The 203,266-nt window shown below is 52.9% G+C and carries 172 protein-coding genes, 4 tRNA genes, 2 riboswitches and 1 other annotated feature (1 of these 179 cut by a window edge); of the genes, 113 read left to right on the top strand and 63 right to left on the bottom strand.

What is annotated here, in order from left to right; translation table 11 throughout:
* The 3 genes from HMPREF3119_RS01885 to rsmC all read right to left on the bottom strand — a co-directional run.
* Positions 1–26: transfer RNA gene (locus HMPREF3119_RS01885), tRNA-OTHER, on the bottom strand (it extends 50 nt beyond the left edge of the window).
* 48 nt (positions 27–74) lie between these two features.
* Positions 75–161, bottom strand: a tRNA-Leu gene (locus HMPREF3119_RS01880).
* A 102-nt stretch (positions 162–263) separates the two neighbouring features.
* Positions 264–1,277, bottom strand: coding sequence for a 16S rRNA (guanine(1207)-N(2))-methyltransferase RsmC (gene rsmC / locus HMPREF3119_RS01875; RefSeq protein WP_036417912.1), 1,014 nt, complete (start codon positions 1,275–1,277; stop codon positions 264–266).
* A 91-nt stretch (positions 1,278–1,368) separates the two neighbouring features.
* Between rsmC and HMPREF3119_RS01870 the strand changes: the two genes are divergently transcribed.
* From HMPREF3119_RS01870 to deoD, 12 genes are all read left to right on the top strand, one after another.
* Positions 1,369–1,779, top strand: coding sequence for a DNA polymerase III subunit psi (locus tag HMPREF3119_RS01870; protein ID WP_032099229.1), 411 nt, complete (start codon positions 1,369–1,371; stop codon positions 1,777–1,779).
* On the top strand, positions 1,748–2,203 hold the full coding sequence (gene rimI, locus HMPREF3119_RS01865) for a ribosomal protein S18-alanine N-acetyltransferase (RefSeq protein WP_004237054.1): 456 nt from the start codon (positions 1,748–1,750) through the stop codon (positions 2,201–2,203). The genes HMPREF3119_RS01870 and rimI overlap by 32 nt, the downstream gene beginning before the upstream one ends.
* Before the next feature lie 111 nt (positions 2,204–2,314).
* Complete coding sequence (fliB, locus tag HMPREF3119_RS01860; protein WP_004237056.1) at positions 2,315–3,547, top strand: flagellin lysine-N-methylase; 1,233 nt, start codon at positions 2,315–2,317, stop codon at positions 3,545–3,547.
* 124 nt (positions 3,548–3,671) lie between these two features.
* Complete coding sequence (gene prfC / locus HMPREF3119_RS01855) at positions 3,672–5,261, top strand: peptide chain release factor 3 (protein WP_004237057.1); 1,590 nt, start codon at positions 3,672–3,674, stop codon at positions 5,259–5,261.
* A gap of 100 nt (positions 5,262–5,361) precedes the next feature.
* Positions 5,362–5,766, top strand: a complete 405-nt coding sequence (locus HMPREF3119_RS01850) for a BON domain-containing protein (RefSeq protein WP_004242077.1) — start codon at positions 5,362–5,364, stop codon at positions 5,764–5,766.
* Between the two features lie 33 nt (positions 5,767–5,799).
* The gene (locus HMPREF3119_RS01845; protein ID WP_070578161.1) at positions 5,800–6,864 is read left to right on the top strand and encodes a patatin-like phospholipase family protein; all 1,065 of its coding nucleotides are present in this window, start codon (positions 5,800–5,802) and stop codon (positions 6,862–6,864) included.
* Positions 6,865–6,868: 4 nt separating this feature from the next.
* On the top strand, positions 6,869–7,663 hold the full coding sequence (locus HMPREF3119_RS01840; RefSeq protein ID WP_004237060.1) for a TatD family hydrolase: 795 nt from the start codon (positions 6,869–6,871) through the stop codon (positions 7,661–7,663).
* A 360-nt stretch (positions 7,664–8,023) separates the two neighbouring features.
* Positions 8,024–9,289, top strand: a complete 1,266-nt coding sequence (locus HMPREF3119_RS01835; protein WP_004237061.1) for a NupC/NupG family nucleoside CNT transporter — start codon at positions 8,024–8,026, stop codon at positions 9,287–9,289.
* Between the two features lie 446 nt (positions 9,290–9,735).
* Positions 9,736–10,515 carry a deoxyribose-phosphate aldolase gene (deoC, locus tag HMPREF3119_RS01830; protein ID WP_004237062.1) on the top strand — a complete coding sequence of 260 codons (780 nt, stop codon included), beginning with the start codon at positions 9,736–9,738 and terminating at the stop codon, positions 10,513–10,515.
* Positions 10,516–10,607: 92 nt separating this feature from the next.
* Positions 10,608–11,930 carry a thymidine phosphorylase gene (deoA, locus tag HMPREF3119_RS01825; protein WP_036417933.1) on the top strand — a complete coding sequence of 441 codons (1,323 nt, stop codon included), beginning with the start codon at positions 10,608–10,610 and terminating at the stop codon, positions 11,928–11,930.
* Between the two features lie 62 nt (positions 11,931–11,992).
* A complete protein-coding gene (gene deoB, locus HMPREF3119_RS01820; RefSeq protein WP_024475052.1) occupies positions 11,993–13,216 on the top strand; it encodes a phosphopentomutase in 1,224 nt (407 codons plus the stop codon).
* A gap of 68 nt (positions 13,217–13,284) precedes the next feature.
* Positions 13,285–14,004, top strand: a complete 720-nt coding sequence (deoD, locus tag HMPREF3119_RS01815) for a purine-nucleoside phosphorylase (protein ID WP_004237065.1) — start codon at positions 13,285–13,287, stop codon at positions 14,002–14,004.
* Between the two features lie 737 nt (positions 14,005–14,741).
* Here the strand turns inward: deoD and HMPREF3119_RS01810 are convergent.
* The 5 genes from HMPREF3119_RS01810 to HMPREF3119_RS01790 all read right to left on the bottom strand — a co-directional run bounded on the left by HMPREF3119_RS01810 (position 14,742) and on the right by HMPREF3119_RS01790 (position 23,614).
* Positions 14,742–17,528 (bottom strand): M16 family metallopeptidase, encoded by a 2,787-nt coding sequence (locus HMPREF3119_RS01810; protein WP_070578159.1) that lies wholly within the window; start codon positions 17,526–17,528, stop codon positions 14,742–14,744.
* Positions 17,518–19,218: an ABC transporter ATP-binding protein/permease gene (locus HMPREF3119_RS01805; protein WP_049245638.1), complete on the bottom strand. Its 1,701-nt coding sequence runs from the start codon at positions 19,216–19,218 to the stop codon at positions 17,518–17,520. The genes HMPREF3119_RS01810 and HMPREF3119_RS01805 overlap by 11 nt, the downstream gene beginning before the upstream one ends.
* Before the next feature lie 42 nt (positions 19,219–19,260).
* Positions 19,261–22,023, bottom strand: a complete 2,763-nt coding sequence (locus tag HMPREF3119_RS01800; protein WP_046024733.1) for a secretin and TonB N-terminal domain-containing protein — start codon at positions 22,021–22,023, stop codon at positions 19,261–19,263.
* Between the two features lie 89 nt (positions 22,024–22,112).
* Positions 22,113–23,075: a FecR family protein gene (locus tag HMPREF3119_RS01795; protein ID WP_004237073.1), complete on the bottom strand. Its 963-nt coding sequence runs from the start codon at positions 23,073–23,075 to the stop codon at positions 22,113–22,115.
* A complete protein-coding gene (locus tag HMPREF3119_RS01790) occupies positions 23,072–23,614 on the bottom strand; it encodes an RNA polymerase sigma factor (RefSeq protein WP_036417906.1) in 543 nt (180 codons plus the stop codon). The genes HMPREF3119_RS01795 and HMPREF3119_RS01790 overlap by 4 nt, the downstream gene beginning before the upstream one ends.
* A gap of 192 nt (positions 23,615–23,806) precedes the next feature.
* Here HMPREF3119_RS01790 and HMPREF3119_RS01785 point away from each other — a divergent pair, with 192 nt between their 5' ends.
* The 16 genes from HMPREF3119_RS01785 (at position 23,807) to crcB (ending at position 39,239) form a co-directional block, all read left to right on the top strand.
* A complete protein-coding gene (locus HMPREF3119_RS01785) occupies positions 23,807–24,583 on the top strand; it encodes an energy transducer TonB (protein WP_015422436.1) in 777 nt (258 codons plus the stop codon).
* Between the two features lie 669 nt (positions 24,584–25,252).
* Positions 25,253–26,848, top strand: coding sequence for an ABC transporter substrate-binding protein (locus tag HMPREF3119_RS01780; RefSeq protein WP_032099031.1), 1,596 nt, complete (start codon positions 25,253–25,255; stop codon positions 26,846–26,848).
* Entirely contained in the window at positions 26,848–27,816 is a 969-nt protein-coding gene (locus tag HMPREF3119_RS01775; RefSeq protein ID WP_024475043.1) for an ABC transporter permease, read from the top strand. The genes HMPREF3119_RS01780 and HMPREF3119_RS01775 overlap by 1 nt, the downstream gene beginning before the upstream one ends.
* Positions 27,813–28,619 carry an ABC transporter permease gene (locus HMPREF3119_RS01770; RefSeq protein ID WP_004237079.1) on the top strand — a complete coding sequence of 269 codons (807 nt, stop codon included), beginning with the start codon at positions 27,813–27,815 and terminating at the stop codon, positions 28,617–28,619. Before HMPREF3119_RS01775 ends, HMPREF3119_RS01770 begins: the two co-directional genes overlap by 4 nt.
* Positions 28,619–29,416 carry an ATP-binding cassette domain-containing protein gene (locus HMPREF3119_RS01765; protein ID WP_004242096.1) on the top strand — a complete coding sequence of 266 codons (798 nt, stop codon included), beginning with the start codon at positions 28,619–28,621 and terminating at the stop codon, positions 29,414–29,416. The genes HMPREF3119_RS01770 and HMPREF3119_RS01765 overlap by 1 nt, the downstream gene beginning before the upstream one ends.
* A 422-nt stretch (positions 29,417–29,838) precedes the next feature.
* Positions 29,839–30,141: an urease subunit gamma gene (locus tag HMPREF3119_RS01760; RefSeq protein ID WP_004242097.1), complete on the top strand. Its 303-nt coding sequence runs from the start codon at positions 29,839–29,841 to the stop codon at positions 30,139–30,141.
* 29 nt (positions 30,142–30,170) lie between these two features.
* Complete coding sequence (locus HMPREF3119_RS01755) at positions 30,171–30,593, top strand: urease subunit beta (RefSeq protein ID WP_004237083.1); 423 nt, start codon at positions 30,171–30,173, stop codon at positions 30,591–30,593.
* A 67-nt stretch (positions 30,594–30,660) separates the two neighbouring features.
* A complete protein-coding gene (locus HMPREF3119_RS01750) occupies positions 30,661–32,379 on the top strand; it encodes an urease subunit alpha (protein WP_024475038.1) in 1,719 nt (572 codons plus the stop codon).
* A 56-nt stretch (positions 32,380–32,435) separates the two neighbouring features.
* Positions 32,436–33,113 (top strand): urease accessory protein UreE, encoded by a 678-nt coding sequence (gene ureE, locus HMPREF3119_RS01745; protein ID WP_024475037.1) that lies wholly within the window; start codon positions 32,436–32,438, stop codon positions 33,111–33,113.
* Positions 33,114–33,137: 24 nt separating this feature from the next.
* Positions 33,138–33,824, top strand: coding sequence for an urease accessory protein UreF (locus HMPREF3119_RS01740; RefSeq protein WP_004237086.1), 687 nt, complete (start codon positions 33,138–33,140; stop codon positions 33,822–33,824).
* A 33-nt stretch (positions 33,825–33,857) separates the two neighbouring features.
* The gene (ureG, locus tag HMPREF3119_RS01735; protein ID WP_004237089.1) at positions 33,858–34,493 is read left to right on the top strand and encodes an urease accessory protein UreG; all 636 of its coding nucleotides are present in this window, start codon (positions 33,858–33,860) and stop codon (positions 34,491–34,493) included.
* Positions 34,490–35,455: an urease accessory protein UreD gene (locus tag HMPREF3119_RS01730; RefSeq protein ID WP_015422437.1), complete on the top strand. Its 966-nt coding sequence runs from the start codon at positions 34,490–34,492 to the stop codon at positions 35,453–35,455. The genes ureG and HMPREF3119_RS01730 overlap by 4 nt, the downstream gene beginning before the upstream one ends.
* A gap of 93 nt (positions 35,456–35,548) precedes the next feature.
* Positions 35,549–36,541, top strand: a complete 993-nt coding sequence (gene yut, locus HMPREF3119_RS01725; RefSeq protein ID WP_004237091.1) for an urea transporter — start codon at positions 35,549–35,551, stop codon at positions 36,539–36,541.
* A 12-nt stretch (positions 36,542–36,553) separates the two neighbouring features.
* Complete coding sequence (locus HMPREF3119_RS01720) at positions 36,554–37,720, top strand: NAD-binding protein (RefSeq protein WP_070578155.1); 1,167 nt, start codon at positions 36,554–36,556, stop codon at positions 37,718–37,720.
* A gap of 12 nt (positions 37,721–37,732) precedes the next feature.
* The gene (locus HMPREF3119_RS01715) at positions 37,733–38,815 is read left to right on the top strand and encodes an FUSC family protein (protein WP_004242105.1); all 1,083 of its coding nucleotides are present in this window, start codon (positions 37,733–37,735) and stop codon (positions 38,813–38,815) included.
* Positions 38,816–38,855: 40 nt separating this feature from the next.
* The gene (crcB, locus tag HMPREF3119_RS01710; RefSeq protein ID WP_004237097.1) at positions 38,856–39,239 is read left to right on the top strand and encodes a fluoride efflux transporter CrcB; all 384 of its coding nucleotides are present in this window, start codon (positions 38,856–38,858) and stop codon (positions 39,237–39,239) included.
* A gap of 12 nt (positions 39,240–39,251) precedes the next feature.
* Here crcB and HMPREF3119_RS01705 read toward each other — a convergent pair whose 3' ends face one another.
* Positions 39,252–39,920: a YtjB family periplasmic protein gene (locus HMPREF3119_RS01705; RefSeq protein WP_004237098.1), complete on the bottom strand. Its 669-nt coding sequence runs from the start codon at positions 39,918–39,920 to the stop codon at positions 39,252–39,254.
* A 101-nt stretch (positions 39,921–40,021) separates the two neighbouring features.
* Here HMPREF3119_RS01705 and serB point away from each other — a divergent pair, with 101 nt between their 5' ends.
* The 3 genes from serB to nadR are packed head-to-tail and all read left to right on the top strand — an operon-like array spanning position 40,022 to position 43,688.
* The gene (gene serB / locus HMPREF3119_RS01700; protein ID WP_004242106.1) at positions 40,022–40,999 is read left to right on the top strand and encodes a phosphoserine phosphatase; all 978 of its coding nucleotides are present in this window, start codon (positions 40,022–40,024) and stop codon (positions 40,997–40,999) included.
* A gap of 25 nt (positions 41,000–41,024) precedes the next feature.
* Positions 41,025–42,413, top strand: a complete 1,389-nt coding sequence (gene radA / locus HMPREF3119_RS01695) for a DNA repair protein RadA (RefSeq protein WP_036413703.1) — start codon at positions 41,025–41,027, stop codon at positions 42,411–42,413.
* A 12-nt stretch (positions 42,414–42,425) separates the two neighbouring features.
* Positions 42,426–43,688 carry a multifunctional transcriptional regulator/nicotinamide-nucleotide adenylyltransferase/ribosylnicotinamide kinase NadR gene (gene nadR, locus HMPREF3119_RS01690; RefSeq protein ID WP_004237101.1) on the top strand — a complete coding sequence of 421 codons (1,263 nt, stop codon included), beginning with the start codon at positions 42,426–42,428 and terminating at the stop codon, positions 43,686–43,688.
* 346 nt (positions 43,689–44,034) lie between these two features.
* On the opposite strand, the gene ettA is transcribed toward nadR, so the two are convergent.
* Together ettA and HMPREF3119_RS01680 are read right to left on the bottom strand one after the other, a co-directional pair.
* Positions 44,035–45,702, bottom strand: coding sequence for an energy-dependent translational throttle protein EttA (ettA, locus tag HMPREF3119_RS01685; protein ID WP_032099035.1), 1,668 nt, complete (start codon positions 45,700–45,702; stop codon positions 44,035–44,037).
* A 213-nt stretch (positions 45,703–45,915) separates the two neighbouring features.
* The gene (locus HMPREF3119_RS01680; RefSeq protein ID WP_032099036.1) at positions 45,916–46,341 is read right to left on the bottom strand and encodes an Exc2 family lipoprotein; all 426 of its coding nucleotides are present in this window, start codon (positions 46,339–46,341) and stop codon (positions 45,916–45,918) included.
* A gap of 578 nt (positions 46,342–46,919) precedes the next feature.
* On the opposite strand from HMPREF3119_RS01680, the gene sltY reads away from it, so the two are divergent.
* On the top strand, positions 46,920–48,845 hold the full coding sequence (gene sltY / locus HMPREF3119_RS01675; RefSeq protein WP_070578152.1) for a murein transglycosylase: 1,926 nt from the start codon (positions 46,920–46,922) through the stop codon (positions 48,843–48,845).
* Positions 48,846–48,955: 110 nt separating this feature from the next.
* A complete protein-coding gene (gene trpR, locus HMPREF3119_RS01670) occupies positions 48,956–49,261 on the top strand; it encodes a trp operon repressor (RefSeq protein WP_004237105.1) in 306 nt (101 codons plus the stop codon).
* Position 49,262: 1 nt separating this feature from the next.
* Here the strand turns inward: trpR and HMPREF3119_RS01665 are convergent, their stop codons facing one another.
* A complete protein-coding gene (locus tag HMPREF3119_RS01665) occupies positions 49,263–50,126 on the bottom strand; it encodes an AraC family transcriptional regulator (RefSeq protein ID WP_004237106.1) in 864 nt (287 codons plus the stop codon).
* 169 nt (positions 50,127–50,295) lie between these two features.
* Between HMPREF3119_RS01665 and HMPREF3119_RS01660 the strand changes: the two genes are divergently transcribed.
* Positions 50,296–50,838: a GNAT family N-acetyltransferase gene (locus HMPREF3119_RS01660; RefSeq protein WP_004237107.1), complete on the top strand. Its 543-nt coding sequence runs from the start codon at positions 50,296–50,298 to the stop codon at positions 50,836–50,838.
* A gap of 50 nt (positions 50,839–50,888) precedes the next feature.
* Here the strand turns inward: HMPREF3119_RS01660 and yjjX are convergent, their stop codons facing one another.
* On the bottom strand, positions 50,889–51,425 hold the full coding sequence (gene yjjX, locus HMPREF3119_RS01655) for an inosine/xanthosine triphosphatase (RefSeq protein ID WP_004237108.1): 537 nt from the start codon (positions 51,423–51,425) through the stop codon (positions 50,889–50,891).
* A gap of 189 nt (positions 51,426–51,614) precedes the next feature.
* Between yjjX and gpmB the strand changes: the two genes are divergently transcribed.
* Positions 51,615–52,262: a 2,3-diphosphoglycerate-dependent phosphoglycerate mutase GpmB gene (gpmB, locus tag HMPREF3119_RS01650; protein ID WP_004237109.1), complete on the top strand. Its 648-nt coding sequence runs from the start codon at positions 51,615–51,617 to the stop codon at positions 52,260–52,262.
* A gap of 75 nt (positions 52,263–52,337) precedes the next feature.
* On the opposite strand, the gene robA is transcribed toward gpmB, so the two are convergent.
* A complete protein-coding gene (gene robA, locus HMPREF3119_RS01645; RefSeq protein WP_004242113.1) occupies positions 52,338–53,258 on the bottom strand; it encodes an MDR efflux pump AcrAB transcriptional activator RobA in 921 nt (306 codons plus the stop codon).
* Between the two features lie 211 nt (positions 53,259–53,469).
* Here robA and creA point away from each other — a divergent pair, with 211 nt between their 5' ends.
* On the top strand, positions 53,470–53,961 hold the full coding sequence (creA, locus tag HMPREF3119_RS01640; protein ID WP_015422440.1) for a protein CreA: 492 nt from the start codon (positions 53,470–53,472) through the stop codon (positions 53,959–53,961).
* Between the two features lie 79 nt (positions 53,962–54,040).
* Here the strand turns inward: creA and arcA are convergent, their stop codons facing one another.
* Entirely contained in the window at positions 54,041–54,757 is a 717-nt protein-coding gene (gene arcA / locus HMPREF3119_RS01635; protein ID WP_004237112.1) for a two-component system response regulator ArcA, read from the bottom strand.
* 615 nt (positions 54,758–55,372) lie between these two features.
* On the opposite strand from arcA, the gene thrL reads away from it, so the two are divergent.
* The 4 genes from thrL to thrC all read left to right on the top strand — a co-directional run bounded on the left by thrL (position 55,373) and on the right by thrC (position 60,242).
* Entirely contained in the window at positions 55,373–55,459 is an 87-nt protein-coding gene (gene thrL, locus HMPREF3119_RS19985) for a thr operon leader peptide (RefSeq protein WP_064483359.1), read from the top strand.
* Positions 55,398–55,515, top strand: a sequence feature (Thr leader region). Its footprint overlaps the gene before it by 62 nt.
* A gap of 29 nt (positions 55,516–55,544) precedes the next feature.
* Positions 55,545–58,004, top strand: coding sequence for a bifunctional aspartate kinase/homoserine dehydrogenase I (thrA, locus tag HMPREF3119_RS01625; protein WP_070578149.1), 2,460 nt, complete (start codon positions 55,545–55,547; stop codon positions 58,002–58,004).
* Between the two features lie 3 nt (positions 58,005–58,007).
* The gene (gene thrB, locus HMPREF3119_RS19465) at positions 58,008–58,940 is read left to right on the top strand and encodes a homoserine kinase (RefSeq protein ID WP_070578146.1); all 933 of its coding nucleotides are present in this window, start codon (positions 58,008–58,010) and stop codon (positions 58,938–58,940) included.
* A gap of 9 nt (positions 58,941–58,949) precedes the next feature.
* Complete coding sequence (gene thrC / locus HMPREF3119_RS01615) at positions 58,950–60,242, top strand: threonine synthase (protein ID WP_036417894.1); 1,293 nt, start codon at positions 58,950–58,952, stop codon at positions 60,240–60,242.
* Positions 60,243–60,333: 91 nt separating this feature from the next.
* Here thrC and yaaA read toward each other — a convergent pair whose 3' ends face one another.
* Positions 60,334–61,116, bottom strand: coding sequence for a peroxide stress protein YaaA (gene yaaA / locus HMPREF3119_RS01610; protein ID WP_004237116.1), 783 nt, complete (start codon positions 61,114–61,116; stop codon positions 60,334–60,336).
* A 321-nt stretch (positions 61,117–61,437) separates the two neighbouring features.
* On the opposite strand from yaaA, the gene tal reads away from it, so the two are divergent.
* The 5 genes from tal to dnaJ all read left to right on the top strand — a co-directional run bounded on the left by tal (position 61,438) and on the right by dnaJ (position 67,987).
* Positions 61,438–62,391 carry a transaldolase gene (gene tal, locus HMPREF3119_RS01600; protein ID WP_004237118.1) on the top strand — a complete coding sequence of 318 codons (954 nt, stop codon included), beginning with the start codon at positions 61,438–61,440 and terminating at the stop codon, positions 62,389–62,391.
* A gap of 106 nt (positions 62,392–62,497) precedes the next feature.
* Positions 62,498–63,082: a molybdopterin adenylyltransferase gene (gene mog / locus HMPREF3119_RS01595; RefSeq protein WP_004237119.1), complete on the top strand. Its 585-nt coding sequence runs from the start codon at positions 62,498–62,500 to the stop codon at positions 63,080–63,082.
* A 121-nt stretch (positions 63,083–63,203) separates the two neighbouring features.
* Positions 63,204–64,502 carry an MFS transporter gene (locus HMPREF3119_RS01590; protein ID WP_004237120.1) on the top strand — a complete coding sequence of 433 codons (1,299 nt, stop codon included), beginning with the start codon at positions 63,204–63,206 and terminating at the stop codon, positions 64,500–64,502.
* A gap of 314 nt (positions 64,503–64,816) precedes the next feature.
* The gene (gene dnaK, locus HMPREF3119_RS01580) at positions 64,817–66,739 is read left to right on the top strand and encodes a molecular chaperone DnaK (protein ID WP_004237123.1); all 1,923 of its coding nucleotides are present in this window, start codon (positions 64,817–64,819) and stop codon (positions 66,737–66,739) included.
* A 102-nt stretch (positions 66,740–66,841) separates the two neighbouring features.
* Positions 66,842–67,987 (top strand): molecular chaperone DnaJ, encoded by a 1,146-nt coding sequence (gene dnaJ, locus HMPREF3119_RS01575; protein WP_004237124.1) that lies wholly within the window; start codon positions 66,842–66,844, stop codon positions 67,985–67,987.
* 364 nt (positions 67,988–68,351) lie between these two features.
* Here dnaJ and HMPREF3119_RS01570 read toward each other — a convergent pair whose 3' ends face one another.
* Complete coding sequence (locus HMPREF3119_RS01570; protein ID WP_004237125.1) at positions 68,352–69,194, bottom strand: DMT family transporter; 843 nt, start codon at positions 69,192–69,194, stop codon at positions 68,352–68,354.
* 252 nt (positions 69,195–69,446) lie between these two features.
* Here HMPREF3119_RS01570 and nhaA point away from each other — a divergent pair, with 252 nt between their 5' ends.
* Positions 69,447–70,625, top strand: a complete 1,179-nt coding sequence (nhaA, locus tag HMPREF3119_RS01565; RefSeq protein WP_004237128.1) for a Na+/H+ antiporter NhaA — start codon at positions 69,447–69,449, stop codon at positions 70,623–70,625.
* A gap of 91 nt (positions 70,626–70,716) precedes the next feature.
* Positions 70,717–71,646: a transcriptional activator NhaR gene (gene nhaR, locus HMPREF3119_RS01560; protein ID WP_004237129.1), complete on the top strand. Its 930-nt coding sequence runs from the start codon at positions 70,717–70,719 to the stop codon at positions 71,644–71,646.
* 61 nt (positions 71,647–71,707) lie between these two features.
* On the opposite strand, the gene rpsT is transcribed toward nhaR, so the two are convergent.
* Positions 71,708–71,968 (bottom strand): 30S ribosomal protein S20, encoded by a 261-nt coding sequence (gene rpsT, locus HMPREF3119_RS01555; protein WP_015422441.1) that lies wholly within the window; start codon positions 71,966–71,968, stop codon positions 71,708–71,710.
* Positions 71,969–72,319: 351 nt separating this feature from the next.
* Between rpsT and ribF the strand changes: the two genes are divergently transcribed.
* From ribF to HMPREF3119_RS01505, 9 genes are all read left to right on the top strand, one after another.
* Complete coding sequence (gene ribF / locus HMPREF3119_RS01550) at positions 72,320–73,264, top strand: bifunctional riboflavin kinase/FAD synthetase (RefSeq protein WP_004237131.1); 945 nt, start codon at positions 72,320–72,322, stop codon at positions 73,262–73,264.
* A gap of 27 nt (positions 73,265–73,291) precedes the next feature.
* Complete coding sequence (gene ileS / locus HMPREF3119_RS01545) at positions 73,292–76,105, top strand: isoleucine--tRNA ligase (RefSeq protein WP_036417887.1); 2,814 nt, start codon at positions 73,292–73,294, stop codon at positions 76,103–76,105.
* A gap of 3 nt (positions 76,106–76,108) precedes the next feature.
* The gene (gene lspA / locus HMPREF3119_RS01540; RefSeq protein ID WP_004242137.1) at positions 76,109–76,630 is read left to right on the top strand and encodes a signal peptidase II; all 522 of its coding nucleotides are present in this window, start codon (positions 76,109–76,111) and stop codon (positions 76,628–76,630) included.
* A gap of 60 nt (positions 76,631–76,690) precedes the next feature.
* On the top strand, positions 76,691–77,122 hold the full coding sequence (gene fkpB / locus HMPREF3119_RS01535) for an FKBP-type peptidyl-prolyl cis-trans isomerase (RefSeq protein WP_004237134.1): 432 nt from the start codon (positions 76,691–76,693) through the stop codon (positions 77,120–77,122).
* Positions 77,123–77,234: 112 nt separating this feature from the next.
* Positions 77,235–78,185, top strand: coding sequence for a 4-hydroxy-3-methylbut-2-enyl diphosphate reductase (gene ispH, locus HMPREF3119_RS01530; RefSeq protein WP_015422443.1), 951 nt, complete (start codon positions 77,235–77,237; stop codon positions 78,183–78,185).
* Positions 78,186–78,362: 177 nt separating this feature from the next.
* On the top strand, positions 78,363–79,178 hold the full coding sequence (gene dapB / locus HMPREF3119_RS01520) for a 4-hydroxy-tetrahydrodipicolinate reductase (protein ID WP_032099050.1): 816 nt from the start codon (positions 78,363–78,365) through the stop codon (positions 79,176–79,178).
* A 435-nt stretch (positions 79,179–79,613) separates the two neighbouring features.
* A complete protein-coding gene (gene carA / locus HMPREF3119_RS01515) occupies positions 79,614–80,753 on the top strand; it encodes a glutamine-hydrolyzing carbamoyl-phosphate synthase small subunit (RefSeq protein ID WP_070578143.1) in 1,140 nt (379 codons plus the stop codon).
* A 14-nt stretch (positions 80,754–80,767) separates the two neighbouring features.
* Positions 80,768–83,995, top strand: coding sequence for a carbamoyl-phosphate synthase large subunit (gene carB / locus HMPREF3119_RS01510; RefSeq protein WP_070578140.1), 3,228 nt, complete (start codon positions 80,768–80,770; stop codon positions 83,993–83,995).
* Positions 83,996–84,189: 194 nt separating this feature from the next.
* Positions 84,190–85,467, top strand: coding sequence for a YadA C-terminal domain-containing protein (locus HMPREF3119_RS01505; RefSeq protein WP_070578137.1), 1,278 nt, complete (start codon positions 84,190–84,192; stop codon positions 85,465–85,467).
* A gap of 295 nt (positions 85,468–85,762) precedes the next feature.
* Here the strand turns inward: HMPREF3119_RS01505 and dkgA are convergent, their stop codons facing one another.
* The 3 genes from dkgA to HMPREF3119_RS01490 all read right to left on the bottom strand — a co-directional run bounded on the left by dkgA (position 85,763) and on the right by HMPREF3119_RS01490 (position 88,609).
* Positions 85,763–86,587: a 2,5-didehydrogluconate reductase DkgA gene (gene dkgA, locus HMPREF3119_RS01500; protein WP_004237141.1), complete on the bottom strand. Its 825-nt coding sequence runs from the start codon at positions 86,585–86,587 to the stop codon at positions 85,763–85,765.
* A gap of 28 nt (positions 86,588–86,615) precedes the next feature.
* Positions 86,616–87,773 carry an alcohol dehydrogenase gene (gene yqhD / locus HMPREF3119_RS01495; protein ID WP_070578133.1) on the bottom strand — a complete coding sequence of 386 codons (1,158 nt, stop codon included), beginning with the start codon at positions 87,771–87,773 and terminating at the stop codon, positions 86,616–86,618.
* A 137-nt stretch (positions 87,774–87,910) separates the two neighbouring features.
* Positions 87,911–88,609, bottom strand: a complete 699-nt coding sequence (locus HMPREF3119_RS01490; protein WP_004237143.1) for a DedA family protein — start codon at positions 88,607–88,609, stop codon at positions 87,911–87,913.
* 377 nt (positions 88,610–88,986) lie between these two features.
* Between HMPREF3119_RS01490 and exbB the strand changes: the two genes are divergently transcribed.
* Positions 88,987–89,895, top strand: coding sequence for a tonB-system energizer ExbB (gene exbB, locus HMPREF3119_RS01485; protein WP_015422444.1), 909 nt, complete (start codon positions 88,987–88,989; stop codon positions 89,893–89,895).
* 6 nt (positions 89,896–89,901) lie between these two features.
* Positions 89,902–90,324: a TonB system transport protein ExbD gene (gene exbD / locus HMPREF3119_RS01480; RefSeq protein ID WP_004237145.1), complete on the top strand. Its 423-nt coding sequence runs from the start codon at positions 89,902–89,904 to the stop codon at positions 90,322–90,324.
* A 30-nt stretch (positions 90,325–90,354) separates the two neighbouring features.
* Here the strand turns inward: exbD and HMPREF3119_RS01475 are convergent, their stop codons facing one another.
* Both HMPREF3119_RS01475 and HMPREF3119_RS01470 read right to left on the bottom strand, forming a co-directional pair.
* Complete coding sequence (locus tag HMPREF3119_RS01475; protein WP_015422445.1) at positions 90,355–91,536, bottom strand: multifunctional CCA addition/repair protein; 1,182 nt, start codon at positions 91,534–91,536, stop codon at positions 90,355–90,357.
* A 31-nt stretch (positions 91,537–91,567) separates the two neighbouring features.
* Complete coding sequence (locus HMPREF3119_RS01470) at positions 91,568–92,185, bottom strand: TIGR04211 family SH3 domain-containing protein (RefSeq protein WP_024474998.1); 618 nt, start codon at positions 92,183–92,185, stop codon at positions 91,568–91,570.
* Positions 92,186–92,413: 228 nt separating this feature from the next.
* Here HMPREF3119_RS01470 and HMPREF3119_RS01465 point away from each other — a divergent pair, with 228 nt between their 5' ends.
* The 3 genes from HMPREF3119_RS01465 to hldE all read left to right on the top strand — a co-directional run bounded on the left by HMPREF3119_RS01465 (position 92,414) and on the right by hldE (position 97,775).
* Positions 92,414–93,382, top strand: a complete 969-nt coding sequence (locus HMPREF3119_RS01465) for a CYTH domain-containing protein (RefSeq protein WP_064483365.1) — start codon at positions 92,414–92,416, stop codon at positions 93,380–93,382.
* A 46-nt stretch (positions 93,383–93,428) separates the two neighbouring features.
* A complete protein-coding gene (glnE, locus tag HMPREF3119_RS01460) occupies positions 93,429–96,257 on the top strand; it encodes a bifunctional [glutamate--ammonia ligase]-adenylyl-L-tyrosine phosphorylase/[glutamate--ammonia-ligase] adenylyltransferase (protein WP_070578130.1) in 2,829 nt (942 codons plus the stop codon).
* 90 nt (positions 96,258–96,347) lie between these two features.
* Complete coding sequence (gene hldE, locus HMPREF3119_RS01455; RefSeq protein ID WP_004237151.1) at positions 96,348–97,775, top strand: bifunctional D-glycero-beta-D-manno-heptose-7-phosphate kinase/D-glycero-beta-D-manno-heptose 1-phosphate adenylyltransferase HldE; 1,428 nt, start codon at positions 96,348–96,350, stop codon at positions 97,773–97,775.
* A gap of 46 nt (positions 97,776–97,821) precedes the next feature.
* Here the strand turns inward: hldE and HMPREF3119_RS01450 are convergent, their stop codons facing one another.
* A complete protein-coding gene (locus tag HMPREF3119_RS01450) occupies positions 97,822–98,082 on the bottom strand; it encodes a ubiquinone biosynthesis accessory factor UbiK (protein ID WP_004242156.1) in 261 nt (86 codons plus the stop codon).
* Positions 98,083–98,223: 141 nt separating this feature from the next.
* A riboswitch (FMN riboswitch) is annotated at positions 98,224–98,369 on the top strand.
* Positions 98,370–98,536: 167 nt separating this feature from the next.
* Here HMPREF3119_RS01450 and ribB point away from each other — a divergent pair.
* Entirely contained in the window at positions 98,537–99,190 is a 654-nt protein-coding gene (gene ribB / locus HMPREF3119_RS01445) for a 3,4-dihydroxy-2-butanone-4-phosphate synthase (RefSeq protein WP_004237153.1), read from the top strand.
* 186 nt (positions 99,191–99,376) lie between these two features.
* Positions 99,377–100,156, top strand: coding sequence for a 4,5-DOPA-extradiol-dioxygenase (gene ygiD / locus HMPREF3119_RS01440; protein ID WP_004237154.1), 780 nt, complete (start codon positions 99,377–99,379; stop codon positions 100,154–100,156).
* A gap of 76 nt (positions 100,157–100,232) precedes the next feature.
* Here ygiD and HMPREF3119_RS01435 read toward each other — a convergent pair whose 3' ends face one another.
* The 3 genes from HMPREF3119_RS01435 to tolC form a co-directional block, all read right to left on the bottom strand.
* Positions 100,233–101,393 (bottom strand): glutathionylspermidine synthase family protein, encoded by a 1,161-nt coding sequence (locus tag HMPREF3119_RS01435; RefSeq protein ID WP_004242160.1) that lies wholly within the window; start codon positions 101,391–101,393, stop codon positions 100,233–100,235.
* Positions 101,394–101,398: 5 nt separating this feature from the next.
* Positions 101,399–102,076 (bottom strand): DUF1190 family protein, encoded by a 678-nt coding sequence (locus HMPREF3119_RS01430; RefSeq protein ID WP_004242161.1) that lies wholly within the window; start codon positions 102,074–102,076, stop codon positions 101,399–101,401.
* A gap of 305 nt (positions 102,077–102,381) precedes the next feature.
* Positions 102,382–103,746 (bottom strand): outer membrane channel protein TolC, encoded by a 1,365-nt coding sequence (gene tolC / locus HMPREF3119_RS01425; RefSeq protein ID WP_004237157.1) that lies wholly within the window; start codon positions 103,744–103,746, stop codon positions 102,382–102,384.
* A 219-nt stretch (positions 103,747–103,965) separates the two neighbouring features.
* On the opposite strand from tolC, the gene nudF reads away from it, so the two are divergent.
* The 7 genes from nudF to ftsP all read left to right on the top strand — a co-directional run bounded on the left by nudF (position 103,966) and on the right by ftsP (position 112,901).
* Positions 103,966–104,604: an ADP-ribose diphosphatase gene (nudF, locus tag HMPREF3119_RS01420; RefSeq protein WP_004242162.1), complete on the top strand. Its 639-nt coding sequence runs from the start codon at positions 103,966–103,968 to the stop codon at positions 104,602–104,604.
* Positions 104,605–104,712: 108 nt separating this feature from the next.
* The gene (gene cpdA / locus HMPREF3119_RS01415; RefSeq protein WP_004242163.1) at positions 104,713–105,546 is read left to right on the top strand and encodes a 3',5'-cyclic-AMP phosphodiesterase; all 834 of its coding nucleotides are present in this window, start codon (positions 104,713–104,715) and stop codon (positions 105,544–105,546) included.
* Complete coding sequence (gene yqiA, locus HMPREF3119_RS01410) at positions 105,546–106,124, top strand: esterase YqiA (RefSeq protein WP_015422447.1); 579 nt, start codon at positions 105,546–105,548, stop codon at positions 106,122–106,124. The genes cpdA and yqiA overlap by 1 nt, the downstream gene beginning before the upstream one ends.
* 95 nt (positions 106,125–106,219) lie before the next feature.
* Positions 106,220–108,115, top strand: coding sequence for a DNA topoisomerase IV subunit B (gene parE / locus HMPREF3119_RS01405; protein WP_004237161.1), 1,896 nt, complete (start codon positions 106,220–106,222; stop codon positions 108,113–108,115).
* 42 nt (positions 108,116–108,157) lie between these two features.
* Positions 108,158–110,419 carry a DNA topoisomerase IV subunit A gene (parC, locus tag HMPREF3119_RS01400; protein ID WP_032098744.1) on the top strand — a complete coding sequence of 754 codons (2,262 nt, stop codon included), beginning with the start codon at positions 108,158–108,160 and terminating at the stop codon, positions 110,417–110,419.
* Between the two features lie 79 nt (positions 110,420–110,498).
* Positions 110,499–111,245, top strand: a complete 747-nt coding sequence (locus HMPREF3119_RS01395; RefSeq protein ID WP_036413758.1) for a 1-acylglycerol-3-phosphate O-acyltransferase — start codon at positions 110,499–110,501, stop codon at positions 111,243–111,245.
* Between the two features lie 228 nt (positions 111,246–111,473).
* Positions 111,474–112,901 carry a cell division protein FtsP gene (gene ftsP / locus HMPREF3119_RS01390; RefSeq protein WP_036417926.1) on the top strand — a complete coding sequence of 476 codons (1,428 nt, stop codon included), beginning with the start codon at positions 111,474–111,476 and terminating at the stop codon, positions 112,899–112,901.
* A gap of 53 nt (positions 112,902–112,954) precedes the next feature.
* On the opposite strand, the gene HMPREF3119_RS01385 is transcribed toward ftsP, so the two are convergent.
* Together HMPREF3119_RS01385 and HMPREF3119_RS01380 are read right to left on the bottom strand one after the other, a co-directional pair.
* A complete protein-coding gene (locus HMPREF3119_RS01385) occupies positions 112,955–113,707 on the bottom strand; it encodes a nucleotidyltransferase domain-containing protein (protein ID WP_225310107.1) in 753 nt (250 codons plus the stop codon).
* 11 nt (positions 113,708–113,718) lie between these two features.
* Positions 113,719–114,333, bottom strand: coding sequence for a LysE family transporter (locus HMPREF3119_RS01380; RefSeq protein WP_004237166.1), 615 nt, complete (start codon positions 114,331–114,333; stop codon positions 113,719–113,721).
* Between the two features lie 171 nt (positions 114,334–114,504).
* Between HMPREF3119_RS01380 and folA the strand changes: the two genes are divergently transcribed.
* On the top strand, positions 114,505–114,999 hold the full coding sequence (folA, locus tag HMPREF3119_RS01375) for a type 3 dihydrofolate reductase (RefSeq protein ID WP_015422448.1): 495 nt from the start codon (positions 114,505–114,507) through the stop codon (positions 114,997–114,999).
* A 96-nt stretch (positions 115,000–115,095) separates the two neighbouring features.
* On the opposite strand, the gene apaH is transcribed toward folA, so the two are convergent.
* From apaH to lptD, 6 genes are all read right to left on the bottom strand, one after another.
* Positions 115,096–115,929, bottom strand: coding sequence for a bis(5'-nucleosyl)-tetraphosphatase (symmetrical) ApaH (gene apaH / locus HMPREF3119_RS01370; RefSeq protein WP_070578127.1), 834 nt, complete (start codon positions 115,927–115,929; stop codon positions 115,096–115,098).
* Positions 115,930–115,935: 6 nt separating this feature from the next.
* Positions 115,936–116,313, bottom strand: a complete 378-nt coding sequence (gene apaG, locus HMPREF3119_RS01365; RefSeq protein ID WP_004237169.1) for a Co2+/Mg2+ efflux protein ApaG — start codon at positions 116,311–116,313, stop codon at positions 115,936–115,938.
* 10 nt (positions 116,314–116,323) lie between these two features.
* Entirely contained in the window at positions 116,324–117,136 is an 813-nt protein-coding gene (gene rsmA / locus HMPREF3119_RS01360; protein ID WP_004237170.1) for a 16S rRNA (adenine(1518)-N(6)/adenine(1519)-N(6))-dimethyltransferase RsmA, read from the bottom strand.
* The gene (pdxA, locus tag HMPREF3119_RS01355; RefSeq protein WP_049241862.1) at positions 117,133–118,131 is read right to left on the bottom strand and encodes a 4-hydroxythreonine-4-phosphate dehydrogenase PdxA; all 999 of its coding nucleotides are present in this window, start codon (positions 118,129–118,131) and stop codon (positions 117,133–117,135) included. Before pdxA ends, rsmA begins: the two co-directional genes overlap by 4 nt.
* Positions 118,115–119,413 (bottom strand): peptidylprolyl isomerase SurA, encoded by a 1,299-nt coding sequence (gene surA, locus HMPREF3119_RS01350; RefSeq protein WP_004237172.1) that lies wholly within the window; start codon positions 119,411–119,413, stop codon positions 118,115–118,117. The genes pdxA and surA overlap by 17 nt, the downstream gene beginning before the upstream one ends.
* Positions 119,414–119,483: 70 nt before the next feature.
* Positions 119,484–121,853 (bottom strand): LPS assembly protein LptD, encoded by a 2,370-nt coding sequence (gene lptD / locus HMPREF3119_RS01345; RefSeq protein WP_046024413.1) that lies wholly within the window; start codon positions 121,851–121,853, stop codon positions 119,484–119,486.
* Between the two features lie 179 nt (positions 121,854–122,032).
* Here lptD and djlA point away from each other — a divergent pair, with 179 nt between their 5' ends.
* Complete coding sequence (gene djlA, locus HMPREF3119_RS01340) at positions 122,033–122,854, top strand: co-chaperone DjlA (RefSeq protein ID WP_004242174.1); 822 nt, start codon at positions 122,033–122,035, stop codon at positions 122,852–122,854.
* A gap of 236 nt (positions 122,855–123,090) precedes the next feature.
* Here the strand turns inward: djlA and rluA are convergent, their stop codons facing one another.
* The 6 genes from rluA to thiB all read right to left on the bottom strand — a co-directional run bounded on the left by rluA (position 123,091) and on the right by thiB (position 132,656).
* Complete coding sequence (rluA, locus tag HMPREF3119_RS01335; protein ID WP_036417869.1) at positions 123,091–123,741, bottom strand: bifunctional tRNA pseudouridine(32) synthase/23S rRNA pseudouridine(746) synthase RluA; 651 nt, start codon at positions 123,739–123,741, stop codon at positions 123,091–123,093.
* A 55-nt stretch (positions 123,742–123,796) separates the two neighbouring features.
* On the bottom strand, positions 123,797–126,703 hold the full coding sequence (rapA, locus tag HMPREF3119_RS01330; protein ID WP_015422450.1) for an RNA polymerase-associated protein RapA: 2,907 nt from the start codon (positions 126,701–126,703) through the stop codon (positions 123,797–123,799).
* A 213-nt stretch (positions 126,704–126,916) separates the two neighbouring features.
* On the bottom strand, positions 126,917–129,292 hold the full coding sequence (locus tag HMPREF3119_RS01325; RefSeq protein ID WP_070578124.1) for a DNA polymerase II: 2,376 nt from the start codon (positions 129,290–129,292) through the stop codon (positions 126,917–126,919).
* 72 nt (positions 129,293–129,364) lie between these two features.
* Complete coding sequence (gene thiQ / locus HMPREF3119_RS01320; RefSeq protein WP_070578121.1) at positions 129,365–130,063, bottom strand: thiamine ABC transporter ATP-binding protein ThiQ; 699 nt, start codon at positions 130,061–130,063, stop codon at positions 129,365–129,367.
* Positions 130,060–131,670 (bottom strand): thiamine/thiamine pyrophosphate ABC transporter permease ThiP, encoded by a 1,611-nt coding sequence (gene thiP, locus HMPREF3119_RS01315; RefSeq protein WP_070578119.1) that lies wholly within the window; start codon positions 131,668–131,670, stop codon positions 130,060–130,062. Before thiP ends, thiQ begins: the two co-directional genes overlap by 4 nt.
* A complete protein-coding gene (gene thiB, locus HMPREF3119_RS01310; RefSeq protein WP_004242184.1) occupies positions 131,646–132,656 on the bottom strand; it encodes a thiamine ABC transporter substrate binding subunit in 1,011 nt (336 codons plus the stop codon). Before thiB ends, thiP begins: the two co-directional genes overlap by 25 nt.
* Positions 132,657–132,725: 69 nt before the next feature.
* Positions 132,726–132,834: riboswitch (TPP riboswitch) on the bottom strand.
* Between the two features lie 180 nt (positions 132,835–133,014).
* Here thiB and rppH point away from each other — a divergent pair.
* From rppH to lgt, 3 genes are all read left to right on the top strand, one after another.
* Entirely contained in the window at positions 133,015–133,548 is a 534-nt protein-coding gene (gene rppH, locus HMPREF3119_RS01305; protein WP_015422452.1) for an RNA pyrophosphohydrolase, read from the top strand.
* 9 nt (positions 133,549–133,557) lie between these two features.
* Positions 133,558–135,804 carry a phosphoenolpyruvate--protein phosphotransferase gene (gene ptsP, locus HMPREF3119_RS01300; protein ID WP_070578116.1) on the top strand — a complete coding sequence of 749 codons (2,247 nt, stop codon included), beginning with the start codon at positions 133,558–133,560 and terminating at the stop codon, positions 135,802–135,804.
* Positions 135,805–135,913: 109 nt separating this feature from the next.
* Positions 135,914–136,810 carry a prolipoprotein diacylglyceryl transferase gene (lgt, locus tag HMPREF3119_RS01295; RefSeq protein ID WP_004237185.1) on the top strand — a complete coding sequence of 299 codons (897 nt, stop codon included), beginning with the start codon at positions 135,914–135,916 and terminating at the stop codon, positions 136,808–136,810.
* 76 nt (positions 136,811–136,886) lie between these two features.
* Here lgt and thyA read toward each other — a convergent pair whose 3' ends face one another.
* Positions 136,887–137,822, bottom strand: a complete 936-nt coding sequence (gene thyA / locus HMPREF3119_RS01290; protein WP_004242187.1) for a thymidylate synthase — start codon at positions 137,820–137,822, stop codon at positions 136,887–136,889.
* 478 nt (positions 137,823–138,300) lie between these two features.
* Between thyA and HMPREF3119_RS01285 the strand changes: the two genes are divergently transcribed.
* The 8 genes from HMPREF3119_RS01285 to recD are packed head-to-tail and all read left to right on the top strand — an operon-like array spanning position 138,301 to position 151,905.
* The gene (locus tag HMPREF3119_RS01285) at positions 138,301–138,768 is read left to right on the top strand and encodes a hypothetical protein (RefSeq protein WP_004237190.1); all 468 of its coding nucleotides are present in this window, start codon (positions 138,301–138,303) and stop codon (positions 138,766–138,768) included.
* Positions 138,762–139,349 carry a prepilin peptidase-dependent protein gene (locus HMPREF3119_RS01280; RefSeq protein ID WP_004237191.1) on the top strand — a complete coding sequence of 196 codons (588 nt, stop codon included), beginning with the start codon at positions 138,762–138,764 and terminating at the stop codon, positions 139,347–139,349. The genes HMPREF3119_RS01285 and HMPREF3119_RS01280 overlap by 7 nt, the downstream gene beginning before the upstream one ends.
* On the top strand, positions 139,324–139,839 hold the full coding sequence (locus tag HMPREF3119_RS01275; RefSeq protein ID WP_233499142.1) for a YgdB family protein: 516 nt from the start codon (positions 139,324–139,326) through the stop codon (positions 139,837–139,839). Before HMPREF3119_RS01280 ends, HMPREF3119_RS01275 begins: the two co-directional genes overlap by 26 nt.
* A complete protein-coding gene (locus tag HMPREF3119_RS01270; protein WP_070578113.1) occupies positions 139,832–140,164 on the top strand; it encodes a prepilin-type N-terminal cleavage/methylation domain-containing protein in 333 nt (110 codons plus the stop codon). Before HMPREF3119_RS01275 ends, HMPREF3119_RS01270 begins: the two co-directional genes overlap by 8 nt.
* A 10-nt stretch (positions 140,165–140,174) precedes the next feature.
* Positions 140,175–143,576 carry an exodeoxyribonuclease V subunit gamma gene (recC, locus tag HMPREF3119_RS01265; RefSeq protein ID WP_036417861.1) on the top strand — a complete coding sequence of 1,134 codons (3,402 nt, stop codon included), beginning with the start codon at positions 140,175–140,177 and terminating at the stop codon, positions 143,574–143,576.
* A complete protein-coding gene (gene ptrA, locus HMPREF3119_RS01260) occupies positions 143,560–146,451 on the top strand; it encodes a pitrilysin (protein WP_186702264.1) in 2,892 nt (963 codons plus the stop codon). The genes recC and ptrA overlap by 17 nt, the downstream gene beginning before the upstream one ends.
* A gap of 4 nt (positions 146,452–146,455) precedes the next feature.
* Complete coding sequence (recB, locus tag HMPREF3119_RS01255) at positions 146,456–150,073, top strand: exodeoxyribonuclease V subunit beta (protein WP_070578107.1); 3,618 nt, start codon at positions 146,456–146,458, stop codon at positions 150,071–150,073.
* Positions 150,073–151,905, top strand: coding sequence for an exodeoxyribonuclease V subunit alpha (gene recD / locus HMPREF3119_RS01250; RefSeq protein WP_070578104.1), 1,833 nt, complete (start codon positions 150,073–150,075; stop codon positions 151,903–151,905). Before recB ends, recD begins: the two co-directional genes overlap by 1 nt.
* 9 nt (positions 151,906–151,914) lie before the next feature.
* On the opposite strand, the gene argA is transcribed toward recD, so the two are convergent.
* Positions 151,915–153,243, bottom strand: a complete 1,329-nt coding sequence (argA, locus tag HMPREF3119_RS01245; protein ID WP_004242197.1) for an amino-acid N-acetyltransferase — start codon at positions 153,241–153,243, stop codon at positions 151,915–151,917.
* Positions 153,244–153,522: 279 nt separating this feature from the next.
* Between argA and amiC the strand changes: the two genes are divergently transcribed.
* Positions 153,523–154,773, top strand: coding sequence for an N-acetylmuramoyl-L-alanine amidase AmiC (gene amiC / locus HMPREF3119_RS01240; protein ID WP_004237199.1), 1,251 nt, complete (start codon positions 153,523–153,525; stop codon positions 154,771–154,773).
* 153 nt (positions 154,774–154,926) lie between these two features.
* Here the strand turns inward: amiC and HMPREF3119_RS01235 are convergent.
* Positions 154,927–155,003: transfer RNA gene (locus HMPREF3119_RS01235), tRNA-Met, on the bottom strand.
* Positions 155,004–155,029: 26 nt separating this feature from the next.
* Positions 155,030–155,106, bottom strand: a tRNA-Met gene (locus HMPREF3119_RS01230).
* Positions 155,107–155,335: 229 nt separating this feature from the next.
* On the opposite strand from HMPREF3119_RS01230, the gene mltA reads away from it, so the two are divergent.
* Together mltA and tcdA are read left to right on the top strand one after the other, a co-directional pair.
* Positions 155,336–156,433, top strand: a complete 1,098-nt coding sequence (gene mltA, locus HMPREF3119_RS01225; protein WP_004242199.1) for a murein transglycosylase A — start codon at positions 155,336–155,338, stop codon at positions 156,431–156,433.
* A gap of 88 nt (positions 156,434–156,521) precedes the next feature.
* Positions 156,522–157,340 (top strand): tRNA cyclic N6-threonylcarbamoyladenosine(37) synthase TcdA, encoded by an 819-nt coding sequence (gene tcdA, locus HMPREF3119_RS01220; protein ID WP_036417853.1) that lies wholly within the window; start codon positions 156,522–156,524, stop codon positions 157,338–157,340.
* 5 nt (positions 157,341–157,345) lie between these two features.
* Here the strand turns inward: tcdA and csdE are convergent, their stop codons facing one another.
* Together csdE and csdA are read right to left on the bottom strand one after the other, a co-directional pair.
* Positions 157,346–157,792 carry a cysteine desulfurase sulfur acceptor subunit CsdE gene (gene csdE, locus HMPREF3119_RS01215; protein WP_070578100.1) on the bottom strand — a complete coding sequence of 149 codons (447 nt, stop codon included), beginning with the start codon at positions 157,790–157,792 and terminating at the stop codon, positions 157,346–157,348.
* Positions 157,793–157,801: 9 nt separating this feature from the next.
* Positions 157,802–159,013, bottom strand: a complete 1,212-nt coding sequence (csdA, locus tag HMPREF3119_RS01210; protein ID WP_070578097.1) for a cysteine desulfurase CsdA — start codon at positions 159,011–159,013, stop codon at positions 157,802–157,804.
* A gap of 510 nt (positions 159,014–159,523) precedes the next feature.
* Between csdA and HMPREF3119_RS01205 the strand changes: the two genes are divergently transcribed.
* The 3 genes from HMPREF3119_RS01205 to rlmM are packed head-to-tail and all read left to right on the top strand — an operon-like array spanning position 159,524 to position 161,962.
* Positions 159,524–160,450 (top strand): transcriptional regulator GcvA, encoded by a 927-nt coding sequence (locus HMPREF3119_RS01205; RefSeq protein WP_004242201.1) that lies wholly within the window; start codon positions 159,524–159,526, stop codon positions 160,448–160,450.
* Between the two features lie 26 nt (positions 160,451–160,476).
* Positions 160,477–160,872, top strand: a complete 396-nt coding sequence (locus tag HMPREF3119_RS01200) for a DUF423 domain-containing protein (RefSeq protein ID WP_015422457.1) — start codon at positions 160,477–160,479, stop codon at positions 160,870–160,872.
* Positions 160,865–161,962: a 23S rRNA (cytidine(2498)-2'-O)-methyltransferase RlmM gene (gene rlmM / locus HMPREF3119_RS01195; protein ID WP_070578094.1), complete on the top strand. Its 1,098-nt coding sequence runs from the start codon at positions 160,865–160,867 to the stop codon at positions 161,960–161,962. The genes HMPREF3119_RS01200 and rlmM overlap by 8 nt, the downstream gene beginning before the upstream one ends.
* A 39-nt stretch (positions 161,963–162,001) precedes the next feature.
* Here the strand turns inward: rlmM and HMPREF3119_RS01190 are convergent, their stop codons facing one another.
* The 4 genes from HMPREF3119_RS01190 to queF form a co-directional block, all read right to left on the bottom strand.
* A complete protein-coding gene (locus HMPREF3119_RS01190) occupies positions 162,002–162,697 on the bottom strand; it encodes a DUF3592 domain-containing protein (RefSeq protein WP_046024425.1) in 696 nt (231 codons plus the stop codon).
* Between the two features lie 145 nt (positions 162,698–162,842).
* Positions 162,843–163,610: a flap endonuclease Xni gene (gene xni / locus HMPREF3119_RS01185; RefSeq protein WP_070578091.1), complete on the bottom strand. Its 768-nt coding sequence runs from the start codon at positions 163,608–163,610 to the stop codon at positions 162,843–162,845.
* Positions 163,611–163,666: 56 nt separating this feature from the next.
* Positions 163,667–165,034, bottom strand: a complete 1,368-nt coding sequence (gene ppnN / locus HMPREF3119_RS01180) for a nucleotide 5'-monophosphate nucleosidase PpnN (protein WP_004237210.1) — start codon at positions 165,032–165,034, stop codon at positions 163,667–163,669.
* A 60-nt stretch (positions 165,035–165,094) separates the two neighbouring features.
* On the bottom strand, positions 165,095–165,946 hold the full coding sequence (gene queF, locus HMPREF3119_RS01175) for an NADPH-dependent 7-cyano-7-deazaguanine reductase QueF (RefSeq protein ID WP_049240453.1): 852 nt from the start codon (positions 165,944–165,946) through the stop codon (positions 165,095–165,097).
* A 108-nt stretch (positions 165,947–166,054) separates the two neighbouring features.
* Between queF and syd the strand changes: the two genes are divergently transcribed.
* The 4 genes from syd (at position 166,055) to HMPREF3119_RS01155 (ending at position 168,589) form a co-directional block, all read left to right on the top strand.
* The gene (syd, locus tag HMPREF3119_RS01170; protein ID WP_032098727.1) at positions 166,055–166,606 is read left to right on the top strand and encodes a SecY-interacting protein; all 552 of its coding nucleotides are present in this window, start codon (positions 166,055–166,057) and stop codon (positions 166,604–166,606) included.
* 413 nt (positions 166,607–167,019) lie between these two features.
* A complete protein-coding gene (locus HMPREF3119_RS01165; protein ID WP_004242205.1) occupies positions 167,020–167,343 on the top strand; it encodes a YqcC family protein in 324 nt (107 codons plus the stop codon).
* Positions 167,340–168,098, top strand: coding sequence for a tRNA pseudouridine(65) synthase TruC (truC, locus tag HMPREF3119_RS01160; RefSeq protein ID WP_210388486.1), 759 nt, complete (start codon positions 167,340–167,342; stop codon positions 168,096–168,098). The genes HMPREF3119_RS01165 and truC overlap by 4 nt, the downstream gene beginning before the upstream one ends.
* Positions 168,099–168,139: 41 nt before the next feature.
* Positions 168,140–168,589: a flavodoxin gene (locus tag HMPREF3119_RS01155; protein WP_004242207.1), complete on the top strand. Its 450-nt coding sequence runs from the start codon at positions 168,140–168,142 to the stop codon at positions 168,587–168,589.
* A gap of 55 nt (positions 168,590–168,644) precedes the next feature.
* Here HMPREF3119_RS01155 and HMPREF3119_RS01150 read toward each other — a convergent pair whose 3' ends face one another.
* From HMPREF3119_RS01150 to map, 5 genes are all read right to left on the bottom strand, one after another.
* On the bottom strand, positions 168,645–169,031 hold the full coding sequence (locus HMPREF3119_RS01150) for a DUF3461 family protein (protein ID WP_004237217.1): 387 nt from the start codon (positions 169,029–169,031) through the stop codon (positions 168,645–168,647).
* A gap of 106 nt (positions 169,032–169,137) precedes the next feature.
* Entirely contained in the window at positions 169,138–169,962 is an 825-nt protein-coding gene (gene dapD, locus HMPREF3119_RS01145) for a 2,3,4,5-tetrahydropyridine-2,6-dicarboxylate N-succinyltransferase (protein WP_004237218.1), read from the bottom strand.
* A gap of 37 nt (positions 169,963–169,999) precedes the next feature.
* Complete coding sequence (glnD, locus tag HMPREF3119_RS01140; protein WP_062773225.1) at positions 170,000–172,654, bottom strand: bifunctional uridylyltransferase/uridylyl-removing protein GlnD; 2,655 nt, start codon at positions 172,652–172,654, stop codon at positions 170,000–170,002.
* 84 nt (positions 172,655–172,738) lie between these two features.
* Positions 172,739–173,455, bottom strand: a complete 717-nt coding sequence (locus tag HMPREF3119_RS01135) for a hypothetical protein (RefSeq protein ID WP_004237220.1) — start codon at positions 173,453–173,455, stop codon at positions 172,739–172,741.
* 76 nt (positions 173,456–173,531) lie between these two features.
* Complete coding sequence (map, locus tag HMPREF3119_RS01130; RefSeq protein WP_004237221.1) at positions 173,532–174,329, bottom strand: type I methionyl aminopeptidase; 798 nt, start codon at positions 174,327–174,329, stop codon at positions 173,532–173,534.
* 363 nt (positions 174,330–174,692) lie between these two features.
* On the opposite strand from map, the gene rpsB reads away from it, so the two are divergent.
* The 18 genes from rpsB (at position 174,693) to tilS (ending at position 195,543) form a co-directional block, all read left to right on the top strand.
* Positions 174,693–175,412 (top strand): 30S ribosomal protein S2, encoded by a 720-nt coding sequence (gene rpsB, locus HMPREF3119_RS01125; protein ID WP_004242214.1) that lies wholly within the window; start codon positions 174,693–174,695, stop codon positions 175,410–175,412.
* A 140-nt stretch (positions 175,413–175,552) separates the two neighbouring features.
* Positions 175,553–176,404 carry a translation elongation factor Ts gene (tsf, locus tag HMPREF3119_RS01120; protein ID WP_004242215.1) on the top strand — a complete coding sequence of 284 codons (852 nt, stop codon included), beginning with the start codon at positions 175,553–175,555 and terminating at the stop codon, positions 176,402–176,404.
* Between the two features lie 120 nt (positions 176,405–176,524).
* The gene (gene pyrH / locus HMPREF3119_RS01115) at positions 176,525–177,253 is read left to right on the top strand and encodes a UMP kinase (protein WP_015422460.1); all 729 of its coding nucleotides are present in this window, start codon (positions 176,525–176,527) and stop codon (positions 177,251–177,253) included.
* Between the two features lie 118 nt (positions 177,254–177,371).
* Complete coding sequence (frr, locus tag HMPREF3119_RS01110; RefSeq protein ID WP_004242216.1) at positions 177,372–177,929, top strand: ribosome recycling factor; 558 nt, start codon at positions 177,372–177,374, stop codon at positions 177,927–177,929.
* 155 nt (positions 177,930–178,084) lie between these two features.
* Positions 178,085–179,281 carry a 1-deoxy-D-xylulose-5-phosphate reductoisomerase gene (gene ispC, locus HMPREF3119_RS01105; protein WP_070578084.1) on the top strand — a complete coding sequence of 399 codons (1,197 nt, stop codon included), beginning with the start codon at positions 178,085–178,087 and terminating at the stop codon, positions 179,279–179,281.
* Positions 179,282–179,546: 265 nt separating this feature from the next.
* Positions 179,547–180,260: a polyprenyl diphosphate synthase gene (gene uppS, locus HMPREF3119_RS01100; RefSeq protein WP_070578171.1), complete on the top strand. Its 714-nt coding sequence runs from the start codon at positions 179,547–179,549 to the stop codon at positions 180,258–180,260.
* Complete coding sequence (gene cdsA, locus HMPREF3119_RS01095) at positions 180,253–181,110, top strand: phosphatidate cytidylyltransferase (protein WP_070578174.1); 858 nt, start codon at positions 180,253–180,255, stop codon at positions 181,108–181,110. Before uppS ends, cdsA begins: the two co-directional genes overlap by 8 nt.
* A 26-nt stretch (positions 181,111–181,136) precedes the next feature.
* A complete protein-coding gene (gene rseP / locus HMPREF3119_RS01090; protein WP_083297235.1) occupies positions 181,137–182,492 on the top strand; it encodes a sigma E protease regulator RseP in 1,356 nt (451 codons plus the stop codon).
* Positions 182,493–182,533: 41 nt separating this feature from the next.
* On the top strand, positions 182,534–184,930 hold the full coding sequence (gene bamA, locus HMPREF3119_RS01085) for an outer membrane protein assembly factor BamA (RefSeq protein WP_004237231.1): 2,397 nt from the start codon (positions 182,534–182,536) through the stop codon (positions 184,928–184,930).
* A 110-nt stretch (positions 184,931–185,040) separates the two neighbouring features.
* On the top strand, positions 185,041–185,541 hold the full coding sequence (locus tag HMPREF3119_RS01080; RefSeq protein ID WP_004242223.1) for an OmpH family outer membrane protein: 501 nt from the start codon (positions 185,041–185,043) through the stop codon (positions 185,539–185,541).
* 3 nt (positions 185,542–185,544) lie between these two features.
* Entirely contained in the window at positions 185,545–186,573 is a 1,029-nt protein-coding gene (gene lpxD, locus HMPREF3119_RS01075) for a UDP-3-O-(3-hydroxymyristoyl)glucosamine N-acyltransferase (RefSeq protein ID WP_015422461.1), read from the top strand.
* A 103-nt stretch (positions 186,574–186,676) separates the two neighbouring features.
* Positions 186,677–187,129: a 3-hydroxyacyl-ACP dehydratase FabZ gene (fabZ, locus tag HMPREF3119_RS01070; protein WP_004237234.1), complete on the top strand. Its 453-nt coding sequence runs from the start codon at positions 186,677–186,679 to the stop codon at positions 187,127–187,129.
* A 3-nt stretch (positions 187,130–187,132) separates the two neighbouring features.
* Positions 187,133–187,924: an acyl-ACP--UDP-N-acetylglucosamine O-acyltransferase gene (lpxA, locus tag HMPREF3119_RS01065; protein ID WP_070578081.1), complete on the top strand. Its 792-nt coding sequence runs from the start codon at positions 187,133–187,135 to the stop codon at positions 187,922–187,924.
* Between the two features lie 14 nt (positions 187,925–187,938).
* The gene (gene lpxB, locus HMPREF3119_RS01060; RefSeq protein WP_070578078.1) at positions 187,939–189,093 is read left to right on the top strand and encodes a lipid-A-disaccharide synthase; all 1,155 of its coding nucleotides are present in this window, start codon (positions 187,939–187,941) and stop codon (positions 189,091–189,093) included.
* Positions 189,093–189,689, top strand: coding sequence for a ribonuclease HII (gene rnhB / locus HMPREF3119_RS01055; RefSeq protein ID WP_004237237.1), 597 nt, complete (start codon positions 189,093–189,095; stop codon positions 189,687–189,689). Before lpxB ends, rnhB begins: the two co-directional genes overlap by 1 nt.
* 10 nt (positions 189,690–189,699) lie before the next feature.
* Entirely contained in the window at positions 189,700–193,179 is a 3,480-nt protein-coding gene (gene dnaE, locus HMPREF3119_RS01050; protein WP_004237238.1) for a DNA polymerase III subunit alpha, read from the top strand.
* Positions 193,180–193,191: 12 nt separating this feature from the next.
* The gene (accA, locus tag HMPREF3119_RS01045) at positions 193,192–194,151 is read left to right on the top strand and encodes an acetyl-CoA carboxylase carboxyl transferase subunit alpha (protein WP_004242231.1); all 960 of its coding nucleotides are present in this window, start codon (positions 193,192–193,194) and stop codon (positions 194,149–194,151) included.
* 9 nt (positions 194,152–194,160) lie between these two features.
* Entirely contained in the window at positions 194,161–195,543 is a 1,383-nt protein-coding gene (gene tilS, locus HMPREF3119_RS01040) for a tRNA lysidine(34) synthetase TilS (protein ID WP_080737682.1), read from the top strand.
* On the opposite strand, the gene rof is transcribed toward tilS, so the two are convergent.
* The gene (rof, locus tag HMPREF3119_RS01035) at positions 195,521–195,787 is read right to left on the bottom strand and encodes a Rho-binding antiterminator (RefSeq protein ID WP_004237241.1); all 267 of its coding nucleotides are present in this window, start codon (positions 195,785–195,787) and stop codon (positions 195,521–195,523) included. The genes tilS and rof overlap by 23 nt on opposite strands.
* A gap of 267 nt (positions 195,788–196,054) precedes the next feature.
* Between rof and nlpE the strand changes: the two genes are divergently transcribed.
* Entirely contained in the window at positions 196,055–196,714 is a 660-nt protein-coding gene (gene nlpE, locus HMPREF3119_RS01030) for an envelope stress response activation lipoprotein NlpE (protein ID WP_070578075.1), read from the top strand.
* A 72-nt stretch (positions 196,715–196,786) separates the two neighbouring features.
* On the opposite strand, the gene proS is transcribed toward nlpE, so the two are convergent.
* The 6 genes from proS to metN form a co-directional block, all read right to left on the bottom strand.
* Complete coding sequence (proS, locus tag HMPREF3119_RS01025) at positions 196,787–198,508, bottom strand: proline--tRNA ligase (protein ID WP_070578072.1); 1,722 nt, start codon at positions 198,506–198,508, stop codon at positions 196,787–196,789.
* A gap of 109 nt (positions 198,509–198,617) precedes the next feature.
* On the bottom strand, positions 198,618–199,325 hold the full coding sequence (gene tsaA / locus HMPREF3119_RS01020) for a tRNA (N6-threonylcarbamoyladenosine(37)-N6)-methyltransferase TrmO (protein ID WP_004242235.1): 708 nt from the start codon (positions 199,323–199,325) through the stop codon (positions 198,618–198,620).
* Positions 199,318–199,728 (bottom strand): Rcs stress response system protein RcsF, encoded by a 411-nt coding sequence (gene rcsF / locus HMPREF3119_RS01015; RefSeq protein ID WP_004237245.1) that lies wholly within the window; start codon positions 199,726–199,728, stop codon positions 199,318–199,320. Before rcsF ends, tsaA begins: the two co-directional genes overlap by 8 nt.
* A 181-nt stretch (positions 199,729–199,909) precedes the next feature.
* On the bottom strand, positions 199,910–200,725 hold the full coding sequence (locus HMPREF3119_RS01010) for a MetQ/NlpA family lipoprotein (protein WP_004237246.1): 816 nt from the start codon (positions 200,723–200,725) through the stop codon (positions 199,910–199,912).
* A 59-nt stretch (positions 200,726–200,784) separates the two neighbouring features.
* Complete coding sequence (locus HMPREF3119_RS01005) at positions 200,785–201,438, bottom strand: methionine ABC transporter permease MetI (RefSeq protein ID WP_070578069.1); 654 nt, start codon at positions 201,436–201,438, stop codon at positions 200,785–200,787.
* Positions 201,431–202,465, bottom strand: a complete 1,035-nt coding sequence (metN, locus tag HMPREF3119_RS01000; protein ID WP_004237248.1) for a methionine ABC transporter ATP-binding protein MetN — start codon at positions 202,463–202,465, stop codon at positions 201,431–201,433. Before metN ends, HMPREF3119_RS01005 begins: the two co-directional genes overlap by 8 nt.
* Before the next feature lie 170 nt (positions 202,466–202,635).
* On the opposite strand from metN, the gene gmhB reads away from it, so the two are divergent.
* Positions 202,636–203,217 (top strand): D-glycero-beta-D-manno-heptose 1,7-bisphosphate 7-phosphatase, encoded by a 582-nt coding sequence (gene gmhB / locus HMPREF3119_RS00995; protein WP_004237249.1) that lies wholly within the window; start codon positions 202,636–202,638, stop codon positions 203,215–203,217.
* Positions 203,218–203,266 lie beyond the last annotated feature (49 nt).

Raw genomic sequence — 203,266 nt, 5'->3', positions numbered from 1 at the left:
GCGTCTACCAATTCCGCCACCCTCGCAGGTACTGTCATTCAATCTGCTGTCAGTTGTGTGTGATAAGATCTGATTGGTGCGAAGGGGGGGACTTGAACCCCCACGTCCGTAAGAACACTAACACCTGAAGCTAGCGCGTCTACCAATTCCGCCACCCTCGCAATTCAGAACTATCTTGTAACTGATAGCATGGAGGCGGATTTTAGCGGTTTTATCCGCGCCGTCAATATTTTTTTATCAAAATTGGTGACTTCGCTTACTTATTAGGCATTTGTAGCCAGGTAGACCTTAAATTTACCGGTTTGCGCCAGAACCTTATGCTGACCAAATGTGCTGTCCAGCAGATCGGGATACGGTAAAAAGGCGTTGGCCACGATGCACAGTTTTCCGCCGCGGTTCAGACGGGCTTTGGCACCGGAAATAAGGCGCTGTGCGGCACTGTAGCTGGTGTTCAGACCGTCATGGAACGGCGGGTTGGCAACAATCCAGTCATAGCGGTCACTGATATCCGAATACACATCACTGGCGATTACACGGCCTTCCAGCTGGTTGCGTGCCAGAGTTTCTCGTCCGGCTTCAAGGGCGGCCGCTGAGACATCACTGAGCGTCAGGGTCAGCCCCGGGTTACGTTTTGCCAGTACGGTCGCGATAACACCACTGCCGCAGGCAATATCCAGCAGAGAGCCGGTCACCGCCTGGTTCAGTGATTCCAGCAGCAGTGCGCTGCCGACATCAATATTGTCCTGGCTGAATACACCCGGCAGCGTCACGATTTGCGTCCCTTCAGCGGTATAACTGCCGATCCACTCTTTCAGGGCAAAGTGTGCCGGCGTGGTCAGTTCGCCGTAATAAAGGCCGCAGCGGCGTGCGCTGTCAATTTTACGGAGTGCTGTGAATGGCTCTGTCATTTTTTCCGCGCTGCGGACACCACTGCGGTTTTCACCGACAATAAAAATATTACTGCCGACCGGCAGGCAGGAAAAAATCTGTGTCAGCTGGAACAGCGCTTCCTGTTTACTCTTCGGCCAGAAATAGATCAGTGTGTCGCATTGTGCGGCGGCTTCCGGGCTGACGGTCAGCGCAAATGCGGCGCGATCACCCAGCGGGACACGCAGGACCTGCCACTGATGATACTGGCTGGTGCTGACATACACTGACTGCGCGGAAAGCTGTGCAGCGAGGGGATCCTGAATGTCCCCGGCAAGCAGGACACGGCTCCCGGTAAATTCGTCTGCATGACGTAAAATCACTTCACTGGCCGGGGTAAGCATGGACATCCGTTAACTCCTGTAAATCATAATTCGGCAGCATTGGCGCGGGCAGCGCGCTTTGCTAAGATAGTGTCGTTTGTTATTTCAGGGATACATTATGACGCGACGAGACAGAATGCTGGCTCAGATGGGGATCACCCAATGGACGCTGCGTCAGCCGCAGCGCCTGAAAGGGGAACTGTCTGTACAGATCCCGGCTTCGGCACGTCTGCTGATCATAACCGATGAGCAGGCAGATCTCACCTGTGATTTACTCAGCGATATATTCCGCAGCCTGAATATCACGGCGGATGATGTTTACTGCATCACACCGGATAATGTACAGAGTATCCCGGCGCAGACAAACTGCCTGTGCTGGCTGCCGGGAACGGAAGCTGAACTGCCGGATTCACTGCCTTCATTACACTCTCCCCGTCTTGCCGACCTGTATCAGGACGCGCAGGCAAAACGCGGATTATGGACACAAATTTATCATTATGATCAGACTGTCACCGCTGCTTCCCGCTGATTTTTCCGCCGCATTCCGTATTGAACAGGCCGCTCACGCTTATCCCTGGAGTGAAGCCACATTCCGCAGCAATCACGGCGAACGTTACCATAACCTGAAACTGGAAGCAGACGGGGAACTGGCCGGATTCGCCATCAACCAGACGGTACTGGATGAAGCGACCCTGTTTAATATTGCGGTTTCACCTGAGCATCAGGGAAAAGGTTATGGCCGTCAGTTACTGGAAAAAGTGATTGAAGACCTGACAGCAAAAGGGATTGCGACACTCTGGCTGGAAGTCCGGGCATCAAACAGCCCGGCGATTGCGCTGTATGAATCGCTTGGTTTTAATGAGGTCACTGTGCGGAAGAACTATTATCCGGCGGCACAGGGTAAAGAGGATGCAGTGATTATGGCGCTTTACCTGAGTTTCGGAATGTCATAGCGCGAAATGTAATAGAGCGATAAGTCAGATAAAACGGCGGTTTTTTATCCCTTTCGGCAATTTTCTGCGTGTTACTGTGATGGTATACATTTATCACAGGCGCGCCTTGTCATGTTTATCCATAAAATTATCACACCGATGTTTATCCGGCGCTTTGAATGCGTCGGTTCTGAATGCCTGTCGCACTGCTGCCAGGACTGGTTTATCAGTATTGATAAGAAAACCTATAAAAAATATCACAGTGCGGACAGCATTGAAATTAAACAGATTTCTCAGGAACATGTTCTTAAATCGGAGCGTGCCGGTACATATGCGTATATCCGGCTGACAGAAGAAAAACAGTGTCCGTTTCTGACAGAAAAGCGGCTGTGTGGTGTTTACAGTAAGCTCGGGCCTTCGGCAATGAGTGATACCTGCCGTGAATATCCGCGCAGTGAAATAAAATATCAGAATGCGACGTTCAAACGTTTGTCACTTTCCTGCCCGGAGGTTGTTCGTCAGTTGCTGTTTTCCGCCGATGCCATGCAGTTAACAGAAGAAGAGCAGTATCTGAAAAAAGTACCGCAGGATGCGGCGCTGACTGATCCGCAATACCTGATGTACCTCTGGTGTCTGAATCTGGTGCAGGTACCGTCACCGGAGTTTGAGGATAACCTCTATGCCGTTATGCAGCTGCTGACGTTTATCAGTAAGCTCAATTATGACATTGAAGCGAATTTTGATCGTATTCAGGGCGTGTATGAATTTCTGCTCAATGCAACGGAAAACGGAGAACTGACGGCAGAGCGCAGAGCACTGCCGCACCCGGTCAGTTTTCAGACCGCAGTATTAAGTGTTTACGGTAAATTTATTCCCAGGTTATCCCGCAGTGGTACTTTTTTATTCTCCACTTATATCAATACGCTGAAGCAACTCGGAATGGATGAGCAACAGACCGCAGTACGCACGGAAGAAAACATGGCGCGTCTGCGGTCAGAATGGAAAGTACAGCAGCAGAACAGTTGTCTGAATCAACCATACACACTGCGTAATCTGTTTTCCTATCTGCTGTATCACAGCCAGTTTCCGCATGCGGCTAATTTCGCCGGTGGTGTTACCGGTTCCCGCAATGCCTTGTCTCACTTCAGTCTGCTGGTCATGGATTATTTCTATTTGCGGACCAATCTGACGGCGCTGGCGGTAACGGAAGAACGGGTACTGAAAGAGAGTGATGTTCAGCTTTTGCTGGGCGCCTATTTCTCACTGAAAATGCATGTGGGTGATATTAATGCAGATTTACTGGCACTGATGGAACGTTGTCAGATGAGCGATGCAATCGCCTGTATCTGCCTGCTGGATAACTGACGGAGCCGGATTTTCAAGCTTTTGTTGTTTCACGGGGCAAACCGGGCGAAAATAAGCACCATTAATGAGAAATCAGAGGCGGAAACCGTGTGTTTCTGCCTCGCAGCCCCAGAAGAACGCCCAGATGTCAAATAATGCATTTTTACAGGAAGTGGCCAAACGCCGCACCTTTGCGATCATTTCGCACCCCGATGCCGGTAAAACCACCATTACCGAAAAAGTCCTGCTGTTCGGACAGGCTATCCAGAAAGCCGGTACCGTCAAAGGCCGCGGCTCTAATCAGCACGCCAAATCTGACTGGATGGAGATGGAAAAACAGCGCGGGATCTCAATCACCACATCCGTGATGCAATTCCCGTATCACGATGCCCTGGTGAACCTGCTGGACACCCCGGGACACGAAGACTTCTCCGAAGATACCTACCGCACCCTGACGGCGGTGGACTGCTGCCTGATGGTGATCGATGCGGCAAAAGGGGTTGAGGATCGTACCCGTAAGCTGATGGAAGTTACCCGTCTGCGTGACACGCCGATCCTGACCTTTATGAACAAACTTGACCGCGATATCCGTGACCCGATGGAGTTACTGGATGAAGTGGAAAACGAGCTGAAGATTGCCTGTTCGCCAATCACCTGGCCTATCGGCTGCGGTAAGCTGTTCAAAGGGGTTTATCACCTGTACCGCGATGAAACTTATCTGTATCAGACCGGCCAGGGGCATACCATTCAGGAAGTCCGTACTGTAAAAGGGCTGAATAACCCGGATCTGGATGCTGCTGTCGGCGAAGAGCTGGCAAAACAGCTGCGTGATGAGCTGGAACTGGTGCAGGGCGCATCCCATGAGTTTGATGAGGAACTGTTCCTCGCTGGTGAACTGACACCGGTCTTCTTCGGTACCGCGCTGGGGAACTTCGGGGTGGATCATATGCTGGACGGCCTGGTTTCCTGGGCACCGGCACCGATGCCGCGTCAGACTGATGTCCGTGAAGTGACAGCAAAAGAAGATAAATTTACCGGGTTTGTCTTTAAAATTCAGGCGAATATGGATCCTAAACATCGTGACCGCGTGGCGTTCCTGCGCATTGTCTCCGGTGTGTATGAAAAAGGCATGAAACTGCATCAGGTGCGTCTCAAAAAAGACGTGGTGATTTCTGATGCGCTGACCTTTATGGCCGGCGACCGTGCGCATGTGGATTGCGCCTATCCCGGTGATATTATCGGTCTGCATAACCACGGCACCATTCAGATTGGTGATACCTTCACTCAGGGTGAGATTCTGAAATTCACCGGTATCCCGAACTTTGCACCGGAACTGTTCCGCCGTATCCGTCTGCGTGATCCGCTGAAACAGAAACAATTGCTGAAAGGACTGGTTCAGCTGTCCGAAGAGGGCGCGGTGCAGGTCTTCCGTCCGCTGGCCAACAACGACCTGATTGTCGGGGCGGTGGGTGTGCTTCAGTTTGATGTGGTGGTTGCCCGTCTGAAAAGCGAGTACAACGTCGAAGCTATTTATGAGGCGGTTAACGTCTCCACCGCCCGCTGGGTGGAGTGTGACGATGTGAAGAAACTGGAAGAGTTCAAACGTAAAAACGAACTGCATCTGGCACTCGACGGCGGCGATAACCTCTCTTATATCGCACCGACTATGGTGAACCTGAACCTCACCGCAGAACGTTATCCGGATGTGAGTTTCCACAAAACCCGCGAACACTGACAGAATGAGAACGCGCCTCCGGCGCGTTTTTTTTATGGCGGAGTTAAGATACACTGACAGACAGATGATGTTCATCATGAAAATGAAGAAGGATACAATAATGCGCAATACCATGAAATCACTGGCCGTCCTGCTGGTCAGCGGCGCGCTGTTCAGCGCATCCGCCATGGCGGGGGAATCTCTGAGTCAGAAAGCCGGCCAGGCGTGGGACAGTGCTTCTCAGTCTGCGGAAGATTTGGGTAAGCAGGCGGAGCAAAAATTTGACGGCGCGGTAAAAGATGCCTCACTGCTGGTGGATGACAGCACGATCACCGCCAAAATCCGTGGTCAGCTGCTGAGTGCGGATGATATTGACAGCAATGATATCGCCGTGAAAACCATTAACGGTACTGTGTATCTCTCCGGATTTGTTACCACAGATGCGCAGCGTACAAAAATCATCGATATTGCCAAAGGCGTTCCCGGTGTCCGTGCCGTGGAAGTCAGTATCGGGCAGTATAAATAACCGGCAGGTAATCTGCGCCGGGGGAAGAGCAGGATGGGAACGTATATCCCGGTAACGCCCGGGAAAATCGCACCGCTGGCCTGGTTGCCTGATCCGCTTCAGGCGACCGGTAAACTGGCGCTGGTCTGTGAAGGCGGCGGCCAGCGCGGGATTTTTACGGCCGGTGTGCTGGATGAGTTTCTCAAAGCCGGGTTTAACCCGTTTGATTTGCTGATAGGCACCTCTGCCGGTGCGCAGAACCTGTCTGCGTATCTGTGCGGTCAGCGCGGCTACGCCCGTCATGTCATTACCCGCTACACCACCGACAAACAATTCTTTAATCCGCTGCGTTTTATCCGCGGCGGCAATCTTATCGATCTCGACTGGCTTATTTCTTCAACCTCTGCGGAATGTCCGCTGAATATTGCGCATGCACTGCGGCGCTTTGATCAGGGGCAGGAGTTTTATATGTGTGCCAGCAGGGCGGATAATCTGGATGCCGCGTATTTCAGCCCGCAGGCCGAAGACTGGCTGGAATATATCAAAGCCTCCAGCGCTATCCCCGGATTCTACCGTGAAGGGGTGGAAATTGACGGCATCACGTATCACGACGGCGGCATCAGTGATGCGGTGCCGGTTATTGAGGCATGGCGGCGGGGCGCGACCCGGATTGTGGTGATCCGGACTGTGCCGTCACAGCTCTATTACACCCCGGAATGGGTGAAAAGGATGGAACGCTGGCTGGAAAAAAGCCATCTGAAACGGATGGTTGCCATGATGAAACAGCATGCCAAAAGCTATTACCGGACACAAAAATTTATTCAGTCACCGCCGGCCGGGGTTGAAATTGCTGAAATTTATCCGAATGCACCGCTGGCAAGCAATGCGCTCGGCAGCCGGGTTAAAACGCTGATGCAGGATTACCGGCTGGGCCGCCGCAGCGGACGTTATTTTCTGGCAACACTCGGTGAGCGCTGGGCGTCATATGAGCCGGTACGAAGTTCCGTACTGAGGGTTCCGCCCGCATCCAACGACAACGACTCACAACTGCCGGTCACGGACGGTACAGCGGCGGTATTACATTCACCGGAACGCTCACCGGAAAAGCCGGCGGACTGAATAAATGCAATTTATTGATACCCACTGCCATTTCGATTTCCCGTTTTTTACGGATGATCTTACCCGCCATAAAGCCGCAGCGGCACAGGCCGGGCTGACCGATATTATTATCCCGGCGGTCAGCAATCGGAACCTCAGCACGGTGGCCGGGCTGTGCCGGTCATCCGGCGATGCATTTCCCCGCCTGCACGCGGCATTTGGTCTGCATCCGCTTTATATTGCCGAACACACCCCTGAACATCTGGAACAGCTTGAGTCGTTTATCACCGCAAGCGGGACAGAATGCGTGGCGGTGGGGGAAATCGGGTTGGATCGCTATATGGCGGAGCCGCAGTGGGATAAGCAGCTGGATTTTTTTATTGCTCAACTGAAACTGGCCGCACGGACAGATAAACCGGTTATTCTGCACTCCCGCAAAACCCATGACACGCTCGCTGCTGTTCTGCGCCGTCACCCGGTGCCCCGCCGTGGTGTGATTCACGGATTTTCAGGAAGTTTTGCCCAGGCGGATGCCTTTGTGAAGCTGGGTTATTACATCGGGGTCGGCGGGACGATTACTTACGACCGGGCTCAGAAGACCCGGCGGGCAATCGCGCAGCTCCCGCTCTCTGCGTTACTGCTGGAAACGGATGCCCCGGATATGCCGCTCAGCGGTTTTCAGGGTGAACCGAACCGGCCGGAGCGGATTGTCCGTACATTTGAAGTGCTCTGTTCACTGCGCAGTGAGTCTCCGGAAGAGATTGCTGCTCAGATTTATCGCAACAGCTGTACACTTTTTTCGCTGCAATCATCTGATTAAGATTCCTGAATCGATTTTCCCGCGATTTTGTCCTGTTAAAGCCTGCATTTTGTGTGCCAAATCACCTGAAATCACTTACAATTGTAAGCAGATGTTATTTCATGTTCGTCATCTGGTTAAATACCCGCCAATTCCCGGCTTTGCGGGAGACTTTTCAGGGTAAAATAGTTGAATAATGTGATTATCATCATATTTTTGTATTTTTTGTTACTTTTTTCAGTCGTTATTTGTGACGCAAGTTGATTGTTGGCCGGACTGACCGGGTATAATCAGCGCCACAGGGTCCTGCTCAGAGCTGCATGCGGAGCAGGACTATTAATCTACATTATCGTGAACAGGGATACTTCCATGCAACTCCTTATGAGTCTGGTCGGGATGGCAGCGCTGATCTTTATCGCAGTGCTGTTTTCAAGTGATCGCCGGGCAATCAAACTGCGGACTGTTGTCGGTGCCTTCATTATTCAGGTACTGATCGGTGCGCTGGTTCTCTATGTCCCGGTGGGACGTAAAATCCTCCTGGCAATGTCTGACGGTGTCGCCAGTGTTATCGGCTATGGCCAGAAAGGGATGGACTTTATTTTCGGCGGCCTGGTATCCGACAAAATGTTCGAGGTATTCGGCGGTGGCGGTTTCGTCTTTGCCCTGCGTGTTCTGCCGGTTATCGTTTTCTTCTCCTCGCTGATTGCCGTTCTGTATTACCTCGGCATTATGCAGCTTGTGATTAAAATCCTCGGCGGCGGTTTACAGAAGCTGCTGGGCACCTCCCGTACCGAATCCCTGTCCGCGACAGCCAACATCTTTGTCGGACAAACTGAAGCCCCGCTGGTGGTGCGTCCGTATATCTCCGGGATGACCAACTCTGAACTGTTTGCGGTGATGTGTGGTGGTCTGGCATCCGTGGCCGGTTCAGTTCTCGCCGGGTATGCGCAGATGGGGGTACCGCTGGAGTACCTGATCGCGGCATCCTTTATGGCGGCACCGGGCGGCCTGCTGTTTGCGAAACTGATGGTGCCTGAAACCGAACACTTTGATGACCGTACCGAAGCAATGGCCGGTATGGCGGAAGAAGAGCGCCCTGCCAACATCATTGATGCGGCGGCAAGCGGTGCATCTTCCGGTATGCAGCTGGCACTGAACGTGGGTGCGATGCTGCTGGCGTTTATCGCGCTGATCGCCTTAATCAACGGTATCCTGGGCGGCGTCGGTGGCTGGTTTGACTATCCGCAGCTGTCACTGGAACTGATCCTCGGCTGGGTCTTCTCGCCAATCGCCTTCCTGATTGGTGTGCCGTGGAGTGAAGCTATGACCGCCGGTTCGTTCATCGGACAAAAAATTGTGGTCAACGAATTCGTTGCCTTCATGAACTTCGGTGAATACATGAAGCCGGATGCACAGGTGATTGCTGCCGGTTTACAACCGCTGTCTGATCACACCAAAGCGATTATCTCCTTTGCACTGTGCGGTTTTGCCAACCTCTCTTCTGTTGCTATCCTGCTGGGTGGCCTGGGCGGTATGGCACCTAACCGCCGTAAAGACGTGGCACGTCTGGGTATGAAAGCTGTGATGGCCGGTACTCTCTCCAACCTGATGAGTGCAACCATCGCCGGTTTCTTCCTGGCACTGTAATGCTCTTCCTGCACAGGTGAACCCGGTTCACCTGTGCACTTCACTGATTCAGTGTACTTGTCTTTCTGTCTCTCCCTGTTTATCCCTTTCCTGCGCTATACTATGCCGTGAATATGTGCTGCCATTTTGTGCATATCAGGCCATTAACGTGATTTTTATCACATAATCATATGTATTGATGTAAATGCTGTTATATAAACGTGATGAAAGGCACGTATTATAGCGCCAGGACATGCTCAAATACGGCATGGATACCATGTAACGGATTCGGTGATTCTGTTTATCAGTCACCTGTATTACAGCGCGGTGAGAAGGATCTCAGCGTTAGCTCTTATCTCAAGAGAGACAACGTCTTCACGGAACCAAGTCCCGCTCGCCAACACATTTTGCATCGTTCAGATATTGCGTCTGCCCGGCAACGGCGCAGACATACGTTGGAGAGTTTTATGACCGATTTAACCGCCGCAGCGCAGCGCGCGCTGTCCTTAATGGATTTAACCACCCTGAATGATGATGATACTGACGCGAAAGTCACTGCGCTGTGTCATCAGGCGAAAAGCCCGGCCGGCCAGACTGCGGCCATCTGCATTTACCCGCGTTTTATCCCGCTGGCCCGTAAAGTTCTGCGTGAGCAGGGTACGCCGGAAGTGCGTATCGCGACTGTCACCAACTTCCCGCACGGTAATGATGACATTGAGATTGCACTGGCTGAAACCAATGCTGCGATTGCTTACGGCGCAGATGATGTGGATGTGGTGTTCCCGTACCGCGCACTGATGGCCGGTAATACCCAGGTTGGTTTTGATATGGTGAAAGCCTGCAAAGAAGTCTGTGCGAAACACAATGTGCTGCTGAAAGTGATTATCGAAAGCGGTGAGCTGAAAGATCCTGCGTTAATTCGTCAGGCATCTGAAATCTCCATCAAAGCCGGTGCTGACTTTATTAAAACCTCCACCGGTAAAGTGCCGGTCAACGCCACGCCGGAAACTGCGGAAATCATGATGACTGTGATCCGTGATATGGGCGTCGGTAAAACCGTTGGTTTCAAACCGGCCGGTGGTGTCCGCACTGCGGAAGAAGCCGCGCAGTATCTGGCGATGGCTGACCGTATCATGGGCGAAGGCTGGGCTGACTCCCGTCACTTCCGCTTTGGCGCATCCAGCCTGTTAGCCAGCCTGCTCAATGCACTGGGCTACGCAGACGCCAAATCTGACAGTAAGTATTAATCACGCTTTCCGGGCCGCTTTTGCCGCCCGGCTTTCTGATTAACCCGGTATCTGTGGTACCGGGACGGATCCGGTATTTTAAGGAGTTCACTGTGTTTCTGGCTCAGGAAATCATTCGCAAAAAACGGGACGGACACCCGCTCTCTGATGAGGAAATCCGTTTCTTTATTAACGGCGTGCGTGATAACTCAGTCTCTGAGGGACAAATTGCCGCGCTGGCGATGACTATCTATTTTCATGATATGAACCCGCAGGAGCGCGTCTCGCTGACACTGGCGATGCGGGATTCCGGCTCGGTGCTGGACTGGAAAAACCTTGATTTACCGGGCCCCGTTGTGGATAAACACTCCACCGGCGGCGTGGGGGATGTGACCTCCCTGATGCTCGGGCCGATGGTGGCTGCCTGCGGCGGCTATATCCCGATGATCTCCGGCCGCGGCCTGGGACATACCGGCGGCACGCTCGACAAACTGGAAGCGATTCCGGGCTTTGATATTTTCCCGGATGATGAAACCTTCCGCCGTATCATCAAAGAGACCGGTGTGGCGATTATCGGCCAGACCAACTCACTGGCACCGGCGGACAAGCGTTTCTATGCGACCCGCGATATTACGGCAACCGTGGATTCCATTCCGCTGATCACCGCCTCTATCCTCGGCAAAAAACTGGCCGAAGGACTGGATGCACTGGTGATGGATGTGAAAGTCGGTTCCGGGGCATTTATGCCAACCTATGAATTATCAGAGCAGCTGGCGCAGGCGATCGTACAGGTTGCCAACGGCGCGGGCTGCCGGACCACTGCACTGATGACCGACATGAACCAGGTGCTGGCATCCAGCGCCGGTAATGCGGTGGAAGTGCGTGAAGCGGTGCGTTTCCTGACCGGTGAGTACCGCAATCCGCGCCTGTATGAAGTCACTATGGCGCTGTGCAAAGAGATGCTGGTTTCCGGCGGGCTGGCGGCTGACCGCACAGAGGCGGAAGCAAAATTACAGCAGGTGCTGGATAATGGCAAAGCGGCGGAAATCTTCGGCCGGATGGTTGCCGCGCAGCGCGGACCGGCTGATTTTATCGAACGCTATTCGCACTATCTGCCATCGGCAGTGCTCAGTAAACCGGTCTATGCTGAGACAGAAGGGATTGTGACCGCCATGGATACCCGCGCACTGGGTATGGCGGTTGTTTCGCTGGGCGGCGGACGCCGTAAGGCCAGCGACCCGATTGACTACAGTGTCGGGTTAAGTGATATCGCGCCGATCAACAGTGTTGCTGACGGACAGATGCCGCTGGCGATGATCCACGCCAATAATGAAGATGCGTGGAATGAAGCTGCTCAGGCCGTGCGCCGGGCAGTCACACTCAGTGAGAGCCCGGTTACAGATACCCCGCTGATTTACCGCCGGATCAGCGAATAAGAACAATTTTGTTATTCACGCGGAGCCCTGCATCCTGACGTGATCTGACACAGGAGAGAAGTATGAAACGTACATTTATTATGGTGCTGGATTCATTCGGTATCGGCGCAGCACATGATGCCGCTGATTTCGGCGACACCGGCGCTGACACGTTAGGTCATATCGCACAGGCCTGTGCCCGCGGTGAAGCAGATAAAGGCCGTAAAGGCCCGCTGCATCTGCCTAATCTGTCCCGTCTGGGGCTGGGTAAAGCAGCTGAGGAATCCACCGGACACTTCCCGGAAGGTCTGGATAAGAATGCGGAAATTATCGGCGCATACGGCTATGCCGGGGAATTATCTTCCGGTAAAGATACCCCGTCCGGCCACTGGGAAATTGCCGGGGTGCCGGTTCTGTTTGACTGGGGCTATTTCAGCGATCATGAAAACAGCTTCCCGCAGGAATTACTGGATATCCTCGTTAAACGCGCCAATCTGCCGGGATACCTCGGCAACTGCCACTCATCCGGTACTGTGATTCTGGATCAGCTCGGCGAAGAGCATATGAAAACCGGCAAACCGATTTTCTATACCTCTGCGGATTCCGTTTTCCAGATTGCCTGTCACGAAGAAACGTATGGCCTGGAAAAACTGTATGAGCTGTGCGAAATTGCCCGCGAAGAACTGACCAAAGGCGGTTACAACATCGGCCGTGTGATTGCGCGTCCGTTTACCGGTGAAAAAGCCGGTTCATTTGAACGTACCGGTAACCGTCACGACTACGCGGTCGAGCCGCCGTCAGCGACCATGCTGCAGAAGCTGGTGGAAGAGAAGCAGGGCGAAGTGGTATCTATCGGTAAAATCGCGGATATTTATGCCCATGTCGGTATCACCAAAAAAGTGAAAGCGACCGGTATTGATGCGCTGTTTGATGCATCACTGGAAGAGATGAAACTGGCGGGGGATAACACCATCGTGTTTACCAACTTCGTTGATTTCGATTCCTCGTACGGTCACCGCCGTGATGTGGCAGGTTATGCTGCTGCGCTGGAGCTGTTTGACCGCCGTCTGCCGGAAATGCTGAAGCTGGTGAAAGAGGACGATATTCTGATCCTGACCGCAGACCACGGTTGTGACCCGACCTGGCCGGGTACCGATCACACCCGCGAACATATCCCTGTGCTGGTGTACGGGCCGAAAGTCAAACCGGGCTCTCTGGGTTACCGTGAAACCTTCGCGGACATCGGGCAGACTGTTGCATCCTATTTTAATTTATCCCCGATGGATTACGGCAAAAACATGCTGTAATGTGTCTTTTTTTTCGGGCAGGCTTTCAGTCTGCCCTTTCCCTTTGGATTGACTGAAAGGATTTTTTTATGGCTACCCCTCACATTAATGCCGAACGCGGTGATTTTGCTGATGTTGTTCTGATGCCCGGCGACCCGCTGCGCGCGAAATACATTGCAGAAAATTTTCTGGAAGATATTAAACAAGTCAACAATGTGCGTGGCATGCTGGGTTTTACCGGAACCTATAAAGGCCGCCGTATCTCCGTGATGGGCCACGGTATGGGGATCCCGTCCTGCTCTATTTATGCCAAAGAGCTGATCACTGAATTTGACGTGAAAACCATTATCCGCGTCGGTTCCTGCGGGGCTATCAGCCGTGATGTCAAACTGCGTGATGTGGTTATCGGCATGGGCGCGAGCACGGATTCCAAAGTGAACCGTCTGCGTTTCAAGGATAACGATTTCGCGGCTATCGCGGACTTCGGGCTGGTACGTAATGCGGTTGAAGCGGCAGAAACCGCCGGGATCCCGGCGCGTGTCGGTAATATCTTCTCTACGGATTTATTCTATACACCGGATCCGCAAATGTTTGACGTGATGGAAAAATACGGCATTCTGGGCGTGGAAATGGAAGCTGCCGGTATTTATGGTGTGGCTGCTGAATTCGGTGCAAAAGCACTGACTATCTGCACCGTTTCTGACCATATCCGTACCGGTGAAAATTTACCGGCAGAAGAGCGCCAGACTACTTTTAATGAAATGATCACTATCGCGCTGGAATCTGTTTTACTGGGCGATAAGAAGTAATTTATTTCAGTCATTATAAAAACCGCTGCCGGTATTATTTCCCTGCAGCGGTTTTTTTATTTTTTACTGTTATCAGGTCTGGTATGAATTTCTGAAACACCATTTCCTATCGTAATTTTAAAACTAAAGTCACAGGTTTTATTGAGAATTTTAGCGTAGGTTATGGATAAAATTAATGTTAATAATAAAGTAAAATAAGGTGCCTGATTAACCGTTACCTGCAACAGAGAGAAACGGGGGGATTTCTCCCCCCTCAGCATCATTTATCGTTACAGGACAATGTTGCGTCAACCAGCATATCTCCGCCTTTCAATGAAAAATCGGATACCCGATGATTATTGAGTAACGAATTTACAACATCAGAAATTGTAAGAGCAGTTATTAATACCACTGCAACTATAGCTAATGTTGTTATTGATCTTCCGGTCATTTCTCTTGACTCCTTTAATTTAAGGAGGCAAAATCCCTATTGTTTGGTAGAGATTCGGCCCCGGTTTATGTTGAAAAACGTAATCGGGGCTTTCTTCTATCCGGAACAGGGAAAACATAGCCTGATCCGGACAGAATCAGGCACCCGCAGAAAATATAACAACTGTGTTTCTCTTTATCTCTGCCTCATTCGGGGGATAATACGGAGATATATCACAAAATATATTCTCATTATTCGTTAATACAATGATTGTTATTTCTGTCAGTTAACGGAAATAATAAAACCGCTGTTAAGCGGCTTTATATTATTATGGCGGTGTGAGCATAAATAATTTTTCATTCTCACCGCTGTAGCGGGATAATGCCCGGTTTATATCCTCTGCGGTTATCTGATTAACTAACGCCTCTTCTGCGGTTATCCGCGTAAACTCATTATCGTCCCCGGCAATCTGAGCCAGTGATTCTGTCCAGAAAGCCGCACTCTGGTAAACCTGCTGTTTTTCCAGTAACCAGTTGGCTCTGGCTTCTTTCAGGGCATTGTCACTCACACCGTCTGTTTTCAGGGTTTTCAGCACATTCCGGCTCAGTGCTGTCATCTCTGCGGCGCGCTGAGGATCGGTGGTGAAATTCAGCCGGGCGCTGTAGTACGGTGACGGCAGTTTTGCCAGCATAGAGGAGAAACTCAGGGCGTAAATACCGCCCGCCTGTTCCCGCAATGCGCTGCGCAACTGTTTGCTGATGATGCTGTCGGCCAGTTGCAGTGTCAGGCTTTCTTTCAGTGACCACTGTGCCGGGGCGGCATACTGAATACTCACCATGGTTTTATCAGAGCTGGCTATCGGGTAAGTCCGGCTGAAGGATTGCATTTTGGGTGCGATAGCCGGATCCCGCCACTGCAGGCGCTGCCCGGAAGCGGGAAGGGTGGCGATCCATTTCTCAACAGCCTGTTTTATCTGTTTTTTATCTGCCGCACCGCTGATCACCAGTGTCATGTCCTGTACCGGGCTGAGCAGGAGACGGTGGTTCTGCTGTAACTGCGCGGCAGTAAACTGACGCCAGCCGCCGTTTTCATTTATCACCAGACGTTCGCCGTGAGTATGACTTTCACGGTTAATGGCATCCAGGAAGCGGCGCTCCACCGGAGTGCTGTTCAGGCTTTCCAGTGTCAGCTGCTGATTGCGGAGTAATTTTTCGCCGCTGAACTGCGGCTGTGTGATCTTCAGATGCAGCAGTTTCAGCAGGGTATCCAGTTCTTCCGGCGGGGCTTCACCCCGGAATCCGTGATTCAGCAGCTCACTGTACGGCCGCAGGCTGAGACTGTGCTGTTTGCTGAATAAGGTCAGCTCACGGGCACTCAGCTCACCGTAACCGCTGCTTTCCGCCAGTTTCAGTGCCCAGTCGGTCAGTCCTTCCTGTCCGGCCGGCTCCAGTGAGCGGCCGCCCGGAATGCGCAGATTGATCTGAATATTATCTTTCAGGCTTTTATCCTGATGCACAATGACCCGCAGACCGTTGGATAACTGCCACGATTCCGTGGACGGTAACGGCAGTGCCTGCTCCTGAACAATGCTGCCGGCCGCCGCCGGGGTGACATTCAGCGCGACCTGCCGCACGGTCAGGGAAAACGGCCCGGGGGCGGACTGCCGGATCTGCTGCCAGCGGTCAGTGAACGCTTTCTCATCAAAACGGGCCTGTTCGCTGTCCGGCCCGAGCAGCGCCAGCCGTGGTGATGCCTGATTCAGGAATCCGCTCACATGGGTTTTCAGCGTATCCGGTGTGACCGGTTTGAGCAGTTCCCATGCTGTGGTGAGCTGCTGACGTTTGTCCTGAACCGGCATTCTGTATTCCAGTGCGGTGGTGATGGTATCGGCGAGATAATCATTACCGTAGCGGGATTCACCGGCGGCCTGCTGACTGAGTTTCGCCAGCAGGCTCTGCCGGGCATCGTCCAGCTCTGCCTGTGTGACGGGTTGTGTCGCCAGGCGCTGAATTTCTGTCCACAATAAGGTGATACTGCCGAGGTAATCCCCGCCCTGCGGATGCACTATCATCAGTTGCTGAAGACGGCGGCTGTCCAGCATGGCGCCCTGCGGGTTGATACTGGCAGCCGGTAGCTGTCCGTTATCCACCAGCGCGGTCAGGCGCTGGTTGAGGATAGTCACCCAGAGATTATCCAGCAGGTCATCATACTGCCCGTCACGGGTATTGAGCGGCGCGCGGATATCCCGCTGCAGCGCGAACTGCATAATGCGCTGTCCCTGCTCTTTATCGAAGACGGGTTTTACCAGCAGTCCTGGGTGCGGGGCAAAGCGCTGACGGGCCGGATCATCCTGTGCGGCATCTTCTTTGGCGGGCTGATTAAAATACGCCTCCGCCAGATTGCTGACGTCGTGGCGGTTAAACTGTCCGATAACCACCAGACTCATCCGCTGCGGCTGATACCAGGTCTGATAATAGTCTTTTGCTGTGCTGACCGGTGCATGGCGGATCACATCCAATAACCCGATCGGGTCACGCTCCGCATAGAGACTGCCCGCATAGCGCAGTTGCTCAAGGGCATTATTGATGCGGAAGCCGATGCCCTGACGCAGCCGCCACTCCTCAATAATCACGGAACGTTCTTTATCAAACGCAACAGGGTCAAAGGTCATGCCCTGTGCCCAGTCGGCGAGTACCTGCAAACCGGTCTGAATCTGTTCCGGGGTGGCCTGCGGCAGCGACAGTTTATAGACAGTGGAATTGAGGCTGGTGGCGGCATTCACATGGCTGCCGAGATTCAGCCCCTGTTTTTCCAGCTGTTTAAAACTCTGTGTGTCCGGGAAATGCGTGGTGCCTTTAAAGGCCATATGTTCGGTGAAATGCGCGAGACCGCGCTGCTCTTCTGTTTCCTGTAATGAACCGCTTTCCACCAGCAGCCGCAGCTCTGCGCCGGGCTGCGGGCGTGACAGAAGATACACATTCATGCCGTTTGCCAGGCGGATGTGCTGTAAATCACTGCGCTGCGGCAGCGGACGGTTATCTGTGCCGGTTGTGCTGACAGCGGTACAGCCGGTGAGGATCAGCACCACACCGGCAAAGGTCAGTTTATAATGCATATCGGACTCCTGATGTGCAGGTGGCGGCAGGGGCGGACAGGGCGATCACGCGATCTGCCTCCTGCTGAAGAAAACGCTGGTGGCTGACCAGCAGAAGCGTGCTGTCCGGCAGACGCTGACGGAGCAGACGGATCATGCGGACCGCATTGTCATCATCCAGTGCGGAGGTAATTTCATCGAGCAGCATCAGCTTTGGCTGACTGAGCAGCAGACGGGCGATCAGCAACCGCTGCTGTTCACCGCCGGACAGGCGCTGACGCCAGTCGGCATCGGTATCCAGTTGTGGTGTCAGTGCAGCAAGCCCGGTGGCGTCCAGCACTTCGCGGTAAGCCTCCGGCGTGAACTGTGCGGCGGTATGCGGATAGGCGAGCAGGGATTTCAGTGTCCCGGACGGCAGATAAAGTGACTGCGGCACCCACATTACATCCTGTTCACGGCTGATATTGCCCCGGTAATAAGGCCAGTGACCGCTGAGTGTGCGCAGCAGAGTGGATTTACCCAGTCCGGAGCGGCCGCTGATAATGGCAAATTCTCCGGCGTGCAGAGAGAGTGAGACATTCTCCAGCAGAGGACGATTATCCGGCAGCAGAATATCGGCGCAAACATCCAGGCGCACTGCCGACTGACGGGTTTCGGTGACATCAGACACCGCGTCATTTTCCAGCAGACGGACGAAATGGTACAGACGGGTTACCGTCGCCTGCCAGGCGGCTATCTCTTTATAGGCAAAAATAAACCAGCCGAGTGACGTCGCAACACTGCTGAAGGCCTGACGCAGCTGCATTAATCCGCCCAGCATCAGTTCCCCGGCGAGGAATTTCGGCAGAGCAAACAGGATCGGCGCCAGTGCGGTCACCTGCTGATAACCCACGGTATAAAAGGATAAATTCCGCTCGCAGCGGATCAGCTGATTCCAGTTGGCCGCCACCCGGGCAAAGCGGGCCAGCAATTGCTGTTTATCCTGCAACTCCCCCCGCTGTCCGGCAATGGCATCGCCGTGCTGTCTGCGGGTGATCAGTGCCGCACGGTAATCCGCCTCACGCTGCTGTTTTTCCATATTCAGTTTGCGCAGCGGCCCGCCGATAAGCTGTGTCAGCGCAATACCCACGAGGGTGTAGCCGATACAGGCCCAGAACATATAGCCGTCGATGCGCCAGTCAGTACCGGCGACAGAGAGCAGAATACTGCCGGAAAGCTGCCAGAGGATGGCGGCAAAGGAAACCAGGGTCAGCAGCGAATGCAGGAAGGTGATCAGCAGGCTGAGAGTGGATTCCACCAGCAGGCGGACATCCTCGGCAATCCGCTGATCCGGGTTATCCGGCTCGCGGGCGGTCAGGCGCAGCAGGTAATGGCGGCTCTGCGGCGACAGCCAGCGGCTGAGGATCTGTTCTGTCATCCCCTCCCGCCAGCGGATAGCCAGTTTCTGCCGGAAATACGTGCCGAGCACCACCACCAGAATCAGCCCGCTGACCAGCACGACGAAAAATTTGATCAGCTGATACAGCGCCGCGCCGTCCAGCTTTTGCAGTGCATTATAAAAATCCCCGTTCCACTGGTTCATGCGGATATTGAACCAGACAGAGGAGAGTGTCAGCCCGAGAGACAACAACAGTAAGAACCAGCAAAACAGGGCGGCACGCCGCCCCCAGAACGGCTTCACCAGCCAGAAAAATTGTTTTATTGTTTTCATTGATTATTCATAACGTTAAGAGACATTGCTCACATGCTCAGATTAAAAATCGTAATTCAGCTGTAACCAGAACTGACGGCCCGGATCATAGGCAATCACCTTGTTACCGGCGTAGATAAAGGTATCCGCGACATTTTTGTTATTCAGAACGTTATTCACTTCCAGCGAGACAGACGCGCCGTAAGCAAACTCCGGTTTCCAGTTCACGCGGGTATCCCAGGTGAATTTGGATGCGAAATGCTCTTTCTGATAGACACGTAACTCGCCGTACTGCGGATCACGGACCACTTCGTTGTCATGACGGACAGCCTGATTACGCGCGCCCCACCATTGCAGGCGGTTGTACCAGGAAATGTTGTAGTTATCCCAGTCACTGGTCAGCTCAACGTTCAGCTTCAGCGGCGAGTTAAAGTTACTGGCAGGCAGATCACTGACATCGATCACTTTGCCGCCGTACATCACTTTGTCGGAGTTAATGGCAGTGCCCGGTTCAAAGAAGGCATAGCCCTGGTCAGACGGGAAGTTGGTTTTGGTATCCTGCCAGACGATTGAGGAGGTAAAGACATGGGTTGCCTGTCCCCATTCCCACGGCTGACTGTTGCTGACAGCCAGGGTAACGGAGTCATGTTTGCTGCGTCCGGCATTATCAAAGGTACGGATTTTTCCTTTATCGGAGTATTTATCTGACCCGGTCAGGTTGTTGTATTTGGTGCGGCTGCGGACTTCATCGTAACCTTCACGGTGGACATAGGTCAGACGCCAGGTGGTGCTGAGGATTTCCTGTTGCAGGCCGAGGGAAATCTCATCGTTATACGGGGTTTTCAGTGAATCCAGGCCTTCATAATCATTGGTTTTATCCCAGGTCGGATCCATGCCCATAAAGCCGCACATATAGCATTTTTCCAGCCCGGCATTCTGCGCGCCGTACAGGGCATAAGTCAGCATGGAGCGGCCGTAATAACGGTTGGCACCGGCGATCAGCAATGTTTCTTTATTACCGAACAGGTCGTAAGTGGCGGCCAGGCGCGGCGCGATATTGGTTTGCCGGACAAAATCATCCCGGTCAACACGGACACCCGGACGCAGTGTCAGGCGGCCGATTTCAATATTGTCATCGGCAAACAGGGAGTAGTTGTTATAACTGACAGAGGCGGTTCCCGGCAGGAAGCGGTGCTTGTTGACTACCGGATCCTCAAACCCCCATTCCGCATAGCTGACATAGTCCTCGCTGGTGTGATAGTGCGACTTATCGCGGATATAGCGGCCTTTGGTATGGGTGGATTCCATCCCGAGTGTCGGGCGGTGTGTGATCCCGAAGCCTTCTGACGGCAGGAAACGGGCGACGGCTTTGGTGGTGACATTGTCCTGCTCGGTCCGCAGATCACCCAGTCCGCCCATTTTGGTGTTAACAATCGTTTTTCCGTCCGGTGACCGGTTCTTCATTTCATAGAAATTCTGCTCGTCATTCACGCGGTTATCTTTCAGTTTCTGATAACCCAGGGTGAATTCCAGATCAGCCAGGCTGGTCTGGTGTTTCAGAACACCGGTCACACCTAACCCTTTGTGGTTATTGTCATAACCGGAGTTGGCAATATTGGAGGCGAATAAACGCGCCTTGTAGTCAGAATAATTCAGGGAAATATCCGCCGTGGTGACCGGCGAGAGATCCATTGCATACTTCACAAACAGGTTGTCTGAGGTACGTTTCTGGTTGCGTTTGCGCTTATCAAACTCATAACCGACCAGTTCTTCACCTTCCATCACTGCCATCAGTACCGAGGTATTGGCCGGGATGGTGGAGGTACGGCGGGAGGCGGATACCGTCAGGCCGCTGTTTTCTGTTACACCGACTTCAAACCAGCCGCCGAAATCGTGTTTGTTATATTCATTCTGGAAACGGGCCGGGTGACTGATATCATTTTTTGATGAATCAATCGGCTGTGAGGAATCCTCAAACAGATGATTCCAGGAGGAGCGGGTGGTGCGGTAATACATATGGCCGCTGTTTTCGCCGTTCCAGCGGCGGCTGGTGACATCCACACTGCCGCCGGTAAAGCCGCCGAATTCCACCGGGATGTTGTTATCGTAAACCGTCACGCTGTCGATCAGACGGCTGTCTATATACATGCCCTGGTCGCCGCTGTCCAGACGGGTGGAGGTTTCACCCAGGGTATCTTTTGCCGGGTCGAAATCGTTGTTAAAACTGATGCCGTCGAGTTTATAGGCGTTCTGGAAACTGGATGCGCCGTGAATGGAAATCCGTGATGGTTTGATTTCGCCCTGGTTGAGGGACGAACTGTCATTACCGGCGAACTGTACAGCCGGGTTGGTGCGCAGCAGTTCCGTGACGTTGCCGTCGCCGGTATTGCGCTGGCGGATCTCCTCCGCAGTAATGTATTGCGGGGCAGACATGACATCCGTGGCCGGATGGTAAGCCAGTTCGCCCTGAACCCGGGTTTCCGGGATTAAAATGGTTTCCGCTTCGGTTGTCAGCGGGCGGATAACATAGCTGCTGCCCTGCTGCACCAGCGTCAGGCCGGAGCCTGCCAGCAGTGTCCGGATGGCGGTCTGTGCGGAATAGCTGCCGTGCAGAGCCGGTGCCCGCAGTGCGCCGAGTTGTCCGGCATCATACAGTAACTGGATTTGTCCCTTCTGTGCGATGGTGTTCAGTGAACGGCTCAGTGCCTGTTCGGGCAGATCAAGCGTGAGATCTGCGGCTCCGGCCGGTGCCGCTGTCAGCCCGAGTGCCAGCACAATGGCAGAACTGGCCGCCCTGATGCTGAATGGTGATGGTTTTATTGTCATTTTTATCATTTCCGGAAGTGTCATAGTTATCCCCTGTATCAGAAGACGCGGAAATGAGAATTATCCTCACCTGATAATTATTCTTTTTTTCATTTATTTTTATTTTTCTTCACAATCAACAGGCTGCCGTCATGCAGTTCGGTGACTTCAACCGGTAACAGCAGCGGCAATGCCGTGAAAAAGGCATCGGTTTCGGAAAGGGTGACCCGGCCGGAGACGGTCAGATCCGCCGCATTCGCGGCAAGTGAGACGGGGTGGTTGCTGTAAGGTGCGAGGCGGTCAACAACATCACGCAGCGGGGTATCGGTGAGGGTGATCTGTCCGTTGCGCCACTCCCCGGCCTGTTCCGGCGGGATATGGCTGAGCAGCAGTGCAGCGCCCTGCGCGGGGCTGACAGCTTTATCCCCGGCACGCAGATACACCGGTTTTTCATCCGGCGCATCCCGCAGGGCGACAATCCCGTTTGCCACAGAGACCGCCACTTCCGTTCCCCGGCGGCTGACATCAAATTCCGTGCCGACAACCGTTATCTCTCTGCCGTCCGCGCGGATAACAAACGGCCGCCACGGGTTGGATTTCACCTGAAAAAAGGCGGTACCGCGCACCAGGGAAATACGGCGGTGTGTCTGTTCATAGGTAATATCCGCTTCGCTGTCACGGCTGAGAAAAATGCGGCTGCCGTCCGGCAGGATCATGGATTTGCTTTCCGCGGCGGTGGCGAGCGTCAGGTTATCCATCAGCAGGGCGGGTAACTGGCTGTAGGGCAGAAACAGCATCACCAGGATAAACAGTCCGGCGAGGGTATGGCGCAGCGGGCGCAGAAGCGGAAAAGCCCGGGCGGGTGCCTGCTCTGTGATTTCCGGGCGCGGCAGAGCCGACATCTCCCGCCACAGCAGCGCCATATCATCAAACGCCTGCCGGTTTTCCGGGGAAGCCGCCAGCCATGCCTGTAATTCCCGCTGCTGCTGTGCCGTCATGCTCTGGCTGTGCCAGCGCGTAAACCACAGTGCGGCGGCGTCTTCCCGTTCGTCCTGCTCCCGCCGGTCTGTCATTCCCCGTCCTTCTGCTCTGCGGCATTCATGGCGCGTTTACATTGCAGCAGGGCACGGGCAATATGCTTTTCCACCATACTGACAGAAATATCCATCCGTTCGGCAATGTCACTTTGCGAAAGTCCGTCAAACCGGTAAAGCACAAAGGCTTCCCGCTGACGGGGCGGCAGTTCATTCAGCACCTGATACAGCCTGTCCAGCCGCTGCCGGTGTTCGAGCTGTACCTGAGGATCGGCATGTGCCTGTGCCACTTTCTCTGTCAGTGAATCATCCCATTCACTGACCCGGTCTCGGCCCTTCCGCTGGCTGTGACGCCAGTGGTCGGTCAGCACATTGTTGGCGATCTTAAACAGGAACGCGCGGGTTTCCTGCACAGATGTCTCGTTGCCGCCTTTGAGCCAGCGGGCAAACACATCCTGCGACAAATCCCGTGCATCCTGACTGTTGCCCAGCCGCTTATGGAAGAAGCGGACAAGCTGATGGTAGGTTGAGTGATAAGCTCCGGCGATAAGCCTGCTTACCGATTTTTCAGTCGTCATTTTTCTGGTGTGTATCGAAGTCATCGTAATTGAAGGAGTCATTACGCATTGCTTAGAAAAATCCAAAAAATCTCATTGTTGTTATTTGAATTATTATTTAATAATAAAAAGAAATATCATTTGCGTTATCATTATGCCTGTAATTTTACAAATTGAAATACGTGAATAACGATTAAAAAAGTGAGTTGAGTGATGTTGAATGTGGCTGCGGCCTGTTATCAGAACAGGCGATACTCAGTCGGCGGCACAGCTGCCAGTGTGGGTGCTCATGCGCTGCTGCTGGCACTGTTTCTGGGCTGGCTGGGTTTTTCAGCGGATGAGCCGAAAGGCATGCTGCCCCCGGCGTTTGTACTGATGCCGGGAGTTTATCAGCTGGAAAGTGCACCGCCGGAAAAGGCGGAAGGTGTCAGACAGGTGATGTCACAACCGGCACCACAGCCGGTGGCTGAGCCGGAGCGGGAGTCTGCTGTCGATAAACTGGCGGTTTCTGACCAGGGCACCTGGACACGGAAAGCGGAAAAACCAAAGAAAAAAGCGGACAAAAAACCGGTAACAGAGATCAAAATGCCGGAAACGGATAATCCGTCTCCGGTACTGGCAGAAAGCACTTCCGCGCCGCGTCAGGGCGACAGTTCCGCGAGCCGTGCGGATTTTACCAGCCATGCACCGCAGCCGGTCAGCGGCAGTACCGGCTGGGAAAGCTCGGTACATTCGCATCTGGCGAAATATAAACGCTATCCGCGCGCACTGCTGCGCTATAAATCCACCGGCGTTTCTCATGTGAAAGTGACTCTGAACATGCAGGGAAATGTTGTCTCTGCGGAGCTGGTTAATTCATCCGGCACAAAACTGCTCGATAAAGAAGCGCTTGCCACCGTACAACGGGCATCACCTTTCCCGCTGCCGCCACAGGAACGCGGCAGAAACGGTCATATTGAGATAGTCACTCCCATCGGTTTTTACCTGTAACCAGCAGACAATTCCCGAAGTTACGTTTTTATTACCAGGAATTGTCTGTATTTTCCGCATTTTTGTTTCCCTTGTTATCTTTTCTCTGCTTAATATTTCGGTTTTTCTGTGGTTTTCTTAATTTATCTGAATGAGTTTCAGTTACTCATATTGCAACAGGCGCAGTAAAGCGGGTTCAGACCTGGATAAAATCCTGTGATGACGTGTTATGATTATATTTTCCGAAAGAAAATAATTAATATTATTAATATATAATACTAAAGAGAATTCAACCGTTATAATCAAAAAGAGTGTGTTAAGCTGTTAAGAAATGTGTAACTGTCATGCTGATAACATCACCTGCGAGCCCGTGTGTAAACATCATAATGCTTTGGCAAATAATCATTTTTAGTCTGTTTACGGGTAGGTTGTTACAAAATATTTCATTCTGAAATTATCAGAGAAATATGTAATGATGTTATTATTCAGCAGCAGGATTGAATAAAAGAATTTAATATATGAGAAATCCGATTTTTACCACGATTCATTAATATGCATCATTTTCGGACGTGATTTTAGTGGTATAAACTCTGTTTTCTTTGGTAGATTAATTTTTTATAGGTGATTTTGCGTAACGCCGGATTAACTCAAAATTAAACATTGTAAATTTTAGTTAGGTAAGGACAAGTAATGACTAAAAAGTCAGTTTTTGCAAGAACACTCGTCTCTCTGCTGTTAGGTACAGCAATCAGTGCTTCAGCGCTGGCTGCGGCAGAAAATACCGGTCATACATTGCGGCTGGCCATCGGCGCAGAACCGACAGAAGGGTTTGACCCGATGCTCGGCTGGAGCCACGGCAGTTATCTGTTACTGCACAGCCCGCTGCTCAAACAAAAGGCCGATCTTTCCTGGCACAGCTACCTGCTGGACAGCTACGACCACAATGCCGACGGCAAAGAGTGGACACTGAAGCTGAAAAAAGACCTGAAATTCTCTGACGGCTCCCCGCTGACCGCCAAAGATGTGGCGTTCACCTATAACAATGCGGCCGCCGGCGGCGGTAAAATCGATATGGGTAACTTTGCCAAAGCAGAGGAAATTGATCCGCTGACAGTGAAAATCACCCTGTCCGAACCTCAGAGTACGTTTATCAACGTGCTCGGCTCTCTCGGCATTGTATCCGCCGATAAATATGATGCCAGACAGTATGCCCAAAAACCGGTGGGTGCCGGGCCGTACCGCCTGGTAGCTTTCCAGCCGGGCCAGCAGCTGATTGTTGAGGCTAACCCGTACTACGCCGGGCCGAAAAATGACTTTAACAAGCTGGTGTTTGTCTTCCTGGATGAGGATGCCGCCTTTGCTGCCGCACAGAGCCGCCAGCTTGAGGTTGTCCGCATTCCGCCGGTGATTGCCGCAACTGCCGGTGATGTCAAAGGAATGAAACTGGTGGAGCGCGCCAGCGTGGAAAACCGGGGTATTGTTTTCCCTATCCCGAAAGCCGGTGAAAAAGATGCACAGGGTTACCCGATCGGTAACGATATCACCGCTGATGTTGCCATCCGTAAAGCCATCAACTATGCGATTGACCGCAAATTGCTGTCTGAGCAGGTGATGGAAGGGTACGCCGTACCGGCCTTTACCGGTGTTCACGGCCTGCCGTGGAACAACCCGGAAGCCGCCTTTAAAGATGGTGATGCAGAAAAAGCCAAACAGATCCTGGAAGAAGCAGGCTGGAAACTCAATAAAGACGGGCTGCGTGAGAAAGACGGTAAAGTCGCCAAACTGACGCTGTGGTACACCAGCGGGGATACCACCCGCCGTGACCTGGCACAGGCTATCCGCGCCTTCCTGAAACCAATCGGCATTGAACTGGATTTACAGTCCGGCAGCTGGGAAACCGTTGAACGCCATATGCACGCCAACCCGACACTGTTTGGCTGGGGCAGCCTGGATCCGATGGAGTTAGTTCATCACTACAGCAGCAAAGCGGCGGGCGTGGAATTCTACAACCCGGGTTATTACAAAAATCCGCAGGTGGATGCCATCCTTGAGAAAGCCATGAGTGCGCCGGATCAGGAAGCCGCTATTCCTGTCTGGCAGCAGGTGGACTGGAACGGCAAAACCGGTACCGGGATTAAAGGGGATGCCGCCTGGGCGTGGCTGCTGAATGTGCAGCATACCTATGTGGTGAGTGATTGTGTTGATTTGGGCAAGGGGGCACCGGAGATCCACGGGTCATGGTCACTGCTCAACAGCGTGGATGACTGGGCCTGGACCTGTAAATAATGCGCAGTGCCCTGTTCCTTTTCGTGCGGTTTGTTTGTCTGCTGACGGTCACGGCGGCGGGGGTATTTATCCTCCTGAGCTATTCGCCAATTGACCCGATCAGAGCCTATATCGGAAATGATCTGCTGCATGTGCCGCCGGAGCAGTATCCGGCGATTGCCGCCCGCTGGGGACTGGATCAGCCGCTGTGGCAGCGGTTCTGGATCTGGTTCTCACAGATGCTGCGGGGCGATCTCGGTTACTCTATGCTGTATAACGCGCCGGTGTCAGAGGTGATTTCGGCGCGGCTCGGGCCGTCACTGGCACTCCTTATCAGCGCCTGGCTGCTCTCGGGCATTGCCGGGCTGCTGCTGGGGCTGGTGGCCGGGCGTTATCTGAACCGCTGGCCGGACAAAATTATTTCGGCACTGTCGTATCTGCTGGCTTCGATACCGACGTTCTGGATAGGGTTGCTGCTGCTGTCGCTGTTTGCGGTCACCCTGAACTGGGCACCAATCTGCTGTGCCTGGCCGATGGGCGAGGATGCGGATACAGCAACCTTCGGGCAGAAAATTCATCACCTGATTCTGCCGGTGCTGGCGCTGGGCTTACTCGGTGTCGGTAACATTGCCCTGCACACACGGGCAAAAGTGGCGGAAGTGATGGGGACCGAATTTATCCGTTATGCGAAAGCGCAGGGGGATAAAGGCTGGCCGATGATTAAATTTCATGTGCTGCGTCACGCCATTACCCCGGCACTCTGTTTACAGTTTGCCTCTGTGGGGGAACTGCTGAGCGGTTCACTGCTGGCGGAGAAAGTGTTCGCCTATCCCGGACTGGGACAGGCGACGATAGACGCGGGGCTGCGGGGGGATATCCCGCTGCTGATGGGTATTGTGATGTTTTGCGCGATCCTGATTTTTATCGGTAACAGCACGGCGGATATTTTACTGCGCCGCGTGAATCAGGGAGTGATCCGCGAATCATGACGTATAACCCGAACCGTGCGCTGTTAAAACTGACGGGCACATTACTGATGCTGATCCTGCTGGGCGTCTATGCCATATGGATCACACACACTGATATTGATATGGATTTCCTGGCGCGGCGGCAGGCACCGTCTGTCACGCACTGGTTCGGCACTGACAGCCTGGGGCGTGATCTGTGGGATCGCACTTTTCAGGGCATGGCAACCAGTCTGCAGATCGGACTGATTTCCGCCCTGACCAGCGGGCTGGTGGCGCTGACAATGGCCGGGTTATCAACGGTTAACAAAGGAACAGATTATCTGGTGCGCGGGGTGATTGATGCACTGCTGGCGCTGCCGCATCTGCTGCTGCTGATTTTAATCTGTTTCACCCTGGGCGGCGGAAAATCCGGCGTGATCTGGGCGATAGCCCTGACACACTGGCCGAAACTGACGCTGATCCTGCGCTCGGAAATCCTGCGGGTGCGGGAAACGGATTATGTGATGCTGGCACAACGCATGGGAAATTCGCGATTGTATTGCTGGCGTCATCATTATCTGCCAATGTTATTACCGCAGTGGATTGTCGGCACACTGCTGATGTTCCCGCATTCGGTACTGCACAGTGCGGCGCTCAGTTTTCTGGGCTTCGGGCTTGCGCCGCATGAGGCATCACTGGGGATCCTGCTGTCAGATGCACTGCGCTATCTCAGTACCGGTGCCTGGTGGCTGGCATTTTTCCCGGGACTGGTGCTGGTCGGACTGGTGTTACTGTTTGATCAGTTTGCGAAAGCCTTACAACAGCTCTGGCTGAGGATCGCATAATGCTGAAATTTGACCGGCTTGCCATTGATGTCGCACAGTTCAGCTGGCTGCGGAAAAAACGCTGGCAGCCGCTGCTGACAGATATCTCCCTGGCAGTTCAGCCCGGTGAGCTGGTGGCGCTGGTCGGCAGCAGCGGGGAAGGCAAAAGCCTGCTGCTGCAGAGTGCGCTGGGGCTGCTGCCGGACAATATGCGCTGCCGGGGCGCTATCTCGCTGGCGGGGGAAACCCTGACGGAAGAGAGCAAACAGCTGCACCGCGGCAATACCCTGTGTTACGTGCCGCAGGGGGTGAGTGCGCTGAATCCGCTGGTGCGGGTTGGTCCGCAGCTGGAACGCGCGGCCACACTCAGCGGTATGCATGTGAAGATGCACGACGTGGCGCGCCAGCTGCAACGTTATAACCTCCGGCCTGAGCTGACGGATGCGTTTCCGAACCGGCTCTCCGGCGGGATGGCAAAACGGGTGCTGACCTGCGGCGCAACGCTGACCGGGGCGCAGTATATTCTGGCGGATGAAATTACGTCCTGGCTGGATGACGAACATGCGGGGCAGATACTCGCGCATCTGAAAGTGCTGTGTGCGGACGGGCGCGGTGTGTTGTGGGTCACGCATGATCTGGCGATGGCCGCCCGCTTTGCTGACCGGATTGCCGTGCTGCGTCACGGGGTTTTACAGGAAACACTGACATCGCAGGCATTACTGAACGGGGAAGGCAGCCCGTGGCTGCAGTCACTGTGGGACGCACTGCCGGAACACCGTTTTCTGGCGGGGCGGAAATATACCGGGATGAGGCGGTAATAAGAATGACGGATGAATACAGGTGATAATCCGCTTTAATTCGTCCGTATATGAGTATTTTTTATTTATTTGCTGAAAATCAGCAGGGTTATTTATTTTATATTTAAACACAGTAGCGGATATTAATTCATTTATATGCGGTAACGGAAACTCCGCATAGTCTGAAAGGGATCTGAACCTCGTTTTCTTATCAGGAGAACAGCGGTGCATGATTTATTTTTTTATGGCTGATTAACAGCTTACATTTTTCACGCTTTAGTATTTCCGGGTGTGCGCCTGCGCATGTCCGGCGGTCAGTGGCGGATTGTGTCTGCATTCAGCGGATGCGTCACTGAAATAAAAACTGAAATCACGGTATCCCGGAATACTGATATCCGGATTGCTGTCTGATGACTCTGTTTTCATTCAATTGTGGAGGCGTTATGCAATTAACCCCGAGAGAAGTTGAAAAGCTGATGGTATATACCCTGGCGGATGTCGCGCAGCGACGTCGCGACAGAGGGGTAAAACTGAATTACCCGGAAGCGGTCGCGATTATTACCGTGACAGCACTGGAAGGCGCCCGTGACGGCAAAACAGTGGAAGATGTGATGAAAGAAGCTGCCACCGTACTGACCAAAGCCGACGTGATGGAAGGGGTGGATGATTTAATCCCGAATGTGCAGGTTGAGGCGATTTTCACAGACGGCAGCCGTCTGGTGACGGTTCATAACCCAATCAAATAAACGTACAGCAAAAAGGTGAGGTTCTGATTATGAGCAATACAAAACAACCCACGCCGTTAGGCGGAGTCATTTTTGCGGATACCCCGATTGAATTTAATACCGGTAAGCCGGAAACCAAAATTAAAGTCCGTAACACCGGGGATCGCCCGATTCAGGTCGGTTCGCATTTTCATTTCTTTGAAGTGAACCATGCCCTGGAATTTGATCGCGAAGCGGCTTACGGCAAACGCCTGAATATTTCATCCACCACCGCAATCCGTTTTGAGCCGGGTGATGAAACTGAAGTTTCTCTTATTCCTTACGGCGGCAAACAGACAGTTTACGGGTTTAACAACCTGGTGGACGGCTGGGCCGGTAATAATGTGGCCACCAGCGAACGTCCGGCAAAAGCGATTGCCCTGAACGAGGCAATTGCCCGCGGTTTCAGCCATAAAGCAGAAGCGAAGAAGTAATTCTCCGTCCTGACACGATTTTCCGGCAGTGATGCACAGGCATCCTGAACGAAATAAGGAACACGTTATGCCACAGATTTCCAGACAAGAATATTGCGGCCTGTTCGGGCCGACCACCGGAGACAAAATCCGTCTTGGTGATACCGATCTCTATATCGAAATTGAAAAAGACTTACGCGGTTACGGCGAAGAATCTGTTTACGGCGGCGGGAAATCCCTCCGTGACGGGATGGGCGCGAACAACACGCTGACCAGCGACAACGGCGTGCTCGACCTGGTTATCACCAACGTCACTATCCTGGATGCCAAATTAGGCGTCATCAAAGCGGACGTGGGTGTGAAGGACGGTAAAATTGTCGGTATCGGCAAGAGCGGTAACCCGAACCTGCAGGACGGTATCACCCCGGGAATGGTCGCCGGTGTGGCCACCGATGCTATCTCCGGTGAGCATCTGATCCTGACAGCGGCGGGTATCGATACCCACATTCACCTGATCTCACCACAGCAGGCTTATGCGGCGCTGTCCAACGGTGTCACCACCTTCTTCGGCGGCGGTATCGGGCCGACAGACGGCACCAACGGGACAACGGTTACCGCCGGTCCGTGGAACATCCGCGCGATGCTGCGTTCACTGGAAGGTTTACCGGTTAACGTCGGTATGCTCGGGAAAGGTAACTCTTTTGCCCGCGATCCGCTGGTTGAACAGATCATTGCCGGTGTTGCCGGTCTGAAAGTCCACGAAGACTGGGGTGCAACCTCCAACGCCATCCGTCATGCCCTGCGTGTGGCAGATGATTATGATATCCAGGTTGCGGTACATACTGACAGTCTGAACGAAGGCGGGTATGTGGAAGATACCATCGAAGCCTTTGAAGGCCGTACTATCCATACTTACCACACCGAAGGTGCGGGCGGTGGTCATGCGCCGGACATCATCAAAGTGGTCAGCCAGCCGAACGTGCTGCCGAGCTCCACTAACCCGACACTGCCGTACGGCATCAACAGCCAGGCAGAACTGTTCGACATGATCATGGTATGTCACAACCTGAACCCGAATGTCCCGGCTGACGTTTCCTTCGCGGAAAGCCGCGTGCGTCCGGAAACCATCGCAGCGGAAAACGTGCTGCATGATATGGGTGCTATCTCCATGTTCTCCAGTGACTCCCAGGCGATGGGGCGTGTCGGTGAGAACTGGCTGCGTGTGATCCAGACCGCTAACGCCATGAAAGCGGCGCGCGGCAAGCTGCCGGAAGATGCGGCGGGTAACGATAACTTCCGTGTTCTGCGTTACGTGGCAAAAATCACCATTAACCCGGCGATTGCCCAGGGTATCAGCCATGTGCTCGGCTCAGTCGAAGTCGGCAAAATGGCGGACCTGGTCCTGTGGGATCCGCGTTTCTTCGGTGCGAAACCAAAACTGGTTATCAAAGGTGGCATGATCAACTGGGCAGCGATGGGTGACCCTAACGCCTCCCTGCCGACACCGCAGCCGGTCTTCTATCGTCCGATGTTTGGTGCGATGGGTAAAACCCTGCAGGATACCTGTGTGACTTTCGTTTCCCAGGCAGCACTGGAAGATGGTGTGAAAGAGAAAGCCGGTCTGGAGCGCGAAGTTGTCGCGGTTCAGGGCATGCGCACCACCACCAAACGCGACCTGGTCCGTAACGGCGAAACCCCGGATATCGAAGTGGATCCGGAAACCTTCGCGGTGAAAGTTAACGGGGAACACGCGACCTGCCAGCCAATCTCGGTGGCGGCGATGAACCAGCGTTATTTCTTCGGCTGATTGACTTCCCCGGCGGGTGTTGTTCAGCCCGCCGGGCATAACAAAAAGGTAATTCCATGATCCTCATTGAGCACATTCTCGGCAACGTCAGAAAAGATCAGGCGTGGGCTGATAAAGCGAACGAAATGACGGTGGATATGCTGATCCTCGATCAGCGTGAAGCCCAGAAAAGCCGCTGCCGTAAACACACCCAAAACGGGCTGGATATCGGGATCGCGCTGGATCGCAACGTGCTGTTGTCTGACGGAGATGTGATCCACACCGATGACACCACTAATACTATGGTTGTCGTCCAGATCGATCTGCGTGATGTCATGGTTGTTGATCTTAAACGTCTTCAGGGCAGCACGCCGGAAGAGCAGATCCGCATCAGTTTTGAACTGGGCCATGCGCTCGGTAACCAGCACTGGAAAGCCGTTATCAAAGAAAACAAGGTGTATGTCCCGCTGACCGTCAGTGAAAAAGTGATGGAATCGGTGATGCGCACCCACGGCTTCGGCAATGATACGTTTGCCTTCGTCAAAGGCGAAACTATTCTGCCGATCCTGACCAACTCAGAATCCCGTCTGCTGTTCGGCGGCGCGGAAGAGACAGATACTCACGTGCATGTGGCACATAACCACGGGCACTCACATTCACACGGCCACGATCACGGGCACAGCCATGATCATGACCACAGTCACGACCACGGCCATGATCATCACCACGATCACGACCATGACCACAAACACTGACAGACCGGAACGGGAGAACGTGTGATGAAAGCGGCTGATCTTATCCGGATCATGCAGTTTGGTGATTCGGCACTTCCCGTCGGCGCCTTTACTTTCTCAAACGGTGTGGAATCGGCGATTCAGACGGGTGTGGTACATGATGCCGAAACCCTGAAAGGCTTTGTCCGCACCGCGCTGAAACAGGCGGCGAGCGGTGACGGTATTGCTGTTGTCGCGGCACACCGCGCAGTGCTTGCCGGTGATAACGACGCCATTCTGCGGGTCGACCGGGCGGTGAATAACCGCAAACTGAATGAAGAAGCCCGCCTGATGGCAACGCGGATGGGGAAAAAACTGGCGGAAATTTCTGTCCATATTTTTGACGATCCGCTCGTGGCATGGTGGCTGGCACAGATTAAAAGCGGGGACACCCCGGGCACCCAGCCTGTCACTCAGGCTATTGTGATGGCGGTACAGGGTATCGGCGAACGCGAAGTGGTGGTTATGCATCAGTACGGGATCGCAATGACGATCCTCAGCGCCGCCATGCGCCTGATGCGGATCACGCACTTTGAAACACAGCACATTTTATTTGAGCTGAACAACGACATTGAAACCTTCTGCGATATTGCAGCCTGCGGCGACATTGAACAGATGTCTTCCTATGTGCCGGTGATCGACGTCCTTGCGGCAGTTCATACCAAATCTTTTGTCCGCCTGTTTATGAACTGACAGGCGGCTGACTTATTTTCCGGGAGTATATTGATGAAAAAAATGACACGGATCGGCATCGGCGGCCCTGTTGGTTCAGGTAAAACGGCGATTATTGAAGTGATCACCCCGATCCTGATCGAACGCGGGATCAAGCCGTTAATCATCACCAATGACATCGTGACCACCGAAGATGCGAAGCAGGTCAAACGCACCCTGAAAGGGATCCTCGACGAAGAGAAAATCCTCGGCGTTGAAACCGGTGCCTGCCCGCACACTGCCGTACGCGAAGACCCGAGTATGAACATTGCAGCCGTGGAAGATATGGAAGAGCGTTTCCCGGACAGCGACGTCATCATGATTGAAAGCGGCGGCGATAACCTGACGCTGACTTTCAGCCCGGCACTCGCTGACTTCTACATCTATGTTATCGATGTGGCGGAAGGGGAAAAAATCCCGCGTAAAAACGGCCCGGGCCTGGTGCAGGCGGATATCCTGGTCATCAACAAAATCGACCTCGCACCGTACGTCGGTGCCAGCCTGGAAGTGATGGAAAGTGACACCAAAGTGGTGCGCGGCAACCGTCCGTATGTCATGACCAACTGCAAAACCGGCGAAGGCGTGGTGGAGCTGGTGGATATGATCATGGATAAATTCCTGTTCACCCACCAGGCGGGAGCAAAAGCATGACACAACTGAGGGCTGAGATCGCGGGGACGCCGACACGTCTCCGGGCTCATCTCTTAGGGGAAAAGGCGCCGGAAATGGCGCCTTACCAGGATGAGCCAAAGCAGATGCAAAGTGGTGCCATCGGGAAAAGCGGCTATCTGAAACTGCGGTTTGCCAAACGGGAATACCGCAGTGAAATGGTGGAAATGGAGCGCCGTGTGCCTTCTCTGGTGCAGCGCGCGCTGTACTGGGATGAAATGATGCCGCAGATGCCGTGTGTCACTATGATTTCCACCTCCGGCTGCCTGTTACAGGGCGACCGCCAGGCGCTGGATCTGATTGTGGAAGAGGGGGCGTGCGCCCACGTCACTACGCAGTCCGCCACCAAAATTCACATGATGGAGGCGAACTACGCCACGCAGTACCAGAATGTGGTGGTGGAAGCCGGTGGTTATCTGGAGTTTATGCCGGATCCGATTATCCCGCACCGTAATGCCCGTTTTTTAACGGACACTCAGATCACGGTTGATCCGACAGCAACTGTGATCTATTCCGAGATCCTGATGTCGGGGCGGAAATATCACCATCCGGACGAACAGTTCGGGTTTGATATTTTTTCCTCAAAGATCCGGGCGCAGGACAATGAGGGAAAAGAATTATTTGTTGAAAAATACATTCTGGAACCGAAAAAAGAAGCACTGAATGTGGTCGGCGTGATGGGGGGTTTTGATGTTTTCGGTAACGTGATTTTACTGACACCGAAAGAGCATCATGCCCGTATCCTGGAGCGTCTGGAAGCCCGTTATGACACGGATGAAGAGGTTGCATTCGGGGCGACGCAGTTGCCGAACGAGTGCGGTCTGGTCTTCAAAGTGCTGGGAATCGACAGCCCGAAAACCAAAGAGGCTGTCCGTTATTTCTGGCAAATCGCCCGGGAAGAGATCCTCGGCATCACATTGCAGAAACCGTTCCTGTGGCGCTGATGCGCTGCAGGATGACACCGGTGGTTACTCAGGGGACTGGTTATTATCAGCATAATCAGTCCCTTTGTCCGGTTTACCTTCAGGGGAAAGACGATGGCAACTTCAACAGTCAGTCAGAACGGCTGGAATAAACTGGCCGGATCCAATCCTGTCATACATTTTATTGATATCACGCTGCGTGGTTGTGCGCAGGTGATGTTTCAGAACAACCCGCTGACCGGGCTGTTCTTTTTCGCCGCTATTTTTATCGGTGCATACAGTGAAGGCATTCCGGCGGTCGGCTGGGGCTGTCTGCTCGGTACCGTGGTGTCCACGCTGACGGCGTATGTCAGCAAAATGGATGTCACTTCACTGCGTGCCGGGCTGTACGGCTATAACGGCTGCCTGGTCGGTGTGGCGTTGCCGACCTTCCTGGATAACACACCGTTTATGTGGGCGGCCATTGTGCTCGGCAGTATCGTGGCGGTGATCGCCACCATCTCACTGACCGATTTCCTGAAAAACTGGAAAGTTGCTGCGCTGACCGCGCCTTTCGTGCTGGTGACCTGGACTATCCTGCTGGCCAGTTACAGTTTCTTCGGTATCAAAGGCGTCAGTCTGCCGGGGCCGGCACTGCCGGATCAGTATGTGGCACCGATCGCCGGGATCCCGTATTCCGATCTGATCCCGGATATTTTTCGTGGTGTGTCAGAGGTCTTTCTGCTGAGCAGCATTACCGTGGGGATCCTGTTTGTGATCGGCCTGGCAGTCAGCTCGGTGTGGGCGGCGGTCTTTGCGGTCTTTGGCTCACTGCTGGCTTTTGGTGTGGCATCTTTTTTGAAAGCGGACTTCGGCAGTGTGCATACCGGGCTGTATTCATTCAGTGCTGTGTTAACTGCGATTGCGCTGGGTTCCACATTTAATAAACCGAGTTTCAAAGTGCTGGTGTATACCGTTGTGGGTGTGATTTTTACGGTGTTTGTCCAGGGCGCGCTGGATGTGGTGGTCTCGCCGTTCGGCATTCCGACACTGACCATGCCGTTTGTTCTGGCCTCCTGGCTGTTCCTGGTGCCGAATCAGGACATCATGCCGGAACACCGTCAGTAAAAGGGGAGAAATATGCAGAGTAATCTACTGAAGACAGGGTTACATAAATTACTGAGTCTGCGGGTGATCCTGTCGGTGCTGCTGTTTATTGACGGGGTGATGATCCTGTCGCCGGTTCTGTTTTCCTATACCGGGGATATTGCCTGGCAGGACGGCGGTTTCACCGCGTGGTTACAGTCGCTCGGGTTTATAAAACTGCTGGATATTCCCCGCTTTATGCTGGGGTTACTGCTGGCACTGCTGGCGCTGCTGATGCTGACCGGCGCCCGCATCGCCTGGCTGTTCTCCCTGTTTATCCTGCTCACGATGGTACTGATGGATCTGGGGCTGGCCCGGGAATACTCGCTGCAGGGACTGTTCTCGCTGGCGCTGCTGATTGCGTCCGGCTGCCTGTGGCGGCAGTTCCCGCATCACAGCCTGACCAGTGCCGGCGTGGTGGCGGTCAGCAGTATTATCCTGCTGGTGGTCTATTCCGTCTTCGGCACCCTGTATCTCGGCAATGAGTTCCAGCCGCATGTCACGGATATCTCAGCGGCCTTCTACTTTGCCCTGGTCTGTATGACCACGGTCGGTTTCGGGGACATCATCCCGATCAGCGTGGAAGCGCGGATGTTTACCCTGACGGTGGTGGTGTTCGGTATCACGATCTTCACCACATCCATTGTGTACATTGTGGGTGTCGTCCTGCGCGGCACACGCGAGATTGTCAAAAAGAGGTTGTTACACATGAAAGAGCATTATGTTGTTATCGGCGCGAATCCGCTGGCGGTCAATATCTATAAAGGACTGAAAAAACGCGGTTTGCAGGTGGTGGTGATCTGTTCTGATGAGGACAAAAAGCTCTTCCCTGACGGCACCGTGACCGTGGCCGGTGACAGTGCCGATGCCGTGACCCTGAATGAAGCTAATGTCAAAGATGCCCGCTGTGTGATGGCTATCAGTGATAATGATGCGGATAACACCTTTGCGCTGCTGGCGGTGAAACAGCTGGCCGGTGAAGGCGTGAAAACCGTGACTGTGGTGAATCAGGAAGAGAACCGCGACAAAATGCGCCTGCTGCATGCGGATATGACCTTCTCCCTGTCACAGCTCGGCAGTGAAGTGCTGATGAAAATGCTGTGCGGTGAAAGCATCAATAACAGCGTTATGGCTGACATCTTATTAGCCAAAGCGCCATAAGCAGGGCCGGTTGTGAAGCATAAAGAAAAAAAAATAAATCTGAGCCACGGGATCTCCCGGGCTCAGTCATTTTTCTATTCCCGGTTTAAACAGCTGCACGGCATCCGCATTGCGCTGGCATTTACACTGACGTTTCTGGTGTTCCGGGAATTACACAGCGATAAGCTCGATTATATCATTATGACACTTATCTCTATCCTGATGCCGATGCCGTACTGGGGAAATGTGCTGATCCGCTCTATGCAGCGCACCCTCGGCACCGTTATCGGCTCACTGATAGGGATGCTGCTGCTGTACACGGAAACCCACTCTTTCCCGCTGATGCTGGCGCTGGCGACCATTGCGATGTTTGTCTGCGGGCTGATCGCGCTGGGTAAAAACATGTATGTCGGGATGCTGATCGGGATGACCATCAGTATCGTTGCCACCGCACCGGTCGGGGACATGGACTCCGCGCTTATCCGTTCGGCGCAGACGGTGGGCGGCTCGATTCTGGCACTGGTGTTCTCGGCGATTCTGCCGCTGAAAGGATTTGTATTCTGGCGGATGAATATCAGTACTATTCTGCGCGATATTGCCAGATTATATGATGAGCACATCATGAAACTGAGCAGTACCGACCCGGAACGGTGGGATAATCAGCTGAAAGACACGTTATCCACACTGCTGACCTGCAATACCTACATTGCACCGGCTGTCAAAGAAACCCATGTTCCGGCGGCTACCTTTACGGCCATTCACGGGCGCATCCGGCGACTGGTGGCGATTCTGGAACTGCTGACGGACACCTTCAGTAAAAACTACTTTGCTCATGCACTGAACACCGAAAATCCCTACATTGTGCAGCTGCAGAAAAGCAACAGTGAAATCATGAAACTGCTCTCTGATATCTTTGTGCAGGGGAAAGACGATGACACCATGGATAAGCTCCAGGCACTGCGTGCCAGCACACATGAGCTGCATCAGAAGATCAATGCACAGCCGGAAAGTAACTCCGCGGATGCCATGATGGTCGGGATGAGTGTGGAAGTAATCAAGCTGCTGGATGAAGTGTGCGGGCTGGTTCAGATTGACATTTTAAAGAAATGCGCATAAACACAGAAACATTGAAATAAAAATGACGTAAGGTTTTTCTATGTTAAATGTGATCCTCAGCATTTCCGCAGGATCAGTGCTCGGCGGCCTCGGCCGCTGGGTGTTGAGTAATAAATTCAACCCGGTGCTGGCAATGATGCCGCTGGGGACGTATCTCGCCAATATTATTGCCGGTTATATTATCGGGCTGGCGGTGGCGTTTTTCTCCTCTCACCCGACACTCCCGGCAGAATGGCGGCTGTTTATTGTCACCGGGTTCTGCGGCGCGTTATCGACATTCTCGACCTTCTCACTCGAGATTGTGCAGGCTTTCCAGGCCGGGCGCATCCACCACGGTATGGCAGAAATCGCCCTGCATGTACTCAGCTCCCTGCTGATGACCTGGCTCGGCCTGCTGACCTGGCAGGTGTTGCAGCACCGGTAGAAAAAGGGGAAATTATTCCCCTTTTTCTTTCTCTTCCGTTTTCTTCCCCGGCTTTTCATCTTCATTTTTCAGATTGGCGGTCAGCAGATACAGAGATTGCTGCCAGCGGCTCGGGGTCAGCTGCAGCAGATTGTTGGCGAGCACAAAGCCGATACCGAGGGCGAGAAGTAACATCACCCGCAGCAGGTTGGTGGTGTTATCCACCTGGGTGGATTCCGTGGCCAGACGGTGGGTATCGATGGTCAGGCGCAGAAAGCCTTTCGGGCCTTTTTTTCCGGGGATGGCGGCGACAATCTGATGATTAAAATAACTGCCGGCTTTTTGTCCGTCCAGCGCCAGCCGGTCGCGGACAGTGATACTCTCGCCGCTGCCGGCTATCTGTACCCCGTCATCCTGATATACTGTGGCATCGAGAATACGGCTGTTGGTGGTCAGCTGCGCTAAATTTGCCGTAATTTGTTTCTTATTGAGCACTTTCCCGTTATCGTCTATAGCATCGGAAAGGTTAAACGCCACCTGTTGTGCCAGCGAATAGGCCAGTTCATTAAACTGATCCATTGACGACTGCTGGTGGACGCGGCTGAAATAAGACACACCCTGTAACAGACACACCATCAGGGCGAGACAAATCAGAATAATGGCTGTTTTATGCAGCCGGAATGTTAACTTCGTTTTGGCCATTGTTTATCCGTTTTTCCGTTGTCGCCACCATATTGCCAGAAGCGGAAATTTTTATCTGCTACCATCATGAATATTATCAGGGATTATAGGAGTATCTGTTGATGTCGACGAGTCTGACCTACTGTTATTTGCCGAATGAAATCCATAAGTGGCCGGGCCTTCCTCTTTCCCTGAGCGGTGATGAAGTGATGCCGCTGGACTACCGGGCGGGTGACAGCGGCTGGCTGCTGTACGGACGCGGGCTGGATAAAGCGCGGATCAGCGATTTCCAGCACCGTCTGGGGGCGGCAATTGTGGTGGTCTCGTCATGGCGGATCGATGATTATCAGGTGGTGAGGATCGCGGGCAGCCTGACCGGGCGCATCAAACGGGTGGCGGATGAGTTTCAGATGGATGTGGTGCCGCTGGGTAATATCCCGAAACTGCGCTCCCCCGGATTATTGATGATGGATATGGATTCCACTGCGATCCAAATCGAATGTATCGATGAAATCGCCAGATTAGCCGGCGTCGGTGATGAAGTCGCGGAGGTGACGGAAAGAGCGATGCAGGGCGAGCTGGATTTCAGCGAAAGCCTGAAAGCGCGTGTCGGCCTGCTGGCCGGGGCGGATGCCGCCATTTTACAGCAGGTGCTGGATACGCTGCCGCTGATGCCGGGGCTGACCAGTCTGGTGCGCAAACTCCAGGCGATGGACTGGCATGTCGCGATTGCTTCCGGCGGATTTACTTTCTACGCCAATCATTTAAAAGATTCTCTGCGCCTGATTGCCGTCTATGCCAATCAGCTGGAAATCAAAGACGGCAAACTGACCGGCAAAGTCAAAGGTCCGGTGGTGGATGCCAAATACAAAGCGCAGGCGCTGGTGAAACTGGCGGAATTTCTCAATATTCCTTTAGAGCAGACCGTGGCGATCGGTGATGGTGCCAATGACCTGAAAATGCTGAAAAAAGCCGGTCTCGGCATTGCCTTCCACGCCAAACCGAAAGTGTATGCACGGGCAAAAGTGGCTATCCGCCATGCCGACCTGATGGGGGTGATGTGCACCCTCAGTGGTGGTCTGAAACACGAAGAACGTTAATTTATCAGTTATTACGGGGTCACGAGTGGCAAAACCAGCAAAACGCGCCTTTGTCTGTAACGAGTGCGGGGCAGATTATCCCCGCTGGCAGGGGCAGTGCACCGCGTGTCAGGCGTGGAATACCATCACGGAAGTCCGGCTGGCTTCTGTCTCATCGTCTGCGGCACGCAATGATCGCCTCAGCGGTTATGCGGGGCAGAGCGGTGTCAGCAAAGTACAGAAACTGTCAGAAATCAGTCTTGAGGAACTGCCGCGTTTCTCCACCGGTTTCAAAGAATTTGACCGTGTGCTGGGCGGCGGCGTGGTACCGGGCAGTGCCATTCTGATTGGCGGTAACCCGGGCGCCGGGAAAAGTACCCTGCTGTTACAGACCATGTGTCAGCTCGCTGCACAGATGAAAACCCTGTATGTCACGGGGGAGGAATCATTACAGCAGGTGGCGATGCGGGCACACCGCCTCGGGCTGCCGATGGACAATCTCAATATGCTGTCGGAAACGGCGATTGAGCAGATTTGCCTGATCGCAGAGCAGGAACAGCCGAAGCTGATGGTGATTGACTCCATCCAGGTGATGCACATGGCGGATATTCAGTCTTCGCCGGGCAGTGTGGCACAGGTGCGCGAAACCGCCGCCTATCTGACCCGCTTTGCCAAAACCCGCGGGGTGGCGATCATTATGGTCGGTCACGTCACCAAAGACGGCTCTCTGGCAGGGCCGAAGGTACTTGAACATTGTATTGACTGCTCGGTCATGCTCGACGGTGAGGCCGATTCCCGTTTCCGCACACTGCGCAGCCATAAAAACCGCTTTGGTGCGGTGAATGAGCTGGGTGTGTTTGCCATGACGGAGCAGGGGCTGCGCGAGGTGAGCAACCCGTCCGCCATTTTCCTGAGCCGCGGGGATGAAATCACGTCCGGCAGTTCGGTGATGGTGGTCTGGGAAGGAACCCGTCCGCTGCTGGTGGAAATCCAGGCGCTGGTGGATCACTCGATGATGTCGAATCCGCGCCGTGTGGCGGTCGGGCTGGAGCAGAACCGGCTGGCTATCCTGCTGGCGGTACTGCATCGTCACGGCGGATTGCAGATGTCGGATCAGGATGTGTTCGTCAACGTGGTCGGCGGGGTGAAAGTCACCGAAACCAGTGCGGATCTGGCGCTGCTGCTCTCGCTGGTCTCCAGTTTCCGTGACCGGCCGATCCCGCGTGATGTGGTGATCTTCGGCGAAGTCGGGCTGGCGGGGGAGATCCGTCCGGTACCGAGCGGCCAGGAGCGGATCTCGGAAGCGGCCAAACACGGTTTTAAACGGGCGATTGTGCCGAATGCCAACCGCCCGAAAAATCCGCCGCCGGGTATGCAGGTGTTCGGGGTGAAAAAACTGTCGGATGCCCTGTCTGTGCTGGATGACCTGGAATAAGTGAGGCAGAGAATGACCGATTTTTCCTATCTGAAACAAGCCATTAAACAGGCGGGTGTCACACTCCAGCAACTGGCGGATCAATGCGGGGTGACCAAAGGGTATCTCAGCCAGCTGATTAACAACAAAATCAAAAGTCCCGGCGGCCAGAAGCTGGCCGGACTGCACAGTGCGCTGGGGCTCGATTACCCGCTGAAGCAGAAAATTACCGGGGTGGTGTTCGGGAAATTTTACCCGCTGCACACCGGCCATATTTACCTGATCCAGCGGGCGTGCAGCCAGGTGGATGAGCTGCATGTGATCCTCTGTCACGACGAACCGCGTGATAAAGCGTTGTTTATCAACAGTTCGATGTCTCAGCAGCCGACCGTCAGTGATCGCCTGCGCTGGCTTCTGCAAACGTTTAAATATCAGAAAAATATCCGCATTCACTCATTTGATGAGCACGCTTATGATCCGTATCCGCACGGCTGGGAGCACTGGAGTCAGGGTGTGTGTCAGTTTATGCGGGAAAAAGGGATCACGCCGGATTTTATCTATTCAGGCGAAAAAGCGGATGTGCCGCGTTACCGTGAATCGTTCGGCATTGAAACAGTGCTTATCGACCCGGAACGTACCTTTATGAATATCAGCGGGCGGCAGATCCGTCAGGCGCCGTTCCGCTACTGGGACTACATTCCGACAGAGGTTAAACCCTTCTTTGTGCGCACTGTGGCGGTGCTCGGCGGGGAGTCCAGCGGTAAATCCACCCTCGTCAATAAGCTGGCAAATATGTTTAATACCACCAGTGCCTGGGAATACGGACGCGATTATGTGTTTTCCCACCTGGGCGGTGATGAAATGGCGCTGCAATATTCCGACTATGACAAAATCGCACTGGGACATGCTCAGTATATTGATTTTGCAGTGAAATATGCCAATAAAGTTGCATTTGTGGATACGGATTTTGTCACGACCCAGGCTTTCTGCAAACGGTATGAGGGTAAAGAGCACCCGTTTGTGCAGGCATTGATTGCGGAGTACCGCTTTGACCTGGTGATCCTGCTGGAAAATAACACGCCGTGGGTGGCTGACGGACTGCGCAGCCTCGGCAGTGACAATGATCGCAAAGCGTTTCAGGATCTGCTGATCGATATGCTGCGGGAAAACGGCATTAAGTTTGTCCATGTGACATCGGCGGATTACGACACCCGTTTTCTCGAGTGCGTCGAGCTGGTTCAGCGTCTGCTGATGCTGGATACCCCTGAAATTCGTGACGGGGATCAGCAAAAATAAAGAATGTTGTGAGAATCGAAAAATAATCAGGTAATTTCCGTGAGAAATTATTTTTCTCTTCTATACTGAAAGAACAAGGACAACACACAGCGTCCGACAGAATTCAGGGCAACAAAGGGAGGAAAGATGAAGAGTAAAGGATCCCTTTACTGATGGTGTTAACTGATTGATTTATTTATCAGTTTTAAGTGTTATGAAAGCGGTAAGTATGAAGTAGTAAGTCAGCTTCGGTTGTACCTTAAGTACCAGGTTCAATGTAATACCCGTAACAAAAGACACTCTTTTATCCATCCAACCAAAAAATGCCGCGCGGTCCCTCACCACGCGGCATTTTCCGTTATATGGCCTATTTGGTCATACGTTTGTACTTGATGCGGTGCGGCTCCAGTGCGGCCTCGCCGAGAGTCCGTTTCTTGTAATCTTCATATTCACTGAAGTTACCTTCGAAGAACTCCACTTTGCCCTCATCCTGATAGTCGATGATATGGGTGGCGATACGGTCAAGGAACCAGCGGTCATGGGAAATGACCATAGCGCAGCCCGGGAATTCCAGCAGGGCGTTTTCCAGTGCACGCAGGGTTTCGATATCCAGGTCGTTGGTTGGTTCATCGAGCAGCAGCATGTTGCCGCCGACCTGCAGCAGTTTGGCCAGATGCAGACGGCCGCGCTCACCACCGGATAACTCACCGACACGTTTGCCCTGGTCAACGCCTTTGAAGTTAAAGCGTCCGACATAAGCACGGCTCGGGATCTCAGTGGTGCCGATACGCATGATATCCTGCCCGCCGGACACTTCTTCCCAGACGGTTTTCTTATCATCCATGGCATCACGGAACTGATCAACAGACGCGATAGTCACGGTATCACCGAGAGTGATAGTACCGGAATCCGGCTGTTCTTTGCCGCTGATCATACGGAACAGGGTGGATTTACCCGCGCCGTTCGGCCCGATAATCCCGACAATCGCCCCTTTCGGCAGCGAGAAACTCAGGTTATCGATCAGGGTACGGCCATCATAGGATTTGGTCAGGTTTTCCACTTCCAGAACTTTGTCACCCAGACGCGGACCAGGCGGAATAAAGAGTTCGTTGGTCTCATTACGTTTCTGGTACTCGACGCTGTTCAGTTCCTCAAAGCGGGCCAGACGGGCCTTGCCTTTGGATTGACGGCCCTTCGGATTCTGACGGATCCACTCCAGCTCTTTCTCGATAGACTTGCGGCGGGCAGCTTCAGAAGACGCTTCCTGTGCCAGACGGGCATCTTTCTGCTCCAGCCAGCTGGAGTAGTTTCCTTCCCACGGAATACCTTCACCGCGGTCAAGCTCGAGGATCCAGCCGGCGACGTTATCAAGGAAGTAACGGTCGTGGGTGATCGCCACAACGGTGCCCTCGTAGTCGTGCAGGAAGCGTTCCAGCCAGGCGACAGATTCCGCATCCAGGTGGTTGGTCGGTTCGTCGAGCAGCAGCATATCCGGTTTTTCCAGCAGCAGGCGGCAGATAGCCACACGGCGGCGCTCACCCCCGGACAGATTACCGATTTTGGCATCCCAGGCCGGTAAACGCAGGGCATCTGCCGCACGTTCCAGCTGGTTATCCAGATTATGGCCGTCATGAGACTGGATAATCGCTTCCAGTTCACCCTGCTCTTTGGCGAGTTTGTCAAAATCCGCATCCGGATCGGCGTACAGCGCGTACACTTCATCCAGACGGGTCAGGGCGTTTTTCACTTCTGCAACCGCTTCTTCAACCGCTTCACGGACAGTGTGTTCCGGATTCAGTTTCGGTTCCTGCGGCAGATAGCCGATGTTCAGGCCGGGCTGCGGACGTGCTTCGCCCTCAATATCGGTATCCACGCCTGCCATGATGCGCAGCAGGGTTGATTTACCGGCGCCATTCAGGCCGAGAACACCGATTTTGGCGCCCGGGAAGAAACTCAGAGAGATATCTTTCAGTATATGACGCTTCGGCGGCACAATTTTGCCGACACGGTGCATCGAATAAACGTATTGAGCCAATGTAGTCTACCTTTTTTCGTTGATGGGGCATCTGCGGGGCATTATGACTAAGTTTTACGTTTAGTTAAAGCCACTCCGGTGTCAGTATTGCCCGGTTGCCGGCAGTGACCGGCGGGTACAGCAGATTCCCCATTCTAACACCGGCCTGCGTTATTCTCACGGTGATCGTGCCGTTGCCGGGATCCGTATCATGATGAACCCGGGGCCGGTGTGCTAACGGCCGCTGTAACCGGCCTCATAAGCAGCAATAATATTGTCTGTCAGTATTTTTTTCTGCCGGTCCGTGCGGTCACTTTCATTTACTTTCTCAGTATGTACTTTTGGTGAAATAAACTGTGTTGTCCCGGTCATACGGCTCAAAAATTCGTTACTTCTGAAATAACTAATTCGCTCTTTATATTGTTGCGGTGTTATTCCGTCTTTTTTATCTTTTATACCGGCATCATAGAATTGTTTAAAAAACGGCGTCATAAGTTTAACGGAGCCATTTATATGAGTCTGAAAATTAGGGTCAGAATCCTGCGCGGCCTGCTGGTAGACATAGTGGCGGGTGATTTTCTCATAGGCGGTCTGCTGTGATGCACATGCTGTCAGGGCAAATAATGCAGAGATGATTATTATGTTTTTTATATTATTCATAATGTATTACGTCCTTTGCGGTTATCAGTAAACCGGATGTGGTGTAAAATATGAGAATATTTTTAATGGAAACCGGAAATACAGCAAGTGATGCACATCATATATTTTATGATTTCTGACTGTAATCTGAAAAATAAAAATACTTCAAAAATATAATTATCTGATTAATTAAGATAGCGTGTTTATCCCGGAGCAAGGGGTAAAAAAAAGACGACCGGAGTCGTCTGAAATGTGTTCACTACTTATAGAGTTATTGGTAGTGCTCAGGATCCCGTTTACGGCGGTAGCCGGTTTCCTGAAGTGTTATCATTATAATTTTAAATTTAACTTTACTATATAGCAAGAATGATGAGTGCACCAGACGATATCACTGCATCCTGTTTAATAAACCATCATTTACGGCAAAGGGAATGCATAATAAGAATAATCAGACATATATTCTGAATAATATAATTTCCGGTATCTGGTTATCCGGTACAACGGTATGATTTGTGTCTGCGTGACAGGGCACTTACACTGTGTATCAGGGTCTGAGGTATTGTGCAGATAAACGGTAATGAAGGAGACAGGAGCAGATCATGAGGAAATGTATATGGCCGGGCGTGACAGCCCTCAGCATGCTGATGTTTTCAGCACTGGCGTCAGCGGATTCACTGAGTGAGCAGCGTCAGCGCTATCAGGATGTCAAATCTGCCTGGGATGCCAATAATATGGCGGAAGTGGAACGCCTGATGCCGTCACTGCGGGATTATCCGCTCTATCCTTATCTGGAATACCGTGAGCTGACACAGGACATGAGCCTGCTGACAGCAGGTCAGGTGAAAAATTTTACGGATACCCATCCGAACCTGCCGTCAGCGGCAAGTCTGAAAAATAAATTTATCAGTGAGCTGGCCAAACGTAATGACTGGCAGGGGCTGGTCAGCTACAGCACGACTGTACCAAAACCGGTCAGTGCGAAGTGTGACTATTACTATGCCAACTGGCAGACCGGAAACCGTCAGGTGGCGCTGGACGGGGCGAAATCAGTCTGGCTGGCGGGAAATTCCCTGCCGTCCTCCTGCGATAAGTTATTTGATGTCTGGGATCAGTCCGGCGGACTGACACCGGAACGTGTTCTTGAACGCATCAGCCTGGCGCTGAAAAACGGCAACACCTCTCTGGTCAGTTATCTGGCAAAACGCCTGCCTGCCTCTTATCAGACCATCAGCAATGGTCTGATTAATTTACAGAAAAACCCGGCATCAGTGGTGACATTTGCCCAGCTGAGCCCGACGGATTTCACCCGTCAGGCCACCATCTCCGCTTTCTCCGCCTATGCCCGCAAATCACCTGATGCGGCAAGGGCTGACCTGAACAGTGTGGCGCGCGCCCAGAAAATGAATGACAGCGAGCGTCAGCAACTGAAAGATGCCGTTGCGTGGCAGTATATGGGGAGCGATGTGACAGATGAGCAGGCTGCCTGGCGTGACGAAGTGATTCAGGAAACCGATTCTGTCACCCTGCGCGAGCGCCGTGTGCGTCTGGCGCTGAGTAACGCGGATGACCGCGATCTGGATCGCTGGCTGACCCGGTTACCGGCGGATGCTCAGCAGAAAGAGGAATGGCAGTACTGGCGCGCGGTATTGCTGGAAAAAGGCGGCAATAAAGCGGCTGCGGATGCCATTCTGGAAAAAATCACCCAGGGTCGCGGATTCTATCCGATGGTGGCGGCACAGCGTCTGGGCAAACCGTATGTCATGATGATCAATGCGGCGGATAAACCGGACAACAGCATCAGCAATCTGCCGGAAATTCAGCGTATCCGTGAGCTGCTGTACTGGCAGATGGAAGGGCTGGCCCGCACCGAGTGGCTGAATCTGGTGGACAGCCAGACACCGGCGCGCAAAGCACAGCTGGCGCGTTATGCGCTGGAGCAGGGCTGGGCGGATCTGAGTGTGCAGGCGACGATCAACGGCAAGCTGTGGGATCATCTGGAAGAGCGCTTCCCGCTGGCCTGGCAGAGTGAGTTTGATGAGTTCACTCAGAATAAAAATATCAGCAAAAGCTATGCGATGGCGATAGCCCGTCAGGAAAGTGCCTGGAACCCGCAGGCGCGTTCGCCGGTCGGTGCGACCGGGCTGATGCAGCTGATGCCGGCAACGGCAACCCAGACGGTCCGCGACAATGGTATTGCGGATTACAGCAATAGTGCGCAGCTGGTTAATCCGCGCAAAAATATCGAGATAGGCACCGCGTATCTCAACGGCGTGTATAACCAGTTCGGTCAGAACCGGATCCTGGCGAGTGCTGCGTATAACGCAGGCCCGAACCGTGTGACCCGCTGGCTGAGCAACAGCGGCGGACGGCTCGATGCGGTTGCCTTCGTGGAAACCATTCCGTTCGCGGAAACCCGGGGTTATGTGAAGAATGTGCTGGCATTTGATGTCTTTTATCAGAACTTCCTGAAAGGGCAGCGCCCGGCGGATGTACTGACACCTTCCGAACAATCAATGCGTTACTGATCATTCCCCTCCGGCCCGGTTCAGCAGAAGACAGCTGCACCGGGCTTGTGTTATCCTAGATGTACTAGTTAACGGGTACTTTTTGTACTCCCGATCCTATGGGGTGACACATGACGACAGACCAACTTCAGGACAGCGACTGGCAGCGCTTTGTCAGCCTGCTGCGCAATGCCTATTCACAGGATATTGAATCCCACCTTTTTCAGCTGCTTTTTACCCCGGATGAGCGCACAGCGCTGGGCACACGCGTGCGGATCGTCGAGGAACTGCTGCGCGGTAAGATGAGTCAGCGTGAGCTGAAAAGTGAGCTGGGGGTCGGCATTGCGACCATCACCCGCGGCTCCAACAGCCTGAAATATGCCCCGGAAGAGGTGAAAGCATGGCTGGAGCAGGAACTCCTCAGCGGCAAAAAATAACTCAGCTGTTCTGCCGCCGGTATGTTGTCAGAGAAATACCTGTTTCCCGTCTGAAATAGCGGCACAGGTAGGACGGGTCATCAAAGTGCAGTTTATCTGCGATCTGCTCCACTGACAGCGTGCTGTAACGCAGGAGTGTCTTGATTTCAGGGATAACCCGGCGGTTGATCAGTGACTTGGGCGAGTGATTGAAAAACGTTCCGGTCAGCTGTGACAGATAAAACGGCGTGATATTTAACCGCCGTGCATAGTACTGCACATCCCTGTGTTCCCGGCTGTGGCGGCAGATAAGTTCCCAGAACTGCCAGCACAGCGTCTCTTTCCGGCTGTACTTCTGTATGGCGGCCGGGGCATCCGGCGGCATTCTTTCCGCTATCCGCAAAAACAGATTCTGTAAATGATTACGCTGCATGATATGCCGGTAAACCGGGCTGTTGCGGGTGATATCCTGCATTTGTGCCAGCCACATTGTCAGCAGCGATTTTTCTTCCGGCAGCGGAATGCAGCGGGGATATTCATGCAGAAACAGAAACAGCGGGTTCGGCAGGACATAGGCGATTTCGGCAGAGAAGGAGGCCGGGATCAGACAAAAAAACACACGGAATCCCCGTGAGCGCTTTTTCAGCAGCGCGATCGTATCTTCCGCCAGCACCAGAATATCCCCCGCCCGTACAGGCTGAGATTTAAAGTTCAGTGACATATGCGCGTATCCCGCCCGGCAGATCATCAGGGTGAGATACGCATTTCCGAAGGTCAGCGGTACGCCGTTGTGATCGGCCAGTGTGCTTTCCCCTGTCAGTAATGTGTCTGTTTCTTCCGTCAGCACCGGAATCTGATCTGTCAGTGTAATATCGTGAGTTGCCATTTTTGCCGTCCTGAAGCAGATATCAGAGGAAATTTATCACAATAGTTTTCAAAAGTACCGAAAGTGCGGAGGTTTGTTGCTTACCGCCGGTCTGCCGTCAGGCTACACTTCCCGTCATCACAGAGAGAGCCGCTGAGGCTGAATGTATAACTGAAGTAAGGTAAGCAGTATGAAATTAGAAACAGAACGTATGATTCTGCGCCCGTGGGCAGAAACCGATGCCGCCGATTTATATGAAGTGGCGAAAGATGACCGCGTCGGCCCGATTGCCGGCTGGCCGCCGCACAGTTGCGCTGAGGAAAGTGCCGATATTATCCGCACCGTTTTTAACCTCGATGAGGTCTATGCCACTGAACTGAAAGCGAACGGACGGGCTGTGGGCTGTATCGGGATCCTGATCGGTGAAAACAGCAACTTTGACATCAGTCAGCGGGAAGGGGAAATCGCCTACTGGATTGGTGTGCCGTACCAGGGACAGGGTCTGATCCCGGAAGCGGTCAGGGAAGTGATGCGCCATGCATTTGAAACCCTGGAGCTGGATGCACTGTGGTGCGGCTATTTTGAAAACAATGAACAGTCACACCGCGCCCAGGCCAAATGCGGGTTCCGTCATCATCATACTGAAGAGAATAAATTCAATCAGTTCCTGAATGATTACCGGACTGAACATATCAGCCGCATTACGCGGGAAGAGTGGCTGGCACAGCAGTAAATGTGCCGGGAAGGTCACCGGGCCGGTGAGTACCGGTCCGGTTTTTCAGATCAGGATTCTTTGGTGTTCAGGGATTTATAAATTTCATGCTGGATAGGTACCAGCGCCAGGATAATTGCCTGCTCATAGACACTGGTGCGGGTCAGCGCGCCGCCGGTGAAGAAACCGATCGCTCCGCCTTTCTGTTTAATATCTTCCACCCCGGTCAGGTCGGCCATTTCATCACCCAGTTCGCGGCCTTCGCGGATCCCCGCGAGAATTTTTTCCGGCAGCATCAGGCTGGCAGAACGGGATTCCCCGCGCAGCTGACGGTGCTCGATAACAATCCAGGCAAAGGTCATATCGCCTTCAATACCCGCTTCAACACCAACCCAGAAATCCGCTTCCGGTCTGACCTGACGGGCCGCATTGACGCGCTGGCGGGCGCCGGTACGGGTTTCTGTGTTCCCGATAGGCTGCTGCGGCACACTGCTGTCCACATTCACATCTTCAATATCAAAATTGCCGTTACCCAGTACCACTTCAAAAGCGGAACGGATAGCCTGAATTTTGGCCGGATTAGTCGTTGCTGCGATAATATGAAACATGATAATTAAACTATCCACGTAATTATGTTTGCCGCAGTATAGCGAATATTGACGGCTTTCCGCAGATTTTTTTAGACGGTGCCGTGCGGTGAAAGAGTTTCAGGGATAAAGCGTGATCCCGGGAATGTTTTTACGGTATGGTAGCGGGGTAATCAGACTTTCACACAGTAAAAGCAGAGATTGATAGTTATGTCACAGGTATTTCTTGTCCGTCACGGCGAAACTGAATGGAACGTTCAGCGCCGTATCCAGGGTCATTCTGACAGCCCGTTAACACAAAGTGGTATCGATCAGGCGAAGCAGGTTGCCGCGCGTCTGAAAAATGAAGGGATCACCCATATTATTGCCAGTGATCTGGGCCGCACACAGCAGACCGCGAAACTGATCGCAGAAGCCTGCGGTTGTGAGATTATTGCGGATCCGCGTCTGCGTGAGCTCAATATGGGCGTGCTGGAAAAACGTCAGATCCATACCCTGACCGCAGAAGAAGAGGGCTGGCGTAAAAGTCTGCTTAACGGCGCGGAAGACGGGCGTATCCCGGAAGGGGAATCTCTCGCGGAGCTGGAAAGCCGGATGCGGGCGGCGCTGGAGAGCACGCTGGATCTGCCGGAGGGCAGCAAAGTTCTGCTGGTCAGTCACGGTATTGCGCTGGGATGCCTGATTGGCTCTGTGCTGGGGCTGCCGGCGTATGCGGAGCGCCGTCTGCGTCTGCGCAACTGTTCGTTATCCGTTCTGGAGTATCAGGAAAGCCCGTGGCTGGCGGATGGCTGGGTAGTTGAAACGGCCGGTGACACCACACATCTGAGTCTTCCGGCGCTGGATGAAGTACAGCGCTGAGTAAACCGGTGAATCAGACACCGCCCGGGTGAACAAGACACCACCGGCGGCGGTGTTTGTTCTGCGGGAAGGCTGTTACTGCGCGTCACGTCTGACAGGAATGTAGTATTTAAATTCCTCGATGTGATGGCGCGGATCGGTCTCATCCACATCAGCCGCATCCGGATAGCGGATATCGGTTCCCTTTCTCAGTTTATAGCTCTCAATATCGTAACCACGGCGGCGGGTGATCCCCAGTCGCGGCACACACTGGCCGTAAATAGTGAACAGGAATTCCTGCATCGCGCCGCGGTAAGGAATACCGCTGAAAGTGAAGCAGAGATATTCGCCACCGGGCATTTCCACCTCGTGAACATTTTCCTCAGTGGTAAAGGCAGCAAATTCCTTCGCCACGGCAGTGGTGTAATGAACCGTCTGCTCATCTTCTTTGTCCGGATTACGGGTGGTGCTGTAAAGCCCGTAAACATAGTCCGGGATAGTTTTCGCCACAGAAATATGATGCAGCCAGAACTCCTGACGCATGTGGGTACACGCGGTTGCCCAGTCTTCCAGACGATGTGAACAGCTGTTCTCTATACCGGTCACTGTGCGCGGCGGCAGCGTGACAAATTCGTGCTCCGGCATCGGCACATCATCAAGCAGAATGGCGGAGCAGATTCCGTCAGAGCACCATTCGTCAAGACGGCGGTACAGCGCAGGTGTTTTATTAAACTGTTTCTTGAATGCGCGGGTAAAGGTTTGCTGTGAATCGAAACGATACTGTAATGCGATATCTAAAATAGGACGGGCAGTCAGCCGCAGTGCAATGGCTGCGCGTGATAAACGGCGGGCGCGGATGTAAGCGCCGATGGCCTCACCGGTAACGTCCTTGAACATACGTTGTAAATGCCACTTGGAGTAGCCTGCCTTCGCAGCGACGTTATCGAGGGAAAGTGGCTGATCTAAATGCTCATCTAACCAACGGAGTAAATCGCGAATGATGCTGGTCTGATCCATACATCTCCCTTATTGGATTGATGAAGTTCTGAAAGAGATATAACGAATTTATATTCTAACCTGAGTGATTATCAACGGGATAATCATTTACCAATTCTTACTTTTGGCCGGAAAAAATGTTTTAAGAACAGGGCGACTATCATAAACTGGTAACATGGATTATCTTTAAAATCATACAATTTTCAAATGATTTTCTTGGGCTATTAAGATTATGAATCAGACTCGCCGGTCTATACTGGGAATTATTACAGCTATTTCATTGAGTTCGTTATCCTTTTTGAGCCATGGTGAAGAAATCGGCTCTGTGGACACCGTGTTCAAAATTCTGGGGCCGGACCACAAGATTGTGGTGGAAGCCTTTGATGATCCGGATGTGGAAAATATCACCTGTTACCTGAGCCGGGCAAAAACCGGCGGGATTTCGGGCGGGCTGGGTCTGGCGGAGGATACATCTGATGCCGCGATTTCCTGTCAGCAGGTCGGGCCGGTCACAGTCAGTGATAAAGTGAAAAAAGGCCGCAAAGATAAAGGTCAGGTGGTGTTCCAGAAACGGACATCTATGGTATTCAAGAAGTTACAGGTGGTTCGTTTCTATGATGAGAAGCGTCATGCGCTGATTTATCTGACCTATTCAGATAAAGTGGTCGACGGTTCGCCGAAAAATGCGCTGAGCGCGGTGCCGATCATTCCGTGGAACAAATAACCGGATAACAGCAACAACAAATCCCCGGTGGTGCCTGGCATCACCGGGGATTTCGTATATGTGTTACCGCAGCGGAAGATTACTCTTCGAGATCGCCGCAGAACCGGTAACCTTCGCCGTGAATGGTGGCGATGATTTCCGGAGTATCCGGTGTGGACTCGAAATGCTTGCGGATACGGCGGATGGTGACATCCACTGTACGGTCATGCGGTTTCAGTTCACGGCCGGTCATTTTCTTCAGCAGTTCAGCGCGGGTCTGAATCTTGCCCGGATTCTCACAGAAGTGCAGCATTGCACGGAACTCACTGCGCGGCAGCTTGTACTGCTCGCCGGTTGGTCCGATTAATGAGCGGCTGTTGATATCCAGTTCCCAGCCGTTGAACTTGTAACTTTCCACACTGCGGCGCTCTTCGCTGCCACCGGCCAGATTCATGGTCCGTGACAGTAAGTTGCGTGCGCGGATAGTCAGTTCACGCGGGTTAAACGGCTTGGTGATGTAGTCATCAGCACCGATTTCCAGACCGAGGATTTTATCCACTTCATTATCACGGCCGGTTAAGAACATCAGTGCCACGTTTGCCTGTTCGCGGAGCTCACGCGCCAGCAACAGACCATTTTTTCCCGGGAGGTTGATGTCCATGATAACCAAATTGATATCATGGTCTGACAGCACATTGTGCATCTCTGCACCATCAGTGGCTTCATGTACCACGTAACCCTCTGCTTCGAAAATACTTTTCAGGGTGTTACGGGTGACGATCTCATCTTCAACAATTAAAATATGCGGGGTTTGCATAGTCGCTACCTAAATTACTTAGAATAATAAGAAATCTGATTATCTGCCCGTGTAACCTGTGCCGGTATCGTTGTGGTTATGTCCGGCACATCACCACAGACAGAAAAAAATCTTGTTCAGACCGCATTTTAACAATCACTCAACTCAGAACGTAAGGAATTGAAACGATTCGTACCAATATTAGTCTATTAACACCAATATAACAGCAACCCAATCATTTACCATCCGGAAATCTAACCTTTGTTGATACATATCAAAATCAATTGTAGCACGTTAACACAATTTTCAATTGTTAATTGCCAGTTTTAATGATTGTCAAATAAATAGAAATACAATGTTAAGCATTATATCTGACTTGTCTGATTATTGTACATTTTTCTGCCGGGTAAACAGCGAAAAACGCAACCTATATAATAAAAGTGAAAAAATACAGAAACTCCTGGTTCTGTAAAATTAAATGCCGGTTGATGAGATGATAACCGCGTTAATTTGCCGTAATTTCTTTTTATTCTGATATGTGATCAGATTCAAATTGTCTGATTCTGCGGGCAAATCTGAAGAATAATTTGACATCAACCTGCCTTTCCTTTAACCGTAATAGGGTTAACCAGACAAATGACAGACAGGAACCCCATGCGTAATCACAGCCTGACCATGATTATTATTACCACCACCACCATTACCACCGGCGGTGCGGGCTGACGCATATCTGAAATCACGAAAAAAGCCCGCACAATGACTGTGCGGGCTTTTTTTTTGGACTAAAAACGGCAGGAGCAGGTGACACATGCGTGTACTTAAATTTGGCGGCACATCCGTGGCAAACGCGGATCGTATACTGAACATCGCAGGAATCGCGGAGAAAAAACTCGCGCAGGGACAGCTCGCCATGGTGCTTTCCGCACCGGCGAAAGTCACTAATTACTTAGTGGCGATGGTGGAGCAGACCGTCAGCGGGCAGGAAGCAAACACCCTGGTACACGATGCCGCCGCGATTCTCGGGGCGATTCTGGACGGGCTGCGCGATGCGGTACCGGGCTTTGAATATGACCGGCTGAAGCATGAAACAGAGCAGGAAATCAGCCGGATCCGCCGGGTACTGCACGGTGTGTCACTGCTGGGGCAGTGTCCGGACGGCATCAACGCCAATATGATCAGCTGCGGCGAGCGTTTTTCCATTGCGGTGATAGCATCACTGCTGAAAGCCCGCGGCCATAAAGTAACGGTGATTGACCCGGTGGCCAGCCTGCTGGCGTTTGGTGGTTATCTGGAATCCACCGTTGATATTAATGAATCAACAAAACGTATTGCAGCACTGAATATCCCGTCTGACCACATCATTCTGATGGCGGGATTCACCGCCGGTAATGAAAACGGTGAGCTGGTGGTGCTGGGGCGTAACGGCTCTGATTATTCCGCAGCGGTACTGGCGGCGTGTCTGCGTGCGGCCTGTTGTGAGATCTGGACTGACGTGGACGGCGTGTATACCTGTGACCCGCGTTTTGTGCCGGATGCCCGTCTGCTGAAAGGCATGTCGTATCAGGAGGCGATGGAACTCTCCTATTTCGGGGCAAAAGTCCTGCATCCGCGCACTATCGCGCCGATTGCACAGTTCCAGATCCCGTGCCTGATTAAAAATACCCTCAATCCGGACGCACCGGGCACGCTGATCGGCGACGGCCAGCGTGATGACAGCCTGCCGGTGAAAGGGATCACCAATCTGAATAATATGGCGATGTTTAACGTCTCCGGCCCGGGTATGAAAGGAATGGTCGGGATGGCGGCACGGGTGTTTACGGTGATGTCACGGCGTAATATCTCTGTCGTGCTGATTACACAGTCATCTTCCGAATACAGCATCAGTTTCTGTGTGGCGCAGAAAGATAAGGCCCGCACTCAGCAGGCACTGGAAGAAGAGTTCTATCTGGAGCTGAAAGAGGGCGTGCTCGACCCGCTGGATGTACTGGATAACCTGGCGATTGTCTCCGTGGTCGGGGATGGCATGCGGACACTCAAAGGCATCTCCGCGCGGTTCTTCTCGGCACTGACGCGCGCCAACATCAATATTATCGCGATCGCGCAGGGCTCGTCTGAACGTTCCATTTCTGCGGTGGTGGATAATGATCTCGCGGCCGCCGGTGTGCGTCTGTGTCATCAGATGCTGTTTAACACTGACCGCATTGTGGAGGTGTTTGTGGTGGGCACCGGCGGGGTCGGCAGTGCGCTGCTGGAGCAAATCCGCCGCCAGCAGGCGTGGCTGAAAGCCCGGAGTATCGATCTGCGTGTGTGCGGTATCGCCAACTCAAAAGCGATGCTGACCAATATGCGCGGCATTGATTTACAGGACTGGCGTCAGTCGCTGGCGCAGGCCAAAGAGCCGTTCAGCCTCAGCCGTCTGATCCGCCTGGAAAAAGAATACCATTTCCTCAACCCGGTGATTGTGGACTGTACGTCGAATGAGGAAATCGCCCTGCAATATGCGGATTTCCTGAAGGACGGTTTCAACGTGGTGACGCCGAACAAAAAAGCCAATACCCTGCCGATGGATTATTACCATGAACTGCGCAGTGCGGCGGCGGCATCAAAACGTCAGTTCCGTTACGACACCAACGTCGGTGCCGGGCTGCCGGTGATCGAAAACCTGCAAAACCTGCTCAACGCGGGGGATGAACTGATGCAGTTCAGCGGTATTCTGTCCGGTTCGCTCTCCTTTATTTTCGGTATGCTGGATGAAGGAATGTCACTGTCTGAGGCAACAGCTGCGGCGAAAGCCAAAGGCTTTACCGAGCCGGATCCGCGTGATGATCTCTCCGGGATGGATGTGGCGCGTAAGCTGTTGATCCTGGCCCGCGAAGCGGGACTTTCCCTTGAATTATCCGATATTGAGGTGGATTCCGTGCTGCCGCCGGACTTCGATGCTTCCGGCGATGTGAATACCTTTATGGCGAATCTGCCGTCACTGGATGCGGCCTTTGCCGCGCGTGTGGCGAAAGCCGCAGAAGCAGGCCGCGTTTTGCGTTATGTTGGCATCATTGATCACGGTCGCTGTCAGGTGAAAATCACAGAGGCAGACGGTAACGATCCGCTGTATAAAGTGAAAAACGGCGAGAACGCCCTGGCGTTTTATACCCGCTACTATCAGCCTATCCCGCTGGTACTGCGCGGTTACGGCGCGGGGAATGATGTGACAGCGGCAGGGGTGTTTGCGGATGTGCTGCGGACAATGTCATGGAAACTGGGAGTGTAAAACGTGATAAAAATTTATGCACCGGCGTCAATCGGGAATGTGAGTGTGGGGTTTGATGTGCTGGGTGCGGCAGTGTCTCCGGTCAGCGGGGCACTGCTCGGCGACTGTGTGTCCATCGCGAAGGCAGAGACGTTTTCACTCAGAAACCGCGGGCGTTTTGCCGGGAGGCTGCCGGTGAATCCGAAGCACAATATTGTGTATCAGTGCCGTGAACGGTTCAGTGAGATCATTCATGATGATCTGCCGGTCGCCATGGTGCTGGAAAAAAATATGCCGGTGGGCTCGGGGCTGGGCTCCAGCGCCTGCTCGGTGGTGGCTGCGCTGGTGGCGCTGAATGAGTACACCGGCAGGCCGCTGGATGAAATGACGCTGCTGCGCCTGATGGGGGAGATGGAAGGGCGCATCTCCGGCAGTGTGCATTATGACAATGTCGCCCCCTGCTTCCTTGGCGGATTGCAGCTCAATATTGAAACCGGCGACAGCGTCAGCCAGGCAGTACCTGGGTTTGAACACTGGTACTGGGTAATGGCGTATCCGGGCATCAAAGTCTCCACGGCGCAGGCACGGGCGATTTTACCGGCGACCTACTCACGGGCGGATATTGTCAGCCACGGCCGCAACCTGGCCGGATTCATCCACGCCTGTCACACCGGACAGGCTGACCTGGCGGCGGCGATGATCCGTGATGTGGTGGCAGAGCCGTACCGCCGTGAATTATTACCGAATTTTGATGCGGTCCGTGAGCAGGTGCTTGCACGCGGCGCGAAGGCATGCGGCATCTCCGGCTCGGGTCCGACCCTGTTTGCGGTCTGTGACAGCAAATCAGCGGCAGAGCAGGTAGCGGATGTCTTTAACACACAGTATTTGCAGAACAGCGAAGGGTTTGTCCATCTGTGCCGTCTCGATCTCAAAGGCGCACGTCAGATAAGTGCATAAAGGTAAAAAATGGAACTGTACAATTTAAAAGATGAGAGTGAAAAAGTCAGTTTTGCACAGGCGGTAAAACAGGGGCTGGGACGCGGACAGGGGCTGTTCTTCCCGCGTGAGATTCCGTTTTTTGAGCAGGCGGAAATGGATAAGCTGCTGGCGATGGATTTTGTCAGCCGCAGCACCGCCATTCTGCATGCCCTGATTGGTGATGAGATCCCGGAAGCTGAGCTGGCAGCGCGTGTCCGTGCCGCCTTTGCTTTCCCGGCACCGCTGAACCCGGTAGAGCCGGATGTGGCCTGTCTGGAGCTGTTCCACGGCCCGACACTGGCATTCAAAGATTTCGGCGGACGTTTTATGGCCCAGGCGCTGGCCGCGGTTGCCGGTGACAAGCCGGTCACTATTCTGACCGCGACTTCAGGGGATACCGGTGCTGCCGTCGCACACGCCTTTTACGGCCTGAAAAATGTGCAGGTGGTGATCCTCTATCCGCAGGGAAAAATCAGTCCGTTACAGGAAAAACTGTTCTGTACCCTCGGCGGTAATATCCATACCGTGGCGGTGCAGGATGATTTCGATGCCTGTCAGGCACTGGTAAAACAGGCATTTGATGATGAGGAACTGAAGCAGACGCTGCATCTGAACTCGGCAAACTCTATTAATATCAGCCGTCTGCTGGCACAAATCTGTTATTACTTTGAAGCGGTGGCACAGGTTCCGGCGGAAAAACGCGGTGAACTGGTGTTCTCGGTGCCGAGCGGCAACTTCGGTGACCTGACCGCCGGGGTGCTGGCGAAAGCGATGGGGCTGCCGGTGAAACGCTTTATCGCCGCGACTAATGCCAACGACACGGTACCGCGCTATCTGGCGGACGGACAGTGGAAACCGGCGGCGACGGTGGCAACGTTATCCAATGCCATGGATGTCAGCCAGCCGAATAACTGGCCGCGTATTGAGGCGCTGTTTGCGCGCGAAGGCTGGTCTCTGAAGGATCTGCGTTCCGGTGCGGTAAGTGATGACGAAACCCGCGAAACGATGCGCGATCTGGCTGCGAAAGGTTATATTTCCGAGCCGCATGCCGCGATTGCTTATCGCCAGCTGCGCAGTGACTTGCAGCCCGGTGAGTACGGTATTTTCCTCGGCACGGCGCACCCGGCAAAATTCCTGGAGAGTGTGGAAGCGATTCTGGGCAGTAAACTGCCGTTACCGGCTGAACTGGCGGAGCGGGCTGATTTACCACTGCTGTCAGCCGTGTTACCAGCGGATTTCGCGGCGCTGCGGGACTATATGCTGAAGACGGTGAAGCCGTAATTTCTTATCAATCAGCGATAGCGAGATGATAACGGGTAAGAGAACAAAAAGCATACTGCGCCATGGATGGCGCAGCTGAATTATCCGGCGGTTATGCTGCGTGGTGTTCTGAACGTGTAAACACCAGTTCCCGCTCACCGGACTGACTCTCATCAAAACGGTAACCGTCGAGGTTAAAGCCGGTCAGCTGAGACGGCTGTGTCAGGCGGTTCTGAATAATAAACCGGCTCATCAGGCCGCGTGCTTTCTTAGCATAGAAACTGATCACTTTATATTTGCCGTTTTTCTCATCGAGGAAAACCGGTTTGATAATCACCGCATTCAGTTTCTCCGGCTTCACCGCTTTAAAGTATTCATCAGAGGCCAGATTGACCAGTACATTATCACCCTGTGCGGCCAGTGCCTGATTGAGATTGTCCGTAATAATATCCCCCCAGAACGCATACAGATCTTTGCCGCGCGGATTGGCGAGTTTCGTCCCCATCTCCAGACGGTAAGGCTGCATCAGATCCAGCGGGCGCAGCACGCCGTACAGGCCGGAAAGCATACGCAGATGCTGCTGGGCGAAATCAAAATCGGCTTCACTGAAGGTTTCCGCCTGCATCCCGGTATACACATCCCCTTTAAATGCCAGAATAGCCTGACGGGCATTGTCCGGCGTGAAATCCGGCTGCCACTCCCCGAAACGGGCGGCATTCAGACCCGCCAGTTTATCACTGATATGCATCAGCGAGCCGATATCCGCCGGGGTCAGTTTGCGGCAGGTTTCCATCAGGGCTTCTGATTGTGCCAGCAGCTCAGGCTGAGTATGGCGTTCAGTGGCTAACGGGCTGTCATAGTCGAGGGTTTTGGCAGGGGAAATAGTCAGCAGCATGGTCGGCTCCGGTCTGATATTGTCATTATTAACGGTACTCTACCAAAAAAAAGCACAGAGCGGGCAAATCACTGTAATCGGTAATACATACAAAACAGGAGGCGTTCCGGATTACAGCGGAATAACGGCGGATCACCGGTGCGGCACCGGATTTTCCCTGCTTGCGCGGCGGGCTGTCCGTGATATTATCAGGTGCAGTTGCGGCATATTGCCATCTGTACTCGCCATACTTCAGAATGCCGGGGTGTTGACTACGCAAAGCCCGCCTGCAGGCATGCTGGATTATTCAGAGTATCTTCTGACATAAGATGAGAGACGAAAATGACCGATAAGTTAACTTCCCTGCGTAATCTGACCACGGTTGTGGCCGATACCGGTGACATCGAAGCGATGAAGCTTTACAAACCACAGGATGCCACCACCAACCCTTCTCTGATCCTCAATGCGGCGCAGATTCCGGAGTACCGTAAGTTAATTGATGATGCGGTGACCTGGGCGCGTGCACAGAGCGATTCACGTGAACAGCAGATTATCGATGCCGGTGACAAACTGGCGGTGAATATCGGTCTGGAGATCCTGAAACTGATTCCGGGTCGCATTTCCACAGAAGTGGATGCCCGTCTCTCTTATGACACTCAGGCGAGTATCGCGAAAGCAAAACGTCTCATCAAACTGTATAACGATGCCGGCATCAGCAACGATCGTATCCTGATCAAACTGGCTTCCACCTGGCAGGGTATCCGCGCGGCGGAACAGCTGGAAAAAGAAGGCATCAACTGTAACCTGACACTGCTGTTCTCCTTTGCTCAGGCGCGTGCCTGTGCGGAAGCAGGTGTATATCTGATTTCTCCGTTTGTCGGCCGTATCCTCGACTGGTACAAAGCAAACAGCGATAAGAAAGAGTTCGCACCGGCAGAAGATCCGGGCGTGATTTCAGTAACTGAAATCTACAACTACTACAAAGAGCACGGCTACAAAACCGTGGTTATGGGCGCAAGCTTCCGTAACTCAGGTGAGATCCTGGAACTGGCCGGTTGTGACCGTCTGACCATCGCCCCTGCACTGCTGAAAGAGCTGTCAGAAGCGACCGGCGCGGTTGAGCGCAAACTGGAATACAAAGGCGAAGTGAAAGCGCGTCCTGCGCCGCTGACAGAAGCTGAGTTCTACTGGGGTCACCATAGTGACGCTATGGCAACCGAGAAACTGGCGGACGGTATCCGTAAGTTTGCGGTAGACCAGGGCAAACTGGAAAAAATGATCGCCGATCTGCTGTAATCTTTATAAAACAAACAGATAAGAAGGGCAGCCGGCAGGCTGCCTTTTTTGTTTCCGGCGGCAATGCTATGCTGTGCCCCGGAGTCAAAATGACGTTGAGGTGACTATGAACAATGTGTTGCGCATCGGTCTTGTCTCGGTTTCTGACCGCGCATCCGGTGGTATTTATGAAGATAAAGGCATTCCGGCCTTACAGGCATGGCTGGAAAAAACTATCACCACGCCTTTTCAGACAGAAACCCGCCTGATCCCGGATGAAGAAGCGATGATCAGCCAGACGCTGTGTGAGCTGGTGGATGAATTCGGCTGCCATCTGGTGCTGACAACCGGCGGAACCGGCCCGGCGCGGCGTGATGTGACTCCGGACGCAACACTGGCGGTGGCGGATCGCGAAATGCCGGGTTTCGGCGAGCAGATGCGTCAGATCAGCCTGAAATTTGTGCCGACGGCAATCTTATCCCGCCAGGTGGGCGTGATCCGCAATCAGTCACTGATCCTCAATCTGCCGGGGCAGCCGAAAGCTATCGCTGAGACCCTGGAAGGGCTGAAAGATGAAAACGGCAAAGTAATGGTTTCCGGTATTTTTGCAAGTGTACCGTATTGTATACAGTTGCTCGACGGGCCTTACATCGAAACTGACCCTGAAATTGTCGCGGCGTTTCGCCCTAAATCAGCAATAAAGCCGCAGTAATGCTGCGTTTTCAGCATAAAATAAAAAACATTCCCCCGGACACCTTTCTTGTCCTATGATGCGGTTATTCACTTATGTAAAGTAAAGATAACAGCAATGTAAAGACAGGAAAGGTGAACCCATGGCACAGACCATTCCCCGGACACTCAACCGGCAGGATTATAAAACACTCTCTCTCGCGGCCCTGGGCGGCGCACTCGAATTCTACGATTTTATTATTTTCATCTTTTTTGCCGTCACTATCGGCAAACTGTTTTTCCCGCCTGACATCCCTGCGTGGCTGGTGCAGATGCAGACTTTCGGGATCTTTGCTGCCGGTTATCTGGTACGCCCGCTGGGCGGTATTGTGATGGCACACTTCGGTGACCTGGTCGGGCGCAAGAAAATGTTTTCCCTCAGTATTCTGCTGATGGCGGTGCCGACACTCTGTATCGGCCTGCTGCCGACTTATGAATCTATCGGCATTGCCGCGCCGTTACTGCTTTTATTAATGCGGGTAATGCAGGGGGCGGCTATCGGCGGGGAAGTGCCTGGTGCCTGGGTATTTGTCTCCGAGCATGTGCCGAAGCATCGTATCGGCATTGCCTGCGGCACACTGACGGCAGGGCTGACGGTTGGTATCCTGCTCGGCTCGCTGGTGGCCATGATGATGGCGACACTTTTTACTGAAGCGCAGCAGCTTGCCTGGGGCTGGCGTGTGCCGTTCTTCCTCGGGGGGATTTTCGGGTTTGTGGCTCTTTATCTGCGCCGCTGGCTGGCGGAAACGCCGATCTTTCAGGAGATGAAGCAGCAAAAAGCACTGGCGAAAGAGCTGCCGCTGAAAACCGTGGTGGTGAATCACAAAGAAGCGATTGTTATCTCCATGCTGCTGACCTGGCTGCTCTCCGCCGGGGTTGTGGTGGTGATCCTGCTGACACCGGCGTATTTACAGACGGAGTTCGGCCTGGCAAAAGCGGTGGTTTCAGTCGCCAATATGACCGCAATTCTGGCACTGTGTGCCGGGTGTCTGGTGGCGGGTTATCTGTGTGACAAACTGGGCGCCTCTGTGGTCTTTACCTTCGGCAGCCTGCTGCTGGCGGTCTGCACCGGCTATTTTTACCTGACCGCCGGTGAGCCGGGTACGCCGCTGTCGCTGACCTACGGACTGGCCGGATTCAGTGTCGGCGTGGTGGGCGCGGTACCGTTTGTGATGGTGAACAGTTATCCGGCGGAGATCCGCTTCAGCGGTATTTCGTTCTCCTACAACCTTTCTTATGCCATTTTCGGCGGACTGACGCCGGTGGTGGTCACGCTGTTCCTGAAATGGACCCCGCTGGCACCGGCGTATTACATGCTGGGGCTTTCACTGATCGGCCTGCTGCTGGGACTGTATATGGGGAAAGCGGCGGTGCGTCAGCGGATGATGGTGTTCAGCTCCTGATAACCCCCTGCATTGTGTTGTGTGAATGCCGTGCTGATATGACTGTCAGCGCGGCATTTTTCAGTGTTTCATCATTTTCTTTTAAATAATCTGTTTTTTTTTCATTTTCCCCTTGATGAATGCATTTATGGCCCCATCTACTTGTCATCGGAAACTGAAACTCAGTTGAATCCCCTTTAACGCTGCGGATGTCCGGTACCGTCAGGAAATATTCCGGGTGACGGGTGAGCGAAAAATTTTTTCTTGAAAAGTGAAAATTGAACCTCATATACATCGGTAGCGTAAGACGAACAGAATTATTCGGAGGCCTTTAGATGGGTAAAATTATTGGTATCGACTTAGGTACAACCAACTCTTGTGTTGCTGTAATGGATGGTAATCAGGCACGTGTCCTGGAGAACGCAGAAGGCGACCGCACAACGCCGTCAATCATTGCGTATACACAGGATGGTGAAATCCTGGTCGGTCAGCCGGCAAAACGTCAGGCTGTTACCAACCCGCAGAACACACTGTTTGCAATCAAACGTCTGATTGGTCGTCGTTTTGACGATGAAGAAGTGCGCCGCGATATGAACATCATGCCGTACAAAATTGTCAGCTCTGATAACGGCGACGCATGGGTGGAAGCAAAAGGCCAGAAAATGGCACCACCACAGGTTTCTGCTGAAGTCCTGAAAAAAATGAAGAAAACCGCTGAAGATTATCTCGGCGAGCCGGTAACCGAAGCGGTTATCACCGTACCTGCTTACTTTAACGATGCTCAGCGTCAGGCAACCAAAGACGCCGGCCGTATCGCAGGTCTGGATGTAAAACGTATTATCAACGAACCGACTGCAGCGGCACTGGCTTACGGCCTGGATCGCGAAGTGGGTAACCGTACTATCGCGGTCTTCGACCTCGGTGGTGGTACTTTCGATATCTCCATCATCGAAATCGATGAAGTTGACGGCGAAAAAACCTATGAAGTGCTGGCAACGAACGGCGACACCCACTTAGGTGGTGAAGACTTCGACAGCCGCATGATCAACTATCTGGTTGAAGAATTTAAGAAAGAACAGGGTATCGATCTGCGTAACGACCCGCTGGCAATGCAGCGTCTGAAAGAAGCTGCCGAGAAAGCGAAAATTGAGCTTTCTTCTGCACAGCAGACTGACGTTAACCTGCCGTACATCACGGCGGACGCGACCGGTCCTAAACATATGAACATCAAAGTGACCCGCGCGAAACTGGAATCACTGGTTGAAGATCTGGTTAAACGCTCTATGGATCCGGTTAAAGTTGCATTACAGGATGCCGGTCTGTCAGTGAATGATATCAATGATGTCATCCTGGTAGGTGGTCAGACCCGTATGCCGCTGGTTCAGAAAACCGTTGCTGATTTCTTCGGTAAAGAGCCGCGTAAAGATGTGAACCCGGACGAAGCTGTGGCTGTTGGTGCTGCGGTTCAGGGCGGTGTGTTAGGTGGTGATGTTAAAGACGTGCTGCTGCTGGACGTTACCCCGCTGTCTCTGGGTATCGAAACCATGGGCGGCGTGATGACTCCGCTGATTGCGAAGAACACCACTATCCCGACCAAACACAGCCAGGTGTTCTCCACAGCGGAAGACAACCAGTCTGCGGTAACTATCCATGTTCTGCAGGGTGAGCGTAAACGTTCCGGTGACAACAAATCACTGGGTCAGTTTAACCTGGATGGTATTCAGGCTGCTCCGCGCGGTATGCCGCAGATCGAAGTTACTTTTGACATCGATGCCGACGGTATCCTGCATGTGTCCGCGAAAGACAAAAACAGCGGCCGTGAGCAGAACATCACCATCAAGGCATCTTCCGGTCTGAACGAGGAAGAGATCCAGAAAATGGTACGTGATGCGGAAGCCAACGCTGAAGCTGACCGTAAGTTCGAAGAGCTGGTACAGGTCCGTAACCAGGCAGATCAGCTGGTTCACGCTACCCGTAAACAGATCGAAGAAGCGGGCGACAAACTGCCGGGCGACGATAAAGTGAAAATCGAGCAGGCGGTGAGTGAGCTGGAAATCGCAGCGAAAGGCGAAGATAAAGCCGCTATCGAAGAGAAAACGAAAGCGCTGATCGACGCTTCTGCCAAACTGATGGAAATTGCCCAGCAGCAGGCGCAGGCAGGTACAGCAGGTGCTGATGCCGCGCAGGATGCAGGTAAAAATGATGATGTTGTCGATGCTGAATTCGAAGAAGTTGACGACAGCAAAGACAAAAAATAAGGCCCTTAGCGGGCGCGGTGATGACTGTTATTAATCACTGAAAACCGGCACGGGCGTTGAGGAAACTCTGCGCCCGTGTGCTTGTGTTAAGGGACAAAACGGATGGCAAAAAAAGATTACTACGAGGTGTTGGGCGTCTCGAAATCTGCGGATGACAAAGAGATTAAAAAAGCCTACAAACGCCTTGCGATGAAATATCACCCTGACCGTAATCAGGGCGATAAAGACGCGGAAGATAAATTCAAAGAAGTAAAAGAAGCATACGAGATCCTCACCGACGCACAGAAACGTGCGGCTTATGACCAGTACGGCCACGCGGCATTTGAGCAGGGCGGTATGGGCGGTGGCGGCGGATTTGGCGGCGGCGGTTTCGGCGGTGCTGATTTCGGTGATATCTTTGGTGACGTCTTCGGTGATATTTTTGGTGGTGGTCGCCGTCAGCAACGCGCGGCACGCGGAGCAGACCTGCGTTACAACATCGAACTGACCCTTGAAGAAGCGGTTCGTGGTGTGACCAAAGAGATCCGTATTCCGACCCTGGAAACCTGTGATAAATGTCACGGCAGCGGGGCGAAAGAAGGTACAGAGCCGCAGGAGTGTCCGACCTGTCACGGTATGGGCCAGGTGCAGATGCGCCAGGGCTTCTTTGCAGTGCAGCAGGCGTGTCCGACCTGTCACGGCCGCGGCAAAATCATCAAAGATCCGTGCAGCAAATGTCATGGTCACGGGCGTGTTGAACGCTATAAGACCCTGTCAGTCAAAATCCCTGCGGGGATGGACAGCGGTGACCGTATCCGTCTGACCGGCGAAGGTGAAGCAGGCGAAATGGGGGCTCCGGCAGGCGATCTGTATGTCGAGGTTCATGTCCGCCAGCACAATATCTTCGAGCGTGACGGCAGCAATCTCTACTGTGAAGTACCGATTGGCTTTACGGTTGCGGCGCTGGGCGGTGAAATTGAAGTACCGACACTGGACGGGCGCGTTAAGCTGAAAATCCCGGCAGAAACCCAGACCGGCAAGCTGTTCCGCATGAAAGGCAAAGGTGTCAGACCGGCGCGCGGCGGAATGCAGGGTGACCTGATGTGCCGTGTGGTGGTGGAAACCCCGGTGAAACTGAGCGAAAAACAGAAAGAACTGTTACGTGAGTTCGGTGAATCTGTGGATGGCCAGAGCGGTCACAACAACACCCCGAAAGCAAAACGCTTCTTTGACGGTGTGAAAAAATTCTTTGATGACCTGACCAAATAAGCCATTGTCAGATATGTATATAACCGGCCGGGATAATTTTCCCGGCCGGTTTTTTTGTGTGTTTTGTAAAAGTTGTTTTATCTGAACGCGTTATTGTTTTTGCTCTGATTATCAACAGGGATTAACGCGATGAATACTATCGGATCCGCCATTATTCACGCCGGACTGGTTGCAGTTCAGCCTTCAGTATCTACCGGACACAGCGCCGGTGTTGCAAAAAGCATACCCGTGACACAGGTCTGCAATACCCGGGCCGAGTTTGCCCGGCAGGAGATGACTGCACCTGACGCGGTAAAAGTGAATGTGAAGTCAGGTGAAATAAATCTGCTGATGCTGAACACGCTGTATAACATCTGGGCTGAAACTATCCCCCCATCTTCGTCACAATCACCCCGGCCACAATAATACAGGCGGCCAGAATCCGGGCGGGAGTCAGCTTTTCTTTCAGGAAATACGCGGAGAGCAGCAGTGCGAACAGCACACTGGTCTCCCGTAACGCTGCGACAATCATTATCGGCGCCTGTCCCATGGCCCATATCACAATGCCGTAGCTGAAGATTTGCAGAATACCGCCGGTCAGCCCGGGCTTGCTGTAACGCAGAAAGTCACGGGTGAAATGGTGGCGGTAACGGGCAAAACCCATCACCACCATCACCAGTCCGTTCAGGGCGAACAACCAGAAAATATAAGTCAGTGAGTCTGTGCTGCTGCGGGCACCGAAGCCGTCGGAGAGTGTGTAACAGGCGGTAAAAAAGGCGGTGATCACCGCATAGATCAGCCCGCTGCGGGCGTGCCCGGAGGCTCCGTGTTTCAGCGCGGGAAGGATAACCCCGGTGATGATCAGCAGAATACCGGCTAAAGAGAGCCACGGCAGGTGCTCACCAAACAGAAGTACCGCAAACAGGGTCGTCAGCAGCGGGGCACAACCCCGGGAAACCGGGTAAATCTGGCTGAGATCGCCCTTTGAATACGCTTTACTCAGACAAATGGCATAACCGATGTGAAAGAGGGCAGACAGCAGCAGCCACTTTACCGCTGCTGCATCCGGTAAGCCGAGCCAAAACAGGGCGGGAACAGAGACCACGCCGGACCAGATGGTCATCACCGCGATACCCAGAAAGCGATCCTGTCCGAATTTAATCACCGCATTCCAGGATGCATGGAAGAAGGCAGCAAACAGTACAGCAATAAACAGCGTGGCGGACATGGGATAACCTGTTTTATTCAGTGAGCGGTGGCAACGGCAACAGAATATCCGCCGGTATGAGGGATCATACGATACACTTCACAGAAACTAAAATGTTAATATATAGTTAATTTCAGAGTGTTTATCAGGAAATTCTGTGATTAAAACCCTTATTGATCAGGAATTATCGAGTTATTATTGCTGAATAATCTGCTTTTTTCGAGTTAATTGTTTGCATATTATTAACTCCGACAGTCTTAAAGGAGTTAACCCATGACCGCAATTATCCGACAGTTCTTAAAACTCGAAGCCGCAGGCGGCATACTGCTGATTATCGCCGCGCTGATCGCGCTGGTAATGGCGAATACGCCGTTGTCGGCGTTGTATCAGTCGTTTCTTGATATTCCTGTTGCTGTAAAATTTGCGGCACTGGAAATTGATAAGCCCTTGTTATTATGGATTAATGACGCTCTGATGGCGATATTTTTCCTGGTCGTCGGGCTCGAAGTAAAAAGGGAGCTGATGACCGGCTCTCTGGCCGGGCGCGACAAAGCGATGTTTCCGGCAATTGCCGCACTCGGCGGTATGATAGCCCCGGCGCTGGTCTATCTGCTGTTTAACGGCGGGGATGCCGCTGCTGCACAGGGCTGGGCGATTCCGGCCGCAACCGATATTGCCTTTGCCCTCGGCGTAATGGCACTGCTGGGTAAAAGAGTACCGACAGAGCTGAAAGTCTTTCTGCTGGCACTGGCGATTATTGATGACCTCGGGGTTATCGTGATTATCGCGCTGTTTTACACCAAAACCGTTTCACTGACAGCGCTGCTGCTGGCGGCACTGATGGTGGTGGTATTGTGTGTGATGAACTGGCGTAATGTCAGCAACACCGCTGCGTATATGATTGCGGGGCTGATATTGTGGGTGTGTATTCTGAAATCCGGCGTGCACGCAACTCTGGCCGGAGTGATCGTCGGGTTCCTGATCCCGCTGCGCAGTAAAGATGGTGAGCACTCACCGTCAGAGGAGCTGGAGCATGTGCTGCATCCGTGGGTGGCGTTTCTGATCCTGCCGCTGTTTGCCTTTGCCAATGCCGGTGTCAGTGTTCAGGGAATTTCCTTTGATGCACTGATGGGCACACTGCCGCTGGGGATCCTGCTCGGTCTGTTTGTCGGTAAACCGCTGGGGATTTTCACCGCATGTCTGATTTCGGTAAAACTGGGCTTTGCAAAACTGCCGGAGAGGATTACTCTTAACCAGATATTCGCTGTATCGGTGTTATGCGGGATCGGTTTTACAATGTCTATCTTTATCGCGGGACTGGCATTTACCGGGCTTCCGGAAGCATTTAACACCTACTCCAAGCTGGGAATTCTGATTGGTTCCACCATGGCGGCAGTTACCGGGTTGTTCCTGCTCCATTCCGTGTTACCGAAGAAAACAGTCCGGCAGTAATCCGTTATTCACCGGCCTCCGCGGCCGGTGAATACAACAGAATTTCCGAGTTAATCATCAAAAAAAGATAAGGTATGTACCGGGAAAAACTATGCGAGTCTCCCATTTAAACTACAATCACCTCTATTATTTCTGGCACGTCTGCAAAGAAGGTTCGGTGGTGGGGGCGGCAGAAGCGCTCTATCTCACCCCGCAAACCATTACCGGCCAAATCAAGGCGCTGGAAGAGCGTCTGGACGGTAAGCTGTTCAAACGTCAGGGACGCGGCCTGGTGCCGTCAGAGCTGGGTCAGCTGGTGTTCCGCTATGCGGACAAAATGTTTATGCTGAGCCAGGAAATGCTGGATATTGTCACTTACAGCCGCGAATCCAATCTGTTGTTTGATGTCGGGGTTGCGGACGCACTGTCAAAACGTCTGGTCAGCAAAGTGCTGGAAACGGCGGTGATGGAGCATGAGCAAATCCATCTGCGCTGTTTTGAATCCACTCACGAAATGCTGCTGGAGCAGCTCAGCCAGCACAAACTGGATATGATCCTCTCTGACTGCCCGGTGGATTCCACCCAGCAGGAAGGGCTGTTTTCCGTGAAGCTCGGGGAATGCAGTATGAGTTTCTACTGCCGCCAGCCCGCGCCGCAGAAGCCGTTCCCGGAATGCCTGGAAGAGCGCCGCCTTCTGGTGCCCGGCCGCCGCTCGATGCTCGGCCGTCAGTTGCTGACCTGGATCCGCAATAAAAACCTGGAGGTGGAAATCCTGGGTGAATTTGATGATGCGGCACTGATGAAAGCATTTGGTATGTATCACAATGCGATTTTTGTGGCGCCGTCGCTCTACACCAAAGGCATTTTTGCGGACAGTGATGTTGTCGAGCTGGGAACAGTGGATACCATCAAAGAAGAGTATTATGTGATTTTTGCCGAGCGTATGATCCAGCATCCGGCGGTTCAGCGGGTGTGTAACAAGGATTTCTCTGCGTTGTTCAGCGGTTCGCAGTCGGCTGCGGATGCCGGTTTACCGGACTGAGGCAGAAAAAGGACATAAAAAAACCGGCATCAGCCGGTTTTTTTATGTCTGCACAATCAGATTACATTGCTTTGATCTGAGCAGCCAGGTTCGCCTTATGACGGGCAGCCTTGTTCTTATGGATCAGGCCTTTAGCAGCGTGACGATCCACAAGTGGTTGCATGTCATTAAATGCGTTCTGAGCAGCTTCTTTGTCGCCGGCAGCGATAGCAGCGTAAACCTTCTTGATAAAGGTGCGCACCATAGAACGACGGCTAGCGTTATGCTGACGACGTTTTTCAGACTGAATGGCGCGTTTCTTAGCTGATTTGATATTAGCCAAGGTCCAACTCCCAAATATATTCTTCGAGGACAATACAAAGGTGGAGGAATATGCCTGCTCCGCTTTATTTTGTCAATGGATTTGTGCAAATATGCGTCGTTGTACAGCGACGCAAATGTACGTTGTGATGGGCGGGGATTTTATCAGTTTACGCAGCGGGAATACAGCCCTTACACGGAAAAAAGTCACCGGAATGGTAAGATTCTGACGAAAAAAATTATTTTTCACTTTCCGCAGAGGGGGATGCCCCGCTTTTTGTACAGAGAATTCGCGATTCAGCCGCATTAGTGGGTTAACCTGACGCGGCGGACAAGGTATAATCGGACTAATTTTGACTGTATTGAGCCGGCTATGGAGCTAATTCGCGGTACTCACAATATTCGTGCGCGTCACCATGGTTGCGTGCTGACTATCGGTAATTTTGATGGCGTTCATCGCGGACATCAGGCATTACTGTCACATCTGGCGCAGGAAGGAAAACGCCTGGGGCTGCCGTCGGTCGTCATGATCTTCGAGCCGCAGCCGCTGGAATTTTTTGCCCCGGATAAAGCGCCGGCACGCCTGACCCGGCTGCGCGATAAGGTAAAATATCTTGCGCAGTACGGTGTGGACTACTTATTGTGTGTTAAATTCAGCAAACAATTTGCATCACTGACACCGGATGCCTTTATCTCACACCTGCTGGTTGAACAGCTCGGGGTGAAATTTCTGGTGGTCGGGGATGATTTTCGTTTCGGAAAAAATCGTCAGGGCGATTTTAACGGGCTGTGTGAGGCAGGGAAACAGTATGGTTTCACGGTCCGCAGCACGGAAAGTTTTTGTGATAACGGCAAACGGATCAGCAGCACGGCCATCCGCCGTGCGCTGGAAAATGACGATCTGGCACTGGCTGAGGCACTGCTCGGGCACCCTTACCGCATCAGCGGGCGCGTGGTGCACGGCAACGAACTCGGGCGCACGATCGGTTTCCCGACTGCCAATATCCCCCTGAAACGTCTGGCCGCACCGGTAAACGGTGTGTACGCTGTGGACGTATACGGCCTCGGGCCGCATCCGCTGCCGGGTGTGGCCAATATCGGCTCCCGCCCGACTGTACAGGGCAAGGGCCAGCAACTGGAAGTTCATCTGATTGATGCGGCAATGGATTTATACGGGCAGCATCCGGATGTGGTACTGCGCAAGAAATTGCGAAATGAACAGCGGTTTGCCTCGCTCGATGAGCTGAAAGCGCAAATCGCGCGGGATGAGATTGCGGCAAGGGAATTTTTACAATCCAACCCCTCGTTATGTGTTTAACGGAATAATATTGGAACTGAGAATCGAATGAGTGACTATAAAAATACCCTGAATCTCCCGGAAACAGGGTTCCCTATGCGCGGGGACTTAGCAAAGCGCGAACCTGATATGCTGAAACGCTGGTACAAAGAAGGTCTGTACCAGGCGATCCGTAAAGCCAAAACCGGTAAAAAAACATTTATCCTGCATGACGGCCCTCCGTATGCAAACGGCAGCATTCACATTGGTCACTCAGTCAATAAAATTCTCAAAGATATTATTATTAAATCCAAAGGCATGGCCGGTTTCGACTCCCCGTATATTCCGGGCTGGGACTGCCACGGCTTACCGATTGAACACAAAGTCGAACAGGTGATTGGCAAGCCGGGTGATAAAGTCACACCGGCTGAGTTCCGTGCTGCCTGCCGTGAATACGCAAAAGAGCAGATTGAAGGCCAGAAGGAAGACTTTATCCGTCTGGGCGTGCTGGGTGACTGGGATCATCCGTACCTGACCATGGACTTCAAAACCGAAGCTCATATTATCCGCGCACTGGCAAAAGTGATTGCCAACGGTCATCTGGTCAAAGGGGCAAAACCGGTTCACTGGTGTACCTCCTGTGCCTCTTCCCTGGCGGAAGCGGAAGTGGAATATTACGACAAAACCTCCCCGTCCATTGACGTGCGTTTCACCGCTGCGGACGCGGATGCGGTTTACAGCAAATTCGGCGTGAAAAATGACGGGCTGCCGGTTTCTCTGGTTATCTGGACCACCACCCCGTGGACCTTACCGGCGAACCGCGCGATTTCCCTGAACCCGGAATTTGATTATCAGTTAGTCCATGTGAACGACGAGCGTCTGATTCTGGCCGCTGACCTGGTGGAAAGCGTGATGAAACGCGCCGGTATCACCAGCTGGACTGTTGAAGCGGACTGCAAAGGCAGCGACCTGGAACTGCTGCGGTTTAATCATCCGTTTATGGGCTTCGATGTCCCGGCTATCCTCGGCGATCACGTTACCCTGGATGCGGGTACCGGTGCTGTGCATACCGCGCCGGGCCACGGTCCTGACGACTATGTAATCGGCCAGAAATACGGCCTGGAAACCGCTAACCCGGTCGGCCCGAACGGCTGTTATGTCAGCGGCACCTATCCGTCACTGGATGGTGTGTTTGTGCTGAAAGCCAATGACATCATTCTGGAACTGCTGAAAGAAAAAGGCGCACTGCTGCACAGCGAAAATATTTCGCACAGCTATCCGTGCTGCTGGCGTCACAAAACGCCGGTCATTTTCCGTGCCACGCCGCAGTGGTTTATCGGGATGGATGTGAACGGTCTGCGTCCGCAGTCTCTGAATGAAATCAAAGGCGTGAAGTGGATCCCCGGCTGGGGCGAAGCGCGTATCACCGCGATGGTGGAAAACCGTCCGGACTGGTGTATCTCCCGTCAGCGCACCTGGGGCACACCGATGTCTCTGTTTGTCCATAAAGAGACCCAGGAACTGCATCCGCGTACACTGGAACTGATGGAAGACGTCGCCAAACGTGTGGAAGAGCACGGTATTCAGGCGTGGTGGGATCTCGACCCGCGTGACCTGCTGGGTGATGATGCCGATATCTATGAAAAAGTGCCGGATACCCTGGATGTCTGGTTTGACTCCGGATCCACCCACTTTGCCGTTGTCGATGCCCGTCCTGAGTTTCATGGCAATTCTGCGGACATGTATCTGGAAGGTTCTGACCAGCACCGCGGCTGGTTTATGTCCTCACTGATGCTGTCCACCGCGATGAAAGGCAAAGCGCCTTACCGCGAAGTACTGACTCACGGTTTTACCGTCGATGGTCAGGGACGCAAAATGTCCAAATCGCTGGGCAACACCATCAGTCCGCAGGATGTGATGAACAAACTCGGCGCGGATATCCTGCGTCTGTGGGTTGCTTCTACTGACTACTCCGGTGAAATCGCGGTTTCGGATGAAATCCTGAAACGCTCTGCGGATTCTTACCGTCGTATCCGTAACACCGCGCGTTTCCTGCTGGCGAACCTCAATGGTTTCAACCCGGAAACCGATATGGTGAAACCGGAAGAGATGATTGTGGCAGACCGCTGGGCTGTCGGCCGCGCACTGGCGGCACAGGCTGATATTCTGAAATCGTATGAAGCCTATGATTTCCATGAAGTGGTACAGCGTCTGATGCAGTTCTGCTCGGTGGAAATGGGCTCTTTCTACCTGGATATCATCAAAGATCGTCAGTACACCGCGAAAAGCGATGGCCTGGCACGCCGCAGCTGTCAGACCGCACTGTTCCACATCGCGGAAGCTCTGGTTCGCTGGATGGCGCCGATCATGTCCTTCACCGCTGATGAAATCTGGAATGTGATGCCGGGCAAACGTCCTCAGTACGTCTTCACTGAAGAGTGGTATGACGGCCTGTTCGGACTGAATGCACAGGACAGCATGAACGATGATTACTGGGCAACGCTGCTGGCGGTGCGTGGTGAAGTCAACAAAGTGCTGGAGCAGGCACGTGCCGACAAACTGATCGGCGGTTCGCTGGAAGCAGCGGTGACCCTGTATGCGGATGATGCTCTGGCGGCACAGCTGAACCGCCTGGGTAATGAACTGCGTTTCGTGCTGCTGACCTCTCAGGCAGATGTGAAACCGCTGTCTGCGGCACCGGAAAGTGCAGTAAACAGTGAGCTGGACGGCCTGCGCATCGGCTTCGGCAAAGCGGAAGGCAGTAAGTGTCCGCGTTGCTGGCATTATGCGACCGACATCGGTCAGGACAGTGAACATCCTGAACTGTGCGGCCGCTGTGTGACAAACGTAGCCGGAAACGGTGAAGAACGTAAGTTTGCCTGATAAATGAAAAAACCACTGTGTTCGACCGGATTGCGCTGGCTGTGGCTGGCGGTCCTGGTACTGGTACTGGATGCGATTTCAAAGCAGCTGATTTTAGCCAATTACGGGCTGCATGAATCCACATCACTGATACCGTACTTTAATCTGACCTATGTGCGGAATTACGGTGCCGCATTCAGCTTCCTCGCATCTCAGGGCGGCTGGCAGCGCTGGTTCTTCACAGCGGTGGCTATCGGTATCTCCGTGACATTATTAGTGATGATGTACCGTACCAGTGCACGCAATAAACTCAGTAATATTGCCTATGCGCTGATTATCGGCGGGGCGATCGGCAATCTGCTCGATCGCCTGATGCACGGCTTTGTGGTGGATTACATCGACTTCTATGTCGGTGACTGGCACTGGCCGACGTTCAACCTGGCGGACAGCTGGATCATCATCGGGGCGGGGCTTATCATTATTGAAAGCTTTATCCCTGACGGTAAGAAAAGCGACAAACCAGAGAATAAAACATCATCAGACTGATGACCCGAATATCCGCCGCCAGGCGGATATTTTTTATCTGATACAGAGAGTAATAATTATATGCAGGTTGCAGAACATCACAGCGTATTACTGGATTACACCCTGAAACTGTCTGACGGCTCGGTGGCAGATTCCACAGAAGCACAAGGCAAACCGGCACTGTTCCGCCTCGGCGACGGCAGCTTGTCTGATGCACTGGAGCAGCAATTATTGGGCTTATCCGCCGGGGATAAAAAAACCTTCACACTGCCCGGTGAGGCGGTGTTCGGCAAGCCGAGCCCGGATCTGATTCAGTTTTTCTCTGCCGCCGATTTCCTGGAAGCGGGTCTGCCGGAAACCGGCACGATCATGCTGTTTACCGCCATGAACGGCAGCGAAATGCCGGGGATTATCAAATCCGTTACTGAAGATTCTGTCGAGGTGGATTTCAACCATCCGCTGTGCGGACAGGATGTGACGTTTGATATCAGTGTCCGTGACGTCACTGCATAAGACACAGAGCAATAATTAGCATTACGGTCCGGGGGACGGCTCTGGTATAGTAGCGCGCAAATGTTGAATTTTTGTTTTACTGCCCGTCCGGGCGATAGTTTGGAGGCTGAACGTGCGTATTTTACTGGCTAACCCGCGGGGGTTCTGTGCAGGTGTTGACCGGGCAATCAGTATTGTGGAGCGGGCGCTGGAGTTATATGGTGCGCCTATCTATGTCCGTCATGAAGTCGTGCACAACCGCTATGTGGTCAATGATCTGCGTGAGCGCGGCGCGATTTTTATTGAGGAAATCGCTGAAGTACCGGATAACGCCATTCTGATCTTCTCCGCCCACGGTGTCTCGCAGGCAATCCGCCAGGAAGCGCGTTCCCGTAATCTCACCATGCTGTTTGATGCCACCTGTCCGCTGGTTACCAAAGTGCATATGGAAGTGGCCCGCGCCAGCCGCAAAGGCAAAGAAGCGATTCTGATCGGCCACGCCGGGCATCCGGAAGTGGAAGGGACGATGGGGCAGTACAACAACCCGGAAGGCGGTATGTATCTGGTGGAATCCCCGGAAGATGTGTGGAAGCTGAACGTCAAAGATGAGGAAAATCTCAGCTTTATGACGCAGACCACACTGTCTGTCGATGATACCTCCGAAGTTATTGATGCGCTGAATGCCCGTTTCCCTAAAATTATCGGGCCGCGTAAAGACGATATCTGCTATGCCACCACCAACCGTCAGGAAGCGGTACGGGATCTGGCGGGTCAGGCGGATCTGGTGCTGGTGGTAGGCTCCAAAAACTCATCAAACTCCAACCGGCTGGCGGAACTGGCGCAGCGGGTCGGAAAACCCTCTTATCTGATTGATTCTGCCGATGACATTAACCCCGACTGGCTGCGTGATGTGGATACTATCGGCCTGACTGCCGGCGCATCCGCGCCGGATGTGCTGGTACAGCAGGTAATCAGCCGTCTTCAGGAACTGGGGGCGGATGAAATCAGTCAGCTCGAGGGGCGTGAGGAAAATATTATCTTTGAAGTCCCGAAAGAGTTACGGGTGGATATCAAAGAAGTCTGACACAGCAAAGCAGAACGCAGGTTCTGCTTTTTTTTGTCTGCAGTCCGGTAAATACAGTTTTACTGATAATCGGCGGGCTGTATTGTGATTTTCTGATGATAGCGGCGGGTAACTGGTAATCCGGCCGGACAGCCGTTAATCTGCTGACATACAGACAGAAAACTGAGGATAACAAATATGGGTAAGTTACGGCTCGCGGTTGCGGGTGCCGGTGGCCGCATGGGACGCCAGCTGATTCAGGCGATTGCACAGAATGATGATGTGGTGCTGGGTGCGGCATTTGAGCGCGAAGGCTCCTCACTCACCGGGACTGATGCCGGTGAACTGGCCGGTACCGGGCGCAATGGCGTGATCCTGACGGCTGATCTGAACAGCCAGAAAGACAATTTCGACATCCTGATTGATTTCACCCGCCCGGAAGGCACCCTGACACATCTGACGTTCTGTACCGCGAACGGCAAAGGGATGATTATCGGCACCACCGGGTTTGATGATGCCGGAAAGGCCGCTATTGCACAGGCTGCGCAGCAAATTCCTGTGGTTTTTGCGGCGAATTTCAGTGTTGGCGTCAATCTGGTGCTGAAACTGCTGGAAAAGGCGGCCAAAGTCATGGGCGACTATACCGATATTGAAATTATTGAAGCGCATCACCGCCATAAAGTGGATGCGCCGTCCGGAACAGCGCTGGCGATGGGAGAATCTATTGCCGGGGCGCTGGGGCGTGACCTGAAGGATTGCGCGGTGTATTGCCGTGAAGGCTATACCGGCGAGCGGGAGCGGAACACTATCGGGTTTGCCACTGTGCGTGCCGGGGACATTGTGGGCGAGCACACAGCGATGTTTGCGGATATCGGCGAGCGTGTTGAAATCAGCCACAAGGCTTCAAGCCGGATGACATTTGCAAATGGCGCGGTTAAGGCAGCAGCCTGGCTGAGTGATAAAAAGAACGGTCTATTCACTATGAAGGATGTGCTTGATCTGGAAAATTTATAATAAAGTATAAATTACAACAGATTGATAAAGCAGTGATATTTTGATTTATCACTGCTTTAACTATTCTTTTTTTATAATTCTTTATCTGACCTATGTTTTTTATCATTATCATCGTTGTTACTCTCTTTTTTATTGCTGTTTTTGCCTTTCTCACCTCTTTTTCCGGCCATTAGCCTTTTTTTCAGTCATCTCATCAAAAATTCAGCATAAAGCTAATAATGATACTGTTTTATCCCTGTCAGCCAGCCTGTTTTGATCATGATGAGTAAAAAAATATAAAAAAGTCGATTTTCTCTGGACAACTGCCCGTTCGATCTTTAGAATGCGCCGCAATTTGTCAAAATTTGGTTAAATTTCTATTTTGGCATTGCTTTATAGCCCCAAATCTGAATTAATATGCACTAATTGTGATTTATTATTCCTCCGGAGGGTGTTTTGTTTAAGTCAGCAATCCTGGTTCTGCAAGACGGAACCACATTTCACGGACGCGCTATCGGCGCAGAGGGTGCCGTTACCGGCGAAGTTGTTTTTAATACCTCGATGACGGGGTATCAGGAAATTCTCACCGACCCCTCTTATTCCCGCCAGATAGTCACTCTCACTTATCCCCATATTGGTAATACCGGCACTAACAGTGCTGATGAAGAATCCCCGGATGTTTATGCACAAGGCCTCGTTATCCGCGACCTGCCGCTGACCACCAGTAATTTCCGCAGTGAAGAAAGCCTCTCCGAATACCTGAAACACCGCAACGTCGTGGCTATCGCCGATATTGATACCCGCAAACTGACCCGCTTACTGCGCGAGAAAGGCGCTCAGAACGGCTGCATCATCGCCGGTGAGCACCCGGATACGGCACTGGCGCTGAAAAATGCACAGAGTTTCAGCGGGCTGAACGGGCTGGATCTGGCGAAAGAAGTCACCACCGCGCAGCCATACAGCTGGACGCAGGGCTCCTGGACACTGGAAGGCGGCTTACCGGCGGATAAAACAGCGGAAGAGCTGCCGTTTCATGTGGTGGCGTATGACTTCGGTGCTAAACGCAATATTCTGCGTATGCTGGTGGATCGCGGCTGCCGCCTGACCGTCGTACCGGCACAGACCCCGGCGGAAGAGGTGCTGAAAATGGCACCGGACGGTATTTTCCTCTCCAACGGCCCGGGTGATCCGGCACCGTGTGATTATGCGATTGAGGCTATCACCCGTTTCCTGGAAACCGATATTCCGTTGTTCGGCATCTGCCTGGGGCACCAGTTACTGGCACTCGCCAGCGGTGCAAAGACCATCAAAATGAAATTTGGTCACCACGGCGGCAACCACCCGGTTAAAGACATTGAAAATAATGTGGTGATGATTACCGCGCAGAACCACGGTTTTGCGGTGGATGAGGCGACGCTGCCCGCGACACTGCGCGTCACGCATAAATCATTGTTTGACGGCACACTGCAGGGTATTCACCGTAATGATAAGCCTGCATTCAGCTTCCAGGGTCACCCTGAAGCCAGCCCGGGCCCGCACGACGCCGCCCCGCTGTTCGACCACTTTATTGAACTGATGAAAAACGCCCGTCACTGATCAGGAGCAGAAAAATGGCAAAACGTACAGATATCAGCAGCATCCTGATTTTAGGCGCCGGTCCGATTGTTATCGGCCAGGCCTGTGAATTTGACTACTCCGGCGCCCAGGCGTGTAAAGCCCTGCGCGAAGAGGGCTACCGCGTTATCCTCGTTAACTCGAACCCGGCAACCATTATGACCGACCCGGAAATGGCGGATGCGACTTACATCGAGCCGATTCACTGGGAAGTGGTGCGCAAAATCATCGAAAAAGAGCGCCCGGATGCCGTTCTGCCGACCATGGGCGGACAAACCGCGCTGAACTGTGCGCTGGATCTGGAACGTCACGGCGTGCTGGCAGAGTTCGGCGTCGAAATGATTGGCGCGACAGCAGATGCGATTGATAAAGCAGAAGATCGCCGCCGTTTCGATATCGCGATGAAAAAAATCGGTCTGGATACAGCGCGTTCCGGTATCGCACACACCATGGAAGAAGCGTTTGCGGTCGCCGATGATGTCGGTTTCCCGTGCATTATCCGCCCGTCATTCACCATGGGCGGCACCGGCGGCGGTATTGCGTATAACCGTGAAGAATTCGAGGAAATCTGTACCCGCGGCCTGGATCTCTCCCCGACCAACGAACTGCTGATTGATGAATCACTGATTGGCTGGAAAGAGTATGAAATGGAAGTGGTGCGGGACAAAAATGATAACTGCATCATTGTCTGCTCCATCGAAAACTTCGACGCGATGGGGATCCACACCGGTGACTCTATCACTGTTGCCCCTGCACAGACCCTGACCGACAAAGAATACCAAATCATGCGTAACGCCTCGATGGCGGTGCTGCGTGAAATCGGCGTGGAAACCGGCGGCTCCAACGTGCAGTTCTCGGTGAACCCGAAAACCGGTCGTCTGATTGTTATCGAGATGAACCCGCGTGTATCGCGCTCCTCCGCGCTGGCCTCCAAAGCGACCGGCTTCCCGATTGCCAAAATCGCGGCCAAACTGGCAGTCGGCTACACGCTGGATGAACTGTCAAACGACATCACCGGCGGCCTGACACCGGCCTCCTTTGAGCCGTCCATCGACTATGTTGTGACAAAAATCCCGCGCTTTAACTTTGAAAAATTTGCCGGCACCAATGACCGTCTGACCACACAGATGAAATCCGTCGGTGAAGTGATGGCTATCGGCCGCACTCAGCAGGAATCCCTGCAAAAAGCGCTGCGCGGCCTCGAAGTGGGCGCGACCGGTTTTGATCCGAAAGTGAACCTGGACGACCCGGATGCACTGACCCGCATCCGCCGTGAGCTGAAAGAAGCGGGCGGCGAGCGGATCTGGTATATCGCGGACGCATTCCGCGCCGGACTGTCAGTTGACGGCGTATTTAACCTGACCAACGTTGACCGCTGGTTCCTGGTACAGATTGAAGAGCTGGTGCGTCTGGAAGAGCAGGTGGCAGAAGTCGGGATTAACGGCCTGACCCCCGAATTCCTGCGTCACCTGAAACGCAAAGGTTTTGCGGATGCGCGGCTGGCAAAACTGGTCGGTGTGGCGGAAGCTGAAATCCGCAAACTGCGTGACAGCTATCAGCTGTGGCCGGTTTATAAGCGTGTGGATACCTGCGCGGCGGAATTTGCCACTGACACCGCCTATCTCTACTCCACCTATGAAGAAGAGTGTGAAGCGCAGCCGAACAACGACAAACCGAAAATTATGGTACTCGGCGGCGGGCCGAACCGTATCGGCCAGGGCATTGAGTTTGACTACTGCTGCGTACACGCGGCGATGGCGCTGCGTGAAGACGGCTACGAAACCATCATGGTCAACTGCAACCCGGAAACGGTTTCCACTGACTACGACACTTCTGACCGCCTCTATTTCGAGCCGGTGACGCTGGAAGATGTGCTGGAAATCGTGCGTGTCGAAAAACCGGCGGGTGTGATTGTTCAGTACGGCGGCCAGACTCCGCTGAAACTGGCGCGCAGCCTGGAAGCGGCCGGTGTGCCGGTTATCGGTACCAGCCCGGATGCGATTGACCGCGCGGAAGACCGCGAGCGTTTCCAGCAGGCGGTCGTCCGCCTCGGCCTGAAACAACCGGCAAACGCCACCGTCTCTAATATTGAGCAGGCGGTTGAGCGGGCAAAAGAAATTGGTTATCCGCTGGTGGTGCGTCCTTCTTATGTGCTGGGCGGCCGCGCGATGGAAATCGTCTGCGACGAAACCGACCTGCGCCGTTACTTCCAGAATGCAGTCAGTGTCTCCAATGACGCGCCGGTACTGCTTGACCGCTTCCTCGACGATGCGATTGAGGTGGATGTCGATGCTATCTGCGACGGCGAACAGGTGCTGATTGGCGGCATTATGGAGCACATCGAACAGGCGGGGGTTCACTCCGGGGATTCTGCCTGCTCGTTACCGGCTTACACGCTGAGTCAGGAAATCCAGGATGTGATGCGCGACCAGGTGAGAAAACTGGCGATGGAACTGCGCGTGCGCGGTCTGATGAACACCCAGTTTGCGGTCAAAGACAACGAAGTGTATCTGATTGAAGTTAACCCGCGTGCGGCGCGTACGGTGCCGTTTGTCTCCAAAGCCACCGGGGTGCCGCTGGCGAAAGTCGCAGCGCGCGTGATGGCCGGTCAGACACTGGCGCAGCAGGATGTGACAAAAGAAGTCATCCCGCCGTACTACTCGGTGAAAGAAGTGGTGCTGCCATTCAACAAATTCCCGGGCGTTGACCCGATTTTAGGGCCGGAAATGCGCTCTACCGGGGAAGTGATGGGCGTGGGACGCACCTTTGCGGAAGCCTTTGCCAAAGCCATGCTCGGCAGCTCTTCCTCACTGAAGAAGAAAGGCCGTGCGTTGCTCTCTGTCCGCGAAGGTGATAAAGCGCGGGTGGTGGATCTGGCGGCAAAACTACTGAAACAGGGTTTTGAGCTGGATGCGACACACGGTACTGCGATTGTACTGGGTGAGGCGGGTATTAACCCGCGCCTGGTGAATAAGGTGCACGAAGGTCGCCCTCACATTCAGGACAGAATTAAAAACGGCGAATACGATTACATTGTGAATACCACCGCCGGTCGTCAGGCGATTGAGGATTCCAAAGTGATCCGCCGCAGCGCCCTGCAATATAAGGTGCATTACGACACCACCATGAACGGCGGCTTTGCCACCACACTGTCTCTGAATATGGATCCGACAGAGAGAGTGATTTCAGTACAGGAAATGCACAGCCTGATTAAAGATAAATAATCACGTTTGTTAAAATAAAAAATCCGCTGCGGCGGATTTTTTATTTCTCCGGAAAAACGATCCGATTCCCTTCTGTTAAAATAATTACCTAACTATATTTTTTGCTTTTTGTTGTGTTTATGTTTTGTTTATTCTTTCTCTGCGGTAATGCAGGTATATTTTTTCAAATCCTGTTTTATCTATACTGAGAGTTAATGAATGAAAAAAATTTAATTTCCCTGCTTATCATGCTGCCTTTTTCATATGCGAACGCTGATGATAACAGCAACTACTATTATGCAAGAACACTTGTTGATTTATCTGAATATAAAAAAGTCACTGAAGACGAGATTCCGGTATTAGTACCGGAAACCAGTACTAAATTATATTTTGTAGAAAATAATTATCAGCCATTGATTACATCTGAAATTAAAAATGAGTATGACCGCAGTGCGGGTATTTCAGAAGTTATTCAAACATATAATTACTTAAATGACAAAATTAATCATACACTGAACAGTGTTACGGAGATACAGAGTAATTCCCCTGTTTATAATCAGTCATTATCTCAAACTATTGATGAATTTAATAGTGACATGAAAAATATACAGGATGCTAATGAAAAACAGGATACTAAGCTGGAGAAACTGGGGGCGGCAGCCCTGTCTGCTGAAGTTAAAATCAATGAGATAAATGAGACAATATCACCGGTATTCAATGAGATATCTCAGTTAAAACAGGATGCAGACAGTATCAAAATACAGAGTGAATCTGTCATTTTATCTGTGGGTGAACTGCATACGGATATCTCAGCCGTTCAGACTGTGAATAAAGAACAGGATGATCAACTCGAAGAACTTCATTCGCAAAATAAAAACATAAGAAATAATATCAATTCTCTGATTGAACGAGCGATCCCTGCCGATAATGCAATTTATCAGTTAAAACAAGATAGTAAGAAGAATGAGCAGGAAATTAATAATCTGGAATCAGCTATCGAACTGACAGATGAAGTGAATTTTTCACAGGGTAACGAAATTCAGCAACAGGGAAAAATGATCTCTGAACTGAAAGCCGATTCAGACAAGCTGACAACAGATTTAAAAGATGTTCGCAAAAAGAGTAATACGACAACCAATGTGGCTAATGCTAACAGAAGAGATATTGATAAACATGCGACCAAAATTGATAAAAATACCCTCGATATCCTGAAGAACCGTCAGGATCTGCGTTCACTGGAAAATGATTTACGTGAAACCAACGAGCGCCTTGATAACGGTCTGGCGGCCAGTGCCGCACTGAACGGTCTGTTCCAGCCGTACGGTGTCGGTAAACTGAATATCACTGCGGCGATGGGCGGATACCAGTCCACTCAGGCAGTCGCAGTGGGAACCGGTTACCGGTTCAACGAGAACATCGCTGTGAAGACTGGTGTTGCATACACCGGTTCGAACGATGTGATGTACAACATGGCTTTTAACCTTGAATGGTAATGCTGTGTTATGGTGACTGAAAGGTCATGTTTCATATACTCCTCCTTTCATATTGGCGTTTGAATTTATTTTTAATAAATAGTGAATTAATTATATTGATGACAGCAAGGCTGAAATTTGGATAATTAATCCTGCTATATTTGCCATGCTTTGGGAAATACATATTGCGTTCGTGTATTTCCCTTTTTTTATTTATGAATTATTTGTTTATTGAGTGATTACTTGAAAAGCAGTTATAAAATAAATAAAAACCACCTGTATAATTTATACAGATGGCTTTCAGACAGTAACTAACTTAATTAAATTCTTTTGGATCCGGCCCTAAGCGGGTACCTGAATCGAGAGACTGAATCTGTGAGAGTTCTTCTTTCTCCAGACGGAAATCAAAGACATCAAAGTTTTCATGAATCCGCGAAGGGGTGACTGATTTCGGTATCACAATCAGCCCGCGATCCAGATGCCAGCGAATCACTATCTGTGCTGGTGTTTTCTGGTATTTCGCCGCTAATGCCTGAATGATATCAGTATCAAAAACGCCTTCGCCGCCCTGTGCCAGCGGACTCCAGGATTCAGTGTGAATGGAATGGGTCGCATTCCAGGCCTGAAGCTCGCGCTGTTGCAGCAGAGGATGCAGTTCTATCTGATTGAGTACCGGTGCCACGCCGGTTTTGTGGATAATGCGCTGCAAATGGCCGATATCAAAATTACAGACACCGATACTGCGGGTCAGTCCGGATTTCTGTAATTCAATCAACTGCTCCCAGGCGGAGACATAATGGTCTTCTGCCGGTGCGGGCCAGTGGATCAGATACAAATCCACATAATCGAGCTGTAACTTTTTCAGGCTCGCTTCCAGCGCCTTACCGGCATGTTGCTGATCGCTGTTCCACAGTTTGGTGGTGATAAACAACTCGTCTCGGGGAACGGTGGTCGCTTTCAGTCCTTCACCGACACCTTCCTCGTTCTGATAAATCGCGGCAGTATCAATCAGCCGGTAACCGGTTTCGAGTGCGGTCTGCACAGCAGAGCCGACCACGTCGTTCCCGGCTTTCCAGACACCCAGCCCCAGTTGCGGCATTAAGTGTCCGTCAGATAAGGTAACTAATGCAGGTTTGTTCATGTGGCCTCCAATCAGTGTTTATGGTGTATCAGACGGCAGCCCGGTAGATCCGTTCACTGACTTCCGGTGTGATGTCCTGGTGTTCACCCAGGGCAGTCTGGCCGTGTTCAGTGAGCTTGGCAACCAGTTTGGGAATGCCGCTGTCATCAATCTGATAATCAGAGAAACGGGTTTTTACACCCAGCTCTTCAAAGAAAACGCGGGTTGCTTCAATGGCGCACTCAATCCGGCTCTCTTCAGAACCGTCTGTCAGATGCCAGACACGCTCAGCGTACTGTAATAATTTTTCGCGCTTGGTTTTGCGTTTTTCCCGCAGCAGTGCCGGTAACACAATCGCCAGTGTCTGCGCGTGATCCAGTCCGTACAGCGCAGTAATTTCATGGCCCAGTGCGTGGGTTGCCCAGTCCTGCGGCACACCGGCACCAATCAGCCCGCTCAGCGCCTGGGTGGCGGCCCACATCACATTGGCACGGCTGTCATAATCCTCCGGGTTTGCCAGTACTTTCGGGCCTTCCTCAATCAGTGTCAGCAGAATACCTTCTGCAAACCGGTCCTGAATTTTGGCATTCACCGGATACGTCAGATACTGCTCGAGGGTGTGAATAAAGGCATCGACCACACCGTTGGCTGTCTGGCGCGGCGGCAGGGTGTAAGTGGTCTGCGGATCAAGAATGGCACACTTCGGATGCACCAGCGGGTGACCGAATGATTGCTTATCTCCGGTTTCACGGCGGCTGACCACAGAAAAACAGTTGGTTTCAGAACCGGTGGCCGGAAGTGTCAGCACACAGGCAATCGGCAGTGCACTGCGGATATTGCGGCCTCCGGTGGTGATGATATCCCACGGATCGCCCGGATAATCCACCGCAGCGGCAATAAACTTGGTACCGTCGATAACAGACCCGCCGCCGACCGCCAGCAGATAGCTGATGCCATGCTCACGGATATACGCAATCGCTTTTACCAGCGTTTCATAGGCCGGGTTCGGCTCGATACCTGAAAATTCATGAACATCATAACCGTCCAGGGCAGCCAGTACCTGCTCGTAAACACCGTTACGCTTAATACTGCCGCCGCCGTACAGCATCAGTACTTTGGCATCTTTCGGGATTTCACTGCTGAGTTTGGCGATTTGGCCTTTGCCGAAACGAATTTTTGTCGGGGTGAAAAGAGTGAAGTTGTTCATTATTTCTCCGGGTAAGATTAGGAAAAATGAAGCGGATAACCATTAAGTGTAGTGTAAATCAGGGCGGGCGTGGTGGCGAACCGGATTGTGCTTTCCGGCACACCGGCAGCAAAAAGGCTCCCGCAGGAGCCCTTATCTTATTTCTTATGGACGCGGTGGCGTCTGCGGTTAAGCAGGGCGCGGCGTCTGCGGTAGTGTCGGATGAGCAGATACAGGGATGCCACGATACCGACAATCAGGAAAAAGACCGGGATCAGCAGCAGTGCGGTCATTACCGTTTTTTCGTGTGCTTTGACAAACGGGATCTGATTGAGCACATAACCGAAGGTGGTAATAATCGCCACCCAGAGGAATCCGCTCAGCCAGTTAAAGAACTGGAAACGGCGGTTCGGCAGCGAGGAGAGACCTGCCAGCATCGGCAGCAGAGTACGGACAAAACCGAGAAAACGACCGATCAGCAGGGCATACAGGCCGTGGCGGTTAAACAGCACTTCGGCTTTCTGATGGTAATTTTTCGGGATCTGCGTCATCCAGCGCCTGACGGTTTTGGTATCACTCAGCCAGCGCCCCTGAACAAAACCCAGCCAGCTGCCGATACCGGCGGCGGCGGTCAGAATAGCCAGTGTCGGCAGGAAATCCATCACGCCCTTCGCAATCAGTGCGCCTGACAAAATAAGCAGGGTATCCCCGGGCAGAAACGCGGTGGGCAGAATGCCGTTCTCCAGCACAATAACGGTGAAGAGGATAGCGTAAACCAGCCAGAGGACTTCGGGATTAGAGAGTGTGGCAAAATCGTGAGACCAGAGCGCACTCACAATCTCTGATAAACTAGACATTAGATTTCCTGTAAAACGAGATCCGGAACAACGGTACCGACAGTGTATCGCAAAAATTGCTCACCCGTTTGATTTGATCGGGTTTTTCTTCCGATTCACTGACGGTATAAAGGGAGGTTGGTGAATCATGTCTCTGTGGGCATTTTTTGTGCGTTTTATCTGTGGTGATCCCAGACGGATGACTGAAAACCCTTAGCATTCCGTGTGAAATTTTCCGCCGGAATCGCATTTTTTTGGTAAACGGTAATGATAATTACTATCAAATTGCTCAGGGTTTGGTATGATCAGCGGGTTTCGTTTTTTGGGTAGCGATGAATAACACGATTTATTTTTTGCTAAGAAAGAGTTCATAACAAAAGAGAGTTGAAGGCCAACTGATGCGTAATTTGACCGTTTCTGTGCTATTGGCATTATGTTTAACCGGCAGTGCATTCGCAGATAACACTGCAGCTGTCACACCAGCGACAACAACACCTGTCACCGCGCCGGCAGCAACCGCCGGTCAGCCTGCTCAGACACCTGAACAACCGGCGGCCCCGGTATCCGCGACAGAGGTTCCTGTTCAGGAAATCAGCGCAGCACCGGCAGACGGTAACCGTGGCTTTGCGGCGGAATTGTCCGTGATTTCCATGTATCAGGGCGCGGATGTTATCGTTAAATCGGTTATGATCGGCCTTATTATAGCCTCAGTGATTACCTGGTCCATTTTCTTTGCCAAGGGTGCGGATCTTATCGCTTCCCGCCGCCGTATCCGCCGTGAAGCGGCAGCAATCAAAGATGCCCGCTCGCTGGATGAAGCGGCTGCGATTGCCGATAAATTCGGGAAAAAGAGCGTCACCCGGATGTTGGTGCTTGATGCCGTCAATGAGCGGACTGCATCAGAAAAAAGCCGTGATCTGAGCGGCATCAAAGACCGTGTGACATTCCGTCAGGAGCGTATCGTTGCCGGTGTTGCCCGTCATATGGGACGTGGTAACGGCTATCTGGCCACTATCGGGGCTATCTCACCGTTTGTCGGTCTGTTTGGTACGGTATGGGGTATCATGAACAGCTTTATCGGCATCGCCCACTCACAGACCACCAACCTCGCTGTTGTGGCGCCCGGGATTGCAGAAGCACTGCTGGCAACGGCACTGGGTCTGGTCGCGGCAATTCCTGCGGTCGTTATCTACAACATCTTTGCCCGTATGATTTCCGCTTACCGTGGTGACCTGGGTGATACCGCAGCACACACTATTTTATGGCTGGGCCGTGATCTCGACCTGGCAGACAGCAAAGCAGGGTAATATCTGATGGCAATGCGTCTTAACGAAGAGTCGGATGACAGCGGCGAATTGCATGAAATTAACGTCACACCTTTTATTGATGTGATGTTGGTTCTGCTGATCATCTTTATGGTGGCCGCACCGCTGGCGACCGTTGATATTAAAGTGAATCTGCCGGCCTCAACGGCAAAACCACAGCCGCGTCCGGAAAAACCGGTCTTCCTGACGGTGAAAGCAGATAACCAGCTGCTGGTGGGCGAGCAGGAAGTCACAAAAGAAACACTGGCTCAGATCCTGGATCAGACCACGGAATCCAATAAGGAAACCACGATCTTCTTCCAGGCAGATAAAACGGTCGATTATGAAACGCTGATGGGCATTATGGATGCTCTGCGCAAAGCGGGATATCTGAAAGTCGGGTTAGTGGGTATGGAGTCGGCGGAGAAATAATCATCCGCAGCCTGAAATGAAAAAAGCCGTTCATGATGAACGGCTTTTTTGTTGCCACACTCTGATGGCCTCAGCGCGGCGGCGGGTGAGTTCCGCTTTGATGTCCGCGCCTTTAAAACCGGCCTCAATCACCGGTTTGACGGCAACCAGCTGTGCAAGCGAGAAGGCCTCAGCCAGTAACTGCCCCTGCGGATAATCTGCTGCATCCGGTGCTATCCGGCTGCGGTAATCCGCTTCACAAAGGATAGCCAACTGAGTGATGCGCTCCGGCTTGCGCCAGGCATCCAGTGAATCAAACAGGGCAATGATATCGTCTGCGGCCAGATGGCTGATGTCATGAACAGTCCGGTAATCACGGGTGGCAAGCAGAGCCAGATCCCGTGCCGGGTTCGGCACCCGCAGGCGCTCAGACATCTTCTGAATTGCGGCGGTTTCCTCTGCGGTACTGTGACAGCTCAGGTAAAGACACAGCGCAGCAAAGCGGATATCTGTACTGTCAGTCAGAAGCACTGTCCGGCGCAGGAGTGCGGCGGTCAGGATGTCATAGCCTGTCTGCCCGTCAGTGGCGCTGAACAGGGCTTCCAGCTCCGGAAACAGCACTGCCAGCGCACCGCAATCACGCAGTACCGCAAAATAGATATCCGGGCACGGGCTGTTCAGGGCTTTTTCTGTCTCTTTCCAGACCCGCTCCGCCGTCAGATGGGCAAGCTCTCCCTGCTGCGTGATAGCAGACATCAGCGCCAGGGTTTCCGGTGCAATAACAAATCCCTGCGGGGCGAAACGGGCAGCAAAGCGTGCCACGCGCAGCACGCGCAGCGGATCTTCCGTAAACGCCGCAGAAACATGGCGGAGCACCCGGTTTTTCAGGTCATCCGCCCCGTGATACGGGTCATGCAGTGTGCCATCAACTGATTGGGCAATGGCATTGATGGTCAGATCCCGGCGCTGTAAATCGTCTTCCAGCGTGACATCCGGCGCACTGTAACAGGCAAACCCGGTATATCCGGCCCCGGTTTTCCGCTCTGTCCGGGCCAGCGCATACTCCTCCCGGGTATCCGGATGGAGAAATACCGGGAAATCACGCCCGACCTGCTGATAGCCGCGCGCCAGCATCATTTCCGGGGTGGCACCGACAACCACCCAGTCTCTGTCCGAGACAGGCAGACCCAGCAGGGCATCGCGGACTGCGCCGCCGACCAGATAAATATCCACGCTTTTCTCCGTACTGCGGTTACTGTGAGGCTCAGTTCATCCAGCGATCTTTTTTCTTGCGGCGCGGGATCATATGCGGGAGCAGCAGACCCAGCAGCAGACCGGCACCGGCTACACCGCCGCCGTACATAAACCATTGCAGGATAATATCGCGTTGTTTGTCATCCAGCTGCACACTGATGGCATCCAGTTTTTTCTTTGCGACCACAACCTGATTACGCAGGCTGTCATTCTCTTTTTTCAGGTTATTGATGATATCATCACTGGCGGCCACACGGTTTTGCATGTCCGCCGTTTTGTCGTTCCAGGTGCCGTCGATATTGGCGAGTTTGCCGCGCAGGGTTTTAATTTCTTCTTCCATGGCCGGTACGCGTTCTTTCAGGCTCGGCGTGGTGCTCAGCAGCTCTTTCGGTAACCAGACATCACGGTTTTTGCTGTCACGGACACGGACAAAACCGCTCTCATTATTCACATCAAGAACGGTGACTTTTTCTCCGGAATTGAGTGAACCGGCAATGCGGTAGCGGTTGCTCGGGCCGCTGTGAACATAGGTGGAGAGGTCATCAGAGACATAACGGATTTCTTCAGCATGGGCGGTAATGCTGACGGTTGCTGCAAACAGCAAAGGGAGTAAGGCGAGTTTTTTCATCGTCATAAGCTTTATCAATCGTTGGTTATGAATAGCATACTAATGAGTTAAGTGTGCGGGTGCAAACGTTAAACAGCCATGAGATTACTCTTAACAACGGAATAAATGACGGGATAAAGTGGATAAACAGCGAAAAATCCGGCTGTTTATAACAAATTAGTGTCATCTTTATCACGAATGCAGGGTCAGACTGACGATAAATAACGGTATAAGATTACGGGAATGTCTATGAGCGATTACGAAACAGAACTGAAATTTGCGGTAAAACCGGAAGCCATCACGGCGGTGATCGCCGCGCTGACCGCCTTTCCTCATCAGCATTTCCGTGCTGTCCGCCTGACCAACAGCTATTTTGAAACAGCTGACGACACACTGCGGCAGTGGGATATGGGGTTGCGGATCCGGGGATGTGATACCGAATATGAAATGACCCTGAAAACGGCCGGAAATGATATCGGCGGTTTACATCAGCGTCCTGAATATAATATTCCGCTCTCCCGCCCGGAACTGGATTTAGCGGCACTGCCTGCTGATGTCTGGCCGCCGGAAACGGATGTCGCGGCGCTGCAATCATCACTGCAGGCTCGTTTTACCACGGATTTCGCCCGTGAAAAGTGGCTGCTGACAGTCAATCACAGTGTGGTGGAAGCGGTGCTGGATCAGGGCAGTGTGGTTGCCGGTGAGGCAGAATGTCCGATTTGCGAATTTGAGATGGAACTGAAAGAAGGTACAGCCGCTGATTTGCTGACAGCTGCCAAAGCTCTGGCGGAATTGCCGGGGCTGCGCCTTGCCGGGCGCAGCAAAGCGGCACGCGGCTACTGGCTGGCACAGGGCGCACCGGTACCGAAACTGCCTGAACTGTTCACAGCGTGGGATCCGCAGACCCCGCTGACCGATGTGGTTGTCCGTCTGATCAAACAGTGGCAGAGCCTGGAAGAAGCCTGGCTGCTGGATGCGGACGGTGCATTACCGGCATTGCAGCAAACCCTTTCTCTGCTGCTGACACTGGCAGACCACTATCCCGGCGCGGTGCCTGATTTCGTCCGTGACTGCCCGCTGCCGGAGGTGGCATCAGCACTCGCGGAAGCGGATGCAAAATCTGCGGATGTCTGTTTCAGTCCGGTATGGTTGCAGTGTAAACTGGCTTTCACGCAATGGGTTTTCGCACTGTGGATGGCGGCGCCTGCCATGCCGTAACCAGGTGTTGAGCTGTTATGTGAATCTGATAACAAAAGGAACATTGATGCTGCCGCTGACCCCGATACTCCGGCAAGCCGCTGAGCGGGTAACCGCCCGGCTTGATACCGGACTGGTGCCGTATTCTGAACAGGAAGCGCTGATTTTTGCCGGCAGTGATTTTGTGGCGGAGCAGTGTATCCGCCATCCGGACTGGCTCTCCGCCCTCCGCAATACACCACCGCAGCCGGATGAATGGCAGGATTACGCCGCCCGGCTGACGGAGATGATGGCGGATGCCGCACAGGAAGAGGATGTGATGCGGGTGCTGCGCCTGTTCCGTTATCAGATGCTGATGCGCATTGCCGTCATGCAGATCCTGCGCCGGAGCACGACAGAAGAGACGCTGCGTCAGCTCAGTGAACTGGCGGAAGTGCTGATTATCGCCGCCCGTGACTGGCTTTATCAGCGCTGTTGTGCGGACTGGGGCACACCCTGCTCGGCAGACGGCAGCGCAATGCCGCTTCTGATCCTCGGGATGGGGAAACTGGGCGGCGGCGAGCTGAATTTCTCCTCCGATATCGATCTTATTTTTGCTTATCCGGAAAACGGTGTCACACAAGGTGGCCGCCGCGAGCTGGAAAACGCGCAGTTCTTTACCCGCCTGGGACAAAAAATTATCAGAATGCTGGATCACGCCACGGCGGACGGTTTCGTCTACCGCGTGGATATGCGCCTGCGGCCGTTCGGCGACAGCGGGCCGCTGGTGTTCAGCTTCTCCGCCCTGGAAGATTATTATCAGGAGCAGGGACGCGACTGGGAGCGTTATGCGATGGTCAAAGCGCGTATCCTCGGTCGTGATGATTCTGCTTACAGTGAGACGCTGCGCCGGATGCTGCGTCCGTTTGTTTACCGCCGCTATATCGATTTCAGTGTGATCCAGTCTCTGCGCAATATGAAAGGTATGATTGGCCGCGAAGTCCGGCGGCGCGGGCTGACCAACAATATTAAACTCGGTGCCGGGGGCATCCGGGAAGTGGAATTTATCACTCAGGTCTTTCAACTGATCCGCGGCGGACGTGAGCCGGGATTACAGACACAATCCCTGCATGCGGCACTGGCGGAAATTGCCCGTCTGGGGCTGCTCGGTGAGGAGCAGGTCGCGCAGTTGCTGGATGCTTACGCGTATCTGCGGCGGCTGGAAAATCTGCTGCAGGCCATTAATGACAGCCAGACACAGACGCTGCCGGATTCACCGCTGGATCAGGCGCGGCTGGCGCAGGGGATGGATGCCGCCTTGTGGGTGGATCTGGAAACGGTGCTGAACAGTAAAATGGCGGCAGTGCACCAGATTTTTACCGATCTTATCGGTGAGGATGATGAGGAAAGTGAGGATGAAACCGCCTTACAGCCGTTTATCTCGCTGTGGGAGAGTGAGCCGGAACTGACTGATATCACGTCACTGTTTTCCCTGAATGAAGATGATGCCGCACAGTTTCTTACCGGCTTACAGGGGTTCCGGCAGGATCTCGGCAAACGGACCATCGGGCCGCGCGGACGGGATGTGCTGGACCACCTGCTGCCCAAACTGCTGGCGAAACTGGTATCACAACCGGATGCACAGCGGGTGTTGCAGCGCCTGACACCGCTGCTGCTCAGCATTGTCAGCCGGACCACCTATCTGGAGCTGCTGCTGGAATCCGATGTGGTACTGACCCATGTGGTGCGGTTGTGTGCGGCATCCCCGATGATTGCCGTGCAACTGGCACGCCATCCGCTGCTGCTTGATGAGCTGCTGGATCCGGCCTCACTCTACCAGCCGCTGCCACTGAATGCGTACCGCGATGAGCTGCGTCAGTATCTGATGCGGGTTCCGGAAGACGATGAGGAGCAGCAGCTTGAGGCACTGCGTCAGTTTAAGCAGGCGCAGTTGTTGCGGATCGCGGCGGAAGATATCACCGGCGTGCTGCCGGTGATGAAAGTGAGTGATCACCTTACCTGGCTGGCAGAAGCGATGATTGGCGCTGTGGTGCAGCAGGCGTGGGGGCAGATGCTCAGACGTTACGGCGAACCTGCACATCTGACCCGCGACGGAGACAAAGGCTTTGCGGTGATCGGCTACGGCAAGCTGGGTGGCTGGGAGCTGGGCTACAGCTCTGATCTCGACCTGGTGTTTTTGCTGGATTGCCCGGAAGGCACACAAACCACCGGCCCGCGTGAAATCGACGCGCGGCAGTTCTATCTGCGGCTGGCGCAGCGCATTATGCATCTGTTCAGCACCCGCACATCATCCGGCGTGCTGTATGAGGTGGATGCCCGTCTGCGGCCATCCGGGGAAGCCGGGATGCTGGTCAGCACGCTGGAGGCATTTGCGGATTACCAGCAGAACAGCGCCTGGACCTGGGAGCATCAGGCTCTGATCCGTGCCCGTCAGGTGTACGGAGATGAGGCGATTGCTGCCCGCTTTGACAGCATCCGCCGTGATATTCTGTGCCGTCAGCGTGATAACGCACAGCTGAAACTGGATGTCCGTGAGATGCGCGAAAAAATGTATCAGCATCTCGGCAGCCGTGATGACAGCGTGTTTAACATCAAAACTGATCCGGGCGGGATCACGGACATTGAATTTATCGCTCAGTATCTGGTACTGCGTTTTGCACCGGAGAATAAAGCGCTGATCCGCTGGTCTGATAATGTCCGGATTTTTAAGCTGATGGCTAATTATGATGTGATGCCGGAAGAGGAGTCACTGCGGCTGACTGCGGCCTACATTATGATGCGCGACAGGCTGCATCATCTTTCTTTGCAGGATAAATCCGGCGTGGTGCCGCTGACGGAATTTGCCGCTGAGCGTGAATTTGTCCGCGCCCGCTGGCAGCACTGGCTCGGGGAATAAGCACCGGCTGCCGCACGCGGATTTTCTGTCCGGCGGCCGGTTTGTGATATTATCAGCAATAATTTCGTTATTCATAAGGTGGAGCAGGGAATGAAAGTAACACTCCCGGATTTTCAGAATGCCGCAGTTTTAGTCGTCGGTGATGTGATGTTAGACCGTTACTGGCACGGGCCGACCAGCCGGATCTCCCCGGAAGCCCCGGTACCGGTGGTGAAAGTCACTGAAATTGAAGAGCGTCCCGGCGGCGCGGCAAACGTGGCCATGAATATCGCGTCTCTGGGGGCAAATTCCCGCCTCGTGGGGCTGACCGGTATTGATGACGCCGCCCGTGCACTGACCGAACGCCTGAATGATGTGAAAGTCCGCTGTGATTTTGTCGGCCTGCCGACACACCCGACGATCACCAAGCTGCGCGTGTTATCCCGCAGCCAGCAGCTGATCCGCCTGGATTTTGAAGAAGGTTTTTCGGATGTAGATCCGCAGCCGATGCTTGAGCGTATCGCACAGGCACTGCCGCATATCGGTGCGCTGGTGCTGTCGGATTACGCCAAAGGCGCACTGGCGCATGTGGAAGAGATGATCGCGCTGGCCCGCAAATCCGGTGTACCGATCCTGATCGACCCGAAAGGCACCGATTTTGCCCGTTATCGCGGCGCGACCCTGCTGACGCCGAATATGTCAGAGTTTGAGGCTGTGGCCGGGAAATGCACCGATAATGCGGATATCGAAGAAAAAGGCCTGAAAGTTATCCGTGATTTCGATTTGCAGGCACTGCTGGTGACCCGCTCCGAGCAGGGCATGAGCCTGCTGCGTCCGGGACAACCTGCCCTGCATCTGCCGACACAGGCGCAGGAAGTGTTTGATGTGACCGGTGCCGGGGACACGGTAATCGGTGTGCTGGCAACCTCGCTGGCTGCCGGGAAAACCCTGGATGAATCCTGTGCACTGGCTAATGCCGCCGCTGGAGTGGTGGTCGGTAAGCTGGGGACATCCACGGTATCACCGGTTGAGCTGGAAAATGCCGTACGCGGCCGCAGCGATAACGGCTTTGGTGTGATGACTGAAGCAGAGCTGCATCAGGCGGTGGCGGATGCCCGTCAGCGCGGCGAGAAAGTGGTGATGACCAACGGCTGTTTCGACATTCTGCACGCCGGACACGTCTCTTATCTTGCCAACGCCCGCAAACTGGGTGACCGCCTGATTGTGGCGGTAAACAGTGATGCTTCCACCAAACGTCTGAAAGGCGAAAGCCGTCCGGTCAACCCGCTGGATCAGCGGATGATTGTACTCGGTGCGCTGGGTGCCGTGGACTGGGTGGTGCCGTTTGAGGAAGATACGCCGCAGCGTCTGATCGCTTCTGTTCTGCCGGATGTGCTGGTTAAGGGCGGGGATTACCGTCCGGAAGAGATCGCCGGCAGTGAGGAAGTGTGGGCCGCAGGCGGGGAAGTGAAAGTCCTCAATTTTGAGGATGGCATTTCCACCACCAATATCATCAATACGATCAATAAATCAAAGTAACCGGCTGATTATGCAGGAGATACGCACGGCGTATCTCCTGTTGTCATTACTCGCCGCCTTTTTCCGCCAGGCGCGCTTCCAGCTCTGCCAGACGTTTTTCCATCTGCGACAGTTTTTCGCGGGTGCGCAGCAGCACCTGAGTCTGCACATCAAACTCTTCGCGGTTGACTAAATCCAGCTTGCCGAGCTGTGACTGTAAAATGGCACGCATCTTTTTATCGATATCCGCTCCGATCTCCCGCACACCTTTCGGCAGCGCGCTTTGCAGCTGTGTGGCAATCTGTTCAATTTTTTTCGGGTCAATCATGATTTTTCCTTTCTGAGCCGGAGGATCGTTATGCCGCAAATAGTAACCTGTTACGGGATTCTGAACCAGTCTGAGTTCTCATTTTGAGCCCCTGGTAAAAATAACCACTGGCCGGGCTCACTCGTTGGGGGTATAGTAACTCTGCTATCTCAGGGCGGGGTGAAAGTCCCCACCGGCGGTAAACATTCCATTGCGAATGAAGCCCGCGAGCGCTTCACTACGGTGAAGGTCAGCAGATCCGGTGTAATTCCGGGGCCGACGGTTATAGTCCGGATGGGAGAGAGTCAGCATCAGCCGGGCAATATCCGCCCGTCCGATCGCATATCATCAATTATCTGCACAGGTAAAAACCTGTTGCGGCATGGTTTTATGACATGGCGTTATGATATGTATGCAACTCCTAAGATGCCCTGGTTCTGGTAATCATTTTTAATTACGATGAGGTTTATTTACCATGAATCAGACGCTGTTATCAGATTACGGCAATCCGATTGAACGTGCAGAACGTGCCATTGAAGCTATCCGTCAGGGACGGGGGGTAATGGTACTCGATGATGAAAACCGCGAAAACGAAGGCGACATGGTGTTCGCCGCCGAAACCATCACCGTTGAGCAGATGGCACTGACCATCCGTCACGGCAGCGGTATTGTGTGCCTGTGCCTGACTGACGAACGCCGTCAGCAGCTTGAGCTGCCGATGATGGTGGAGAACAACTCCAGCCAGTTCAAAACCGGCTTTACCGTCACGATTGAAGCTGCTCACGGTGTGACCACCGGGGTATCTGCGGCTGACCGCGTCACCACCATCCGCGCTGCGGTGGCTGATGGCGCTGTTCCGGCGGATCTGAACCGTCCCGGCCACGTATTCCCGCTGCGCGCGCAGAATGGTGGTGTGTTAACCCGCCGCGGTCATACCGAAGCCTCTGTTGACCTGGCGACACTCGCCGGTCTGAAGCCGTACGGTGTGCTGTGTGAACTGACCAACGATGACGGCTCAATGGCCCGTGCACCGGAAGTGATTGTGTTTGCAAAAGCCCATGATATGCCGGTTGTGACTATTGATGACCTGGTGCAGTACCGTGAGCAGTTAATGGCGAAAGCGGGCTGACATCACTGACAGGGTCAGTAACTGAACAAGACTGAAATCCTGAGAATGCCGCTGCTGACACAGCGGCATTTTTGTATCCGCACTCCTGTCATATTTTTTGAATAACTTCATCATGATTACCCTGCGTGATAAATCCCGGAATGGCATACACTGATCTCAGTGAACAATTTTTGTGTGAGGTCAGCAATGAAACGATTACCGGCTCTGTTTGCGGGTCACGGCAGCCCGATGAATGTCCTGGAAACCAACCGTTATACCGAAACCTGGCGGCAGCTGGGAGAACAGATGCCACGCCCGTCCGCCATTCTGGTGATTTCCGCGCACTGGTATACACAGGGGGCGTGGCTGACATCTGCCGCACACCCGCGCACCATCCATGATTTTCGCGGTTTTCCGCCTGCGCTGCATGAAACGGAATATCCGGCTCCCGGATCATCTGAGCTGGTGGCGCGGGTAAAAGATCTGCTCAGTGATGATAATATCGGGGAAGATCACGGCGAGTGGGGGTTAGATCACGGCAGCTGGGGGATCTTAGTGAAAATGTATCCGGATGCGGATATCCCGGTGGTGCAGCTCAGCCTCGACGGCAGCAAACCGGCGCAATGGCATTATGATACCGGCCGTAAACTGGCGGCACTGCGCGATGAAGGTGTGCTGGTGCTCGGCAGTGGTAATGTGGTGCATAATCTGCGAGAAATGGACTGGCAGAATGCACAGGCCGAACCGTATCCGTGGGCAGTGAGCTTTAATAATTTCGTGCGTGATAACCTGGAGAGCGACGCCCGGCCGCATCCGTTGGTGAATGCACTTGAGCGCGAAGACGGCAAACGGTCGAATCCGTCGCCGGAACACTATCTGCCGCTGCTCTATATTCTCGGTATGCGGCAGGGCAGCGAGCCGGTCACCGTACCGGTGGATGGTATTGAATCCGGCTCACTGAGTATGCTGACAGTCAAAGTCGGCTGACGATTTCTTTTGTCATAAAAAATCCCCGGGACATCTGATGTACCGGGGATTTTCGTATCAGGCCAGAGACTATTCGTCAGTCAATAATGACATGCGGATAGAAACGGGAGAGATCCTGGGTGATAAGCTCTTTATCTTCACGGATGCAGATCCCGGCAGATTCATCATTCACCAGCCAACTGCCTACGAGGGTATAGCTGTCGCCGAATTTCGGCAGGGAATGGAACTGCTGGACAATCATGCCTTCTTCGCCGTAAGGGCCGTCCGCTGCGGCGATTTCTTTGCCGTTTTCGATAATACGGATATTGGCACCTTCGCGGGAGAACAGCGGCTTGATGACGTAGCTCTCCATTTCCGGATACGGTTTATCCGCAAAATAGGCAGGCAGCAGGTTCGGGTGATCCGGGAACATTTCCCACAGCATCGGCAGCAGGGCTTTGTTGGAGATAATGCTCTTCCAGGCCGGTTCCAGCCAGCGAACACCGGCGTCTGTCAGCTTGGTGGAGAAAATCTCCCGCATCATAAATTCCCACGGATAGAGTTTAAACATGTTGCTGATAATCTGATCCTGAAGATCAGTAAACTCACCGCGATCGCCCAGCCCGATATCTTCGATAAACAGAAAATCAGTGGTGACACCGGCTTCCTGTGCACAATCCTGCAAATACTGGATAGTACCGCGATCTTCCACGGAATCCTGACAGCAGGCCATGTGCAGATAACGGAACCCGTACTCTTCCGCCAGCACCCCGAAACGCTCAATCAGCTTTTCCTGGATGCCGTTGAACTGATCGGCATTTTCCGGCAGGTTACCGGCGGCAATCTGGTCTTCCAGCCAGATCCACTGGAAGAAAGCGGATTCATACAGCGATGTCGGTGTATCCGCATTATTTTCCAGTAACTTCGGCGGGTTAACACCGTCATAGGCCAGATCCAGGCGTGAATAAAGCGACGGCTGGCGGGTTGCCCATGACTCACGCACGAAATCCCAGCAGTGTTTCGGGATTTGAAAACGGGCCATCAGCTCGTCACTTTGTGTGACTTTATCCACCACCTGAAGACACATCTGATGCAGTTCGCTGGTCACTTCCTCGATTTCATCGATTTGTGCCATAGAAAACTGATAACAGGCATCTTCTGACCAGTACGGCTCGCCGTACATAGTATGAAAATGGAAGCCGAATTCCTCGGCTTTCCCGCGCCAGTCAGGGCGCTCGCTAATCGCTACGCGTTTCATGTAAATCAGCCGCCCATTGAACGGGAAGATGAATTGCTGCTGCCGGATGAGCGCTGCATGGTGTTCTGTTTCGCCACGCTGTCACCGAAGCCACCGCGTGTGGTGGTGGTTGTGGTGGCCGGTTTTGGTGCCATGGCGGTTTTCGGTACTGTCATGCTGCGTCCGCCGGTGGCAGAACCGTAGTTTTTACCGGTGGCATCAACAAACTTGCCGTTAGCCGGGCTTGCCGGGTTACGGGAAGTGAACAGCGGCTGAGAAGCAGCGGCACCGCCGCCCATCATACGGCCCATCATATAACCGGCCATCAGCGGCATCCAGAAGCTGCCGGATGCCTGGGCAGGTTGCTGCTGCTGGCTGTTATTCGCCAGCTCTGTTGGTGCCTGAGTACACTGGGCTTCACCGAATTCCGCCACGCAGTCTTCGCGGGTGGCATATTTCGGTGCGGTTTTTGCTGCTTCTTCCAGTGCGTTGTTATAGGCAGTGGTACATTCACCGGCCTGTGACGGGTTCGCGGCGGAGCACTGCTCTGCGGTGGTGTAGAGCGCAACGGTTTCATCGGCTTCATCGCAGGCGGTTAACATCAGAACAGCGCCGACAGCAGCCGCAACAGGTGCCAGGCGGTACTGACGCCAGGTTTTGCGGAAAGCGTCGCGGTTAATATTCTTGGTGCGTTTCATTGTCATCGTCGTTATATCCGGAAACGGTTTTATGGGAGGTAATTACTGTCTAGGATAGGGGAAAACTGTGTGAAATTAAAGCAATAATCTGCTTTTTGCATCTGATGTGAATTAAATCAGATTAACAGAAAAAAAAGATACCGGTATCGCGGTATTTTTACGGGGGGAATACGCCCGGCCGGTGTAATTATATTGCGGCCTCCGGTATATAACCTGATATTTCACTGCCCGGCAGAAGTATTATCCGCAAAAACAGCAAAAGTATAAAAAAACCCGCCGGAAGGCGGGTTCTTATCATACAAACATCAGGATCAGCGGGTGGTCGGTGCCACGGAAGCCGGTGATGTGGAAATAGTTTTACCCAGCACCTGGTTGAGGCGCAGGATATCGTCTTCATTCAGCGTACCGCGTGCCTGACCGATATAAAGCTGGTTAATCAGATAGTCATAACGGGCGTTGGACAGACTTTTCTTCGCTTCATACAGGGTAGTGGTGGCGTTCAGCACATCCACAATCGTACGCGTACCCACCTGATAACCGGCTTCGGTTGCATCGAGTGAGCTTTCCGCAGAGGTCACAACCTGTTTGTAGGCGTTCACGCTGCTGATTGAGGCGTTGATATTGTTGTAAGAAGAGCGGGTGGTCTGAACAACCTGACGCAGTGTCGCTTCCAGTTTTTCGCTGGCAGCGGTATAGCCGTACTGAGCCTGATCAACCTGTGATGACACAGCACCACCGGTGTACAGCGGGATACTGACGTTCACGCCGATGGTGCTCTGACCGGCGTAGCTGTTATTTGGGCGGCCGTTAGGGTAGCCGTTGCCGCTGTAATCGGTGTTGGTTACGCCTGTGCCGGCACTCAGGTTTACAGTCGGATAGTGACCGGATTCCGCCAGGCTGATTTGCTCTTTCGCCAGATTACGGCTCAGTGTGGCACCCAGCAGGTTCAGGTTACGTTCCTGTGCTTCTTTCAGCAGGGCTTCGATGGCATCCGGGGCATTGGTTTTAAAGCGGTTCACATCCAGGGAGGCTAATTCGCTGTAATAAATACCGCTCACCTGACGCAGTGCTTCAATGGCGTTTTCGACATCATTACGGCCGGCGACTTCCTGAGCCAGAACACTGTCGTAGTTAGCGCGGGCGTTCTGTACGTCAGTAATGGCTACCAGACCCACATTGAAACGCTGAGTGGTCTGATCCAGCTGGCGGTAGACGGCTTCTTTCTGTGCCTGTACGAAAGACAGGGTATCCAGCGCGCGCAGAACATTAAAGTAAGCAACGGCGGTATCCACAATCAGCTGCTGTTGGGCACTCTGGAATGTGATATCGCTGATCCCGGCAGTTTGTTCCTGCAGGTTCAGCTGACGCCATTTGCTCATGTCAAAAATTGTCTGAGTCAGTTTCAGCTGTGCATTCAGTGCATTATTGCTCTGGTTACTGTTATCACGGTAACCGGTGTTATAGTCATAACCCCCGCTTAAACCTAACTGCGGCAGTAACGGACTGCGGGCTTCGTTAATTTTTTCGAAAGCCTGGTTACGTTCAGCCTGAGTCTGACGGAGGGTCGGGTTGGTCTCTTTCGCTTTTTGATAAACCTGCAGGAGGTCTTCAGCCTGGGTGACAGAGCTGAAACCTGCCACACTCACAGCAATGAGAAGAGAAAGCAGTTTCTTCATTAGGATTCCTTTTTGCACAGCGCTAATCTGTCAGTTGCCTCACGGGAAGCACCAAATGGCTCTAATTCTAGCAGAGTCCGCTCGCTAATAAAGGTAGCCGTTTGTGCCTTCTGCGTTAAATTAGCTTAACTTTACCTCAACGGGATGAAAATTTCTTTATCTCAGCAGAGGAAAAAGGCCATTATCACTGATAATTGATGTATTGGCGGAGAAAATAGTATGAAACACACATCAGGATTACCTTTTGCGTTCAGCAGCGATGACGTGGAGATAATCAGTAAGAAAACCCTGTTTTCAGGATTCTTTAAGATTAATGAATACCGTTTCCGTCACCGGTTATTTGAGGGCGGCTGGAGCCCGGAAATCCGCCGCGAGGTCTTCGAACGGGGCAATGCCGGAGTGATTTTGCCGTATGACCCGGTTCGTGATGAAATTGTGCTGATTGAACAGATTCGTCTGCCGGCCATCGAAAGCAGTCAGACGCCCTGGCTGCTGGAAGCCGTGGCCGGGATGATCGATAAAAGCGGGGAATCCGCTGAAGATGTGGTACGGCGTGAAGCGGAAGAGGAAGCGGGGCTGAAAATCGGCCGCTGTACCTTTGCACTGAGTTATCTTTCAAGCCCGGGCGGGACGTCCGAGCGGATGTATGTGTATATCGGCGAGGCAGATACCACAGCGGCGGGCGGGGTTCACGGGCTGGCGCAGGAGAATGAGGACATCCGTGTTCATGTGGTCAGCCGGGAACAGGCGTATGAATGGGTTGAAAAAGGTGTGATCGATAACGCAGCAACTGTCATTGCAATTCAGTGGCTTACACTGCACTATGAACGTATACGCACAACGTGGCGGGATAAATAATCCGGATTTTTTTATACGCATCCGGGGAATTGTGTGCGGGATTGCAGATCTTCTCCGCCGAAACACGTTATCATTATATGTTAGTTGTTAAAATAACAAGGACATCGATTGGAAACCCCGTTGCACTTGCCCGTGGCTGACGGCGCTGCGGTCAGAATTTTACAGATTACTGATACGCATCTTTTTGCCGGCGAAACCGACACGCTGCTGGGCATTAATACCCTGCACAGTTACCATGCCGTGCTGGATGCTATCGTAAAACAGCAGTTACCGGCCGACCTGATTGTTGCCACCGGTGATCTGGTTCAGGATCAGAGCACCCGGGCTTATCAGCGGTTTACGGACGGTATTGCCCGTTTACCGGCGCCGTGTGTCTGGCTGCCGGGGAATCATGATTACCAGCCGTCCATGGCGCAGGAGCTGGCCGCCGCCGGTATCTCTCCCTCCAAGCAGGTGCTGCTCGGGGATCAGTGGCAGATCCTGCTGCTCGACAGTCAGGTTCAGAGTGTGCCGCACGGCGAACTGAGTGATGATCAGCTTATCTGGCTGGATAACTGCCTGGCGCAGCAGCCTGACCGCCATACTGTTGTTATGCTGCATCACCATCCGCTGGCATCCGGCTGTACCTGGCTCGATCAGCACAGTCTGCGCAACTCGCATATGCTGGCTGAGGTTCTGACCCGCTATCAGAATATTGAAGGTATTTTGTGCGGGCATATTCATCAGGATCTGGATGTGATGTGGAACGGTATCCGCATGCTGGCCACGCCGTCGACCTGTGTCCAGTTCAAACCGCACTGCACCAATTTTACGCTGGATACCGCCGCTCCGGGCTGGCGCTATCTGGAGCTGACCACCGGTGATAATCCGTCGCTGACCACACAGCTGTTCCGGCTGGATACGGATGAATTCAGCCCCGATCTGGGTTCGGACGGCTACTGATGGCGACGCTCCTTTATCTGCACGGCTTCAACAGTTCCCCGTTGTCAGAGAAAGGGACGATGCTGAAAGCGTGGCTGGCAGAGCACCATCCGGCGATCCGGATGTTACAGCCGCAGATCCCCTGCTATCCGGATGAGGCTGCACTGTTTCTGGAAGATCTGATGAACTCGCTGGCCGGTGAGACCACCGGAATTGTCGGGTCGTCGCTGGGCGGGTATTTTGCCCTCTGGCTGTCACAGGCGTTTGATGTCCCCGCTGTGGTGGTCAATCCGGCTGTATATCCGTTTGATCTGCTTCAGGATTATCTCGGGGACAATCAAAACCCCTACACCGGCGAACGTTACACACTCGAACCGCATCATATGCAGGATTTACGGGCGATTTTTGCCGATCCTGTCGAATCACCGGATTTGATCTGGTTATTGCAGCAGACCGGCGATGAAGTGCTGGATTACCGCCAGGCGGTCACCCATCTGGTGGCATGCAAACAGACGATTGAACCCGGCGGAAACCATGCCTTTACCGGATTTCAGCGCTATTTTCCGCAGATAATTGAGTTCCTCGGCCTCGGCCATTAATGAAAAATCGTATTTAAATTTATCAGGGACTGGTATTATCGCCAGTATCATTCACGTATTTTGTTTATTTTTTAGCGAAAAACCGATAATCCAACATGACGCAATCATCTTATAACGCAGAGGATATTGAAGTCCTCAGTGGTTTGGAGCCTGTCCGCCGCCGTCCGGGTATGTATACGGACACGACGCGGCCGAATCACCTTGCTCAGGAAGTTATCGACAACAGCGTCGATGAGGCTTTAGCTGGTCACGCTAAATCTGTCGAAGTTATTTTACATAAAGATCAGTCTGTTGAAGTGATTGACGATGGGCGCGGAATGCCGGTGGATATCCACCCGGAAGAGAAAGTCTCTGCGGTCGAACTGATCATGACCCGCCTGCATGCCGGGGGGAAGTTCTCCAATAAAAACTATCAGTTTTCCGGTGGTCTTCACGGGGTAGGTATTTCCGTGGTCAATGCGTTGTCAAAACGCACCGAAGTGACTGTCCGCCGTGACGGACAGGTTTATCAGATTGCCTTTGAAAATGGTGACAAAGTCAGTGAACTGGCTGTCATCGGGCAGTGCGGCAAACGCAACACCGGTACCAGCGTACATTTCTGGCCGGATGAGCAGTTTTTTGACAGTCCGCGCTTCTCTGTCTCCCGGCTGGTGCATCTGCTGAAAGCCAAAGCCGTGCTGTGCCCGGGTGTTGAGATCCTTTTCAAAGATAATGTGAACGAGACTGAACAGCGCTGGTGCTACCAGGATGGCCTGACCGATTACCTGATGGAAAACGTCAACGGCCTGGTCACTTTGCCGGAAGCGGCGTTTACCGGCAAACATGCCGGGGACAACGAAGAGGTGGACTGGGCGCTGCTGTGGCTGCCGGAAGGCGGCGAACTGCTGACTGAAAGCTACGTCAACCTGATCCCGACCCCGCTGGGCGGTACCCATGCCAATGGTCTGCGCCAGGGGCTGCTCGACGGTATCCGCGAGTTCTGCGAATTCCGCAATATCCTGCCGCGCGGCGTGAAGTTATCCGCTGACGATATCTGGGAGCGCTGTGCGTATGTGCTCTCCGTGAAAATGCAGGATCCGCAGTTTGCCGGTCAGACCAAAGAACGTCTTTCATCACGCCAGTGCGCGGCATTTGTCAGCGGCGTGGTGAAGGATGCATTCAGTCTGTGGCTCAACCAGAACGTACAGGCAGCGGAACAGTTGGCGGAAATGGCGATTGCCAGCGCCCAGCGCCGTCTGCGGGCCGCGAAAAAAGTGGTGCGTAAAAAGCTGACGTCAGGTCCGGCGCTGCCGGGGAAACTGGCGGACTGTTCATCCCAGGATCTGAATCAGACCGAACTGTTTCTGGTGGAAGGGGACTCGGCGGGCGGTTCAGCCAAGCAGGCGCGTGACCGCGAATTCCAGGCCATCATGCCGCTGCGCGGTAAGATACTGAATACCTGGGAAGTGTCGTCTGATGAAGTGCTGGCATCTCAGGAAGTGCATGATATTTCCGTGGCTATCGGTATCGATCCGGACAGCGACGATTTAAGCACCCTGCGTTATGGCAAAATCTGTATCCTCGCGGATGCGGACTCGGACGGGCTGCACATCGCCACCCTGCTGTGTGCGCTGTTTGTGCGTCACTTCCCGGCGCTGGTGAAAGCCGGTCATGTCTATATGGCTATGCCGCCGCTCTATCGTATCGACCTCGGCAAAGAGGTGCATTACGCCCTCGATGAGAGCGAGAAAAATGCAATTCTGGATAAATTAAGCCGCAAGCGCGGCAAACCGAATGTGCAGCGTTTTAAAGGGCTGGGGGAAATGAACCCCGGCCAGTTGCGTGAAACGACCCTGGATCCGAATACCCGGCGTCTGGTACAGCTCACTATCAGTGAGGAAAACTATCAGGAAACGATGTCGGTGATGGATATGCTCCTCGGCAAGAAACGTGCGGAAGACCGCCGTAACTGGCTGCAGGAAAAGGGTGATCGGGTGGAATTGGATGTGTGATGTCACCCCGTGACGGCACAAAAGGTCAGAGGAACAGAGTGAATGAGTGAAATAACTCATGACGGTGTGGAGCGCCAGGCGCTTCATAATTTTACAGAGAATGCCTACCTCAACTATTCCATGTACGTCATCATGGACAGGGCACTCCCTTTTATCGGCGACGGGTTAAAACCAGTTCAGCGGCGTATCGTGTATGCCATGTCTGAACTGGGGTTAAGCAACTCCGCCAAATACAAAAAATCTGCCCGTACCGTCGGTGACGTGCTGGGTAAATACCATCCGCACGGCGACAGCGCCTGCTATGAGGCGATGGTACTGATGGCGCAGCCGTTCTCTTACCGCTACCCGCTGGTGGACGGTCAGGGGAACTGGGGGGCACCGGATGATCCGAAATCCTTCGCCGCCATGCGTTATACCGAATCGCGCCTGTCAAAATATGCGGAAGTACTGCTCAGTGAGCTGGGACACGGCACCGCAGACTGGGTGCCGAACTTTGACGGCACCATGCAGGAGCCGAAAATGTTACCGGCGCGTCTGCCGAACATTCTGCTCAACGGCACCACCGGGATTGCAGTCGGTATGGCGACGGATATTCCGCCGCACAACGCCCGTGAGGTGGCCGGTGCACTGCTGGCGCTGATCGACAAGCCGTCTCTGTCTCTCGAAGAGGTGATGGCGTTTATCCCGGGCCCGGATTATCCGACAGAAGCGGAAATCATCACCGGACCGGAGGATATCCGTAAAATCTATAAATCCGGCCGTGGCTCTGTGCGTATGCGCGCGGTGTGGACAACTGAGGACGGTAATGCGGTGATCACCGCGCTGCCGCATCAGGTTTCCGGCGCGAAAGTGCTGGAGCAGATAGCTGCACAGATGCGGGCGAAAAAACTGCCGATGGTGGAAGATCTGCGCGATGAGTCGGATCATGAAAACCCGACCCGGCTGGTGGTTGTGCCGCGCAGTAACCGGATCGATCTTGATCAGGTGATGACTCACCTGTTCGCGACCACGGATCTGGAAAGAAGCTACCGTATCAACCTGAATATGATCGGTCTGGACGGACGTCCGGCGGTTAAAGGGCTGGTTGAGATCCTCAATGAGTGGCTGGTTTACCGCCGCGAAACGGTGCGCCGCCGCCTGAATCACCGGCTGGAAAAAGTACTGCGCCGTCTGCATATTCTTGACGGTTTGCTGCTCGCGTATCTCAACATTGATGAAGTGATTGAAATCATCCGTTCGGAAGATGAGCCGAAACCGGTACTGATGGATCGTTTCGGGCTGAGTGATACTCAGGCGGAAGCCATCCTCGAACTGAAATTACGCCATTTAGCCAAACTCGAAGAGATGAAAATCCGTGGCGAGCAGGATGAGCTGGCCAAAGAACGAGATAAATTACAGGCTATTCTCGGCTCTGAGCGGCGTATGAACACGCTGCTGAAAAAAGAGCTTGAGGAGGACGCTAAACAGTACGGTGACGATCGCCGCTCCCCGCTCAACGAGCGCGAAGAGGCGAAAGCCATGAGCGAGCATGACATTCTGCCGTCCGAACCGGTGACGGTTGTGCTGTCACAGATGGGCTGGGTGCGCAGCGCCAAAGGCCATGATATCGACCCGTCCGGCATGAACTACAAAGCGGGTGATACCTTCCTTGGCGCGGCACGGGGCAAAAGTAATCAGCCGGTGGTATTCCTTGATTCCACCGGGCGCAGTTATTCGCTCGATCCGCTGGAACTGCCGGGTGCCCGTGGTCAGGGCGAGCCGCTGACCGGCAAACTGACACCGCCGCCGGGTGCCGTGTTTGAACAGGTACTGATGAACGATGAAAATCAGAAGTACCTGATGGCCTCGGATGCTGGTTACGGCTTTATCTGTACATTCAGTGACCTGGTCGCGAAAAACAAAGCCGGGAAAGTACTGATCACGCTGCCGGATAACGCGAAAGTCATGACGCCGATTGAGGTGAATGACGAGGAAAACGACCTTCTGCTGGCAGTATCGCAGGAAGGGCGGATGCTGCTGTTCCCTGTCGGTGACCTGCCGCAGCTGTCAAAAGGGAAGGGGAACAAAATTATCTCCATTACCTCTGCGGCGGCCGCAGCCGGGGAAGACGGTCTGGCACATCTGTTTGTGATCCGCCCGGATGCCAGTGTGACACTGCATTTCGGTAAGCGTAAACTGATGCTGCGTCCGGAAGATCTGCAGAAATTCCGTGCTGAGCGCGGACGCCGTGGTACGGCACTGCCGCGCGGCATGCAGAAAAAGATCGAACGGATTGATATTTCTGTACCGGAGCCGAAGGCGTAATATCCGGTATTAACAGCGATACTATTCACGGGGCAATGATTGCCCCGCTTTTCTTAAAAGGCCATTTTGCGGGGGACGCATGTTAGCCATTTTACGTATCATCATCGTTATTTTTTATTGTATTTTCGGTAGTCTGGCCGGCATTCTTATCTGCCTGACCAGCCCGCGTAACCCGAAGCATGTGATGACTTTCGGCCGCATGTACGGCAAGCTTTCTCATGTTTTCGGCATCAAAATGGTGTACCGCATTCCGGAAGAAGCGAAACACTACGGTTCCTGTGTGTATGTGGGCAACCACCAGAACAACTATGACATGATCACCATGTCGAATGCGGTGCAGCCGCGCACGGTGACTGTCGGTAAACGCAGCCTGATTTGGATCCCGTTTTTCGGGCAGCTGTACTGGATTTCGGGGAATATCCTGATTGACCGGAGCAACCGCAGCAAGGCCCATAACACCATTACCCAGGTGGCGGATCAGATCAAAAAACGCAATATCTCTGTCTGGATGTTCCCGGAAGGCACGCGCAGCCGGGGCCGCGGTATGCTGCCGTTTAAAACCGGTGCTTTCCACGCGGCAATGGCCGCCGGTGTGCCGGTGGTGCCGGTATGTGTGTCCACCACTCAGGGGCGTATTAAACTGAACCGCTGGGATAATGGTGTGGTGATTGTGGAAATGCTGCCGCCGGTTGATACCTCAAAATATACCCGTGAACAGGTGCGTGAACTGGCCGAAGATTGCCGCCAGATGATGATCAAACGTATCGCGGAGCTGGATAAGGAAGTGATTGAAATGGAAAAACAAAAGGGTCGTAAAGACGCTTAATTTCCGTGACTGTCACGCTGGTTATACAATACCAGCCTTATTATTTTGCAACTTATCATAGATAAGTTTAGGAATTGCTCTTCATCCGCTATATCATACGCTTAACACTCCGTTGTTAAGCGTATGCCCTTCATGAAACGATAACACGGATGTCTCTGTCTGCTCACCGGCATACGGGTGTTCGGCACAAATCATAAAAATCATGGAAACGTTTTTTTCGGAGATGCTATGACCCTGAGTCGGCGCCGGTTTATTCAAGCATCCGGCTTAGCTGTGTGTTTAGGCTCACTGCCTCTGTCTGTCCGCGCGGCAGATGAGGGCGGCAGTCAGCCGTTACCTGTTCCGCCATTGCTGGAAAGCCGCAACGGACAGCCGTTATTTCTGACGATGCAGCGTACACACTGGTCATTTAACGGTAAAACTCAGGCCAGTGTCTGGGGCTTTAACGGCCGTTATCTCGGGCCGACTGTCCGCGTCCGTAACGGCGATGACATCAAAATGATTTACAGCAACCGCCTGTCAGAGCCGGTTGCGGTCAATGTCAGCGGGCTGCTGGTGCCCGGTACTGTCGCAGGGGGCGCTGCCCGTCTGATTTCACCGAATACCGAGTGGTCGCCGGTGATCCCGGTGCGCCAGCCGGCTGCAACCTGCTGGTATCATGCCAATACCCCGAACCGGATGGCGCCGCACGTTTATAACGGGCTCGCCGGCATGTGGATTGTGGATGATGAGGAAAGCCGTAATCTGCCGTTGCCGAAAGAGTACGGCGTCAATGATTTCCCGCTGATCATTCAGGATAAACGCCTGGATTCCTTCGGTTCACCGGAGTACCGCACAGAAAGTGACGGTATGTTTATCGGTGACCGGCTGATCGTCAACGGTGCGGAAGATCCGTATCTGGAAGTGTCGAAAGGCTGGATCCGGCTGCGCATGGTTAATGCCGCAAACGCCCGCCGCTTTGAACTGAAACTCAGTGACGGCCGTCCGTTCTATATGATTGCCTCTGATCAGGGGCTGCTGCCGTCACCAGTGGCGGTTGAGGTGCTGTCCCTGTCACCGGGTGAACGGCGTGAAGTGCTGATCGATATGTCAAAAACAGAAACACTGACTATCACGGCCGGGGAATCTGCTACTCTGACAGAGCGTTTTAAAAGTCTGTTTGAGACATCAAACACACTGGTGAATACCAATGTGCTGACTATCCGCGCAACCGGCCTGATCTCGCTGGTAACGGATAATTTACCAACCACCCTGATTCAGGATCCGACACAAATCACGACCGGTGTCCGTAACCGCGATGTGTCACTCAGTCTGTCACCGCCGGGGATTAACGGCGCGATGTGGGATATGAGCCGCACTGATATCCGCACACAGCAGGGCAACTGGGAGCGCTGGGTTGTCACAACCGATACCCCGCAGCCGTTCCATATCAGCGGTGTCCGCTTTAAGGTGATCAACCATAACGGTCAGTCCCCGCAGCCGCAGGATTACGGCTGGAAAGATACTGTCTGGATTGACGGGCGCAGTGAATTGCTGGTGCAGATGATGCAGCCGTCGTATTCCCACTTCCCGTTCTTCTATTACAGCCAGTTCCTGGAGCAGGCTGACAGAGGGGTTACCGGGCAGCTGGAAATCGAACCTTCTTCCCAGTATTAAAATACCGGATATAAAAAAACCGCTGAATAATCAGCGGTCTTTTTATGGTTTTCTCAGCGGCTCAGCAGCCGTTTTTCCTCATCCCGCAGCCAGCGGGAGAATGTCCCTGCTACTGCGATAAACTGAATGATGCCGGTATCCGGTTCTTCGGTCTGCCCCAGCAGGAAGGTGATCGCGTGGCGCTTTTCCGGATACAGCGCAATCGCTTTTCCGGCCATCTGCGGCAGCGGCAGCGGGTAAGTGCAGGTCTCATAGTCATTCCACACCAGGGCGGTGGCACGCAGCAGACGCCGCGCGGTTTCCCGTTTTATCCGCCGGATCTCAGTCAGCGGCGGGCTTTTCTGTAACTGCATCAGGTTGGTACGGACGAGTACCGGAAAATCACCGTTAATGCCGTGTATAATCTCACGGTTCAGTGTCACGACAGGCAGTTTCAGTGTCAGGTCATCACCCCAGACCGGCAGGCAAAAGTGTGCCAGCCAGTAAGCCCAGACCGGCTGTTCTTCCGCAGAGGTCACTTCTGACAGCAGGCCGGTATCAAACCCGATTTTTGACACACTGCTGTGACGCGCGGTCAGTGCTTTGTCCAGACAACGGAGAATGGTTTTTTCCGCCGCACTGAGCGGCCGGTGCAAAACCAGGGTCAGATCCAGATCAGAGCGGCCCGGGACAGCGCGGCCTTCAGCCACACTGCCGTAAACATAGATGCTGTGCAGAATACCCGGCAGTGCAGTACACAGGGACTGTACTGCATCCTGTATCACATTCTGAAATTCCGGCTGAAAAGTGTATTTATCTGTTTTCATTATCATAATCATCAGCTCATTGCGACCCGGACGCCAAAGCCAATCAGGACGACGCCAAGGACCTTATCGATATATTTCTGAATTTTCGCCAATCCGTGGCGTACCGGAGCACTCTGAATCAGCAGTACCAGCGATGGCCAGTAAACCACCGCCAGTCCCATCACAATAGCAGCATACCAGAGTTTTTCACCAAATCCGGAATTGATATCCAGTACCTGGGTAAAAATAGCAAGGAAAAAGAGTGTGGCTTTCGGGTTCAGCAGGTTGCAGAGGAATCCCTGCATAAAGGCTTTCTTATAAGAAATGCGCTGATGTGAGCCGTCCCCGGTATCAAGGGTATGTCCGGCACGTGCCAGCAGGCTGTTGATCCCTATCCAGATAAGGTAAGCCGCCCCGGCATATTTGAGGATCATAAACAGCCACGGTGTGGTGGTGATGATCACTGCAAGCCCGGCCACGCAGTAGGTCATGTGAATGGCGATCGCAGACAGCACGCCCAATGCGGTCATCATGGCGGCGGCACGCTGGTAACGGGCTGCGTTTTTCACAATCAGAAAGAAGTCCGGGCCCGGGGAGATCATACCGAGCGCAGCGATGGTGGTGACCATCAGAGTGGCGTCATACATGTGGTATATCCTTGCTGAAAAAGACCTGAATGCAGAGTAAAAGTATGACTCACCTTCAAGTGTGAAGACAAATAAATTATTTGTATTGATGAAACACTGAATTCAGTCGACGGCATTGAGTAGTTTACGTATAGTGACGGCAAAATTTCTCTCAGCCCTAAGGTGAAATGAATGAACATTAGCTTGATCGCTGCTTTAGCTATGGATCGGGTTATTGGCATGGAAAATGCGATGCCATGGACACTGCCGGAAGACCTGGCATGGTTTAAACGTAATACGGTGAATAAACCGGTGATCATGGGTCGTGTGACTTATGAATCTATCGGCCGCCCTCTGCCGGATCGCCTCAATATCGTGCTCAGCCGTACGCCGGGCAACGATGATCGCGTGGTCTGGGCGAAGTCTGTGGAAGAAGCACTGGCGATTGCACAGAAAGAAACAGACGGCGAGATCATGGTGATGGGCGGCGGTAAAGTCTACGGACAATTCCTGCCGCTGGCGGATCGTTTATATCTGACACACGTTGATGCGGAAGTCAGCGGGGATACTTACTTCCCTGACTATGAGCCGGATGAGTGGGACTCCACTTTTATGGAATATCATGACGCGGATGAAGCAAACTCTCACGGTTTCTGCTTTGAAATCTTAGAGCGCCGTAAGAGCTGATTAATCAGTTGATTCGTATTATTTCATAAATAATGCTGATATAAAAAAAGCAGAGCCACCGGCTCTGCTTTTTTCTTGTCTGTTACCGGTGGCCGGTCAGTCATCATCCTCATCCCGCACCGCAAAAGACTCCTGCCAGAAATAGCAGTGATCTTCCCAGCGCAGCATGGTGAGTTGTCCGCCCCAGCAGCAGCCGGTATCCAGTGCATAGATACCGCGTGGTGCTCCTTTGCCTTCCAGTGACGCCCAGTGACCAAAGGCCACACTGTAGCCTTCCGGCAGTTTTGACGGCAGGGCAAACCAGGGTTTCAGCGGCGCGGAAACCTGATCAGGTTTATCTTTGCAGACCATATCCAGCTGTCCGCCCGGGAAACAGTAACGCATCCGGGTCAGGGCATTGGTGGAAAAACGCAGACGCGGCAGGCCGGTGAGGGAAGGTGACCAGTCATTCGGCAGGTCACCATACATAGCATTAATGAACAGCGGATAGGTATCACTGCTGAGAACCGCTTCCACTTCACGGGCACACAGAATGGCGGTATCCAGATCCCACTGCGGGGTGATCCCCGCGTGTGCCATGACCAGTTTTTTCTCATGATCAACCTGCAACATCGGCTGACGGCGCAGCCAGTTGATCAGCTCATCCAGATCCGGCGCGCTGAGCAGTTTGTTCAGATGATCGCGCGGTTTGTTACGGCTGATCCCTGCGTAGATCCCCAGCAGATGCAGATCATGATTGCCGAGTACCAACCTGACGCAGTCACCCAGGCTTTTGACATAGCGGAGGACATCCAGTGAATCAGGGCCGCGGGCGACCAGATCGCCGGTCAGCCACAGGGTATCAGCCAGCGGATCAAAATCAGCCTGAGCCAGTAATGCGCGAAGTTCATGGTAACAGCCATGAACATCGCCGATAAGATAGGTTGCCATAGAAAATCAGTGAATAAAGGTTGGTATTGCGAGCCGGAAAACAGGGATCTCACTGATGAAATCCGCACCCTCGTGATCCACCATAGTGTAATAACCTTCCATGGTGCCCAGCGGTGTTTCCAGAACTGTGCCGCTGGTATAACGATACTCTTCACCGGGCCGGATCACCGGTTGTTCACCGATGACACCTTCCCCCTGAACTTCTGTCTGGCGGCCTTCACTGTTAGTGATACGCCAGTAGCGGCTGATAAGCTGCACAGGATCACGACCCAGGTTACGGATAGAAACGGTATACGCGAAAACATAGCGTTCCGCATCCGGTTCAGACTGACTTTCGATATAAACACTCTGAACCTGAATACAAATTCTCGGGTCGTTATTCATGATGAATCCCCTATGAGGCGGGATGTTCCGCCAGGTAATTGGCCATCAGACAGTATTGCGCAACACTGATATTTTCTGCACGGGTGGCCGGATCAATACCCAGCTCAGTCAGGGTTTCCGGACTGAACAGATCACCTAAGCTGTTGCGGATCGTTTTGCGGCGCTGGTTAAAGGCCTGCGTGGTCACACGGCTGAGCAGCGCGACATCTTTCAGCACATACGGATTTTCGCGGTGCGGGATCAGACGGACAACCGCTGAATCCACTTTTGGTGCCGGGCGGAATGCCGTCGGCGGCACATCCAGAACCGGAACGACCTGGCAGTAATACTGTGCCATGACACTCAGACGGCCGTATGTTTTGCTGCCCGGACCGGCAACCAGACGGTTAACCACTTCTTTTTGCAGCATAAAGTTCATGTCACTGATTGCGTTAGTGAACGTGAACAGATGGAACATCAGCGGCGTGGAGATATTGTACGGCAGGTTACCGAACACCCGCAGCGGCTGGCCGCGTTCCTGTGCCAGTGCCGTGAAATCCACGGTCATGGCATCCTGCTGAATAATGGTCAGTTTGCTTTGTAAAAACGGATGGCTGGCCAGACGAGCGGCCAGATCACGGTCAATTTCAATCACCGTCATTTTGTCCATGCGATCGGCGACCGGCTCAGTCAGTGCAGCCAGTCCCGGCCCGATTTCAACAATCGCCTGGCCGGGTTGCGGGTTAATCGACGCGACAATGCTGTCGATAATAAATTGATCGGTTAAGAAGTTCTGCCCGAAACGTTTACGGGCAAAATGCCCCTGATGGACTCGTGTATTCATTGACTGTTTTTAATCATTGTAATCGCTAAATTTAATGCGGTGATAAAGCTACCCACATCTGCTTTGCCGGTACCTGCCAGTTCCAGGGCTGTGCCGTGGTCGACAGAGGTCCGGATAAACGGCAGTCCCAGCGTGATATTCACGGCACGGCCGAATCCCTGATATTTTAGCACAGGCAGGCCCTGATCGTGATACATGGCGAGCACGGCATCCGCACGCTCCAGGTATTTCGGCTGGAACAGGGTGTCTGCCGGCAGCGGACCTTCCAGGGAAATCCCCTGCGCCCGCAGCTCATCGAGTGCCGGGATAATGGTGTCTATCTCTTCATACCCCATATGGCCGCCTTCCCCCGCATGCGGGTTCAGACCGCAGACGATGATATGTGGCTGCGCGATACCGAATTTGGTGCGCAGGTCATGATTGAGGATAGTGATCACTTCATGCAGGCAGGTGCGGTCAACGGCTGCAGGCACCTGTAAAATCGGCAGATGCGTGGTCGCCAGCGCCACCCGCATTTCTTCGGTGGCCAGCATCATCACCACACGTTTGCAGTGACTGCGGTCGGCAAAAAATTCTGTGTGGCCGATAAACGGGATCCCGGCATCGTTAATGATGCCTTTGTGCACCGGACCTGTAATCAAAGCACCAAATTCACCCTGTAAACAGCCGTCACAGGCACGAGCCAGTGTTTCGGTCACATAAGCGGCATTTGCCACGTTGAGCTCACCGGCGACAGCCGGCGCTTTCAGTTCAACAGGCAGAATAGTCAGTGTGCCGGCACGCTGCGGCTGACAGGCGGTATCCGGTGAATAAGGTTCAAGGGTGAGCGGCAGTGACAGGACGTGTGCGCGTTGCTGCATCAGTTGCGGGTCAGCACAGACCACCAGTTTTACCGGCCAGTCGCGCTGTGCCAGCGCGACTGTCAGGTCAGGACCAACCCCGGCAGGTTCGCCGGGGGTAATAACGACAGGTTTCAGCTTATTTGTTACTGCCATCTAAAATTTCCACGTAAGCGCCGGCGCGCTGTTCCTGCATCCAGCTCTGTAATTCTTCGCTGAATTTACGGTTAAACAGCATACGGTAAGCGCGATCTTTCTGAGCCGCTTCGGTCTTATCCACGTTGCGGGTATCTTCAAGCTGGATCAGGTGCCAGCCGAAAGAGGAGCGGACAGGCTGACTCAGTTCGCCTTTTTTCAGTTTCATCAGTGCGTCGCGGAAAGCCGGGTCGTAGATATCAGGCATTGACCAGCCTAACTCACCACCACGCAGGGCAGAGCCCGGATCTTCTGAGAATTGTTTTGCCGCAGCATCAAAGGAGGTTTTACCGCTTTTCACATCAGCGGCAATCTGCTGCAGTTTGCTGCGGGCCTGGTCATCGGTCATCACCGGTGACGGTTTGATCAGAATGTGACGGGCTTTCACTTCAGTCACAGAAATCGGCTGGCTGTTTCCGCGGACTTCATTCACGCGCAGAATATGGAAGCCGACACCGGAACGCACCGGCCCGACAATCTCACCGCTTTTGGCTGTCTGAAGGCGCTCGGCAAACAGACCCGGCAGCTCCTGTAAACGGCTCCAGCCCATATTACCGCCTTTCAGCGCCTGCGGATCCGCAGAATAGGTGATCGCCAGTTTACCGAAATCGGCACCATGCTGAAGTTCATTCATAATGGTGGTGACTTTTTCTTTTGCTGCATTCATCTGCTCTTCTGTCGGGTTTTCCGGCAGCGGGATCAGGATGTGGCTGATGTTCAGTTCAGTATCCGCAGCGTTTTGCGTGCTGATAAGGTTTGCCAGAGAATCAACTTCCTGCGGCAGGATCACCACACGGCGGCGGACTTCGTTGTTACGGACTTCCGCCATCATCATTTCTTTGCGGATATCGCTGCGGTATTTGTCATAGCTCATGCCGTCGCGTTTCAGACGATCTTTCATCTGGGCAAGGGTCATGTTGTTCTGACGGGCGATATCTTCGATAGCGCCGTCAACCGCCTGGTCAGGGATAGAGATCTGCATCTGTCCGGCCATCTGCATCACGATATTGTCCATGATAAGACGTTCAAGAATCTGCTGACGTAATGTTGCCTGATCCGGAATCTGCTGACCGGCATTGCGGGCATTCATGGTGACAGTCTGAAGCATATTATTGACATCACTCTCCAGAACCACACCGTTATTCACGACTGCCGCAACTTTATCAAGCTGCTGCGGTGCTGCGAATGAGGTTGTGCTTGCCGTGAACATCAGGCCGAGAATGAGTGTTCTCCAGTTTTTCATAAGTATCCCATCATGTTTCGTATCGCCGTACCGCCGGTACGGCATGTGAAAATTGTGTCAGCTCAGGCGGTTAAAATGCCGGAACATACGGCAGAATACCGCGCTCAAGCATTTTCTGGCTGCCCAGACTGTAATTGCTGCTCATACCGCGTAATTCGATATTAAACGTGATTTTATTGTCGTACTCACTGGCGTCATTTTTCCAGTCGATAATCTTACGCTCGTAACCGACGTTTGCCGCCCAGCAGCAGGTATTGTATTGCAGACCGACTAACTGGCTGGCCGGCTGGCTCTCTTTGGTGTCATAGTAATACTGACCGACAAAGGCCCACTGCTCCGCAATTGGCCAGCTGGCCACAATACCGACCTGAGAGATGCCTTGCTGGTTCCGCGGTGAAACGTATTTTTCGCCATACCGGGTATGCTGACGCATCGCCTGAATATAGTCCCGGTCCACATAGCGGTAATTCAGCTGAATCAGACGCTCGGCATCCTGACGGTATTCCAGAGTGGCGTTGGACATGGAGACACTGCCCAGACGGCGGTCATACTGAATACCGCCTTTCAGGCCCCAGTTGTCGTTATAACGCCACATGGAATCACCTGCCCAGACCATCGAACCGGTTTCATCTTTTTCATCCACGACAGTATTTTGAGAGTCACCGGTACGCGGACGTTCAAAGTAGTAGATTTGACCCACAGAAACATTAAATCGTTCAACTAATTCATCATCATAAATCCGGCTGGTTACCCCGGTGGTGACCTGGTTGGCGGATGCAATGCGATCCAGACCACTGTACATGCGGTCACGGAACAGACCGTTGTAGCTGGACTGCATCAGTGTGGAGTCAAAGTTATTGATATTGTCCTGGTTTTTATACGGGACATACAGGTATTGTGCGCGCGGCTCTAATGTCTGGGTGAAGCTGTCATTAAAGAACATCGGCCGCTCGAAGATCATCTTCGCATCAGCTTTAAACTGCGGCAGCACCCGGGTAACATTTTTTTCAAGTTCGGAGTTCTTTAGTACTTCAGGAATATCCTGATCATAATGGGTTGCCATCAGTTTCGCTTCAGTATTGAAGCTGGCCCAGCCGTTAGACAGCGGCATGCTGAGTGTCGGTTCCGCATGAATACGGACGGCATCCGGATTATTTTTACCTACGCTGGTAAAGCGGGAGACCTGACCGTAGGCCCGAAAATCAAATACCCCGAGGTCATTTTTATAATAATTGAGATCCAACTGCGGCTCAGCACGGTAGGATGTTGCATTATCATTGTTGGTCAGGATCTGGAACTGTTTGGCGGTTACGGTGGCATTCCAGTTCGATTTTCGGATACCCACAGCCAGTTTTTGTGTGGCGTAGCCGTCAGTGGAGTTACCGTAAGCGGAAGTGAAATCGGTAAAATAGCGCGAGTCACTGACTTTGGTGTAGTCAGAGGAGAACCACCAGTCCTGGGCAAATGACCCGCTGTGACCCCAGTAGAATAACCAGCGGTCATTGGAATCACGTTTCGCCCACTCTGCATCACCGGCAGCTTCTTTGTCTTTCTTATACTGCGAGTCATCCAGCAGGAAATCAAAGGCCAGTGTGCCTGTACCGAACTGTGTCAGGTAACGGAATTCATTATCCATTTTCAGGCCGCGTTTACTGAAATAGTGCGGCGTGATAGTGGCATCGTAATTCGGGGCGATATTCCAGTAATACGGCAGGGTAAATTCCAGGCCGGATGATTTGGAATAGCTGCCGTTCGGGATCAGAAAACCGGAGCGGCGTTTATCACCGATCGGTAACTGGAGGTACGGGCTGTAGAAGATCGGGACATTGGCGACACGGAAACGGGCGTTCCAGATTTCCGCAACCTGCTCTTCCTGGTCAATAATGACCTCAGAGCCTTTGACGCTCCAGCTGTCATTGCCCGGCAGGCAGGAGGTAAAGACCCCGTTTTCGAGGATGGTATAACGGTTTTCGCCGCGAAGCTTCATTTTGTCGGCATCACCGCGGCCCTGACGGCCGACCATCTGGTAATCGCCTTTCTCAACATCAGCATCATTGTTATTGAGATTCAGCCACGCTTTCGGCCCTTTCAGACGGATTTGCGGATCAGAATAGCGGACATCACCAGTCGCTGTCGCAATACGGACAGGGTTAGTTTCTTCACCGCTCTGGGTAACTTCGACTTCATCCGCTTTCAGATTCTGGTTACCTGAGCGGATATCAACGCCACCATCATATTTTACCGCGTGCGGATATTCGCCTGACACACCTTGTGCAGTGATATTGACCGGAAAATCGCCGGGTTTACCGTCAACAACCGGTTCGTCATACACCGGAACACCCAGCATACATTGCTCGGCAAGTGTGGCGGCTTGTGCAGCCTGACTGTATAACGCTGCCCAGATAATGGTGGCCAGCAGGGTTGGATAACTCTTCTTCATAAGTATGTCTGCAATTCCGTCCTCGGTAGCACATTGCCCGAACGCCAAAAGCCTAATTTACACGAAAAAAGAGCGCGCGTGAAACAGGTTCACGTATCCAAATGGCGTTAGGCATCGTACAGAATGGGTAGTATGATAATGCAAAATTGCGCCAAGGGCATTGTTGAATTGAGGAGTATATGCACTATTTGGGAAAAATCATCGGAATTTTATTAGGCATGGCGTCAGGGGCCGGTTTTTGGGGTATTTTTCTCGGCTTTCTTATTGGTCATGCGATTGATAAAGTCCGCAGTCAGCAATTGGGTGGCTCATTCAGCAACAATCAGTCCAGACAGGCACTCTTTTTCAGTACAACCTTTCAGATTCTGGGGCATCTGACCAAATCAAAAGGCCGGGTAACGGAGTCAGACATTTATCTGGCCACCGCCCTGATGGATCGCATGCAGTTGCACGGCAGTGCACGGACTCAGGCTCAGAATGCTTTCCGTGAAGGTAAAGCGGCCGGTTTCCCGCTGCGCGATGCACTGCGCCAGTTACGCCGCGCCTGTTACGGGCGGGCGGATTTACTGCGCATGTTTCTGGAAATCCAGATCCAGGCGGCGTTTGGTGACGGGGAGCTGCATCCGAATGAACGCCAGGTACTCCTGGTGATCGCCGAAGAGTTGGGGATCCCGCGTCATCAGTTTGAAAATGTACTGGCAATGATGCAGGCGCAGATGCACGGCGGGGCACAGAGCGGTAATTGGCAGCAGCAGTCTCAGCAGGGTTATTACCGCGATCAGACCGCAGACCTTGCCGCCGCTTACCGGGTGCTGGGCGTGAAAGAAAGCGACGACAGTACTGTCATCAAACGCGCCTACCGCAAGCTGATGAGTGAACATCACCCGGATAAACTGGTGGCGAAGGGATTACCACCGGAAATGATGGAGCTGGCGAAAGAGAAAGCGCAATCTATCCAGGCAGCATATGATCTCATTAAAAAAGAGAAAGGCTTTAAATAATCCCGTTTAATACCGTTTTAAAGGTGTAAAACATGTTGCCGGGAAAGTGCAGGGCGGATCATATTCTTTTCATATAATTGCTATAAAATATAAATGCAGTTGAAAAATTACGTAAATATTTTATTAAATATGTTAAGGATATGATCCATGGCCAATACCCGTGTTCTTATCGGAGTAGCGGGATTAGCACTTTGCCTGATTCTTGCCTCAATGAATTCGGTGACCGTGTTAATCCACTAAAAATCTGATTTACAAGTAAAATGCATCGGCTTGCCGTTTGCCGGATGTGTGACAGACAGCGCCTCTGCATGAAGCTGCAGCCGGGGCGCTGCGGCTCTTGCTTCATCGTGTGCATAAAAACGGTCCCCCAGAATCGGGTGTCCCAGTGCCAGCATATGCACCCGCAACTGATGCGAACGCCCGGTAACCGGAAACAGTCTTACCCGCGTGGCATTTTCCTCATATTCCAGCACTTCATAACCTGTCTGAGCCGGTTTGCCGGTTTCAAAACACACTTTCTGTTTCGGCCGGTTCGGCCAGTCACAAATCAGCGGTAAATTCACCATGCCGGTTTCCGGCTCCAGATGTCCCCAGATACGGGCAACATAGGTTTTTTTCGGTTCCCGTTCGCGGAACTGCCGTTTAAGCTCCCGCTCGGCGGCTTTGGTCAGCGCAACCACAATAATACCGCTGGTTGCCATATCCAGACGATGAACAGATTCTGCGGCAGGATAATCACGCTGAATGCGTGTCATCACACTGTCTTTATGTTCGGGCGCACGGCCGGGTACGGAAAGCAGTCCGCTTGGTTTATTCACCACAATGATACTTTCATCCTGCCAGAGGATGTGCAGCCAGGGATCGGCAGGCGGGTTATAGGGTTCCATTAGCATGGGATCACCAAATCAGAGACCCGGCAGACATTCTCTGCCGGGATACAGGTTACTGATGCGAAACGACAATCAGCCGGATAGCATCCAGGCGCCAGTTGGCATCATCCAGATGTGACAGGATTTGCTGACGTTCTTCTTCAATGGCATCAAGCTCGTCATCACGGATGTTCGGGTTAACCGATTTCAGTGCCAGCAGGCGGTCGTGTTCCAGAGTAAGGTGCTGATCAGCCATTGCTTTCGCTGCGGTAATCAGCTCACGGGCCTGACCGGCAACAACGTCTTCGGACAGACGCAGCACCTGATGCACCTCATTTTGCACCGCATTGACAAACTTACTGCCGGTATGGCGGTTTACGGCATTCAACTGGCGGTTAAAGCTTTCAAACTCCACCTGAGATGCCAGATTATTGCCTTTCACATCCATCAGCAGACGCACCGGTGTCGGCGGCAGGAAGCGGGTCAGCTGCAGATTCTTCGGAGCCTGTGCTTCCACCACATAAATCAGCTCTGTCAGCAGTGTGCCGACCGGCAGGGCTTTGTTTTTCAGCACGGAGACCGCACAGCTGCCGGTATCACCGGACAGGACCAGATCCAGACCGTTGCGGATAATCGGGTGTTCCCAACTGATAAACTGTGTGTCTTCGCGGGACAATGCCTGTTCACGCTTAAAGGTGATGGTGCAGCCGTCTTCCGGCAGACCCGGAAAGTCCGGCACCAGCATATGATCAGACGGAGTCAGGGCAATCATGTTATCGCTGCGGTCATCCTGATTGATGCCGACAATATCAAACAGATTCAGGGCAAAGGTGACCAGTTCGGTATCTTCATCCTGATCCGCAATTTCAGCGGCCAGCTCATTACCGGCTTCGCCGCCGTTGGAATGCATTTCCAGAAGGCGGTCACGGCCCTGTTCCAGCTGTTGTTTCAGGACATCATGAGTCTTCCGGCATTCCGCGATAAATTCATCAAAACCACTGAGATCCGCCGGGTTTGCCATCAGGTTAATCAGTCTGTCGTAATAGCGGTCATAGATGGTGCGGCCGGTCGGACAGGTATATTCAAAGGCTTCCAGACCTTCGTGGAACCAGCGCAGCAGCACGGCCTGTGCGGTATTTTCCAGATACGGAATACTGATCTGAATATCGCGTTTCTGACCGATACGGTCGAGGCGCCCGATACGCTGCTCCAGCAGATCCGGGTTAAACGGCAGATCGAACATCACCAGCTGATTGGCAAACTGGAAGTTACGCCCTTCAGAACCGATTTCAGAGCAGAGCAGCACCTGTGCGCCTTCCTCTTCGGAGGCAAAGTAGGCCGCCGCCCGGTCGCGTTCCAGCAGGGACATATTTTCATGGAAAACCGCAGCGTGGATGCCTTCGCGCTCGCGCAGAACCTGCTCCAGCTGCAGAGCAGTTGCGGCCTGAGCGCAGATTACCAGCACTTTTTCGTTGCGGTTTGCCAGCAGGAAGCCGAGAAGCCATTCAACACGCGGGTCGAAGTTCCACCAGGTGGCGTTTTCGCCTTCAAATTCCTGATAAATCTGCTCCGGATAGAGCATTTCACGGGCTTTGATTTCAGTGGTTTTTTTGCTGCCCATGATCCCGGCGACTTTAATCGCGGTCTGATACTGTGCCGGCAGCGGCATTTTAATGGCTTTCAGTTCGCGGCGCGGGAAGCCTTTCACACCGTTGCGGGTGTTGCGGAACAGCAGGCGGCTGGTGCCGTGTCTGTCCATCAGCATGCTGATAAGCTCGCGACGGGCATTTTCGCCGTCTTCACTGTCGGTATTGGCGGCTTTCAGCAGCGGCTCAATATCCTGTTCGGCGATCAGGTCATGAATGGCATTTTGCTGATCTTTGGTCAGCGGTGCGCGGTCGAGCAGCAGAGTGACCGCATCGGCAACCGGCTGATATTTCTGTTGTTCGGCAACAAAGGTTTCGAAATCATGGAAACGGTTCGGGTCCAGCAGGCGCAGACGCGCAAAGTGGCTCTCCATACCCAGCTGTTCCGGAGTAGCGGTCAGCAGGAGTACAGACGGAATGCTTTCTGCCAGGGTTTCAATCACCTGATACTCACGGCTTGGCGCTTCTTCGCTCCAGACCAGATGGTGTGCTTCATCCACCACCAGCATATCCCAGCCGGCTTCCGCCAGGTGTTCAAAACGCGGCTTGCTCTTGCGGACAAAATCCAGCGAGCACAAGACCAGCTGTTCGGTCTCAAACGGGTTGTCACTCTCGTGCTGTGCTTCGGTGTAGCGGCTGTCATCGAACAGAGAAAACCGCAGATTGAAACGGCGCAGCATTTCCACCAGCCATTGGTACTGAAGGCTTTCCGGCACGATAATCAGCACACGCTCGGCGCGTCCGGCCATTAACTGCTGGTGGATAATCATCCCGGCTTCAATGGTTTTACCCAGGCCCACTTCGTCCGCCAGCAGAACACGCGGCGCGTGGCGTTTACCGACTTCATTGGCGATAAACAGCTGATGCGGGATCAGGCTGGCGCGGATGCCGCGCAGGCCGCTGGTGGCGCGGCGGTACTCTTCACTCAGGAATTTGCGGGCACGGTAGCGCAGCGCAAAGCGATCCATACGGTCAATCTGCCCGGCAAACAGGCGATCCTGAGGCTTATTAAATGTCAGTTTACTGTCGAGAAACACTTCGCGCAGGCGGACATTGTCCTCACCGGTATCGGTACGCTGCCCGGTATAGGTTAATAATCCGTCGCTCTCTTCAACGGCGGTCACACTGAGCTGCCAGCCTTCGTGACTGGTAACGGTATCCCCTTCGTTGAACATCACACGGGTGATAGGGGCATCGGCTGCGGCATAGAGACGGTTTTCACCGGTGGCAGGGAAAAGAAGGGTGATCATCCGGGCGTCGACAGATACAACTGTACCTAATCCCAGCTCGCTTTCAGTATCGCTTATCCAGCGTTGACCAAGAGTAAACGGCATATTTTTGGCTCGATTCTGTTATTCAGGGCTAATTAGAAAAATGCTGTGGACATCATTACCGGTGATACAAAAACGGTATTGTATTCACCGGGAAAAAACACCGCCAGTCAGAACAGCAGCGTCAGCTGCATCACTCTGCTCCGGTGTTAAAAGCAGTAAAGGGGCGCTATGTTAATCCATAAGATCCGCATCGTCACCTGTAAAATGGCAAAATTAAAATGGCATCAACAATTGCCCGGTTAACAAGGTGGTGAAGTCATCCTCCAGGAAAGGCAGAATGGCGTCGGCTATCGGCATCAGTTGCTTATTAATGTAATGCTCATAGTCCGGCGGTGCCGTCAGAATTTCCAGCGGCTGCGGCCCGGAACGGGTAATGATATAGCTTATCCCCGCACCGCGCTGGTACTGCGGCGGACGATTCATGCGGACATTATACTCATCCGCCATTCTGGCCGCTTTGACATGAGGCGGCACATTACGCTGATAATCCGCCAGCGGACGGCGCAGGCGCTTGCGATACACCAGCCGGTCATCGTAGCAGCCTGCGAGTGTGTCGCGGACATAATCACGGATAAACTGCTGATACGGCATTTTATCGAAAATCAGCCGGTACAGAGTTTGCTGGAAATGCTGTGCCAGCGGTGTCCAGTCACTGCGGACCGTCTCCAGCCCGCGAAAGACCATGTTATCCCCGGAAAGCCCCGCATACCGTTTCTTGCTGCCGAGGTCAGTTCCGCGAATTGTCGGCATCAGAAAACGCCGGTAGTGGGTTTCATACTCAATTTCCAGGGCAGAGGTCAGCCCGTATTCATCCTTTAAATGTGTCTGCCACCACTGATTGATCTCTTCCACCAGCCAGCGTCCGATACGTTCCGCACCGGCTTCACTGTGCGCATTTTTCAGCCAGACAAAGGTGGAATCGGTGTCGCCGTAAATGACCTGATAACCCAGAGACTCAATAATAGTGCGGGTTTTGCGCATGATGTCATGTCCGCGCATGGTGACGGAGGAGGTCAGGCGCGGATCATAAAAACGGCATCCGGCGGCACCCAGAACACCACAAAACGCATTCATAATAATTTTCAGTGCCTGCGACAGCGGCTTATCCCCTGCCAGTTTTGCCATGTCCCGCTCATGCCAGATTCGGTTGACGATATCCGGCAGGCAGTTGGTTTCCCTGGAAAAATACGCCCCCTTAAACCCGGGAACCGCCTGTTCCGGTGCGGCAAGACCTTCGACCATGCCAATCGGGTCGATGAGAAAAGTGCGGATAATAGAGGGATACAGGCTTTTAAAATCCAGCACCACCACCGAGTCATATAATCCCGGGGCAGATTCCATCACAAAGCCGCCCGGTATCGGCTCACCGGGTTTTTCGCCGGGATCCGGTGCGACATAGCCTTTACGGTGCATCGGCGGCAGATAAAGATGGGTGAAGGCGGCGACAGAGCCCCCCATGCGATCCGGTGCCAGGCCGGTTACGGCAGCCCGCGCTAGTAAAAATTCTGTCAGATGGGTGTGCTCAAAAATCTGGGTGACCAGACGGCAGTCCTGAAGGTTATACCGTGCCAGCGCCGGTTTATCCTCAGGGAAACGGCGGTTGATTTCATCCATGCGGTCATACGGGGAATCACTGTCTTTGCCCTCGCCGAGTAATGCCTGAGACACCGCCTCCAGACTGAAAGACGGGAACTGCCAGGTCGCGGCTTTCAGGGCATCGATACCGTCAATAATCAGCCGCCCCGGGGCACCGGCAAAAAATTGTCCGGGCTTGAAGCCATGCTCCCGCCAGGAGAGCGGGGCATTATTGCGGCCGAAAATCAGCGGGATCTGATACTTTTCCGCATGGCGCTGCAGAATGCGCAGATCAAACTGGATCAGGCTCCAGCCGATTATCATGTCCGGATCATGCTCCGCCAGCCACTGGTTCAGCCGGTGAAGCAGATCCGGGCGGCGCGGGACATATTCCAGTGTGAAATCGGGATTGGTCAGCGGTGTGCCGTTCTCTGGGCCGAGCATAAAAACAGTATCAGCACCGCAACCGGAGAGCCCGATGGAGTAAAGATCACCGAACTCCGTGGTTTCGATATCCAGAGAAACGATTTTCAGCGCCGGGCGGTAATCCGGATGCGGTTTCATCAGCACATGACCATCCGGCTGTGGCTGCACCCAGACAGCGGCGGTGATAAAACGCTCCATCAGATAGCGCTCGCAGGGGCGGATATCCGCTTCATAAAGGTGCAGATGCTGTTCGCCGAGCTGTTTTTCCAGTTGCTGTAACTGGCGGTACTGGCGGCAGTAAACGGCACTGACATCATCCTGATGAAAATCCTTTAGCGGACGTGCTGTCAGTGTGGCGCCGGGAATGTTGTTAATGAAGGGACGGCTTTCCGCCAGCTCCCGGTGCGGGACAAAGCCGACAGCCTGCTGCAGCGGAACAGAAACATGCCGTGGCCCGTTATCTGTCGCCAGCCAGTAACGGACCTCAATACCGCGCGGGGTATCAGACCAGTGACGGGTCAGAATAAAACCGGCTTCCGCCGGTGCTGCCACCTGACGGGAGGGAAAACTGTTGTGCCCTGCCATCATTTTGTCCGTTCTGCTGATGAAAAAATAACTATAGCAGAGTGGTGTGGATATATACAGTATTTAAGGTGCGGTTTACGGACGGATACCGAGGATCTGAGCCTGGGGAACCTCACCGCTGACCAGGGCGGCGGTACTGCCGTCAAAGGCAATGGTACCGTTATCCACCACCATCGCGCGGGGCGCGATTCTGGCCGCGTCATCTGTATTGTGGGAGACCATCATCAGTGTCAGCTGCCGTGAATCACAGATGGTTTCCAGCAGTGCCAGCATTTCATTGCGCAGTGCCGGATCCAGTGCGGAGAAAGGTTCATCCAGCAGCAAAACCGGCTGGGAACGCACCAGGCACCGTGCCAGTGCCACCCGCTGGCGCTGACCGCCGGAAAGCTGTGATGGCAGCCGTTTCAGCAGTGGTGTCAGCGAAACCTGTTCAGCGATTTGTGCCAGCTGTACTTTTTGCTCCGCATTCAGTTTCATACCGGGATGAAAACCGAGGGCGATATTCTGCTCCGCCGTCAGGTGAGCAAACAGGTTATTTTCCTGAAACAGCATGGACACGGGGCGTGAAGCGGGTGGGGTGCGGGTGTGATCTTCATTATTCAGCAGAATAGTACCGCTTTCGGCAAACTGAAACCCGGCAATCAGTGACAGCAGGGTACTTTTACCTGCTCCGCTCGGGCCGAGAATGGCAATTTTTTCTCCGGCGGCAACAGAAAAATGAAAATTCATGGTCTGTTGCTGATAGCGGTAAAGAATATGATCAAAATTAATCATGGGCGTTTCCCCGGCAGACGTTCCAGAACGGTAAACAGCCCGAAACAGAGTAAAAACAAGATCAGTGCAGTGACCGCGGCATCCGCATTGCGGTAAGCGCCGATCTGCTGATAAAGATAGAACGGCAGTGTGCGGAAATCTTCATTGCCGAACAGCGCGATCACGCCAAAATCCCCGACCGACAGCACACTGGCAAATGCCACCGCCTGTGCCAGCGGGTTACGGAGAGCCTTCAGTTCAATCAGTTTCAGCCGGTTGAAGCCGCTGATATTCAGCGAGAGACAGAGCGGGTTATAGCGTTCAGCCAGGTCACGCATCGGGTTATCCAGCACTTTCAGTGCATACGGAATCGCCATCAGCGCGTTGGTCAGGATCACCAGCCCGTATGGAATTGCTCCCAAATCAGTGGTGCCGGTCGTGCTGTTGAGCAGCAGGAAAAACCCGGTAGCCAGTACAATTCCCGGCATGGCGAGGATCACCAGCCCGGAAAGCTCCATGGCCTGTCCTGCTCTGACCGCCTGCCGCAGCCGCAGTTCACGGCTGCTCCATAACAGCATCATGGTCAGCAGCACACAGATAAAACCGGAAGCCAGCGCAATTCCGAGCGAGGTGAAAAAAGCTCGCCACAGTGCCGGTTGCTGCAGGACCGGCAGTAATCCCGGATTCAGACCGTCCGCGATGATGGCAAAAAACGGCGGCAGCAGAAACAGCAGGGCACAGAGGATGATCAGGCCGTCAGCCAGTCTGCGCGGCAGCGTGTCCTGCGGGTTGCGCCATTGCAGTGACTGGGTAAAGCCGACAGAAAAATGACCGGACAAATGCTGGCTGACGAGCACCAGCCCGATGCAGCACACCAGCTGGATCAGCGCCAGCAGGGCAGCGCGGCCAATATCAAAGTCATAATTCAGTGCCTGATAAATCGCCAGTTCAATGGTAGTTGCCGCCGGGCCGCCACCGAGTGCCAGCACCGTGGCAAAACTGGCAAAGCAGAGCATAAAAATCAGTGCGGCGGTCGGCAGCAACTGACGGCGCAGATAAGGCCACTCCACAATCCGGAAATGCTGCCATTCATTCATATTAAGCTGAGCGGCGAGCTGTCTCTGCTCCGTGGCAATATTATCGAGCTGCTGATACAGCATCCGGGTGGCAAGCGGCATATTGAAGAAGATGTGCGCCAGCAGAATGCCCTGTAATCCGTACGGGGAGAAGGTATAGTCCAGATCCAGAAAACCGGAAATATGTGCCAGCCAGCCGTTACGTCCGTAAACTGACAGAATACCGAATACGGCTACCAGCACGGGCAGTACCAGCGTCATCGCGCATAACCGCAGAAAGACCGTCCGTCCCGGGAAACGGCGGCGCCAGAGTGCCCGGGCCAGGAAAACAGCCGGGATAACGGAAAAGAGTGCGGATAAGAAAGCCTGCCAGAAGGTAAAGCGGACGACATGCCACAGGTAGCTGTCATCCCATATCTGCTGCCAGTCTGTATCCGGTGTGTTAAACCACAGCGCCCCGAAGGCACTGACAGCAACGACCAGAAGAAGACCGGACGCGAGTGTGCCCGGTATCAGGTACGCGGCAATTAACGGCTGACTGCGTTTTGCCATATCCGTATCCACTGATTGCGCTCTTTCGCCACTTCTTTTGCATCAAATTCCAGCGTTTTCGCCGGTTTCGGCATTTTGTCGTAAACCGGCGGCAGCGGCATATCAATCACAGGATACATCCAGTTGGTGGTCGGCAGCGTTTTCTGGAAATCCGGTGTCAGCATAAACTGCATGAACTGTTCCGCCAGTGCCGGGTGTTTTGAGGAGGCCAGTACACCTGCCATTTCCACCTGAAGATAATGTCCTTCCTCAAACAGTGCTGCGGCATAGTTATCTTTGTTATCTGCCAGCATGTGGTAACCAGGCGAAGAGGTATAACTCAGTACCAGGTCAGCTTCACCTTTCAGGAACAGGCCGTAAGATTCACTCCAGCCTTTGGTGACCGTCAGGGTCTTGTTCGCCATTTTGGCCCACTGTGCCGCCACATCATCCCCGTAGAGTTTTTCCATCCACAGCAGTAATCCCAGTCCCGGTGTGCTGGTGCGCGGATCCTGATAAATAATGGTCAGCTTCTGATCACTGTTAAGCAGTTCTTTCATGCTTTTCGGCGGGTTCGGCAGGGTGTCTTTGTTGTAGATAAAAGCAAACCAGCCATAGTCATAAGGAATAAAGGTTTTGCTTTCCCATTTGACCGGCAGCACCAGTTTTGACTGATCAACATTGCTTTCTTTAAACAGTCCGGTATCCAGAGCCGCCTGCATCAGGTTGTTATCCAGACCTAAGATGATATCGGCCTGTGATTTTTTACCTTCCATCCGCAGACGGTTCAGCAGCGTCACGCCGTCACTCAGACCGACGAGTTTCAGTTCGCAGTTGCATTGCGCTTCAAAGTTTTTCTTAATTTCCGGCCCCGGTCCCCACTCAGCAACAAATGAGTCATAGGTATAGACAGTCAGAACCGGCTTGCTGTTATCCGCAGCCGCCTGGAAAGAGAACAGAGCAGCAAGGCCGCCTGCGATGATATTTCTGGTCAGTTTCTGTAACACTTTGCGCTCCTGTAAGGGAAGGATTAGCAAAGGATCTGAGTGCAGCATGATGGCGACAGGCTGTGCTGTCAGCAGTGGCGGCTCAAATCCCTACGCCGGTATTAACCGGATCAGGTTCCTCGGGTGTTATCTCAGCAACACCGGCCGGAAAGCCGGAGCTGCACCCCGTTGAGAGAGGAATAGTGTAGTGTTTTTCTCAGGAATTTGCCACTGTCCGGAACCGTTAACGTGGCGTGTTGTTTTTCTTCTGTCAGAGCCGGAAATGCGGCGGGCTGAAGGATTTTGAGTGCAGAGGTTTACCCCATGATGGGAGTGTGAAACAATTGGCTATCTTTCAGTTTTTTTCTGAGGTAGTCGAGTGATTGATGATGATGGCTACCGCCCGAATGTCGGGATTGTAATTTGTAATAAGGAAGGCCAGGTTTTATGGGCCCGCCGCTACGGACAGCACTCGTGGCAGTTTCCTCAGGGAGGTATCAATCCCGGCGAATCACCGGAACAGGCCATGTACCGTGAATTGTATGAGGAAGTTGGTTTAACGCGTAAAGATGTGCGTATCCTGGCGGTCACCCGCAACTGGCTGCGCTACAAATTACCCAAACGTTTGGTGCGTTGGGATACCAAACCGGTTTGTATCGGTCAGAAGCAGCGCTGGTTTTTACTTCAGCTGCTCTGCGAGGACAAAGAGGTCAATGTGACCCGCAGCAAGTCGCCGGAATTTGACGGCTGGCGCTGGGTCACCTATTGGTATCCTGTTCGTCAGGTGGTCTCTTTCAAACGTGATGTATACCGCCGCGTAATGAAAGAGTTTTCTTCCGTTGTGATGCCTGCCAACAGCGAAGCGACGGCTGTGCGGGCACCGTTTCCCTACCGTCGCCGGCGCCAGAATTAGGGGGAACGGATGCTGACGCGTTTACGTGAAGTGATTGAAAAAGTGGCTGCCGCCGCCGATCTCGCGGAAGCGCTGGAGCTTCTGGTTAAAGAAACCTGTCAGGCGATGGGAACGGATGTCTGTTCCATCTACCTGGCAGATAATCAGCATCACTGTTTTTATCTGATGGCAACGCAGGGGCTGAAAAAGCCCCGCGGCCGTGCCGTCAGCCTTGCTTTCGGCGAAGGTGTGGTCGGTCATGTCGGCCGCCGCGCTGAGCTTATCAATATCGCGGATGTCCGCGAACATCCCGGTTTTAAATATCTCCCTCAGGTTAAAGAAGACAACCTGCGTGCATTTCTCGGTGCGCCGGTGGTTTACCGCCGTCAGTTACTGGGCGTGCTGGTGGTTCAGCAGAGAGAAAAACGCCTGTTCAGTGAAACGGAAGAGTCTTTTATTGTCACTCTGGCGATGCAGCTTGCCGTGCTGCTGGCTCAGGCTCAGACCAAAGGGTTGTTCGGGCAGTTCCGCCAGACCCGGATCCAGGCAATTCCGGTTTCTTCCGGGATTGTGATGGCCTATGGCTGGGAAGATCGTTCACAGCCGGTGCTTGAGAATGTTTCTGAAGCCTCGGCACTGGACCGCGTGCAGGAGCGTGCCCGCCTGAATAAAGCGCTGGAGGATGCCACGGCAGAGTGCCGCCGTATCAGCAAGCGTTTTAATGCCGCCTCACAAAAAGAGAGTGCCGCTATTTTCGATCTCTACTCCCATCTGCTGAATGACCTGCAACTGAAAAAAGGGTTATACAGTATTGTGGAGCAGGGGTTTGTGGCCGAATGGGCAGTCAAAACGGTCATTGAGCAATTTGCGGGCCGGTTTGCCGGGCTTCAGGACAGCTATATGCGGGAGCGGGCCACGGATTTGCGTGCACTCGGGCAGCGGCTGTTATTCCATCTTGATGATAATTTTACCGGCAGCAATCAGTGGCCGGAACGCTTTGTGCTGGTGGCTGACGAGCTGAGTGCCAGCCTGCTGGCAGAGCTTCCGCAGGAACAGCTTGCCGGTGTGGTGGTGCGTGACGGGGCAACACATTCCCATTCCGCCATTCTGGTCAGGGCGATGGGTATTCCGGTTATCATGGGCGCGGATATTCAGCCGGAACTGTTACACAACCGCCTGCTTATCCTCGACGGCTACCGGGGCGTGGTGTATATCGAACCGGAGCCGCTGATAGCACAGGAATTCAGCCAGATTATTGAGCAGGAGCAGGCTATCAGCCAACTGGCCGAGGATGAGCTCAGCCGCTCAGCTGCACTGAAAAGCGGCGAACGGGTTTCCGTTCAGCTGAATGCCGGGCTCAGTCTGAAGTATGAGCAAAAAATCGTCAAAAGTATTGACGGGATTGGACTGTACCGTACGGAGATACCGTTTCTTGTGCATAATGGTTTTCCGTCAGAAGAAGAGCAGAAAGTCCGTTATCAGGATATGCTGCAACTCTTTGCCGGGAAACCGGTAGTATTGCGGACACTGGATATCGGTGCGGATAAGCAGCTGCCGTATATGCCTATCAGCGAGGAAAACCCGTGTCTGGGCTGGCGCGGTATCCGTGTGATGCTGGATCAGCCGGAGATTTTTCTTATCCAGTTGCGGGCCATGCTGCGGGCCAATATCGGGCTGAATAATCTGAAGATATTATTCCCGATGATTTCCGGGCTCGCGGAGGTTGAAGAGGCCATCCGCCTGCTTGATCGTGCCTGTGAGGAAGTATCGGTACTGACCGGAGAACGGGTGGAACGTCCGCCGGTAGGTGTGATGCTGGAAGTGCCGTCATTGTTGTTTATGCTGCCGGAGCTGAAACAATATATTGATTTTATTTCTGTCGGTACGAATGATTTAACCCAGTATCTGCTGGCGGTTGACCGGAATAATACACATGTTGCACCATTATATGACTCGCTCCATCCGGCGGTCCTGCGTATGCTGAATTTTGTCCGGACTGAAACCACCCGGCTGGGGATCCCGGTCTCGGTTTGCGGGGAAATGGCGGCAAATCCGTTAGGTGCAATGATACTGATTGGTTTAGGATACCGTCAGCTGAGTATGAACGGGCGGAGTATCCCGCGTATTAAGTATCTGCTGCGGCATCTGGATGCCGGAGCACTGGAGCCGCTGCTGGCATCATTGCTGGATGCACAGACAGCGGCTGAGATCCGTGAAAAAGCGGAGCTGTTTATTGAGAACAAGGGGCTGGGACAGCTTATCCGGGGTAGTGCTTAACCGGCACATCCCGGGGCATAAGGTGTTTCCGTCCTTACAGTCATATATCCCGGTCTGCGGCAGGCAGAGCTGTAACCGCAGCCGGATACAACACACAGTGTGAGGTACGATGAGTAACACTTATCTGGCATTTCCGGATTTTGATCCTGTTATTTTTTCTGTGGGGCCGGTGGCGTTACGCTGGTACGGGCTGATGTATCTTGTCGGGTTTGTGTTTGCCATGTGGCTGGCCAACCGGCGTGCAGACAAACCGGGCAGCGGCTGGAAACGCAGTGAAGTTGAAACACTGTTATATGCCGGGTTTGTGGGGGTTTTCCTGGGCGGCCGTATCGGCTATGTGCTGTTTTATAACTTCCCGCTGTTTGCAGAAAACCCGCTGTATCTGTTCAAAGTCTGGGATGGCGGTATGTCATTCCACGGCGGACTGATGGGCGTTATTATTGCTATGTGGTGGTTTGCCCGCCGCACGAAGCGTCATTTTTTACAGGTTGCTGACTTTGTGGCACCGTTGATTCCGTTTGGTCTCGGTATGGGGCGCATCGGTAACTTTATTAATGGCGAACTGTGGGGGCGTGTGACACTCGATACACCGTGGGCCATTCTGTTCCCGACGTCTTACAGTGAAGACGTGAAACTGGCTGCTGCTGATCCGTCTCTGATGCCGGTGCTTGAGCAATACGGCGTTCTGCCGCGTCACCCGTCGCAGCTGTATGAAATGCTGCTGGAAGGGATCGTCCTCTTTATTATTCTGAATGTGTTTGTCCGTAAATCCCGCCCGATGGGCAGTGTGTCAGGTCTGTTCCTGATCGGCTATGGGCTGTTCCGTATCATTGTGGAATTTTTCCGCCAGCCGGATGCCCAGCTTGGTTTATTCGGCGGGATCAGCATGGGGCAGATTTTGTCTGTGCCGATGATTATTATTGGTGTACTGATGATGGTATGGGCATACAAATGCCCGGGTAATAAAAAGCAGAGTAATACCGGAAAACAGAACGCACCGGAATAGATCAGGCTTTAGTGAGTAATAAAAAACTGCATCGTAACGGATGCAGTTTTTTTATGCGCGGCTGTTTAATGGTTTCTCAGACAGAGAACGGATATTTAATCGGGTCGTGGTGCTGATAATCTGTCACTGTGAAGTCATCGGTGGTTACCCATGTCATTAAATCATCCAGCGTTTTAATGTCAGGGTTAATATGCAGTTTCGGTGATGCAAATGGCTTACGTGCAATCTGGACATCACGCATTAATTCCAGCTGATCTTCATATAAATGAAGGTTAACCACTTTGTGATAAACCTTACCGCATTTCAGGCCGGTTATCTGAGCCATAATAGCCAGCAGGAAATAACATTGCGGCGCATTGAAAACATAACCCAGTGCATAATCACAACTGCGCTGATAACTATTTAAATATAATGTGCCATCAAGAACGGAGAAATGATGCATAAACATGCAGGGTCTCAGGCAACCCTGATTAAATTCACCGGGATTCCAGAATGAAATAATTTCACCGCGGTCATCAATTCCTTTTTTTAAATTATCATAGACTTTACGGAGTTGATCGAATGTATTTTTTCGCAGTTCATTAATCAGAGTTTTAACACCTTCTTTATCTCCGGAATCATTTAATGATAATAATAAATCATACTGTGCTTCTGTCGGGGATACTTTCAGCTGCCGTCCCTGAACACCATAAACGCGACCCATATCATCCTCACCTTTGCGGTTCGGGTTTGCCAGCCAGTCGGTATTTTCATTGGCGTTAGCGTTCCAGGTATTACAGCCGATGGCTCTGAACTGAGCGGCGCTGTCATATCCGCGTAAGTAACCCAGCATCTCTGCAATTGCGGCTTTCCAGAATGCCTTGCGGGTGGTCACCAGCGGGAACTCATTTTTGTCAACGTGGTAAGTGAAATCGGCATTAATAATTGTCAGGCATCTTTTACCTGTCCGTTTATTCTCAATCCATTTCCCTTCCTCCAGAATCCGCTTTGCAATGTCTAAATATTGTTCCACTTTCGTTTTCCTGTTGACGCAGTATATGGTTTTTATATTATAACATTATTTTCATTTTTTTAATACAAGATAATATTATTTTGATTTTTTATCAGTATTAAATCTATTAACCATATTAATAATTAAGTTAATGTTTTTGTTATTTATAAAAATCATTAGTGGTTTTTTTATTCTTTATCTGATTATTTCCGGCTCACCGGTACTGATCAAATACAGTACCGGCGGCCGGTTTTTATATCAGTTAATTTCCGTATTGTTAAAGAGCGGTGGTGTCTGTACTTTTTAGCGCCTTCATTTTGTTCACTCCACACTTTTTTCTCTGGCAGATAATTTTTTTCCGTACAACACGAAAAATGAATGTGAATTTGCAGTATTCCGCAGAATTTTTTTCCTGTTGCATCGCATTTTTTTCGGTTTTGTCTTTCCGGGAGTGGTAAATCCGTTATTTTTTCGGCAGAGAAAACGAACGGATGAATACATGCTGACAGAACGGGGGATATCGCTGATGGAAGTCATTATTGTTTTATTTATTATGGCATTACCTGTTTCATTTATTAATATTTCATGGGAAAGCCACAGAGAGCGGCGTTATCTGACAGAAACGGCTGCGTTGTTTCAGCAATATCTCAGCAGCCATAAACTGAAAGCAACCTATCTGAACGAAACACGGAAAATCGCGGTTACGTTTGGTGAGAAAAGCCGGGCCTGTCATCAGGTATCCGCAGCACGGTGTGATGATGATCCGGAAGGATTCACACCGATGGAAGGTGTCCGGATTGTTTCCGGCACGACCGGTACCGTATTGTTCTGGGGAACCCGGCATACCGCCTCTGCTGCCAGCTTTTTACTGGAAAATACGCAGGGACAGATAAAACTGATTATCTCGGCCCCGGGCCGTATACGGTTGTGCACGCCGGACACGATATCCGGAGTACCGTCATGCTGAATAAAAGGCGGGAAAAGGGTTCACTGCTATTTGAAATGCTGGCGGGAATGGCTGTCAGTGCAATTCTTCTGGTCACGGTCACCCGCTTTTTTCCGGCGCTGGGGCAGGATGTACTGAACACATACCGGCAATACAAGCTGGATACGATAATGCGGGAAACCCTTTTGCGGCTGGAAAAAGATCTCCGGCGGACGGCATTCTGCCGGGGGCACTGTCAGGGCAAACCGCTGGAAATTGCCGCCCGGCGCGGCGAGACAGACGGCAGTTGCATCATTGTTGCTTACGACCTCAATCACAATGGCCGCTGGGAGCGGAATGTCCGTAAAATCGGGGAGCATTTCGGCTACCGTCTGAATAAGCAGGCACTGGAATGGACGCGCGACGCCCGCAGCTGCCGGGATACCGGCTGGCAAAAGGTCACGGATAGCCGCTATGTGAATGTTTCCCGGTTTCTGGTCACGCCGGTAAAACTGTACGGAAAAAATGGCCTGAAACTGACCCTGACACTCACCGGACGGGACATGCCCTTAATACAGCGAACCGGAGAAAGCCTGATTGTCATGCCTAATTACCACCTGTAGATCCGGCGGGGAGAAAGCCGGTCACTCCGGAGGCAATGCCCTGTTGCTGATGATTATGCTGTTGCTGGGAATTTCACTGATGATGTTGTCTGTTTTACATCGCTTTTATCAGACAGAGTGGCGTAACGGTCAGGATGAAACGGCATTTTACCGGGCGGATGCCGGTGCGGCCTCTGCACTGGAATGGGGGCTGACACTGGCGTGGTCCCGGAAAGCACTGAACGAAACACAGTTTTACTGCCGGACAGCACCGGACCCGGCACTGAAGAGTTGTTTGCGGCGGCTGAGAGCCAACAAGCTGTTATTACAGGGCAGTATATTTTCTCCCTGGTTTGAACAAAATATCACGCATTATCAGCTGGTCAGTGCCAGGGAAGAAGGAGGCAACATGATTTTGACAGCCCTGCCGCAGGGATGGAGTGATTTTTGCCCGCCGGATTTAAAACCCGGCTGCAACCGGCATACTGAAACGGGAGAAAACAATGAATGAACGCGGAATGTCGCTACCGGAAGTGATGATTTGTGCCTTTATCTTTGCGATTCTGATTACCGGATTATTACGCTATTATCAGTTGCTGCACAGCGGAAAACAGCGGCAGTATGCGGATGTCAGCACGGTACGTCATCTGCATCAGATGATGCGTTTTACGGCTGATCCCGGAATATTACGGCAGATGATGCAGACTCATTTATCTCCCCTGCAGAAATGGGAAAGTTATCAGGAAAATGTGTCACCGGGCTGTATTTCCGTTACTATCGGGCTGGTCTCTCCGGGAGAGCGCCGGTTAACTGCCGGCAGATGGCAATGTATGTAAGGACAGGACAATGTTTACAGTTTATCACTCCAATGATCTGGACCTGCTGAAAGATCTGATATGCCATATTATTGATAATGATAAAATTAATGATCCTTTTTGTCCTGAAACCGTGCTGGTGCAAAGCCCGGGGATGTCTCAGTGGCTGCAAATCAGTCTGGCAGAAAAACTGGGTATTGCCGCGAATATAACATTTCCGCTGCCCGCCACATTTATCTGGGATATGTTTACCCGTGTCCTGCCGGACATTCCGAGGGAGAGTGCCTTCAGTAAGGGCGCAATGACCTGGAAGCTGATGTCACTGCTGCCGCAGCGCCTTGATGATCCGGATTTTGCCCCGCTGCGCCATTATCTTGATGATGACGGGGATAAACGCAAACTGCATCAGCTATCGGGACGTATTGCTGATTTATTTGACCAGTATCTTGTCTACCGGCCGGACTGGCTGACGGCGTGGGAAAATAATGAACTGATTGACGGGCTGAGCCAGAACCAGTCCTGGCAGAAATGCCTGTGGCAGGATTTGCAGACACTAACCCGCAGCCTGGGGCAGCCGGAATGGCACCGTGCCAATCTTTATCAGCGTTTTATTGATGTGCTCAATGAAGGTGATCCGGAAGTGGTTTCCAATCTGCCGCCCCGACTTTTTATCTGTGGTATCTCCGCATTACCGCCGGTCTATCTGCAGGCTCTGCGGGCGCTCGGGCAACATACCCATATCCATCTGATGTTTACCAATCCCTGCCAGTATTACTGGGGCGATTTACAGAGCCCGGCTGCACTGCGGCGTATGCTGGCGCGCAAGCCGCAAAGTTATTGGGATAAAAAAGCCGTCAGCTGGTTTAAATCGGATGAGGATGCACCTTCACTGTTCGATTTTGAGGCTGACGGGGAACAGAATACCGGTAACCCGCTGCTGGCATCGTGGGGGCGTCCCGGCCGGGATAATCTGTTTTTCCTGGAAGAAATTGAAGAAATCCATGCTATTAAAGCCTTTGTCGACCGCCCTGCAGATACACTGCTGTCTGCTGTTCAGCAGGATATTCTTAATCTGGAAGACGGCAGTGTGGTGGGAAAAAACAAAGAGGAATTTGTCACCAGTAAGCGGCGGCGGGTGATTGCGGATAATGACCGTTCCCTGACATTCCATTCCTGCCACAGTCCGCAGCGGGAAGTCGAGATTTTGCAGGACTATTTACTGAACCTGCTGGAAAATGATCCGTCACTGACTCCCCGCGACATTATTGTGATGGTGGCGGATATCGACAGTTATTCTCCTTATATTCAGGCGGTATTTGGCCAGGGGAATGAAAACCGCTATCTGCCGTTTGCTATTTCAGACCGTAAAGCCCGCCAGGCTCATCCGGTATTACAGGCAGTACTGACACTGCTGGAATTACCGCAGAGCCGTTTCACCTCAGAGCATGTACTCAGTCTGCTGGAAGTCCCGGCGGTGGCGCAGCAGTTCGGGCTGGATGAGAGCGATTTACCGCTTCTGCGCCGCTGGGTCAGCGGATCCGGTGTCCGCTGGGGGCTGGATGACCATAATATTGAATCTTTCTCACTGCCGGTTTTTGGCCAGAACACCTGGAAATTCGGGCTGGAACGCATGCTGCTGGGCTATGCCATGGCAGAGGAGGAAGGTACCTGGCGCGGGATCCTGCCGTATGACGAGGTTTCCGGTATGTCAGCGGACCGGGTCGGACAACTGGCTGCTTTTATTGATACGTTGCGGCAGTGGCAGAAAATACTGAGTGAACCGCGGACACCGGCACAATGGCGTGAAACCGGTTCTGAGCTTCTGTCTGCCTTTTTCATGACGACACCGGATACCGAACCGGTGCTCAGTATGGTGTTACAGCAGTGGCAGCAGGTACTGGATCAGGGGGTTAAAGCCTGTTATGACGGCGATGTTCCGCTTGCATTGATCCGGGATGAGCTCTCTCTGCGGCTGGATGACGAGAAAATCAGCCAGCGCTTTTTATCGGGAGCGGTAAACTTTTGCACGCTGATGCCGATGCGTTCTGTGCCGTTTAAGGTTATTTGCCTGCTGGGTATGAATGACGGTGTGTACCCGAGGACAATCCCGCCGCTGGGGTTTGATCTTATGGCGGAAAAAAGCCGCCGGGGTGACCGCAAACGCCGGGATGATGACCGCTATCTTTTCCTGGAGGCGCTGGGGTCAGCAAAAGAATATTTATATATCAGTTATATCGGCCGATCTATCCGCGATAATGAAGAGCGTAACCCGTCAGTGCTGGTCAGTGAACTGCTGGAATATGCCGGTCTCAGTTTTTGTCTGGAGAAAGACCGGTTTGCTGACCTGGATACCAGCCGGGAAGCGCTGGAAAATCATCTGATTGTCCGGCACACCAGGGTTCCGTTTGCGGCGGATAACTACCGGGAGGGCGCGGAATTTCAGAGCTTTTCGCCGCAGTGGTTACCGGCAGCATTACGGCAGGGCGAAGCGCAGGGGCCGTTTAATGTCCCGGTTCCGTCAGAAGATATAACAGAAATAACCATTGATCAGCTGCTGAGGTTTTACCGTCATCCGGTCAGGGCATTTTTTCAGCAGCGTCTGAATGTCCATTTTGATATTGAGGATGTGGCTCTGCCGGAAGAAGAACCGTTCAGTGTTGATAATTTACAGCGTTACGGGTTTAACACCCGGCTGCTTGATGCGCTGGTGGACGGCGAACCGGAAGAGCGGGTCTTCCGCATACTGAAGGCGGCGGGGGAACTGCCGGCCGGGGCGTTTGCACAGGTTTACTGGGAAGAACAATTACAGGAAATGGATGTTCTGGCGGAGAAAATCCGTAATGCACGGACAGAATCTGATATTGAGTCGTTTCACTATGTTACCGGGCCGTATACTTACAGCGGGCAACTGACCGGAGTTCAGGAGAACGGGCTGCTCCGCTGGCGTCCGGCGGCACTTACCGCCGCTGACGGGCTGCGTTTGTGGATTGAACATCTGACATACAGCCTGAGCGGACGGCAGCAGTACAGCCGGATGTACGGGCGCGGTGATACGGTGTGGATCTTTGAGCCGCTGACGGCAGAGCAGGCGCAGGGCTATCTGCGTCAGCTGCTGGATGTGTTTGTCCGTGGTCTGAATGAGCCGCTGCCTGTCTTTGTCAAAAGCGGCTGGGCATGGCTGACCACACTGGCGGATGAGAACACCGGTGAACTCTCTGATGATGATGCACTCCAACATAAAGCCGGTTTACTGCTTCTGCAGACACTGCAGGGGGGATATCAGTTTACCGGTGAGGCGGAGGACGATTATGTCGTCCGCGCATTCCGCCATTTTGATGAAGCACTTATGGATGCAATAAAGCAATTTTCACAACAACTCTTTTTGCCGATGTTTCAACATCAGAAAAACAGGGAGAATGAGGCTGATGCCTAAACAACTAGTGCAGTTTATTTTTACGCTGCTTTTCTTTTTTACCGGTGCCAATGCACTTGCTCAGAATAACTGGCAGGTTCTGCCCGGAGAGATTGAGAAAAGCGCCAACGATCCGCGTCAGTATCAGGCAATCACCCTGAAAAATAATATGACGGTTCTGCTGATTTCCGATAAAACCGCACGTAAATCAGCTGCAGCGGTCAGTCTGGCTATCGGCAGTATGGATGAGCCGCAGAGCCAGGCGGGTCTTGCGCACTATCTGGAACATATGGTGCTGATGGGCTCAAAACGTTTCCCTGAACCCGGTAATTTCAGTGATTATCTGGCGAAGCACGGCGGCAGCCATAATGCCAGTACCGGCTCCAATTACACTGACTTCTATTTTGAAGTGGAAAATAATGCGCTGAAAGGGGCAACGGAGAGGCTGGCTGATGCCCTGGCAGAACCGCTGCTGGATCCGGTGAATGCGGATAAAGAACGTAATGCGGTTAACGCCGAGCTGACCATGGCGCGTTCCCGTGACGGGCACCGCATGTATCAGGTCCGGGCGGAAACCTGGAACCCGGCACATCCGATTTCCCGTTTTTCCGGTGGTAACCTGGAAACCCTTAGAGATAAGCCCGGCAGCATCCTGCATGAAGAGCTGCTGAAGTTTTATAATACCTATTATTCATCCAATCTGATGAAAGCTGTTATCTACGGACCGGAGTCCCCGGAAGAACTGGCAAAACTGGCCAATGAGACGTTCGGCACGATTCCGGATCGCCACGCAGCTGTTCCGCAGATTACCGTTCCGCTGATCACCGCAGCCGAGCAGCAGAAAATCATTCACTATGTTCCTGCGCAGCCGCAGAAATCGCTGGATTTTGAGTTTGTCATCGACAACAACAGCAAAGATTTCCGCAAGCAGACAGATACCTATATTGCGTATCTGCTGGGAAGCCGCAGTGAAGGTACGCTGGTGAACTGGCTGATATCCAACGGGTTGGCGGAGAGCGTCAGTGCATCGGCATCCTCAACCCTGGCACGTAACCAGGGCGTGTTTATTATCTCTGTCTCACTGACTGATGAGGGCATGGCGAAGCGCGATGAAATTACCGCCGCTGTTTTTGCGTACCTGAATCTGATTAAAGAAAAAGGGATCAATAAAGACTATTTCGATGAAATCGCCCGCGTGAATATGCTGGCATTCCGCTACAGCTCGGTTGTCCGTGATATGAACTATGTTGAATCACTGGCAAATACGATGATGGAATATCCGGTAAAAAATGTTCTGAATGTCGGCTATCTGGCTGATGACTGGGATCCTGCCGCCATCAAAGCCCGCCTTGCGGATTTAACACCGGAAAAAGCCCGCATCTGGTATACCAGCCCGCAGGAACCAAGCAATAAAAAAGCCTATTTCGTTGATGCGCCTTATCAGGTGGATGCAGTGACTGCCGCTCAACTGGATAAATGGCGTAAATCTGAAGGTGATTTCCGTTTCTCTCTGCCTGCACTGAACCCGTTTATTCCGGATAATTTTGACCTGATCAAACGGCAGGAACAGCAAAAACCGGTACAGCTGACAGACACTGCAAAACTGCGTCTGTTCTATATGCCGAGCCGCTATTTTGCGGATGAGCCGAAGGCAATTATCGCGCTGGAACTGCGTAACCGGAATGCCGGCAGAACAGCCAAAGATGTTGTCACCAGCGCGTTGCTCAGTTATGTCAGTGAACTGAAACTGAATCAGCTCAGCTATCAGGCCAGTGTGGCAGGAATGGGGATCAATATCAGTGATGACGACGGTCTGAATATCAGCGTCAGTGGTTATTCCCAGCATCTGCCGGAACTGCTGACCACCGCAGTGAGTGAATACCAGTCCTTTACACCGTCAGTATCGGAGCTTGCACAGGCGAAATCCTGGTATCGTGAGCAGGTTGCGGTATCGGATAACGGCAAAGCCTATGAAATGGCAATGCGTCCGTTCAGCCGTCTGAAATCAGTGCCTTATTTCGAAGATAAAGAACGCCTCGCAGCGCTGGACACCATTACCGAAAGTGACATCACGCAGTACCGTAACCGTCTTATCCGTGAAGGGGCGCTCCAGATGTTTGTGTTCGGTAATCTGACAGCACCTCAGGCAGAGCAGATTGCATCGAAAGCTCAGGCACAGCTCGGTTCACAGGGTACGGAATGGTGGGTCGGGGATTACTATGTGATTGATAAAGCCCTGAAACCAAACTTTGACGAAAAAGCCAACAGCACAGATAACGCGCTGGCCAATATCTTTATTCCGGACGGTTATTCACGGACGGAAGGTGCTGCATTCTCGTCTGTGCTGTCGAAAATTCTGCATCCGTGGTTCTATGATCAGTTGCGGACACAGGAACAGCTGGGGTATGCCCTGTTTGCATTTAACCCGAACTTCGGCCGCCAGTGGGGGATCGGTTTCCTGCTGCAAAGCAATGAAAAGAATCCGGCTTATCTGTCACAACGCTTTGATGATTTTTATATCAATGCGGAAAAACGCCTGAAAGCACTGGATAATGCGGAGTTTGATAAATACCGCAATGCATTGCTGACCGAAATGACACAGCCGCCGGAAACCTTTGAGGAAGAAGCATCCCGTTATTCATTTGATTTCAAAAATAATTACTTTGATTTCAACACCCGCGAGCAGACGATTGCGGCAGTGAAGAAAATGACCAAACAGGATGTGGTGACATTCTATGAGAACGCGGTGATGTCGAAAAAAGGACTGGCGCTTTACTCTCAGGTGACCGGTACCGGCGGCAAAGCGGATGATTACGCGAAACCGGCCGGATGGACGACGTATCCGTCTGTCACGGCTTTCCAGGCGCTGTTACCTGTTAAAGAAGAAATCCGGTAAAACGATGGCGGCTGAATCTTTAAACCCGATGACAATACCGCTGCAGGGGCAGCGGTTAATTGAGGCCTCTGCCGGTACAGGGAAAACTTATACCCTGGCCCGGCTCTATCTGCGTCTGCTGCTGGGTATTGGTGAAGGGGCATTTGTCCGGCCGTTATCGGCGGAAGAGATCCTGGTGGTGACCTTTACCGAAGCGGCAACCAATGAACTGCGGGGGCGTATCCGTGAGAACATCCATAAGTTGCGGATCGCCTGTCTGCGTCATGAAGAAGGCGGGGAACCGGGGGAGGATTACGGATTCGGTCCGCTTCTGGCGCTGATTGAGGATAAACAAAGTGCTGCTCAGCGCCTGCTGCTGGCTGAACGGCAGATGGATGAAGCCGCCATTTTTACCATCCACGGTTTTTGTCAGCGTATGCTGACACACAACGCCTTTGAATCCGGCGTGCTCTTTGAACAAACGCTGATTCAGGATGAGCATCCTGTCCGTAAACAGGCCTGCGAGGACTTCTGGCGGCGTCATTGTTACCCGCTGCCGGTTGAACTGGCCAGAGCCATTACACAGCTCTGGTCTGATCCTGAGGCGCTGCTGCGGGATATTTACCCCTGGCTGCAGGGGGAACTGCCCGGAATTACAGATGCACCGGAATCGGATGAAACATTACTTTCCCGCCATGAAAAAATTATCGCCGCGATTGATGAGGTCAAACAGTGCTGGCGGGAAAGTGATGTTGATTTTGTCAGTCTTATTCAGAACTCTGATCTGAATAAAAGCAGTTACCGCGCTAATCTGGTGCCCGGATGGATTGCCGGCATTGATGACTGGGCGAAGGAAACCGAAACCACACATTACGCACTGCCGAAAAATATAGAACGTTTCAGTCAGGCAGTGCTGGATGAAAAAACCAAAAAAGGCGGAACGCCGCCGTCACATCCGGTGTTTTCTGCGATTGAGGAACTGACAGCACAGGCACTGACGCTGGAGGATATCCTGTTTACCCGCGCGGTGTATGAGATCCGCCGGACCATCACGCAGGAGAAACAGGCCCGGGGCGAGATGGGATTTGATGATTTGCTGACCCGGCTGGATAACGCGCTGCATCAGGAAAACGGCGCTCTGCTGGCGCAGACACTGCGCAGACGTTTTCCGGTGGCGATGATTGATGAATTCCAGGATACCGATCCCCAGCAATACCGGATCTTCCGCACTATCTATCAGGAAAACACCGGTGACAACGGCACACCGGCAGATCCATACGGGCTGCTGTTTATCGGTGACCCGAAACAGGCGATTTACGCCTTCCGCGGCGCGGATATTTTCACCTATATCAAAGCGCGGCAGGATGTCAGTGCGCATTACACTCTTGGGACTAACTTCCGTTCCGCGAAGACGATGGTCGACAGCGTCAACAAGCTGTTTTTACAGGCGGATGAGCCTTTCTGCTTTAAACAGATCCCGTTTCAGCCGGTCAGTTCCGCACCGGATAATGATGAGGCCGCTTTTATTATCGGCGGAAAAACACAACCGGCGGTGCAGTTCTGGTGGCAGGCCGCAGAGGGGGTCAGCAGCGGGGATTATGAGCGGACAATGGCGGGAGTGTGTGCCGGGCAGATCCGCGACTGGCTGGATGCCGGACAAAACGGCACGGCACTGATTGGCAAGCCCGGGAAACAACGGCCGGTCAGTGCGGCAGATATTACCGTGCTGGTACGCAGCCGCCGGGAAGCACAACTGATAAAAGATGCCCTTAACCAGCGGGCGATCCCGTCTGTTTTTCTCTCAAACCGCGACAGCGTGTTTGACACACCGGAAGCCCGCGAGTTGCTGTGGCTGCTCCAGGCGGTGCTGAATCCGGAAAAGGAGCGGTTGTTGCGCAGTGCGCTGGCATCCGGGTTGTTTGGTCTGAATGCTGCGCAAATTGATGCACTGAATCAGGATGAAGCTGCCCGTGACAGGCTGGTGGACGAGTTCGCCGGTTATGGTCAGATCTGGCAGCAGCAGGGCGTTCTGCCGATGCTGCGCCGGGTGCTCAGTCAGCGGAAGATTGCGGAAAATCTTCTGGCGGGGCAGGACGGTGAACGGCGCTTAACCGATATCATGCATATCAGTGAGTTACTTCAGGAAACATCACTGACGCTGGAAAATGAACACGCCCTGGTGCGCTGGCTGGCACAACAGGTATTACGCCCGGATGCGCAGTCAGAAAGTCAGCAGATGCGGCTGGAAAGTGATCAGCATCTGGTTCAGATTTGCACTATCCATAAATCCAAAGGGCTGGAATACCCGCTGGTGTGGCTGCCGTTTATCTGTAATTTTCAGGCGGGTGGTCAGCGGCTTTATCATGATGAAACCACCTTCGAGCCGTGCCTGACACTGTCACCGGATGAAACACAGCTTGCCCTGGCGGATAAAGAACGTCTGGCAGAGGATTTACGTCTGTTGTATGTGGCGGTGACGCGGGCGGTTTACCATTGCAGCCTGGGTGTTGCGCCGATTATCAGAGGGAACCGCAAAAAAACAGGTAATACCGACCTGCATCTTAACGGGCTGGGGTATCTGCTTCAGAACGGACAGGCATGTGACAGCAAAACCCTGGCGGAGCGGCTTGATGCTTTTTGTCAGGGCGACAGCCCGGTTGCTGTCACCCGGATAACAGAACCACAACTGCAACTGTGGCAGCCCGGTATGTCACAGCCGCCGTCCCTGGCGGTGAAGCCGTTTACCCGGAATGTCAGCAGCCGCTGGCGTGTGACCAGTTACAGTGGCCTGAGTTACGGTGCATCGTCCGGCGGCACTGTGTATACACAGGACAGACAGGAAGAGATGATGGCGATGATCCGTTCTCTCAGCCCGTCACTGGATACAGATACGCTCGGTGAAGTGCAGGACGAAACCGGAACGGCACAAACCGCCGGTACCTTCCCGCGCGGTGCGATGGCGGGGACATTCCTGCACAGCCTGTTTGAAGAGCTTGAATTTGATAGTGAGCCCTCACTTGAGTGGCTGAGGGAGCAACTGCTGTCATACGGATTCTCTGCTGAATGGGCACCGTTCCTGCAAACCTGGTTCACGGATCTGGTTAATACACCGTTGTCTGCGGAAGGGCCGGTGCTCAGTGCAATCCCGGTACGTTATAAACAGGATGAAATGCAGTTTTTCCTGCCGATAGACGGCGACCTGACCGCGCAAAAACTGGATGCACTGACGCGGCAGTATGATCCGCTGTCAGCACAGGCACCACCGCTGGATTTCGCGGCAGTGACCGGTATGCTGAAAGGCTTTATTGACCTTGTGTTTTATCACGACGGTAAATATTACATAGCGGACTATAAATCAAACTATCTGGGTGACAGTCACGCAGATTATCAGCCGGACGCACTGGCGCAGGCGATGCTGGAACACCGCTATGATTTGCAGTATCAGCTGTATACGCTGGCGCTGCATCGCTATCTGCGCCACCGGTTGCCGGATTATGACTATCAGACGCATTTCGGCGGTGTGTATTACCTCTTTCTGCGCGGCATGACACCGGACCATCCCGGCCGGGGGATCTGGTTTTATCGCCCGGAGCAGGCATTCACGGAACAACTGGATGCCCTGTTTAAAGGGGAGGAAGGTTAATGAATACTCACTTACAAATCTTGTGTGCAGAGCAGATCCTGCGTCCCTTGGACTGTCAGTTCGCCGCCATGCTGGCACCGGACAGTCATCCTCTGCTGCAACTCGTCTTTGCCCTGCTCAGTGCACAAACCGGCGGCGGACACGTCTGCCTGCCGCTGTCGCGGATTATTCCCGCAGCGGAACAGGGCGGACGGCATGCGGAGATCATGCAGTCTGTCTGGGAGGCACTGAATGAGCCGGGACTGCCGGAGATAAAAGCGGCGCTGTCTGCCTCTGATGCGGTTAGTGATGGCTCACTTCCCGCACCGGTTGTGCTGTCAGAAGAGAATTTGTACCTGCACCGGATGTGGCAGTATGAATGCCGGGTGGCGGAATTTTTCTCCCGGCCTCAGCGGATTTCTGCTGATGCAGAGAAACTGCGCCCGGTTCTGGATGCATTGTTCGGTACGGAAGAACCGGAGGACTGGCAGAAAATTGCCGCAGCGGTAGCGGTCAGCAGCCGGACTTCCGTTATTTCCGGCGGGCCCGGTACCGGTAAAACCACAACCGTTGCCCGTATTCTGGCGGCACTGGTGCAATCCGCCGCTGAGCCGCTGCTGATTGAACTGGCAGCACCGACCGGCAAAGCGGCAGCCCGCCTGACTGAATCACTGGGTGAGGCGATCGCGCAGCTTGATTTGACGGATGCACAGCGGGCCATGATGCCGGAGCAAGCCAAAACCCTGCACCGCCTGCTGGGCGCTCAGCCGGACAGCCGCCGGTTACGCCATCATCAGAAAAACCCGCTGATGTCGGATGTGCTGATTGTGGATGAAGCATCCATGGTTGATTTACCGATGATGGCGTCACTGATTGATGCACTGCCGGAGAACGCTATTCTGATCCTGCTGGGGGATAAAGATCAGCTGGCTTCGGTGGAAGCCGGGGCGGTGCTGGGGGATATCTGCCGTTTTGCTGAATCCGGTTACACACCACAGCGGCGGCAGGCGCTGGAGGCTATGACCGGCTGTGTGCTGCCGGATAAGTCGCCGGCGCATCCGGTCAATGTGCAGGATCACCTCTGCCTGCTGCGTAAAAGTTTCCGTTTTGATGCCGGTTCCGGCATCGGGCAACTGGCCACCGCAGTTAACAACGGCGATATCCGGGAAACCATGGCGGTTCTCGGCGGGCAGCGGCCGGATGTCCGTTATGTGCCGCTGGAGGATGAAGAAGGCTATGCTCAGGTACTGACAGACACCATGAAAGCCTATCTGCCGTTTTTATCACTGGTGAAACAGCATGCCGATCCTGCAGCGGTGCTTGATGCCTTCAGTCAGTTCCGGTTGTTGTGTGCGCTGCGTGAGGGACCGTTCGGTGTGGAAGGGCTGAATGAGCGTATTGAACGGCTGCTGCATCAGCAGGGGCATATCCGCCGTCCGCTGATACACCGGCACCGCGCCTATAACGGCAAACCGGTGATGATAAGCCGTAATGACAGCCCGCTGGGGCTGTTCAACGGTGATATCGGGATTATGCTGACGGATGAAAACCATGAGCTGCGGGTGTATTTCCGGCTGCCGGACGGCACTATCCGGAGTATCCGCCCGAGTCGTCTTCCGGCACACGAAACGGCGTATGTGATGACAGTGCATAAATCACAGGGCTCTGAGTTTGCTCATACCGCGCTGGTGCTGCCGGTGCAGCCTTCGCCGCTGGTCAGCCGTGAATTGCTGTATACGGCACTGACGCGGGCGAAGCAGTTTCTGACCATATACAGCCGGGAAGAGTGTGTTAAGCGGGCAGTGAAAACGCCGACTCAGCGGTACAGCGGGCTGAGCGGGCGTTTACGTTAGTCCGGCGGATTACTGAAAACCGAGGATCAGGATTTTTGAGCGCCGCTGATAGTTATACAGCGCCTGTTTTTTGACCGGCAGGTTTTCAATTTCTGCCGGGACAAAGCCGCGCTCCTGAAACCAGTGAATGCTGCGGGTGGTGAGCACAAACAGCTTTTCCAGCCCGATCTGCTTTGCCTGCTGTGTGACCCGGTGCAGCAGTTCCTCGCCCCGTGCGGAGCTGCGGTAATCGGGATGCACCGCTACGCAGGCCATTTCACCGATTTTCTCTTCCGGATACGGATAGAGGGCGGCACAGGCAATCGTGGTGTTATCGCGTTCAATAATGGTGAATTTGTCGATTTCCATTTCCAGCTGTTCGCGGGAGCGGCGCACCAGAATGCCCTGTTGTTCCAGCGGGCGGATAAGCTCGAGGATCCCGCCGATATCATTGATATTGGCGCGGCGTGTCTGTTCCGAGCTTTCCATCACAATCTGTGTCCCGATACCGTCGCGGGAGAAGAGTTCCTGGATAAGCGCGCCGTCCTCCTGGTAACTGAGCAGATGGCTGCGTTTCACGCCCCGGCGGCAGGCTTTCACTGCGCCGCGCAGGAAACGGACGGTTCCGGAGTAATAATCGCCGCTGCCTTCCAGCGCCTGTACATAGTGCTCTGCATCATTCGGGTGCATTTCGGAGATAATCCCGCCGTCATCCGCCACCACACCTTGCGCAGAGCAGAAACCGATCAGCTTTTCTGCTTTCAGTTTGACGGCAATCTGCGTGGCAATTTCTTCGGAGGTCAGATTAAAGCTTTCACCGGTGACAGAAACCGCCACCGGGCCAATCAGCACGATACCGCCGTTATTGAGCTGACGGTTGATAGCATCTTCATCGATCCGGCGGATACGCCCGCTGTGGCAGTAATCAATACCGTCATCCACCCCCAGCGGCTGGGCTATCACAAAGTTTCCGCTCACCACATTGATATGCGCGCCCTGCAGCGGTGTGTTGCTCAGACACATCGACAGACGGGCGGTGATATCGAGCTGTAACTGTCCGGCTGCCTGCTTGACCAGCTCGAGAGTCCGCGCATCTGTCACTCGGGTATTTTTGTGATAAACCGGCTCGCACTGATGGGCCAGCAGATTTTTTTCAATTTGCGGACGGGCGCCGTACACCACAATCAGGCGGATGCCGAGGCTGTGCAGTAAGCCGATATCATTAACAATACCGGGAAAATTTTCATGCTCGATAGCTTCGCCGCCCAGCATCACCACAAATGTTTTGCCATGGTGAGCATTAATATAAGGAACCGACTGACGGAATCCGTCCACCAGTTCGATACTGCGCTCTTTCATAACACCCTCGCAAGTGAATTTTTATTCGTAATTTATGTATTTTTATTCTTTTTGCAAAGGAATAGCAAGCGTAAATTTTGGTCGCCGGTTAAGATTTCACCGGGTTTTATGCCGCGTTATCGCCATATAAGCCAAAAATGCATAATGACAGGGCGCAAATGATTAGATAAAGTGCCGTTTAAATTATTTACGGAATAAATTGTTCTGCTTCTTTATTTTCCGGTTTTCATAACCCGCACCGGTTATTGTTGATTTGATTTACGCTATGGATATTTTTTCATGAGTCATTCTGAACATGATGCGTCGCGCCGTCTGTTACTGAAAGGAGCTGCGGCGTTTTGTCTGCTGAGTATCAGCCCGTTCGGCTTTGCGGCGTCGTCACAGATTGTGGCGGTGCGTATCTGGCCGGCATCCAGTTATACCCGTGTGACTATTGAGTCGGATCATCCGCTGAAATATAAGCAGTTTTCACTGCAGAACCCGGAACGTATTGTTGTCGATCTGAAGAATGTGCACCTCAACAGTGTACTGAAAGGGATGGATAAGCAGGTGCAGGATCGCGATCCGCATCTGAAGCTGATCCGTGTCGGTCAGAATGATCCGCAGACTGTCCGCCTGGTGTTTGAAGTGAAACAGGCGATGAGCCCGCAGGTGCTGGAACTGACCCCGGTCGCTGAGTTTAAAAACCGTCTGGTGCTTGATTTTTATCCGAAAAATGGTGCTGCGACAGAAGACGATCCTCTGCTGGCACTGCTGGAAGATTACAACCGCGGTGATCTCGAAGAAAGCCTGCCGCGTGAAACGCCGAAACCGGGTAAAGCCGGTCAGGACAGGCCGATTGTTATTATGATTGACCCGGGCCACGGCGGGGAAGACCCCGGTGCTATCGGGAAATACAAAACCCGCGAAAAAGATGTGGTGCTGCAGATTGCCCGCCGCCTGAAGTCGCTTATCGATCGCGAGCCGGGTATGCGTGCCTATATGACGCGCAACGAGGATGTGTTTATCCCGCTGTCGGTGCGCGTGGCGAAAGCCCGTAAAATGCGGGCGGATCTGTTTGTCTCAATCCATGCGGATGCCTTTACCAACCGCTCTGCCAGAGGTTCGTCGGTCTTTGCGCTTTCGACGCGCGGGGCAACCAGTAATACCGCAAAATATCTGGCTCAGACCCAGAACGATGCGGATAAAATCGGGGGCGTCAGCAAAAGCGGCGACAAATACCTCGACCAGACCATGTTTGATATGGTGCAGAGTGCGAGTATCAAAGACAGCCTTAAATTCGGTTCAGAAGTGCTGAAACGGATGGGAAATGTCAACAAACTGCATAAGCGCACGGTTGATCAGGCAGGGTTTGCGGTGCTGAAAGCACCGGATATTCCGTCGATTCTGGTGGAAACGGCGTTTATCAGTAACCTTGAGGAAGAGCGTCTGCTGAAAACGGCCAAATTCCAGCAGGAGATGGCAAATTCTATTTTCCTGGGGATTAAGGCGTATTTTGCCAACGGCGGGGCTGTCGCACGACGCAACTGAAAATACGGTTTATCACAGAAATTGTGCATCACAAGGATGTGGTGTGAAACGGACAGATACAGTACAGACATAGTTATGCACTGAAAAAAATCGTTTTCAGGAATGAATTTTGTGTGTTTTCAGGAAAAGTTGACAGAGAATTTGTCAGAAGAGTGGTTGCGGGAGCCGGATTTGAACCGACGACCTTCGGGTTATGAGCCCGACGAGCTACCAGGCTGCTCCACCCCGCGTCCGAATTTGTTAATGATATGAAGGGTGGTTGCGGGAGCCGGATTTGAACCGACGACCTTCGGGTTATGAGCCCGACGAGCTACCAGGCTGCTCCATCCCGCGTCTGTGAGGCGCTTACTATACTCAGGATGAGAGCTGATGCAAGTTTTTTCTTGATAAAAAGCTATGCTACCCCCTGATTTGGTTAATTATCCGGCTGATTGCGTGTTTTTTATTCATTTGACCGGATGATTGTTCAGCAGCAAAAATTAAAGCGGTTGCATAATAAAAGCGATTTGATATCGTTCGCATACATATTGCATTAATTCAAATTATTGGTTGGCGGATGGGTATGAGCAAAACCGGCAGGTATTTGTTGTGCGGCGTATTATTTTCTTTATTGGTTGGTTGTGAATCGCGTCCGACAGATAAAGGTCAGCAGTATAAAGACGGGCATCTGACACAGAATTTACAGGAAGTGGCGAACGTCAACAGTCCCGGTGTGCCGGTCAACGGCCCGGACTTTCTGAAACAGGTGGAAGCCATCCGGACAACCTCGCCACGCCTGTACAATCAGTACAGCGAGAACTTCCGTGCGGTTGAAAACTGGCTGCGCTCCGGTGCGGATACCGCACAGTTGCGGCAGTTCAACCTGCACAGCTATCAGATGGAAGGCAAAGATAACTACGGAAATGTGCAGTTTACCGGCTATTACACCCCGGTCGTTCAGGCCCGTCATACCCGTCAGGGGGAGTTTCAGTATCCTATCTACCGCATGCCGCCGAAAAAAGGCAGCCGTCTGCCGAGCCGGGCCCAGATTTATAACGGCGCGCTGAGTGATAACTATGTCCTCGCCTACAGCAACTCACTGATGGATAATTTCCTGATGGATGTTCAGGGCAGTGCTTATATTGATTTCGGTGATGGTTCTGAGCTGAACTTTTTCGCGTATGCCGGGAAGAACGGGCACGGTTATACCAGTATCGGGCGTGTTCTGATCGATCGCGGCGAGGTGGAGAAGAAAGATATGTCGATGCTGGCGATCCGCCAGTGGGCCGATAATCACTCTCCGCAGGAAGTGCAGGAATTACTGGAGCAAAACGCCTCTTTTGTCTTCTTCACACCGAAGCAGTTTGCACCGGTGAAAGGGGCGAGCGCGGTACCGCTGATTGCCAAAGCCTCTGTGGCCTCGGATAAAACACTGATCCCGCCGGGTACCACGCTGCTCGCGGAAGTCCCGGTACTGGATAATCAGGGCAATTTTACCGGCCGTTATGATATGCGCCTGATGATCGCGCTGGATGTCGGCGGGGCTATCAAGGGGCATCACTTCGATATTTACCACGGTATCGGCCACGATGCCGGGCTGATGGCTGGTTTCTACAATCACTACGGCCGCGTCTGGGTACTGAAAAAAGGGATCCCGCCGATCCTGAATCCGGCGCTGTAGTCTTCCTTTTGTGCGGTGTATACTTCACTACGATGTATGCACCGGCATCAATTCCTTCTTTTTCCGTGACTGACACCGCAGGTTCCCGATGACACAAACTTCTTTATCTGATGCGTATTTACAGCGCTTCGCCGGTATTGGCCGTCTTTATGGTCAGCAGGCACTCCGTTTATTTGCCCGGTCCCGTTTCTGTGTTGTCGGCATCGGTGGTGTCGGCTCGTGGGCTGCGGAAGCACTGGCGCGTACCGGAATCGGTGCCATTACACTGATTGATATGGATGATGTGTGCATAACCAATACCAACCGGCAGATCCACGCCATGCAGGGCACGGTCGGACAGCCGAAAATTGAGGTGATGCGGGAGCGGATCCTGGCTATCAACCCGGAATGTGAGGTGCATTGTACGGATGATTTTGTCACGCCGGATAATGTCGCAGACATGATGAGCCCGGGGTTTGATTATGTGATTGATGCTATCGACAGCGTCCGCCCGAAAGCGGCGTTGCTGGCTTACTGCCGCCGCAATAAAATTCCGCTGGTCACCACCGGCGGCGCGGGCGGGCAGATCGATCCGACACAGATTCAGGTCGCGGATCTGGCGAAAACCTTACAGGATCCGCTGGCGGCGAAACTGCGTGAACGTCTGAAATCAGATTATGGTGTGCGTAAAAACGGCAAAGGGCGGCTCGGGATTGATTGTGTGTTCTCGACAGAACCGCTGCGTTACCCGCAGGCGGACGGCAGCGCGGCCTGTGGTATGAAAAACAGTGCGGAAGGGAGTATGCGGATGGACTGTGCCGCCGGGTTTGGTGCCGCCACCGTGGTCACGGCATCCTTCGGGTTTGTGGCGGTCTCTCATGCACTGAAAAAACTGGTGGCAAAAGCGGAGCGTGCTGCGGCGGAATAAGCCTTTCAGGCGCTGAACCGCTGAGCAATGGCGCGGGCGGCATCAATCAGTGCCTGAATCCCGTTTTGTCTGGACTGGCTGAGCTGCGCACTCAGTCCGTACTGTTCATACGCTGCGGATAAATCCGCGGATAACAGAGCAGCCGGTGTCAGACCTTCCGCTTCGGTCAGCAGTATTGCCAGAAGGCCTTTAACAATCCGTCCGTCACTGTCCCCCCAAAAATGCAGCGTACCGTCACTGCTGAGTGTGCCATCCAGCCAGACGCGGTTTTCACAGCCTTTAATTTCTGTCTCTTCACCTTTGCTTTCCGGCGGCAGTGCCGGTAACTGACGTGCCAGCATCACCAGCTGACGGTATTTTTCCTCCCATGAGCGGCAGGCGGAAAAGGTTTCCGTGAGCTGCTCACGGCGGATAGTGTGGCCGAACGGGTGTGCCGGGAATGTGTGTGTCATCTTTTTCTCTCAGTCGTCAGCCAGAATTTCAAGGGCAAACTGTACCGCCTGCACCAGCTGACGGACATCATCCGGCTGATTATACGGCATAAAGGAGACCCGCAGACAGCCTTCCGTGCCCAGAGCCTGACACAGCGGCTGCGCACAGTGCTGCCCGTGGCGCAGGGCGATATTTTTTTCCGCCAGCAGCGTGGCGATATCACTGTGATGAATACCATCGATATTAAAGGCCAGCAGCGGGCTGCCGGGGCTGCGGTAACTGCGGAAACCGGGGAGTGCCGCGAGCTGCTGTTCTGCACTGTCACACAGTGCAATGGTGTAATCGTGGGCGGCGGTGAGATCGATTGTATCCAGCCAGCGCAGGGTTTCCCCGAACGCAGTAACACCGGCCACATTAGGTGTTCCTGCTTCAAAACGGGCGGGAACCGGAGCCGGGGTGAAGCTGAAAAAGTCGGTATCCGTCAGCATTTTACCGCCGCCCTGCCACGGCTGCATATCACTGAGCAGCTCCGGACGGCCGTACAGCACACCCAGCCCGTTCGGGCCATAGAGTTTGTGGGCGGAAAACGCATAGAAATCAACATCACTGAGAGTAACATTCAGCGGACGGTGAACCACGCCCTGAGCACCGTCAGCGACAATCAGTGCGCCGTGCCGATGTGCCAGCTGCGCCGCGCGGGCAATATCCGGCTGACAGCCGGTAACATTGGACATCTGTGTGACCGCCACCAGCCGGGTGCGCGGTGACAGCAGGTGTTCCAACTGATCGCAGCACGGTGTTTTGTCCGCTGTCAGCGGCCATTTCACCAGGGTTGCTCCGGTCTGCTGTGCCAGCATGATCCACGGGATCAGGTTGGAATGGTGTTCCAGCTCACTGACAATGATTTCATCCCCCGGCTGCAGACGCGGGCGGAAAAAGCCCTGAGCGACCAGGTTCAGGGATTCGGTGGTGCCTTTTGTCCAGATACAGCTACGGGCATCTTCAGCCTGAATCAGCTGCCGCACAGCGTCACGCGCCTGCTCAAACTGTTCAGTGACGGCTCTGGCCTGCCGGTGATGGCTGCGGTGAACAGTCGCGCCGCTGTCATGCTGATAATAGCGGGCGGTGGCCTGTGTCATCACCTCCGGTTTAAGGGCGGTGGCGGCGCTGTCGAGAAAAACAGTGTCACCGGCAGTCCCGGGAAAGGCGCGGCGGAATGTATCGGGAGAAAAGGTTTTCATCAGTGTTATCAACGGCAGTCTGAGATAAACAGAGCTTATGCAAAAAGTGCGGTATCCGGTACATCAGAGGCGGGAGCCCGGTGGTGACCGGCCGGATCGCGGCGGTAGCACCGTCAGCGACGGTTTACTATAATCAACATCGTGGCGGCTTTCCAGACGGGGAAAACGTATCTGCGGACGGAAGGCAAAAAAAAGCACCGCAATCGGCGGTGCATTCAAAAAATCACTATGGACAGACAGGGTAAATGTACAGGAAGTGAAAAAAACAGTAGCTTAAGCTACTATGTCCGGAACTCCCGGACAACTTGCAAACACAACATCACAACCACATAGCCAAAAGTTTTGCAGTATCGCTACCGTTCAACTTTTCGTTCCGGCTTAGGAAGTGGGCATACTATAGGTATTTGCTGGTGTATCATCAAGGGACAATTTATAATGCTTCGGATTACAAAAACTAATCCCGACTAAACTTACGTTACCGGTATCCGGATCTGACAGAAAAACCAGAAAATGTCCAAACGATTGCCTCCGCTCAATGCTTTGCGTGTCTTCGATGCTGCCGCCCGCCATTTAAGTTTTACTAAGGCGGCGGAAGAGCTTTTTGTGACCCAGGCCGCAGTGAGCCATCAGATGAAAAGCCTGGAAGATTTCCTCGGGCTGAAATTATTCCGCCGCCGGAACCGTTCGTTGTTGCTGACGGAAGAGGGGCAGAGTTATTATCTCGATATTAAGGAAATCTTCTCCGCGATAAACGACGCCACGCGCAAACTCCAGGCACGCAGTGCCAAAGGGGCGCTGACAGTCAGTCTGTCACCGAGTTTCGCGATCCAGTGGCTGGTACCGCGTCTGTCCGGCTTTCATCAGGCCTATCCGGGCATTGATGTGCGGATCCAGGCGGTTGACCGCGAAGAAGATAAACTGGCCGATGATGTGGATGTGGCGATTTTTTACGGCAGGGGTAACTGGCCGGGTCTGCGTACAGACCGGCTGTATGCGGAATATCTGATCCCAGTGTGCGCGCCGTCACTGATGACCGGTGAACGGCCGCTCAAAACGCTGACCGATTTGTCGTATCATACACTTCTGCATGATTCATCCCGCCGTGACTGGCAGGCGTATATCCGTCAGGCGGATTTGCAGCAGCAGGTTAATGTGCAGCACGGGCCGATTTTCAGCCACAGTGCGATGGTGATTCAGGCCGCAGTGCACGGGCAGGGCGTGGCACTGGTCAATAATGTTATGGCAAAAAATGAACTGGATGCCGGTCGCCTGGTGTGCCCGTTTAAAGATATTCTGGTCAGTAAGAATGCGTTTTATCTGGTGTGTCAGGACAGTCAGGCTGATTCCGGTAAAATCGCAGCATTCCGTCAGTGGATTATGGCGCAGGCGGCGAGTGAACAGGAAAAACTAGGTTGGATGACAAGTGAGCAGGATTAACCTGAACTTCACATAAGGTATGGCAAATGAATAGTCGGTTGATGTTAATTTTTGCCGGTTTCAGCGGCTTTTTTTATGTTGCATTCGGCGCAATCGGATCGCACCTTTTAACACCGGTTCTGGCAAAGCACCAGATGGACTGGATTAATCTGGGTCTCCAGTACCAGATCTCACATACACTCGCCCTGATGGGGCTCGCCGCTGTGCTGATGCGCAAAGTGGTATTGTGGTTTTACTGGAGCGGACTGTTTTTCGGGATCGGCATTCTGCTGTTTTCCGGCAGCCTGTATTGTATGGCGCTGTTACAGATGAAATATTTTGCCTATTTTACGCCGGTTGGCGGGGTAAGTTTCCTGTTAGGCTGGTTTTGTGTATTGATTGGCGCGCTGCGTCTAAGGAAAGTGGCTTCCGGCCATGAATAAAATAGCATTATATTGCCGTCCGGGTTTTGAAAAAGAGTGTGCAGCTGAGATCACGGATAAAGCCGGGCGTCTTGAGATTTTTGGTTTCCCGCGGGTGAAAGAGAACAGCGGTTATGTCATTTTTGAATGCTATCAGCCGGATGATGCCGATCGCATTGCAAAAGAGATCCCGTTTAAAGAACTGATTTTTGCCCGTCAGATGATAGTTGTCGGCGAACTGCTGAAAAACTTACCCGAAAATGACCGGATTTCGCCGATCATGGGGATGCTGACCGGCGTGGTGGAGCGTGCGGGTGATCTGCGCGTCGAAGTGCCTGACACCAACGAAGCCAAAGAGCTGATGAAGTTCTGCCGTAAATTCACGGTACCGCTGCGTTCGGCACTGCGTCAGGAAAAACTGCTGCAGGCAAAAGAGAACCGGGGCCGTCCGGTCATTCACGTTTTCTTTATCGCGCCGGGCTGTTGCTATGTCGGTTATTCTTACTCGAATAATAACTCTGCGTTCTACATGGGGATCCCGCGTCTGAAGTTCCCGTCAGATGCACCGAGCCGCTCCACCCTCAAGCTGGAAGAAGCATTCCATATGTTTATTCCGTACGACGAATGGGAAGAGCGCCTGGAAGGCGGATTACAGGCGGTGGACCTGGGGGCATGCCCGGGCGGCTGGACGTATCAGCTGGTGAAACACAGTATGCGTGTTCAGGCCGTGGATAACGGCCCGATGGCCGAAAGTCTGATGGAAACCGGTCAGGTTCGCCATCTCCGTGAGGACGGCTTTAAGTTCGTGCCGACATCCAAAAATATTACCTGGCTGGTCTGCGATATGGTGGAAAAACCGGCGAAAGTGGCCGCACTGATGACCACCTGGATGGTTAACGGCTGGTGCCGCGAGACGATTTTCAACCTCAAACTGCCGATGAAAAAGCGCTATGAAGAGGTATCTCATATCCTCGAAAAAATGGCTGCTGAAATGAAAGAGCAGGGCGTGAATGCGCTGATCCACGCGAAACATCTGTATCATGACCGTGAGGAAATTACGGTGCATGTCCAGCGGGTGTGGGGTGCATATAACCCGGATCGGGTCTTCTGATGAAAAATCCCGGCAATGATTGCCGGGATTTTTTTTGTATCACTTCACTTTCGGCAGGAAAGAGATATCCATGTAGTATTTATCAGGATTTTTCTTGTCCACATAAACGGTGACAAACTCCTGATTAATAAACGGTGACGGGTCAAACGCAATATTGTGGCTGTAATACAGTTTCACCGTGTTTGCCGCAGTGTCATGCATTTGTGCCACAATCTGAAACGGGCTGCGGCCGTTGATATTGATCGTGGTATTCAGGATCACTTCACTGAACCGGGCTTTGACCGGCATTCCTTCCCGCAGCAGGCGCTGACCGGATTTACTCCGCAGATACATGATAATCAGCGGCAGCGTACCGACCAGTGCAAATACCGCACCCATTCCGAGAAGAATCACGGCTCCTCCGTACAGACCGCCGAAAGAGTGGATCACCGCGTTATCCGGGTTGCCCGGCTGGTAAATAACATCAATATCGTCACCCGGTGCATTGTGGTAACCGCTGCTGCAATAAGAGGACTCCATGACATACTCTTCCTGCCCGTCAGTGTATTTCACCACAGGACAATAAGTAGTACCGTCATCAGAGCGATGAACAGACAGATCGATAATTTGTCCGGTGACCACTATTCCGCTTTTTTCCTGTGAATAACCGGAAAGGTAAAAGTAACTGCCGCCCATCAGCATCAGCAAACCAATAACAGCAAAAAACCCTAAAATAATGCGTGCTTTCGTAAACATAAGCCATCCGCTAGCTGGTTAATATATTAATAAAACCGAGTGTAGGGGATGTCCGCCGGTTTATCTAACGATTTTAACTTAAGCTAAATTTGACCGGGATTATTCCGAACGAAGCTGAGTAAACACAGGCACTCCGTTGTCTGGTTTAAGAGCTGCTGTTTCCCGCTGGTAAGCGCAACTGGCTGAGATTGCCCTGTAAATGCAGATCCCGCTTCAGGGTGGCGACGTCACGGCAGCTGTAAGCCATGGCTTTTCCGTCGATCAGTTTCTGACGCCATTTTTCCGGTACCCGGTCAATGTCGCTGTAAAGTGAGTCCAGGTCAGCAAAGGTGCTAAGCAGTGTGGCCGCTGTTTTCGGGCCGATACCGGTGATGCCGGGAATTTTACTGCTGCTGATGCCGCTTAAGCCCCAGAAGTCCGGTAATTGCTGCGCGGTAACACCAAATTCGGCGGCAATAAACGGCATATCGAGCCAGCGTTTCTGAAAATAGTCGCGGATCTGAATCTGCGGGGAGAGCAGCTGGCAATAGCCTTTGTCGGTGGAGACAATCGTCACCCGGTGTCCCGCCTGACCGACTTTGTGCGCCAGTGTGGCGGCGAGGTCATCCGCCTCATCCCCTTCGGAATGCCATGCCCGGATGCCGTGACGGGCAAACATCTCCCGCAGCAGCGGCAGTTCCTGCCGGACAACCTCCGGCATCTCACTGCGTCCCGCTTTGTAACCCGGCAGCAGTTGATGACGCCAGCTGTGACTGCGGTCGTCCTCATCAAAGACGGTGACCGCGTGTGTCGGTTGTGCATGATTCAGGATCTGTATCAGCGCCTGCTCACAGACCAGCAGGCCGGACTGGCTCTGCACGGCGTAGATCCGGCGGATCAGATTCATTGCATCGATAATCAGTAAATGGATCATAGTCGCTATATATAATTTCCCCGCCGGCGGCGGGGAAACAGTTCAGATAAAAAGTATCAGCGGATGATTTCGTAGCATGGCTCGTAAGCCGTGCCACCCGGTAATTTCATCCGGTGCTGTTCAACAAATCCGCGCAGCATGACATCCATCCGCTGCATAATGGCTTCCTCGCCGTGGATTTTGAACGGCCCGTGCTGTGCGATGGCCTGCATACCGTTTTCTTTCACGTTACCGGCGACAATACCGGAGAACGCACGGCGCAGATCTGCCGCCAGTTTTTCCGGCTCCTGATTGCGGTACAGGTTCAGCGCGGCCATATTTTCATGTGTCGGCTCAAACGGATGCTGCAGATCACCGGCAATTTTAATCGACCAGTTGAAGCTGTAAGCGTCCCCAGTGCTGCGGCGGTTATCTTTCACTTCCGGCATGGCGCGTTTCATCACGCGGGCAACTTCCACCGGATCATCAATAATGATCTGATAATGGCGGGTGGCTTCTTCGCCCAGGGTGTTGATCACGAAGTCATTGAGCACACGGAAATAGTCGGCGCTCTCTTTCGGCCCGGTCAGTACCAGCGGCAGTACCTGATCTTTGTTTTCCGGATGCATCAGGATCCCCAGCAGGTAGAGCAGTTCTTCAGCCGTACCGACCCCGCCCGGGAAGATGATGATCCCGTGTGCCAGACGGACAAAACTCTCCAGCCGTTTTTCGATATCCGGCATGATGATAAGTTCGTTCACCAGCGGGTTAGGCGGCTCGGCAGCAATAATGGACGGCTCGGTCAGACCGATAAAACGGCTGTTTTTGTAACCCTGCTGGGCATGGCCGACAGCCGCGCCTTTCATCGGCGCTTCCATGGCGCCCGGTCCGCAGCCGGTACAGATATTCAGCTCGCGCAGTCCCAGCTCGTTACCGACTTTACGACCGTACAGGTATTCGGTTTCATTGATGGAGTGACCGCCCCAGCAGACAATCATATTCGGATCTTCATCAATATGCAGGGCGCGGGCGTTACGCAGAATAAAGAAAATCAGGTTGGTGATATGCGCGCTGTTGTCCAGATTCAGGCCGCGGCAGCGCTCGGCATCGGTGATCTGGGTCTGTACGAACAGAATATCGCGCAGCACGGCAAACAGGTTAGCCTGAAGTGAACGGATAATTTTGCCGTCAACAAACGCATTCTGCGGCGGGTTCACCAGTTCGAGTTTTACCCCGCGCTCACGGCGCAGCACGTTAATATCAAAATCCGGGAAACGGGACAGTAATTCATGACTGTTATCCATCTGGCTGCCGGAATTCAGTACCGCCAGCGAACAGTTGCGGTACAGACGGTACAGGTGACTGCTTGCTGTCCGTTTCAGAACATCAACTTCAAGCTGGGAAAGCAGATCCATAGAGCCTAACGGGCTGATATGTGTGATCAAGTAAAACTCCTTGTTATCCCGTGGATAAATTGTAGTCGTACAGGTTGCGCGCTGTCTGCCTTACTGACGGGCGAGACGGTCCGCAGACGGTGTAAAGTCCGTATTGGTGCGCCACGGATTGATATCCAGCCCGCCGCGCCGTGTATAACGGGCATAGACAGTCAGGGCAACCGGGCGGCAGTGTGTGTTCAGATCAGTAAAAATCCGCTCAACGCACTGCTCATGAAACTCGTTATGGTTGCGGAATGACACCAGATACCGCAGCAGTTTCTCACGATCAATTTTGGGGCCGCGATACTGTATGGCGACGGAGCCCCAGTCAGGCTGCTGTGTAATCAGGCAGTTTGATTTTAGCAGGTGGCTGACTAACGTTTCTTCAACGACATCGTCATTTTCATTGACGGCATCAATAAGATAATCACTGCTGAACTGATAATCAGTAATCGTAATATCCTGATAATCGATACACTCGCCGGTAAAATCAATGATTTTTTGTCCGGTGAACTGATCCGGGTGCAGCAACTCCACTGTCACCTTTCCCTGTGCACAGGCGCTTAAATCCTGCTCCAGTGTGCGGCGGACATCATCCGCAGAGGCAAATACCGTCTGGTTAAAGCTGTTGAGATAGAGCTTGAAGCTCTTGGATTCAATCAGATTCAGCCCGGCGGCATCGAGGGAAACATAGCCGAGCGCAATGCAGGGTACGCCGTTCGGCTGCAACCAGGAAAGCTCATAGAGGGTCCACAGATCCGCACCGCGAAAAGGCAGATTATCCGCATGCAGATGCAGGGCATCCCGGTTGAGGCTGCGCGGTACACCCTGTAACAGAGCGGGATTGTAATGCTGCTCATAACCGGTTTTTTTACCGAGCGTCAGTGACGCCAGTTCTGCCTTTCCTTCATACAGAGACATAAATAACCCTTTTACCTCAGGTGAAAAATAGTACCGCCTGTCGCCAATACAGTCTGTCATACGTTACTATAGCGGCATGATACTTTTATGTTTAACAGGTTTTGCGATATGACCCGCACAGTTTCTCAGGCGTTACATCAGTTTACCCGGCATTATGTCGGTTTATGGCAGGAAAAAACAGGTTTACCGCCGATCAGTCACGATCTTTATGGTATTCCTTCCCCGTGTATTATCCGCACCGGTGATGAGTGTGTGTACTGGGAACCGGCGGAATTCACTACACACAAGCATTTGCAGCCGGTTGAGAAAGCGCTGGATATTCAGCTGCACCCGGATATCAGTGAATTCTACACGCAGCAGTTTGCGGGGGATATGCAGGCTGTTTTTGAGGATATTCAGCTCAGTCTGGTGCAGGTCTGGAGTGAGGATGATTTTATCCGCTTACAGGAAAACCTGATTGGTCATCTGGTCACGCAGCGCCGTCTGAAACTGCCGCCGACACAGTTTATCGCCACACTGGAATCAGAATTTGACATGATTTCTGTCTGTAACCTGAAGGGTGAAGTGATCCTCGAAACGTTCGGTACCACAAAGCGCCGGGTGCTGGCGGCGGATACGGCATCATTTCTGTCACAGCTGACGGCGGTATGCACAGCATAAATATCACTGACAGCGGTGTGGGATTTTACCGGTGATGGCTGTAATACGGTCTGCCGTAAAATCATGGTTTACTGAAAATAAGCAGTAAATTCATTGAATTAATATTCCTGTACTACCGTGATTTCCCGCCGGTATTATTGCCTGTCACGCAGTGCTGCGGCATGCTGTCTGTGCCCATAAGGAAGTGGACGGAAATACACGGATGTATTTTCAGCAGAGACAGGATGTTATTTTATTAGAAACGAGGGGGATTTTTCCCCCTCGTTTTTAATCCCCCCGCTAATCCCCGTTATGCCTTTTTATGTCTTCCGGACAGGAATTGATTTTTACTTATCTGACCTCAATGTTACGCTACAGATATCAGCGGCATTGGCTGCGGAAAATGAATTTTACAGCGTAAACAGGTTTCAGTTATGACAAAACATCAGCAGATTACTGCGATCCTGACGGACATCGAGAACGAGATGCGCGCCGTCGATCTGTGGCAGGGGCAGCCTCCGGCAGCAGAAGCATTTGAAAGCGAACTGCCGTTTGCGGTGGATACCATGAATGCCCATGAGTGGTTACAGTGGATCCTTATCCCGCGCCTGTATGCCATGATTGAACAGGGCGCGGCACTGCCGTCCGCCTTTCAGATAGCCCCGTATTTTGAAGAGCACTACAGAGGGGACGAACAGGCTGCACGCTATCTGGTGCTGCTTGACCATTTACGGGCGCTGGACGGGCTTTTCGCGTGACACAACCATTGCAGGACACACCATTACCGGAAAAAACATTACTGGAAATCTGTTATCAGGATGAACATATCGTCGCGGTGAATAAACCCGCCGGATGGCTGGTACACCGCAGCTGGCTTGACCGTCATGAAACAGTGTTTGTGATGCAGACACTGCGCGACCAGATAGGCCAGCATGTTTTTCCGGTTCACCGTCTCGACAGACCGACTTCCGGCGTGCTGCTGATGGGGCTGTCATCAGAGGTGGCGCGCCTGCTGTCACAGCAGCTTGAACGGCATGAAATGCAGAAAACCTATCATGCGGTGGTGCGCGGCTGGATAGAGGAAACGGCGACGCTGGATTACCCGCTGGTGGAAGAGCTGGATAAAATCGCTGATAAATTTGCGGCGGAAAAACCGGCGCAACCGGCGGTGACACACTACCGCCCGCTGGCGAAAGTGGAGTGTCCGGTGGCTATCGGGCGTTACCCGACATCCCGTTTTACCCTGACGGAACTGAAACCGGAAACCGGACGTAAACACCAGCTGCGCCGCCATATGCAGCATCTGCGGCATCCGATTATCGGTGATACCGCACACGGCGATCTGCGTCAGAACCGGGGATTCACAGAACATTTCGGCAGCCGCCGGCTGATGCTGCATGCATCTGAACTGGCGCTGACACATCCGGTCAGCGGAGAACCGCTGGTACTGCATGCCGGTTTCGATGAAACCTGGCAGCGGGTGGCGGAACAGCTTGGCTGGACATTACCCTGATTTATTAATAATTTGATTTTACTGATGAAAAAGGACGGATAATGGCACGTATCGGTATTTTTATCGGCACAGTTTACGGCAACTCGCTGGCTGTGGGTGAAGAGGCACAGACCATTCTGGAGCAGGCCGGTCATGAAGTGGTGTTATTTGATGAACCGGAACTGTCACAGTGGAAAGATTATCTCACGGATGTGGCACTGGTGATCACCTCCACCACCGGGCAGGGCGATCTGCCGGATAATATCCGCGAACTGTTTGCCGGTCTGCGGGATGACATCGGTTATCAGCCGTCACTGCGCTACGGTATTATCGCGCTGGGTGACAGCAGTTATGATAATTTTGCCGGCGGCGGTCGTCAGTTCAATGAGTTACTGCAGGAGCAGCATGCGCAGCGCATCGGCGAGATGCTGGTGATTGACGGCGCGGAAGTCGCTGCACCGGAAGAGTTTGCACAGCCGTGGCTGAAAACCTGGGCGGCACTGGTCAGTTGATCACGGAAAACAACGCCGCAGCGGCTTTGCAGCACTGCGGCACTGTTTCATCCGGTTACTTGCGGGTCAGTTTTTCCAGATCGCTTTCAATTTCAGCGATCTTATTGGACACCACATGCTCCAGATGGCGGAGATCGTCCAGGATCTTACGTTTCAGATCGATTTCCGGCATCGCGCTCTCGGTCTGCTGGCAGATGGTATCCAGCTCTTCGATGACATAACGCAGGTTGCTGTTGATCTCATTAATCTCTTTGAAACCCTGTGCATCCTGGATAGTCTTGCGCTGACGCGGGTACTTAAACTTCACGCTCTTGGCGAAAAACTCGCCTTTATCCTTGCGGAAATAGATTTTCAGAATGTCGTTGTTCGCTTCCTGACGAAGAGTATAGCGATCAATATCTTCAGGATGCGTAATTCCCAGACTTTTTAAATTGTCGTACATGTGCGCCACCTATTGATTGTTATTCTGTCCTGTTCCCGCCGCAAAAGGCGGAAGATAAGATGCACGGATAAAAAAATAGCGGAGTTATTATCCGCTATTTCTGAGATTAGTCTATGGTGCGTAACAATTCATTAATTCCGACCTTGCCGCGCGTTTTTTCATCTACTTTTTTGACAATCACCGCACAATAGAGGCTGTAACGGCCATCTTTTGACGGCAGATTACCGGAGACAACCACAGAGCCCGCCGGGACACGGCCGTAATGGATTTCGCCGGTTTCGCGATCATAAATTTTGGTGCTCTGGCCGATATACACACCCATGGAAATCACGGAACCGGTTTCCACAATCACTCCTTCCACCACTTCGGAACGTGCGCCGATAAAGCAGTTGTCCTCGATAATGGTCGGATTGGCCTGTAACGGCTCTAATACCCCGCCGATACCGACACCGCCGGAGAGATGCACGTTTTTACCGATCTGCGCACAGGAGCCGACCGTCGCCCAGGTATCCACCATCGTGCCTTCATCCACATAGGCACCGATATTGACGTAAGATGGCATCAGTACGGTATTGCGGGCGATAAACGCACCACGGCGGGCTGCCGCAGGCGGTACCACACGGAACCCTTCGCGCTCAAAACGCGCCTGGTCGTAATCCGCGAATTTCATCGGGACTTTATCAAAGTAACGGGATTCAGCCCCGTCCATCACCTGATTGTCACTGATACGGAAAGAGAGCAGCACTGCTTTTTTCAGCCACTGATGTGTCACCCAGGTGCCGCCGATTTTTTCAGCGACGCGCAGTTTTCCGCTGTCCAGTAACTCAATCACCTGATTAACTGCGTCACGCAGTACAGGGGTGGCAGTTGCCGGTGTCACAGCGGCGCGATCTTCAAAGGCGGATTCAATAATGGCCTGTAATTGCTGCATCGGTGTTCGTTTCCTTTTATCTGGTGCTTTGATGAATTTACTCTGTTTTATCCTTTGAATTGAGGGCTTTTGTCAACCGTTCAGTCAGTTCTTCCTGAATATTTTTATCCAGCGCTTTATTATCCTTATCCGTCAGAATAAAAATATCCTCGACTTTTTCGCCGGTTGTGGTGATGCGCGCGCCGTGCAGCTGAAGGCCGAGTACGGCAAAAATCTGACCAACCTGCGCCAGCAGTCCGGGTTTATCCAGCGCATATAATTCCATGTAGCTGCGCAGGCCGCGTTTATTGTGAATAAACTTCACCCGCGTCGGCACATCAAAATGGCGCAATTTGGCGGGGGCGGTCCGGGTGCGGTGGTTCGGTACATAATCTGTGGTAACCGCGCAGGCCAGTGCTTTACGGATAGTGTCATGGCGATCGGCGGCGAGAGGCTTGCCGTCCGGCTCCAGCACCACAAAGGAATCCATTGCCATATTGTCGCGGTTGGTGAAAATCTGGGCGTTCTGGACACTGAGATTGCGGCGATCCAGCTCGCTGACCACCGAAGCAAACAGGGAAGGGCGGTCGTTGCACCAGATAAAAATTTCACTGCCGCCGTGGCTGCGCTGGTTACTGATAAGGATCAGCGGTGATGCCATATCATTTTTCAGCAGTGCCCCGGCGTGCCAGGCAAGCTGTTCCGGGGTATGGCGCAGAAAATAATCTGCATGACAGCGCGACCAGAACCGGTTCAGTTTCTGCTCATCGGCACCGTCCTGACGCAGCAGGGCCAGTGCACGGTCGCGGTGGTGGCGGATCCGCTGGCGCAGATTCGGTTTGTTATGCACTCCGCGTAATAACTGGTTTTCGGTGCTGATAAACAGTTCGCGCAGCAGACTGCGCCGCCAGCCGTTCCAGAGCGAGGCATTGGTCGCCCATATATCGGCAACGGTCAGGCAGATAAGGTAACGGAGCCGCTCTGTGCTCTGCACCTCACCGGCAAAGGTGCGGATCACTTCCGGATCCTGAATATCCCGGCGCTGCGCGGTCACCGACATCAGCAGGTGTTTTTCCACCAGCCAGCTGACCAGATCTGTGTCTGCTTCATTCAGGTCGTGATATTCACAGAATTCCCGTGCATCTGCCGCACCAAGAACGGCATGATCGCCCTGTCTGCCCTTGGCGATATCGTGGAACAGAGCCGCCAGGCGCAGCAGTTCCGGCTGCGGCAGTTTCGGCCAGACATCCACACACACCGGATGATTCACCCGCTCGGATTCCAGCCTGAAAGTATCGATTTTTCCCAGCACCCGCAGTGTGTGTTCATCCACGGTATAGGCATGAAACAGATCGAACTGCATCTGCCCGACAATATTGCCCCACAGCGGCATATAGGCGCCCAGCACGCCGTGGCGGTGCATCGGAACAAACGCGGCGCTCACACCGCGCGGATGGCGCAGGATTGCGATAAACAGCTCTCTGGCTTCCGGATACTCCATCAGCGGACGGCTGAGGTGCCGCCGGGCATGGCGCAACTGACGCAGTGTGCCGGAATGAATGCCGGTGATGGTGTCATCGCAGGCCATGCGGTAAAACATCCGCATAATGGCAGCGGGATCCTCACTGAACAGCGAATCACGGATAAGTCCGATACGGTGGCCGTACAGCTGAAAATCCTTATCAAGTGGCTTGGGGGTATCGTGGTGCCCTGCGTGCAGAATGGCTTCGTCGAACAATTGCAGCAGCATTTCATTGAGTTCGGACACACGGCGGGTGACGCGGTAATAGGCTTTCATCATCCGCTCGACCGGCTGGTTGTGCTCGCCGTCATACCCGAGCTGCTCCGCCACACTGAGCTGGCGATCAAACAGCAGGCGGTTATCGTAGCGGCTCAGAGACAGATGCAGGGCAAAGCGGATGCGCCAGAGCATATCCAGACATTCATTCAGCTCTTCCCGCTCGGCATCGGTCAGGAAGCCGGAACCGGCCATTTCATACAGCGACGTCGCACCGAAATGGCGGCGCGCCACCCAGAGCAGGGTATGGATATCACGCAGCCCGCCCGGACTGCTTTTGATATCCGGTTCCAGGTTATAACTGGTGCTGTGATAGCGGGCGTGGCGCTCTTTCTGCTCTGCCAGTTTGGCGGCAAAAAAGCGCGGTGACGGCCAGAAGCTGTCATTAAATATCTGCCGCTGTAACTGCAGGAACAGCGGCAGAGTGCCGCAGATAAGGCGCGATTCAATCAGGTTGGTGGCGACAGTCAGGTCGCCGAGTCCTTCGCGGATACACTCATCCAGGGTACGGACACTGTGGCCGACCGTCAGTTTCAGATCCCACAGCACGGCAATAAACTCCCCGATTTTCGGCGTGAGTGCTTCCGGCAGCGGGGCTCTGCTCAGCAGCAGGATATCGATATCCGACAACGGGTGCAGCTCCCGGCGACCGTAACCGCCGACCGCCACCAGGGCGAAATCCGCCACCTCATCAAAACTGAAAAACTGCCACAGGCGGATCAGCAGCTGATCGATATAATCACTGCGGGTCAGCAGCAGGGTATGAACCGGCTGGCCTTCGAGGAAAGCCTCTGCCTGCCAGCGGCGGTAATGCTCCAGGTGCTCCCGCAGCACAGGCAACTGCAAATCATCATCAGTAAAGGATAACGGCGAGGCGGGTTTCAGGGCTGATGCGGTATTCCGGGCGTTGTCCATGCGGGATCCTTGTGGCAGAGGTGTTCTGCTGCAAGGTTACTGCGTCAGCGGGGAAATAACCAGTTTTTTGCCGGTCCGCCGGGGTTATATCAGCACAGGGCCCGGCATCGGGATAAACTGCAGAATAATGCGTTTGTTTTCATCATCCACCCGGTAAATCAGGCAGCTGCGGAAGTAGTTATGCAGGACGTCACTGAGGTTAATATAGGTATCTTCGGCGATCCCGCAGCCGTTGCTTTGTCCGTCAGTGCGGCACATGCCCTGATTGACGATATCCTTCAGGTACGGGGAGGATTGCAGTATTTCCGGCGCATTATCATCGGTACTGAAACTGAACAGAGAGCGGTCCGGTGAAGCAGTCAGACGGGTGATGCGGTAGCTCTCCCCGGCATTCAGGTACTGTCTGCTCTCGCTTGCCAGCGCGGCGGTATCAATATTCAGGGCAGTGATGCTGATCCGGCCGTTGAAATAGGGATTTTCCGTCGGCAGCAGAATGTTTTTCCGCGTCGGAAACGACTGTTGTGACAACGCAACCAGTGTGAAATAGGAGCCGAGGCTGCTTGCCGGGACATACACTGACTGGTGATCAAACACCGGTTTGGTAAAGGCCAGATCAAACAGATTCAGTTCGTAAACATTCTGGTGGATCTGCACACCGACAGCATACCCGCGTGCGACAAACTCTTTCTGCCACCAGCCGGATGACTTGGTCAGGAAATAAAACGGTATCAGCATGACAAGCAGGATCAATGTGACAATACCAATAATGATACAGGCAGATTTCCGGGGGGAAGTTGTCATTCCGGTTATTCCTCAGCGTCCTGACGGCGGGGAGGTATCATGCCCGGCATGTGCGCCGGACATGAATACAGGGCGGTTACTGCGCAACGAGAATACGGGAAAGCGCGCCTTCCTCATCTTTACGCAGGGTCATGATTTCACAGCCGTCATCGGTGACAACCAGCGTGTGCTCATATTGTGCGGATAAGCCGCGATCTTTGGTTTTGACAGTCCAGCCGTCTTTCATGGTACGGATGCGGTAATCGCCGGTATTGAGCATCGGTTCGATGGTAAATGCCATGCCTTTTTTCAGCACCACACCGCCGTCATCGCCGTCATAATGCAGCACCTGCGGCTCCTCGTGGAAACCTTCGCCGATACCGTGACCGCAGTAATCGCGCACGACAGAATAATCATGGCCTTCCGCGAATTTCTGGATAGCCGCGCCGATAGTCCGCAGGCGGATGCCCGGTTTAACCATACGCAGTGCCAGATAGAGGCTCTCCTGTGTCACGCGGCACAGACGCTCGCCCTGAATCGTCGGTTTTCCGGCGATAAACATGGCAGAGGTGTCGCCGTGGAATCCGTCTTTGATAACAGTGACATCGATATTCACAATATCGCCGTTTTTTAAGATTTTATCTTCACTCGGAATGCCGTGGCAGACCACATCATTGACGGAGATACAGACAGATTTCGGGAAGCCGTGGTAGCCGAGACAGGCAGAAATAGCCTGCTGTTTTACCGTAATATGCTCGTGGCAGATGCGGTCGAGTTCACCGGTACTGACACCCGGCACAACATGCGGGGCGATAATTTCGAGCACTTCGGCCGCAAGACGACCGGCGACACGCATCTTCGCGATGTCGTCTTCTGTTTTGATTGTGATTGCCATAATTATTGATATCCGAACCGGGAATGCCCCGTGACTTTACTTAGGAATACTGGTACTGAAACGCGGTATGTTATCAGCCGGAGAAAAGGATGCCAATCATTGCGCGGAAACCCGGCGGACAACGGATAACCGCCGGCATGAAAACTGAAGAAAATGTGGTATCGCTGCGGCTTTTATGGTATAAAGCGCGCCGGCATTCCGTGTATTTTGCCCGGTTGCCGGAAACTTAAATTAACTCAACTGTTATAACACACACGAATCGGCACGTGCGCCGGGGTGCTCCGAAGCTTAACGCTGACAGGGAGTCGGAAGCATGGGATTCGTGGAGGCATAACCCCAACTTATTATTTACAGAGGTTTAAAATGGCTACTGTTTCCATGCGCGATATGCTCCAGGCGGGCGTTCACTTCGGTCACCAGACTCGTTACTGGAACCCGAAAATGAAACCATTCATCTTTGGTGCCCGTAACAAAGTGCATATCATCAACCTGGAAAAAACTGTTCCGATGTTCAACGACGCATTAGCTGAACTGAACAAAATCGCTTCACGCAAAGGTAAAATCCTGTTCGTAGGTACCAAGCGTGCTGCAAGCGAAGCGGTACAGGAAGCTGCAATCAGCTGTGACCAGTTCTTCGTGAACCACCGCTGGTTAGGCGGTATGCTGACTAACTGGAAAACAGTTCGTCAGTCAATCAAACGCCTGAAAGATTTGGAAGCACAGTCTCAGGACGGTACTTTTGACAAACTGACCAAGAAAGAAGCGCTGATGCGTACCCGTGAACTTGGTAAGTTAGAAAATAGCCTGGGCGGTATCAAAGACATGGGCGGTTTACCTGACGCTCTGTTTGTTATCGATGCTGAGCACGAGCACATTGCAATCAAAGAAGCAAACAACCTGGGTATCCCTGTATTTGCTATCGTTGATACTAACTCTGATCCGGACGGTGTTGATTTCATCATCCCGGGTAACGATGATGCAATCCGTGCAATCAAGCTGTACCTGGGCGCAGTCGCGACTTCTGTCCGCGAAGGCCGTTCACAGGATCTGGCTGTTCAGGCTGAAGAATTAGCCGCTGAATAATCTGAGTCCGCTCTCTGAGCGCTCTTATTAACCAGGTATTGCTGCAAATGGTTAGGGAGCCGTCATGGCTCCCTATACGCATCTGATATACGAACAACTCCCCGCAGAAACAGTTTCTGCGAGCTCATCGAGGAAATAACATGTCTGGAATTACCGCTGCATTGGTAAAAGAACTGCGTGAACGTACTGGCGCAGGTATGATGGAATGTAAAAAAGCACTGGTTGAAGCAAACGGTGATATCGAATTAGCTATCGATAACATGCGTAAATCCGGCCAGGCTAAAGCAGCGAAAAAAGCAGGCCGCGTTGCTGCTGAAGGCGTTATCTTATCTGCTGTCAGCGCAGATGCTAAATTCGGCGCACTGATCGAAGTTAACTGTGAAACAGACTTCGTTGCAAAAGATACCGGTTTCCTGGCATTCGCACAGGACATCCTGAATTTCGTTATGGCTGAGAAAACTGCTGATGCAGAAGCTATCGTTGCGAAATTCGAAGAACAGCGTGTTGCACTGGTTGCCAAAATCGGTGAAAACATCAGCTTCCGTCGCGCTGCTATCTTAGAAGGCGACATGGTCGGTTCTTACATGCACGGCGCACGTATCGGTGTTCTGGTTGCGGCAACCGGCGCAAACGAAGAACTGGTTAAACACATTGCTATGCACGTTGCGGCAAGCAAACCTGAATATACCAAACCTGAAGATGTTCCTGCTGATGTTGTTGCTCACGAGAAACAAATCCAGCTGGATATCGCAATGCAGTCCGGTAAACCTCAGGAAATCGCAGAGAAAATGGTTATCGGCCGTATGAACAAATTCACCGGCGAAATCTCTCTGACCGGTCAGCCGTTCGTTATGGAACCAAGCAAATCTGTCGGCGACCTGCTGAAAGAAAACAAAGCAGACGTGACTGCATTCATCCGTTTCGAAGTGGGTGAAGGTATCGAGAAAGCTGAAGCTGACTTCGCTGCAGAAGTCGCGGCAATGAGCAAATAATCATTGCATATCAGAGCCGCCGGAAGGCGGTTCTGTTTTATCTGCAGTACCCCTGTTTATCATCCGGGCATCCGTCCGGGTATCTCTGGCAATAAATTCATCTGTTTAGGACAGAACACCATGGCTACCAATGCAAAACCTGTTTATCAACGTATTCTGCTGAAGCTCAGTGGCGAGGCTTTACAAGGGAATGAAGGTTTCGGAATTGATGCGACTGTACTTGACCGTATGGCGCAGGAAATTAAGGAACTGGTTGAACTGCAGATTCAGGTCGGTGTCGTTATTGGCGGGGGCAATCTGTTTCGCGGCGCAGGGCTGGCCGAAGCCGGTATGAACCGCGTTGTCGGTGACCATATGGGTATGCTGGCAACTGTGATGAACGGTCTGGCAATGCGTGATGCACTTCATCGCGCTTATGTGAATGCGCGGCTGATGTCTGCGATTCCGCTCAACGGCGTTTGTGACAATTACAGCTGGGCTGAGGCAATCAGTCTTTTACGTCACGGCCGTGTGGTTATTTTTTCTGCCGGAACAGGCAACCCATTCTTTACCACGGATTCTGCGGCCTGTCTGCGCGGGATCGAAATTGAAGCGGATGTGGTGCTGAAAGCCACAAAAGTGGATGGTGTTTACTCAGCCGATCCGGCCAAAGACCCGGATGCGGTGCTGTATGAAAAACTCAACTATCAGGATGTGCTGGAACGCGAACTGAAAGTGATGGATCTGGCGGCCTTTACCCTGGCCCGTGACCATAACCTGCCAATCCGTGTTTTCAACATGAACAAACCCGGTGCATTACGCCGTGTCGTGATGGGCGAGAACGAAGGTACCTTGATTTCGCGTGACTAAACGCCGGGACACCGGCGGAATTTGACGGTATCATTTATAAATCGATTCGCCAAAATTATAATGCGGGCCGCGCGACAGGCACGGTCTGAAAAATTACCCGTTTCCAAGGACTCATAACGTGATTAATGAAATCCAGAAAGACGCGCAGGAACGCATGGAAAAATGCGTCGAGTCGCTGAAATCCCAAATCAGTAAAGTGCGCACCGGTCGTGCTTCCCCGAGCCTGCTGGACGGTATCGTTGTTGAATATTACGGTACACCGACTCCGCTGCGTCAGTTAGCTAACGTGGTTGCGGAAGATTCACGCACCCTGGCTATCACTGTGTTTGACCGTTCAATGTCACCGGCTATCGAAAAAGCGATTATGGCCTCTGACCTCGGTTTAAACCCGTCATCTGCCGGTACGGTTATCCGTGTTCCGCTTCCTGCACTGACTGAAGAACGCCGTAAAGACCTGATCAAAGTCGTCCGCGGTGACGCTGAGCAGGGTCGTATTGCTGTGCGTAACGTCCGCCGTGACGCGAACGATAAAGTCAAAGCACTGCTGAAAGATAAAGAAATCAGTGAAGATGATGACCGCCGTTCCCAGGACGACGTTCAGAAAATGACTGACCTGTTTATCAAAAAAATCGATGATGCACTGGCAGCAAAAGAAAAAGAGCTGATGGAATTCTGATTCGGATGCTGTGCTGAACAGAACATATAAAAATAGTGCCCGAGGGCACTATTTTTTTACTTATCAGTTGCGGAAATGACTTCTCACTCTCTGTTGACCAAAGTGCTATACTTTTGCGATTCGAAATAACGATAAAGTAACATTGAGTATTTATCATGAAAGGTTTGGCAATTCTCGGATCCACAGGATCTATCGGTAAAAACACACTCTCGGTTATTCGTCAGCACCCGGATCTGTTCCGTGCGGTGGTTCTGGCAGCCGGGAAAAATGTTCAGACGATGTTTGAACAGTGTCTGGAATTTAAACCCCGCTATGCGGTGTTATCCGACGAAGTGGCTGCCGGTGAATTGCGCATTCAGCTGAAACTCCACGGCAGTGCAACCGAGGTACTCAGCGGCAGTGCCGCTATCTGTGAAGTGGTTCAGCTTGATGAAGTGGATCAGGTGATGGCCGCTATTACCGGGGTGGCCGGGCTGCTGCCGACTCTCGCGGCTATCCGTGCGGACAAGCGTATTCTGCTGGCGAACAAAGAAGCGCTGATTACCAGCGGGCGTCTGTTTTTTGCCGCCATGAGCACCAGCCGCGCTGAACTGTTTCCTATCGACAGCGAACACAACGCGATTTTCCAGTCTCTGCCGACCGGCGTACAGTTATCTCTCGGGCATGCTGACCTGACTGCCGCGGGTATTGATTCCATTATTCTGACCGGCTCCGGCGGCCCGTTCCGTGAAACCACCTTATCTGAGCTGGCCAATATGACCCCGGATCAGGCTTGTGCACATCCGAACTGGTCAATGGGACGTAAAATTTCCGTGGATTCCGCGACGATGATGAATAAGGGCCTTGAATATATTGAGGCACGTTATTTCTTTAATGCATCAGCAAAACAAATGGAAGTGATTGTGCATCCGCAGTCGGTGATCCACTCCATGGTCCGCTATACTGACGGCAGCATTATCGCGCAGCTGGGCACACCGGATATGCGCACCCCGATCAGTTATTCCATGAGTTATCCGGGCCGTATTACCGCCGGAGCTGAACGCCTTGATTTTACCCGTATGGGCGGCCTGACATTCACTGAGCCGGATTATAACCGTTACCCGTGCCTGAAACTGGCGATCGAAGCCTGTGATGACGGGCAGGCGGCAACCACGGCAATGAATGCGGCGAATGAAGAAACTGTGCAGGCATTTTTACAAAACAGAATCCGTTTCACAGATATCGCGCAAATAAACCGTATGGTAGTGGAAAATCACCGGTTCACGGAACCTCGGTCAATTGATGATGTCCTTATTATTGATAAACAGGCGCGGGAACTGACCCGTAAATCAATCGGAAAAATCGCGAAGTAATTAATTTATATTAACGGGTTGCGTTTGTCGGTGAATAGCGCAAGTGATATAGTTCAGCGTTGCGATTTCTGTAAATCAGATTTTTAATGACCGGTTAATAACACCATGACGTTATCACTGACAAACAGAGTCAACACCGTGAACCTGCACGGTGTTTTTGTGTCTGACGCCATGTATTAACCGATACCTCAAAGGATTAACTTGCGTGACAGTATCCAGTGAAAATGCCTCAGAAAAGCCGGGACCTCAGCATGTCGCCATTATTATGGACGGCAACGGCCGCTGGGCAAAAAAACGCGGAAAATTGCGGGTTTCCGGCCATCGCGCAGGGATCAAATCGGTCCGCAGCTCGGTCAGTTTTGCCATCAAAAACCAGATAAAATCCCTGACACTTTATGCCTTCAGCAGTGAAAACTGGAACCGTCCTGAACAGGAAGTCCACTCACTGATGGAGTTGTTTGTCTTTGCGCTGGACAACGAAGTCAAAAGTCTGCACAAACACAATGTCAGATTATCCGTCATCGGTGATATCAGCCGGTTCAGCCCGCGTCTGCAGGAGCGTATCCGCCGCGGTCAGGTGCTGACCGCTAATAACACCGGTTTACAGCTGAATATCGCCGCCAACTACGGCGGGCGCTGGGATATCACCCACAGTGTAAAACAGGTGATAGCACAGGTGCAGTGCGGGGAATTGTCCGCTGAAGATGTCAGCGAACAGGATATCAGCCGTCATATTTCGCTTCATGACCAGCCGCCGATTGATCTCGTGATCCGCACCGGCGGTGAGCATCGTATCAGTAACTTCCTGCTCTGGCAGGTTGCGTACGCCGAATTTTATTTTACAGAAGTGCTGTGGCCTGACTTTGATGAAAACGCATTCAGTGATGCGGTGACTTCTTTTACACAGCGTGAGCGCCGTTTCGGCGGAACCACACCTGATGATCAGTCTGAGCAGGCTCCGGGAGGAAATGTTGCTTAAGTACCGTCTAATTACTGCCATTATTTTAATTCCGCTGGTACTGCTGGCGATGTTTATGCTCGCGCCACAGCATTTCGGCTGGGTGGTGATTGCCGTGTGTGGTCTGGCCGGCTGGGAATGGGCGCAGTTTGCCGGTCTGAAAGGTGCCGGACAGCGTATTGTCACCGGCGTGCTGTTTGCCGCCGGTCTGGCTGCGTGGCAGCTGACACTGGATATGAATAACCTGATGGCGGATGCCGCTGTGCAGGTCAGCCTGTGGGCGGCGCTGGTCTGGTGGGTCTGTGCGGTGCTGCTGGTGATCAGTTTCCCGAAATCCGCCGCGCTGTGGAAAGATTCTGTGATTATCCGCCTGATCTTCGGTGTGGTGACCATTGTTCCGTTTTACAGCGGCATGATGGTACTGCGCAACCAGGGATATGCGGGCGGTGATGTGTATCAGGGGGCCTGGTGGCTGCTGTATGTCATGCTGCTGGTCTGGGCGGCGGATTCCGGGGCATATGCCTTCGGCCGTCTGCTGGGCAAACACAAAATGGCACCGCGTGTCTCGCCGGGCAAAACCCTGGAAGGTCTGGCCGGTGGCCTGATTACCGCCGGTCTGGTGTCCTGGCTGTTCAGTCACTATTCGCCGTTACAGACACTGCCGGAAAACCTGATTATCGTGTCAGTGATTGTGGTTCTGATTTATGTGTTCGGTGATCTGACCGAAAGCATGTTTAAACGTCAGTCCGGCGTGAAGGACAGCAGTCAGCTGATCCCGGGGCATGGCGGCGTGATGGATCGCATTGACAGCCTGACCGCGGCAGTACCGGTATTTGCCGGTCTGATCCTGTTAGTATTCTCCGGCTTTTAAGCACACCGGGAGCAGACAGAAAACGCATGATGACTTTTATCTGGAACTCAGCCGCGTTTGTTATCGCGCTGGGGATTTTGGTTACCGTACATGAGTTCGGGCACTTTTGGGTGGCCCGGCGCTGCGGTATTTTTGTCGAACGGTTCTCCGTCGGTTTCGGCAAAGCACTCTGGCGGCGTACAGACAAACACGGGACAGAATTTGTCATCGCAATGATTCCGCTCGGCGGCTATGTCAAAATGCTGGATGAGCGTGTGGCACCGGTAGCACCGGAGCGTCGCCATCAGGCGTTTAATAACAAAACCGTCGGCCAGCGGGCGGCGGTGGTCAGCGCCGGGCCGATCGCTAACTTTTTGTTAGCCATCGTGGCGTACTGGATTGTGTTTATGATCGGTGTGCCGGCGGTTCGTCCGGTCGTGGCGGATATCCGCGCGGGGTCGGTCGCAGAACAGGCAAATATTTTGCCCGGGATGGAACTAAATGCCGTTGACGGCATCGAAACGCCTGACTGGAATAGTGTGCGGATGGCGATGATCAGTAAAATCGGCGATGATTTTACCGTTCTGAATGTGGTTCCGGAACCGGGGTCAGCCCCGGCGGAAAAACGCCTCGATCTCACCCGCTGGAAATTTGATCCGGAAAAACAGGATGCTGTCCTGTCTCTGGGGATCATGCCGGTGTCCGCAAAGGTCAGTAATGAGATTAATGCACTGACGCCCGGGGGGCCTGCTGAAAAAGCCGGTTTACAACCGGGGGACAGGATCGTTAAAGTAAGCGGGGAGCCGCTTACGGTCTGGCAGCCGTTTACGCTCTTTGTACGTAATAGTCCCGGTAAAACGCTCGATTTACTGATTGAGCGGGGCGGAGAACATATTAATGTGCCTCTCACACCGGAGATAAAAAACAGCGGCGGCAGTAAACAAATTGGTTTTGCCGGTGTCGAATTAAAGGTTATTCCGCTCGACCCGCAGTATATTACGGAACATCAGTACGGGCCGGTGGAAGCGGTTGCCGAGGCAACCGGGAAAACCTGGCAGTTAATGAATCTGACCGTGAAAATGATCGGCAAGCTGGTGACCGGTGATGTAAAACTGAATAATCTCAGCGGTCCGGTATCGATTGCGAAAGGTGCCGGTATTTCCGCCGATTCCGGCTTAGTGTATTATCTGATGTTTCTGGCGCTCATCAGCGTCAATTTAGGGATCATAAATCTGTTCCCGCTGCCAGTTTTAGATGGTGGACACCTGTTATTCCTGCTTATCGAGAAGATAAAAGGCGGGCCGGTGTCTGAGCGTGTAGAAGACTTCAGTTATCGTATTGGTGTAATGGCACTGGTACTGTTGATGGGGCTTGCACTTTTCAATGATTTCTCCCGCTTCTGATTAAGGAAGACCGGGACCGGTAAGGAAAACGCATAACAACGATGGCGATGAAAAAGTTGCTCATAGCGTCGCTGCTGCTTGGCAGCTTCACTGCATACGGTTCAGACGGATTCGTGGTTCAGGACATTCAGTTTGAAGGTCTTCAGCGCGTCGCCGTTGGTGCTGCATTACTGAACATGCCTGTCCGTGTCGGAGACACGGCCAGTGATGAGGATATCGGACGTACCATTCGCGCACTGTTCGCGACAGGTAACTTTGAAGATGTCCGCGTCCTGCGTGAAGGTAATGTACTGCTGGTTCAGGTGAAGGAACGTCCGACCATTGCAAATATCACCTTCTCGGGTAACAAATCCGTGAAGGACGACATGCTCAAACAGAACCTGGAAGCATCCCGTATCCGCGTCGGGGAAGCCCTTGACCGGACGATGCTGTCAAACATTGAAAAGGGGCTGGAAGATTTCTATCACAGTGTCGGTAAGTATAACGCGACGGTAAAAGCCGTTGTCACACCACTGCCGCGCAACCGTATTGATGTGAAATTCGTTTTTGCGGAAGGTGTATCCGCGACTATTCAGCAAATCAATATCGTCGGTAACACTCAGTTTACCACGGCTGAACTGGTTAACCGTTTCCAACTGCGTGATGATGTACCGTGGTGGAACCTGGCGGCTGATCAGAAATACCAGAAACAGAAACTGGCCGGTGACCTTGAAACCCTGCGCAGCTTCTATCTGGATCGCGGTTACGCGAAATTCAATATTGATTCGACTCAGGTCAGCCTGACGCCGGACAAAAAAGGTATCTATATCACCATCAACGTGACCGAGGGCGAGCAGTATCAGATTGCCGGGGTTCAGGTTGCAGGTGAAACGGCCGGTCACTCCGCTGAAATCACCGAGCTGACCGCCATTGAGCCGGGTTCACTCTATAATGGTGCTCAGGTCACCAAAATGGAGAATGATGTCAAAAATATGCTCGGCCGTTACGGCTATGCGTATCCGCGCGTCATGACCCAGCCGGAAATTAATGAAGCCGATAAAACCGTGGTTCTGCATGTGAATGTGGATGCCGGTAACCGTTTCTATGTCCGCCAGATCCGTTTCGCCGGTAACGACGTGAGTAAAGACTCCGTTCTGCGCCGTGAAATGCGTCAGATGGAAGGGGCATGGTTAGGTAACGATCTGGTTGAAGCCGGTAAAGAGCGTCTGAACCGTACCGGTTACTTTGAAACCGTTGAGGTGGAAACCCAGCGTGTGCCGGGTGTGCCGGATCAGGTCGATGTCGTCTATAAAGTCAAAGAGCGTAACACCGGTTCCCTGAACTTTGGTGTGGGCTTCGGTACAGAGAGCGGCGTCAGCTTCCAGGTGGGTGTCACCCAGGATAACTGGTTAGGTACCGGTTATCAGGTTGGTGCGAACGCCAGTAAGAACGACTACTCAACGTACGCTGAACTGTCACTGACTGACCCGTTCTTCACGGTTGATGGTGTGAGTCTCGGCGGCCGTATTTTCTACAACGACTTCCGTGCGGATGATGCAGACTTGTCCGGTTACACCAACAAAACCTATGGTGTGGACGGAACGCTCGGCTTCCCGATCAACGAAAATAACTCCCTCCGTTTAGGTCTGGGTTATGTGCATAACACCCTGTCACGTATGGAACCACAGGTTAATATGTGGCGTTATCTGCACTCAATGGGTGAAGAGCCGAACTATAAAGATCGTGCGGAATTCCGTGCCGATGACTTTACCCTGACAACTGCGTGGGTTTATAACAACCTCGACCGTGGTTACTTCCCGACCTCCGGTGTGAAATCCACTGTGAGTGCGAAAGTCACGGTTCCGGGCTCTGATAACGAATACTATAAACTGATCGCAGATACCACCGGCTACTACCCGATTGACGAAAACGGCAGCTGGGTTGTGATGGGACGCGGTCGTTTAGGCTTCGGTGATGGTCTCGGCGGCAAAGAACTGCCGTTCTATGAGAACTTCTATGCCGGTGGGTCCGGTACCGTCCGTGGTTTCCGTTCCAATACCATCGGTCCGAAAGCAGTCTACTATGACGGGGCATCCGATAAGTTACGCAGCGACAGCCCGTCCCGTGATGCTATCGGGGGTAACGCGATGGCGGTGGCCAGTATGGAACTGATCACTCCGACACCGTTTATCGACGAAAAATACACGAATTCTGTCCGCACATCACTCTTTGTGGATGCCGGTACAGTGTGGGATACCAATTGGGACAATACTGAGCTTATGCAGAAGTATGGTATTCCTGATTACAGTAAAGCAGGGAACATCCGTGTTTCTACTGGTGTTGCGTTCCAGTGGATTTCTCCGCTCGGACCATTGGTCTTCTCTTATGCGAAGCCAATCAAAGACTACCAGGGTGACCGGACAGAACAGTTCCAGTTTAATATCGGTAAGACCTGGTAATTGCAGTACAGGGTTACCATGCGTAATAACCAGTACGCTCAGTGTGCAAAGGGAATCTTTACCATTGGGTTTAATATCCAACCAGTAAATGGTGTTTAAGGGGTTTTATTGTGAAAAAGTTATTAACTGCTGCCAGCGTGGGTATGGTATTAGCGATGTCTGCCGGTGCTGCTCAGGCTGCTGACAAGATCGCGGTTGTCAACATCGGTGAAGTTGTCCAGAAAATGCCGGGCCGTGAAGCGGCAGCAAAACAACTGGAAAGCGAATTCAAAAGCCGTGGTACTGAACTGCAGAGTTTAGAAAAAGATCTGCAGACCCGTGCTCAGAAACTGCAGAAAGACGGCGCGACCATGAAAGACAGCGAGCGTCAGAAACTGGCAGGTGAATTCGACACCAAACGTGCTGACTTCGCGAAAAAAGCCCAGGCATTTGACCAGGATTTCCAGAAACGTCAGATGGAAGAGCGCAACAAAGTCATGAAACGTGTTGAAGATGCAGTGAAATCTGTTGCTTCAAAAGGCGGATATGACGTTGTGATCGATGCTAACGCAGTTGCTTACTCTGTTTCCGGCATTGATATCACTGCTGACGTTCTGAAACAGGTTAAATAATTAATGTCTTCCATTCGATTAGCTGATCTCGCTCAGCAGTTGAATGCAACGTTACACGGTGATGGCGATCTCGTCATCACCGGTATCGCGCCTATGCATTCAGCAAACAGCGGGCAAATTACCTTTCTGTCTGATGCCCGTTACCGGGAAAAACTGGCTGGTTGTCAGGCGGGTGCTGTGGTATTGCGTGAAGACGATTTACCGTTTTGTCAGGTCGCTGCCCTTGTGGTGAAAGACCCGTACCTGGCGTATGCGCATATGGCGCAGATTATGGATACCACACCGGCTCCGGCTGAGAATATCCATCCGTCTGCCGTGATTGACCCGTCAGCCTCTCTCGGGGCCAATGTGTCGGTCGGTGCGAATGCTGTCATTGAGTCCGGCGTGGTTCTGGGTGACGATGTTATCATCGGCGCAGGATCGTTTGTCGGCAAAAATACCACCATCGGTGCCAAAACCCGTATCTGGGCAAATGTCACCGTGTACCACGGGATCGTGATTGGCGAAGGCTGCCTGGTTCATTCCAACACCGTTATCGGTGCGGACGGATTCGGTTATGCCAACGACCGCGGTCAGTGGGTTAAAATCCCTCAGCTGGGTTCCGTTATTATCGGTGACCGGGTTGAAATCGGCTCCTGTACTACTATCGACCGTGGTGCATTAGAAAATACGGTAATCGGTAATGGTGTTATCATTGATAACCAGTGCCAGATTGCCCATAACGTCATAATCGGCGACAACACCGCAGTAGCCGGTGGTGTGATTATGGCCGGGAGCTTGAAAATCGGCCGCAACTGTATGATTGGCGGAGCAAGCGTCATTAATGGTCATATGGAAATCTGCGATCGCGTCGTCGTGACAGGCATGGGCATGGTAATGCGGCCTATCACCGAACCGGGTGTATACTCCTCCGGTATTCCGTTACAGCCAAATAAAACATGGCGTAAAACTGCCGCGCTGGTGATGAACATCAGCGAAATGAATAAACGCCTGAAGGCAGTCGAACGGCAGCTGGATAACGACGATAAATAACAGCGCATTTTGCGGTATTTTTGCGGCCTGCTAACCGCGTGACGGGTATAGCAGGCCGTGTTATTAATAAGACATATGACAAAGAGACAGGAAGAGTATTCTGATGAGTGACAACCATACTCTCAAAATTGATGAAATTTTAGAGCTTCTTCCGCACCGGTATCCGTTTTTATTAGTGGATCGCGTGCTGGATTTTGAAGAAGGTAAATTTTTACGTGCCGTGAAAAACGTATCATTCAATGAGCCGTTCTTCCAGGGGCACTTCCCGGGCAAACCGATTTTTCCGGGCGTTCTTATTCTGGAAGCGATGGCTCAGGCCACCGGCATTCTGGCGTTCAAAAGCCTGGGTAAATTAGAGCCGGGCGAATTGTATTATTTTGCCGCCATCGATGACTGTCGCTTTAAACGCCCGGTACTGCCGGGAGACCAGATGATCCTCGAAGTGACTTTCCATAAGGAACGCCGCGGCGTTGCCCGTTTCACGGGTGTTGCGAAAGTTGACGGAGAAGTTGCCTGCGAAGCTACCATGATGTGTGCACGCCGCCGTGAGGGGTAATAAATGATCGATAAAACCGCCCGGATCCACCCGTCTTCCATTATCGAAGACGGCGCCGTTATTGGTGCCAATGTCACCATCGGTCCTTTCTGCTGTATTGGTGCGGATGTTGAGATCGGTGAGGGGACTGAAATCAAGTCCCATGTTGTGATTAATGGTCATACCAAAATTGGTCGTGATAACCAGATTTTCCAGTTTGCCTCCATTGGTGAGATAAACCAGGATCTGAAATACAAAGGTGAACCGACCCGCGTTGAAATCGGTGATCGTAACCGTATCCGCGAAAGTGTGACTATTCATCGCGGCACCGCGCAGGACACCGGCGTTACCCGTATCGGTAACGACAACCTGCTGATGATCAATGCCCATGTTGCTCACGACTGTGTGATCGGCAACCATTGTATCATTGCCAACAACGGAACCCTGGCGGGTCATGTCACGCTGGATGATTATGTCATCCTGGGTGGCTTATCGGCTGTTCATCAGTTCTGCCGTATCGGTGAGCACGTGATGGTCGGCGGCTGTTCAGGTGTGGCGCAGGATATCCCGCCGTTCTTAATCGCGCAGGGTAACCATGTGACCGCCTTCGGCCTCAATGCTATCGGCCTCAAACGCCGTGGTTTTGATAAATACGATATCAGTGCGTTACAGAATGCCTATAAAGTCCTGTACCGCAGTAATCTGACGCTGGCAGAAGCCAAAGTGCAGTTGGCTGAACTGGCGAAAGAAAATGTCCATGTAAAAACCTTCGCTGACTTCCTGGATACCGCTGAACGCGGGATCATCCGTCCGTAATTGCGGGGGCTGCCATGTCGGTATCACCTCGTCCGCTCACGATAGGTATTGTCGCCGGAGAAACCTCCGGCGATATTCTCGGCGCAGGCTTAATGCGCGCACTGAAAGAAAAATATCCGGATGTTCGTTTCTTCGGGGTTGCTGGTCCGCTGATGCAGGCGGAAGGCTGTGAAACCTGGTATGAAATGGAAGAACTGGCGGTGATGGGCATTGTGGAAGTGCTGGGGCGCCTGCCGCGTCTGCTCTCCATCCGCCGTGATCTCACCCGCCGCTTCCGTGAACTGAAGCCGGATGTTTTTGTCGGCATTGATGCACCGGATTTCAATATCACCCTGGAAGGACGGTTAAAGTCTTCCGGGATCAAAACGATCCACTATGTCAGTCCGTCAGTCTGGGCGTGGCGGCAGAACAGGGTCTTTAAAATCGCCAAAGCGACCAATCTGGTGCTGGCTTTCCTGCCGTTCGAAAAAGCGTTTTACGACAAATACAATGTGCCGTGCCGCTTTATCGGCCACACTATGGCAGATGCACTGCCGTTGCAGCCGGACAAAACCGCTGCCCGTGACGCACTGGGGCTGGATCCGTCCGCGCCGTGTCTGGCAATACTGCCGGGCAGCCGTCACGCGGAAGTCTCGATGCTCAGCGGCGATTTTCTGAAAACCGCGCAACTGCTGCGGCAGGCACTGCCGGATTTACAGATTGTGGTGCCGCTGGTAAATGCGAAACGCCGCGCTGAATTTGAAGCTATCAAACAGGAAATTGCCCCGGAACTGGATGTGCACCTGCTTGACGGCCGCGCCCGTGATGCCATGATTGCCTCGGACGCCGCACTGCTGGCGTCAGGTACGGCAGCACTGGAATGTATGCTGGCGAAATGCCCGATGGTCGTGGGCTACCGCATGAAGCCGTTCACGTTCTGGCTGGCGAAACGACTGGTCAAAACCCCGTATGTGTCACTGCCGAACCTGCTGGCAGGGCGCGAGATCGTGCCGGAACTGTTACAGGATGAGTGCCGCAGTGATCTGCTGGCAAATGCACTGCTGCCGCTGTTGCAGGGCGGTGAAGCCGTGGATAAACTCAGAGAAACCTTCCTGGAACTTCATCAGAAAATCCGTCTTGATGCGGATAATCAGGCGGCACAGGCCGTATCAGATATAGCGAGTAATTAATGGATTTTGTTTATCCGGACGCGGCACTGATTGCCGGTGTCGATGAAGTCGGCCGCGGGCCGCTGGTCGGCGCGGTGGTAACCGCCGCCGTTATTCTTGATCCGCAGAACCCGATCGACGGTCTGGCGGACTCCAAAAAGCTCACGGAGAAAAAACGTGAGCGCCTGTTTGCTGAAATTCAGGAAAAGGCACTGTACTGGAGTATCGGCCGCGCGGAAGCGGCGGAAATCGATCAAATCAATATTTTGCAGGCCACATTCCTGGCGATGCAGCGGGCGGTTGCCGGGTTGCCGGTGCGTCCGGGTTTTGTACTGGTGGACGGCAACAAAGCGCCGGATTTTGGTGTCCCTGCTCAGGCAGTGATCAAGGGTGACGGGCTGGTGCCGGAGATCAGTGCGGCGTCGATACTGGCAAAAGTCACGCGGGATCGCGAAATGGCGGAGCTGGATAAACAATTCCCGCAGTACGGATTTGCAAAACACAAAGGTTACCCGACGGCGCTGCATCTTGAGATGCTGGCGCAGTATGGGGTGACAGAGCATCACCGCACCAGTTTTGGCCCGGTCCGCCGCGCGCTGGCCGGTATCAGTAAGTGAGGATGGCGTAATGGCGGAACCGCGTTTTATTCATCTTAATATTCACAGCGACTATTCCATGATTGACGGACTGGCGAAAACCGGACCGCTGGTCAAAAAAGTGGCGTCGATGAATATGCCGGCGATGGCGATTACGGACTTCACTAACCTGTGCGGGCTGGTTAAATTTTACGGCAGTGCGCACGGCGCCGGGGTGAAACCGATTGTCGGCGCGGATTTCCTGATGGAAAGCGAGCTGCTGGGTGATGAACTGGCGTCACTCACGATTCTGGCACGCAATAATACCGGTTATCAGAACCTGACCCTGCTTATCTCCGAAGCCTATCAGAAAGGCTATGGTGCACAGGGGCCGACTATTCAGCGCGACTGGCTGGTTAATCACAAAGAAGGGCTGATTATTCTCTCCGGCGGGCGCAAGGGGGATGTGGGTAAGTTTCTGCTGCGCGGTAACAGCGCCCTGGTGGAGCAGGCGCTGGAATTCTGGCAGACCCACTTCCCGGACAGCTTCTACCTGGAGCTTATCCGCACCGGCCGGCAGGATGAGGAAAGCTATCTGCATGCTGCGGTACAGCTGGCGACAGAGAAATCCCTGCCGGTGGTGGCGACCAATGATGTCCGCTTTATCAGCAGTGAAGATTTTGACGCCCATGAAATCCGCGTAGCCATTCATGATGGTTATACGTTAGCGGATCCGAAACGTCCGAAACTCTACAGCCCTCAGCAATATCTGCGCAGTGAGGACGAGATGTGCGAGCTGTTTGCCGACATCCCGGAAGCACTGCAGAACAGCGTCGAAATTGCTAAGCGTTGTAACGTCACCATCCGTCTCGGCGAGTATTTCCTGCCGCAGTTCCCGACCGGGGACATGAGCACGGAAGATTATCTGGTCAAACGCTCGAAAGAGGGACTGGAGGAGCGCCTGGCGTTCCTGTTCCCGGATCCGGAAGTGCGTGCGCAGCGCCGCCCGGAATATGACGAGCGTCTGGATGTTGAACTGAAAGTGATTAACCAGATGGGCTTCCCCGGCTACTTCCTGATCGTGATGGAGTTTATCCAGTGGTCGAAGGATAACAATGTGCCGGTAGGGCCGGGACGTGGTTCCGGTGCCGGTTCACTGGTGGCGTACTCCCTGAAAATCACCGATCTGGATCCACTGGAGTTCGACCTCCTGTTCGAACGCTTCCTGAACCCGGAACGTGTTTCCATGCCCGACTTTGACGTCGATTTCTGTATGGAAAAACGTGACCGCGTGATTGATCACGTAGCCGAAATGTACGGGCGTGATGCCGTTTCTCAGATTATTACCTTCGGTACGATGGCGGCAAAAGCGGTTATCCGCGATGTCGGCCGTGTACTGGGGCATCCGTACGGGTTTGTCGACAGAATTTCCAAACTGGTGCCGCCGGATCCCGGTATGACACTGGAAAAAGCCTTTGCGGCAGAGCCGCAGCTCGGCGAGGTGTATGAGGCCGATGAGGAAGTCAGGGCGCTGATCGATATGGCGCGCATCCTGGAAGGGGTGACACGTAACGCCGGCAAACACGCCGGTGGTGTGGTGATCGCGCCGACAAAAATTACCGATTTCGCACCGCTTTACTGCGACCCGGAAGGGAATAACCCGGTCACACAGTTTGATAAAAACGACGTGGAATATGCCGGTCTGGTGAAGTTTGACTTCCTCGGTCTGCGCACACTGACCATTATCGACTGGGCGCTGGGCATGATTAACCCGCGCAATGAGAAAAAAGGCAAGCCGCCGGTGGATATCGCGGCTATCCCGCTCGACGACCAGAAAAGCTTTGATATGCTGCAGCGCTCGGAAACCACAGCGGTCTTCCAGCTTGAATCCCGCGGCATGAAAGATTTGATCAAGCGTCTGCGTCCGGACAGCTTTGAAGACATGATAGCCCTGGTGGCGCTGTTCCGGCCCGGCCCGCTGCAGTCGGGCATGGTGGATAACTTTATCGACCGTAAACACGGACGTGAGGCTATCTCTTACCCGGATGTGGAATGGCAGCATGAATCCCTGCAGCCGGTACTGGAACCGACGTACGGCATCATCCTCTATCAGGAACAGGTGATGCAGATTGCCCAGGTGCTGGCGGGCTATACCCTGGGCGGCGCGGATATGCTGCGCCGTGCAATGGGTAAGAAAAAGCCGGAAGAGATGGCAAAACAGCGCTCGGTATTTGAAGAGGGCGCGGTGAAAAACGGCATCGATGCCGAGCTGTCCATGAAAATCTTTGACCTGGTGGAGAAATTCGCCGGTTACGGGTTTAACAAATCTCACTCCGCTGCCTACGCGCTGGTTTCCTATCAGACACTGTGGCTGAAAGCACACTATCCGGCGGAATTTATGGCTGCCGTGATGACGGCGGATATGGATAACACCGAAAAAGTCGTCGGGCTGGTGGATGAATGCTGGCGGATGGGTCTGAAAGTCCTGCCGCCGGATATCAACAGCGGACTGTATCACTTCCATGTCAATGATGAAGGTGAGATAGTCTATGGTATCGGTGCGATTAAAGGTGTCGGTGAAGGCCCGATTGAAGCGATTCTGGAAGCCCGTAAGGACGGGTATTTCAAGGATATTTTTGATTTGTGTGCCCGCACGGACACCAAAAAACTGAACCGCCGCGTAATGGAAAAACTCATTATGTCCGGCGCGTTTGACCGGCTGGGGCCGCACCGCGCCGCGCTGATGTCCTCACTGGAGGATGCGCTGAAAGCAGCGGATCAGCACGCCAAAGCGGAAGCCATCGGTCAGGCGGATATGTTCGGGGTACTGGCAGAGGCACCGGAGCAGGTAGAGCGCTCTTATGCCAATATTCCGAAATGGCAGGACGAAATTATCCTTGAAGGGGAGCGGGAAACACTCGGACTGTATCTTACCGGACATCCGATAAACCGTTATCTGAAGGAGATTGAGCGCTATACTCATGGTTTACGTCTGAAAGATGTTAACCCGACACCGCGTGGTCAGATGACCACGGTAGTCGGTCTGGTGCTGGCTTCCAAGGTGATCACCACCAAACGGGGAAACCGGATTGGTGTCTGTACCCTCGATGATCGTTCCGGCCGGCTGGAAATTATGCTATTTTCCGATGCACTGGAACGTTACCAGCATCTGCTCGAACAGGATCGCATTCTGATTGCTTCCGGGCAGGTCAGCTTTGATGATTTCAGCGGCGGGCTTAAAATGGTGGTCAGGGAGCTGCTGGATATCAGCGAAGCACGCGAAAAATATGCGCGCGGGCTTGCTATCTCGCTCACGGACGGGCAAATTGACGAACAACTGCTGCACCGGCTGCGCGGTGCGCTTGAACCGCACCGCTCCGGGACAATACCGGTTCACCTTTATTACCAGAAGGACGATGCCAGAGCGCGGATGCGTTTCGGTGCCACCTGGCGGGTCACCCCGACCGATACCCTTCTGACGGATCTGCGGACTCTGCTGGGTAATGAGCAGGTAGAATTAGAATTTGACTAAAATAGGAACATTATGAGTCTTAATTTTCTGGATTTTGAACAGCCGATTGCCGAGTTAGAGGCGAAAATTGATTCGCTGACCGCGGTCAGCCGCCAGGATGAATCACTCGATATCAATCTTGACGAAGAAGTTGAACGCTTACGGGCGAAGAGTCTGGAACTGACACGTAAGATTTTCGCTGACCTGGGTGCCTGGCAGATTGCTCAGCTGGCACGCCATCCGCGTCGTCCGTATACCCTGGATTACGTCAAACTGATCTTTACCGATTTTCAGGAACTGGCAGGCGACCGCGCATATGCGGATGACAAAGCGATTGTCGGCGGGATTGCCCGTCTGGACGGTCGTCCGGTGATGATTATCGGCCATCAGAAAGGCCGTGAAACCAAAGAAAAAATCCGCCGTAACTTCGGCATGCCGGCACCGGAAGGTTACCGCAAAGCCCTGCGTCTGATGGAACTGGCAGAGCGCTTTAATCTGCCGGTGATCACCTTTATCGACACCCCGGGGGCCTATCCGGGCGTGGGCGCGGAAGAGCGCGGCCAGTCTGAGGCGATTGCCCGTAACCTGCGTGAAATGTCCCGCCTGAAAGTACCGACTATCTGTACCGTGGTCGGGGAAGGCGGTTCCGGCGGTGCACTGGCGATTGCAGTGGGCGACAAAGTGAATATGCTGCAATACAGCACTTACTCTGTGATTTCACCGGAAGGTTGTGCCTCGATTCTGTGGAAAAGTGCGGATAAAGCGCCGATCGCCGCAGAAGCGATGGGGATCACCGCGCCGCGTCTGAAAGAGCTGAAACTGATCGACAATGTGATCCCTGAGCCGCTGGGCGGCGCGCACCGTGATTATGAAGCGGTTGCCGCATCCCTGAAAGCACAGATCCTGTCTGATCTGGAAGAGCTGGATAAACTGGACAGCGAGTCTCTGGCTAATCGCCGCTATGAGCGCCTGATGAGCTACGGCTACTGCTGATAACTAGTTGTGGATACAGCCTTTTGTGAATCACTGTCTGCCGTGTTCCGCCGTGTGTTTGCCTCTCAGCAGGCAATCCTGGCGGGACTGAGCGGCGGGCTTGATTCCGTTGTCCTGCTGCATACTCTGCGGCAGTGGCAGACCGCTGAGCGTCCGGCGCTGCGGTTGCGGGCAGTCTACATTCATCACGGATTAAACCCGCTGGCGGATGACTGGGCAGAACACTGCCGGACATTCTGTGATTCACTCTCTGTTCCGTTTCAGGTGTGCCGCGTGCAGGTTGATCCCCGCAGAAAAGGGATCGAAGCTGCTGCCAGAGACGCACGTTATCAGGCTTTCCGTGAAGTGATAGCTCCGGATGAGGCGCTGGTAACCGCACAGCATCTGGATGATCAGAGCGAAACCTTCTTTCTTGCCTTAAAACGCGGCAGCGGCCCTGCCGGTCTCTCCGCCATGCCGGAACAGATGGCATTCGGTGCCAATCCGCTGATCCGTCCGTTACTCTCCTTCAGCCGTGCTCAGCTCGAACAGTATGCACAATATTATCAGCTTTCCTGGGTCGAGGATGACAGTAATCAGGATCGCCGTTATGACCGCAATTTTCTGCGCCATGCGGTATTACCGCAACTGAATGCCCGCTGGCCGCACTTTGCTCAGGCAGTTTCCCGCAGTGCCGCGCTTTGCGGTGAACAGGAAGCCCTGCTGGATGAACTGCTGCTGCCGGAACTTATGCAGTTAACGGATGCGGATAACGGGTTATCTTTTATCCCGCTGCTCAGCGCCGGGACGGCGAAACGCAACGGCATACTGCGCCGCTGGCTGAAACACTGTGGTGTGCAGATGCCGTCACAGCATCAGTTGGCACTGCTCTGGCAGGAAGTGGCACTGGCGAAACCGGATGCAGAGCCGGGCTATTATCTGAAACCGGTCACCATCCGCCGTTATCAGAATAAACTGCATGTGACAGAAAAAACCGCTGGGTTATCAGACTATTGCCTGCCGTGGGATCTGCACTCTGCGCTGCAACTGCCTGATGATGCCGGCATTTTGCGGATGGCGGAAACGGTCACTACACAGGATGTGGCTTCTGTGGTGCGTCCGCCGCGCCCGGATGAACAGGTGACTGTCCGTTTTGGTTTGCAGGGGCATTATCATATCTGCGGCCGTGATCGCGGGCGATCAGCCAAAAAGCTGTGGCAGGAATGCGGCGTTGCGCCCTGGCTGCGCGAACGCACACCGCTGCTCTGGTATAACGATACGCTGATAGCGGCGGTCGGGGTATTTGTCACGAAAGAGGGAGAAGCGGATGAGGCAAAACTGATGATTATGCAGGAAAAAAACAACCCCGCGGACGGGGTTGCAGAGTTATTCAGGACGGTGAGTGATCAATAACCACTGTTCCCAGTTCGGGATGACTGAAGCTGACAATAGAGTCCAGACGAAGCTCCCGCAGTTCGTTGTCAATCGTGACAACAAGGTACTCTACTTTCTTCCGGAGCACCAAATCGGTCGCTTTTCCTGTCAGAACATCGCCCCCCTGTAAGGTCACTTCCAGTACCATATGATGCTGGCAGGCCAGTTCGAGGTTGTCATAGTCATCACAATTAATTGGTTGATATTCGTTTTCTGCAGACATATTCCCTCACCATACTTTCGCTTGCGGTATCATCCGCGGATGGTTATTCAAATAGCCTCATCGCTCCCAGCAGACTATATCATAGTTATCATATTGGCTATTACTGATTACATTTTATTATCGGCAAAACATATTGTTTATCACTGTTTTGAGGAAAATCATTGCCATTTTAAAAATAAAAATGCGTAATTGTCTGAAAGCGCGTGAATATACAAAAACTGACAATCATTTTGCTAACATTACCTCATCTGATGTTCAGGGGGAAACATGAAAAATCTGACAAAACTCTTATTGGCGGCAGGCATTTTCAGCATTACGGCCTGTAGTTCGACAGTGGTTGTGCCACCAACTCCGGAAGTCCATGTTCTTGACCGTGCCTATAACGGCGTGGTTCCGTGTGCCGATTGCTCCGGCATGGATGTGACCGTTTTACTGGAAGGTGATGGCACCTATGTTATGCAGCGCACCTATCTGGAAACCCGCGACGGCAACCAGACCTTCTTTGAAACCGGGACCTGGGCGAAAGACGGCGAAAAACTGCGTCTGACCGATACTGCCGGGCAGCGTGCTTATTATGATCCGCAGGATAAATCGCTGGTAATGCTGGATATCGACGGCAACCCGGTTAAATCGGATTTGAACTACACCCTGAAAATGGTGAAACCGGTACAGCTGAAAGGTGAATATCGTTATATGGCGGATGCGGCAACGTTTAAAGATTGCCAGACCGGCGTGGTTTATGGGGTGCCGGGCAATATCGGTTTAGAGCAGGGCTACGGTAAGCTGGGCGTTGAAGGCGGAAAACCTGTCTATCTGGAAGTGGAAGGGTATTACACCATCCGTCCGTCCATGGAAGACGGCCAGTTTGATCAGGCGCTGATCCAGACCGGCAAATCCGTACTGGATAAATCCCGCGGTTGTCAGTAAGTTCTCTGAATCCCGCAGGCATAAAAAAGGCTGAACAGATGTTCAGCCTTTTTGTATTCATAGCACTGATAATCAGGCAGTGATGATTTTCTCTTTCAGCACACTGACAACGTCATCCAGCGCGATAAGGGATTTATCTTCGCTGCGGCGGTATTTGTATTCCACCACACCGCTGTCGAGGTTGCGATCACCGATAACGATGGTATGCGGGATCCCCATCAGTTCCATATCCGCAAACATCACACCCGGACGCTCTTTACGGTCATCAAAGATTACTTCAATGCCCTGAGCGGTCAGATCAGCGTAGAGTTTTTCCGCCACTTCTTTCACGCGGTAAGATTTGTGCATATTCATCGGCAGCAGAGCAACCTGGAACGGTGCAATCGCATCCGGCCAGATAATTCCGCGATCGTCGAAGTTCTGCTCAATCGCTGCGGCAACAATACGGGTGACTCCGATACCGTAGCAACCCATAAAGACCACTTCGTTGTGACCGGCTTCGTTCTGAACAGTCGCTTTCAGTGCTTCGGAATATTTTTTACCGAGCTGGAAGATATGACCGACTTCAATCCCGCGCTTGATCATCAGGGTACCTTTGCCGTCCGGGCTCGGGTCACCAGCGACCACATTACGGATATCCGCCACTTCCGGCAGGGCAGCATCACGCTCCCAGTTGATACCGAAATAGTGTTTACCGTCGATATTCGCACCGGCACCGAAATCACTCATCATGGCAACGGTACGGTCAGCGACCACCGGCAGCGGCAGATTGACCGGCCCCAGTGAACCCGGGCCCGCATTCACGGCTGTGCGGATCTCTTTTTCTGTCGCGAACTCCAGCGGAGAAGCAACCAGCGGATGTTTTTCCGCTTTCACTTCGTTAAGTTCGTGATCACCGCGCACCAGCAGCGCAACCAGTTTGTGGCCGCTCTCTTTGCTGCCGTGAACAATCAGGGTTTTGACGGTTTTCTCAACCGGCAGATTAAACTGTTCAACCAGCTCCGCGATAGTTTTCGCGTTTGGTGTATCAACCAGTTCCATTGCTTTCTGCGGTGCAGGGCGCTCAGTAATGTTGCAGACCGCTTCCGCCAGTTCGATATTGGCCGCGTAATCGGACTCAGAGGAGAAAATCACATCATCTTCGCCGCTCTGTGCCAGAACCTGGAACTCGTGGGATGCACTTCCGCCGATAGAGCCGGTATCTGCCATTACTGCACGGAAATCCAGTCCGATACGGTTGAAGATTTTGCTGTACGCCTGATACATCGTATCGTACGTCTCCTGCAGAGAATCCTGAGTCAGGTGGAAAGAGTACGCATCTTTCATGATGAATTCACGGGAGCGCATCACACCAAAACGCGGACGGACTTCATCACGGAATTTGGTCTGGATCTGGAACACATTCAGCGGCAGCTGTTTGTAAGATGTCACTTCGTTACGGATGATGTCCGTGACCACTTCTTCGTGCGTCGGACCCAGAACAAACTGGCGATCGCCGCGGTCGGTAATACGGAGCAGCTCCGGACCGTACTGTTCCCAGCGTCCGCTCTCCAGCCATAAATCTGCGGGCTGAACCACCGGCATGGAGATTTCCAGTGAACCGGCATTTTCCATCTCTTCACGTACGATCTTTTCAACTTTGCGTAATACGCGGACACCGGTCGGCATCCAGTTGTACAGACCTGAAGCAAGTTTACGGATCATCCCGGCGCGCAGCATCAGCTGATGACTGACCACTTCGGCGTCAGCAGGGGTCTCTTTCAGAGTAGAGAGCAGATATTGGGTAGTACGCATTATTTAGGTTCCATTAGAACGACAAACATGTCTTATCGCAGAAATATTCTGCGCAGAAGTGAAGTTAAGCCTGACAGTTTACCAGTGACTGCCGCGCCCCAAAAGGGGTTTAGCGTTTTTCCAGACTGATGACTTCGGTCACGCCGTCACGGATATGCCAGCGGACATTTAAATCCAGCAGGTGCACGGCATAAATTTTATCGTCAGCCTGTTGTTTTTTATACGCCGGACGCGGATCCTGCGCCAGTACCTGTGTGATAAAACGCGCCAAATCAGGATATTGTGCGGCCTGAGCTGTTATGAATTGCTGCGCGGCAGGGCTGAACACGACCGGCATATCCGCCGGCGGCTCTTCCTGCGCAAAACCGGCCAGTGCGCCGGGCACGGATTCAGCATAGGGCAGATAGGGTTTGATATCCAGCACCGGTGTGCCGTTAAGCAGATCCAGGCTGCCGAGGGAGAGATACGCCGTATCGCCGTCGTAACAGACTTTTTTCAGTTCAACCAGCGACATCCCGATCGGATTCGGGCGGAAGGTGGAGCGGGTGGCAAACACGCCCATTTTTGCATTACCGCCAAGGCGCGGCGGGCGTACCAGCGGACGCCAGCTGCCGGCCGGAATATCATGGAAAACAAAGATGACCCACACATGACTGAACTGTTCCAGTCCGCGCACGCAGTCGGCGTGATTATAGGGCGCCACAAAGTGCAGTTCCCCGGTACCATCCTCAACCAGCCCCGGCTGGCGCGGAATCGCAAATTTTTCCTGCCACGGTGAGCGGATAAACCCCACGGGCGAAAATGAAAACTCAGACATCATCAACCTTAATCGCAGTACCTTCGCATACCGCCAGCTGCTTACAACCCTGCGCGGGGTTCACGGCGCACTGGTGGAGTAACACGGCATCTGCTTTCAGTTTTCCGGCCCGGGACAGCATTTGCTTACGGGCTGCCGGAATACCGGACTGTGCAGGGTTTGCCGCTTCACGGCAATTCTGACCCAAAACCACACCAAGGTCACGGAAAGGTTTACCCAGCAGTTCTTCCGGGTGGAGATAGAGTTTGACGCGTGATGCTGCGGATGTTGATTTGGCTTTTTTACCGGCCGATTTTTTCAGCCGCATATCGGCGTATTGCGCCTGCTCCTGTTCAGAATGACTCTGACGGAAAGAGCATCCCGCGATGAGAAGAGCAAGCAGGCTGATAATAAGCACTCGCATGGAAAACAATCCTCTGGCTGTACAAAACAGAAAAGTAAGGGCAGATGAAATATTATTATTTATATGATGAACATTTAATGATTATAACAAAATAAAAAGGGTGAACAATTGTTCACCCTCAGTGTAATATTCTTTGATTAAAGATAAAAGAACTTAGCAGTTATTCTGAACTCCCGGTCTTTTACCAGCCTTTCACCGCACCGCCGTTGAAGACTTTATCTGCTTCGTTAAAGACTTCATCAGACTGATATGCCTGAACAAATTGTTTCACCGCTTCACTGTCTTTATTATCTTCGCGGGAGACAATAATGTTGACGTAAGGTGAATCTTTATCTTCAACAAATAAGCCGTCTTTAGCCGGGGTTAAGTTGATCTGGCTGGCGTAAGTGGTGTTGATCACGGCCAGGTCGATCTTATTATCATCCAGTGAACGCGGCAGTTGCGGGGCTTCCAGCTCGATCAGTTTCAGACCTTTCGGGTTTTCAACCACATCAAGAACTGTCGGCAGCAGACCGGTGCCTTCTTTCAGTTTGATTAATCCCTGCTTCTGTAATAACAGCAGTGAACGGCCGAGGTTAGTCGGGTCATTCGGCAGAGCGACCTGTGCGCCGTCCTGTAATTCATCCAGTGATTTGATTTTCTTTGAATAACCGGCAATCGGATAAACAAAGGTATTGCCCACCGGAGTTAATTTGTAGTTACGGTCTTTAATCTGCTGATCCAGATACGGTTTGTGCTGGAATGCGTTCAGATCGATATCACCACGGCTGAGCGCTTCGTTCGGCATGACGTAGTCGTTGAACGTAACCAGTTCCACATTCAGGCCGTATTTGTCTTTGGCGACTTTTTTCGCCACTTCTGCCACCTGCTGTTCAGCACCGACGATCACGCCGACTTTGATACTTTTCGGATCTTTTTCATTCTGTCCGCAACCCGCCAGCACTAATGAACCCAGCAAAGCACCGGCAACGACAAGCGATTTTAATTTAAAAGCCATCTTTTCTTTCCTCGTTCTGTTTAATACGCGTTCGCAGTCAGTGCGGCGCGGAGAGAGTCTTATTTGTGGGTAACGGCCTTAACCAGACGATCACCACTTACCTGAATGATAAAGACCAAAACAACCAGCAATGCCAATACCGTATTCATAACTACTGCGTTATATCCGACATAACCATACTGATAACCAATCTGACCTAACCCGCCTGCACCGACAGCACCACCCATTGCGGAGTAACCCACGAGGGTGATCAGCGTAATGGTAGCGGCGTTGATCAGTCCCGGTAATGCTTCCGGCAGCAGGATCTTGCTGACAATCTGTAATGGTGTGGCTCCCATCGCCCGCGATGCTTCAATCAGTCCTGACGGGATCTCCAGCAGGGCGTTTTCCACCATACGGGCAATAAACGGTGCAGCGCCGACAGTCAGCGGCACAATGGCAGCCTGTAACCCGATAGATGTACCGACGACTAACCGGGTAAACGGAATCATCCACACCAGTAAGATAATGAACGGAATCGCGCGGAAGATATTGACCAGCACGGACAAGGTCCGGTACAGGCTTTTATTATCCGCAATTTGCCCAGAACGGGTGATATACAGCAGTACCCCCACCGGCAGACCGATTAAAAATCCCAGGAAACCGGATGCAAATGTCATAACCAGGGTTTCCCAGATGCCTTTAACTAACAGTAAAATCATTCCTTCAGACATAACCGAGAACCTCTGTTTTTACGTGGTGTTCTTTCAGAAAACTAATCGCCGCTTCAACATCCTGCGGGCTGTTACCGTCCAGTTCTGCCAGCATGACACCAAATTTCACACCACCCGCATAATCCATCTGAGAACTCAGGATGCTGATATCAATATTGAACTTGCGTGATGCAATCGAGATCAGCGGGGCATCGACAGACTGACCACCAAACTCCAGTTTCAGCAGCGGACCCAGTCCTTCCGCCGGTTCCGGTTTCAGACGTGCCAGATAATCTTCCGGCACATCCAGATGCAGCGTGGATTCAATAAAGGCCTGTGCCACTGGTGTTTTCGGATGAGAGAACACCTCACTCACCGTATTCTGTTCAATCAGCTGTCCGCCGCTGATAACCGCAACCTGGTCACAGATGCGTTTCACCACATCCATTTCATGGGTGATCAGCAGGATAGTTAACTCCAGCCGGCGGTTGATGTCTTTCAGCAGTTCCAGAATCGAACGGGTCGTTGCCGGATCCAGGGCGCTGGTGGCCTCATCACACAGTAATACCTCCGGTTCGTTTGCCAGTGCGCGGGCGATAGCCACACGCTGTTTCTGACCACCGGACAGATTTGCCGGATAAACATCCCGTTTATCAGACAGACCGACCAGGTCAAGCAGCTTCACAACCCGTTTTTCAATTTCCGCCGCCGGTACGCGGTCCAGTTCCAGGGGCAGAGCGATGTTCCCGAAAACAGTACGGGAGGACAGCAGGTTAAAGTGCTGAAAAATCATTCCGATGCCGCGACGGGCACGGGTTAACTCTTTATCGTTCATCTTAGTGAGGTCACGGCCGCCGACGAGTACCTGTCCGGATGTCGGCCGTTCCAGCATATTCACACAGCGGATAAGCGTACTTTTCCCGGCGCCGGAAGCACCAATCACACCGTAAATCTGCCCTTGCGGGACGTGCAGGTTAATATCAGAAAGTGCCTGTATTTCGCGATGACCCTGCTGAAAAACCTTATTTATATTCGTCAGCTTTATCATGTAATTATTATTACCTTGTTACGTGAAACTGGTTGTTCACCAGATGATTTTCGGATGTTAAGATGTCTGGACGGCTAAGTCAACAGGATTTAGTTATCAGGCCGCATTCTCATTCCGCATCAAATAGGCGATACTAAATACATTATTGATGACGGACTAAGAGTGTAACCATGGGTATCCCCGCAGTATTTCTGGACAGAGACGGCACCATTAACGTAGATACCGGCTATCTCCATGAGATTGATGATTTTCAGTTTATAGAGAACGCGATTGAAGCAATGCAGGCCATCAAGCAGATGGGCTACGCTTTAATCATAGTCACAAATCAGTCGGGTATTGCCCGCGGTATGTTTACCGAAGATCAGTTTATGCATCTGACAGAATGGATGGACTGGTCTCTGGCGGATCGCGGCGTTGACCTGGATGGTATCTATTATTGTCCTCATCATCCCGAAGGTACTGTCGAAGAGTTTCGTCAGGAATGTAACTGCCGTAAACCGGAGCCGGGTATGCTGCTGGATGCACAGAAATTTCTGAAGATCGATATGAGTAACTCTTATATGGTAGGGGATAAGCTCGACGATATGCTGGCCGGACGGGCAGCCGAAGTGGGTACAACCGTATTGGTACGCACCGGTAAACCGGTAACGGAAGACGCCGAAGCGGCGGCAGATATTGTGATTAACAGTATCGCGGATTTACCTGCACTGCTGAAACCCGTACAAAAAAGCGCAAAATCACCTAAAAAGTAACCCGATTGGGTGTTTTATCTGCAAACAGAAAAAAAGCTGAAATAAACAC

This window comes from Morganella sp. HMSC11D09 (assembly GCF_001807955.1).
GTDB classification, from domain to species: domain Bacteria; phylum Pseudomonadota; class Gammaproteobacteria; order Enterobacterales; family Enterobacteriaceae; genus Morganella; species Morganella morganii.
Note: the sequence above shows the minus strand (reverse complement) of the source record. Positions and strands in the feature narration are given on the sequence as shown.

Excerpts from the sequence above, each read along its gene's own strand:
- syd (WP_032098727.1), top strand. The coding sequence starts at position 166,055 with ATGACCCGCACAGTTTCTCAGGCGTTACATCAGTTTACCCGGCATTAT.
- dnaJ (WP_004237124.1), top strand. The coding sequence starts at position 66,842 with ATGGCAAAAAAAGATTACTACGAGGTGTTGGGCGTCTCGAAATCTGCG.
- glnD (WP_062773225.1), bottom strand. The coding sequence starts at position 172,654 with ATGGACAACGCCCGGAATACCGCATCAGCCCTGAAACCCGCCTCGCCG.
- ptsP (WP_070578116.1), top strand. The coding sequence starts at position 133,558 with ATGCTGACGCGTTTACGTGAAGTGATTGAAAAAGTGGCTGCCGCCGCC.
- creA (WP_015422440.1), top strand. The coding sequence starts at position 53,470 with ATGAATCAGACTCGCCGGTCTATACTGGGAATTATTACAGCTATTTCA.
- exbB (WP_015422444.1), top strand. The coding sequence starts at position 88,987 with ATGCGTAATTTGACCGTTTCTGTGCTATTGGCATTATGTTTAACCGGC.
- HMPREF3119_RS01845 (WP_070578161.1), top strand. The coding sequence starts at position 5,800 with ATGGGAACGTATATCCCGGTAACGCCCGGGAAAATCGCACCGCTGGCC.
- HMPREF3119_RS01150 (WP_004237217.1), bottom strand. The coding sequence starts at position 169,031 with ATGTACGACAATTTAAAAAGTCTGGGAATTACGCATCCTGAAGATATT.
- HMPREF3119_RS01665 (WP_004237106.1), bottom strand. The coding sequence starts at position 50,126 with ATGGCAACTCACGATATTACACTGACAGATCAGATTCCGGTGCTGACG.
- ileS (WP_036417887.1), top strand. The coding sequence starts at position 73,292 with ATGAGTGACTATAAAAATACCCTGAATCTCCCGGAAACAGGGTTCCCT.
- dnaE (WP_004237238.1), top strand. The coding sequence starts at position 189,700 with ATGGCGGAACCGCGTTTTATTCATCTTAATATTCACAGCGACTATTCC.
- djlA (WP_004242174.1), top strand. The coding sequence starts at position 122,033 with ATGCACTATTTGGGAAAAATCATCGGAATTTTATTAGGCATGGCGTCA.
- metN (WP_004237248.1), bottom strand. The coding sequence starts at position 202,465 with ATGATAAAGCTGACGAATATAAATAAGGTTTTTCAGCAGGGTCATCGC.
- rluA (WP_036417869.1), bottom strand. The coding sequence starts at position 123,741 with ATGGAACCCTATAACCCGCCTGCCGATCCCTGGCTGCACATCCTCTGG.
- HMPREF3119_RS01155 (WP_004242207.1), top strand. The coding sequence starts at position 168,140 with ATGGCACGTATCGGTATTTTTATCGGCACAGTTTACGGCAACTCGCTG.
- nadR (WP_004237101.1), top strand. The coding sequence starts at position 42,426 with ATGACCGATTTTTCCTATCTGAAACAAGCCATTAAACAGGCGGGTGTC.
- xni (WP_070578091.1), bottom strand. The coding sequence starts at position 163,610 with ATGATCCATTTACTGATTATCGATGCAATGAATCTGATCCGCCGGATC.
- surA (WP_004237172.1), bottom strand. The coding sequence starts at position 119,413 with ATGAAAAACTGGAGAACACTCATTCTCGGCCTGATGTTCACGGCAAGC.
- HMPREF3119_RS01470 (WP_024474998.1), bottom strand. The coding sequence starts at position 92,185 with ATGAAAAAACTCGCCTTACTCCCTTTGCTGTTTGCAGCAACCGTCAGC.
- amiC (WP_004237199.1), top strand. The coding sequence starts at position 153,523 with ATGAGTCATTCTGAACATGATGCGTCGCGCCGTCTGTTACTGAAAGGA.
- lgt (WP_004237185.1), top strand. The coding sequence starts at position 135,914 with ATGAGTAACACTTATCTGGCATTTCCGGATTTTGATCCTGTTATTTTT.
- lpxA (WP_070578081.1), top strand. The coding sequence starts at position 187,133 with ATGATCGATAAAACCGCCCGGATCCACCCGTCTTCCATTATCGAAGAC.
- mltA (WP_004242199.1), top strand. The coding sequence starts at position 155,336 with ATGAGCAAAACCGGCAGGTATTTGTTGTGCGGCGTATTATTTTCTTTA.
- lpxD (WP_015422461.1), top strand. The coding sequence starts at position 185,545 with ATGTCTTCCATTCGATTAGCTGATCTCGCTCAGCAGTTGAATGCAACG.
- HMPREF3119_RS01435 (WP_004242160.1), bottom strand. The coding sequence starts at position 101,393 with ATGAAACGCGTAGCGATTAGCGAGCGCCCTGACTGGCGCGGGAAAGCC.
- csdA (WP_070578097.1), bottom strand. The coding sequence starts at position 159,013 with ATGAAAACCTTTTCTCCCGATACATTCCGCCGCGCCTTTCCCGGGACT.
- HMPREF3119_RS01165 (WP_004242205.1), top strand. The coding sequence starts at position 167,020 with ATGACAAAACATCAGCAGATTACTGCGATCCTGACGGACATCGAGAAC.
- HMPREF3119_RS01800 (WP_046024733.1), bottom strand. The coding sequence starts at position 22,023 with ATGACAATAAAACCATCACCATTCAGCATCAGGGCGGCCAGTTCTGCC.
- HMPREF3119_RS01430 (WP_004242161.1), bottom strand. The coding sequence starts at position 102,076 with ATGACAATGAAACGCACCAAGAATATTAACCGCGACGCTTTCCGCAAA.
- tal (WP_004237118.1), top strand. The coding sequence starts at position 61,438 with ATGACCGATAAGTTAACTTCCCTGCGTAATCTGACCACGGTTGTGGCC.
- HMPREF3119_RS01760 (WP_004242097.1), top strand. The coding sequence starts at position 29,839 with ATGCAATTAACCCCGAGAGAAGTTGAAAAGCTGATGGTATATACCCTG.
- dapD (WP_004237218.1), bottom strand. The coding sequence starts at position 169,962 with ATGCAGCAATTACAGGCCATTATTGAATCCGCCTTTGAAGATCGCGCC.
- fkpB (WP_004237134.1), top strand. The coding sequence starts at position 76,691 with ATGCAGGTTGCAGAACATCACAGCGTATTACTGGATTACACCCTGAAA.
- recD (WP_070578104.1), top strand. The coding sequence starts at position 150,073 with ATGAATACTCACTTACAAATCTTGTGTGCAGAGCAGATCCTGCGTCCC.
- rsmC (WP_036417912.1), bottom strand. The coding sequence starts at position 1,277 with ATGTCCATGCTTACCCCGGCCAGTGAAGTGATTTTACGTCATGCAGAC.
- pyrH (WP_015422460.1), top strand. The coding sequence starts at position 176,525 with ATGGCTACCAATGCAAAACCTGTTTATCAACGTATTCTGCTGAAGCTC.
- robA (WP_004242113.1), bottom strand. The coding sequence starts at position 53,258 with ATGGATCAGACCAGCATCATTCGCGATTTACTCCGTTGGTTAGATGAG.
- bamA (WP_004237231.1), top strand. The coding sequence starts at position 182,534 with ATGGCGATGAAAAAGTTGCTCATAGCGTCGCTGCTGCTTGGCAGCTTC.
- HMPREF3119_RS01810 (WP_070578159.1), bottom strand. The coding sequence starts at position 17,528 with ATGCATTATAAACTGACCTTTGCCGGTGTGGTGCTGATCCTCACCGGC.
- HMPREF3119_RS01785 (WP_015422436.1), top strand. The coding sequence starts at position 23,807 with ATGTTGAATGTGGCTGCGGCCTGTTATCAGAACAGGCGATACTCAGTC.
- rapA (WP_015422450.1), bottom strand. The coding sequence starts at position 126,703 with ATGCCGTTTACTCTTGGTCAACGCTGGATAAGCGATACTGAAAGCGAG.
- yjjX (WP_004237108.1), bottom strand. The coding sequence starts at position 51,425 with ATGTTTCATATTATCGCAGCAACGACTAATCCGGCCAAAATTCAGGCT.
- mog (WP_004237119.1), top strand. The coding sequence starts at position 62,498 with ATGAACAATGTGTTGCGCATCGGTCTTGTCTCGGTTTCTGACCGCGCA.
- csdE (WP_070578100.1), bottom strand. The coding sequence starts at position 157,792 with ATGACACACACATTCCCGGCACACCCGTTCGGCCACACTATCCGCCGT.
- hldE (WP_004237151.1), top strand. The coding sequence starts at position 96,348 with ATGAAAGTAACACTCCCGGATTTTCAGAATGCCGCAGTTTTAGTCGTC.
- HMPREF3119_RS01775 (WP_024475043.1), top strand. The coding sequence starts at position 26,848 with ATGCGCAGTGCCCTGTTCCTTTTCGTGCGGTTTGTTTGTCTGCTGACG.
- gpmB (WP_004237109.1), top strand. The coding sequence starts at position 51,615 with ATGTCACAGGTATTTCTTGTCCGTCACGGCGAAACTGAATGGAACGTT.
- rof (WP_004237241.1), bottom strand. The coding sequence starts at position 195,787 with ATGTCTGCAGAAAACGAATATCAACCAATTAATTGTGATGACTATGAC.
- nhaA (WP_004237128.1), top strand. The coding sequence starts at position 69,447 with ATGACCGCAATTATCCGACAGTTCTTAAAACTCGAAGCCGCAGGCGGC.
- proS (WP_070578072.1), bottom strand. The coding sequence starts at position 198,508 with ATGCGTACTACCCAATATCTGCTCTCTACTCTGAAAGAGACCCCTGCT.
- lptD (WP_046024413.1), bottom strand. The coding sequence starts at position 121,853 with ATGAAGAAGAGTTATCCAACCCTGCTGGCCACCATTATCTGGGCAGCG.
- deoD (WP_004237065.1), top strand. The coding sequence starts at position 13,285 with ATGGCTACCCCTCACATTAATGCCGAACGCGGTGATTTTGCTGATGTT.
- thiP (WP_070578119.1), bottom strand. The coding sequence starts at position 131,670 with ATGGCAAAACGCAGTCAGCCGTTAATTGCCGCGTACCTGATACCGGGC.
- HMPREF3119_RS01590 (WP_004237120.1), top strand. The coding sequence starts at position 63,204 with ATGGCACAGACCATTCCCCGGACACTCAACCGGCAGGATTATAAAACA.
- thiQ (WP_070578121.1), bottom strand. The coding sequence starts at position 130,063 with ATGATTAATTTTGATCATATTCTTTACCGCTATCAGCAACAGACCATG.
- accA (WP_004242231.1), top strand. The coding sequence starts at position 193,192 with ATGAGTCTTAATTTTCTGGATTTTGAACAGCCGATTGCCGAGTTAGAG.
- tsaA (WP_004242235.1), bottom strand. The coding sequence starts at position 199,325 with ATGTCTGAGTTTTCATTTTCGCCCGTGGGGTTTATCCGCTCACCGTGG.
- HMPREF3119_RS01720 (WP_070578155.1), top strand. The coding sequence starts at position 36,554 with ATGCAGAGTAATCTACTGAAGACAGGGTTACATAAATTACTGAGTCTG.
- glnE (WP_070578130.1), top strand. The coding sequence starts at position 93,429 with ATGCTGCCGCTGACCCCGATACTCCGGCAAGCCGCTGAGCGGGTAACC.
- yqiA (WP_015422447.1), top strand. The coding sequence starts at position 105,546 with ATGGCGACGCTCCTTTATCTGCACGGCTTCAACAGTTCCCCGTTGTCA.
- map (WP_004237221.1), bottom strand. The coding sequence starts at position 174,329 with ATGGCAATCACAATCAAAACAGAAGACGACATCGCGAAGATGCGTGTC.
- lpxB (WP_070578078.1), top strand. The coding sequence starts at position 187,939 with ATGTCGGTATCACCTCGTCCGCTCACGATAGGTATTGTCGCCGGAGAA.
- fliB (WP_004237056.1), top strand. The coding sequence starts at position 2,315 with ATGTTTATCCATAAAATTATCACACCGATGTTTATCCGGCGCTTTGAA.
- ribF (WP_004237131.1), top strand. The coding sequence starts at position 72,320 with ATGGAGCTAATTCGCGGTACTCACAATATTCGTGCGCGTCACCATGGT.
- gmhB (WP_004237249.1), top strand. The coding sequence starts at position 202,636 with ATGGGTATCCCCGCAGTATTTCTGGACAGAGACGGCACCATTAACGTA.
- deoC (WP_004237062.1), top strand. The coding sequence starts at position 9,736 with ATGACCGATTTAACCGCCGCAGCGCAGCGCGCGCTGTCCTTAATGGAT.
- apaH (WP_070578127.1), bottom strand. The coding sequence starts at position 115,929 with ATGGCAACCTATCTTATCGGCGATGTTCATGGCTGTTACCATGAACTT.
- HMPREF3119_RS01325 (WP_070578124.1), bottom strand. The coding sequence starts at position 129,292 with ATGATGGCAGGGCACAACAGTTTTCCCTCCCGTCAGGTGGCAGCACCG.
- HMPREF3119_RS01005 (WP_070578069.1), bottom strand. The coding sequence starts at position 201,438 with ATGTCTGAAGGAATGATTTTACTGTTAGTTAAAGGCATCTGGGAAACC.
- folA (WP_015422448.1), top strand. The coding sequence starts at position 114,505 with ATGAACATTAGCTTGATCGCTGCTTTAGCTATGGATCGGGTTATTGGC.
- ribB (WP_004237153.1), top strand. The coding sequence starts at position 98,537 with ATGAATCAGACGCTGTTATCAGATTACGGCAATCCGATTGAACGTGCA.
- HMPREF3119_RS01205 (WP_004242201.1), top strand. The coding sequence starts at position 159,524 with ATGTCCAAACGATTGCCTCCGCTCAATGCTTTGCGTGTCTTCGATGCT.
- rseP (WP_083297235.1), top strand. The coding sequence starts at position 181,137 with ATGATGACTTTTATCTGGAACTCAGCCGCGTTTGTTATCGCGCTGGGG.
- crcB (WP_004237097.1), top strand. The coding sequence starts at position 38,856 with ATGTTAAATGTGATCCTCAGCATTTCCGCAGGATCAGTGCTCGGCGGC.
- HMPREF3119_RS01780 (WP_032099031.1), top strand. The coding sequence starts at position 25,253 with ATGACTAAAAAGTCAGTTTTTGCAAGAACACTCGTCTCTCTGCTGTTA.
- lspA (WP_004242137.1), top strand. The coding sequence starts at position 76,109 with ATGAAAAAACCACTGTGTTCGACCGGATTGCGCTGGCTGTGGCTGGCG.
- rimI (WP_004237054.1), top strand. The coding sequence starts at position 1,748 with ATGATCAGACTGTCACCGCTGCTTCCCGCTGATTTTTCCGCCGCATTC.
- HMPREF3119_RS01770 (WP_004237079.1), top strand. The coding sequence starts at position 27,813 with ATGACGTATAACCCGAACCGTGCGCTGTTAAAACTGACGGGCACATTA.
- HMPREF3119_RS01395 (WP_036413758.1), top strand. The coding sequence starts at position 110,499 with ATGTTAGCCATTTTACGTATCATCATCGTTATTTTTTATTGTATTTTC.
- parC (WP_032098744.1), top strand. The coding sequence starts at position 108,158 with ATGAGTGAAATAACTCATGACGGTGTGGAGCGCCAGGCGCTTCATAAT.
- ftsP (WP_036417926.1), top strand. The coding sequence starts at position 111,474 with ATGACCCTGAGTCGGCGCCGGTTTATTCAAGCATCCGGCTTAGCTGTG.
- HMPREF3119_RS01135 (WP_004237220.1), bottom strand. The coding sequence starts at position 173,455 with ATGACAACTTCCCCCCGGAAATCTGCCTGTATCATTATTGGTATTGTC.
- HMPREF3119_RS01750 (WP_024475038.1), top strand. The coding sequence starts at position 30,661 with ATGCCACAGATTTCCAGACAAGAATATTGCGGCCTGTTCGGGCCGACC.
- HMPREF3119_RS01840 (WP_004237060.1), top strand. The coding sequence starts at position 6,869 with ATGCAATTTATTGATACCCACTGCCATTTCGATTTCCCGTTTTTTACG.
- deoB (WP_024475052.1), top strand. The coding sequence starts at position 11,993 with ATGAAACGTACATTTATTATGGTGCTGGATTCATTCGGTATCGGCGCA.
- tsf (WP_004242215.1), top strand. The coding sequence starts at position 175,553 with ATGTCTGGAATTACCGCTGCATTGGTAAAAGAACTGCGTGAACGTACT.
- HMPREF3119_RS01505 (WP_070578137.1), top strand. The coding sequence starts at position 84,190 with ATGAATGAAAAAAATTTAATTTCCCTGCTTATCATGCTGCCTTTTTCA.
- rpsB (WP_004242214.1), top strand. The coding sequence starts at position 174,693 with ATGGCTACTGTTTCCATGCGCGATATGCTCCAGGCGGGCGTTCACTTC.
- pdxA (WP_049241862.1), bottom strand. The coding sequence starts at position 118,131 with ATGGCAGTAACAAATAAGCTGAAACCTGTCGTTATTACCCCCGGCGAA.
- HMPREF3119_RS01385 (WP_225310107.1), bottom strand. The coding sequence starts at position 113,707 with ATGAAAACAGATAAATACACTTTTCAGCCGGAATTTCAGAATGTGATA.
- HMPREF3119_RS01805 (WP_049245638.1), bottom strand. The coding sequence starts at position 19,218 with ATGAAAACAATAAAACAATTTTTCTGGCTGGTGAAGCCGTTCTGGGGG.
- uppS (WP_070578171.1), top strand. The coding sequence starts at position 179,547 with ATGGACGGCAACGGCCGCTGGGCAAAAAAACGCGGAAAATTGCGGGTT.
- ispC (WP_070578084.1), top strand. The coding sequence starts at position 178,085 with ATGAAAGGTTTGGCAATTCTCGGATCCACAGGATCTATCGGTAAAAAC.
- sltY (WP_070578152.1), top strand. The coding sequence starts at position 46,920 with ATGAGGAAATGTATATGGCCGGGCGTGACAGCCCTCAGCATGCTGATG.
- HMPREF3119_RS01200 (WP_015422457.1), top strand. The coding sequence starts at position 160,477 with ATGAATAGTCGGTTGATGTTAATTTTTGCCGGTTTCAGCGGCTTTTTT.
- HMPREF3119_RS01740 (WP_004237086.1), top strand. The coding sequence starts at position 33,138 with ATGAAAGCGGCTGATCTTATCCGGATCATGCAGTTTGGTGATTCGGCA.
- HMPREF3119_RS01190 (WP_046024425.1), bottom strand. The coding sequence starts at position 162,697 with ATGTTTACGAAAGCACGCATTATTTTAGGGTTTTTTGCTGTTATTGGT.
- HMPREF3119_RS01795 (WP_004237073.1), bottom strand. The coding sequence starts at position 23,075 with ATGACAGACCGGCGGGAGCAGGACGAACGGGAAGACGCCGCCGCACTG.
- ptrA (WP_186702264.1), top strand. The coding sequence starts at position 143,560 with ATGAGGCTGATGCCTAAACAACTAGTGCAGTTTATTTTTACGCTGCTT.
- yaaA (WP_004237116.1), bottom strand. The coding sequence starts at position 61,116 with ATGCTGCTGACTATTTCCCCTGCCAAAACCCTCGACTATGACAGCCCG.
- fabZ (WP_004237234.1), top strand. The coding sequence starts at position 186,677 with ATGAGTGACAACCATACTCTCAAAATTGATGAAATTTTAGAGCTTCTT.
- ygiD (WP_004237154.1), top strand. The coding sequence starts at position 99,377 with ATGAAACGATTACCGGCTCTGTTTGCGGGTCACGGCAGCCCGATGAAT.
- HMPREF3119_RS01465 (WP_064483365.1), top strand. The coding sequence starts at position 92,414 with ATGAGCGATTACGAAACAGAACTGAAATTTGCGGTAAAACCGGAAGCC.
- HMPREF3119_RS01835 (WP_004237061.1), top strand. The coding sequence starts at position 8,024 with ATGAGTCTGGTCGGGATGGCAGCGCTGATCTTTATCGCAGTGCTGTTT.
- recC (WP_036417861.1), top strand. The coding sequence starts at position 140,175 with ATGTTTACAGTTTATCACTCCAATGATCTGGACCTGCTGAAAGATCTG.
- queF (WP_049240453.1), bottom strand. The coding sequence starts at position 165,946 with ATGTCTCTGTATGAAGGAAAGGCAGAACTGGCGTCACTGACGCTCGGT.
- recB (WP_070578107.1), top strand. The coding sequence starts at position 146,456 with ATGGCGGCTGAATCTTTAAACCCGATGACAATACCGCTGCAGGGGCAG.
- ureE (WP_024475037.1), top strand. The coding sequence starts at position 32,436 with ATGATCCTCATTGAGCACATTCTCGGCAACGTCAGAAAAGATCAGGCG.
- thrC (WP_036417894.1), top strand. The coding sequence starts at position 58,950 with ATGGAACTGTACAATTTAAAAGATGAGAGTGAAAAAGTCAGTTTTGCA.
- dapB (WP_032099050.1), top strand. The coding sequence starts at position 78,363 with ATGGGTAAGTTACGGCTCGCGGTTGCGGGTGCCGGTGGCCGCATGGGA.
- nlpE (WP_070578075.1), top strand. The coding sequence starts at position 196,055 with ATGAAAAATCTGACAAAACTCTTATTGGCGGCAGGCATTTTCAGCATT.
- dnaK (WP_004237123.1), top strand. The coding sequence starts at position 64,817 with ATGGGTAAAATTATTGGTATCGACTTAGGTACAACCAACTCTTGTGTT.
- HMPREF3119_RS01270 (WP_070578113.1), top strand. The coding sequence starts at position 139,832 with ATGAATGAACGCGGAATGTCGCTACCGGAAGTGATGATTTGTGCCTTT.
- thrA (WP_070578149.1), top strand. The coding sequence starts at position 55,545 with ATGCGTGTACTTAAATTTGGCGGCACATCCGTGGCAAACGCGGATCGT.
- dkgA (WP_004237141.1), bottom strand. The coding sequence starts at position 86,587 with ATGAACAAACCTGCATTAGTTACCTTATCTGACGGACACTTAATGCCG.
- yut (WP_004237091.1), top strand. The coding sequence starts at position 35,549 with ATGGCAACTTCAACAGTCAGTCAGAACGGCTGGAATAAACTGGCCGGA.
- apaG (WP_004237169.1), bottom strand. The coding sequence starts at position 116,313 with ATGAATAACGACCCGAGAATTTGTATTCAGGTTCAGAGTGTTTATATC.
- HMPREF3119_RS01490 (WP_004237143.1), bottom strand. The coding sequence starts at position 88,609 with ATGTCTAGTTTATCAGAGATTGTGAGTGCGCTCTGGTCTCACGATTTT.
- HMPREF3119_RS01450 (WP_004242156.1), bottom strand. The coding sequence starts at position 98,082 with ATGATTGACCCGAAAAAAATTGAACAGATTGCCACACAGCTGCAAAGC.
- argA (WP_004242197.1), bottom strand. The coding sequence starts at position 153,243 with ATGAAAGAGCGCAGTATCGAACTGGTGGACGGATTCCGTCAGTCGGTT.
- rsmA (WP_004237170.1), bottom strand. The coding sequence starts at position 117,136 with ATGAATACACGAGTCCATCAGGGGCATTTTGCCCGTAAACGTTTCGGG.
- carB (WP_070578140.1), top strand. The coding sequence starts at position 80,768 with ATGGCAAAACGTACAGATATCAGCAGCATCCTGATTTTAGGCGCCGGT.
- tolC (WP_004237157.1), bottom strand. The coding sequence starts at position 103,746 with ATGAAGAAACTGCTTTCTCTTCTCATTGCTGTGAGTGTGGCAGGTTTC.
- ureG (WP_004237089.1), top strand. The coding sequence starts at position 33,858 with ATGAAAAAAATGACACGGATCGGCATCGGCGGCCCTGTTGGTTCAGGT.
- exbD (WP_004237145.1), top strand. The coding sequence starts at position 89,902 with ATGGCAATGCGTCTTAACGAAGAGTCGGATGACAGCGGCGAATTGCAT.
- thrL (WP_064483359.1), top strand. The coding sequence starts at position 55,373 with ATGACAGACAGGAACCCCATGCGTAATCACAGCCTGACCATGATTATT.
- HMPREF3119_RS01010 (WP_004237246.1), bottom strand. The coding sequence starts at position 200,725 with ATGGCTTTTAAATTAAAATCGCTTGTCGTTGCCGGTGCTTTGCTGGGT.
- rcsF (WP_004237245.1), bottom strand. The coding sequence starts at position 199,728 with ATGCGAGTGCTTATTATCAGCCTGCTTGCTCTTCTCATCGCGGGATGC.
- arcA (WP_004237112.1), bottom strand. The coding sequence starts at position 54,757 with ATGCAAACCCCGCATATTTTAATTGTTGAAGATGAGATCGTCACCCGT.
- HMPREF3119_RS01765 (WP_004242096.1), top strand. The coding sequence starts at position 28,619 with ATGCTGAAATTTGACCGGCTTGCCATTGATGTCGCACAGTTCAGCTGG.
- HMPREF3119_RS01870 (WP_032099229.1), top strand. The coding sequence starts at position 1,369 with ATGACGCGACGAGACAGAATGCTGGCTCAGATGGGGATCACCCAATGG.
- HMPREF3119_RS01850 (WP_004242077.1), top strand. The coding sequence starts at position 5,362 with ATGCGCAATACCATGAAATCACTGGCCGTCCTGCTGGTCAGCGGCGCG.
- yqhD (WP_070578133.1), bottom strand. The coding sequence starts at position 87,773 with ATGAACAACTTCACTCTTTTCACCCCGACAAAAATTCGTTTCGGCAAA.
- nudF (WP_004242162.1), top strand. The coding sequence starts at position 103,966 with ATGAAACACACATCAGGATTACCTTTTGCGTTCAGCAGCGATGACGTG.
- serB (WP_004242106.1), top strand. The coding sequence starts at position 40,022 with ATGTCGACGAGTCTGACCTACTGTTATTTGCCGAATGAAATCCATAAG.
- HMPREF3119_RS01705 (WP_004237098.1), bottom strand. The coding sequence starts at position 39,920 with ATGGCCAAAACGAAGTTAACATTCCGGCTGCATAAAACAGCCATTATT.
- rlmM (WP_070578094.1), top strand. The coding sequence starts at position 160,865 with ATGAATAAAATAGCATTATATTGCCGTCCGGGTTTTGAAAAAGAGTGT.
- trpR (WP_004237105.1), top strand. The coding sequence starts at position 48,956 with ATGACGACAGACCAACTTCAGGACAGCGACTGGCAGCGCTTTGTCAGC.
- HMPREF3119_RS01730 (WP_015422437.1), top strand. The coding sequence starts at position 34,490 with ATGACACAACTGAGGGCTGAGATCGCGGGGACGCCGACACGTCTCCGG.
- prfC (WP_004237057.1), top strand. The coding sequence starts at position 3,672 with ATGTCAAATAATGCATTTTTACAGGAAGTGGCCAAACGCCGCACCTTT.
- nhaR (WP_004237129.1), top strand. The coding sequence starts at position 70,717 with ATGCGAGTCTCCCATTTAAACTACAATCACCTCTATTATTTCTGGCAC.
- rnhB (WP_004237237.1), top strand. The coding sequence starts at position 189,093 with ATGGATTTTGTTTATCCGGACGCGGCACTGATTGCCGGTGTCGATGAA.
- HMPREF3119_RS01660 (WP_004237107.1), top strand. The coding sequence starts at position 50,296 with ATGAAATTAGAAACAGAACGTATGATTCTGCGCCCGTGGGCAGAAACC.
- HMPREF3119_RS01680 (WP_032099036.1), bottom strand. The coding sequence starts at position 46,341 with ATGAATAATATAAAAAACATAATAATCATCTCTGCATTATTTGCCCTG.
- HMPREF3119_RS01755 (WP_004237083.1), top strand. The coding sequence starts at position 30,171 with ATGAGCAATACAAAACAACCCACGCCGTTAGGCGGAGTCATTTTTGCG.
- tcdA (WP_036417853.1), top strand. The coding sequence starts at position 156,522 with ATGACACAAACTTCTTTATCTGATGCGTATTTACAGCGCTTCGCCGGT.
- parE (WP_004237161.1), top strand. The coding sequence starts at position 106,220 with ATGACGCAATCATCTTATAACGCAGAGGATATTGAAGTCCTCAGTGGT.
- HMPREF3119_RS01790 (WP_036417906.1), bottom strand. The coding sequence starts at position 23,614 with ATGACGACTGAAAAATCGGTAAGCAGGCTTATCGCCGGAGCTTATCAC.
- HMPREF3119_RS01280 (WP_004237191.1), top strand. The coding sequence starts at position 138,762 with ATGCTGAATAAAAGGCGGGAAAAGGGTTCACTGCTATTTGAAATGCTG.
- HMPREF3119_RS01285 (WP_004237190.1), top strand. The coding sequence starts at position 138,301 with ATGCTGACAGAACGGGGGATATCGCTGATGGAAGTCATTATTGTTTTA.
- HMPREF3119_RS01570 (WP_004237125.1), bottom strand. The coding sequence starts at position 69,194 with ATGTCCGCCACGCTGTTTATTGCTGTACTGTTTGCTGCCTTCTTCCAT.
- HMPREF3119_RS01380 (WP_004237166.1), bottom strand. The coding sequence starts at position 114,333 with ATGTATGACGCCACTCTGATGGTCACCACCATCGCTGCGCTCGGTATG.